The following is a 230,686-nucleotide window of genomic DNA, read 5'->3' as shown; positions in this document are numbered from 1 at the left end:
AGCGATCCAGGGCGTCACCCTGCAGATCATGCAATCGAGAAAGATCGTCATTGCCGCCGTGCATGGGTGGTGCGTGGGCGGTGCCCTCGAATGGGCCATAAACTGCGACTTCCGCTTGTTTGCCGACAACACCCGCTGGTTTTTCCCCGAGGTGACCTATGGGCTTTTCGTGACCGGCGGCGTGACCGCGCTGCTGACGAAGCAGGTCGGACCGCAGGTCGCCAAGGAGCTGATGATCCTGGGCGAGCGTCACGACGCCAGGAAGGCGGTCGAGGTCGGGATCGCATGGAAGCTCGTCGCTGAGGCCGAGTTACTCGACGAAGCAAGAAAGCTGGCTCTCACGATCGCTGAGCGTCCCGCGAGCGCGGTGTCCGACATCAAGCACGCCATCAATGAAGGGTTTCATTCGTCCCTCGCGGACGCAATGGCGCTCGAGACCAGGGCCACGGTCAGCGGCTTCCTGTCTCCCGAGGCGCAGGCAAGAGCGAAAGAGTTTTGACCGCCCCCATGTCAATACGCGAAGTCTTATCCCCTTTTTACATCCCCGGGAAGCAAGAGGGTGACCTTGAAAACCGGGTCCTTCCCAAGATCCTGCTGAGGCAAGCCGAGCAGCTCGGAGCCAAGAAATTCATCGAAGTCTGCGGGCGTTCCGCAAGCTTCGAGGAAATGCTGCACATTTCCAGCCAGTTGGCTCGCGGTTTGCGCAAGCTGGGCGTCAACCGATCGAATCGCGTGGCGATGCTGCTGCCCAATTGCTTCGAACTCGTCGCAATGTGGTTCGCGGCATCCAAACTAGGCGCGATCGAGGTGCCCAGCAATCCCGGCCTGAAAGGCGACCTGCTCTGCCATAACCTGAACAATTGCGGTGCGGAGGTGCTGGTTACAGACGCCAATGTGCTTGCGGAACTCGCCAAGGTCCAGGACAACCTTCCAAACCTGCGGACGCTTATCCTCGTGGGAACCGATCCGGTCGAGGCCCGCACGGCAGGCGTCAGGATCGGCCGTATTGTCCGTTTTGAAGAATGCCTGGCGCCGCAGCCGGACTTCGATCTGGTCGATGTCCACTATTCCGATCCGATGGCTATCCTTGATACGTCCGGCACGACCGGTCCCGCCAAGGGCACGTTGATGTCTCACCATCATTGCTATTCTTGGGCAGCGGCGATGGCATCCAATCTGGGCTACACAACCAGCGACAGCTATTTCTCGCCCTTGCCGCTTTTTCATACCGACGCGCAGATGTTCGGCGTGCTGCTTCCCTTGATCTACGGCACGCAAACGACGCTGGTCGACGGCTTCAGCGCATCACGATTCTGGGATCAGGCCCGCGCGAGCGGCGCCACGGCGACAAATCTGCTGGGCGCCATGGCCGTCATCCTGATGCGCGCGCCGCAGTCGGAGAACGACGGCGGCAACCCTGTCAGGGTGTGCCAGTGCATTCCCATGGTTCCCGACAAGGAAACCTTCGAGCGCCGTTTTGGCATGCAGCTTGTTACGGGCTACGGACAGACGGAAACCAGTTTTGTGACGTTGGACAAGGTGGACGAAACAAGGCCGGGTTCGTGCGGCCGCCCCCATCCGGACTGGGAAGTCGCGATCGTCGATGAGAACGATAGGCCCCTGCCGCCTGGCACATTGGGTGAAATCGTATCGCGCCCGCATAAAAGCTGGAGCATGTTTTCCGGCTACTACCGCGCCGATGCAAAGACGGTGCAGACGCTCAGGAACCTCTGGTATCATTCCGGCGATGCCGGTTTTTTGGACGAAGACGGCTGGCTCTATTTCAAGCACCGCCTCAACGAGGCGATCCGGCGCCGGGGCGAGAACATTTCCGCCTATGAGGTGGAGACGGTTGCCGAGAAACACCCAGACATCGTTGAAAGCGCTGCTTTCGGGATTCCGTCGGAATTGACGGAAGAGGACATCATGGTTGTCGCTCAGCGGAGAGCAGGTTCAACCCTGGAATCAACTGGCCTGCTCGATCACTTCAGGGAACTGGCGCCCCGCCATATGGTTCCGCGCTATATCGAGATTACCGATGTCCCACTACCGAGAACACCAACGGAAAAGGTCGCTAGGAACACCTTGCGGCAACGAGGTGTAAGCGCTGCCACGTTTGATCGGGGACCGCACTAGCGCGAGGTCGGAGTGTTGGCGATGGAACGTCGAATGATCGCTCCCTGTTTCATGGACGATACGCTCGAATGCCTTCGCCGCCACAACGTGCAGATCGAGCCTTTGTTGGCCCAAGTGGGGCTGCCGCCTGTTATTACCGAGCCGATCTCCGCGGAGCAGTACGGCGCCCTCTGGCATGCCGTGTCGCGGACCATGGACGACGAATTCTTTGGCGAAGGCGCGCGGCCGATGCGGGCGGGCAGCTTCGCTCTGCTGTGCCACGCGCTTCTGACGACCGAAACGCTGGAGCATGCGTTGCGGCGAGGCCTGCGGTTCCTGCGCGTCGTCCTTGACGATCCTCACGGCGAACTGATTGTCAGGAATGGGTTTGCCGAAGTTACTTTGAAGGATGCCGGCCCGCTGCGATCGGCCTTTGCTTATCGTACATTCTGGATCATGGTCTATGGCGTGAACTGTTGGCTGGTGGGCCGGCGCCTCCCGATCCGCTGGGTCGATTTCAAATGCAGCGCGCCACCCACGGGAACCGACTACCATCTGTTCTTCGGCGCACCTGTGCGGTTCGATCAGCCAGAGAGCCGTCTTGTCTTCGACGCCGACGTGCTGAAGCTACCGGTTGTCCGGGATGCGTGCGCATTGCGGGAATTTCTACGCTTGGCCCCAGCCAATATTCTGGTGCGTTATCGCCATAACGAGGGGCTTTCCGCCATCATCCGTGGATGTCTCCACGCGACGGCTCCCTCTGCGTGGCCGAGTTTTGAAATCCTCGCCGCAGGCATGCGCATGCAAGCGCCGACCTTGCGCCGCCGACTGCAGTCGGAGGGTCAGAGCTATCGCTCCATCAAGGATGAAATGCGCAGGGCTCTGGCCATGGAAGCTCTGCTTGGTGGAAATCGAAGCGTGGCCGATCTGGCCGCCGATATCGGCTTTTCCGAACCAAGTGCCTTTCATCGGGCATTTCACAAATGGACCGGAAAAAGTCCCGCTTCGTTTCGTCGGGAGGCTGCCTTCGGACTCAATGTCCAGGACAATTCGTCCCAACTTCTGTGACGAAACACGCGTGGAACACACCTAGAAGCAAACATTGCAAAATCGATCACCAAATCTGCGTGCTTCGGTCATCGTATGCCGCTTTGCTTCATTGCAACATGTCCTGGTAAGAAATCAATCTCGGACGTGGATAATGCAAATCAAGGACAAAGTTTTTTTGGTTACCGGTGCCAGTTCCGGGTTGGGCGCAGCGGTCACGCGTATGTTTGCGGATGAGGGTGCAAACGTACTCGCAATAGACGTGAACGCCGCGGCAGGCGAAAAAATCGCTGCGGAGCTGGGCGGCAGTGTGCGTTTTCAACGGGCCGATGTCACGAGCGAAGCTGACGGTGCCGCAGCCGTAAATTTAGCCAAGAGTACGTTCGGACACATTCATGGTCTGGTGAATTGCGCCGGTGTCGCGCCGGGCGAAAGGGTCGTTGGGCGAGACAAACCGCACGGCCTCGAAAGCTTTGCACGCACGGTTGCCATTAATCTCGTCGGCACCTTCAACATGTTGCGCCTGGTCGCCGATCTTATTGTGAAGGGAGAGCCCGACGCCGATGGTGATGGCGAACGAGGGGTGATTGTCAACACGGCCTCGGTTGCAGCATTCGATGGGCAGATCGGCCAGGCAGCCTATGCAGCATCAAAGGGTGGCGTCGCCGCGCTTGCACTTCCAGTCGCCCGGGAACTGGCTCGCTATGGCGTACGCGTGGTCACCATCGCCCCGGGTATCTTTGAAACACCCATGATGGCCGGCATGCCGCAGGCGGTCCAGGATGCTCTCGGCGCGAGCGTACCGTTTCCGGCGCGCCTTGGTCGTCCGGACGAGTACGCCAGCCTGGTGAAGCACATCTGCGAGAACAAAATGCTGAACGGCGAGGTCATCCGCCTGGACGGCGCGCTGCGTATGGCGCCGCGTTGATCCCGCACGAGCAGGAGGGCGGCCGCATGAGCACTCGTGATCCAGTGGTTATCGTCGGGGCTGCCAGGACGCCAGTTGGCGGGTTTCAGGGGGACTTCAAGGATGTCGCCGCCGCTAGACTAGGAGCGGCCGCCGTCCGCGCCGCCCTGGAACGGTCCGGGGTCGACATGGAGCTCGTTGACGAGGTCCTGCTTGGCTGCGTTCTGACCGCGGGTCAGGGACAGGCGCCCGCGCGCCAAGCAGCCCTTGGCGCAGGCCTGCCGGTGGGCGTTGGCGCCACGACCATGAACAAGATGTGCGGTTCCGGCATGATTTCGGTCATGCTCGCCCACGATCTTGTCGCCGCAGGATCCGCAGCCACCGTCGTAGCCGGCGGCATGGAAAGCATGACCAATTCGCCTTATCTGCTCGATCGAGCACGCTCTGGCTATCGCATGGGGCACGGCAAGATCGTCGACCATATGTTTCTCGATGGCCTGGAAGACGCCTATGACAAAGGGCGGCTCATGGGAACCTTTGCCGAAGACTGTGCGGAAGCCTACCAATTTACCCGCGGCGCCCAAGATACATTTGCCCTCGCCTCCCTTGAGAAGGCAAGGAAGGCCATCATCGACGGGAGCTTCCTCGAAGAGATCGTTCCGGTCACGGTCACGGAGGGCAAGGACGAGCGCGTCGTCGGCGAGGACGAGCAGCCAAAAAAGGCCAGGATAGATAAGATTCCAACGCTGAGACCTGCCTTCCGAGAGGGCGGTACGGTAACGGCGGCGAATTCTTCGTCGATCTCGGACGGCGCTGCGGCACTCGTCCTTATGCGCCGTTCGGAAGCCGACCACAGGGGCGTTACCCCGCTGGCGGCAATCCGTGGCCATGTCACCCACGCACAGGCAGCCAATCTCTTCACGACCGCGCCTATCGGTGCCATCCGAAAGCTCTGCGGGAAGATTGACTGGGACCTTGGGGACGTGGATCTCTTTGAGATCAATGAGGCTTTCGCCGTTGTGCCCATGGCAGCGATGCGCGACCTCAACCTGCCGCCAGATAAGGTGAACGTTCATGGCGGCGCGTGTGCGCTCGGCCATCCGATCGGCGCGTCGGGCGCACGTGTGATTGTCACTCTCGTTTCCGCACTCCGAAAACATCGCCTGAAACGCGGAATTGCATCGGTCTGCATCGGCGGTGGCGAGGCAACTGCGTTGGCCGTTGAACTCATGTCTTGAACGGCCCGGCGGAGCTTTTGGCGCCGCCGGACAGGGAACATCCGCGGCGCCGATCTCAATCCGTCAGCTTTATGCGCCATGTGTGGGCATCGTATCAAAGCATCGATCAACGCCCACAATGCTAATGGGAGCCATCATATGAAAAAATCTCTCTTGTCCGCAGTTGCCATGACCGCGCTCGTAGCGCTCAGCGGCAACGTATGGGCCGACATTTTGATCGGCGTCGCCGGTCCGCTTACCGGTCCGAACGCCGCCTTTGGCGCGCAGTTCCAAAAGGGTGCTGAACAGGCCGCTGCGGACATCAATGCAGCCGGCGGCGTACTCGGCCAGAAGATCAAAATCCAGGTCGGAGACGACGTTTCCGATCCACGGCAGGGCATCTCGGTCGCCAACAAATTCGTCGCCGATGACGTCAAGTATGTGGTCGGCCACTTCAATTCGGGCGTATCGATCCCCGCCTCGGAAGTCTATGCCGAGAACGGCGTCCTGGAGATATCGCCTGCATCAACCAATCTGCAGTACACTGAGCGTGGCCTGTGGAATACCTTCCGCACCTGCGGTCGCGACGACCAGCAGGGCAAGGTCGCCGGCGACTATATCGCCGCGAACTTCAAGGACGCCAAGATCGCCATCGTCCACGACAAGAGCCCATACGGACAGGGACTCGTCGACGTGGCGAAGAAGGTGCTGAATGCCGATGGCATCACCGAAGTGATGTATGAAGGCATCAACATCGGCGACAAGGATTTCTCAGCCCTCATCGCCAAGATGAAGGAGGCCGGTGTCACCTTGATCTACTTCGGCGGCCTGCACACTGAAGCCGGCCTGATCATGCGCCAGTCGGCCGATCAAAGCCTGAAGGCTACCTTTTTCTCAGGCGATGGAATGGTGTCGAACGAATTGGCTTCGATCGCTGGTGACGCCGTTGTCGGCACGCTGAACACATTCTCACCGGACCCGCGCAAGAATCCGGCAGCCAAGGATCTCGTCGAGAAGTTCCGCGCGTCCGGTTTCGAGCCGGAAGCCTATACCCTCTACTCCTATGCGGCGGTGCAGATTGTTGCTGCCGCCATCAACAAGGCGGGTTCGGTCGATGATGCCAAAAAGGTCGCTGAGACGATCAAGGCAAGCGGACCGTGGCCGACCGCTATCGGCGACATTAGCTATGACGCAAAGGGCGACATTACTCGGCCGGACTACGTTATCTACGAATGGAAGAAGGATGAAAACGGAAAGCCGACCTATTCCGAAAAATAAGAACTGAGGGTCCAAGGATCACTTACAAGATGCCCGGAGTCATAGCCGAGCCTCTTGTAAGTATAGAACAATGTCGAAGATTCCCCGGCAATTGCACGCATGCAGAAGAGAGTCTAAGTCGTCTACGGGCTCCACCTCCAGGGACACTATTCCGGTTGTCTTGTGGCTGAGCTGCCGCTAATCCAGATTTCGGCGATGCGATGGCGAAGGTCGAGCTAGAATTATGCAACGATGCGGGCTGGCGGCTTTGCATGGATCAGTTCTGGCATTGAAGCAAAGAGCTTCACGAATACGCACCTAGGCAACAATGAAGTTGGTCCCGATTTTTTATATTGTTTAGGTAGGGAGCGGGCGTGTGTAATATCTGTATTAGTGATCTACAGCATTGGCCGTCTAACGACTTGAAGGGACTAATCGAATCCCACAAGCATTTACTTGTAAAACTTACGAAAATCAAGCAGAAGGAAATGACCACTATAGCGCACCGCAGCCGCTATTACGCTACGGTGATCGACGAAAGGCACCTTAGAAAATGCATCATTAACTTTGTACCGGACAATCGTCCGGACGCCATCATCAAGATGGCATACCTTTTTGGCTTAATTGCCACAATTTCCATCTATATTACCGATGAAGAGTTGAGAGAACTGGCTATGTCAATTAAGCCCTTCAAAGACACCTCCTACTCTCGGTAACGAAATATTTCTCCGCCGGGCGAAGAAACGTATTTCTTGAAGGAACGCAGCGCTTCGGCAACCTCGGCATGGCGATCCACTTCCCTGTTCTTGTACCGAGCAAACTTGTGATGACGGCTAACGGTCGGTTCGTTTTGGCTTCTTGCGCGCCTCGACAAACCGCGGAGAAATCTCACTTTCGCGCTCGCTGAGCAGGTTGAAGTCGGCGATCGGCTTGCGCGAAAGCGTGGTGTCGACCGCCTTGCGGCGCCACTCATCCATGTCGAGGACGTAGGTCGCCCACATGCCGTAACGTGCGGCCACCGCGTGGCGCTGTCGGGTGAGGTACGCGGGATTGACGGGATAGGGCGTTGCGACACGCGCCCATCCAACTCGCAGCATTTCCAGGGCAAGATCCGTCCCTCTGACAGTGCATCGCGCGAGGGGCGCACCGTCGCTGTCGTATGCCACGAAGTCACAGCGGACGATCGAGCGACCGATCGTCCGCTTCAGCCAGGCCTTGGCCAGAGGCCCACAGGGCACGGGTGGCGGAGCCTTGATCCGATCGCGTTCGTTCCATTTCGGATCGAAGGCCCACTGTGGCAGTTCGCAGGAATCAATGTCGAGGAGGCGGACCTTTGCGGCATACTCGGGAAACCACAGCGTGCGCCCATCCATGACGGCGACGCGACCGCGATAGACACCTGTCACCGCAGGCGCCACAGCTTCACTGCGACGTTGCAAAGTCCAGTTGGTGGTCACGTCGGCCGCAACGGCTGGCAGGACCAGCGTCGCGCTGAGAGTGAGGCCGGCTGCCATCCCGGAAAGCCTCATTGCCCGGCCTCCCGAGCCCTCTCGTTCGCCGCCCGTGACAACAGGATCGAGGGATGTTGCACGTCGTCGAACTGCCAAAGTCCGGCGCGGCCTTCTCGCGCCTTTTTCTCGACCACCGCGTAAGGCGCGTGAAAAGGCATTCCGCCGGCGTCGAGGGCCGCGAATGCAAATCCACTGGCGATGAGAATGTTGGCAAGGTCTAGCCGCTCGCGACCAATCATGGCGTAACAGGCAACAAAAGTGGTGTCGGCGCTTTTGGCTACGGGAGCGCAGACCGGGCTGGTGTCCCGGATGTAAGCGGCAAGCATGGCAAGCGACGCCTCTCCACAATCCCGCTTCTCCCCGGAACGATCTGTGTAGGCTGTTCCGCGTAGGCAGGATTGAACGCCGTAGAGTCGGTAGCGCCATCCTTCTGCAATCCAGGTATCACCGGTTTCGAGCGTCACGCCGGGCTGAAGGTCGAAATATCCCTGAGGTGCCGCTTCCGCCCATCCGCCAGCAAAGGCCAGGGCGGCAGCGCAGAGAAAGGCCGTTCTCATTGGCCCTTGATCCTTGGGTCAGCCCACATGCCGAAACCGGCCTTGCCGATCTTCTCCGCATCGACAAGGTCGGGACGCATGGGAGACCCGTCCGGCTTGCTGGAAATCCTGAGGGCGCCAAGTGCGAGAAGCTGCTCCTCGAACATGTCGATCGTGTCGAGGCTGCCGGGATAGTTGTAGTAGCCGTAGCAGGTGGCGTCCTGCCTCGGCGCGTTTTGCTCGCTGACGAACGCTCGGCAGAAAATCACCTTCGGCGACTGCAGCATGATTGCGAGTTGCTGCTGCGCGAAGTCGGTGCATAAGCCTGCGAAATTCTCGGCTTTGTTGACCATCTCGCCCTGGCACGGCTCGAGCCCGTAGAGATGCAGGACGGTCTTGTCGTTGACCCTGATGTCGGTTGGCGCGGATGCCTTGAAGCCTGTGGCCGAGGCATACCCCTTGCGCTCGCCGACCTTGCCCCGACCGTCATAGTACTCGATGACCAGCACGGTTTTTCCGGGCGCCGCCAGGGACCTGATGTAGTTCTGATCGATCTCCCCGACGGCAAACGCGGGCAGCGTGTACAAGCCAACGCTGAGTAAAGTCGCGACGGTTCGCTTCGTCATCTTGGCCTCGTATCGCCGGCTCCGGCAACATGCCCTTTTTGGATAGGCGATTTTGGCTTTTCGTATCATGAAAATCGGTGTATCGCTAGTCCAATACGGTACAGCGCACTTGAAGATTTTATGCTGCACCCGTGGTGACCTCAACACCCGACTTGGGGATGGATGCGGCTATGCAAAGGGTTATGAGGCAGATTGGGGCGGTGTCGACGCTGGTTGCGGCGGGTCTGATCGCCAACCATGCGAAGGGTCAAGATTCCTCTCAGGATGAGCCGTTCATTCCGAAATACGTGGACTCTTCCGCGGCGAGTAACGCCAACGACAACGTTGTGAAGGGCGTTTTCGAGCGGCGGTGGGATACGACAAGCGTCGAGTACGTTCTCGATCCAGATGGAAGGCTGGCACGGCCCAACGCTAGGGCGAAAGCTGCTTCCAAAGGGAAGCAATTCGGTGCCTTTGATTCGCTGTCGGATGTCTCCGTAGCGTCCCGTAACTATATCATTACGGATATCTACGGCGGCGGTGCGTGGCCGCTATCGACTTCGTCCGACCCGGTCGACCGCAACGTGTCCGAATGCGGACCCTCTCCAGTCGAACCGGCCGGCATCAAAGCGTTGGTCGAGGAAGCGGCAAACCGGCTTGGTGTCGACCCCGGCTTCGCGGTGGCGATCGTTGCTACGGAAAGCGATTTCGATCGCGACAGGAACTCTCCGAAAGGGGCGCGCGGCCCGATGCAGCTGATGCCGGCAACGGCCGATCGGTTCGATGTCGAGGATGTCTGTGACCCTGCCGCCAACATCGACGGCGGCGTCCGATATCTGCGAACGCTTCTCGACGAATTCGGCAATCCGCTCCTCGCCGCCGCCGCTTACAACGCCGGCGAGAAACGCATCTACGAGTATGGCGGCATACCGCCGTTCGCCGAGACCGTGAGCTACATCGCGAAAGTCGTCAATCATCAGCTTGGACTTTCGATGCCAGCCGCCAGGAAGGCGAGGGCACCACGTGTCGCCGACGATGCAAGGGGTGAGGTTGGTGTCATCGCACCGAAAAAGACCGGATCCTTCGTCGCCGGTGTGATGCATTTTTGAAAGGAGTGGGACATGAACCAGGCAGTGCTTCGATCCTGGAACAGGCGAGCAATTCACTACGGCATAGCTGTCGGCATTCTGTTTGCAGTTCAGGTGGCCGGAGCCGACCTTGCTTTTGCTCAAAGCGGAGGCGGAAGCGGTGCCTTTGCGCCGTTGCAGACCGCGGTCCAGATGATCGTCGACTTCATCACCGGTCCCTTCGGCAGGCTCCTCGCGATCATTGCCGTCATCGGTCTCGGTTTTCTTGCCTTCGCCGGAAGGCTTTCCTGGTTCACCGCCGGCGCGGTCGTGATCGGGATGGGTCTTGTCTTTGGCGCGCCGGCAATCGTCGACCAGTTGATCGCCGCAGTCGGGAACAACTAGTCATGGCCGATCATGTCGATGAACGTCCCGCTCTCACGCCCCTCGTCATCGGGTTGACACGATCGCCGACGCTGTGGGGCGTCCCCTATATGGCGATCGTCATCATCATCGGACTAAGCATCATCGCCTGGCTGGTGACCTACACATTCTGGTCGCTGCTGGTGGCGCCGCTCAGCTACCTCTTCCTGTTCTCGCTCTGCACTTGGGACAGTCGCATCCTTGACGTCCTGCAGGTCGTGACGCGCAAAACCCCTCGAACGCGCAACAAGGTCTTTTGGGGCGCCAACTCTTACGGCCCGTAGGAGAAAGCGATGCTTAAGGTCGTCAGGGAAGAGCTGGGCTTCGGCAGGGTCGCGCACAACGAGCGGCCGATGGCCACGCATATCCCCTATTTGCGTCACGTATCGGACATGGTGATTAACCTCGAAAGCGGGGCGCTCCTGTCGGTCATCAAGCTCAATGGCCTGTTCTTTCAGACGGAGGATCAGGCGGAGCTCAATATGCGCTCGGTCGTGCAGAACACGATGATCCGCGCGCTCGGATCGAGCCGGTTTTCTCTCTGGTCGACAGTCATCCGGCGACAGGTCGAAACCGAATTGGAGGGGTCGTTCGACGATCCCTTCTGCGACCTCCTGAACCGTCGCTATATGGGTGAGCTGCGCAAGAAGCGCATGTTCACGAACGAGCTCTACCTCACCATCGTGCGATCCAGCATGCGTGGTGCGCTCGGCACGGGCGAGACCGTCAAGCGGCTGCTGGATCGAACGGGCGGCCGCGCCGTCCAGGACGAGAAGCTTCGGGAATCCGTCACCGAGCTCGAAGACCTGGTCGGAAACATCACCAACGAGCTTCAGAAGTATGGCGCACGCGCCCTTGGCATCTCCTATCGGAATCGCGAGCCATACTCCGAGCCCTCGGAATTCTTCAACACGGTCCTGACCTGCGGAGTTCCACGTCGCATGCGCCTGCCGCGCATGGGGCTGCGCAACTATGTCGGCACGTCCCGGCTGCATTTCGGCAAGCGGACCATGCAGGCCCAGGCGGCGATCGACGAGGAAAACCGCTTCGGTGCCATTCTGTCGGTCAAGGAATACCCTCCGTTCACCGGACCGGGGATGCTCGATGGCCTGCTGCAGGTCAACCACGAGTTCATCCTGACGCAGTCATTCACGATTGCCGACAAGCCGATTGCGATGGAACGCATCTCTCGGCTGCAGCGGCAGATCGCGGCGTCCGACGAGGCGGGCAGTTCGGTCGAGACCGACATAGACCATGCCCTGAACAGCCTCATGAACCAGGAAGCGGTGTTCGGCTTCCATCACCTGACGCTGCTTTGCCTTTCCCGTGACCTCGACGGCGTCAGCAAGTCGGTTTCCGAGCTCGGCGCGTGCCTCACCGACATGAACATCAACTGGGTGCGTGAGGACGTGAACCTTGAGGCGGCGTTCTGGGCCCAGCTCCCCGGCAACCACAGCTACATCGCCCGCAGCGCGATGCTGTCTAGCGCCAACTTTGCCGGCCTTTCGTCGATGCACAATTTTGCGACGGGCCAGATCGACCGCACCCATTGGGGTCTGCCGATCACTATCCTCGAGACCACGTCGCAGACGCCCTACTGGTTTAATTTCCATCGACGCGACATCGGGCATTTTCTGGTCACTGGCCCCACCGGCTCCGGCAAGACCGTGGTGCTGGCCTTTCTTCTGGCGCAGGCCTTGCGAATCTCGCCGGCGCCGAAAGGCGTCTTCTTTGACAAGGATCGCGGCGCTGAAATCTTCATCCGCGCGATCGGCGGCGACTATGAGGTGCTGACGCCCGGAACGCCGACCGGGTTCAACCCTCTTCAGCTGGAGAACACCGCGCCCAATCGCGAGTTCCTCCTGCGCCTCCTGAAGGCGATGCTGCGGCCGGCCAACGGACAGACATTCCGCCAAGAGGAGGAAGACACGCTTGAGCGGGCAATCGCTCGGGTTTGCCAGGAGCCGGTCGCTCAGCGCACGCTCGCCAATCTGGCAGGTCTCCTGGTCGGGCGATCTCGTGCCGACGCGAACGATCTGCATTCTCGTCTACGACCTTGGATCGAGGGTGAGAAGGCGTGGCTCTTCAATGCGCCGCACGACGTCTTGTCCTTCTCGGGACGGCGGGTCTTCGGCTTCGACATGACCAACATCATCGGTAACGAGGATCTGCGCGCTCCGGCCCTGATGTACATCTACCATCGGCTTGACGAGCTTCTGACCGGCGACCCAGTGATGTTCTTCATGGATGAGGGCTGGCAGCTCCTCGCCGACGAGACATTCTCGAGCTACATCGTCGACAAGATGAAGACGATCCGCAAGCTGAACGGGATCGTCGGTTTCGGAACGCAATCGGCGGCCGACATCGCGCGGGCCAAGGTCTCGCACACGCTGATCGAGCAGTCCGGGACAAACATCCATTTTCCGAACCCACGCGCCGACGAGGAAAGCTACATCCGGCGCTTCGGACTGACGGTGAAGGAATTCAACTTCATCAGGAACACGCCACCCGAAAAGCGCACCTTCCTGATCAAGCACGGCAATGACAGCGTCATTGCGCGCCTCGACCTGTCGGCCATGCCCGATCTCGTCAAGGTCCTCTCCGGCCGCAAGGAAACGATTGAGGAGTGCGAGGCGCTCCGAGCACGCTTTGGCGATGAGCCCGAGCATTGGCTGGCAAGATTCTGCGGATGGGAGGTGGAGCAATGAGGCTGTGGCTCATGGCAATTATCACCGGCCCTGCACTTGCCATGGCTACGCCGGTGCTCGCCGACATTCCCGTCAAGGATCGGACGGTGCTCGACGAGCGCGAGGAGCGGGACGAAAAGACCTCGGAGATCGAGACGGTCGACAAGGATCGCTTCACCGTCAACAAGAGCATGACGTGCTCGATGTATCGTCCAGGCCGCAAGGACGATCCGGTCGGAGCGGCCAACGCAAACCCGGAAATCGCCGGACTGGTCCGCCGCATCGCCCGTGAGGAAGGCGTCAACGAGAACGAATTCCTGGCGCTCGTCTATCAGGAAAGCCGTTTCAACCCTTGCGCAAAATCTGGCGCCGGCGCCATCGGGCTCGCCCAACTGATGCCCGGCACGGCCGACGACCTCGGCGTCAATCCGTACAACATCGAACAGAACCTTCGGGGTGGCGCACGCTATTACAAGCAGCAGCTGAAGCGCTTTAACGGCAACGTCAATCTGGCGCTCGCGGCCTATAATTCAGGACCAGGCAACGTCAACAAATACCGCGGCATCCCGCCCTTCAAAGAGACGCAGGGCTATGTCCGCAACATCACCCAGAAATGGCTTCCCGCTTTCGGCGGCTCCGACAAGGGCGCGATTCCGCTGAACTTCGGTGGCGGCGACACAGCCTATACCGGCATGCGTGATTCCACCCTCAACGCCATGGCGGCATCGAGCGCCACCGGCGAAAGCCTCGGCAACGTCGCCTCCTGGCTCGAGCAGCTGGCGGCCATGCAAAGCGGAACGATCCACGACAGCTGGGATCACAATTCCGCGGCGCGGAACTCCAATCTCGAAATGATCAACGCAGCGATCCGCATGGGCACGGCGATGGCCGACCTGATCAACTCGCGCAATGCCGTCACCACATCGGGCCTGTCCGGCTCCTCGCAGACAACCGACTTTCCGGATCGTGATGACGATCCACATGAGACCACTGGCCTCTGCGATGTGCGCGCGGGTTTGGAGTGGGATGCTGAGGCAAAGGCCTGCGTCGAGAAACGCGAGCAGGAATCCGAGGTTCAGCTGCTTCTTGAGACGCAATGATGGAGAGAGCCATGAGACGACTGATCATCTCGTCGACCGCTATGCTGGTCGCAACCTCGGCCTTCGCCGACATCCCGGTCATCGACAAGACCAACTACGCTGTCGCCCGCCAGACGGCCGAAACGACCGACAAGATCCTCGGCACCAACAAGGAAATCCTGACCACTGTCGAGGAGACCCTCAAGGCCGTTACCGGCGACCGCAGCAGCACTGCCAACCCGATGCAGAATCTTGCAGTCGGCAATGGGTTCAGCGTTGCCTCGATGCCGTCCTTCGACAGTTTGCTGCAGGGCGGCGTGCCGAACTTTGGCGGGATGAGCGGCGACGTCGCCAAGGTTGCGACGGCCTTCATCAATGGGCTGCAACTGGTCAAATCGCTCTCCGGCAAGGAGAACAGCGATTTCTCGGGCGACAAGTCCTACGAGCAGCTTTTGACGACGGTGCTCGGCGTTGCCGCGTTGATCAACGGCTCCCAGCAGGCTGTCGAGACGCGCAAGAGTGCATTCGAGCAGGCGAGTGGTGAGATCGGCACGGCCGAGGACATCAAGGGCTCGATCGACCAGAATACCCAACTCCAGGTGCAGGCTGGGCTCACCATCAACGAACTGATCGGTGTCATGAACGGCGCCGTATCCTCGCTGCAGGCCGACAACCAGCGGAGGCTCACCGATATCTCGAACAGCAAGAAGGCGCTGACCTACGGTGACGATTAGAGACCGCCACGCCTCATGCCCCCTTATTGTTCTCTTCACGATGGGCCTGCTCGCCGGCTGCGGAACGCCGAAGGAGAAAACCGCGCCCTGCAAACGGCCCGCAAACCTTTTGTCCTATGCCTCCGAACCCAGCGCGCATTCGCCTGTCCCGGTTCCGACCGAGGAGTGCGGTCCGATGCGACCGGCGAATACCGGCCCCGTCAACACAGGTCCTGTCAAAGCAGATTCGAACACCGCTGATAAAGCGATCGAACGGCTCTCGGGCGATTAGGAGGAAGCCATGGAAGACTTCCTCGGGGAGCTTCTTGATCGCATAGAGGCCTCGGGAGCCAATTTCTCCGAACAGGCGTATGGGGTCGTCGGCAGCGAAGTCTTGCCGCTGCTCCAGGTTCTGGCCATCGTCTATGTGGCCTGGTACGCCGTGCAGCTCCTCGTCGGATCGGCCCGGATCGGGGTTGGCGAAGTCATCGGCCGCGTCGTGCGCATGATGCTCATCCTGGCTCTCGTAAGCCAGTGGGGACATTTCAACACCTTCTTCTATTCCTGGCTGAACGACACACCCGAGGACGTCGGCCGCGCCATCCTGGCTGCATCTTCGACCGGGATCACCGAACCGACCAACGGGCTTTCGATGATCTGGAAGACCGCCAACGACGCGGCATCCGCCTTTGCCGAGCAGTCCGGCTACTTCGCCGTCCTCCCTTCGCTGATCGGCTTCCTGATCATGGCCTGCACGGCGATCTTCATGGCGGTGGCGCTTGCGATCCTCGTGCTGGCAAAGGTCATGATGTGGGTGCTGATCGGAACCGCCCCGATCTTCATCGCCTGCATGCTGTTCGAGCAGACGCGCAATTACGGCATCGGCTGGTTCAACCAGGTCATCATCTACGCGCTGGTTCCGCTCTTCATCTACGTCATCGCCGCCTTCCTGATCGCCGCCATGGATCCGGAACTCACGGCGATCGAAGCGGCCGCGGAGAGCCGGACGCTGAAGCTTAGCGACGTCGCCGCGTTTGTTCTCCTGTGCGCCGCGGGCGCCTTCATCCTGCTGCAGATCCAGACCATCGCTCAAGGGATCGCCGGCGGTATAGCTGCCGGGATCGGGCAGATGGGTTACGGCATCGCCAGATTTGCGGGCGTGCAGGCTCCGCGCCACGCTATGCGGGGCGGCCTCGCTGCAGGGCGTGCCGGATATCGACTCTATGGCCGGTACCGCGGACAGAGCGAGCAACCGCCGAACGATCCGCCTCGACCGCCCGCTGGCGGCGGGGCCGGAGCGGCGTTGGCCATGCAGAACCGGATCAGCGCCAACAGCACGCCGCGATAGCGCGGGCAGGGTACATAAAATGCGAAGCGACGTAGTGAATGGCTGAAACCAAGCAAGACTCCCTTCGGACCTACTTTCAGGACGGCGAGCGCTGGGAGCACGAGATCGTGCGCAAGGCGAAGCGTTCGCGTGCGCTTGCCTGGTTCGTCACCACAATTTTCGGCGCAATCACGCTGCTCAGCCTGATAGCGCTCGTCATGCTGGTCCCGCTGAAGAGCTTTGAGCCTTACATCGTCGAAGTCGATCGCAACACCGGCTATATCGAGGTGAAGACTGGTCTTACCCGGCCTGCAAACTTGACCGAACAGCGGGCGGTCACCCAGGCCAACATCGTCCGCTATATCCGTGCCCGCGAAGGCTACGACCCATACGCAATCGAACAGAATTTCGGGATCGCGGCACTCCTGTCGACGGCTGAGGCCGCGCGCGAACTGCAGGAGCTTTACAGCAGTGCCAACCCGCAGAACCCGGCGCGTCGCTACGGCCGGCTGAGGAAGTTCACGGTCAACATCAAATCGGTGACTTTTCCGAACACCAGCACGTCGATCGTCCGGTTCGCCGTCACGGAGAAGTCGGACACCGACACGATTGTGCGCGATTATATCTCCGTGGTCCGCTTCCGCTACACGGACACGCCCGCCACCAACGAATGGCGCTTCGAGAACCCGCTTGGCTTCCAGGTCTACAACTACCGGCGTGATCAAGAGACCGTCACGCCGGAGGACCGATAGTATGAAGCGGTTTTTCGCATGCGCGGCGATCAGCGCCGCTCTCGTCTCCGCCACCTTGGCGGCGCAGACGCCGGCGCCGGGTCAGCTTGATGCGCGTGTCACCACCGTCACCTACCAGCCCAACAATGTCGTGAGGGTCTTCGCCACCTATGGCATTTCGACGATGATCATCTTCGACGAGGAGGAAAAGTTCGAAACGCTTTCCCTCGGCGACACCGACAGCTGGCAGGTCGTCCCATCGGAAAAGGGCAACATCCTCTTCGTAAAGCCGGTCGCCAAGAACGTCGTCACCAATATGAACATCGTGACGACCAAGCGCATCTACTACTTGGAACTGCACGACTTCGCGCCCGAGGCCGGAAAGAAAGTGTTCGGCATCCGCTTTCTCTATCCGGAGAAGAACCTCAATGCCGAGCTTCGTAAGGAAGCGGAGTTCCGCGCCGCGAACCCCAACATTGCCGGGATCGACAAGGCCAACGTCAACATCGACTACTCGTTCTCGGGCGCACCAGCGCTCAAGCCGTCGATGATTTTCGACGACGGCAAGAAAACGTTCATGAAGTTTTCCGGCCGTGTGCCGGCAATCTTCGCGGTCAATGCCGACTTCTCCGAAACCCTGCGAAACTTCCGCAAGGAGGGCGACTACTTCGTCATCGACGGCGTGGCGACGCAGTACACGCTGCGCGACGGCAATGAGTGGACCTGCATTTTCAATCTGCGCCAGCCGGATTTTGGCGCGCCTGATCCCGACATTCTTGGCCCGGCGGAAGATCCCGTCGCCAGGAAGCGCTGGAGGAGCGGCAACAAATGAGACGTGCTCCCGAACTCGATGCCATGCTGTCCGGCGACGAAGCCGCCGTTCGCGACAGAAGCGTCCGCCGCAACCAGCTGCTGGGCGGAGCCTTCCTGCTGCTTACCGGCGCTGTCGCCGCTTATTTTGTTCTGACCGCAGGCCAGGATCGGCCACGCGACATGCTGGAAGGCGACGAGGAGTTCACCACGACCACCTTCCGGCCGCCTTCCTTCGTGCGCGAGGGAGAAGAGCCTCCGCCCGAACCGGAGACCCCGATCATCAAGCTGCCCGAGCCGCCGCCCGCGGAACCCGAGCCCGAAAGCGATACAACGCAGTTCGATGTTCCGCCGCCGCCGTCCGTTGTCGTCACCGATCCAGTTGCTCCGGCGGCTGAGGAGCCTCCGGTCGACGAATTCCCGGAGCGATACAAGTCGAAGCAGATCGTCCTTGATTCCGCCAAGGATGGCGAGGGCGGTGCGCTCTCAGGTGAAACCGGAGACGGACTGACGGTCGCGGGTGAGGATCGTAACAGCAAGTATCTCGCGGCCGCCTCGAGCCTGGCCGACCGATCGGCGACTGCGCGTCAAATCAAACGCATCGACGCGTTTATCCCCGAGGGGACGATGATCCCCGGCATTCTGGAGACAGCGATCGTCAGCGACCTTCCCGGACAGGTCCGGGCGATCGTCTCACAGGATGTTCATTCGTTCGACGGGCGACGCATCCTGATACCGACCGGCACCCGCCTGATCGGCGAGTACCAGTCCGAAATCACCCGCGGCCAGAAACGCATTATCGTCATGTGGTCTCGGTTGATCCGCGATGACGGTGTCACGGTCAGGCTGAATTCGATCGGTGCCGACAGCCTTGGCAGGTCCGGCCTGACAGGCCGCGTCGACAACAAGTATCGCGAGCGTTTCGGCTCGGCGATCCTGCTATCGATCGTCGGGGCAGGGGCGAGCTATCTGACCGGTTTTGGCAGCGGCCAGGCTTTCGGCAACGACAATGACGACGCCGCGGATGCCGAAGCATTGGCCCGCGAGACCATCGCCCAGACGTTCTCCGACATGGCTAACCAGGCCCTTTCGGAAAACTTGCGCATTCCCCCGACCATCAGCGTCAGTCAGGGCGAGCGCATCTTTGTCTATGTCCGGCAGGACCTCGACTTCTCCGCGCTCTACGATGATCCCGTCACCGAAGCCCTCAAGGAAATTCGTCGTGAACGTGGCTACCAGTGACATAGGCCGCGCGGTCAACAGTCCGCACTATTTCCTCTACCGCGCCCTCGACCCGCTGAAAGCGTTTCTCGATGACCCCGCAGTCATCGAGATCGCCATCAATCGGCCGGGCGAGGTCTATGTCGAGCGCCTTGGCGCCGACTTCATGGAGCATCACCGCATCGAAGGTCTGACCGCCGACGAGATCCAGAACATTGGCGAGCGAGTGGCCGGCGTCACCAGCCAGTTCATCAGCCGCGCCAATCCAATCCTCAGCGCCGCGCTTCCGAGCGGCGAGCGCATCCAGGTCATCTTGCCGCCGGCGGCCCCGGATGGCGGCGCGATCTCGATCCGCAAGCAGGTCGTCAGCAACTTTACGCTTGAGCACTACCGCGACAGCGGCGCGCTCGAGAAAGTCGCCGTCGCCGTCGGCGGTCTCAACGAGACCGATCAGCGCCTTATCAAATTCCTGCGCTCGAACGCCATCTACGATTTCATCGACACGGCCATCCGTCAGCGCGTCTCGATCCTGATCAGCGGCGGCACGTCGTCGGGAAAGACTACGTTTCTCAACGCCTGCCTCAACAGCATCGACGATAACGAACGCATCCTGACGCTGGAGGACACCCGCGAGCTATTTCCGCCACACGCGAACTGCGTCCATCTGCTCGCCTGCAGGGGTGATCAGGGAACCGCCAACGTGACGATCCAGCAATTGCTGGAAGCCTCGCTCCGCATGCGGCCGGATCGCATCTTCGTCGGTGAGATCCGCGGCGCGGAAGCTTTCTCGTTCCTGCGCGCGATCAACACCGGTCACCCCGGTTCGATGTCGACGGTGCACGCCGACACGCCGCTCGGCGCCTACGAACAGTTGGCGATGATGATGCAGCAGGCCGGCATGTCGGTCGGCTACTCAAAGGACGACCTCATGTCCTACATCCGCATGGTGATCCCGATCGTCATTCAGCTGCGCCGCGATGGCGGCAAACGCGGCGTATCGGAAATCTATTTCGCGAGGCAGGAGGAATGAGCAGGGACCTGCAGGCCTTCTATCTGCTGTTTTGCGTCGTCATAGCCCTGGCCGCCTGGACACTATTTTACGGTGCCGGCCTTTATTTGATCCATGGCGACGCTCGGATTCTTGAGCTGACCATCACCACGAATCCGTTCGCGCCTGCCCAGCAACTGTGGCTCTATGCGAACAGCCGCGACCTGCAGATCGTCGCCCTGGTCGCAGTCGCCCCGGCCGTGGCGCTGGCGGCAGCCGTGGCGGTGGTTGGCTTGCGTATGCCCGAAAGTCCTCTGGGCGACGCGTCGTTCCAGACTATCGCGATGATGCGACGCCGAAACTGGTTCGGCAGGCATGGCCACATTTTCGGCCGCATGGGTCGGAAAATCCTTCGCGCGAATGACGATCTGCATCACCTGGTGATAGGCCCCACTCGCTCGGGCAAGGGCGTCGGGTATGTCAATCCGAATGCCATCGCTCATCAGGGTTCGATGATCGTCACCGATCTCAAGGGCGAAATCTTCAAGGCAACGGCGGGCTATCGCAGGCAGGCCGGAAGCCAGGTCTTCCTGTTTGCTCCCGGCTCTGATCGGACGCACCGCTACAACCCGCTGGACTTCATCCGCACCGAGCGGGGAAACCGCACGACCGATATCCAGAATATGGCGAGCATCCTCGTTCCGGAGAATACGGAGTCCGAGAATTCGGTGTGGCAGGGTACCGCACAACAGGTCATCGCCGGCGTGATCAGCTACATTCTGGAAAGCCACCACTACGAAGGCCGGCGCAACTTTGGTGAGGTCAATTCCTTCTTCAACAGCGGCATCAACCTTCAGGCGCAGATGGCCCTCATCAAGGAACGGGAGCTATCCCTTTCCAAGTTTACGGTCGAGAGCTTCAATGCCTACCTGGCACTGTCCGAGAGAGCGGCAGCCTCTGCGCTGCTCGATATTCAGAAGGCGTTGCGGCCTTTCAAAAATGACCGGGTCATAGCCGCCACGACGGTCACCGACATGGACTTGCGGGCAATCCGGCGGCGACCGATCTCGATCTATCTGGCCCCGAACATTACCGACGTCGTCCTGCTGAAGCCCCTGCTGACGTTGTTCATCCAACAGACCCTCGATATCCTGATGCGTGAACGCCGATCGAAGTCGTTGCCAGTGTATTTCCTGCTCGATGAATTCCGGCAGCTGAAGAAAATGTCGGACATCACCGACAAGATGCCCTACGTCGCCGAGTACAACATCAAGATGGCGTTCATCATCCAGGATCTGAAAAACCTGGACGAGATCTATGGCGAGACGGCGCGCCATTCGCTGCTCGGCAACTGCGGTTACCAATTGGTGCTCGGCGCCAACGACCAGGCCACGGCCGACTACGCTTCCCGCGCTTTGGGAAAACGAACGGCTCGCTACAAGTCGGAATCGCGGACGATCGAGCTGTTCGGGCTGCCGAGGCGGACTAAGGTTGAGCAGATCCGCGAGCGAGATCTGATGATGCCTCAGGAGATCCGCCAGATGCCGGCCGACAAGATGATACTGATCATCCAGGGCCAAAAGCCGATCGTTGGAGACAAGCTGCTATATTACGAAACCGAGCCCTTCAAAGCTGCCGTTGCTTATTCCTACGCGAACATCCCCGAGGTTCCATCGATCGAATATCTACCAGAACGGCCTGTCCCTGCAACGACGGAAGCCTACGCAGGGCAGATAGCGTCCACGAATGGGCAGTTCGTCTCCGCGGCCGTAGGCGACGATCAAACTGCACACCCACCGAAAGACATTTCCGCTTCCCAACGACGGGTCGGGATCGAAGCGGTGCCGCAAAAGACAATACCACGAACTCGGCCGAACGATCAGGTCCAGAGCGCCAAACCAACGATCCAGCTGCGAAGCCCGACGGGATTGCTGAGAAAAGGTTCGAGCTCTCAGAGCAACGGTGACAGGGGCGATGCGCTATCGATCGGAGAGCGGGCGAGGCATGCCGAGGAGCGTCTGAAACCGACTGCAGAAAAGTTGAGAAAGATTGTGGCTGAGAAACTCGAGGATACTGGTTCAGCACAACCACAACGACGAAAAAGCTACCTCGAAATTTTCGATGCAACAGTACCCGATCCGCTTGAGATCGGACTGGCTCTTGAGTGAACCTTGTCAGCGAGGCCGGATACGCCAAGAGCCTCTATGCCCATTATGACTGCGTTGGCCTCGACGCGGCTGAAGTGTTGACGTAGGTCACGGCTGGCACGCCCGGATAGCGCTGCCGAATCAGCCGAACGTTCGCGGCGGTGATCGAGTCGGCCAGCGAGCAACCGGCGCCGAGGTCCGGAATGAGCACGGTCTTGGCCGGATTGAGAAGCTTGCCCGTCTCGGCCCTGAAATGCACGCCGGCGAGCACGATGACATCGGTATCGAGCGCAGCCGCGCAATGCCGGGGAGAGGCTTGCACCGTTTGCGCGGGTCGCCTCTTCCACGAGAGCGGCTTCGTAAAAGGAGTTCGTAGCGCTGCAGCGTGAACTCCTCATTCCAGGCGCGGTCGCCGAATCCGATGGCGATTGCGGCCCGCTGCCGCCGTTCGTGCCGCATCTGGGCATCGTCGGCACCTTCCACCCAGCCGACCAGACGTGGCTGCAGGACGTCCGCGACTATAGCCGGAACGCCGGCGCGGCGGTCCTCTCACGGGAAATAGTCGTACCAGCTGCGCCAACTGCGTTTGGGCCAATTCGCAGCCTGGTCCTCGCGGGTGAGGGCCAGATGGCTGATCGAGTTGACGCGCTGCTGGCGCTCATCGCCGATCCGGTCGCGGTCGGCGAAGGTGTAGAGTTGCTCGATGTAGCCCAGCCGGTGACCGGTCTGGTGCTCCACCCATGCCCTCAGCCCCGACTGCAGGGGGCGGCGGCCGAGCTCGAACGGACCAGAGGGCAGGGCATTGGCCAGCCGGATGGTGAGTACGCGGGGTTCGCCCTTGGCGATCGCGGCGACGACCGCGATCAGGTCCACATTCGCTTCGTGGCCCTTGCCGGCGGCTCGTCCCTTCCTGGATCCTGTCGTCTGGTCTTGCATGTTTCCCCGAAACGGCTCGGTCCCGCTTCGAGGCAGTGCAGGCGACCGTGGACTGCGCTCGTCAACTCGTCAACGCTGGGCAGCGATGCGGCCATTTGGCTCTTCGCATTTGCACAAAACTGTGCCAAACGCGGCGCCACGGATTGATGACGCGTGGGAAGGAGGCGCCATTGAGTGCGACTGGCGAATTGAAAGCCGTGACCCCGCCGGATGTCGTCGCCCGCAAAGGTGGCCAGCCGCTGGTGTGCCTGACCGCCTATACGACGCCGATGGCGAAACTGGTCGACAGGCATTGCGACATCGTTCTGGTCGGAGACAGCGTCGGCATGGTGCTGCACGGCCTGCCTTCGACGCTCGGCGTCAGCCTCGACATGCTGATCATGCACGGAAAGGCCGTGCGCCGCGGCTTGGAACGCGCGCTAATGGTCGTCGACATGCCGTTCGGTTCGTACGAGGAGGGGCCGGAGCAGGCCTTCCGCAACGCAGCGCGGCTATTGACCGAGACCGGTTGCGCGGCCGTCAAGCTGGAGGGCGGCGAGAGCATGGCGGCAACCATCCACTTCCTTGTTGCCCGCGGCGTCCCGGTCATGGCGCATATCGGTCTCACCCCGCAGGCGGTGAACACGTTCGGCGGCTATCGTGTGCAGGGACGAGGCGGTGATGCCGAGCGAATCGCGCGCGACGCCGTTGCCGTCGCCGAAGCGGGCGCCTTCGCGGTCGTGCTAGAAAAGGTTCCCGAGCCGCTTGCGCGACGCATCACGATCGAGATCGCCATTCCCACCATAGGCATCGGCGCGTCGCATGCCTGCGATGGCCAGGTTCTCGTGATCGACGACATGCTCGGGCTGTTCACGTCGTTTCGGCCGAAATTCGTCAAGCGCTATGCCGAACTCGGGGAACAGGCGGAGGCCGCGATCGCCGCCTATGCGATAGAGGTGCGCGAGCGGCGCTTTCCGGCTGCCGAGCATGTCTTCGGTGATGCGCCAAGGGTCGCCCGGGAAGGCGGGAGCAACAGCGGAGACGCGGAATGAGCGTACCGATCGTCAGGACCCCTGCGGAGCTACGCGCGACGGTCGCTGAGTGGTGGAGCCAAGGCGCACGTGTCGCGGTCGTGCCAACGATGGGCGCGTTGCACGAAGGGCATCTCAGCCTCGTGCGCGCCGCGCTGGAGAAGGCGGACCGCGTTATCGTCACGCTGTTCGTCAATCCGAAGCAGTTCAACAGCGCGGCCGACCTTGCCGCCTACCCGCGCACCGAGGAGGCGGATGCAGCAAAGCTCGCTCCACTCGGCGCGCACCTGCTCTATGCTCCCGACGCCAGCGAGATGTACCCGAAGGGTTTTGCCACCGCTGTCTCGGTGACCGGGGTCGGCGAAGGGCTGTGCGGCGCGTTCCGACCCGGCCATTTCGACGGCGTAGCCACAGTGGTGGCCAAGCTGTTCCTGCAGACCGGCGCCGATTTCGCATTCTTCGGCGAGAAGGATTTCCAGCAGCTTCACGTCGTGCGGTGCATGGCGCGGGACCTCGACATTCCGATTCGCATCGTCCCCTGCCAGACGGTGCGCGAGGCCGACGGGCTGGCCCTTTCGTCGCGCAATGTCCGTCTTTCATCGGCCGAACGGCAGATCGCACCCAAGCTAGCCTCGATTCTGTTTGGCGCCGCTGAGCTGATAACCGGTGGGGCGTCGGTTGCCGAAACGCTCGTCGATGCGCGGTTGATGATCGTGGCCGCGGGTTATACGCGCGTCGAGTATCTCGAGTTACGTGCGGGAGAGGATCTGAGCCCGATGCGAGAGTTCAACCGTCCGGCTCGCCTGTTAGTGGCAGCCTGGCTCGGCGAGACGCGGTTGATTGACAATGTAAACGTGCTTCCAAAGCAGAGTCCGCACGGCTCGTAGCAGGTTTCGGACGCAGCTTCGACCGCGCATGACCTCACATTCAGCGCCATCACACGTCAAGCGAAGGAAGGTTTTCTGCACGCATTTTGCAGATGCGGTTGGGGACGCCCATGTGAATGGGGCTGATAATTCGGCCGATCAATCCGGACCTTGCGATTTTTCGCTTTTGCTGCGCCGACAGATTCTCGATGTGAACCGGTCGGCTTATCGCCGGACCACGCTCCAATTGCTAAGAAGGAATACGCATATGGCGACTGGAACCGTCAAGTGGTTCAACAGCACCAAGGGTTTTGGATTCATCCAGCCCGACAATGGCGGTCAGGACGTTTTCGTCCATATCTCCGCTGTCGAGCGCGCGCCTTTCGACCCTCGTCGATGGCCAGAAGATCAATTATGAGATCGATCGGGTGAGATCAATCTGTTCGGCAACGGAAGGCGCGGAACTCCTCGCTGTGTCGCCGATGGCCTTGCCTCGAAGAAGCGTTGCCGGCCGAGCAATCGGCGCCGTCGCGTTCCTTGTCGATCTCCGCGCATCGTGCAGCCAGCTCCTCGAGCTGTGCAGCCGTCGCTTCCGAAACCTCAAACTCTACGCGCTTCACGGCCTCGTCTCGCAAATCATGTCGCATGACTTCTACCATTTGCGCGAAAAACATATGAAACGAAAACTGCCGTGAACCCGATCGTCACCGCCTGCCCACGTTGCAATGGGGCTGCGAAGCCAGAAATCGCCTCTCAGGTCCTCTGCTGTCGGTCATCCGGCGACAATTCCTCGATAAATCTGATCAACGTTCCAGCGGTATCTGCCGGCATGTCCAGGATGCGCAGGATCAGCTTCATTTTGTCGAGCGATTCACTCTCGTTCGTACCGAACGACCGCGGCGCCGCGGCGTGCAGCATTTCGATGGTTTCGGGCAAACCCTTCTTGGCGAGATAGGTCTGTAGATCTTGGATCGGCACTCGGTGTCCTCCGATGGCATTCATCTGTCTCTCCGCCGACCTGATTGTGACTTCGCCTTACGACTTGGTCAGTGACGTGCCCCGGATTGTCAGGCTGCGTGACTCGATTTTCCGCCCGCCCGATCGATGATAACTATCTCTTCCGCAGGATATGCGGCATTGCTGAGGGATACGGTCTCAACGCGCTTGCCATGTTCAACCCGTTGCCAATGGCCGGTGCGAGGACGTGCGACATCGTGTGCGTCGCAAGCCTGTGCAATATGCTGGTCGCGAATTCCATAAATCCTCGCAATCTCTGTCATTGGCTTGGACCAGACCAGTTCGTGAAGTTTTTTGCGGCTTATCCTCAGCATGCCTTTCCTCCGTATCCCAAGCCCACGGTGTGGCATCGCCGTCCCGCTCGATCCTGATCGAATTAAATGTCCTTGATCAGCTTGCCCGCGGCAAGCTCGAAAACGTGGGATCGCTCAGTTTGCCGCGTACGCTCTGTCTTCGCTATTCGGCCGCTTTTGTGCCGGGCTGCAAACCCCAGTGCGCGACCGCGTTTGAGAGAACACATTAAGGGTGACAGCGATCAGGACGAAGCAAGCTCATTTCGTTCGATCACCGGGCCGGAGAAAAACCTGCGGGTGTCTCCATCCTCGATAACGGTACAACCTCCAGGCCATCGACTCAAAACTGTCTGGCAACAGTAGGATCAACTTCCCAGCCAGAGCCCAAGAGAGTCCCACCAAGCGGACATCACACTCACAACCTTATAAAGCGCATGATCGAGGGCCACGAAAAGTACGATCATCATCAGCAAGGCTCCGACAAGCGCGCCGAGAGCGTCGTCCCCGTGATGCTTCTTGGGCTCATCGGGCGGGTATATGTACCAAGGCGTCTTGTTCTTCATGGTGTGTCCTAGCGTTCGAAGTCGTCGCGATCACGATCCTGTTCCCTGTCCTCACGGGCCTTCCGCTCCAGCTCTTCCAGAGGGGGGACGTGCTGCTGGGCCGGGTCGCTGCGGCTTGTTTCGCCCGATTGCGGGCCAGCCTTTGCACTTCTTTCTCTATGCTCGGTGCGGCGCTGCTCACCGTCCGGTCCCCAGGAGACTTGCTGCTCGTCCGGATCAGCCCTGGCGTCCGAACTGCGCTCCGCGGCTTCAACGGCGCGGCGAAGATCTTCGTCAGTCTCCGCGACCTCGCGCATATAGCTGTTGCCGGCCAGAGCAAGCCCGGCGGCCTCATTGAGCGCGGAGGCGTAATCCAACTCCGGCGAGTCGGAGTTTCGCCCCTCTGCCTGGGCTCGATCGATCCGTTCCCGAGCAGCGTCGACCTCGATGAGAAGGTTGTTGGCGCGCTCGACGACCTTTTCGCCGTGCTTGATAACGGCGGCTTCCCAGAGTGCATCGACCTCGTCGCTCTCAATTCGCTCCATCCCTGCTCGAGTTGCACCGTCGGCGCCGTCGCGAACAACCTCGCTACCACTGATCCCAAACATTCCCCCGTTGTCCCCGGCATCATGCTCCGGGTCACTCCTCTCCTCGTTCAACTCGAGAATTTCGCGGCGGACATTGACATGGTCGCGCGCGGCCGTCGCCACCTCTTCGTATTCGGTACGTTCTTCGGGGGTCAGAAGACGCTCGAATTTGAACAGCGCTGTCTCGACGCGCTTCTCATAGGCTTCAAATTCCGGTCGGGACATCTCACGCACGCTCTCGGCCTCCGAAACGATCGCTTCCAACCATACCATATTGGCTCTGTATTTCGAGCCAAAAGTTGAGTCGGCCGCTCGTGAGCCCGTGAGCGACTGTTCGCGAGAAAAGGCGGTTTCTAGCCGACTCTCCTGCTGTGCCGCGAATCCTTTGACCTCATGGTCATCGCCCGCAACGGCAAGCTGTTGCCAAACCTGCCGTGCCTTTACGGCATAGTCCACGCTTCGCCGAGCACGCGCTGTAGTGGGAAGCTCCGATCTTTTCGCTTGATATCGCGAGTGAGCCGCGTCGCTGGTGCCGACATGCTCGGTGCGACCCTGCCGGCTGACTGGACGCACCTGATTGCGCCCGAACGCCGGTGCCGTCGCGAGTTCCCGCCGGTCCGTCATTTCCATATTGATTCCGTGCTCGCGCGCCTTCTCGGCCATAAGCGAGCGCCAGGCACGAAAGACCTGCGGGCTCGTCTCGATCCGCTCTCCGAATTCCGACTTCATCGTGATGATCGCATGGACATGGACATGCGGACGTTTACCGCCCTCGGCTTCTTCCTTTGGATCTTGCGTCGGATCATGCAGCGCGAACACATAGCGATGACCGGCAAACTGATCGCCCAGGAAATCGCGCGCCGCTTCCTTGAATGCATCGACATCGGTCCCGGCGCGGGCCGACATGATCAGATGCATGACGTCGCGGCTCTTGCGGCTGTGCAATTCGTGCCGCCAGTCCTTCTGGACGAGGTCGCCGGCAGCCGCGTCGTTCTCGATTGCCACGCCGCGCTCGTCGTGAATGTTGCCGTCGAACACTTCCACCAATCGCCGTAGCTTCGACGTGCCGTAGTCGACGCCGTTGCCGTAGCCGGCGAACGAAAAGACAGCCGATGGATCCTCGAGCGATGACCTCGTGTCATAACGCTCCTGGACGATCTCGGTCGCCTTGGCATCACCCGTGAGCCGCTCGCCATCTGCGCTGCGCAAGACAACGACGCCGTTGACTGAAAGCGAACCATCGTCGGACCTGGCAATGCCGTAAGCGAACCGTCGTTCGCCAAAGCCCCGCGACAGCGTCTCCCTCACCAGGGCCTGCAGCTCGTCGTCCGGCTGATCCGCAACAGCCTCGATCGTTACCGAGAACACGCCGATGTCACGGCTTTCTTCCCGGTTCTGAAACAGGTGCTCCCACTCGCCACGCAGCGATGACAACCTTTCCCTGCTCTGGATACGCTCGCCGCGATCGTCCTCGACCTCGACCTCGCCGGCGCGCGATACATAGTTCAGCATCGCTCCGAGGCGTATCCCGCCGCCGTAAGATGCCATCTTGACGACCGCGGACTGGCTTCCCCTGGCGATGCCGGTAAAGCGCGCCCGCATCGGTCGCGATCCCCTCCCCGTCGAGCTGCTCGTTCTAGGTCCCCGAGCGCCCACACGACTCTTTTCGGAGACAGGTATAGAGAGGCCGCCGCCGGCGCCTCCCATGCGTCTCCAGTACTCGTCTTCATCCTCGCCACCACCGCGGCGGTCGAGCGTCATGTCATGCAGCAGCGCCGCCTTGCGCCGCTCCCATTCCTCGGTGAAGGCGCCGAAGAAGAACTCCATCGCCTAGCCCTCCCCTCGCCGTCGGTGGCCCGCGCGCTTGGCCAGGGTGCGCAGTTCACTGAGAACCGCGGCCACGACGACCTGAACTTCACCGATGTTCGCATCAAGATCGGCTGGCCGGATGGAGCCACCACTATTCAGCGCTCGGGCCATCTGGTTCAGGTTCGTGCCCACCGCCCGCATCTCGTCAGCAAGAAAACCCATCACCGTCCGGTCTTGCTCGGCCAGCAATGGCTGGATTCCCGCGCCCTCGAGAAGCAGCGATCGCAAAAAGGCGGACATCGTCATTTCGGCGGCCGAAGCGGCTTTCTCAATCGCCGCCAGCTCATCTGCCGACAGTCGCATCCGAACGACTTTGTCCTTTTTGGACGCCGCCCGCCGCACCTCGAAACTCTCCGCACCCATCCCTTTCCGGCCTTCCTTAAGCCGCCGAAGGCGGCGGATCGAGGGCCTGTCCCTCGATCGCCAGGAAAATGTACCACATTTTTCCGTATCCTGCCAACAAGGTAGCCGTCGAAGAAAAAGGTAACGCGCAATCCTCGACCCCCAACCCAAACCCGAGACCGCAAGGCAGGGCCACGAAGATTCCACACGACTTAGAAATGTGTTCTTTCCACATCGTGTGGACATGTGCTGTGGAATAAGTATCATAGGATGTGATCATAGCGTGTGTTCCTAGGTGGCAAGAGGGCCCGTCGCGCGGTCGAATGGGCTTTCGACAGGCCCGGGAGAGACATGATGGTGCAGCGGCTTTCGGTCGTCAGCAGCAAGGGTGGAGCCGGCAAGACAACGGTGGCGATCTTGCTTGCAGGCGAGTATGCGCTCCGCGGCAAGCGCGTCCTGATGATCGACGCCGACAATCGGCAAAACTTGTCGGAATGGTGGAAGCTTTCGCAGGACAAGGACAACGTCCCTGCCAACATCGATCTCGTGGCCGCGTCGACGCAGAGGGGTGTCGAGCAGGCGCTCTCGAAGGCCGAGCACGACGTCATCATCATGGATTCACCCGGCGTCGACAGCGTCATAGCCAACACCATCATCGGCAACTCCGATGTCGTCATATCTCCAGTTCAGGCCAACCAGGATGAAATCCGTTCGGTGGGCCAGGCCGCCGAGAACACGGCCGACATTGCCGAGGATCAGGGCCGTGCGATCCCGCATGGTGTAGTCGTCACACGAATCGCGCTGACAGCGAGAAGCCTGGAGGCGTACCGCTTCATCCGTCCCTTCGTCGCCGCGTTGCGAGAGGCCGGCTATCCGTCAACGCTCCTGCAGACCGAACTGACGGAGCGGAATTGCTATCGCGAGATTCGCAACGGCTACGGAACTCTGCAGATGCTCGATCTCACCGAACCGGTGAAGAAGGGACGGATCGAGGTATCGGCGCTACTGGACGAAATCGAGGGACTTCTTGGGCGAGAACAGGGGACTTCAGGATGACAAGCCGACCGACATTATCCGTGGCCGATATCCCCATCGCACCACGAAAAGCACGCCAACCGGCACTAGCCGAGGCCGGGAACATTATCTCCTCGGACCCTGCGAAAGCGGCGGATGCAGCGCCGGCAGTGGCGGATATCGAAACGAGGAAAAATCGATCCGCGCTACCGAAGCCGAGCACCCAGGAGCGGAAGGAAACGTCCGTTCAGCGTGCGCTCGATCAGGAAAAGGCGCGGACCAGACTGCGCGACCTGAAACGCGCGCACTCCCGCGAGTCGAAGCATTTCGTCAACGTGCCGCTCGACTACGAGACAAAAGTACGCCTCCAAAAGGCGTCCTTCGACAATGATCTGAAGATGACCGTGATCATGAAAGCCGCGATCGACCAATACTTGCGGGACAACGGCTATTGAACGCATCCATTGTGGGTACGTGCGGGCAAGAATCCTGCTGTTGCCGCGCTAGCGAAAGTGCTATGGTTTCGGCGGGGAAAGAATGGGCTTCGGGACAAAAGGGAAGAGGACCGTTGCGTGGGTTCGGATGCGGCTGAACTGCCAGCCGCCTCAAGTCTCTAAAAACCGCAATGATCTCAATACGATGTTGTGCATGACATTCAGCGAATTGCGCTGCTGGGACGGTCGTTCGCCAGCGCCGGTGCATGTCGGGACTTCATTCAGACACATGGAGACGCAGTCTTATGTGACTGTCAACAGCTATGCCTTTTTGCAACCCAAACTCGGTAGAAACAGGGCATCGAACCGTGGCTAAATTTGAAGGGGCGTACGAAGAGTCAATGGGTCTGGTTGAAACCGTGGACCCGGAAATCGACAAACCAATCTTTCGGCGTCCGGGATTCAATGGGATCGACAAGCTCGGCGAGATGGATGAGCGGATTTCGGTCTTTTTGCGGAAAGTGCGCGACGACACCGGTCTGACACGGGAAGAGGTCGCGCGGTATCTTGGGCTGTCGACGCAGGTGTTCGGCCGGTATGAGAAGGCGATATCCAAGCTCCATGTGACCCGGTTGGTGCATCTGAGCGAGGTGCTAGGCTTCCATCCTATGGAACTTGTCTATGCAGCAGCGCCTCACCTGTTCGGCAAGACACCGGAAGAGGCAGCCGATCAGATCGCGCTTGCGAAGCTCATCTGGACCTTGCCGCACAGCACCGTGAGCACTTTGGTCAAACTCGTCGATGAGATGCATGCGATATCGAGTGCAGGCGCGGCGCAGAAGCCGCAACCGTCGCCTGCCCAGCAGCCCGAGAAGGTCTGATCGACCTGGAGCGCCGTCGCCCTTGCGAGACGTCGCAAGAAAGATCGAGGCGGTTCGCTCCGCCTCGATCGCCGGCCTTCAGTTCGGGCCGGCTTCTTCCATTGCAAAAAACGTCTCCGGGTCCTCGCCGGTGCTTTCCCACCATGCCGCCTCGGCCTCGGCTTCGCTGTAGTAGACCTGATCGACGGTGACGCTGACGCCGGAGATGTCCTCAATCTCGGTAATGATCTTGGCGAGACCGCAGAGCTTTTCGGCCGGAACCGGCACCACGATCGGCACCTCTCCGTCCCGGTGATGCCACTCTCCGGTGCGGAAGTCGAAATATTCCCGGCTGAGATCGTCGACCAGATAGTTGTCGAGGAGCGGCACCTGCTCGATCAGCCACGTCTCGTACCAGGCGGTCTGGTAGTGGTGCTGGTCGTAGAACGCATCCTCCTTCTCTGCGGTGCCGCGTGCTGCGGCGAGCGCCCGGTCTGCGGCGAGGATCTTTCGCTGCGCACCGATCATTTCGGCGAGCTTTGCAGCGAGTGTGTCGTGCACGTTGCGCGCCAATTCGGTGTCGCAGCCGAGGCGGTTGGCGAGGACGAGGATACGCAGGCCCGAGAGCTGCGCGATAAGCATGAGAGTGTTGTGTGCCATGTCATGGTCTCCTTCATCTTGCTGACGGAGGCCCGCCGACGGGCAAGTCGAGCATCGGGTCAAGGATCGCGAAGCGACCGCCGGAGGCGGCAAGCGGAGGACCCGATTTTCTGACAGCGCCCTCCTTCAGGGCGATGGCTGAAAATTGGAGGGGCCGCGCAGTCCTTGAGGCGATGGGAGCGGCCAGTACGCTGGGACGTCAGAGAGATAGACCCGCGTCCCCCAGGGGACGCGACCATATCCGGCGACCAGCCGGCGGGGTGCGCGAGGGGTTGCCCCTCGTGGCATCGGGGGCCGGTCGATCCGGTCCACGATGCCCTGCGAGATGCGATCGTTGCCGAAGGCGGAGACCGCGTCTGCGGGCTCCGTGAGCGGCGCGCCAGCGTCGCGAATAGAGCGCGGTCGGCCGCAGGCCGGCTCGCCCGAATACTAAGCTTCTGCACGGTCGAACAGCTCCGCACTGGAGCAGGCGGAGCGACGCTGTGGCGATCTCGATGCATCCGGCATCGAGTGAAGTTGGTGGGGCGGTCGGACAGGAACAAAGAAGGCCCGCTCCGGAAATCCATCCGGCGCGGGCCTTTGGGCGAGTGGCTATTCGGACTGGAGATGCCGCAGCAACGCGGCGAGCGGGCCGTGATGGGCCGGCCGGCCGGACGCCTGCGCGTGATCGCTTACGAGCTGGGCGCGAAGATCGTCGGGGAGCGGCATGAAATCGAAAACCTTGGCCAGCGCCGCCGCGCGCAGGGCGTCGAGCGTTTCGTATTCGCGGTCAGCAGTGCCGAGCCACAGGACGAGATCGTCGCCCGTGTCATCCGGGAATGCCTGCAGGAAGAAGGTGCGCAGCGGCGGATCGTAGCCGATGACGGCGTCCGGGTCGGAGCGGCTGTCGCTGCTGGTGACGGTGATGGTGTAGCGGCTCATGGAAGCCTCCCGGTGGAGTTGGGGCGAAAAAGGAGAGCCGGCCCCTTGGAGGGGCCGGCTCGCTGCGGTTCACTGCGGGTTGTTCCACAGGATCACCTTCTTGTTCTCGTCGCCGCCGGGGGCGGGAGCCAGGTTGCCGAAGATCACGCCGATCTCGGGGGCTTCGAGCTTGACCGAGAGGTATTCCTCGCCCGAACGCTGGGAGATGCGGTGCCACCCGGCTCCGATCTCGAAGCCCGTCCGCTTGTTGACGATGCGGTAGTCGGGAGCATCCTCGCGCGTCTTGTTGGTGTTCGGGATCAGGGTGATCGGGGCGTTGACCCGCAGCGTGGCGAACACGCCTTCCATCGAGCCGTCGGCCTTGGCGGTGAGGTTTGCGATCGTGGTGGCCATGGTACTTCTCCTTCGGTTGCATCGGGACCATTCCCGATGGCGCCGCTGGAGAGGGCCGTCCTGCTGCGGTCACTCGGCAAGAAATTCTGGAAAATTCTATTTTCCGAAGCCGGCGGGCCGCACTTTCGAAGGGCCCCGCTTGCGGGAAGGAAAGTGCCTGGCCCGCAAACAAAAGACCGAAATCGAATTTTCCTGAATTTTTGCCGAGCGTACCCCCAACGGGGGTTGACCGCAAAAGCAGGCGGTCCACTACAAAGGCGACATAACCACGGGAATGGTCCGGATGTGAGCGAAGGCGATGCTTCCGGCCACCATCGCAGATCCCCCGCGCCGGGCGCGGCGGCCGCGGACATGCGTTTGCCCGGCCTGCGGATTTGCCTTTCCATCGCCCTCCCGAACCCGACTGGCCAGCGCGCAGCTCCCCAGTCGCACCCGGCCTCCATATTGCGGAAGGTTTCGTGATCGGACGCGCCAGGTGGCGGTCGGTTCCCGCACCGGCGGGTTCACCCGGCCAAGCGCAGCCCGGGGATGTGCTATCCGATCTGCAACCGCCCTGCCCCTCGCGCGACAGACAGGCAGGATGTCACTGAGGATTACCCGGGGCCGCGAGGGCCGACCTCGCAAGGGGTCGGCTTCGAGAGGAGTCCGAGAATGACCGTCGCGATCAACATAAGCGCAGCGTCGGCCTTCGGCCGGTCACGGCGGGCGGCTGGCGCCGTCCCGTGGTGATCAGGCCGCAAGTGCCAACCGCTCGTCCGCCGTCATGCGCGCTTCGACCTGCCGATAGACATCAGGGCCGGCACCGAGAACCATGGAGCGCCAGTCCGTGGTGCTTTGGACGGTCGCTACCCTTCTCCGCATCGTGTCGTAGATGACGCAGGGGCGGCTGAGCAAGGCAAGGCGCAACACGTTGAGGCAGGTGCCGGGCGATGCGCCGTCCCAGATCATCAGGCCGAAGTCGGCGCGGCGGGCCATTTCGCGATCCTTCTCGGCATGGATGGCGAAGCCCTGTGTGCCGGCCGGCGGCGGTATGTGGTAGGCAGCCCAGTCACCGAGATTGTTGCGCGGCTCGGCCCGGGCATGGAAGACGCCGACATGCTCGTAGTTGTAGCCCGCGAGCAGGCCCTGCATCTCGGCATCGGCTCCAGGCGCATCGCCGATCAGCACGCCATGCTCGGCCGAGACGATCGTGCCGATCCGCTCGATCGCGGGGGCCGGCAGCTCGAAGATATCGCGTGAGCCGCCCAGGAATATCATCGCCATGGTCGCTTTCCCTTCTCTCAAGGCATCCGCCCTGCCCCCAGCCTCCCTCCCCCTCCCCGAAGGCGCGGCGTGGACGGCTGGCTGCGCGCGAGGGATCGTTACCGAAGGCCGAGACGGCGAAGCCGGCTCGGGGAGCGGCGGCACGCCGCGACTAGAGCCCGGCCGGCCGCAGGCCGGCGCGTCCAAGCCCCACTGCCACCCTCGGCGTCGATCGCGCGAATCGAACCCTGGACGCGGATACGTGCCGCGCTTCGCGCGGCGGCTTCCGGTGCGCGAAGCGCGGCACGAACCGACCGCGGACGGTCGGGTTCGATCGTGCGCGGATGCGATGGAAACCGGCGCTCACGCGCCGGCCTCCGTGAACCGCCAGACCGGAATACCGAGGCGGCGAGCCTTGTCGGCGAGGTTTTCGGTGATGCCGGATCCAGGGAAGACGATCAGCCCGTAGGGCACGACCGACAGCAGCTGATCGTTCCGGCGGAATGGGGCGGCCTTGGCGTGCCGGTTCCAGTCCGGTTTGAAGGCTATCTGCGTGACCTTGCGGTTCTCGGCCCAGCAGGCGGCGATGCGTTCGGCGCCGCGCGGGCTGCCGCCGTGCAGCAGGACCATGTCGGGATGCTTCTCGCGGGCCTTGTCGAGCGCATCCCAGATCCGCTCGTGCTCGTTGCAGTCGAGGCCGCCGGCGAAAGCGATCTTGGTGCCGGCGGGAACCAGCACCTCGGTCTCGGCGCGGCGGCGTGCGGCAAGGAAGTCCCGGCTATCGATCACCGCCGACGTCATTGCCTGATGGGAAACCTTGGAGCCGGTGCGCGGCCGCCATGCCGAGCCGGTCTGCGCCTCGTAGAGGTCTGCGGCCTCGTCGCGCATGATTTCGAGCACGTTGCGGCGCTCGATATAGGTGATGCCTTCGGCGGTGAGCCGTTCCAGTTCGACAGATTTCACCTCCGATCCGTCCTGCTCGTTCTGGCTCGAGCGCTGTGCCTCCTCATTGCGGTCGAGACTGCGGGCGACACGCTCGGCGGCGCGATGGAAGACGTTGGCGAAGCTCCAGAGCAGGTCGTCGAGGTCGGGTTCGAGCCTGGTGTCGCCGAGCATGCCGGCAAAGGTCTCGACGATCCCGGCGAGGCCGGCACGGATCACCTCGTCGTCAGGGAGCGGGCGAGGATCGGGCTCGTCCTGATGCGGGCGATGGCCGTACATCTGCAGTTCGAGGATGACGCGGTCGGTCGGCGAGGAGGCGTGGTAGGGCTCGTAGGCGTCGTCGAAAGGAAGCTCGTAGGTCATGGCGTGTCTCCGTCGGTTGTTGCCGCGCCCATCGCGGCCTGACAGCGAAACCCGGCCGCGCACCGGGCGCGGCCGCACCGAAGGCCGGAGCGCGAGCGGAGGACGGCGCAGCCGTTGCGGCCGTGACCGGGGGGTGGCAGGGATCGCCTCTCAGGCAGGCCGCGGGCGCGGCCTCCCCGGTGAGCCTCCCGCCATGCCTGCGGGATTGCCGGTGACGCCGCCCTGCCCGCCTGCCGGCCTCGCGCATTGGTCATGCGGGCGGCAGGAAGACACGGGCATCCTCAGGGGCGAGCTGATCACCGAGCCATGCCGCGAGATGTCCGGGGCCGAGATGGCGCAGATCGTCGTTGAAGTCGCCGAGCTGCGGCCGCAACGCCAGAGCGAGGATTCCGGCCTCGCCTGCGCGCTGGCTGAGACGCTCGATGCCATGCCGGCCGGCGGCATCTGCATCAGCCGCGATGTAGAGGCGACGGCAGCCGGGCGGGAAGGAGAGAACCGAGAGGTGATTCGCCGAGGTGGCGGCGGCGACCGGCAGAGTCGGCATCACCGTGCGGAGCGAGGCCATCGTCTCGAAACCCTCGCCAGCGGCCATGACCGGGACGGGCGTACCGGGCGCAAGGCCGAGCCAGATGGCGTTGCCGAGAAGATTCCCGAGCGAGCGGCGGGGATTGGCGAGCTGCGCCTTGCCCGTGCCCGCAGGATCAAGCCAGGTGCGCTGCAGGCCGGTGATCCGCCCCTCGAGGCCGGTGACTGCGGCGATCAGAGCTGGCAGCGTCAGCGTCTCGCCGGTCACGAGGTCTCGGTAGTAGCAGCCGGGATGGAAGCGCAAGGATCGCTCCCGCGGACTAAGCAGGATGCCGCGGCCGGCAAGATAGCGTTCGGCCAGCGTGCCGGCGATCGACTGGGACATGGCGAACAGGCGACGCGCGGCGTCAGGGGAGCCGCGTGCTGCGGCCGGCTGGCGGGACTGGTCGGAGACCAGCGGTTGCGGGCGCGGCAGGGCAAGGAACCGGCGGGCCTCGTCGACGATGTCGCGGAACTCGACCAAGCCGCAGCTTTCGCGGATGACGTCGAGCAGGTCACCATGTTCGCCCGAGGCCTCATCGACCCATTTTCCAGAAGGCCCCTTGGCGTTGGCCCTCAGCCGGACATGCGTGGAGCGGCCGCGCGTGTTTCGGACATCACCGACAATCCAGTGGTTCCCGGAGCGATACCCGTTGGAGAGATATTCGCGGCACACCGCCTCGGCATGTTCGCCGAGACGACGTGCCAGCTCGGAGGCCGAGCCGGTCATCTTCGCCTCCCTCGCTCAAACCGCCGATCGATCGGTGACGCCGAGCAGCGTATGGCGATCGAGAAGGGAGGCGAGCATGGCCGACCCCTGCCCAGAGGTCGGAATAAACAGCCTCAGCTTCCAGGAGATGATTTCGGAGATCAGGCCGAGCGCCTTCAGCCGCGGGATAATCGCATCGGTGAAGCCGATCAGTTCGACGCGGTAGTCGTTCATGACGCGGCTGCGGCGCAGGACCAGGCCGTCGGCAAGTTGCAAGCCGATCTTGCCTTCGATCAGGCCTGTCCATGCCTCCTCCGGCGCCAGCGTCGGCACATGATCGACGCCGAGATTGCGGAGCAGCGTGGCGACCAGCGTCGGCGCGATGTGACGGCCGATGATGCGTTCGCCGGCATCGGTCTGGATACGGTAGACTTGGCAGTCATGCTCGGGAAGGCGCCGCCAGATCGGCAGCAGCAGTCCCGTAACGATGTGGAAGGTGCTGGTGGCAAACTCCGGGACCGTAGCAACTTCGGCCTGCCAGAGTTCGCAGAATAGTTTTCGGTCCGCAGGCTGCCAATGGGTCTCGGCAAGGGCATCGAGACCGAAGCGCAGCTCGTCGGTCGGGCGCAGCAGGCGCACGCGGTGTTCGATCGCGCCGTCGTCGAGCATGAGGCTGGCCGTCGGCAGCTGGATCGCTGCGCGGTTAGAGCGCGTGTTGACCAGCAGGACCGACTGCGGCTCCGCGCGGGCTATCGCCAGTGCGTCGGGCAGGCCGAGTGGCAGGATGCGGTCCTTGCGGGCCACGGTCAGCACATGCGACTGCGCACCGGAGACCGGATGGGTGTAAACGGTGCGCCGATCGGTGATGGTGATGCTCTCCGCCGTGATCGTCTCCAGCCCTTTATCGTAGTTGCCGGCGGCGATGGCGCCTTCGACCTTGGCCGTCATCAGCTGCTCGAACACCTCGAACAGGAGATTCTGGGTTTCGATCCGCAGCGCCAGCAGCCGGTTCAGCCAGGTCGTGATCGGCGGCAGCTCCTCGCGCAATCCGCCCTCGTCGGTGATCAGCGACAGACCGGTGACCGCTTCAAACGTCGTCAGCGAGCAGCCGTCGATTTTGCCCTGGTGGAGCAGGTAGTAGAATTGGCGTAGTGCCGCGCGGGCATAGGGGCTTTCCAGGTTGTCTTCTGCGCGGAACAGCCCTGCCCCGCCAGTCTGGCGCTGGCCGCGGGTGATGGCGCCCAGCGTGTCGAGCCGTCGGGCGATGGTCGACAGGAAGCGTTTTCCGGCTTTGACATTGGCGGCCATCGGCCGCAACAGAGGCGGCTGCGCCTGGTTGGTGCGGTGGGTTCGACCAAGACCCTGGATGGCGTTGTCGGCGCGCCAGCCGGCTTCAAGCAGATAGTGCTTGCGCAGCCTCTGGTTCCTGGCTCCGAGATCAGCGTGGTAGGAGCGGCCGGTGCCGCCAGCGTCGGAAAAGATCAGGACGCTTTTGTCGTCATCCATGAAGCTTTGGGTTTCGGCAAGATTTGCCGAACCTGCGCGGTTCTCGACGGCGAGCCGGTCAATGCCGTCGCGGCCGGTCCTCCTGACGATGCGCCGCGAGCGGCCGGTCACCTCCGCGACGACATCCGTTCCGAAATGGTGGATGATCCGGTCGAGCGCGCTGCCGACCGGCGGCAGCGAGGCGATCCTCTCGATCATCTCATCGCGCCGGCGAACCGCCTCGCGGCACTGGACGGGATTTCCGTCCGCGTCATGCACGGGCCGCGAATAGATATTGCCTTCCGCGTCCGAATACTCTTCGAAGAGCTGCGTCGGGAAGGAGTGCATCAAGTACCCTCCGACATATTCCCTCGGCGTGACATCAACATGGAGGTCGGACCACTCCTCGGTCGGGATCTCGGCCAGCCTCCGTTCCATCAGGGCTTCGCCGGTGGAGACGATCTGCACGACGGCCGAATGACCATCGGCGCGGTCCTGCTCGATCGCACCGATCAGCGTCGGCGTCATCATCGAGATGATGAGGTGGGAGAAGAAGCGCTGCTTGGTGCTCTCGAAGGCCGAGCGTGCCGCCGCCTTCGCATTCCGGTTCAGCGTGCCGGTCTCGCTGGTGATGTTGGCCGCCCCGAGCGCGGCGGTCAGATTGTTATGGATGACCTGGAACGCGTCGGCATAGGCATTGTAGATGCGGATCTGCTCCCGGGTCAGCGCGTGTTCGAGCAGGTCGTATTCGACGCCGTCATAGGAGAGCGAGCGCGAGGTGTAGAGACCGAGCGATTTGAGATCGCGGGCGAGCACCTCCATCGCGGCGACGCCGCCATCCTCGATGGCCGAAACGAATTCGGCGCGGTTGGCGAAGGGAAAGTCCTCGCTGCCCCAGATGCCGAGGCGCTGTGCATAGGCCAGATTCGCGACCGCGGTGGCGCCGGTCGCCGAGACATAGACGACGCGGGCGTCGGGCAGCGCATGCTGCAATCGGAGTCCCGCCTTGCCCTGCTGGGAAGGCGCGACATCGCCGCGTTCGCCTCTGCCGCCAGCGGCGTTCGCCATGGCATGCGCTTCGTCGAAGACGATGACGCCATCGAAGGGCTTTTTCGTCCCTGTCGGGCCTTCGGCCCTCCCCGCCTCTTGCCCAACCCAGTCGAGGATCTGGGCGATGCGGGATTTTTTGCCGTCGCGCTCCTGCGACCGCAGCGTTGCGTAGGTCGTGAAGAGGATGCCTTCGGCAAGGCGGATCGGCGTGCCCTGCCGATAGCGGGACAGCGGCTGAACAAGAAGGGGTTCCTGGCCAAGCGCCGACCAGTCGCGCTGGGCGTCTTCGAGCAGCTTGTCCGACTTGGAAATCCAGATCGCACGGCGTCGGCCCTGCAGCCAGTTGTCGAGGATGATCCCGGCGACCTGCCTGCCCTTGCCGCAGCCGGTGCCGTCCCCCAGAAACCATCCACGGCGGAAGCGGACAGCATTGTCGGCTCCTTCGGGTGCGGCCGAGACGATGTCGGAGGTCTCGTCGACAGTCCAGGCACCGGCGAGATGGCCGGAATGTGCCTCACCGGCATAGATCACACTTTCGATCTGGGCATCGGATAGCAGGCCCTCGTCGATGATGACATCAGGCAGGAGCGGCCGGTAGGAGGGTTTCGGCGGCGCGACCGCGGCCATGGCGGCCGACTGTACCAGCGGCGTCGGATGGGACTTGGCGCGCGGGATGTCGATCGACTGGAGCGCATAGGGCTCGTAGATCGAATCGGTGAGCCGGCCGCCCTCTTCCGGCATCCAGTCGCGCAGCGCATAGGCGAGCGGAACGACCGGGCTGCTGCTCGACGCGAGCGGCCGGGCTGGCTTCGCCGGGGGGACAGGACGGACCGGGCTGACAGTTTTCCGGGCGGCTGCCGAGACGGCGATCGGTGCCGATCGCCCAGCGGATCGAGCAGCCATTTGCTTGGCGGCATTGCGCAGCACGCGGTTCGACAGGGCCCCGATCGAATCCGGAAGGCCGCCCGGTGTACGGGGCGGCAGGTCGGAAATCCAGGAGAGCAGCTTCTCGACATCCCCAGCCTTGCCCGGCGACGCCGCAAATGAGGTCGGGTCGGACGCTGGCGTCTTGTCGATGATCGTCAGGCGGGTCTCGGCGGTGGTGCCATGGCGGGCATAGACGCGGCCGTCGATCGCCGCGGTGAAGACGATCCTGCCGTTCTGCTGCAAGCGCTCGAAGGCGGGCCGCCATTTCGGGTTTTCGGGAGAAAGGCCAGTGCCGGTGATTGCGACGAGTCGACCGCCGGCGCGCAGGCGGGCAAACGCTGAAGAAAGATGCCGCCATGCGGCGTCGGCGACATGGCCATCGACGTGGGCGCCCACGGTGAAGGGCGGGTTCATCAGCACGACGGAGGGCTCGATGACGGCATCGAGGTGATCGTCGATATGGGCGGCGTCGTGCCGGGAGACGGAACTGCGGGGGAAAATCAGGCTGAGAAGATCGGCGCGTGTCGCGGCAAGTTCGTTGAGTACGAGCGAGGCCTGCGCCATCTCGGCATGGATGGCGAGCAGACCCGTGCCAGCCGACGGCTCGAGCACCAGATCGGCCGAGGTGATCCCTGCCGCTTGGGCAGCTACGAAGGAAAGCGGCAGCGGCGTCGAGAGCTGCTGCAGCGCCTGGCTTTCATCGGACCTCCGGGTGTGGGTTGGGGCGAGCTGGGCGATCCGCGTGACCATGGCAAGTGCGGCCTGCGGCGACGCGGAGCGCGTCAGGATCGCCGGTCCGAACTTGCGCATGAACAGGATCTGGGCGACTTCGAGCGCCTCATAGGCGTCCTTCCAGACCCAGAACCCTTCGGCATCCGTGCCGCCGAAAGACGATGACATGGCCGCGGCGAGCACATTGGTGCTGATCGCGCGGCCGCCTTCGAGAGGAAGGAGAAGAAGCTTTGCCGCGCGCAGGATCACTGCGGCGCGGTTCGAGGCCCTGGATCCGGGCACGGCAAGGGAGGGGACCGCCGGGGCGGCGGCCGATGCAGGCATGACGATGTTCATGGAGATGTCCTTCGCGTGAGGAGTGAGCGCCGCGCTGGCACACGCTCTGCGCACCAGCCGGCCCGCACTCCTGCCGGCCCCGCTCTGCCTCTTGCGGCGGGGCGAACAGCTGTCGCGCCGGTGATCTGAAGGGTCAGTCGGAGGCTTCGTCCCGGCATCATCCCGTGGATGGGCGATCGTCAAAGCTTCGCGCGGGTGGACGATAGGACGCGGCCAATGTAGGTGGGCCTCGTGATCCGGTGAGCGGATCGAATCTCTTCTACCCAGGATGACATTGCATGAGGCGGCAGACCCGACCCTTCGTCGTGGAGGTTAAGAAAAAGCGCGGCGATGCTGCGCGCAAGCAATCAATCTGGGGTGGAATTGACCTGTCCGCGATCGCTGCCGAAGCGCCGGAGAGAAAGCCAGAGGTCGAGGCGAAACTGCTGGACACGAAGGTTATAGAACAACCGTTCACATTCGAAGATGTGACGGTTTCACCATCGACGATGCCGTTGCGCGATGCGCAGGTCGTTCCAGACGCCGACACGCGTGATCTCGAGCACCCGCCGAGCGAGGCGGCCAGCATCGAGCCCACGCGTCCGAAACCGTCGCGCAGACCACGTCGAAATGCCGAAACCCTTCCGCGCGGCCAGCGGTGGAAGCGACGGTTGCCCCAGGTGCTGCGCAGGGGGAAGTAAACGCACTTATCTGTCGCGATGGCGATTGCCGGCTAAACCGGCTCATTCATAGCGCGGTCGTGTCTCGGGATAGGATTTCGGGGCGACGTTTTCGCACACCGTGACCATGTGGCGTCCGTTATTGTAGACGACCGACCCGACGTCTCGCCGATGCCGTTGCAGATGCTCGAGAAGGCGGTTTGCGCGGCGTGCGACGACGTACGCCTTTTCCTCGCTCTTTAGGGTGCGCCAGACGCGCACGAGTTGACCGGTATCGTACCACCAGCCGCCTTCTTCGGGTCCTCCATAGGCCCGGTCGATCTCGTAGAATGCCAGGACAAAGGTGGTCATGACGATTCCTCCGGGCCGGCTGACTGGTCGGGGTCGCGGCGTTCCTCGATGATCGCCCTCGCTTTGTCGACTGCCTTGACGGCCTTGGGCAGCCAGCGTTCGAAATCAACCTGGGAGAGCCCCCTCGGCTGGGCGGGATAGGCGAGCAGGTCGAGCAATATGTGGAAGTGGTCGACCATGCGCTGTGCCGTTTCGTCAAAGTGCGAGGGCACCGCGAGCGCCGCGCTTTCATAGGCGGAATCGGTGCCCCTCCAGATGCCGGTGATATAGGTGGAACCCGCGCACTCAAAGTCGGGCAGCTCGCCTGACCAGTCTTCATCCTCGAAGGCCTGACGGCAGGCCTCGTCGGGCGTGGAGGCTTCGTAGGTCCGCTGCCCGGTAGTAGGGCATGCGGTAGGTGGCTTCGATGGTGAACTTGGGCATGGCGTTGTTCCTCTCATGAAAAGTCGATGCCCGGCGCGAGGCCGGGCAGGAAAAGGAAGGTCCTGACGATCAGTGGGCGGCCTTGATGCCGCGCCACCAGGCGATGCGCTCCTCGCGCGTCGCGTTCGCCAGGCGAAGATAAAGATTGCCGTGGCACAGGCGGGGCGCGCAGAAGCACACCAGATCGCAGCCGCGCAACTCGTCGAGCGAGCGCAGCAGGTCATGCTGGTCGGCAAGCCAGCGCTCGTGCTTCGCGACCACGGTTTCGCGATCGCCATCGCAGCCGATGACGAAGCGATTGCCCCATTTCGATCCGCGACCGATGTATTTCGCTCCGGGCGGGATCACATCTGTATGCTTGTTGAGCACCCGACACATTGTTCCGGCTCCCGTTCATCCTTGCTTATCGTCAGGATCGTGATGCCGGCCCCCCTTTCCCGCACCCCGGCATCACCTCCTGCCGGGGTGCCTCGGCCTCTCGCGTGGAGCGCCGGGGCCTAACGATCGAAGGACGGAGGCGTCAGTTGCGAAGCGTGCCAGTGCCCACAATCATCACGTTTGTCCGTTGGGATCGATCTCAGGTGGCGATGTCATCTTGATGCCTCGACCGCATCGCAGAAATCGTCGATCGTCTCAGGATGCGCGACGTCGCAGGCCAGGCGGTCAAGCGTTCCATCGTCCGTTGCTTCGCGAAGAAGGTCAAAAAGGCGCTCGATGGTTGGCCTTCGCTGGCTTTGTCGGATCATCGTATCGGCCACGATGGCGACGCAGGTATCGGCGCTGTAGGAGAAGACCTCATTAAGTACCTGGGCGCGTATTGAAGCCTTGTCATAGGTCGGGAAGAGTTCCAGCGTGAGGGGGAACGAATAGCCGGGCTCACCGAGAACAGCTATTCCGATGGCAAACTGGTCGTCGCGGTAGACCGGTGAGTGAACGGCGACGTAGCAGAAGATTGCCCTCGAAGCGGGCGTGCTCAGCGGTGGTATCGATCATGTCGATGTCTCCCGGAATCATCGGTGATGCCCCTTCCTAAGCGCCGGCTCAGATGCGAGGCTGATGGGCGTGAAGGTCAGGCTACGAAGCGTGCGTCGAGCGCGTTGTCATCGTTCCGCAGTCGATCGGCGAGGGCGAGGAAACTGAGGCATCGGCGGGATAGTCAGATTCGCTGATCGTTCGAGCACTGGTTGATCATGTCGTCGAGCCAGTCCGCGGCGGCTCGTGCTCCCGCCGCACCATCGACGACGTTGCGCGATCTGGCAGCGGTTTCGGCGTGAATCGCGTTTCGGGCGGCCGCAGGGACAGCCAGGATCGCGTTCATGACTTCGTGCGCGGCATCCTTCGAGACGAAGTCGCCGATGGCGGTATGGGCGCCGGCGTCGATTCCGTATAGCGACCAGAAGGTGCGAAACTCTTTGCCCGACGCCTGCGCCTTCGTGAGATCGGCGGCATAGTCCTTTTCATCGGCATAGGACGCGATTTGCCGATAGCGTTCGATGCACGGCCTGACCTCGTAGTATTCGAAGGCCATGGCAGTTCGCATCGCCGGCGAAAGATAGTCACGAAACATTGTCCTCGTTGTCGTACATATTTCAGCGGCGCGAGCGAAGCTTGCCCGATCTGTGGGCTCTCCGTCGCTGAAGTTATTGGCCAGTGTTGGTTGGTGCCGCCGGTGATCTGCGATCAACTCCTCGAGCGTATCCCAGACGATGAAGTTCGACACGCCGGGCTGCTCATCAAAGTTTGACTGTGCGAGATCGGAGACGACAAAGTGACAGTCGACCGGACCGGGTTCGGGCGTGTATGCCTCTTCATCGATGACGAAGGCGGCGAAAAAGGCCTTTCTGGCCATGGCGGCTTCCTTTCCAGGTTGAATTTGCACGCGCTGAGTCACTTGATCAGCGGCGGTGCCTATCTGATGACGATGGTCCTCGGCGGCCGCGGTTCTGCCGATTGGGGCCGGACGACGAAGACCTCGTCCGCATTGGCCTCGAATAGCATCAGGATGCGGTCACCGACGGCGACGCACTCATTGATCCAGTGACGATCGGGATCGCGGTATTTTGCGGCGCGATCGGGCGGCACGTAGACGATGGTGAAATGCGACAGCGTCTCGCCTGTCGGTGCCGCATAGAAGTATTCCTTCACCTCAGCCACGACACCCCCGGTGCCGTAGGAGGTCGAGACCGTGTCTCCGGGCCGCACGAGATCGGCGACGGCCGGGGAGCCGGGTGGTGTCCGCCGGTATCGGCACCTGTCCGGAACTCCAAGGTCGGCAGTGTAAATGGAATGCGCCTCCCAGCTTGGGTTGTCCGCCGGCCGCGGTGGCTTACGATGGTTCCGCATCGTTGCCCCCTCCCCTCCTCGACCGTGCGTGGACTGCCGGCATGCGGCTGTCGATCTCTTCGTCGGTCAGATCCTCCAGCAGCTTGAGGGTGGTGCCCTTCCCGGCGACGAAGGTTAGGATGGTCCGCTTGCCATGATGCTCCGGCGGCCAGGCGTCCGGATTGGTCTCGCTGGCGATGCCTCTGAAGTCCGCATCTGTTGCGGACCAGATCGCTTCGAGTTTTTCCTCGCGCGTCATGCTGTCGACGGCGCCTGTCTCGTAGGCAACTATTGCTGCCCGCATGGCGTCGGGGCTTCGCTTGTCGGAGAGATCGCAGAAGCCATGGAACCACCGTTCGCGGCCACGGATCCTGACCGCGAAGAAGACGCTGGTGACGTTGCCGGCCTTGTATTCGGACATGCCGAACATGCCGGTCCGCTGAAACAGCGGTGGCAGAAGACCGAGCATGAAATGGTACGAGGAGGCCTCGATCTCGAACCACTCCGACGCATATGCCTTGCCGGACAGGGGATTGACACCCGGCGTGTCACGGTGGCGGTTGAAAAGGGCAAACATCTGCGAACGTGTTGCGACTCCGGCGAACACCTTTCGGAACGGGGGATGGGTGGACATGACATGTCTCCGGAACGGGCGACGCTTCCGCCGCGGGGAGGTGCCGCGGCGAGAGACGGTCGATGGATGACGGGATCGGCGGGGCGGTTTCAGGCGGCGTGGCGATCCGCGGAATGTCCCGAGAAATGACCGACGCCTGTGATGGCGCGGACGGCGGCGGCGAGCGCCGGAATATTGTCGAGCATGGTGAGCGCGACGAAGTGATTGGCGCCGCCCGAATAGTCCTTACGGCCCTTGCAGGTGCGTATCAGGATGCCGTGGCCGGAGGACATTCCGAACTGGCCGACCTGGATGTATGCCCGGTCATGGTGAAGGGTAATTTCGCCAGAAACGGCTATGCCCGCCTTGTTCGAGCGCAGGTCGTAAGATCCCGTCGGCAGGCCAAGTTCGGCGGCGAGTTTCTTCAGCCGCGAACGGGCCGTCGTGTGAAAACGTCTCTTCTGCTGCTCGTCATAGGAGCAGCTTCTGGTCCAGTCGAACATGTCTATCTCCATGAAACGGAACAGGCCCGGCAATCGCTGGCGCGACCTCGGGCCTGTCTTCGGTTGAGTTGATGTTGTGGAAACGTCAGGCGGCTGCGCGGCCTTCGATAACGTCGGCGCCGACCTCGTCGGCGGTCACTTCCTTGAGATAGGCACGGCTGTACCGGTTGCGGGCGAGCCAGTGTTCGGCCGCCTCGCGGTTCGCGGCGAGATGCAAGAGTTCCGGGCTGTCTCCGAGGTCCTGTAGGACACGGACCATGCCGATTGCGGGGCGCTCGACGATCACAAAACGCAGGTCGCTCTCGACGGACCAGGTGCGCCTCACCGAGACGACGATGACGCCGCCCTCCCCGAAAATACCCTCATGCAGGGTAAAATATGCCGGCGAGCTATAGGTCGCGCGCGTTTGCGGCGGCTCCTTCTTCACGAGGCGGCCGGAGCCGTTGCGGCTCTGCCACACGGACAGCTTTTTTCTGAAGCGGACCGGCGGCTTCGCCGTGCCGTCGGAATAGCGGATGACACTTCCCAAAACGGCGCAATCGTAAATTGTGTGTGCTGACATGCGAAATCCTCCATGTCGGAATACGAAAAAGGGCCCGGTAGAGGTGCCGGGCCCGGTGCGAAGCGGAATGCCGATTACTCGGCGGCCTGAAGGTGGTCGGTGTCATCTTCGGCGACGGTCATCGGTTCATCGGATGATGTGCCGGCATCGTCAGCGAGGAAGGCCGGCAGCTCGGCGGCGGCGTCGAGAGCCGTCTCATCCGTCACCTCGTCGGTGACGGTCTCGCCGGCATCGGCAACCGCGGCATCGCCATCAAAACGCAACGGCTCGGGCAGCCAGTTCGACCCTTCGAGAAGGCGAGCCGCCTCGCGGGCCATCAGGTCCTTCTTCATGTGGTCGATCAGCTGCGCGGAGCCCTCGCCGCGGGCCTCGCGCACCGCCTGAACGATCCGGGCCTTGGTGACGCGGCCAAGATAGTTGTCGACGGTGGGCGACCAGCCAGCTTCGACCATGTCGAAGCCAAGCGTTGCAGCGAGCGCATCGGCATGGGCAAGCGCACCCGGGCGCTTGTTCCAAGGCTCGACCACAGCGTTGACCGACAGCGAGACGCAGTGCGCGAGCAGCGCCTTGCGGCTTGCTTCATCGAGACCGAGCAGGAATTCCCACAGCTTGTCGCTGTCCGGCATATCCCGGTCCCATGCCTCGTGACGCTCGGCGATCTCCTTCGCCCAGGGAGTCTCGGCGAGATCCTGGACCTGGCCGAAACTGTTGCTCGTCATGTTGATCTCGAGGCAGCTGTTCTTGGCGAAGCGGTAGAACACCTGCAGTACGAGGGCATGGAGAACAGTGACGAAGGCGATGTCAACGTCACCGGCAAGAGCGTTACGCAGCGCCAATGTCTTCTGCGCGGTGAGATCGAAGACGAGCCGTTCGGGCAGCGGCTTGATGCCTTCATCCTCCGGCTCATCAGCGCCGTCGGACGTTCCGTTCGTAGACCTGCCGTTGACGACGACACGATTGGCGGCGTCTTCGTCTGGCTGCGATGGGTCGCGATCGTCGCCGTCAGCCTCCTCGTCGTCGTGGACTTCGGCCCGCGGCTCATCCTCGGGACGGACGAAGCCGGCTTCGACCTGGAGCTGGCCGTTGGCGCCAAGGGTCAGGAACGCTCCGCCGATGGCCTTCTGCTCCGGGTCGTAGACCTGGGGACGATCGCCGAAAGCATCGAGTTCAGCGCCAAGCTGATCGAGCTGGTCCTCGATCTCCTGGTCGGCGTCCTCCATCTCGGCATACTTCGCGTCGAGCGCATCATACTCCCCTTTCGCCGCGTCGTGCCGAGCGATCTCCTCGGCGCTCATCTCCGCCGGTTCGGCATAGACCCGCCGCATGCCGGAGGTGTGGCCATACGGGAAGCTGATGGCCGCCTCGACCCATTTCCAACCGTCGCCGCGAACCGCCTCGGCATCGGCCTTGAGCTTTTCGAAGACCAGCTGCTCGAGCAAAGCCGCATCCTGGAACCAGCCGCCGGAATCCTGCTCGAACAGGTCGCGCAGGATGATGCCGCCGGCAGCCTCGTAGGCCTCAGTGCCGACATAGACCGCACGGCGATCGTCGGCGCGGACCGTGGTTTCGGTCAGCAGGCGCCTGATGTAGTAGGGCTCCTGCATATTCGGGCTTTTGGTGATGCGGTCCCAGACCTGCTCCTGTCGGGCATGGTCGTCGGAGATAGAAAACGCCATGATCTGCTCAAGACGAATCTCATCCTTTTCGTAGAGTTCGAGCAGCTTTGGCGAGACAGAGGCCAGCCTCAGCCGCTGCTTGACGGTCGCAGCCGAGACGAAGAAGCGGGCGGCGATCTCTTCGACGTCTTTGCCCTGGTCCTTCAGGGTGTTGAATGCGCGGAACTGGTCGAGCGGATGCAGGTTCTCGCGATGCACATTCTCGGCAAGCGAGTCCTCTTCGGCCGACGTCGTTCCGCTGCGATTGACGATGCAAGGGATGAGCTCGTTCTTGGCGAGGCGCTTCTGCTTGACCAGAATGCCGAGCGCGAGATAGCGGCGGCCGCCGGCTGGCACCTCATAAGTGCCAGTCTCCTCGCCGTCTCCATCGAGCACGGGCCGAACATTCAGGCTCTGAAGCAGCTTGCGCCGACCGATATCCTCGGCGAGCTGCTCGATGGTGACGCCGTCCTTTATCCTGCGGACATTCTCCTGTGACAAGACAAGCTTGTCGAAGGCGATGTTCTCCGAGGGGTTCATTGCGATCTTCTGAATGGCGCTTTTTGCCATGGTCAGGGTCTCCATGACGGGCGGCCCAGGGTCTCTCCCCGAACCTCCAAACCCGTCAGGAACCCTCCCCTCCGCCCTCTGCCTCTCGCGGCCGCCGCGCCGGCGCAGGCCGCCCGACTCAACTCGGTTCGGCGACATCGATCCGTCCAGCCTTGCGCAGCGCCTCGAGCATGCGGGCGTGGTCCATGAGGATGTGGATGAGCGCCTGGCGATCGACAGTCACGGTCTTGCTGGTGCTGCGTGTGCGATCGTGGCGTGCATGCAGATCCTCAAACTCGGCAAGAGTGGTGTAGAGCTGAAGGAGAGGCCGGCCGGTCATGGTGCCGTCCTGCGTTCGGCCGGCACGAGCGTGGTTTCGATGCCGGGGATGTTCCAGACCTCGGCGCCGGCGGTAGCATAGCGGATGGCGACCGCGTGCAACGGCGCATAGGAGAGGCCATGCCCGGGGGCTGGGTCGGGCTCGCGGCCGACAGCGACCAGTGGTCCCTCCAAGGTCAGTTGCACCACGACGTCGAACGCCACACGGCGGCTATCGATGATCGGGAGGCCGGCAGCGATGCATTGTGACTTGATTGCCTCGCAGCCATAGCCCGAGAGCGTCGCCCCGTCGCGATAGTGGAGCGTGAAGCCGCCGCGGCCGATCGAGAGGTGGCCTCCCGGCGTTGCGAGGGCGGCGGCGATGTCGGTGGAATAGTCTGCTGTAGGTACGGGCTGCAGCATGCTGGAATCTCCGTGACGGCCGACGGACGAAATCCGCCTGCGAAACCGTCACGGGGATAGCCACCCCCTCGGCCAAGGGGGTGGCTGGAAACCCGACGGGGCTGGCCGCCAAGGCGATGCCGCTGCCTACAGAGGCGTGTAGATGGGCCGGGCGGCGTTAACCCGGTATTTTTGGCGGGCGCTTTGATGGCCACATCCTGACGCTCAATCTTGCGCCGCAGCCGGTCGAGATCGACCGCAGCGTTCCTGATTAGCCTATCCAGGATGTGGAGGTAGGCATCCTCGTCCAAGCTGGTCGAGTTGGACATGCGGCGGTTGTATCGACGTGCCTTCGGCCGAGAGTCGATGGTTTCATCCTCGGCACGCTCTCGCAGAGATCGTTCAAGCTCGAACAGATTGTGGCGCGTCTCCCGGAGGCGGGCTTCCATCCGGGTCAGCGCCGTGCAGGCCTCAGGATGATTCATCATTGCGGGCTCCCCGCCGTTTGATCATGGCGCGCCTCCCTGCTTGTCGGTGTCAGAGCGTCGACCCGCCGGATGACGACGGGTCGGGTATCGGCCTCTTGAGCAAGCCGGCGGATCAGCTCGAGCTCGGCATCCGAACAGTCGCCGCGCACTTCGAGATCGATCCAATGACCGGCCCTGCCGACATGCGAATCCCGCAGCCGGTGGCCGGATGAGGTATAGAAACTCTCATGCGGGTCGTTGAGCCGCACGCGGGTGCGCAGGAAAAGGATGCCCGATCCGAGATTGCCGCAGAACAGGAACTCGTCAGCAGCTGTCGTCTTCGGGCCGCCGCCGACTTTTCGATGGCCGATCTGGCGGAACGCTTCATCGAATTTCTCGGGGTTCGGCGTGGTGCGCGCCGTCAGCTTGCCGTCAAAGACCCAGGGCGGCCGTTTAGGATCGACTCGACCGACAGTGATTTGGTGCAGCAGGTCGAGCAGATAGGCGGGATCGGCGGGATACGGGCAACCCCGCCGGATTTTCCGGACCGTGTTGCGAAGCTCGTCAGACAGCGCGAACAGCCGGGCTCGGGCGGCGCGCCAGCGTTTGGCGCGCAGGGCGCGCTGCTCGCGTTCGCGCTCGTCCCACCAGACATGGCGGCGAGCCATTTCTTCGTCGACGCCATGCTGGCCTGCAGCGATCATTTCCGCAAAGAGTGGCAGCGCCTCCCATTCGAGGCGTTGCTTGCGTTTGAACGCCGCGCGCTTACGCGACGTGTCCCGATAGGGCTCCGGTTTGGGCCACGGACGGAAGCGCATCAGGTTCCCTCCCCGTGCTGTGCCCGCGCGGCATTGGAAAGAATGCGGATAGCCGCGGCGATGCTTCCGGTCTCATGCGCGGCTTCGGCATAGGCCGAGATCGGGAATGCACCAGTGAAGAAGACGTCACGCTCGATATGCATGCCGAAGGGCAGCTCGAGCGCGGCAAGCTCTCGCAGGCTGAACGTTCCAAGCTCCGGAAAACCAATGTCCGCGAGACCGAAACAAGTGTCCTGGTCTGCATCCAGCTCTGTGGCAAGCCATGTGCCGATGCCGACGGGATTGAAGAATTTTACGACCGGAACATGGTCGCGGCCGCTCTGACGACCATTGGCAAGGAGCTGCTCGCGCTGGTCGGACGTCAGCAGGGGCATTGGGCTCTCGGCGGGATCGTACATGGGTCGCACTCCATGACGGGCAGCCACAGGTGCGCTGCGACCTCCTGACCCGTCACGACGAAAAGCGCCGTCCTCCTAGCCGGGAGGACGGCGCCCCGAGTGGCGATGATCGGCCTGGTGGAGGATCAGTGGACGAGGTCGAGGAGCTTCTTGGCCTTGCCTTCCATTTCGAGCCGCACATCCTGGTGCTGTTTGTCGCGGGCAACACGGGTGATGCCCTGCACGAAATCGAAGACCGATGACGGCGGATGGCCTTCGTCGGTGAGCACGGCATCGATGATCTTCGTGGTTTCGCCCTTGGAGAAGCCACGCTTGCGGAGGAATGTCGTGCGATCGTCGTCGTCACGAGCGACGACACGCTCGCGCGCCGCCTTGATGCCGTTGATGAAGGGCATTGGCGAGGACTCGGCAAACTGGATCAGCGCCGGCTCCGCTTCGAGCGCAAAACGTGAGGCGGCATATTTGGAGTGCCGGATGGTGATTTCTTGGAAATCCTCGACGCCCCATAGATTCCTGTTGCAACAAACGGCACGCAGGTAAAAGCTTGCTATTCCTAATGTTTTCGAGCCGACCTCGCTGTTCCACGCATAGAAACCGCGGAAGTAGAGATCCGGTTCGCCGTTCGGAAGCCGCCCGGCTTCGATCGGGTTGAGATCGTCGACCAGGAACACGAAGATGTCCCGGTCGGAAGCATAGAGCGTTGTCGTATCCTTCGAGATATCGACATTGGGATTGTAGATGCTGGTCGACCAGTCGAGCACGCCGGGCACTTTCCAGCGCGTGTCGCCGGTGCCGTTGCCGGCGATCTTCTGAACCGCATCGACGAGCTCGTGGTCAAAAATCCTGCCGTAGTCCGGACCCGTCACAGCTCGAAGCTCAAGGCGGCCGTTCTCGATCTCCAACGTCTTCACCTGCTCGGCCCGGTGCGTCGAAAGTCCGTACTGCAGGTTGATGCCTGCGAGTGCCGCGGGCAGCTGGCGGAGATACGTCGCAGGTGCCCCGACCAGGCTGGCGAGCTGGCCAAAGCTCCAGTGCGTCGGTGCGACCGGCATGTGTGAATCGGGCAGCATCAGCGTCAGACGCTCGGGATTGTCGCGAGACGCTTCGACGCGGATCGCTTCGCTTTCCACTATACGCGTCTTGCTGCGCTCAGACCGCCGCTTCACCGCATTGTTCAGGTCGGTGAGCGACAGGTAGCGTTCGTCATCCGGGCGGTTGAACCATTCCGATGACACGCGACCGATGCGCTGGCCGCGGCTGACGTCAACCTTGTAGCCGTTGGGAGCGATGCGCGTCGGCGCCTGGATTTCCATTTGGGTCATGGTCGTTCTCCGCGACGGGCGCCGGGAGCCTCTCTCCTGGCTTCGACCCGCCATCGCATCTCGGCCTCCCCTCTGCCTCTGCCCGCGCCAGCCGGCGCGCGAAGCGCGCCACCGCCGCGGCGCCCGCGCGAGCTTCATGACGGTTGCATCGCCGGTGAAACCGTGAATCAATGCTCGACAGGGGATGCGGCGGCGTCCGGAGCGATGGAGGCGATGCGACGATTCAAACTTGCTGATCGGATCATCGGGGAGACAGCACCCGAGTTCTCAGGCGCGTTAGCTGACGCTTACCGTAAGCGAATGCGGCCATTTTGCCTCTGCAAGGATGGCGGGCTGGCCATGTACATCGCGCAGGTCGGCGATCAGTACATCGTCAAGCGCATGCCGATGTCAGGCGGGGGTCATGATCCGGGCTGCGCTTCATATGAACCACCGGACGAATTGTCGGGGCTCGGCGTGTTGATGGGCAGCGCAATCCAAGTCGATCCCGAGAGCGGGATCGCTGCGCTGAAGGTCGCCTTCAGCCTGACGAAGATAGGCCGACGAGCGGCACCGCAGGCGGGAGCCGATGGCAGCGACATGGTTGCTGGTGACGCGAAGAAACTCTCTATACGCAGCGTGCTCCATTATCTCTGGCACCAGGCCGAGCTGACAGCCTGGACTTCGCGATGGGCCGGCAAGCGTCACTGGTGGAACATTCGCTGGCACCTGCTCGCGGCGGCGGGTCAGATGACGGTGAAGGGCGGAGCACTGACCGAGATGCTGTTCGTGCCTGAGCCGTTTCGCGCGGCGGATAAGGCGGCAATCGAACAGCGTCGGGCCGCGGCGCTGGTTCCGGCACTGCCGCCAAAAAGCGGACCACGCAAATTGATGATCCTGGTGGGTGAGGTGAAGGATTTCGCTCCGACGCGCGCCGGCCACCGGCTGATCGTCAAGCACCTGCCAGATTTCCCGTTGTTGCTCGACGAAGGCCTATACCAACGTCTCCAGGGGCGTTTCGAGAACGAGCTGTCACTGTGGGAAGCCGACGAGGCTTCTCACCTGATGACGATCGCGACGTTCGGCCTGACGCCCGCCGGCCTTGCGGTCGTCGAGGACATGGCTCTCATGGTCGTGGCCGAAAACTGGGTGCCCTATGACTCCGTCTACGAAAGGAGGCTCATTGATACGCTAGCCAAGCTGCGTGACCGGAGCGTCAAAGGGTTGCGCTATAATTTGTCGGCAGAAACACCAACTGCGGCTGCAATGCTGCAGCGTCAATCGCAGCCGATCGCCCTCTATGTCGTTCCGCCCTTGGCGGGTGATGCCTATGATGAGGCGCTGGATGAACTGATCTCGTCCCGGCCGGAAGTCGGCGCGTGGATCTGGCGCCCAGGGGAGGAAGAGATGCCGCCACTACCTTTTCGGTAAAACGATTTTTGACGATCCGATGGATGCGCGGGGAAGCGTCGGCCTGCTTTCGAGGAGAAATAACCGACGCGAATGTAATTATCGATATGCGCACCCCGCAAATTGCTTATCGCACCGGCGAAATCGGCGTCTGGACCCTTCCATGGTGAAACCACCTTCGAACTGCCGCGATGGTCGCGTGTCAGTGGACCGATAGCCCGCAAGTCCTTAGATTGCATCCATCCTCTATATCTCCTATAGATGCCAAATACAATCTAACGAGCGGAGCGATCCATGCGAGTCAGTCGTGCGCAGGCGGATGAAAACCACCAAACTGTCATCAATTCAGCAAGCCGTCTGTTCCGAGAGTACGGCTTCGATGGCATCGGGCTCAAGGATCTGATGAAGACCGCCGGCCTGACGCAGGGCGGCTTTTACAAGCAGTTCGCATCCAAGGAAGACCTGATCGCGCGGGCCTCGCAACGTGCAATGGAAATGGCGACCCGCCGATGGTCGGATGCGGTCGGCAGCGATCCGCAAAGCCCTCTTGAGACGGTGATGGCTTTCTATCTCTCCCCGGACCACCGTCAGGAAAGGGGTGATGGTTGTCCGATTGTTGCACTGGGCTCGGACGCTGCTCGTCAAAGCACGGAGGTCAGAGCGACGTTCGAGGCCGGAGTGAAAGCTCATCTCCAGATTCTCGATGAACTGCTGCCTGCGGATGAAGACGAAGGGCCCCGTGCCAAGGCGACAGTTGTGCTTTCACTCATGATTGGTGCGGTTTTGTTGTCCCGTATCGTCAACGACGAGACCCTCGCACAAGGTTTTCTTCAAGCGGCGAGATACGAAGTTCGGCACATGACGACAACCCACGAGGCGTAGAGCGACAGTAATCGAACGGCTGCAATGGCGCAGCGGTGCCGTCCGCACCGTTGAACGTGGTAAGTGTTAGGAGACGGAATGCGACGTGTCGTTGTGACGGGCCTGGGTGCCGTCAGCCCTCTGGGCGTAGGTGTTGAGATGTCCTGGTCCCGCCTGTTGGATGGGCGCTCTGGCTTGAGGAGACTTTCGGATGACGTCGTCGGCGAACTGCCGGCTAAAATCGGCGGCGTCGTGCCAACGCGGGATGACGACGAAGAGGCGGGGTTCGATCCCGATCGAGTGCTCGATCCGAAAGATCAGCGCAGGGTCGATCGCTTCATTCTCTTTGCGTTGGCTGCTGCGGATGAGGCACTGGCCCAGGCGGGCTGGAAGGCCGTTTCGGAAGAAGATCGGCTGCGAACGGCAACCATCATTGCCTCGGGGATCGGCGGCTTCCCCGCAATAACCGAGGCAGTGCGCACGGTCGATCAGCGTGGCGTACGGCGGCTGTCGCCGTTCACCATTCCCTCCTTCCTTGTCAATCTGGCAGCGGGTCAGGTATCGATCCGTCATGGCCTCAAAGGACCGATCGGCGCTCCCGTGACCGCGTGCGCGGCGAGCGTGCAGGCGATTGGCGACGCAGCCCGGCTTATTCGCAACAACGAGGCCGATGTCGCGGTGTGCGGCGGCACGGAAGCTTGCATCAACATCGTCAGTCTCGGCGGTTTCGCCGCTGCGCGGTCGCTGTCGACCGGCTTCAACGATTCTCCGAACCAGGCGTCAAGGCCGTTCGACACAGCTCGTGACGGCTTCGTCATGGGCGAAGGCGCCGGCGTCATCGTAATCGAGGCGTTGAGCCATGCGCTTGCACGTGGTGCGACCCCCATTGCCCAGGTAGTCGGCTACGGCACCACGGCTGACGCTCACCATATCACCTCGGGGCCGGAGGATGGCAGCGGGGCGCGGCGCGCCATGGAAATCGCCATCGCCCAGGCCGGAATTTCGCCGTCCCAGATCAAACATCTGAACGCACACGCGACGTCCACGCCGCTTGGAGACAAGGGAGAGATGGCGGCGATCAAGAGTGTTTTTGGCGCGAACCGCTCCATCGCGGTCAGTGGCACGAAATCGGCAACAGGTCATCTGCTTGGAGCAGCCGGGGGCCTCGAGGCAATTTTCACCATCCTCGCGCTGAGGGACCAGATCGCGCCTCCGACGCTCAATCTGAACGATCCCGACGCCGCCGGCGACGGTATCGACTTCGTTGCAAACCAGTCCCGAGCAATAGATATGGACTATGCAATTTCCAACGGATTCGGATTTGGTGGCGTCAATGCGAGCGTGGTTTTCAGGCGCTGGAGCAACCATCTCGCCGGGGAAAGTGGCCGCGATGCACGGGCTTGAAGCGTCTGCGTTTCTGACCCACGATGACGAACGTGCCGAGTGGCTCTGCGACGCCACCTCCAGTGCGCGTAGAGCGAGCGCCGTCCCTCGTCGCTCCATGGATGCCGACAAGAGGGACGGCGCTGGTCTCTGCCGCTCGGCGACGCTTATCGTGAGCCGAACACCATTGTGTCGATGAACGCAATTTGAACGCTCGATCTCGCTGATGTCCCAGCGTCCGATCCAGCAAGGAGCGCAAACTGGGCTTGTATGGCGAAAGGTGGCGACATGAAGTGGGGCAGCGCGGCTGTCGCTGAGGATAGTGGCTACCTGGTCGTCAACGATATTACGGCTGGCATATGCACTGCAGCTTGTTGCAAGAGATGAGACCGATCGCGAACTCGCGGGGCAGGAAGGCGCGCCCATGTCGTACGCACCAGTGGCATTCATGTCTCCACTGGGGTTCCTACGCCGGTGTGGCGAGATGGGAACGATTTGAAGGAAAACAAATCCCGTAGAGGGCCCTGCTTCCGATTGCGATGCCCGAGGACCCAACGCGGTCGGTAACCAGACGGAAGTTCGCCTACGCTGCTTCGCTTCGCATGAAAGGAATTGGGCGGCAGATCAGAAGTTTTCCGACCACGGTCGCAGGTCGAGCTCCTGTGTCCAGGCACTGCGATGCTGATGGTCCAGGGTCCAATAGGCCTCGGCGATGGCGTCTATGCTCAGAAGTCCATCAGGGCCTCTGCTTTCCAGAAGCTCGGGTAGCCGGGAAAGAAGTCGCTAGCCGGCGATCCCTCCGTCGATCACAACGTGGGCCACATGCACGCCCCATGGTCCGAATTCCCGCGCGAGCGACTGCGCGAGGTTTCGCAGCGGGCCCTTGGCGGCGCTGAAAGGTGCATACCTTGCCTTGCTGCGCAGGCTGCCACTGGCTCCCGTAAACAGCAGGCTGGGTCCGTAACTGAACGGTTCGTCAGGGTTTTGTCGGGCAAGAAGCGCCGGAAGGGCGGCGCGCGCCAGATGGTAGGCGCCGAGCGCCTGCTCACGCCAGTGAACTTCGAACTCGTCCGGCGGCAGTTCGAGAAAGGGTGCGGGCCGATTGCTGCCGGCATTGTGCACGGCGACCGCAAGCGGCCCCAGCGCCTCGGCGGCCGCGACGAAACGCTTCACATCCTCCTGGTTTGCGACATCGCCGACCGTAGCGCTGACGGAAATACCGTCGGCTTCCAGCCGGGACCGGGTCGCTTCCAGCTTTTCGGCATTGCGTCCGGCGATCGCCACCGGATAACCCTCCTGTCCGAACCGGCGCGCTATGGCGGCTCCCAGCCCCTTGGCCGATCCGACGCCGGCGACCAGAACGCTTCCACGGATCGGTGCGAATTCGGCTTCCAAACCGGATGTCATGCTGATGGTCTCCATTTCCTGTGCGGGCGGGGCGGCATACGGCGTCGGCTGGCCTCATTCAGCATCGGCGACCCGGACGATCAGCTTGCCGAAATTCTTGCCATCGAGCAGGCCGATGAAGGCCGACGGCGCATGGTCGAGACCATCGACGATGTCTTCCCGGTAGCGAACCTCGCCCGATGCGATCCAGCCCGCGACGTCGCGCAGAAACTCCGGGTACTGGTCGACGAACTCGGTATTGATGAAACCGCGCAGCAGAAGGCTCTTGCTCAGGACGGAACGCATCAGCGTCGGCAGGCGATCAGGCCCGGGAAAAGGGCCTCCGGCGTGGTTGTACTGGGCGATCAGTCCGCAGACGGGGATCCGGGCGAACTTGTTGAGTAGCGGAAAGATCCCGTCCCAGACCGTTCCGCCGACATTTTCGATGTAGACGTCGATCCCGTTCGGGCAGGCGGATGCAAGCTCGGCTGCGAAATCCGGTGAGCGATGATCGAGAACGGTGTCGAACCGAAGCTCGTCGCGCACGAAGGCGCATTTGTCCGGGCCGCCGGCAATGCCGATGGCGCGGGCACCCTTGATCCGGGCGATCTGTCCGACCAGTGAGCCGACCGGACCGCTGGCGGCCGCAACGACCACGGTTTCACCGGGCTTTGGCTGCCCGATCGTCAGCAGGCCGGAATAGGCGGTGAAACCCGGCATGCCGAGGACGCCAAGCGCCGTGGTAACCGGCGCCTGCGATGGATCGAGCTTTCGCAGCCCCTTGCCGTCGGAGACAGAGAAGCTCTGCCAGCCCGAATAGGAAAGCACGATCGCCGCTGGAAAAACCGGGATGGCGCGACTGGACCACCTGGGCGACCGTGCCACCCTCCATGACGTGTCCGACCTCGACAGGCCGGGCGTAGGATTTTGCCGCGCTCATGCGGCCGCGTGTAGGGATCGAGCGACAGGTAGAGGGTTTTCAGGAGCAATTCGCCTTCGGTCGGTTCGGAGGCGAGCAGGTCCTCGAAGAGGAAATTCTCGGGCGTCGGCGCGCCGTCTGGCCTGGAGGCGAGAAGGACACGGCGGTTCATGGTGGATGAGTTCGTCATGCGGTTTGCTCCTTGATGTGCCGAATGAAGGCGGACATGGTTCGTGTTGGTCGGGCGCGTGTCACAGCACCTCGAGCGCAAGCGCGATGCCCTGGCCGCCGCCGATGCACAGCGTGACGACGCCTTTCGACAGCCCGTCACGCTTCATCGCGTGCGCGAGCCGCGTGGCAAGGATCGCCCCGGTAGCGCCGATCGGGTGCCCGTGGGCGACGGCGCCGCCCTCGACATTGACGATGTCTTCGGGCAGGCCGAGTTCCTTGATGACCGCCAGCGGCACGGCCGCGAAGGCCTCGTTGATCTCTATCCGCTCGACGTCACCAAGCGTCCATCCGGCACGATCGAGCGCCTTGCGCACGGCCGGAACGGGGCCGAGGCCAAACAGGCCCGGCTCGACGGCGGCGACGCCAAACCCCGCCAGACGCGCAAGCGGTTCGATACCTTTGGCCTCGGCAAAGCCGCGCGCGGCGACAATCATCGCTGCGGCGGCGCTGTTCAGTCCCGGTGCGTTGCCGGCGGTGATCGTGCCGTCCTTGCGGAAGGCCGGCTTCAGCTTCGCGAGCGTCTCTGCCGTGGTATCTGGGCGAGGCGCTTCATCGGTATCGAAGATTTCGGTTCCCTTGCGGCCCTTGATCTCGACCGGAACGATCTCATCGGTGAATTTGCCGGCAGCGCTGGCGGCCGTGAAGCGCTGCTGCGAGCGCGCCGCAAACGCATCCTGCGCCTCGCGGGTGATCTGAAGCTGGGTGACGAGGTCTTCGGTGTGCCAGCCGGAGTGCTCGCCGGAAAAGGCGTCGTTGAGCCCGTCCGTCAGCATGCTGTCGAGGATCTGCGCAGGTCCCATGCGATAACCCCAGCGCCCGCCGTCCATCAGATACGGCGCACGGTCCATGTTCTCCATGCCGCCGGCGATGGCCGCATCGCTCGCCCCGGCCGCAATCTCCAGCGCCGCGCTCACGATCGCCTGCGCGCCGGAGCCGCAGACACGGTTGACGGTCAGTGCAGGCACGGACACCGGCAGGCCGCCGCCGATCGCTGCCTGCCGTGCCGGGTTCATCCGGTTGCCGGCCTGGATCACATTGCCCATGACCACCGTGCCGATCGCGTCGCCGGACAGCCCCGAGCGCCGCAGGGTCTCGCGCACGGCGATCGCACCAAGCTCTGTCGCCGCAACGCCCTTCAGCGTGCCGTTATAGGCCCCGATCGCAGTGCGGACGGGATGGGCGAGGATGATGTCGGATGCGCTCATGAGATAGTCTCCTGTCGGTTCGGGGGGCACAGGCGGCAGGCTTGCGGTTTCAACCGCCCGATCGGCCCTTCTGCCGCATCACGGTACGGGCATATGCCCGTTTTGGGTCGCAAAAATCAGAACGATCGAAGAATCTCCTCCAGCGCCGTCACTTTCACGGGACCAAGTCGAGCCTCGATTTTCTTCTGGCACTCCTCCCAGATCGGCTCGACCTTCTGCAGAATCTCGACGCCGCGGATGCACAGCGTCACGGCTGCTTCCCGATGATCGTTTTCGCCGCGTTCCATTGCAACAAAGCCGAGACGTTCCAGGACCCGGACATTGCGGCCAACCGTGGAGCGTTCCAGTTCGGCGCTGCGGGCGAGTTCGGTCAGGCTTACCGGCTGGCGATGCTCGATGGTCCTCAGCAGCGCGTACTGGGCAATGTTGATGCCCAGCGGCGCGAGCGCTCGATCATAGACCGATCCCAGTCTTCGGGTCGCCGAGCGCAGCAGGGAACTGTAACAACGGGCCATTATCCGTGTATATACCCTCATTGGGGAAATGTCGACCAAGGTAGATGTCTTTGCCCAGCGTCGAGTTGCCGACAGACATCTGGCTGGTCTGTTGCGGCCGTGTGCGCTTTCGGTGCAAGCGCGCACGGTCGGCAGACTGCCTAATTCGCCAATGGGCGGCGCGAGGGCGTACTGCGGCGCGAAATGGAGCCGGCCTTGAAGGTGCCGGCGGACCATCATGCCTGTTCTCCAGGCGACGAGACCGGCTTCGGCATGAAGGCCGCCAGCGCATGGGGATCCCGATCGAGCGGCTCCAGCCGCCGGTTGGTCATCGATCCCCCGACATGGCGCTCAAAGATCTTCCATGCGCCATCGACACGCCGAAGCCTGTCGAGCATCGGCGAATAGATCCAGATCGCCGGCAGGTCATCCTCGCTATCGAGCACCTTGCCCGTGCCAAGGCCTGGCGCCGCATCGACCGGCGCGTAACGAACGAGCAGGTTGTGATAGCGAACGGCGACGCCATCGCCATCCGCATCGACGATGTGATTGGTGGCGTGCCGGCTGACCCCGGGAATGAGATAGGGATAATCGACCTCGAGGAAGTGGCGCGATGCCCTCAGGGCCGCTGATCGTGCCGTGGAAATGATGGGTGACGCTGTCTGGCGTGAACGCCTCCATGATGCGCTCGACATCCCAGGTCTCGAACTGCCAGTTGACGCGGTTGACGAAGTCGATGGCGCTGGCCTGATCGGCGGGATCGACCCGGCTCGTCAGTTCGACGCGTGGAAAGGTGGGCATGGCCGTACTCCTTGTTGTCGCTCTGGTGGTGTCGCCAATTGGCGTCGATGCGGGTCAGACCTTCACGTCGCCTGGCGCGGACTCCTTTGCGTGGAGTTTAACGAAGGCGTGCATGCTGGTCGGTTCCTGTCCGGCCAGCCGGGCAAAATCGTCGGTCAACCGGTCGTAGCGGCCCTGATGGTGCAGCTCCGCCATCACCGAGAGATGCCGGACGACATGTGAGGGCACGCCAAGATTGCTGAGTGTTTCGGCCCAGGCCGTGATAGGGACGTCGCGATAGCGAATGGTCCGGCCGAGTGCATCCGAGAAGATCCGTGCATAATGCTCGGGATCGGTCGCGAGTGGGCCCGGTCAGATTGTAGATCTTGCCGATATGCGGACCTGGATTACTGAGGATGGCGGTGACGGCCTCGGCGACGTCGACGGCCGAGACGGGCGACGTCCGACTGTCGCCGAGCGGCAGGATCAGTTCGTCCTTGTCACGGATGCCGGCTGCGGCGAAGCGCAGGAAAAAGCCTTCCATGAACACGGTCGGCCGCAGCGTCACCACCGGAAGGCCCGCCCAGTCGAGCGCCTGCTCCGCCAGCCAGTGCAGCTTGTGCTGCGGGCTGTCGGTGATGCTCATCTGCGTCACCGTCATCTGCGACATGTTGACGAACGCCTCGACGCCGTGATGGCGAGCGACGGCCGCGGTATTCACCGTCGCCTCCAGATAGGTGGCCGAGACCGACATGCCGAAATAGATCCGCGACACGCCTTCGATGGCGCGGTGCATCGCGGTCAGGTCCGTCAGGTCGGCGACCACGACCTCTGCGCCGAGTTCGCGCAATGCCGCCGAGCGCTCATCCTCGCGCCGCACCAGCGCACGGACGTTAAATCCCGTGGCCAGCAGGCCGGTCGTCACATTACGGCCGATCGCGCCGACGGCGCCGGCAGCGCCTGTCACCAGGATCGGGCGGTTATGTTTGTTGTTCATTCGTGCCTCGTCATGTTGATCAGAACCGCAGCGGTTCGTCCGGCTTCGTTGCAGGGTTCGGTTCTGCCGCATCAGTGTCGGCCGCGCCGGACGATGCCGAGTTGTTGCGCAAGGCCTGCACCTCGTCTTCGAGGTGGCAGACCCTCTTCTCCAGTCTGAGCAGATAGTCGCCGCGCGGATCGTCGATACCCTCAAGGGCCTCCGCCCAAAACTTCAGTCTCGCAAGCCATCGCTTCAGCATCTCAACCGTCCTTCTGCCGTCTGTAGCCAGGCGTTTGTTTCTGACTGTCCTGGCCGGCCCGTCGCGATCGGCATTGGGCCCGACGGGATCGAAGTGTCCAAGACGCTGCAGGGCGCCCTGAAGGGCGGCGAGATCGGCGTCGCCTTCGAGGCATCCGCATAGCGCCGCATCGAAGGTCTTGAGGACATGGCGGGCATGCTTGCGCAGCACCGCGCCATCGGCCGTCAGGCTGATGTTGCGAACCCGACGGTCGCCGCCATCGATGCGGCTCTCGACCAGTCCGCGCGAGGTCAGCGGCCCAAGGTTCGCCGTCAGCGTGGTATGATCTTTGCCGATGATATCGGCGAGCGCGCTCTGGCTGAGCGTGTCATTCTCGCCAATCACATCGAGGATGATCATCTGGCGGCGGGTCAGTCCGACCGGGCGCAAGGCATCGTCAAGCTGTCGCGAGATGATGCGATTGGCCCTTTGCACCAGGAAGCAAAGGCTATCGCTCAAGATGTCGCCGGCCTCGCCATCCCGGTGGGTGACCCTGGACCTCGTTGACCGTTGATCGTCGGATTTTTGCACGGCCGGCTCCTTTATTCCGCCGCGCGTGCGAAACGCAGGTCCAGTTCGACCTCTTCGCCCAACGGGTAGTGCACTTCATTTTCGGTCGGTTTGATCCGGAACCATGCGGCGTAGAGGGCCGGCAGGAAGAGGAGGATCATCACCGTGCCGACCGCCGTGCCGCCGATCAGCGTGTAGGCCATCGAGCCCCAGAACACCGAATGGGTGAGCGGGATGAAGGCGAGCACGGCGGCGAGCGCCGTCAGGATGACGGGCCGCGTCCGCTGCACCGTCGCCTCGATCACGGCGTGATAGTCGTCGAGCCCTGCCGCCTGGTTCTCCTTGATCTGCTCGGTCAGGATCAGTGTGTTGCGCATCAGGATGCCGGCGAGCCCGATCAGGCCCAGGATGGCGTTGAAGCCGAACGGCTGGTCGAAGACGAGCAGCGTCGGGACAACACCGGCAAGCCCGAGCGGTGCGGTCAGCATCACCATCGTCATTGTCGACAGGCTGCGCACCTGAAGGACAATGATGATCAGCATGGCGGCGATCATCACGGGGAAGACCTTGGCCAGCGCATCATTGGCCTTCAGAGACTCCTCCATGTTGCCGGCAAGCTCGATGCGGTAGCCCACCGGCAGCGAGGCGATCAGTGGCTGCAACGCCTTCATCACCTGCTGCGAGACTTCCGGCGGCTGCGTCGCCTCGTTCATGTCCGAGCGGATGGTGATGATCGGCGTGCGATCACGCCGCTTGAGGATCGGTTCCTCGAACCGGATCTCCGAGTGTCCGATCTGGTCGAGCGGCACCTGCCGGCCATCGCGGCTCATCAACGAGAAGTCCGCCAGGCGTGCCGGATCGAGCCGGCTTTCGCCGGCGCTGCGGGCAACGATAGGGACGTTGCGGATGTTCTCGCGAACCTGGGTCACCGGAATGCCGCTCAGCAGCAACTGCATCTGCTGGGCCGCTTCCGATGGCGACAGGCCGATCAGGTTGAGCCGGTCCTGGTCGAGAACGAAGCGCAGCACCGGCGAGCGGTTGCCCCAGTCGCGGTTTGCCTGCCGGACATCGGGAACGCCCTTCATGATGGCCAGCGCCTCTTCCGAGATCCGGTAAAGCTCGGCCGGATCGGGGCCCAGGATGCGGAACTCGACAGGGAACGGCGTGTAGGGACCGAAGACGAGCTGGGTGACGCGCACGGATGCTTCAGGCGCAAGCCCCTCCGAGATCGCATCGCGCAGCCGGTGCTTCAGGACCTCGCGCGCATGAGCGTCGGGGGTCAGCACGACTACCTTGGCAAAGGCCGGGTCCGGCAGCTCCGGTGCCATGGCGAAGAAGAAACGCGGCGCGCCCTGTCCGATATAGCTGGTGACGATCTGCGCCTCGGGCTGATCGTTGAGCCAGCGTTCGACCTTCTCGACGGCGGCGGTCGTCGTCTCGATGCTGGTGCCTTCGGGCATGCGCACCTCGACCAGCACCTCGGGACGATCCGATGTCGGGAAGAACTGTTGCTTCACCCCGCCCATTCCGACGATGGACGCCGCCATGACGACGACGACGACAGCGCAGGTCGCGTATTTGTGGCGCACGGCAAACCGGATGGCACCACGCAGGCGCCGGTAGTTCGGCGTATCGTAGATCGCCTCGTGGCCACCCTCGACCGGCTTGATCTGGGGCAGCATCTTGACGCCGAGATAGGGGGTGAAGACGACCGCGACGATCCACGAGACGATCAGCGCGAAGCCGACAACCCAGAAGATGTTGCCGGCATATTCGCCTGCACTCGATGCGGCGAACCCGACCGGCATCAGGCCGACGATCGTCACCAGCGTGCCCGACAGCATGGGTGCTGCCGTATGGCTCCAGGCGTAAGCCGCCGCCTTGATGCGGTCCATGCCTTCTTCCATCTTCACCACCATCACCTCGATGGCGATGATCGCGTCGTCGACCAGAAGGCCGAGCGCCAGGATCAGCGCGCCAAGGGTGATGCGGTCGAAGAAGCGGCCGGTCTCCAGCATGATCAGGAAGACGACGGCGAGCGTCAGCGGCACGGCGAGCGCAACGACGATGCCGACGCGCCAGCCCAGGCTGACCAGGCTGACGAACAGCACGACGCCAAGCGCCATGGCGAACTTCATCATGAACTCGCTGACCGCCTCGTCGATGTTGACGGCCTGGTCGCTGACCTTGTCGAGCGTCATGCCGAGCGGCAGGTTCTTGGCGATCGCGCTGGAGCGCTCCTGGAGCGCCTTGCCGAGTTCGAGCCCGTTCCAGCCCTGCTGCATGACCGCGGCAAGCATGATGGTGGGCTTGCCCTCGTGGCGGATGATGTAGGTGGCGGGATCCTCGTAGCCGCGCCGGACATCGGCGACGTCGGACAGTTTTAGCGTCCGGCCTCCGGCGACGATCGGCGTGTCGGCGATCGCCTGGATGCTGTCATAGGCGCCATCGAAGCGGATGAAGACCTGGGGCCCGCGCGTATCGATCGAGCCGGCCGGCGTCACGGTGTTCTGCCGTTGCAGGGCGCTGGCGATGTCCTGCGCCGAGACGCCGAGCGTCGCGAGCTTTGCATAGGAAAACTCGACAAAAATCTGCTCGGGGCGTTCGCCGAGAATGTTGATCTTCTTGACACCGGGCACATGCAGCAGGTCCTGGCGGATCACTTCGGCCTGCCGCGCCAGTTCGCGCATCGGCATGCCGTCGGCCTTCAGCGCATAAAGGCCGAAGCTGACATCCGAATATTCGTCGTTGACGAAGGGACCCATGACGCCGGGCGGCAGGTTGCGCGCCTCGTCGCCCAGCTTCTTGCGTGCCTGATAAAATTCTTCCTGAACGGCGGCAGGCGGCGTGTTGTCCTTCAGAGTCATCGTGAGGAAGGCGAAGCCCGGACGCGCAATGGTCTCGACCCGGTCGTACCACGTCAGCTCCTGTATCCGTTTCTCCAGCGGCTCGGCGACGAGATCCTGCATCTCGCGCGCCGTCGCGCCTTGCCAGACGGCCGTGACCGTCAGCGTCTTGATGGTGAAGGATGGATCCTCGGCGCGTCCGAGCTTGACGAAGGAATAGACGCCGGCGGCGGCCAGGAGGATGATGAAGAACAGGGTGACGGCTCGTTCACGAACCGCGAGCGCGGACAGATTTAAGTTCATCAATTCGCGGCCTGCGCCCGGGTGTAAGGCTGCGTGTTTGGCTGGGTGCTGGTCCGGACGGTGGCGCCATCGCTGAGCAGGTGCGCGCCGAGCGCCACGAGTTCCTGTCCAAGCTCGACACCGGTGACGATCGCCGTCTCGCCGCCGAGTTGCCTGACCTGGATCGGCGCGAAGCGAACCGTCGAGGCCCCACGATCGAGAAGCCAGACACCGGTGCGGTTGCCGTCATTCAGAACCGCTGCGATCGGTATCGCGACTTCCGAGCGCCTTTCGGCATTGGTGATCCTGATGGTGACGGTCGAGCCAAGCGGCGCCGAAGCCGCATCGCCGTCGAGCACGTAACGCGCCTCGTAGGTGCGGGTCTGGCCGTCAGCGGCGTCGGAGATCTGCCGCAGCCGCGCTTTGCCGCGCAACTGGTTGCTTCCGTAGACGCTGGCTTCGGCTTCCGAGCCGAGCTGCGGACGGATGGTTTCCGGCAAGGCGACCAGCGCTTCGCGCGGACCGGCATGGGCCAGTTGCACCACCGTCTGTCCGGCGGCGACGACCTGTCCGGGTTCGCCAGACGTCGCGACAATCGTTCCGTCCGCTCCCGCCACCAGCGTCGAATAGGTCGCTTCGTTCTCGGCGACGTCCGCTTCCGCTTGCGCGGCGGCAAGCTGCGCCTCGGCCGTGTCGAGCGCCGCCTTGGCCTGCTCGTAGCGTTGCGGCGTGGCTGCCAGTCCACCCTTTACCAGGGTTGCATAGCGCTTCTCGTCGGCGCTCGCTTGCACGAGCACCGCACGGGCAGCGGCGGCGGCATTGCGCCTGGCGGTCAGCGCAAGACGCAGATCGGTATCGTCGATGCGCATCAGCAGCTGCCCCGCCTTGACCTGCTGGCCGACATCGACCAGCCGCTCGACGATCTTGCCGGGCACGCGGAAGCCGACATTGCTCTGGATGCGCGCGGCAACTGTGCCGGTGAAGGAGCGTTCGACGCCGGCCACAGTGGCGGCGCTCGCCACCTTGACCAGGATCGGAGCGGCGCGGGGATCGACCGCGGCCGATGCCTGATGCTGTTGTCCCTGTGACACGAAAACGAATGCCGCGATGCCGGAAGCCGCCAGCACAACCGCGCCAATGATCAGAAGCCGCTTGTGCCTCATGCCCTTTATCCTCTCGGTGAGAGGCGCGATGCCGCGCCCATTAGATTTTGACCGACATCTATAACTGACTTAAAAGTCGATCACAATCTAAAATCCGTTGATGGCAACCGGATAGTGATGGCGGCGATCACCGGGGGCCGGGTTCGAAGGCGCCGTTCAGCCGTCTCGACCGCCCTGGGTCCGGACGGTCACAGGGCTCAGATGACCCATCAGGCAAATAGCTTTCGTTCGAACTCTATGTCGGATATAGCGTCAGATCACAATCTAATAGCGTCAGATCACAATCTAAATGTGAGGTCACCATGCGTGTCAGCCGCGCCCAAGCCCAGGAAAACCGTCAGACCGTCATCAATGTCGCCAGCCGCCTGTTCCGGACGCATGGCTTTGACGGGATCGGCCTCAAGGATTTGATGGAGGGCGCCGGACTGACGCAGGGCGCCTTCTACAAGCAGTTCGCCTCCAAGGAGGACCTGATCTCGCGCTCGCCAGCTTCTCCGGTTGAGGAAAGGCCCTGGGCATAAGATATCCCTGCTTCACGTTCAGCCTGAGCGTAGGACGATGGTCGTCAATTCCGACGGAATGCCCAGTCGGATTGCAAAGCCGACCCACAAGCCCGTGCCGTTGCTGACATAGAGCGGCATGCCCTCGACATCATACAATCCAGAAACGTAGCCATTGTTGAACAGTTGGATGAGACGGTGCAGACCTATGATCTGACCCCCGTGGGTGTGACCGGAAAGTCGCAAGGCCACGCCTGCCCGAGCGGCGAGAGCGGCGTTCTTTGGCTGATGATCGAGCATGATGATCGGGATGCCTTCCTGTATCCCTCCAATTGCCTGTTCGACATGCGGTCCCGGCAGGCCGACACTTGCGGCCGCGGGGTCGTTCACTCCAGCTGTGGCAAAGCTCGTGTCGCCGCGGCGGAGAATGACGTGGCCGTTGCTTATCGTCGTGATGCCCAGCTCGCCAAAACGCCTCATCCACTCCGGGTGACCGTAATAGTATTCGTGATTTCCCGGGATCGCGAAAACGCCATCGACCGCAATCAGATCTTTCAACGGCTCGGTATCACGTCTGCGCGCATCAATGGTGCCGTCGATCAGGTCTCCGGTGGTCACAATGAGATCGGGATTGAGACTGTTGGTGTCTCGAACGACAGTCTCCACCCACGGCGCTTCGAAGAGACGGCTGATGTGCAGGTCGGTCAGTTGCACAATGCGATACCCATCGAGCTCTCGTGGCAATCCCGCTATCTCGATCTCGACCTGCTTGACGGGCGGAAGTCCAATGGCCTGGGTGACGCCGATCGCCGCCAGGATCAGGGCGCAGATCGCCATCGTGTAACGAACCGAGACCGGGATGCCGACCCGGCGTCGGCGCACAAGGGCAGTTAACATGGCGAAAATGTCGAGAATGATCTGGAAGATTATCAACAGCAGGATCGAACTGACGACCCAGTTCACCGCGATCATCACCTCCCGCGGCACTTCGGGCGAGAACCTCGACCCGAAAGCAAGCTGGCTCCACAGATGGTGAAGCGAGATCACCATGATAACGGTCGCCATCGCGACTTTTGAATACCTGGACCATGGAAGAGGCACGAGAAATCGAATTACGACGATGAAACCGACAAGCCCCGGCATGAAAAGTGACATGGTGGAATCCTGGTCGGTTTCGATGCGCCTTGCGGGACATCACGAGGTCGATGCCCTTCCACGCTGTCGCAAGGGCAGTGCCGAAGCGCTCTTCGGACGACCCTTTCGACAGTTGTCAGCGGTCCAGATGGCGTTCGGCCGCCACGTCTACTCGGCCAGAAAGCCGCGCGCCTGCTCGACGAACAGGGCGTGGTACTGGAACAGCCCGCCATGGCCGGCATCGGGATAGATGCTCAGGCGCGAATCCGGGATAAGCCGCAAGAGCTCGAAGGACCGCTCGGTCGGCACCATGACGTCGCGATCGCCGTTGACGATCAGGGTCGGAACTTTCAACTCCGTGAGCCCAGCCGGTTCCCCCCGGTTCCACTTTCCGATCGCCGCCGTTTGCGCCTGGATGGTTTCGGGAGCGACAGCGTGGTCGCGATCCTCCTTGCGCTCGTCGAGACGCGCCAGGAATGCGTTCGCCTCATTCTGTCCCGCCGCGGTCTGCGTGAAGAACAGAAAATGCTTGGGATGCTTTCCGGCGGCCTGCGCTTTGACGATCACGCCTTCCAGGTCGAGCGGCGGATTGGGTGTTCCCGCATCGGCCAAGTCAGCGCCGGCAGGACCGGTGCCCGCGAGGATCAGCTTGCGCACGAGCCCCGGATTTCTCACGGCGACGACCTGAGAGATGAAGCCGCCAAGCGAGAAGCCGACCAGATCGACCGTCTCGTGCCCCAGCGTTCGGATGAAGGCGGCGGCGTCCTTCGCCATCTCCTGCACGGACGCAGGCGTCTCGCCGCCACTACAGCCCACACCCCGGTTGTCGAAGATGATGACATGGTGGTTTTTCGAAAGGCCGTCGATAATGCGCGGGTCCCAGTCCTCCAGCACGGCGGTGAAGTGATGCAGGAACACGACCGGCACGCCGCCCGGTGTGCCGATCTCGCGATAAACGAATGGCGTTCCTTCGACATCGACTGTTCTGGTTGGGGCATTTGCAAAAGTTGTGGTCATGGACGTGAAACTCCTGTGTTAAGGTCGAAAAGCGCTGTCAATGAAGAAGGACGGGGTTCGCAAACGCTTGCTGCTCAGGCCCCCAGGCCCTCGTGAACATCGTCGAAGCATGTTTGGGTCCTGGAAGAACGTCGGGCATGGCGGCGGCACGAATGAATGACGACAGCGGCGCCTCCAGGGCGGCAGGGAGTTGGCTCAGCAGTGCAAAGGCGCCGGAAGCGTCTTGCGCGAGGGGGTCGACATGAAAGGACGTTGCGGTGAAAGACTGCGACGACCTATCCGCGTCGTCATCGACCCGACGAAGGAGGTCTGCTGCCTGATTTCGAAACGGCGTGATGATCTCATGTTCGACCTGATTAAGCTGACGGCGCGTGGCCAATGACTCGTCGAGCAAATGCACGATGTGCTCGGCTACCGTCTTGTCGCGGAGACCTATCGCCGTCATGCCGAAGATCGCGTCGGCGGCCATCAGCGGATGACGGGCGCGCCTGAGCGCGGCCGCATAATCCGGAAGGACCTCGGCGCCGACCTCAGCCGCTGTCCTCGCCGCAACGGCGCCAAGCCACGGGTTGCGCTCTCGCACCAATGAAAAGCTTGGCGTCCATGTGCTCCATTCGACGCTTTTCGCAGCCCCTGTTAGCCAGGGTCTCGAGCCGGGCGTTGTCGCCACAAGCGTTGCCCGGCCGAGCATATTTGCATAGTCCCAGTAGCGCCGAGCCAGCCCATGGTTTCCGGATTCTGATACATTCCGGCGAACGGTCGATCTGATCAGATCGATATGTTCGACAATCCTGTTCGCCAGGATATAGGCGGCAACCTCCACAAGCGGCGCCATATCAAGCAATTGACGTAGCGCGTGCCGATCATTCTGAAGCAGCCCCTTGACGACGGCGGCGGCCGATCGATCCGCTCTTTTCCAGGCGCGTCCGCGCCGGGCGTTTTGCGCCAGGATGTCATTTCGAAGGAGCCCGCTGTAGTTGCGCTCCGGCAGATCGGAGAGGTTCTTCCGCTCAATCCGCAGCGTGTCCCTGTCGATCAGGAGCCACGCGGCGCCCGTCGACGCCGCATAGGTGGCGGATTGTTCACCCTCGAGCAAGGCGACGCGCGCCGCCTCATCGGTCGCAAGCCACATCACCAGGCGAACATGCTCGTGCAGATCCGCGAGCGCGGCCCCTATGTACATCTCGGTTGTGGGGATTGGCATGAGAACGTCCTGATATTCGGGAGAATGCCTGAGCCCATCGCCGCCATCCGGCTGGCGTTGCTGTCCGGATGGGTTGCGTTGTTGAAGGCCAATCAGGCCGGGTGCTCCCTCCATGGTTCCGGCCTCCACGCCGTGTAGAATGAGCATCTTGTAATCATGACACACATCATGATTGACAAAGATTGCAGGCGCAATCTATTCTGTCAACCAGTCACGGCACTGTGAGGCGACGTTTCCCCTCAGCCGCTATCCCGGAGAACTCGAAAGATGAAAGTCAGTCGGAAGCAGATGGCGGAACACCGCCTGCGCATTCTGGACTCGGCCGCTATGCTGTTCCGCGACAAGGGTTTTGAGGCGGTTACCGTCGGCGAGGTGATGAAGGCGGCGGGACTGACCCATGGTGGGTTTTATGGGCATTTTTTGTCCAAGGACGATCTGGTCGCGCAGGCGCTCACCCACAGTCTGACAGCAGGCGAAGACCGCAGGACCGACGTTCGCGCCTTTTTCGACAGCTACCTTTCACGGCGTCACCGCGACAATCCTGCTACGGGATGCCCGACGGCCGGACTGGCTGCGCAGACCCGTCACCAGAGCCCCGCGGCGCGGGCGGCGATCACCGAAGGGGTCCGCGGACAGATCGACAGGTTGAGCAAGGTATTTGACGGAAGCAACGACACCGTAAAGCGCCGCGCGGCGATAGGCAGCTGGGCAGCCATGGTGGGTGCGATCATCCTCGCCAGAGCCATAGACGATCCCGTTCTTTCCGACGAAGTTCTGGAGGAAACGCGCGCCTGGATCGGACCAGCGGACAGCCAGACCCTCAACCTTCCCGAACGTGCGCCATGACGGATACCACTTCCCCTGGTCCTTCGGTCATCCGGCTCGACGCCCGAACGGCCCGTCTCCTCGAGGCCCCCGTCCTGCCGCTGCTTTTGAGCATGGCGTGGCCGAATGTCCTGATCATGATCGCCCAGGCCTCAACCGGCCTGATCGAGACCTGGTTCGTCGCCAAGCTCGGCACGGATGCGCTGGCCGGCATGGCGCTGGTGTTTCCGGCCGTCATGCTGATGACGATGATATCGGCTGGCGCCATGGGAGGCGGCATCTCGTCTGCGGTCGCGCGCGCACTTGGCGCCGGACGCCGCCAGGATGCCGACGGCCTGGTGCTGCATGCCGTCGTCATCAACATCGCGCTTGGCATCACATTCTCACTGGTCTTCCTGCTGTTCGGCGAACCCATCTATCGCGCAATGGGTGGACAAGGGGGCGAGCTCGAAGCCGCGCTGATCTATTCCAACACGGTTTTTGCCGGAAACATCTTCATCTGGCTGATGAACGGTTTAGCCAGCGTCATCCGCGGCACGGGCAATATGCTCTTTCCGGCAATCGTCACCTTTGTCGGGGTGTTTTTCCTGGTGCCGATCTCGCCGCTGCTTATCTTCGGCTATGGACCTGTGCCGCCCTTCGGGATCGCCGGCGGCGGCGTGGCGCTTCTCGTTTTCTATTTTGCAGGCACCGTCGCCATGGCGTGGTACATCCTCGCCAGGCGCAGCACGGTCCAGTTCCGCTGGGTAAGGCTTCGATGGAGCGCCATGGTCGCCATGCTGCGGGTCGGGGCACTTTCTTCGATTGGCGCAATTCAGACCAATCTCACGATCGGCGGGATCACGGCGATGGTCGCGTCCGTCGCCGGAGTTGGCGCGGTCGCTGGTTTCGGAACGGGCGCACGTCTCGAATATCTTCTCATTCCCCTCATTTTCGGCATTGGCGCGCCGCTTGTCGCCATGGTCGGCACCAATATCGGCGCCGGACAGCCCGAGCGCGCCGTCAGGATCGCGCTGACCGGCGGCGCGCTCGCCTTTGCGATTACCGAGGCAATCGGCATCGCCGCAGCGATCTGGCCGCAGCAGTGGCTCGGTCTGTTCAGCGCTGACCCCGAAATGATCGAGACCGGCAGCGCCTATCTGCGGATCGTCGGACCAGCATACGGGTTCTTCGGTCTGGGGCTGTCGCTCAACTTTGCCTCGCAGGGCGCGGGGCAGATGTTCTGGCCAGTTGCCGGAGGTTTTCTGCGCATGGGAATATCTTTGATTGGCGGGTGGATTGCCCTGAAAATGACAGGCTCTGTCAACGGTGTCTTCGCAGCCATCGCCGTGGCTATGGTAGCCTACGGGCTGATCATGCTGGCTGCCGTGCGTTCTGGCGCCTGGTTTCGATAAGTGGGGCATCAGACCGAACGGAGCGCGATGCCCTTTCGCAGACGCTGGACGGTAATCCGTCGTCGTCGTAACCGGTGATAATTGTTACGCATGCAGTCGACGACTATTTTTCTCCGGCCAGAGATAGGCCTTGTCTCGTGAATAGTGCGTATTTTCTGCCCTGACGCCTCTGTTCGGAGCTGGCCCGTTCCACGCCTTTTTCCAAGCGATGTTTGTGTGTCTTCCTGGTGCTCGGACGATGATCGAGCCCACGTTTCGATCAAGACAACCGCTTTGGTCAAGAGCGTGGGCAGGGTATCGCGTTCCGAGATGATACGGGTGATGAGATGCCCGGCCATGATCACCTCATTTCGTTCGCCAGAATGGGGATTATCTCTGACTGATTTAGCGGGAGAACCTGCCACCATGGCCTTCGGAGTGAAGGCTATCTTGCAGCTCTCACGCTGCTTGATGCTGACCTGTACCGGATTGTGGCATGCAACGATCTTGATCTTGACGCCACGCAAGCAGCGTCCGGAGGCCCACGACGGGGAGCCTGGGTTGAGGGGTTTGGGCTCTTGATGATTGGCGCATAGCTTGGCTGATTGAAACCAGCAAAGGCTTCCGCGCCTTTTTCTGTCGCACGACCGAGTTATATTAATGCCGCGCTCCCGTTTCCTAAGCATGCGTGAAGTGCCGGTGGCCAATTCCCAGAGACAGAAACTCGCGCACTCTCACAGTTCGCATAGCGCAACATATTAAGCTGATGTCCACATCCTTTGTCGGGCATTCGCGTGGTCGTAGCACAAACTTCTCACGCACGGCGGCACAAAGAAACAAAGTCTACTAGTTTTGTAGATAATGTCAGGCCAAGCTCATTCGCTCACCCGGAGGCGCTTCAGGCGCTCCATGAATTTGGGGCGCGCTGGTAGATTCGTGTGCCTGATAAAACCGCAAGGATAGACCATGAGTAAAGCGATACGCGAACTTCACCTGGGATGGACCATCTGGCCTTCAGGCTTTCACCCGGCAGGTTGGCGTCTCGATAAGGCGCTCACGGACGGGAACGTTAGCCGCGAGTTATTCAAACGAACCGCGCAGCTGGCGGAAGAGGGCAAGTTCGACTTCTACTTCATCGGCGATCAGGTCGTTGGTCTGCCCGAGTGGCAGTATGAGCGACCGAACCAGGTTCTTCGGCCGGAGGCGATTTCGCTTGCCGGCTTCGTGGCTGGGGTGACCGAAAAGATCGGCATCGTCGCCACTGTGAATGTGACCTACTCCGAGCCTTACAGCGTTGCGCGCGCAACTGCTACATTAGACCACCTGAGCAATGGCCGGATCGGCTGGAACATCGTCACCGGCGAGGCGGAGGCAGCCGCCCAAAATTACGGACGCAAGGAGCATTGGGATAACAATCAGCGCTATGAATGGGCTGGGGAATTTGTGCAGGTCGTGAAGTCCCTGTGGGACAGTTGGGAAGATGATGCCCGCGTCGCCGATAAGGCGAAGGGCCAGTTCATCGACGAGTCTCTCGTCCACCGTATTAGCCACCACGGCAAGTTCTTCAATGTCGAAGGACCGCTCAATGCGCAGCGCCCGGTCCAGGGCCAGATTCCGATCGTCAATGCCGGTCGATCCGACCGTTCCGTGGAGTTGGGTGCAGAATATTCGGACATCAAGTTCACCAATTCCTCGACCCTTGGGCTGGAGGGCGCCAAGGCGTACTACGCCGACCTGAAGGCTCGCGTCGCACGTGCAGGACGTGATCCGGACGAACAATTCATCATCCCCGGCATTGTCGTCTACACAGGCGATACGGGCGAAGAAGCGCATGCGCTTTACCGTGAGATCCAGGGGCTCTGGACCATCCCTATCGACCTGTCCGAACTGGAAAATGGTCTAGGCGTCGACTTGGGAGGAAGAGATGTCTCCGAACGTGTGAACGACATTCCTGCATTCGCGGCGCTCGAAGGACGCGCACTCGAATTCGTTCAGATCGCCAAGGAGCAGTACGGCTCCGATGACATCACGCTGACCGATCTGTTCCGGTCGTTCCATCGCCGCGGCGGCTTCGCGGAGATCGTCGGCGGACCCAAGAAGATCGCCGACGTGCTCCAGCACTGGTGGGAAGAACGCGCCGTCGACGGCTTCATGATTTTCCCGCCTTACCAGATCGGCGCGCTGGAAGATTTTGTCCGTCTGGTCATTCCCGAACTGCAGGCGCGTGGCATCTACCGCAAGGACTACACGGGATCCACACTGCGCGATCATTTCGGACTTTCCCGGCCCGAAAACAGCTTCACCCAACATAAACTGGCGGCTGAGTGACACTCAAGTCGACCTTGGGCGTGCCTGCAACAATTGGAGTCAAAATGTACCTAGGATATTTGAAGACAGCGATGCCTGACCGGGCAGGTTCGTTGCTTGGCGCGATCACCGCTGCCGCCCTGCTTGCTGCTTCCGCCGGGGCGGCAGTGGCCGAGGAGCCGGTCCGTTTCGGGGCAGTCGGCGGGCTCAGCAGCAGCTCCGCCGGCCTTGCGCTTGCGGTCGAAGAAGGCAAGCTGAAGGCGGCTGGCATCGAACACGAAATTACGGAGTTCAAAGGCGGCGGTCCTGCCGTCCAGGCTCTGGTTGGCGGCGCAGTCGACATCTGCGTCTGCGCTCCCGAACACGTCGTCCGTCTTCGCAACCGCGGGGTCGACGCAGTCAACCTGGCGCCGCTGTCCAATCGACTGACCTACGCGATCTTCGGTCCCGTCGGCAGCACCGACAAGGGGCTCGAGAGCCTGAAGGGAAAGAAGGTCGGCATCACGAGCCCGGGCAGCAAGACGGACACGATCATCCGGCTTGCGCTGAAGCGTGCGGAGATTGAGGCAGATGCCGAGGTCGAAATCGTTGCGATCGGCGGCACGGCCAGCCAGATCACAGCGCTCAAGACCGGCAACATTGCTGCCGGCTTTATCAGCGGCATCGACGCGCTGAGTGCTGAAGCGGACGGCTATCCCATCGTCTTCGATTGGCGCGACCAGTCGGTTCCCGACCTTGCCCTGATCGTCACCGAACAGTGGATCAAGGACCATCCCGAGACCGCCAGGAAGATCGCGGCCATCACCCATGAAGAAGCCGTGCGAATTTCAGCCGATCGCGCGCTCCGCGGCAAAACGTTGAAGTGGCTCTATCCGCACGTGACCGACGCGGTGATCGAGACCGCCACGGATCGACTGAACTCGGACACCGTCACGACGACGACTTTCGACGAAGCCTCTTTCGACAGGCTGCAGAAAGACCTCATCGAAGTCGATCCTGCGCTCAAGCCGATCTCATATGATCAGTTCAGCCGAGACTTCACCAAATAAATCACGGTTGCTCCATACCGTCCTTTCCGTCGAGAGGTCCTGTGTCTGATGTTAAAAAAAGTCGACTTGCGTAGCCGCCACCTGGTCTCTGCCGGGGAGCTTTCCGAAGCGCTGGCGTCGGAGAACCCGCCTGTGCTGCTTGACATCCGGTTTCAACTCGGAGGACCGGAAGGATTAAAAGAGTATCTGGCCGGGCACATACCGACTGCGGTGTTCGTCGACCTCCCGACAGAATTGGCGGGTGTCGAGAAGGGCTTCAGCGGCCGCCGTCCCTTGCCCGAGATACACGATTTGCAGCGCGATGCCCGGCGTTGGGGCGTCCGCGAAAACAGTGCTGTGGTGGTCTATGACAACAATTCGGGCCAGCAAGCTTCCCGCGCATGGTGGGTATTGCGATGGGCGGGCCTGACCGATGTCCGCCTGCTCGACGGTGGCTTCGCCGCCTGGCAGGCAGCCGGCCTTCAGGTTACCCGTGACGTTCCGCTGCCTTCGCATGGCGATGTTTCATTGTCAGCCGGGCACCTGCCGACGATCGACGCCGATCAGGCGGCCGCTCTGCCAGGCGAAGGCACGCTCCTCGATGCGCGCGGTGCGTCGGCCTACAGGGGAAAGCCCACCGAACCGGGGCAACCCGGAGAGGGACACATACCCGGGGCGGTCAGCGCTCCCACGACGGAAAACCTCGATCCGACGACCGGTCTGTTTGCATCTGAGAAGGAGCTTCGCAGCCGCTTCGAGACCTTGAACGTCACTGGTGAAACGCCGCTCGGCGTCTACTGCGGCGGCGGCGTCACCGCGACGCATCAGTTGCTAGCACTCGCGACCATTGGCATCGATGCAGCCCTGTTTCCTGGGTCATGGTCGGCCTGGAGTTCAGATCCTTCGAGGCCTGTGGCGCAGGGGGACACGGCCTGATGTCGGCAATCTCTCTGGAACGAGCGTCAACCGCCGGCTCCTCCGACGCGACGCCGTTCCAGGTCCGCTGCGTGGAAACTCAACGCCTGGCGCGTAGCGGTTCTCTTCATCGCACTGGCCATGTGGGAAGGTCTGGCGCAGACGATCGTCGATCCCCTCTGGATCAGCCAGCCTTCGGCGGTCGCGGTTCGCTTGTGGCAACTCGCCGGCTCAGGCCTGTTGTGGAAGCACACGTCGACGACGCTGATGGAGGCCGGGCTCGGCCTGGCGCTGGCCTTCGCGGTGGGCGTGCCGATCGGCATCTTTCTGGCACGATACCGCTATTCGGGCCAGATAGCTGATCCTTTCGTGATGGCTCTATACAGCACGCCGCGCGTCGTTTTGGCGCCGCTGTTCATTCTCTGGTTCGGGATCGATCTGTTCTCCAAGGTGATGATGGCGTTCTCGATCGTTGTCTTCGTATTCATCCTGAACATCTCGGAAGGGCTGAAGACGATCGACAAGGATCTCCTCGAACTCATGCAGACAATGCGTGCCTCGGAGGGATACGTTGTTCGCAAGGTCATCATCCCGTGGATCATCCCATGGGTGATCGCATCCATGCGGCTCGCGATCGGATCAGCGCTGATCGGAGCGCTGGTGGCGGAACTTGTCGGATCGAGCGCAGGCCTCGGCTGGTACGCGGAAAATTCAGCGGGCCGTCTCGACACGACGGGCGTCTTTGCTGCCGTGACGGTCCTCGTCGCCATTGCGGTGGTGGCGAACGCGGCGTTGGGCCTCGTGGAGCGACGCTTCCTCACCTGGAGGCCGACGATATGAACGTGCATGTCTCCCAGCTCCCGATCGATCAGAAACCAAAGGGCGTGATCGCCTTCAACGATCTGACCGTCTCATTTCCCAATGACGAGGGAGACGATCTCACAGTCATCTCGAACCTCAACCTCGCCGTGGAGCCGGGCACGTTCGTTTCGATCGTCGGACCCAGCGGCTGCGGCAAGTCGACCTTGCTGAGGGTTCTGGCCGGACTGGTCAAGCCTGCATCAGGCAATGCGCTGATCGACGGCAAGTCGGCTGTCGAGATGGATCGCAGGCTCGGGTTCATGTTTCAGCGGGACACGTTGCTACCATGGGCCAGCGTCGTGGAGAACATACGCGTCGGCACGGATCTCGGGGGCTATCCCGCCAAGAAAGTGCAGGATCGCATCAGGGAACTGGTCTCGTTCCTGAAGCTGCTCGGTTTCGAGAACCATCGACCACATCAGTTGTCGGGCGGCATGCGCCAGCGTGTCTCGCTGGGCCGCCTGTTGGCCTACGAACCGGACGTCTTCCTGATGGACGAGCCTTTCGGAGCGCTCGACAGCCAGACAAAAATGGCGATGGGCAGGGAGTTATTGCGCATCTGGGCCGCTGACATGAAAACGGTGGTTTTCGTGACCCATGACATCGAAGAGGCTATCACTCTTTCGGACAGGGTCATCGTGATGGCCGCCAAACCCGGTCGTATCGTTCTTGACCAACCCATCGATCTGGCGCGGCCGCGAAATGCTCGTGAGGTCAGAAAGGATTCGTCATACCGAGACTTGGTCGATCATATCTGGCAACATATCGACTCAAGATAATTGAGCGATTTTCCGTTGTCCATCCATCCGTCCATCCGCCTTCGTGAAGTCCTGAACACTCCCGTCGCAACGCAAGCAGTGAGCGTGTTCGACTCTTTTTCAGTCCGCAGCGCAGAATTGCTCGGACATGAGGTCGGCATGCTCGGCGGGTCGATCGCGGCTATGGCGCTGCTGGGCGCGCCTGACATCGCGCTGATCACCTCCACGGAACTCGCCGATCTGACGAGGCGACTTACGCGGGCGGCACCCGGATTTCCAATCCTGGTCGATGCCGACCATGGGTACGGTAACCCAATGAACGTGTTCCGCACCATCGGTGAACTCGAACATGCGGGGGCTGCAGGCGCGACGATCGAGGACACGCTGCTCCCAGCAGGCTTCGATAGAGACGCGCTGGGAGCTGATTTCCATCGAAGAGGGCGTTGCCAAAATAACGGCGGCCTTGGCGGGCAGAGCCAATCATGAATTCGTCGTTGCAGGCAGAACAGCGGCCGCGCGCATCACCGATGTCAATGACGCTGTCCGGCGAGCTTTGGCCTACTAGGAAGCCGGCGCCGACGCGATTTTATCTCAAGGCGTCATTAATCGCGTCCGGTTCACTGACGTCGCCGAGAGCATGATAGCCGCAACTCGTGGCTGGAGAACGTCATCGCAGATGCACTTAATTTGAGAATTCGTAAGCCAAGATTCTCACAATTAAATGCCAAGTCTGAAATTAACCGGCACATTCTTACAATTAAGTGCCAAACGACAGGAGTTATCGGGATCTGGGCGCCGATGTCGATCACTTTTGCGATCTGAGGACCACGTGGACCTTTTTCCACCGTGACAGTGAGCTGCGTCCCATCGGAAAGATCGTAGCCGCCAGCTGCCTCAAGAACCCGAATGTGTAGATAAGCCTCGGCGCCGTCCGACAGCTTGACGAAGCCAAAAGCCTTGCCGGCGTTGAACCAGACCACTTCGGCATCAACAGTGTCAGGGGTCACGCTTGGCGCGTCTTGAAAGTAGCTCGGTTCGTAAACCGGCTCCGAAAAGGATCCCTGCTCACTACCATGGCGCTTGCCCCGTCGTTCGCGATGATCTCTATACTTGCCCATTTCCGCCTCGGTATACGTCCAGAGCATAGTTCACCTCCCGTAGGATAATCTCCGTCGATCGACGCATTTGAGTCAAATGACGATTTGCTCACGAAACGATGTTGAAGCAAATTCGCTGGCTGCTGCTCCCGCTCCAGGCGCTAGAAATTCCCGAACCACTTCCAAGGTCCCCGCATCATCCCGCCTTCCTTTCTGGCGCGGAGGAATTGGCCTTGAACGCAGCCATGAGCATGGGTCCGACAGAAAACTGCCCTGCCCTGGCTTTTTCCGTCAGCGCACGCAGATACCCGCCGGCGGAGTCGATATGCTGGGCCCGTTGCAGGATGCAGGCGACGACAATTGCTGCTACTTCCGGCCCCATGACGTGGCAGGCGTCCTCGTAAGCTGACGGCGAAATACCAAGATAGCCCCTCACCTGCGCGGCGGTCGCCATCAGATCGCGCCAGTTTGCGATTCCGCCGGCGGCATAACCCGCAATATCCGGACAGGCTTTCAGCACAAGTCCAAGGTGATACGTTTTTGGCGGCTCCGCCGGTTGTGGTCTAGGCTCTACGGCGCCCCTGGCTTTCTCGAAAGCGAGTTCAAATTCAAAATGAGATTCGGGATTTGAATCAGAATGCTGCTGCTCATTCTGAGACTCATTGGCGCTCGGATTCGTAACATTCATGAAGTTATTCAATGCGATGTCGACTTCATCACGGATCGCGTCCAGCTCCGCTGCGAACGGCGCCAGCTCTTCGATGCTCGCTTTCCTTGGAAGCTGGTCCACGACGGCCCTGAACCGTCTCCAGAGGTCCTGCCAGGCGCCCGGGGCGCCCTCCTCGATCGCGGCTTCGATCAGCTTGGCAATGTCGCGGCGCTGCAGCGTGATGCGCTCACGCATCAGCTTCAGTGCACGACCATCGGCACGGACACGCTCGGCCGCTGCGTGGAACTCGTCGGCGCGTGCCAGCAGGGGAGCTACGGAGAAGCCAAAGGCGTCCTCCAATTCCCCTCCCCTGCCCTTGCGGGCATATCGCTTCCCGTTGGGACTGTCCCTGCGCAGGATAATACCGCAGTCGAGCAGCGCCGCCAGGTGCCGGCGGAGCGTGGCGTTTGCCATACCATGCGAGCGCAGCGATAGCTGCTTGTTCGACGGGAAGACGATCAGCCCGTTTTCTTCAGACAGTTCATCGTCCGGATGGCATGACAACAAGCCGGCCAGGACGGCCAGCGATCGATCGCCGATGCCTACAATGGTCTTCCCCTCGCAGAGATCGCGATAGACCTGCCATTTTTCGACGGTCTTGCCCTTCGGAATCTCCTTAGCGCCGATTTGCGCTGCCATAAGGGCAAGCGACATCGGCCGGCTCCCGAAGGGAGTCGTTGCAATTTCCCTCTCCATTTTCCTTCACCTTCAATCAGGCAAAAGAAATCTGCTCGCCGAAATGACGCATTCCCTCACGGGACTCTTGACTGTGATTCGCGGAAGTGCGATTCTCTAGGTGCTAACTTGGAGAAGGGCTTCCGGACGTTTTTCGGGGGCCTTTTTCTTTTGCTTTGGGCTAACTCCTATTTCGCTCAAACTGTGTGTTTCCGACCCGACCTACGAGCGCCGTTGGTGTTCGTCGAACAGCCGGGGAACCTCACGCATCACAAACTCAGCGAACTCCGGCGAAGTTCGCCGGTCGATCGTGAGCGTGATCTTTTGTTTAGTCTGAGCCAACCGCCCTATTTCTTTCCCAGCGGGAGATATGAGAGCTTCGGCTTCACGCGTTGCCGGAACGTCGCGCAGCGACTGTACGACGGCATCAAATCGTTCTTTGGATTGAAGGGAACCAAACTGAGGCTGTCCGACAACGGCGCGTGCAGCTTCCACGCGCCGCCTGTCAGAGTCGAACGCATCCGCTAGCGCCATCCAATTTCGTCGACCGACGCCGTGTGCCGGGCCGATGGCATCGATCAGGTCAATCGGAATTTTTGCCGCTACCGAGAGCATATTCGACAAGTCGCTTTTGTAGACGGCCAGCGATGACATGATGACGTCACGCCCAAAGCCCTGCTGCTCAAGCTTCTGCCCAAAACGCACTTTCTCAATGTAGGAGAGGTCCTTTCGTTGGTTGTTTTCCTGTCCTTGAGCAACGACGAGTTCTCGGTCAGTTAAGGTGCGCACTATGGCCTTGACCGGCACGCCTAGTTCCATTGCGGCACGCAGCCGCCTGTGACCAAACGCAACCTGATATCTCTCGGGCTTCTCGGGATTCGGCCGAACTAAAATCGGAACCTGCTGGCCCTCAGATCTGATTGCTTCGACGAACTCTCTAAATTCGTCGTCATTGGTGGGCATCCGATCAGGCACAAAAGACGGGTCGATAGTCATCGGATCCAATTCGACCACGACCTGACCCGCAGCGAGTTGCTTCTCAATTTCGTCAGCTCGCCTGGTGCGCTCGTTAAGTTCGCCGAGCGACTGACCTAGCGCGCCTACGGGAGAGCGGCCTCCGTCATCAACCAAGTCGGGCGAGCCCATGAGTGGCCGAATTCGCGATGGACGGCGAGGCGATTGGGCTTCATGTCGGTCGGCGCGGTCAGCTTCCTGAGCGATCTCTGGTGGTAGCGGCGCCAGCTTCGCAAATATCTGCTTGCGGCTCATGACACCCTCCCCCAAGCCTTCTTGATGAGGGTCTCTATCTCTGCATTGACCTGTTCGACCGACTCGAGGGCGCGATCGTAGGTCGAGCGCGTGAATTGGCTCCGGTCAATTTCAAATATTGTTTGATTGGTAAGACCGGCGTCGGAAACGGCGGTGCTCTTTAGCATCGGGTGGTTGAGGACATGGTCGCCAAAAATCGAACGCAAGAACGCAACCATTTGATTCTGGGGACCGTCGCTCGGTTCGAATCTCGTGATCAGGTATTTCATCCATTGGTAGTGTGATGACGCCCCTGCCCTGCTGATTTCATCAAGCAGTTCCCCAGTCATTGAGAGAAACTGGTTCATCGACATCACATCAAGCATTTGCGGGTGCACGGTGATAAGGACCGATGTGGCAGCGGTAAGAGCAGATAAAGTCAGGAAGCCGAGTTGTGGCGGACAGTCGATAACTACGACATCGTATAGTTTTTGCACTTGCGAGAGCGCTTGCCCGATCCGAGCAAAGAACAGGGTGTCCCCAGGGGCTCGCGTCATGAGCGCCTTCGGGGTGTCATGCTCAAACTCCATGAGTTCGAGGTTGCCGGGTATAAGGTGAAGATCCGGGATGTAGGTCGCGCGAACTATCTCTGCTGTGGGACGGCGTTCGTCGTCGTATCGAATGGCTCCGTAAAGAGTTTCGTTGGGTCCGACGTCCAACTCGGGCTGATGGCCGAACAACGCAGAGAGACTTGCTTGTGGATCGAGATCTATTGCGAGGACCCTGTACCCCTTTAGCGCCAAATATTGGCTAAGATGCGCAGCGGTGGTCGTCTTGCCTGACCCACCCTTGAAGTTCATCACCGTGACGACCTGCAATTGCTCGTCCTTGGTTCGCCAAGGCAAATACCGGCGATGCCCACGGGCTCCGGTGTCAAGGTGTTTGCGGAGTTGGTGGATCGCTTCGACAGAGTAAGATCGCCGACCGCCGGTCGACGTAGTCGACAGATCGTCGGGCATTTCAGTTGCCACTTGTCGCAGGTATCCTTCGGTGATTCCGAGGAGCTTTGCGGTTTCCGCTGGAGAGAAGTTTCGAATACCCTTCTCCGCGTTGGGCGGGAAAGTGCTTAGGTGGTGTGCCTGAAGCTGACCGGCCAAAGCGGCAGAGTGCCTCTGAATGAGCGTCTTCAGCTCATCATCTCGCGGCGTGCTCGCTTGAATGGCTGCGATAGAAACCATAAAGTTATTCCAGTTCGGTGTCAGTTGCGGAACATTTGCGAGAATGCGAAAAATTCCGCAGATGAGGGACTATGCCCGATTCTTTCGGTTCTGCAACAGATTAAGGGTTAACAGATTCTTAACGACCGTCAGCGGATTGAGCCTACGAAAGCAGTTAGCCGCGGCTAACAGCTGCGCTCATCCTTCCAGCCGATCTCTCGTTTGGTCTGGGAGGCCGGCTCCGGGAAGGAGGTTAGAGCCTCGACGATAGATCCGATGTAACCGGGCGGCGGTAGCGATGTCCAAGATGTCGCTCGGCTCTGGCTTCCGACCACGGGATTGGACCTTCTTGGCTATGTTTTCGGGACCAGCCCTCAATCTGCATGAAACCCGCCCTCAAGGTCACGCATCTCAGAGGGCGTTTGTGTCAGCTGTTCGGCAAAGTCGGAGTCTATCTCGCCGGCGTTGTCGAAAGCAGCCCCTGAAACTCGAGGGCTGTCATCTTGATGGTCCGATAGCGCGAGATTGAAGTGCAGGCGGCCTCGGGTAGGATCGACGAAGTCGGGCCTTTCCGGTTCACCCATGATCTCATGGTGCCCACGTTGACCCGGGATGATTATCGGCGTGTCGCCATTCTAAGTAGTAGACCGCCGGAGCAACAGCGCCGTAGCGCCGTGTCCCTAAAGCGCGCCACATCCGTTAACTAGGGCCCCAGATGTTCGGCCCGCTCTCGGTTCCCGGCCGCACCTTGCCGAATTCACAAACCGACGAAGTAGGCAGTAGGCAGTTAGCCGCGGCTAACTGCCTACGAGTGAGCCGCCCGAACGGCGATTCTCGGTGCCACTTGATCGGTGACCCAGCGCCAAAGACGGTCCGAGCGTCCGCTCAAACCCAGCGCGTCAGATCAGAAGGCCAAACCTTCCAGAAGCCGAAGCGAGACTCGTCTGCACGATACTGCATTTCTCAATCGCCTTCTAAACTGACCCTCGACAGCGCCGATGCACCAAGCTCCGTCGGCACTCGAATGGACACCGTCGGAGGCTGGCTCCCGCGTACGCTTCCGAAAGCCAGTCGGCTCCGTCGCTGGCGCCGAATTCGTCCGCCGTGCCATTTGGGGGTCGATGATGCCTAACTATTAAGTATCCGCCGATGATAGTCTGGACACAGCGCGCGACGTGCTCGTTGCGGCGTTGTGCCATCCAAGAAGACCTGACCAACTCACTCGGCGATCAAAGTGTGGGGAGGCGGCGCCTTTCTCTACAGCCCCGACGCCTTTGTCAGATTCACCCGGAACCGATCACGTCGGCGCTGGTACTTGCGCGTCATCTCGGCGCTTGCGTGTCCAAGCTGCTTCTGAACATAGCGTTCGTCAACCTCCGCCGATGAGGCGAGGCCTGACCGAAGCGAGTGTCCGGCGAACAGCTTGCCGCGTTGGCCCTCCGGCAGATCGCCGCGAACACCGGCGGCGAGTGCCGTCCGCTTGACCAGACGCGCAACCTCCTGGTCGTTGAGCCGCTCGGCGCCGACCGCCTTGCCTTGGCCGGTGACGCGACGGAACAGAGGACCGTGCGCTATCCGACCGAGCCTGAGCCAGGTCTGCAGGGTCACAACGGGGCAGGTGGCATCGGAGGAACCACGCCCGATCTCGACCTCGCGCCAGCCGGTCTTGCCGCGCAGGCGCAACAGCATGCCCTTGTCGAGGATTTCGATCCAGCCGGAAGAATCCTCTGTCTGATCCCGGCCGCAATCGAGGCCGACGACTTCGGAGCGGCGCAAACCACCGGCGAAGCCGAGCAGCAGCATGGCGCGATCGCGCAGGCCGCGCAGGGTTCCGCGGTCGAGCGTTTCCAGCATGGCGATCAGATCCTCGGGCAGCACCGCTTCCTTCTGTCGGGGTGGGGCAGCGTGCTTGTTGCGGATACCGGCCATGACGGTGGCGATGTGGCGGTCCTTCCTGTCCAGCGGCTGGCCGCGCTGCGCATAGTTCCACGTCAGAGATGAGAGCCGACGCTCGATCGTCGACACGGAGTTCGACTTCTTGTCGCCGGTCGCCTTTCCCGAAGCGCACGCGGTGATGTAGAGCCCGACTACCTGGGGACCTGGCGGAAACATCTCGACGCTCTGCCGCCGGCACCAACTGGAAAAATGCTTCCAGTCCGAGGCGTAGGCGCGGCGGGTATTGGCTGAGCTCGCCGCCTCGACATAGTCGCGGGCGCGATCGGCCAGTGCATCGAGATGCGCCGGCAAGCGCGGATTGGCAACAGTTGGAAGAGGGGAGGGGGCTTTGGCTGACTGTTCGTTTGGGCCGCGGCCCATTTCCATCACGACGTCGATGATGTCGGGCAGCTCGCTATCTACACAGTCGTCGGCATCTGAGGCCGCGGGTTCGGCCGACGGCTCCACGGAGGAGACATCATCCGCGGCCCTTCTGCTGAGGGACGGTTCAGCGGCTCCAGCGAGGCGACTTTCGGACTTCAGCTCGACGTTTTGGGCTGTCGCTCGCGTGTCATCGACGGACGGCAACGAATCAGGTTTCGGCTTCATTGCCGGATTCTAGCCGAATCAGCGGATTTTTCGTAATACTTGAGCGGACGAACTACAGCGTGGCCGCTGTGATTCACGAACCCAAAGAGGATGCGATTGATGATGCCTTCTGGAATGAGGGGGTTGCAAGGGAACAGTGATCCTGAGGTTTGCGCCGCTCGACAGTCCAAGCCGGTCGGATCTCCTCTCGGCTTGCCATGAGCGCGGCCCCCAGCGAACCGCGCTTTTCGAACAGATTAGGGCGTATCGTGAACGTCATCCTGCCACTTCGCTGCCGTGTCGTGCAGGAGCGAGGCAAGGCAGCCGGCGGGCCGCACGGCGATGCGCAGGTGATTCAGATATCATGAGACTACCTGCCATGTTGCGTAGTCTCATAATTCCGACTCACCCGGTATCGCAATTGTACTTGGGAAATCTCACAATCGTGCGCGAGATTTCGATCGCAGGCACGGTTGACGCGAATTTCGTTGCTCTGGTCGACGAGAGGCCATCTTCTCGACCTGGTGTCCGGGATTGGCCGCAAACCTCGTCCATTTAATTAGGGTGAGAATCCATCGAACAAGGGCGAGACAGACGGCTGAAATGGCGCATTTCCGAGGTTTTCCAGCGATCCTGGCAAGGGCCATTGCGTCCTGAGATAGCATTTTTCAAACCGACTGATAATGCAACATTATCGTTCGTTTTAAGTTGTCGACAACCGCGGCGCTTTTGACCTTCCCAGCTTGCGCAAAGCGCCGCTCTGATTCATGCTCGTCGACGATGATTCTCCGCCCGAAACTATTGCGCCTGACGCCGATGACGGCGGCCAGCGCCCGCCCGGTCGCGCAGGCCGCTCCCGTGCCGACCTGGCTGCGCAAGGCCGCGGCTGGTCCGGTTTCGCTTGAAGACGCCGCGTTCGCAGCCGCCGCGGCGCTGACCACACTCGACGCCGTTGTGCGCCGGGAAGGGCGATGGGCCGGCGCCTGGCGGCAGCGCCTGGCGCTTGCGGCGGCTGCGGCGGCGGCGAAGCGGGCAGGCCGGGTCGAGGACGCGGCGGCGCTGCGCGACACGCTGCTGCTCACCCGTCCCGGCGACGAGGTCGGGCCGGCGGGCCGCATGCTGCTTGCCTGGCGAACGCTGGCGTCGCGTCCGGTCGCCACTTTGCTCAGCGAGACGGTGTTGGCCGATGTCGCAGTGGACCTTGGCAGCGGGCGCGATGAGGAAGCGCTGGGCCAGATTGGCGACGAAATTCGGCCGCTCGCCGGCGCGGTAGGCAATGCGGTGGCTGGCGTGATCAATGCGATCGCATTGGTTGAGCGTCACGACAGTCGCGCCGCGCGCGAGCTTGGACCGTGGCTCGCCGACGCCATTCTCGCCGACCGGTTGGGGTGGGCCCACGCGGTGCCGCTGTTCGGCACGCAGGCGGTGGCGGGCGCCGGTCGATTGCCACATGCCGGACAACAATCGGAGCAGGCGTTCCGCCAACACATCTTCGCAGCGTATGCGCGCGCTGCAGTACAGGCGATGGATCTTGCAGCCGAGCTTGGCCGCCGCGCCGACCCTCTTCTGGCTGTAGCCCCAAAGCTGCGCGCCAAGGGGTCGGGCGCCGTTGTCGAAAAGTTGCTCGCGGAGGACGCGGTTGTCGCTTCGCAGGACGTGCCGGGCATGAGCGATCGCGGACTGCGTCGCCTGTTCGATCGCCTTGTGGACCTCGGAGCTGTGCGCGAGCTGTCGGGCCGCGCCGCGTTTCGCATCTACGGGCTCTAGAGCGATGGCGGAGGCGGCGCGAAGAAGGCGAGGACAGTTAAACGGAGGGGACGGTCTCTTCGACCGCGAGCTCGACCATCTGCCGCAGGAGGCCCGTTGGCGCGAATGGATGAACCGCGTCGAGGCGGCCATTTTTGCGGCTGCCGAGCCAGTCTCGCGCGACACCCTGTCTCGCATCGTTGGCAAAAACTGCAATCTCGATTTGATCGTCGACGACATCCGCGAGGAGTTGCGCGGCCGCCCCTACGACCTGGTGGCAGTCGCTGGCGGCTGGAAGCACCTGACCCGGCCCGCTTACGCCGACGCCATTCGCGTCGCCGTCGGCGCCGATGAGCGCACGATGGACCTCTCGCAATCAGAAGTGCTGGTGCTGATGTGCATTGCCTATTTCCAGCCGATCACACGCGCCGAGCTCTCCGCTTTCTTCGGCAAGGAAGTCAGCCGCGATCTGATCGGCACGCTGCGCGGCTGTGGCTTCATTTCCTCCGGTCCGCGCAGTCCGACGCCTGGTGCGCCCTACACCTATGTCACGACCGACGCGTTCCTGGTGCATTTTGGCTTCAATACGCTGCGCGATCTGCCGGACATGGAGGCGCTCGAGGATGCAGGACTGCTTTCGAAGGAGAAGCTGCTGGCGAACGAATTCGCAGCGGCGGCCGGTGTTGTTGGCGACGAGGACGGGTAGGTAAATGATCGCGGCGCAATGCCGTTCGCGCCTGCGAGGCAGGGAAGCCAAGTCGACAACAACTCATCGGGCTGCGGTGCAACGGTTGGGCGAGGATGCCGGCGGCAGCGAGACGGCGTGAGAAGCGCCGTCGGCCTCCGGGGCCGACGCGACGTGCAAAATTGCGTCGACGTCGACTTCTGCGCCGCCGGAACCGATGGTCTCCCAAGGACCCGTTGCCGCGAGAACAGCAAGCGTTTCGTCATCAACCTGGTCGTAGGCGGCGAATAGCTCTGAGAGTGCCGGAGGAAACGGAAGCCGGTCTTTCAGCGCGGCAGCGAGGTTGGCGGTACGGATCTGCATTTCGCGCAGAAGACTCTGCCGATCGGCGCGCCGGCCGGCGATCGCGTCCCCGATGATCGTTTTGACGGGCACTACATATCCTGCCCGCATCTGCACCATCGCTCGCCAAGCTCGGTCCTGGTGGCGACTCTGGAGCTGCGCCATGACGCCCTCGAATTCCGCGAAGTCCGCGCTCCGCAGATCGGCTGCGGGATCGAGACGGCTTGCAACGACCGCCAGCGCGTAACCCGTGGAGAGTCCACGATTGAGACCGCGGCCAGGCCAGAAATGCGTCACGCCCGCAGCGTCGCCAATTAGCGCCCCGAAAACCCGATGCGAAGTGCCGGTCGGTGTGATCTCGGCGCTAAAAGCGCCGCGGCGGGTCATGGCAAGCGGGAAAGTGGTGATTGTGTCGAGCGTCTCCTCCGGCATGCCAAAGAGCTTCAGTCCCTCAAGCACGCGCGGCCAAAGGAAGGAAGCAGGATCTCCAGCAGGCACGAATTCGGACCCGCGCCTCGTGCAGACAAATGCGCCGCGCGAACGGTCGGCGCGCCAGGTTACTTGGCACGGGTTCGACTGGCTACAGGTCCGGAATTCGTGCTCTCCTGGCACGCGGCCACGAACCTCGGCCGCCTCCTCGTCGGTGAGGCGCATGTAGAGAAGGCCCATGCCGTCAGGCAGACCATTGAACAGGAAACGCTGCTGAGCGATGGTCATGATGACCGTCGAGGCGCTCGACATCCCGGAGCGAACTCGCAAGCCCAAAACTGTGTCGACCACCTGACGCCCCTGCAGGCTGTAAGGCGTTACGTCAGCTTGGCCGAAGGCCGCCGAGAAGTGCTCGCGCGTTTGAGAGTTGGCACCGTCGGCGATCACCACGAGGTCCCACTCGCCGAGGGAAAGCCCGGCCGCGTTAATCTGCTCCGGATGCAACCGCAGTCGTTGCAATTGCGCCAGTGCGAGGAGGCGATCCTCGAGATCACGAATGCGAACATTCCTCGGATAACCGAGGCGGGTGGGTGATTCTCGACCGGTCGGCCAAATCTCGCCATAGCCACCTGCCGGGAACATAGCCAAGCGGACCGCTGCCGGAAGACGGGTGAAAACAAGCGACTGGATCGTCACCACTTGCTGGCGGCGATTGACGCCCTCGTCCGCGGTCCGCCAGCGAATGCGGCGACCTTCGTAGATCCACCGACCGTCAGCGATCGTGATCTCGACGCGGTCGCCGGCGAGCTCGTGAAGCGACGTGGCAAAGGCAAGGCCCACCGGGCCGCCGCCGATTACGAGAATTCGCCGCTTGGCGCTGGCTTTGATTGGTGCGGCGTGAGCTAACCCGCGCCCGAACATCTCCGACACAGAATTGGCGATATTGCGGCGAAGCATCCCGAAGGTGTTCACGATGAGGCTCCCGAAGTGCGATTCGTCAGACGCAACCTCGTTCAGCACCGCTTCATGGTGGAGGACGAACCTATCGCTTTCGGGAGTAGTCGGAGGATTGCGATCGTAGCACCCACAATTTCTGATTTTGGTATGGCCACTGCCGGAAGGCGGATGCCAAATCTCGCGTGAACCTGAGTTCTGGAGGCCGCCGTGGCGAGACGTCTGCACACCGGAGTGATTGGAGTCGCGATTGGCCGCAAATGCGGCCGAACACAGGCCGGGATGCTGGAACTCGTGGCGACCACGAGCCCCAGCGATCCGCGGCTGGACGAAAAGGCCATCGGCCGTGTTGTCGCCGGCAAGAGCAACCAACAGAGCAAGACGCGCTTGCAAATGATCCCGATCTCGGCCGAGATTCTCGGCCTGCCGCGAGACGCGATTGTCCGAGAGCTGTTCTGGCGCGAGACCTACGAACAGCTGAGTGAGGAGCTCGCGAACGGAGGGGCCCCGATCATGCTCGAGGGCTTCCTCCTGCTTCTTCGTGAACTCCTCGAAGGTGACGGCGCCGGAAGCGCTTGGAATTACGCCACGGCCCCTTACATGGAAGCGGATCTGCAATGGGACGCAATGAGCCGCGCGATGACTTGCCTCGGCGGGCGCACACGGCGGGAGGTGCGCCAATCCTGCGTCCTGACCTTCAAGCGGGCGCTGGATCGTTTTGAGCAGTTCGCGCATCGCATCCGCTCTGGCGTCTACCAGGTTGCCGAGGGTGCAGCCGCGTTCATCGCGGCTCGCGCGGATTCGATGCGGGCAGTTTGCTCAGAGCAGCTCTTCAGCCTGGCACTTCTCAACGAGGAAAATGGCTGGGGGCTCGCCCGCGATGAGGCCGGTCATCCGTTGACGCTGCGATGGGCTGCGGCACTGCTTCCGTCGGAGGCGGAGCTGGCGCAGTTCACCGTTACACTTCTGGAATTTCTGCCGGGGCCAGGTTGGCAGCGCAGGATCTCCAACAACCACGCGGTCCTGTCGCTGGCCATCACGAGCGCTGCCGCCGCCGGACTGACATCCGATGGAACTCCGCAGGACCACGCACGGCTTAAGCGTGTCGTGTCGGAAGCCGTCGCCGAGTTGCTGCGGCCTTGCGATGGTGGACGTGTTCGAGTCCGGGAGCTTCCGACCTACCGTTCCTTGCAGAGTCTTGGCATCATAGAGGCAGTCGCCGCTCCGCTGCCCAAGCCGGTCGCGTCCGCAGTGAGCTGTGCCGCGCTTGCCGTGCTGCTCACAGGTCTCGCCTTCGCTGGAATCGAAAGAATTGCGGAGGCGTCAAACTGGCACACTGCCTCGGCGAGCTCCCAAGCAGTCGCTCAGCCGATCGATACCGGCCACTTGCTCTATCTTGCTGGCCCCGGTGGTACCGGACTGACGGTCGTCGCGGCAATCGGACCGGGCGGCACTGTCGTGACCCGCATGGAAGCCTGAACTGAACACCACCTGCGGTGAGCCGTTTCCCCCCTCAACCGTCCGTCCTTCAATCGAGGGTGAACGCTCTGCAGCACGTCGCGCGAAAAAGGATTCGCGCGACGTGCCGCAGGCTTTTGATTTCGCGCATGTCTTTGTCCCGAAACCGGTGCACCCTTTCGGGAGACGTGCGCTAACTCCAGCTGGAGGAAAAACTCAGTGGCAGGTCACGGTGCCCCCTACCGTCCTGCGTCGGGCGCGTGAGTTTTCTCCACCAACCCAGACCAGATCAGGCGGTAGAGCTCTGCCTGGTAGAGGGCGTCGCAAAGCGCGTCATGGGTGCCCTTAGAGACAGGTTGGACCCGCTTGGCGATCCTGCTCGAACGCGTATCGGCCCATGGACAGCCTGTCGCTCCCATATAAAGCGCCTTGATATCGAGAGCCGTGAAACCGAACGGATTGCTTTCCGTGAAGCGGAGGAAATAGTAGTTCACGAAAGACCAGTCGAACGGTGCGTTGAACCCTACAAAGACCGGTGTGCCGTCCGCTCCCGCGACTTCAGATATCCAGTTCGCAAAGGCACGCATGGCATCCACCGGATCAAGCCCATGCTCGGCCAGCTGATCGAGTGAGAAGCCACTTACCTCCAGGGCCTTCGGGTCGAAATTCTGGTTGATCGGCTTCAGTTCGCAAGCGAAGGTCCTCTCCGGTTCGAAGATCGAACATGCGCCAATCGACAGGAGACTGAATTCACCGGGGATGGGGCCGGCCGTCTCGACATCGACCGAAAGGAAGACCTCGCGTTTGTCGCTCATGCGATCAAGGCCTCCGCTGGAACGAGGGGAGGGCGGTTGCGGATCGCCTGCCAATGTTCCCGAAACGCCCGCCGCCTGTCCTCGACGGTCCCGCTGGTTTTCCATTGAAGGCCGGAGAAGGTCGTGATGTCGAAGGGCAGGGATGCCCCTTCACGAACCATGACCATCGTCGGCAGCCCACGACCGAGCGCGTAGCCGAGCTCGAGGAAACAGTTCGGCCGCGCCCCGGTAATGTCGGCCAGGACGACACTGCTGCGGTGCAGTTTTGCGAATATCTCCTGGTCGATCCGGGCGTGATCATAAGTCTGGCGACCGTCGATCACGATCAGGCGATAGCCCAGTTCATCTTCGATCACGGGCTTCACGACCGTGTCGAAGAAGGTCTGCACATCATTGTAGTCGGGCAGATCCGGGTTCAATAGCCGCACCGCAAACGCTCTGGGCCGCTCAAGCGATTCCAACAGGTCGATCAGCACTGCCACCCGATCCGCAACGGACTGCCGCTGAGGGAAGCGGATCCGGTTGATCCAGTCATGAGCATCGCCATCCCCGGCGATCTGGAACAGGCGGCGGGTCTGGGTGCTGGTCAGCCCGAAGCCATAGAGGCGCCGCGCGCCTGTCGTCTCGGGACACAAAGCAAGGTTGAGCGGCACGACCGGCTTGCCGGCATCATGGTAGAGGTTCGCCAGATAGAGCACGCCCTCGGTCCCCCCGAGCGCAACCAGAATGTCGCCGAACCTGGCCTGGGCTTCCATGCGCTTGCTGTTCATGTTCCATTGCGCCGCGCTCTCAATCTTGATCAACGGCGAGGCGCGTAGCTCGTCCCAGAGACTCTCATATTCCTGCGGGATTTGGTCCTCGGTCTTGTGATGTTGCACGGCGACCGCCAGTGGACCCGGTGCCGCACCCGGCCGCAGGGCTAGGCTTTCCTTGATCGTCTTCCAGATCAGCCAATCGAAACAGATCGGCAAACCGTCGGCCTTGCGCAGCGGCTCGGCGTCGACCGGCACCACGAAATTCGCGCCGCGCCGGATCAACTCGTTGACCAGCATCGCGATCATGTCGCGAGCCGCCTGGACATCGGCTGTCGCCGCGACCGTAAGATCATCCACAACGCTCCCCGAAATGTGGATGCGCCGACCGAACAAAGGAGAACGAGGCATCACCTGTCCTCCATCACCGGCGAAGCATGAAGCGATGCGGCCACCGATTTCAAATGATCGAACTGAAGCGGCTTGTCCGGATAGGCCTTGGCGAGCGCGGCCGGATAGAGCCGGGTGCGGATGTCAGAATAGGTCCAGGTTGGATGGCTGCCGCGGGCGCCCGTGATGGCAACGAGTTCGGCAAGCTGAGGCGCGGACAACCCCAGGCCTGCAAGGTCCATTTCGAACAGCTGCCGGCGCTCGCCCTCCGATGGTCGCTTGAACTCTTCAATGATCGCGGCCCGGCGGCGAACCGCCGCGTCGAGCACCGACAGACGGTTCGTACAAAGGATGACCACGATGCGACCGCCATATTGGCGCAGGTCGTCGATGCCTTGTATCAGCGTGTTGACCGCGACCTTGTCTTCGTGATGGCTATGGTCCTGCGCGCGCGAGGCACCAAGGCTGTCGCCTTCGTCAATGACCAGGATCGCTCGGCGGTGTTTTCCTGCTGACTGGATCACCCGGCGAAAAGCCTCCGCAATCAGCGTGCCCATTTCGCCGACCATGCCGCCGCCACGAACGCGGTTCGACAGCTTGAATAGGATGGAATCCTCGCTTCTCGCCTCCGCCACCAGCCGGTTGGCGATGCATTCGGCCGTCGCGGTTTTCCCGGTTCCGACGTCACCATGAAAAATGACCAGCGGATACTGCTCGGCCACGAGTTCGGCGATGGCGAGCTTGCCGCCGTGGTGTCGTCGGTTCCACTCGGCCAAGCCGCCGACATTGAGCAGGAGGCGGAGCTGATCATGGACACGGGCATAGCGCGCATCAAATCCGAGAAGCGTCTTTTCCCTTTTGATCAGCGCTTCGCTGGGGAGGGGCGTCTCGCTGTCAAAAATGCTTGGCTGGCTCACGCTGCCCAATCCTTCCTCTGCATGCCATAGGCGTTGCTGATATAGTTGCGGCCACCAGAAGTCGTCAGCGATGAGTGGCTGGTGTCGTCGGACGAGGGCACCCAGCCGATCTTCAGCTTGCTCTTCATGGCCTCGCGCGCTGCACCGGTATAGGCGTCGGTATAGCTGAGGATGATGCGCAAGTAGGCTCCGGACACCTTCGGCCAAAGCACCCCGCCGGGCCGGCTCGTGGTGAGCGCTCCTGCGTCGGTGTCGACGTCGAAGCGGACAGCCTTGACCTCGATCCCGTTGCTGAAAAGCGTCACATCGACCCACGCCAGGTAACCGGCTTTCGCAAGCACTTCGATGTCATGGGCATAGTCCGCCGCCTTCGCGGCCGTCCACGCGCCGGTGCTGTCGGCGATCATGATAAGATCGGCTTTCACCCGGCGCACGACGTTTTCGATGTCGACAATTGTGTAGGTGGCCGAGGCAGTTCTCGTCTGGCTCATTTCAGTCCTCAGTCTTGAAGCGAGGGCCGAAGAGTTCCTTCCAGACCTCATTGTCGTTTTCGGCCGATGCGAAATTGGCGGTTTCCCAGGCAGCCTTGGCGGCCGCGACGATTTCCTTGCGCTCAGCCTCGGAGATCCTGCTTGTGACGTTGTTCAGGCTGTAGACGGGATCGAGGATGACCACCGGATCGGAGAACACTTCGAACGGGGCCGTGTTCTCCGGAAAGCTGATCTGATCCTTGAGGCCCGACTGGGCAACGTAGAGCAGAAAGTTCCGGAAGCGCTGTTCGATCGAGCCGGCATTGCCCTGGGTCGCCAGTACATGCGCCATGATCAACTCGATGGCGAAGGATTTGAGCGGCTTGAGTTCGGCCTGGTTGCGCCACTTCTTGGCCAAGCGCACAAGCGTCCGGAAATCGCCGTCCTGGTCCTTGCGGTCGCGGACGAACTTTATCTGGCACGGTGCGCAGGTCTGCAGCTTCGAGCCGTCATGGATGTCGAACTGCCAACCAAAGCCCGGCCGGCTTTCGTCCTCGATCACCGGCACGATGTCGACGCTCAAGCCCGTGCCCACGAAGGTCACGGTCGCTGCCTTGCGCTGGATTTCAAAGTCCTCGACCGACTTGGTCGGATAGATCTTGATAAGCAGCTCATAGATGGTGTCGTTCAGGCTGTCGAGCGTCTCTTTGCTCGCATCGCGCCCTGAAATGTAGAACACGACATCAACGTCGACCGGGTCGACGCTGGTCTTGCGCAGGATCGTGTATTTCGCGAACGACCCTGCCTTCACCACCTTCGTGATTTTGATCTCGGTCTTGTCCTTGACGCTCTTGCGCAGTTCGTCGATCAGCCGATCGACCTGCTCGTGGTATTCCTTGCGTTTGTCCGCAGGCAGCCGCAGGACATTGCCGTCGTAGTAGCGCAGTTCCGTATTGCTGAGCCCCATGGCCCCTCTTCCTTTCGCTCAGGTTCCCGCCGGGCGCGCCAGCAAGACCGTGTGCCTTCGCAGTCACCACATTCGGTTTACAAATGATCCCGCGGTGACGTTCGTTGCCGCACATGGGAAACCAGCAGCGCGATTGCAAGGGGTTTCAGTTTACAAAAATGCGACTATGTAGTAATTATGGAAACCGTTACCAAATGGAGGCTCCCGTGATCGGAAACAAGCTGAAAGTAGCCCGATCAGCATCGGGGCTGTCTCTACGTGCGCTCTCCGATGCAATTGGCGGCATCGTCTCGGCCCAGGCCATCGGCAAATACGAGCGAAACGAGGACATGCCGAGTTCGCGCGTCCTGATTGCACTGGCAAAGACGCTGAACGTGTCTGAAGAATATCTTCTCAACGAGGACGAGATCGCCTTGGAAGGAGTCGACTTCAGGAAAAAGGTGGGCGCGTCGTCGAAGGAGGAGGCCGTGCTAGAAGCGCGCGCTATTCATATGCTCGAGCGCTATCTCGCTGTCGAGGATATGCTGCAAATGCGCAGTGTCGAGTGGGAGCAGCCCCGAAGTTCACCGCATCCGGTCGCTAACATCCGGGACGCCGAAGACGCTGCTCGTTCAGTCCGTGATGATTGGGGGCTCGGCAACGATCCCATTCCGCAGCTTGCCGAATTACTGGAAGAGCGCGGTGTCAAGGTTCTGTCGCTTGATCTCGACGATGTCGACGGTCTCGCAGCCAAGGTCAGGCGCAAGGACCGTTCCGCTGCGCGAGTCATTGTCATCAAGCGGAGTACGTGGTCCGAACGAAAGCGCTTTAATCTGGCTCACGAGCTCGGACACATGGTCATCGCTCCGAGTGAAGGTGTGGATGTCGAAAAAGCGGCTCATCGCTTTGCAGGCGCTTTCCTAATGCCCGCCGACGTCCTGCGGGCCGAGATTGGAGCGCACCGATCCTCGATCAGCATCGGTGAGCTTGTAGCACTCAAGAAACGCTTCGGGGTGAGCATCCAGGCCATTGCCTATCGATGCAAGGACCTCGGCATCATCAGTCAGGCAGCCTTCGTCCGTCTCTTCAAGATATTCGCGGAGCGCGGATGGCGAACTGCGCCATACGAGGAGCCGGAGACGATGGCGCCGGCACTCGAGGAGCCGAAGCGTTTCGAGCGGCTTTGCTACCGGGCGCTCACCGAAGGAGTGATCGGTGAATCCCGTGCCGCGGAGTTGCTTGGCATATCGGTTCGCGAACTGGACGCCAGACTGGACCAGGTGGCGGCTTGATCGGTGCCTGTCCTGGTCTCCGACACCTCGGTCCTGATCGATCTAGAGCGAGCGCAACTCCTCGATGACATGTTCCTGCTGCCCTTCGAGTTCGCGGTCCCTGACCTGCTTTATGCAAGGGAACTTGAGGGCGCGCTCGGCGATCGATTGGTGGGTCTTGGGCTAAGGGTAGAGGTGCTGTCAGCAACCGAGCTCAGCAGAGCGACGGCGGTCCGGCGGCAGAACACCCGACTTTCCGTGCCTGATGCATTCGCCTTCGCAATAGCGCATTCCAGGCGATGGACCTTGCTCACCGGCGACGGCACCCTGCGCGAGCTGGCCCACGCCGAAACTCTCGACATGCACGGAGTGCTCTGGATCTTCGACCAATTTGCAGACGGAGATCATATGCCGCTCAATCGGCTCCATAATGGGTTGAGCGCTCTATCTGCGCACGCGAGATGCCGCCTTCCCGCTGTGGAAGTCCGACGTCGTTTGCTTCGGTACGCAGACCCAACCTGATAATTCGGGTCGCCAAAGCTATGGGGCGAAGTAGGCTGCGGCGCGCGCGGTTCTGTGTCGACTGACGCTTGGGGCGTTGCAGGGGACACTAGGTCGCTCGGCGATCTCATTGCCGCTCTGCTGCGAGCTTCGGCTTGGATTTGTGCACTTCATAGAGGTTGGGTGCCGCCCCGACATCGATGAGCTCGATCTCAGATCCATTCTTGCCGCGCAAAATCGAGAGAGCACCGCAATCGTCACGCTCCTGATCGACCGTCCCAACAGGCCCTTCGATGAAGGCGAGCTGCTGGTGCGCTTCATGTTCGGCCCAGAAACCATCCGTCGCAACCAGCAATGGCCGATCGTCGAGTTCGAACGAGTTCAGATCGGGAGCAATGAAGCGCTTTGAACGGAAGCTACGCGTGAGCCGATGACGCGCGGGATCCTTCGCGAGGCTCTCGATCGCCACAGGCAGCAGCGGATTTGCGAGCGTATGAGGCTGCGTCAGCCATGCGATCCGTCCATCCTCCTCGCGTCGGCCTACCAGGCAATCGCCAGCATGCAGCACCAGCGCCGGGCGCGTCGCTTCAAGGTACACAAGGACGTAACTGGCCGAATCTGTGCGAAAGTCCATCGCGAGCGCCGCGTGCGTCACGCGAAGCTGCACGATCAGGGTGTCGGCAGTTACCGCATCAGCACCGGCTACGAGTCGACCATGCGGCGCGTAATCTCGCGCGCAAAATCGCCGCTGGCCGAACCCGATGTCGATCCATCGACAACGATGGCAAGGACAGCGTCGCCGCGGATGCCTATGCCTGCGTGGTCTCGGTTGTCGGCCGTCCGAGTCCCTTGCCGGCACTGCCACCGGATTTGCAAGGCCATGTCAGCGCGTATCCAAGGTGCTGATCGCGACCAGCCGCTCGTAAACGATGTCGACCCGGCCCGCCGGGCCGCGGATGTTTCCCTCCAGGAAATGGTCGAAGTTCGGATCGTCGAGCAGCGCCGCAATCTGTTCGGCGATGTAGTCCCGGATATCCGGCTCGCCGCCCGCGATCTCCTCGACGATCTCTTCCCGCCCATCGACGAGAAGGAGAATGTCCTCGGCATCGCGGCTGCCGATGAGATCGCCTCCGCCGCGTCCGCGGTATGCCTCTAACTTAGTGGCAACAAACAGCTGCGGCGTAAGACGCCGGATCTCGAGCCCTTCCTCTAGCTGTTCTGGTTCGGCCGTCGCGATCCCCTTTGCATACCAGCGATTGCTGAAGCCCAGGATCGCCTCGTCGTCCGGCATGAAGTCGACCTTGAGCTCTCCGAGTTTCATGCGACAGATGACGGGATCGTCGGCCGCCTCGGTGAAGCCGCGTGCGCGCAAGCGCTCCATCAGCTCGGCCCATTCGGCGAAACCAGCGAGATCGACGATCAGGTCGACATCGTCAGTCGCCCTCACTCCTTCGAGAACAATGGGGTCGGTGATGTAGAGCGCCGTCGTGCAGCCGCCGACGAAGAGCAGGCGCGCCCGTAGCTCATCTCCGAGCGCCTCGGCGACGGCCTTCAACATTGCCTTCAACTGACTCTGCACCGTCATCCCAGCCTCTGGACGAGCAGGTCGGCGGCGTGCTTGCTCTCGCGCTGATTGCCGATGCGAATTGCGTCGACGAGGGCGAGATAGGCGTAGAGCCGGCTATCTGTCTCGCAGGCTTCCGGTACGCTTTTGAACAGCGGATCGACCGATTGACCCATGTCTTTTGCGTGCGCGTAGGGCCAGACGTAGATGAGACTGCCGGCGCTGTGCAGGGATTCACGCAGCACGGGGGCCGCGAACGCCGTCGGCAACCCGCGCTTCATGGCGCCAGGTTTCGCCGGAAAGACGAATTTCAGACCGTGGACGATGAACTCGCGCAGATGGCGCCGGCTCGGCTTGGGCCGCCCCGTCTTCCTGTCCTTGATCGCGAGGCCCGACACAACGCTGCGCTTGAGCGAAGCACTGATCTCCGTCTTGCTGATTCCGAGGGCTGCCTCGAGAGCGCGAACCGAGTAGGGATCCTCGCCCGAGGCTAGACCGGGCGGTACAGATTCGTGATCGATATCCTTTGCGTCGTCTTCCAAGCTCGCCAGCTTAAGCAGGACGACAACATCTTGGGCTTTCATCATGATTTCTGCAGTCCTCTGTCCTCGGACAGAGGACACTAAGCACTGGGCGGCCCTGCCTGTCAACGAACACGAGCAAAACCGGTCCCGGCCGTGCCCTAGCGCAACCGTGGTTCCTTCAGCCTTGTCCTCAGTCCCGGGACAGTGGACAAGCGGCGGACTGGGTGGCGCACACCCGCATCATGCTCCGGTCCGAACACTGTGCCCATTACCAAGAGCCGGTGGCGACGGACGCCGCAAGTGACAGCCGGGCTACGCGGCCTTTTTCGTCCTGCATCGCAAAGGTCGGCACCTGTCTCGCGCGCCGTTTTCCGTACCAGGCCATCGCAATCTTGATCAGATCTCCGTTGAACGGCTTTGCGAGAAACCCGTCCAGCAATTCGTCCGTCAGAGCCGGATCCGGATAAAAACGAAAGTCGCCGGTGTGCACCAAGGCATCCAGGTCCGAAGCTTCCTCGTCGAGGCGCCGTTGCATCATCTTGCGTGGCAGGTTGGCTGATCTCGGGTGGTCAGCGAACGCCTCTCGATAGATCGGAGCCATGAAGTCGATAATATGGGTGTCGGTCTGGAGCCACATGTGGAATGCATCGAGCCCGGACACCAGCTGCCCATCCTCCAATTTCCCGAAGGTGGCAACCTCGCCGCCGCCCTCACCCAGGCAAAAACAAAACGCCCCGCCCACAATCCGCGCTCCGATATTATAGCGCTGGTTGAGAACATAGCCACCGACGGCCGCAAAGAAGAGGCAGGCTTTCTCGGCGGTCGCGTCTGGCACGCCCTGAAGCACGCCATGGGTCACCTGATAGATGCGGTTGTATTCGCTAAGCGGCAGAAGGAACTTAACCATGACACCTCAGGTTTTCGGGGAGCAGAAATCACACTGGCGGCAAGATCGGTGTCGTCACCCGTGTCTAGTTGGCTTCGAAACGGACACGATCCTCGACTATTAGATCTTGCAGCGTTGGTGCCGGCTTATTCGCGTCCGTGATTCGGGTTTGCGACCATAAGATCGACGTCTCATAAACCGAGCTGCATAGCCATTCACCGTTCTCTTCGAACCAATGTTGCGCTTCAGGTAACAAATCGAAGGAGACTGGATGGCGCGCGAAGGGATTATGAAAAACCTCGATCTCGGCGGTCCACGGTTCATAGCCGTGCGGCCAGAGCTCTCGATACTCATCGCCGGTGATATCGAGGCAGAACGGTATGCCCCGCAGGGCGCCGGGTGCTCGGTCGAAGAAATGTCCCAGCCTCGTGTAGCGATAACCCTCAGGCGCACCGCCGCCGGAGATCGCGACCCGATTGAGCTTGGAGATCGAGCAGGCATTCGAAAAGATGACGGCGGATAGTTCGGCATGGCGATCGTTGGCGAACAGGCCCGCCGGGAACTGCGCCGGCCCAAGCAGAAACTCAGCCGGCATCGGCACAGCCTGTCGTCGACCGTCTACCTCGGCCTCAGTCGCGCCTGATCCCTGCAGATAGCCAATCAAGCCCTCGCGGCTCCACATCATCGAACCGGATGCATGAAAATCTGCGACTGCCAGGATGAACGGTTTTCCCACGACATGAGGAAGCTGATCGTATCGTCGTTCAAGCTTGTTTCCGATGGTCTTGGCGAATCGCAGTGCCGCCGTGCCGAAGAATATCTCTTCCTTTTCAGTGGGCACATCCGCGAAGGGCGCGTTGACGTGATTGTATGGCACCTGTGGATTGGCGGTGACGGCCTCGACCCAGGCCTCGTCGCCGCGGCGATTCGTAATATGGAAATCCGGGGATTCTAACGGCTGTTCGACAAGCAGTCCTTGCTCGCGAAACGACGCGAGAAGGTGCGCCTCCCATAAGCGCGTATGAAAGTTGGTGGTCTGGCAGTCACTGACCCAGTTCCGGTCAGGCTTCGGCATGGCGAGATAAAGCTGGTTCAACGCCCACGCCGCAGGCTGGCGCGCCTTTGTGGCAAGCAATCCAAACACCTCGCTCGGCTGCCGTCCAGCCAGATCGAATAGCGGCGGACGGCGGATGGCTCCGGCCGGCATTGGCTCCGGCGGCTGACCTTCAGCGAGAAAGGGCTCCAAAGCGTCGCGCGCGGCGGCGATATTTGCGAAGCCGCTTTCCTGCCGAGCGACGGTCCAGACCGAGTCCACCCGCCGTCGCATGAGAATGGTGTTGAACGCGTCGGCGTTAGCGTCGTGCGTGACGATGCCACAGCCACGACCGTCGGCACCGGCCCAGGCTGCGACCGGCTGCTCGGAACCGAAGTCGTGGCCGCGCGGAAGCGATAAGGCGTAAAAATCAAACTCCCATTGCGGGACTTTGCGCATCCCTTCTCCTTCTTCGCCGATATCTGTTGCTCGGCTAGGGGCCTGCTTCAGATAGGCCGTTAGATCAAGGCTAGATTTCCGCGCCGTGTTTGTTTCGACGGAGGCGATCCAAACGGTTTGAAAGCTTCGCGGCAGGCGCGCTCGGTTCATTGGCGATGTCGCGCGCAACGCTTTCCAGCGCCGCAATGGAATGCTGGATAGCCCCGGTCCTGTCCGGCTCGGGCCGGCGGGGGATGTCGCGCAAAGCCTCACGGATTTCGGTGGCGGCATTTGTGCGTCCGGTCGTTGTTAGGGCCTCGACGGCGTTGATTGTCGCTGCGCTAAAGGGGGCGCTGCCTCGAAGACGATGCCTTCGTGATCCTTCAACTCCCAGCCGATGCCCTTCTCTCGGAAGAATCGGTTCAGCTCGTCGCGAAACTGATCCGCCTGCTGATAGTGGAGACTACGATGCAGGCGTTCGGCGATGTCATAGACCTTGAACCATTCGCAATCTTCGAGCAGCCGCCGAACCTCATCCCAGATGTTCGGGTATTCGGACCAGTTGTTGCGGTCGGGCGCTACAAATAGGACGGTGCAAACCACATCTCGAATGCGGCTCGGCCCTATTCCTGTATTGACCGCGATCTGCGCGACGGCAAAGCGCAAGTCATCCGGCGCGTCTTCTCGGATGGTGATCTCCGGTTCGGTCGGCTTGAAGCCGTAGCGATCTGAAAAATTCTGCGACATGGCTGAAACTATACGATCGAGGCAAGGTTGAAAGCGTTCCGGCACCGGAACATTGAATTTGTTCACGTAGCGGAAAACTCGGTTGGCGTCTCGGCGCGATTTGACGGTCAGCCGATGGAGATTTGGAGTTCCTTCACCTCCACGAGGGCGGCAATCTCCGAATAGAGGTCGACCGCTTGGCCCGATGCAGAGATCGAGATGGCCAGGGAATAGCGCGCCTTGTCCTTTACCCGTTTCTGGCCGGCGTGCGATTTCCACCAGCCGCCAACGGGGTAGACGGCGATGGCGTCATGACCCGCAAGCTCGATCGCACGGCCACGCCACAGATCGCAGTGTAGCGATCCCGCCTGGATGGCCTTGGGGCCGAGCAGCCAGCAGCTTGCTTCCGCTCCGATTTCGGACTCGTCTTTTTCCTGACTGGCGGAGATGCGGCTTCTGAACCGCGCATTAGTCTCGGTGCGTTTCTTCATGTCGAAGCGGAGCCCGAAGGAGCGGTAGGTGTCCGGCCGGGTCGCAGCCTTGCCGGTGAGGTTCGGCTCGATGAAATAGGAGAGCGTCACCTTCATGACGACGATCTCGTTCTCGATCTGCTCCAGCGCCGTTTTCGGCCAAGGAAGATCGTAGAAGTGCATCTCGTTGAAGACACCGCTCCGCTTGTCGGCGCTGAGCGCGAAAGGCTGGATCTCGGATTCGGCGACGAGAGTGACGTCATTGCTTGCCGAGAGGATTGCGCGCCCGACATCGGGCACGCCGTAGCCGAACTCGCGCAGGAGCTGCTGCTTTTCGGTCTTCGCCCCGCTCTTCCAGTGCGCACCGCGCCCGATGAACCGCTTGCGGATCGGCTGTGGCCATCGGGCCGAGTCCACCGTCAGAGCGCGGTGCGTCTCCGGCCATCGGTCAGGCAGGGCCGCGTGCAGAGTGCCAGCGAAGTTCCCGGCCATCCCCACGGCCGCACTCGTCGCCCAGAACGGCACAAGCGGCTCCGCGATCACGTCCGATCCGGGCGCGAGCAGCGAGACGGACGGCCCCCATGCGCAGAATCCGGTGGCGTCGGAGAGCATGTTGCCTGCCTCGAACAGCACCTCGGGCTTGATCGGCGTAAGGTCATCGGGAAGCGATCGCGAGCCTCGGCTGAATGGGCTGCGATTGTTTGCCGGAACGACGGCCTCGAGCACCGGCGGCGGCGCAGGTGGCTGTTCCTTGCAAGTGAAGCCGCCTATCGTCAGCGCGTTCCAGCTCTGTGCTGGGTCTTCGAGCGGCTGCAGTGGTACCACGTTGACCATCATCCCGCCCGATACGTTGCCGGTGGCCGCAAGCACAAGCCGCTTCGGGCGTTTCGATGCCGGCACGTCGTCGGCCGTGTCGCCGGGCATTGAACCGGCAGCAACCTGATCGAGCGCACCGCTCCATGTCGAGGGGCGCCCCGGCGGGAAATCGGTCGCGGTGGCGGCGAGACAGAAGCTGCGGGGGACATTGGGACGCCCGGCTTCCACAAGGGCCACAGCTCCTTGCGTCACAACGCCGTAGCTTGGCGGCTTCGTTGGCGGGAAGCCGTGCGGCGGAAGGAGTTTCATTGACTCGGCAGCATGGGTGAGCGCGACAGGCTGGTTGCCGTTCATCAACGACTCCAGATCGCCATAGAGGACGAGGCCCGCCAGCGGCGTTCCATGCCCGCCGTCCGGATGATGATCGTCCGCTCCCCAAGCATCGTCATAGGCCCAAGCGCCGGCAAGGCCGGGCGCGATCAGCGGATGAGCGGCGCTGACGCCAGTATCGAGTGCGCACACGGCCGGTCCGTGGGCCTTAGGCGGCGTCACGCGGCCAGCAAGCTCGGCCACCCAGTCGTGCTGTCTCAACCCGGTCTCGCCGCGTTCGAGGAACGGCTCGATCGTGCCGGTCGCCTTCCGGATTTCGGTGAGTGCGCCAGGCACTCTCGCTGCGAAGGCGGTGAGCGCTGCTGCTGCAGCATGGACGAACAGAACTATCGTGTCGGGAAAGACCAGCCGGTCGGCGTGGACGTCGAGATTGGCACTGCGCCCCAATTCTGCGAGGTGGTCAGCGATCGCCGAGGGCTGGCGGACCCAAAGTTCCCACCACACGACCTCGGGGGCGGCAAGATCAACGTCGCCGGTAAAGAGCGAAAGGCTCTCCGTCGTGCGCACGGTCTCGACCGGCTCGAACTTATCGACGTCCGGCCGCCGCTGGTTGCCGGGATCACGCCCGTAGTCCTCGATCCGCCCGCGCAGAAAGTTGCGCGCATCGTCCGGGACGAAGAGCAGCGCGCTTTCGGTGCGGTCGTCGTTCCGCTCCGAACGAAGCACGACGACCTCCTGGGTCGGGAACTCCAAGGTCGCCGGCACCTTGACCGCCTTGACGCGTGAGCCTTCGGCCGGCGCGACGGTGGTGACTTCGACGATGGTACCGGGCTTCAGTCCCTGAATGGGCAGGCGCGTATCCGCTCCTGTCGCCGGCAACGCGCCGAGCGCCACGGCGAGCTGGTCGAGCAGCGTGGCGGCGTGTGCGGCATAGTTGTCCCGCAGCGGCTTGCGTTCCTGCTTGCGCGACGGGAAGGTATAGGCTGCCGGTTCCTTGAAGGCATTGATGGAGATGTGCGCCCGGTTACGCGCACCGTAGTCGTCAGGCTCCGCCATAAAACCCTACCTGAATATGAGAGGCTCTGTTCCGTCCGATCGGCAGGGCCTCCCTAACGGCCGGACGACTGGCGGAACTTCCCCTTGAGGGTCTGACGGTTGTGCAGGGCGTCGCGCAGGGCTTCGGCCGACACTTTCGTTGCATCTCCGAGAATGGCGTCCTTGACCACTGCGTCGGTCGCGCGCACCAATTCACCCTGGCTTAGCCCCTCGAGCGCGGGCGCAAGTTCGGACCAGGACTTAGTGGCAATCTTGAACTTGCCGAGTCGGCGCTCGATGATCGCTCGCGCTGCCGTGGTTTCGGGCAGCGTGTATTCGATTACCTCGTCAAACCGTCGCGCCAGCGCCTCGTCGAGGATCTCGACATGATTCGTCGCCGCCAAGACGAGGCTGTCGGTCGAGTTCGGCTCCTCCATGAAAGCCAGTACCGAATTGAGCACCCGCCGGATCTCGCCGACATCGTTTGGCTCGCCACGGCGGGCGCCGATAGCGTCGAACTCGTCGAGCAGATAGACGCCGCGCGTCTGAGCGATCTGGTCGAACAGCAGCCGCATCTTGCCAGCCGTCTCGCCGAAAAAGCGGCTGAACAGCGCCTCCAGCCGCACCGTGAACAGGGGAAGCCGCAGCTCGCCGGCGAGCGCCGAAGCCGTCATCGTCTTGCCGGTCCCCGGTGGACCGACGAGCAGCATGTGCGTCGTCGGCGTTTGCCCATGTTCGCGAAGCGTTGCGCGTTCCTGGTGCTGCCGAACGATGCGTCCCAGGCGCGCACGAACATCGTCGGCAAGCACCATGCTCGCCAGCGTAATCTTCGGATAGGTGCTCTCGACGAGTCCCTGAAGCTCGCCCCGCGGCCGGGCTAGCGGAATCGGTGTCTGGCCTCCGGCGGGTTTTCCGGCCCTCTGCTGATCGCGGGCCTTCTGAACGAGGCGTTTCAGCTTATCGGCCTGTTCGGCATTCCCCTGCCGGGCTTCCTGGGCCGCGACCTGAAGCGCGATAGAGAGGAACTGGTCCTCGTCCCCCTCGATATGGGAATTCAGGAGCGCGAGAAGGTGTTTGGTCGACATACTCGCCTCCTTTCTTCGATTGGGCTGAACTCAACATGACTGCCGCCGCCTAAGATGGGGTAAAGGCGAACAAAACACTAACGGAACAAGGCGAAAAGCGCCAGAGTCGCCGCGACAGAAGTGTGGGAAATCGACTGCGATCAGCGTCGATCAATGATGGCGTGCGCTGGTTCGTGCGTGATGCATACGAACTAGCCGCTCACTCGCCAACGTGCATCCTATTCGCTTCAAAGCCGTTGTCGTGCTTCGCGGTCCATCCGCCAGCGGTCAGTTGCCGAAGTCCGTTCCTCGCCATCCCGCTCATGTAGCGCTTGCTGCGTCCGCCCGATGGATCCAAGTGATCTCGCCGCTCGTCAGATAGACAATTGCGCCGCGTGCGGCGCCTGTCGCGGACAGATAATCATGCAACTGCTGCACATGGGCCTCGCGCACCGCAGGCGTGGGATTAACGTCAGATTTCCAATCGATCGCAGCGTCAACGCGGTCTTCGGTGATCGCCAAGGCGTCAGCGCGGCCGGCGACAAGGCCAAGCTCGTCATGGCCCCATATTGCGATTTCGGAGACCAGATGGGATCGTAGCTCGGCAATCTGCGGCAGGGCGAGCCCACGCAGGGCAGCAGCTGCCATCTCGTTGGAGTCGGGACGAGGTTCGTCGTCATCGTCATCGGAGATCAGTTGATCGAGCAGTTCGCGAGCGCGGGACACGCTTGCGCCGAGTTCTCCCACAAGCTCGCCGGTGAGAAGCTCCTCCATCAGCTTGTGAAGAATGACACCGCGGCGCGCTCCGGCGCCGACCACTTCCTGATGCTCAACGTGGCTCTCTGACGTCACCACGCCGTCGAGAGGGTCGCCGAGCCGATCGGCGTCGTGCTCGCTGGGCCGGCGCCAAACAATCGGCGGCGCGCTTTCCTCGACGGATCGCTGCTCGGCACGAAAAATCTCGGAAGACTGTACGTTCGGCCGGAAGGCCGGATGCTGCGTTTCCTGCCGCGTGAACGACGAAAGGTCGAGCTCGGGAATCTCCTGCTGACGCAGGTCGATGGAACTGAACCAGGAATCTTTGGACGCCTGAGGGATATGGGGGAGAATCAGGACATCTCGCGCCCGGGTGCAGGCGACATACCAGATCCGCTCACGTTGATTGGCATCCTCGAGGCTTTCCGCGGCACGCGCTGCGGCCAGCTCGGGTGGCGCGACCCCGCCAAGCATCCAGTGCAGGCTGTTGTCGGATTGCCGATGCACGAACTGATCCGGGCGGTAGAGTTCGGTCGTGGAATTGACCGGAATGACGACGGGCCACTCCAACCCCTTGGCGCTGTGAATGGTGACGATCTCGACGGCATCCCCGGCGGAATCGATGCGTCCTTCCTGCGCCCGTGCCCTGTGCTCCCAATCATCTTGGAGATCGCGAATGAAGGCGCGCAGTCCAGAGACCGAGTAGCCGCGCGCTCGCTCGATCAAGGCGTCGAGATTGGCGAGCGCGCGTGCATTTCGGTTGCCATGCCGGGCCGCCATGATGACGCGAATGTTCAGACGTTCAATGGCTTCGGCCAGAATCAGGCTCGGGAGCACGATCGACGCTCGTCGGCGAAGCTGCTGCAGTTCGACGAGAATATCCCTGGCTACCGGATGCTGCACTAGTTCAGGGTCCGTTCGCACCGTGAAGAAGTTTTGGCCCTCTTCCCTAGCGTCAAGAGTCGCGGTGATATCGAGCAGCTCCTGTTCGCTGAGGCCGACCAACGGTCCTCGCATGACCGCGCCAAAGGCCAGCGTGTCGGAGGAGTCCGCCAGGACCCGCAGCAACGCCAGGATGTCCTGTGTTTCCTGCCGTCGCATCAACGTCTGGCCGGCTTGCGAGGATACCGAAAGGCCGCGCTGCTCGAGCGCCCGTTCATAGCGCCACAGCTCGGTGTGTCCCGGCGAGAGCAGCGCGATGTCGCCGGCCTGGAGCGGCGTGCATGTCTTGTCGGCACGCTGAATCGAGACGTTGCCGATCAAGTCGGCGCAAATGTCGGCAACCCGCTCGGCCTCGGCTTCCCGAAACATTTCCGCGTAGATGCGCCCCTCGGTCGCGACCTCGACGGTGAAGCGCGCCACGCAGGGAAGCGAATGCGAAGCCTCGAACAGCGTAGGCGCGAGCGCGACATAACGAGGCTGGGACGGCTTGGCGAAGACCGGCTCGAAGCAGGCATTCACATGCTCGATGATCGGACTCAGCGATCGGAAATTGGCTGTGATCTCGAGCACCGCACCATGATCCTGCCCGTCGATCAGCTTGCGGCAGAGTTCGTAGGCTTCGATGTCGGCGCCGCGAAAACGGTAAATCGCCTGTTTCGGATCGCCGACGAGGAAGAGCGCTCCGGGCCGCAGCTCTGATTTCTCCCATTGTCCTGGTCGCGTTTCGGTCGCGGCGATCGAGAACAGAATCTCGTTCTGGATGCCGTCCGTGTCCTGAAACTCATCGACGAGGATATAGCGATAGCGCTGGCCGATGGCCTGACGCACTTCTTCATGGTCGCGGATCAGCGAACGAACGTGGATCAGCAGATCATCGAAGTCCAGGACCGCCGCGGCACGCTTGCGTGCCTGGTAGCTTTCCAGCAGCTGGTCGAGCGACGCCGACAAAGAGCAGACGAGCGTACTTGCGATATGACCTACGAGCTCGTTCCACTCGATGACGACGGTCTCGTAGAGCGTCCGGCCGTCACCAGGGCCGGCATCGTTGCGGTGAGCGCCGAAGCCTCGCGCCGCATCTTCGTAGGTCTTGAGCTGCAGGCCCTTGCGCTCGAAAAGCCGACCGGTTCCCGGATCGCAAAGCCGCCACAAGGCCCCGAAATCCTCGCCTTGGCCGAGACAATCCTGATAGCGCTCCGCAAGCCGGCTCAATTCCGACGCGATCTCGGAAAGCCATTTTTCAGGGTCGGCGCTAGTCTGCCACCGGGCGAAATCGTCGACCGCCTGGACGAAATCAATGTCGGGCCGTGCATCGGGAGACGGACGGATCGGTCGCGCATCCGGATGCTTGCGCCGGAGGCTCGCCAACTCCCGGATAAGTTCTACGACCTGAAGCGGAATTGCTTCGGCCAGAACCACGATTGGGTCTGCTTCCGCCGCATCGGCCGCAAGCCGTTGGGAAAACCAGGTTGACAGCTCGGCCATGAACAGATTGTCGGCGACCGTTGCATCGACCACTCGGGCGCCGGGGTCGAGGCCAGCCTGGACGCCATGGCTGCGGATGATCGTCTGGCAAAATCCGTGGATGGTCGTCGCCGTCAGCTCATCGAGCCGGGAGGAAGAGGCGACAAGCGCATTGCGCTGCTGCTGTGAAAGACCCTCCGGAAGGACGGCTTGAAGAAAAGCAGGAACCTCACCCGCGAGTAGCGTGTCGATCGTCTCCCTGATCCGCCGCGCGAGCTGGTTTGCGGCGAGTTCTGTAAACGTGATGGCGGCGATGTCAGCGGGATGATGGCCGCATGCGAGCATCATCGCCACCCGCCCGGCCATCAGCGAGGTCTTGCCGGTTCCCGCGGCCGCTTCCACCAGCAGAATCGAGGCAAAATCGGTCATGGCCCGGCAACGGGCGTCCTGGTCGACGAGTGTCATGACGAGGCGCTCCACAGCCTGTTGAGGGACTGGTTGGCCGCTCGGAACTCGGAGGCCTTACGGCGCAGATAGCTCTCGCGATCGGCGGGGAGCGCCAGACGCATATCGTCATAGAGGGCATCCTGTTCCCAACGCGGCGCAACCCGGCCGCTGCGCAGGATCGCCATGGCTGCCAACAGATACCCCGCCGCTTCATCCACAACCCCATCGAGCTCGTCGCCCTTGAGCTCGAAGGTAGCGGGATCTTCGGCGAGATAGATCAGGCGCGCTACGACCACCCTGACTTCGGGCAGCAGCGCGCGGACCGCGATCGTGTACAGCACGCGTTGCAGCTCCCGTCCCTGGCCAAGCGCGATGCGCTGATGTTTCGGAGGCGGCTTGACGCTCTTGTAGTCGGTGATGCGCGCGCCATCGCCTGTGGCACGGATATCCAGTCGATCCATACGGCCGCCAAACACAAGACCGGTTTGCTCGATCGGCACAGCGATCGTCGTGTCCCACGGCGCGTCTTGCTCCGCGGCACTGCCTTGGCCGAAGGGCACCTCCGTCCAGCTGCGCGTGTCGGATCTGACCTGATCGTCGGCGGCGAGACCCCTGGCTGTGCGACGTGCAGCCTCACTCACCGTATGGCGCCACAGAATCGGCGGCGGAACTGAACGCTGCAGCGGCCAGGCGTTCAGGATCGCTGTCGAGGCATCAATGATCGCCGCTTCGATCTCGCCGGCGCTGGCGCGCGCAAATCCCGGCGTAGGCTCGAGCGCCGCGATTGCGCCGCTGATCAACTCATGCACCAGCTCGCCGAACGAGGCTGCATCGAGCTGAAGCGGGTCGGTCTGGAATCGGGTAGAGCGCCAACCCAGAGCATAGCGCCAGGCAAATCCTAGCGGATCGCGCAGCAGCCGCTGCAGTGACGTCGTCGACTGGACCCTCGACAAGGCTCTCTCAATCGCTGAATGATTGGCACTTGAGAGGCCGTCATGCGCCGTCAGCTGCGCGGGCCGTTGCCAGTTGCGCCAGCAAAGCTGGCTTTGGCGAACATGGGCGCGTTGGCCAGCATCGCGGGGTCTCGCCAAAAGCCTGTCCGCTTCGCTGAAAGCATGCTCCGGAATGCGGTCGCGCTTGCGCACGATCTCGTCCGGAGGCCATAGGGAACTGGGTGACAGAACACCGCCCTTGGCGTTGCGCAGCGACCGCGACAGGACGAGCTGTTCCCTTGTGTGCGCCTTGATGATCTCGAAATGGCGCCGGTCGCGTTCGGCAATACCCACAGGGTGAAGCCGGCGGCGGTCGAGCAAATGGTGCGGAAGCAGCGGGTCGTCGTTTTCCGAGCGCGGCCAGGACCGGCTGGTGAGGCCAAGCAGGCGGGTGTACGGCCGCGGACATGCCGCCAGTTGCGACGCCGGACACCAGACGGCGCTGTTGGCGGGATCAAGCTGGTCCGCGACACGCAAAGCTTGCAACGACAGGCCGATGGCTTGCGGCGGCGCGCTTCGCAGGGCCTCCTCCCACATCGCCAGACTGGCGCCGCTCAGCAGCCGTGTACCGGCCTCTGCCGCCGCTTCCGCTCCGCGCGCGAGAAGCTCAAGAATAGGAAGCAGGATCTGCTCGGCCAGCTTGCCGTCGGCGCGCCGCGGCCGGGCCACCGCCAGCACTTCTCGCCATTGGTCGAGGCTGCGCAAGCCAGCGCTTCGTGGAATCGCAGCGAACCAATCCGAAGGCAGCAAGCCTGCAAATGGGCGCGCCGGCAGGCGCCGGATTAAGCGCCAGATACGCTCCTGATTGAACCCGTTTGCAAGAATATCCGCCAGCGACGCACAGGCCTGGCCCTCCGGCGTGCTCAGGGCGGGCACGCCGTGAGAGAAATGCAACGGCAACCCGGCACTTCGCGCATAGGCCAGAAAATGATCGTCCCAGTCTGGTGTCGAAGTCGCGGCGATGGCGATGTCCTGTGCCTGCACCTTGCTGGTTGCCAGCAATTGCCTGGTCCAACGCAGCGCCTCGATGACCTCCGCCTTTGGGTCCGCGCTCGCCTCGGCCGACGTTTGGACCGGAGTAGCCGCTGCCTTTTCCCGGATCGACCCGTTGAACCATTGTTGCTCGACGCGCTCCGGCAGCTCCCAGATTAGGTCGGTGACGCGCGCGAGGTCATTGAGAAGTGGCCGCCAAAGAGGATCCACGTCCACCAATCCCGAAAGCGTCAGTGGCCCGAGCAGGCTGCGCGCACGATCAACCCGCCTGCCGGCGGCGTCGCGAAGGTCGCGCGGCAGCATATGCGCAGGTGGAATATGATCGCGGATGTAGGCCTCGATGCGATGAAGGTCATCAAACCTCGGCGCCTCGCCTGCCAGTGACGAGAGATCGAGATCCGCCCGCCAGGCGCAATCGAGGGCATGGAGGACCGCACGCGGCATCCCCGGCAGCCCGGCGACGGTTCCGATGTCGCCAAAGCTCTCGGAAGCGAGCGCGGCCTGGATCGCCGGATAGAGAACATCGGTGCCCGCAGGTGTGGCGAAGCCACCGACCAAGCGGGCCGCGAGCAAAGGCAATGTTACGATCTCACGACCGATTGCACGCTCGCGCGCAGCGGCGGCGCGGGCGCTGCGAAGCGCCAGCATGCCATCGACAACGTAAGTGGAGCGAATAGGCATCGGGTTTTGGTCGGGTTCTTCCAACAGGGCACTGTGATCGCTCAAAATCACCGGCTATTGAAGCTCAGGCAAAGAAAAAAGCATCTGCCCTGGGGGTGGAAATGTATCTGAGCAAGTTGAGCGTCAGGAATTTCAGGAATTTTCAATCGGTCGACGTGGCGCTGGCTGGCAATGTCGTGCTGCTCGGGGAAAACAGGGTCGGAAAGAGCAACCTGCTCTTCGCGATCCAGCTCATCCTCGACCCGACATTGCCCGATTCGGCAAGACAGCTGAAGCTCACGGATTTCTGGGATGGCGGGCCTACCGACTACAGCGCGCCTATTGAGGTGCATCTTGAGATTTCGGATTTCGCGACGGACATGGCGCTCACCGCGCTTCTGACAGATTTTCGGGCACCCCATGATCCGGCGATCGCCCGGCTCAGCTACGTCTTCCGCAAGAAGTCCGACGTGACCGGCGCTCCACAGTCGGGCGCCGACTGCGAGTTTCTGGTCTTTGGCGGTGGTGATGAAACGCGCTCGCTGCCGAGCAAGGTTCGTCGCCGCATTGCAATCGATCTGCTCGATGCCTTGCGCGACGCGGAAGGTCAGCTCGGCAGCTGGCGGGCCTCACCGCTGCGCCATCTGCTCGAGGAAGCCGTCTCAGGGATAAGCCGCCCGGATCTCGACACTGTCGCGACCGAGCTGGACAAGGCGAGCAAGACGCTTGAAGCCTTTCCGACCATCAAGACGCTGGAAGATGAACTGCGCGCCGGCATCGCCCATTTGTCGGGAGAGGCGCATGACATCGATGCGCGCCTGAGATTTGCGCCGGCCGACCCGCTTCGTCTGTTCAGGGCGATCGCGATGTTCATCGATGATGGCAAGCGCGGCATCGCCGAGGCCAGCCTCGGATCGGCGAACGTTGCCTTGCTGGCGCTGAAGCTCGCGGAATTCGCATGGCGCCGGAAAAAGAACGAGCGCAATTTCTCGCTGCTTTGCATCGAGGAGCCCGAAGCGCATCTCCATCCGCATCTCCAGCGCTCGGTGTTCACGAAGCTGCTCGGCAATGTCGACGCTTCCCAGGCGATGATAGTCACGAGCCATTCGCCTACGCTGGCGGCGGTGGCGCCGTTGCGATCGATCGTCCAGCTGAAGAGGAGGGGAGGCGCGACGCAGGCATTCTCTCTGGCCAACCTGCCGGTAACACCCGACGAGCTTGAGGATCTGGAAAACTATCTCGACGCCACCCGCGCCGAGCTGCTGTTTGCGCGTGGCGCCATCTTCGTCGAAGGCGACGCGGAGGAGGCGCTCGTGCCCGTCTTCGCCTCGTCGCTCGGCCATTCGCTCGACGAGCTTGGGATCACAGTCTGCAATGTCGCGGGCGCGAACTTCCGGCCGTATGTCAAGCTCGCAGAGGCGCTGACGCTTCCCTACTGCGTCGTCACCGATTGGGATCCTCTTGGCGGCAGCGCGCCTTCTCTGGGCAAGAAGCGAACCTTTGATCTCTGGCAGGACATGCTTGCCGCTCGTGGCAAGCCTATGCTGACTGCGACGGACCTGGCGAAGTGGCAAGCAATGGACTATCCCGCATTCAGCGTGGACGCGGCAAAATCCGGGATCTTCCTCAATGAACAAACCTTTGAAGTTTCCATCGCCAACACGCCTGTTTTGCTGGGTCCGCTGCTCGATATCCTGACCGAGCAGGACTTTGGGGCGGTGCGGACCAGGCGCCTTGCCGCCTGGCGTGCTGGGACGCCGGTTGATGCAGAACAGCTTCTGGCAATGGTCGCGAGCGTCGGTAAGGGCCGGCTCGGCGCCCGACTGGCGAAGAAGGCTATGGGTCTTCCGCCGCCCACCTATATCGAAAACGCAATCACCAACGTGGTGGCGCGGGTCTCTAATGCTTAGCGACCGGCCCCTTGTTCAAGCGTTGGCAGACCTCAAGGCCAATCCGGAGCAGGCGGCCGCCGTCGTGGAAAAAGGTCACTGCGTGGTGCTTGCCGGCCCGGGAAGCGGGAAGACCAAGACGCTGACGATCGCCATGGCACGCGCCCTGATCAAAGACGTCCCCGATCCTCGCGGCGTAGCCTGTATCACCTACAACAACGACTGCGCGATCGAACTGGAAACACGCCTCGCCCGCCTTGGGATCGTACCTGGAGACCGCGCTTTCATCGGCACCGTGCACAGCTTTGCGCTCAGCCAGGTCATCGGCCCATACGCGCGTTGCGTGCCCGTGGGGCTTCCCGCGGACTTCAAGGTCGCAAGCAAATCGCAGATGCGGGCAGCTGTGGAAGCCGCATACAGCAAATCGATCAACGGCTCGGACGACCCTCACGACAGATGGAAGTTCGCGTCGGAAAAGCGCGTCCGCGATGTCGATCGCACGCGGCCGGAATGGCGGGGCCGAAATCCGGAGTTGGCCGGTTTCGTTGAAGCCTACGAGGCGGAGCTGCGCCGGCAGGCGCTGGTCGATTTCGACGACATGCCGCTGATCGCCTATCGCATGATCAAGGCGAACGGCTGGATTCGCGACGCTGTTCGAGCTCGTTTCCCCGTGTTGTTTGTCGACGAATACCAGGATCTCGGTCATGCGCTACACGAACTCGTCCTCCTGCTTTGCTTCGAAGGCGGCATTCGTCTGTTTGCTGTCGGCGACACCGACCAGTCGATCTACGGCTTCGCCGGCGCCAACCCCGAGCTGCTGGAAAGCCTGACCCGCCGTCCTGATGTCCGAACGATCAGGCTCCGCTTCAATTATCGCTCCGGCGCGAAGATCATTCGAGCCTCGCTCGGTGCTCTTGGCGAGGAGCGCGACTATCACGGCATCGATGGCGCTCCCGACGGCGACCTCAGCTTCTGGCCAGTTCCGTATGGACACGACAATCAAGCCGAGGCGGTCGCCAAAACGATTATCCCAAAGCTTGTCGAACAAGGGTTCGAACTGGGGCAAATCGCGGTTCTCTACCGGGCCGCCTGGCTCGGCGACAAGGTGGCGGCCGCTTTGAAAGAGGCGGCAATCCCTTTTTTCCGAACCGACACAAACGCGCTGGTCAAAAGAAGTTCTCGCCTTGCGCGCTTCATTGAGGGATGTGCCCGCTGGATCACGGGCGGTTGGCGCGATGCCGAGCCGCCATATACGCGGCTTCTGTCGCAAGCGATGACGCTTGTCTATGGGCGCCACGCCAGTGAGCGTGAGGAACAGGAACTATCCGCCCAGCTCATGGGGTTTCTCAGCACCTCACTTGGAAGCAGCGAAACCACTCACGTCTGGCTGCAACGGGTCACACGAGAACTCATCACGCCATGGCGCATCATCGCTCGCAATTCCGAACAGGAGTGGGATGTTTGCGACGAGATGATTTCCAACACCGATCCGGCCCGCGATCTGGACATGCCATTGGCGCATTTCGCCGGACGGACGGAAGGATCGGGTCGTGTCAACCTCAGCACCCTGCACAGTGCCAAGGGCCGGGAGTTCGACGCCGTCATCATGTATGGGGTAAATGCGTCCGACATGCCGAGCGCGCGCGATCAGCAGAGCCCCACAAGCCTTCGCGAGGCCAGGCGCTTGTTCTACGTCGGGGTGACACGCCCGAAAAAGCACCTCAGCCTGGTCTATCAGGAGCACCACCATTCGCCGTGGATCTTCGAGCTATATCAGCGAAGTCAGCAGAATTGACCGAGCGCCACAAAGAACGCTGAGTACTCGCCCGCTTGGATCCAGGCCTTGAGGTTTATCAATCGACTTCGCCGGGTCCTCTTTCCCGGAACATCCGCCAATGGCTCCAGGCGAGCAGCGTCATAGCGCAGGACGTTCAAACGGCAATGCGACTAAGAGCGCGCGGGCGACAGCTCTTTTGCCGACCTGGGAGGCTTTCCGATCTGATACGGATTGCAGCCGGCGTAAGAGTGATCGAGTCACTCTGTGAGCCACGTCGTCCATTGTTCTTGGGTAACGCCGGGAAATAGGGCCGCAGCGTTGACGTCGAAGCTGATGTGGCCTCCATGTCGCACGAAGTTGGACGCGCGAATCCCGCTCCAGAACAACGCCAGGTCCTTGTCGGCGGTGCACAGCATCACGCGCTGATCTGGCCAGATGGCAAAGATATGCATCAGCAGTTCGAGCGAGCGCAGATCAGCCAGAGCATTATAGGCTTCCTCTCTTCCGTAACCCGCTTTGAACTTCAGGAGGCCCTTGGCAGGACTTTTCCCGTTTGCGACGACCACCGAACTGAGGGCTGCAAGGACGACGAGCGAGCGCACGTGAAGGCCGCAGGCCTTCGCGGTCGCGATGACCTCATTGCAGACAGACTGCACTTTGCGTCGGGCGACCGGAGATTGAAGCCTGGGATTGAGGCGCATGAGGAAATCCTGCTTGCGATCAATGCCGCTTCGGGTGTCTTCGATGAGCCCGAGGACGCCTTTGAGGCCATTGGTATCGTCCGCAACCAGAATCGCCTTTGGAAGCGCCGAACGGAGCTTTCTCACCGCCTCATCGAGACTGCGTTTCGCCGACTCCGCCGTCGGGTGTTCCCTATCGTCGCCCTCGAGAGCGAATAGCGCGGGGTTGATGCGGATGGCCTGGTCGGCGAACAGGTCGATGAAATCGCTGCTCCCGGAGTACTTGATGGCTCCATCCTTCAATCGGCCATCGAGCTCGGCAACAACGCAACGGTCGGGCAGCACGATAGAGTCGTCCTGAAGCGCTATGGCCGAAGGCAGCCAGCCTCCTCTGACGAGGCCAATAGACTTCGAGGCAAACCGACTCTGCAGCTCCATCCGAAAGCGACCCGTGCGCCCGATTTCTGTGTCAGCGACATCGCCGCCGACGATCGTCCCGCGTCCGGTAAGAGGGATCATCATCGGCTGATCGAGCCTGCAATTCACCAGATGCTCATAGTCCAACGGGTCGAATTCGAGGTCGGTGAACCGCACCTCGCGTCCGGCCCGCCCGTCTTCGCCGGCCTCCCGGACGATCATCATGCGCTTGTCCGGCAATGTGGAAGAAGAACCGTCAGAACGGAATGTCGTCATCGGCAGGAAGCTCCGCCTGCGTTGCCGGCACGGGCTCCGACGGTGGCGTACGTTCGAGATGTTTGGTGATGAGGAAGTTATGGAAGGCGGCTGCAACCTGGATCGCAAGATCGCCATACGCGGCCGGAATGGCGATGACGTCCTTGCCCTGGCCATGACCACCCAGCTTGTTGCGCAAAAATGGAAGCGCGCGGAGGACCTGATCCATAAAACCGGCGCGAACAGTTTGCGGCAGGTCGTCGAAATAGCCTTGAGCGCCCAATTCCTTGATCAGCCGGTCGCCATTGGCATTTTCCAGTTTCGTCAGAACGTTCATGACACTCTCGAAGCTGTGGCCGGCAAAGAAGATCGCTTCGCGGACATCTCCCATTCCTAGATATTGGCGTGCCTTGGCAAATTCGTTGGCTGCTCCGGCGAACTGGTTTGCCGCGAGAGAATCGTGGGCGCTCGCCGCGAGCTTGGCACCGACGAAATCGGCATCGAGTTTGAAGAACTCCCCGTCTGAAATACGCCAGGGGCAATCGTGGAGTTCGAAGATCTGGTTAATCTTCCTGCGCAACGTGTCCTTCTCGGTGGGGTCCATGTAGCCCGACGCAACTTCGATCGTGTCGAATACATAAGGGCCTTCACCACCAAGCACGAGCAGGCGCAGCGCCTCGTGGTATTGAGTGTCGGCGGGATAGGGTGTCACCGGTAGGCGTTGCCAACCATGCTCGGTGAGAAGGTCGCTCTCGGTTTCCTCCAAGACGGATGTGCTGGAAACCCAATTGTCGTAAGGATCACGCTGGATCCGCATCGGCGCGTTGAATGCAGACAACTGGGCCCATAATTTACGGCGTGCCGGCTCGGGAATATCGACTGTGAGCGCATTGCCCTCGATGGCCCGCATATAGCGTTGGCTGAACAGCATGCGCGTTGTCATTTCCTGGGTATCGGATTCATGAAGTCCATTGAAAATCCTTCTCATTCTCGGTAGCGCGAGCGCCGAACGGGGTCTCTAAGCGGGGTTCTATCGATGCGAGCGCTTCGTCGGAAGGAGGGCTGCGCACTGGTCCCGTGTCGCGTCATCGATAGTAAACTCGGCAGGAGACTTTCCACCAAGCTCACGGCGAGAGCTCCGCATCCACAAGGTTGCATGATCGGGATTGTAGTATCGTGATCTTGCCAGAGCCTCCAGATCGCCCACCGCTTTCTCCCTATGACGTCGTGCCCGTTCCTCCCGATCCAATTCCCGAACCCGCTGATCGAGGGCACGGGTCGCAGCGGTGAAACCCTCGGCGGTCGCGGCGGCATCCAAGGGCGACAACCCGTCCAATGCGGCGAGTGGCATAGCTATCCATATCCGGGCGTGATCGCCGATCTCTCGCGGCGCACGGGCGCACAATTGATTGATCCGGGACTTGGCCGCCGCTTGCTCGGCTTCGCGCTTCCGTCGAACCCGTTCATCGGCATCCCGATGCTTTCGTTCGATCGCTCGCGCAAGTTCGCCTGCACAGGGCAGGCCTAGTAAGTCGATATCTGCTCGCGGAGAGAATCTGATGTTTGTCCGCACGTTTGCGAGGTCATTACATAACGATGTCCAGTCGGCATCGTCGTTTTGAAGCGCATCGGCGATCGACAGGTCCCGACCCGGCAACACTGTCTCCACCCACGCTTGGAAAACGAATGAGGAAGTCTCCTCTTCCGGCAGGCCATCCAACTGTTGCGTGACCATCTCCCGAATCTCCGCAAGGCGTCTTGCCGGCCGGGCGCGCAGATCCGTTGCCTGCTCGACTATCAGCAGCATGGAGTGTGTCGGCCGCCATATCTCCGACGGCGCCGAACGCAGGAGGCCTAGCCGCTCGAGATGTTTGAGATAAGCTTCGACCGCACCGAGGGGCGAGGCGAATGGTAATCCCGACTCCTTGAGCCCAATGGCGATGTCATCCGGAATGGCCTTGAATTCCCGACCGATCCATTTCCGCCTCATCAAAGCGGAGAGCCCGTTTCGCGTTCTGAAAGGCGATTGGTCATGAGCAAGCAGCTCCAGGATTGTCGCGGCCTGCCACTCGGCTGCCGGAACGGTGAAGCAACCGGCACCATCGATGTCGAGATTGATAAGCGCACCAAGACCGTCGCGGCGCACCGAACTCTCGCAAGCGCCACCTCCTTCATCGCTCGCCGGCCGTCGATGACGATACTTCGCTGAGTATTTCCGGATTTCCTCTTTTCGGGCCTCCGCGCGCTTGCGCGCCCTTTCGGCCAGTCGCGCGCGGGCATCCGTCTCCCGTGGATTGTGGAGCCAGATCCTTGGAGCGTTGTAGAGAATTTCCTCCGCGAGCTCCTCCAGTGGCCGCTCCCGGTACGCGGAAAGATCGATCTCGATCGCGCCGACATTCATCGATCGAATGCGCGCGATCTTCGTTTCGTCACATGCGTGGGTGACCTTGAACTCGACGATCAGCTTACGGTCCCGCAATTCCAGGACGACATCCGGAACGACGCTTTCAGCCCTCGCTTCAAGAACAGCCGCTTCGAACGTTATTTTGGTCGGCTGAACCACCACTTCGCGGTCGTCGCTGTTCTCCACGACCATCTCCGGGAGCGCGATTTCGAGCCGCTCGTCGAGGATACTCTTTGCGAATTTATGAAGGGCGGTTTCTCCCGGTGATGTGCATGTGCTGCCGTCCCGCTCCGAATGGTGCGCGAAATGATGGACCTTGACGGCGCCTTTCCTGGCGACCATCCGCCTTCCGCAGCCGGGACAGTTGCATGCACATGCAAGGCCAAAGGGTACGTCTTCAATATGGACGAGGGTTCCGTCGGCGGCTTCCGCGACAAAGGCCGCGCCCTGTTCTATGCAATCGAAGAGCTGTCCGAGCCGAGGTTTCGTCATGCCTCCATCACCGAAATTAAGCGGCCAGAGGTAACCCCCGACCGGTGCAGCGGCAGGGCGTCGTATTCGTTGCGAGCCAGCACTGTTCGCACATCGGAGCATCGATAAACAACACGTTTATTCTCGACTACTGGGACGATCTTCTTCATCTCGCGGCGTCGATCGCGACGCGATCCGTCGTGCCGTCGACCATCCTAAAGAAGCTCTCGGCATCGTCAAAGGAAGGTTAGCTTACCCGTTCAACCTTAGTGTACGATTTTGAGCAGTTCTTGTTTCGACCCCATCTTCGCGTCACGGGCGCCGGGCGAGGCGCGATCGTCTACATGTCCGTGGGACGTGTCGCTTGGATCGATCCGGTATAGGTTGGTCGGCGATCCGGGCTGAGGATTTCAAGTCAAACGGTAGTCGAGCAAAGGAAAGGAGGTCGTCCTCTCCCTTGCAAGATCCCAACGTCACTCCCAATGTTTCTTGAGCGTGGCGACGGTGGCATCGGACCTCACCTTGCGGCCATCAGGCGCCACGAACCGGATAGCGCCGGAGGGCAATCCCAGCCCACGTTCTATCGATCTTTGGGCGCCTTTGAGCGTCGCGTCGGAACGCAACTGCCGGAAGCGGGTCGGATTCTGGACTCTCTTCATGTGTCCGTAGTCCTATACTGTGGCCATTGCTGGGAAGGTCGACACTTTAGCCAAGGGCGCGACCTCCACCTGACACCGGTTGCGGCAGGATTTGGCGGCGGCCCCCGGTAGCGTCCAGGGAGTCAGTGTCCCGGCTAAGCGGTCACGTCTTGAGAATGCCCATGCATTCGACCCGTATCTGCGATATAGGCTCGGACAGATTATCCGTCTAGTCGTCAGTTGTCCGGCCATGATGATTTCGAAGGGCGTGTCGGTTTCGCGCAATCCCGTTTGCAGCCTGAACCCGACCTCAACCCGCGTTGACATGGGCGGCTCGGCCTGAGCTAGGTGCGGACCCGGTGATGCGGTCAGCGGCTCTCGCTCATTTCAGAGGCGCTGTGTGATCGCAGTTCGGAAACTGGCTGCAGCCCAGAAACCGGCGATTGGCGGGCCCAGTTCTCTCGACCATGTGGCCGGCACGACACGCCGGACATTGACGCAGGAGGTCGCCGTCAATGGTCTCGAAGCGAAGGTTGTCGCCGGCAATCTCGGAGAGCTCGCGGATGTATCGAGATGGTTCGCGGCTGTTGGTGAGCAAGAAGACGCCACGGCTGGCGCGGGTCAGGGCGACGTAGAACAGGCGCCGTTCTTCGGCATATTCAAAGGTCTCCGGCCGCGGCATGACCAGGTTGAGCAGTTCGTCGTCCTCGATCCGGCTTGGCACCCCATAGTCGCCTTCGCTGACGTCGAGCAGAATAGTGTAGTCAGCCTCGAGCCCCTTGGCACGATGGAACGAAAGTCCCGACACCTCGATGCTCTCGAACTCTGGCTTTGCTCCCTTGAACGGGTCGAGCTGATTGTAACGCCAGAGCACCATCACCTTGAGCTTCTTGCACCCATCGCTCCGCCATTGACCCGAGATGCCGCCGAGGAAAATATCGAGGCGTTTCAGCAGTCGCCAGCAGGCACCGCCGAAGTCGGGTTTGCCCCTGTCGCTCTCCATCGGAATGACACGGATCGATCGAGCGATCGCCGGCCGTGTCGACCGCACCGACTTCTTCAGCTGCGCTGGATTGCGCTGCACGAAGCTCGCGGCAGTCTCGGCGATGAGCTGGTTGCAGCGGTAGGTCTGCTCGAGCCGACCATGCCAGCTTGCGCCGAAGTTCGCCTCGAACTGCGTGAATATCGTGATGTCGGATCCGGCAAAGCGGTAGATGGACTGCCAGTCGTCGCCGACGGCAAAGATTTTGCTGAACGGCATCTGATGCTTCAACGCCTTGATCAGGTTCGCACTCGGCTCGGAGATGTCCTGGAACTCATCGGCAAGAATCAGGGCGTAGGGGCTTTGATACCGGCCGGTCTCCACGAGGCGCGTCGCATTGGCGATCATGGAATCGAAGTCGATGCGGTTGGCTTCCTCCAGTGTCCGGGAATAGGCCTCGGTGATGATCCAGACCACCCGCGCGAAGTCCTTGGCGCGGGTGCGATCGTGCAGCGATCCAGCGCGCTCAACGAGCATCTCCAGCGTCAGGTGGCTGGCGCGGATGTGCTTGATGCACACCGCGATCAGCTTGTGATAGTGCTTGATCACCACCGGCTCGAGGGCTTGAACGATGGCTGAATAGCTCCTTCGGCTGAGTGGAATGCTGCGCTTGGCAAGTTCCGTTTCGAGCTCGGCGACCAGAGATCCACTGCTCGCCTGTGCCGATGTGGTCTCAAACATATCCAGCTCCGCCTGGCGATAGGAAGCCCGCTTGCTTTGGGCGTGGGCGACGTAGTCGGCGAAGGGCGACGAGCCGTCGGCGTTGATCGCCAGATGCTCGTGAATCGTTTGGATGGCCGGGTAATAAAAGTCCGGATGCAGATGCCTGATCGCACCGTTTTTGTCTTCTAGCGCGATCTGCCGCTCGTACTCGAATTCCACAGAATGCAACCATAACCAGTTGACGATCGTCTGCTCCTGAAGCGACTTAACGTAGACGCCGGCCATCGTGCCGATGGTGGCATTGCCATTTCGCCGCCGCACCGACAGGTAGCGTTCGTGATCGGCCTTCGTATCGAAGACCTCGGCGGGGATATCGGCCCTGGGATGCAGAACCAGAAGGTCGATCCAGAGCCTGGCGAATTCCGGATCGACGCCCAACAAGTCTTCGATGATCTTCTCGATCACCTTCGCCTCACCAGCCGGGTGCTCGACCCAGTCGGCGAGTTGGGGTAGTCGGCCTTCCGTCTCTTCAATGATCCCGCGCCCCAGCGCGTGAAAGGTGGTCACCCGGCATTTCAGGTCTGCCGCTTCGACACCGAGTTGACGGGCAATCCGCCCCTTGAGTTCCTCGGCGGCGCTCCTGTTGAAGGCGAGTACCAGGATTTCGTCGGGGCGATGGAGCTGCTTGTCGAGGACATATGCGACCTTGCCGACCATGGTGGCGGACTTTCCGGAGCCCGCTGAGGCGACCAGCAGGTTGTTGTCCTCCAAGCGGATGCAGGCTTCCCGCTGCTGGCCGGACAAGGATCGTCCGTCGAGATCGTCAAAGAATAATCGGTATCTGCTGAGCTCCGCGGAAACGAACTCATCATTGTACCTGTGGCGAACGCTCGGGTCCGTGAGAAATGCAAGGGACGTCGGCAACGCGGCCTTTAGACTTGATGGCATCATTTCCGGATCGAAGAGCGGATGGGACAAAGCAGCTGCAGCCTTGCCCGGCACGGCCGCGATCGCCCTCGCGAGATCGGCGTGGGCCAGGTATTGCCGCTGCTGCTCCGTGATGGCCTGCAGCCGGGCGGCCACCTCGCTTAATCGGTCGCTCTCGGAGGCAACCAGGTCGAACAGGTGAGTGTTGACGAAACCGTAGAGATCGGCCGCGAGCTGCACAGCGGCCTCTTCTCCCAAGCAGGCAAGACTATCAACACGATGGCTGGATCGAACCTCGACGCAATGCCACAGCAGGGCCTTGCTGACTGAGATGGCGGTTACGTCGATGCATGGCATATCGATGGTCCCGGACGAGACCAGTCGCACCATTCCCGGCGTCGAACGATCGAGCGTCAGCTTCCAGCGTCCGGACGGCAGAAATCGTGCGAAGAAACCAGGCCGGTATGTTCGAGTGCGTCCAGACATCCTGGACTAGGTGCCACATCGATGGCGTTGTCGTCACGCCGAGCAGGGCTGGCCAGCAATACTATTTTGTGGCGATCGCGGTCGCACGTGGCAAGATCATCTCGGGATGATGCGAGTCTTTTGTGGGGCGCAAGATGAAGCTGAAACGACTTGAAAAGATGCGCACGGGCGGTACCCGCACGAAGATGCAGCTCTCCATCCCAATGCCCAAGACGCCTGATGGAAGAGTCTATCGCTACTCACCCAATGCGGAGGCCCACCCCCGGCATTTCGTGCTCGGGGACCCTGTCGTCGGATTTGTTGCGGATCCTGATAGAGCCGTCCGGATCAAATATGCTCCTGGCACTCCGGGGACCGTCTGCCCCTATAGTGGCGTCAGGGCCGACGATGCAGAGTTCATGCATCCGGACGATCGCAAGGCTGCAGTCAAGATTGTGAAACAGGCCGCCTTGCAGGACATGCAGGACGCGGTTTCGGGCATGCTTGCCGGTGTGGCGCGAGGCAGCAAGTCGATTACCTACAAGCCGGCAGCCCGGCGGAGCAAGCCTCGCCCTCGTTTCGGCCGCCGTGATCTTATGCGCCTTCTGGTCTGCGATTGCTGCGGGCGGGACTATGGTGTCTTCGCGATTGCACTGTTTTGCCCCGATTGCGGGGCGCCCAATCTGGCGTTGCACTTCGCTCGCGAGGCCGAGTTGGTCGGACAGCAGGTGGATCTGGCGGAATCCCGGGGTAAGGACCGGCAGGAACTGGCCTATCGCCTGCTCGGCAATGCTCATGAAGATGTGCTGACTGCTTTCGAGGCAACCCTCAAGGTCGCTTATGCCTATCGCGTTCAGAACCGTGTCCCAGGGTCGACACCGATCAAGCCGATCGGCAACGATTTCCAGAACATCGACAAAGGCCGCAAGCGCTTCGACGAATTCTCGTTTGATCCGTTCGCGGAACTCGACGCAGGGGAGCTTGCAGTCCTCTCACTCAATATCCAGAAACGTCACTTGATCGGACACAATCTCGGCGTGGTCGATGCCAAATTCGCGCAACATGCCAAGGAGGCAAAGCTGGGCGAGACCGTTGAACTGGTGGCGGCCGACGTCCGTGCCTTCGCCGCTCTCTGCAAAAAGGTGGTTCGGCGGATCGACGATATGCTCGGGGACGCAGCACTGCCACCACCGGCGGACCAGACCGAGGAGGAGGCGATGCCGTCCCCAACAGAGACGGTCGGCGATCTGACGTCGGAGGGATCGGCACTGGGAAAATGGATATGCAAGACATCGGTCGATGGCCTGCCCGATCATCTCGATGAGGATGCGCTGATCGCAGCCTTTCCTAACTGGTCCACGGATCAGCTCGCTGAGGCGCTGGCCGATCTCGCCGAGGACGACTACGTGAGCCTTACTCACACGATTTCCGAGCGTTTGCCGCGCGTACACGTGGGCGCGGACCTCTTCTTGACCTTCGATCCGATCTGCATGGAAAGCGATCCGATTGCCGACGCCCTGCAGCTGATCAGGCTCATCCTGGATAAGGACTCGGTGGACGTGCCTGCCCTGCATGCGGAAAGCCAAATGTCGCTGCGGCGTTTCAACCCCGCCATCGGCATGATCATCGCTGAGATCGGTGAGGGCAGGGTGTCCGAAGCCTACGTTGAGCACTACCCGGCGCCGTATTTCTTCATCGTCGATTCTGATCGCGTGGCGATCAAAAGGCTGGCTCGGCGGCTGGAAGGTTAGTCGGAGCCGTCAACTCATGCCGACATGCTCGTGAGACGCGCGTCCGACGTAGCCGGCGAGCGAACAACATGGGGAGTGGGTGCGACGGCAGGACTTGAACCTGCGACCTCCCCGCCCATAATAGATGGGTCCGCCAAGACCACATCCATCTGTCGAAAACGGGGGCTCTATCCGGCTGAGCTACGTCGCGATCTCGTTCAATCGCTCTTGACGAGCGTGAGCTTGGGCTTCTTCCGCGCGAGACGCTCCTCGCGCATCTTCTTTTTCGCTGCGATCTCGAGCAGCTTCTCCTGCGCGTAAGGCGTGGCGGCGGCGATCAGCCCATCGAGCTTGTAGAGGTTCGTCTGGCTGCCATAGGGGCCGTCGCGCCGCTCGACGCGCTCGATCAGCTTTGCGTCCTCGAGGCGCTTGATGTGCTTCTGGATCGTGCGAACGCCGAGCTTGAGCGCCTTGGCGATCGTGCCCACCGATGGCGACGGCGGGTTGTCGGCGCGCCACCAATACTGCGTCAAGTGCAGAATGATGTTCATGTCGATCGGATCGAGACCGAGCGCCTCCTGGCGCTCGATGATGATGTTCGGGATGCCGCTCCAGCCCGCCGACCACAGAGGCTTGCTCCACTTCTTTTCGTTGATCTTGACCTTCTGCTCGTCGGTCGTTTTTGCTACCGTGTCGGCCATTGGGTGATGCCTCCGCTTGTTCGTTTCTGCTACGATACATCTGCCTCAATCCACCGGAAATCAAGGCGTCAAGGCAGTTGATGGGGCGAATGCTGGTACGCCCTTGGGGCGTACGTAGGTTCGCCTGCCCCCGAATGCAAGGACGGGAGTCCGGGTGGCCGTGGCGGCACCCAAACAAGGACATACCGTAATCAGGACGCATAGGGGCAGACCGACTACAGGGAAACCCATAGGACGTAGTAGCCCCCCGTCCGAGGGTTCACCCCCAAAAGGCCCGATCAGGGCTGGTTTGCCGGCGCTGAGTTCGCCGCGTTAGGAGGCTTCTGGTCGTCGGGCCGGGTCGCGTGCCACTCGGCGAGCAAGCTTTGCTTGTGATTTTTCACCGCCCGGAGGGCGGCCGCCTCGCCGCGAAGGCTGCGCTTCCCGGCCACCACACGTGGCTCATCCTCGATCGAGATGTTGATGGCGCCATCCTGCAGCTGGACCTTCACGTGGGGGAAGCCGGCGTGCTGGGACTCATTGGGGTAGAGGACCATCTTGAAGCCGGTCTTTGCCTTGACCGTGATCTCGTCGAGGCGGACCAGGCCCTCCGGCAGCGTGCTAAGCGCCTGCTCAAAGCTGTCCATGAGGGCGGCGTGCAGTACCCCAGAGATGGCAAAGGTCTGGTGCTCGGGCAGAATTCCATGTGACCCGACCTGACGGGCCACGGCCGCCTCGACCTCCTGTGTATTTTCACCAGCGTCGATGAGCTGGCGCGCCGCGATCGGGTAGGCCGTCGCCAGGGCCTCTTCCAGTGCCATACCTTGCTTCAACAAGGGGGCAGCCACTTTTCCCACTTGGCCGCCGAGTGCGAGCTCAATTCGCGAAAAGTTCGGCAGTTCGTCGGTCATCGGATCTGATCGGCTTGCTATTGCTTCTGATACAACGGCTTGCGAGCACCTGCCTCGTTACGCACTTTCTCATAGCTGTCCAACAATGCCTGCGATTCGGGAGTGGCGCTGATCGCGTGATTTATGAGCAGCAATCGATATTCGAAGTTCGGGTGAGACTGCCCATGATCCCAGAATATTCGGGGATCTCCAAGCGAGCGGCATCCGAAACAGGCGAGTGTTGCCTCGCTCGAGACCACGAACGAGAGGCTGCTCAGGAACATGATCGCCTCGGTGGTGCCGAAATAGAGGTCGTAGTTGTCGATCGGCGGATTGCCGTTTCCGAGACGGCCAAATTCCCGTTTCAGGATTGTCGCAACATAGTCGTCGGCTTGGCGCTCCCGCGCTTTCGCCTCGGTTTCGTCTTTGTTTGGCACCGCGTCGGCCGTGGCCGGAAGGAATGCACCGTAGTGCTTGTTCGTGATATGCCCCAGCTCATGCATGAGCAGGAACACGAGCATCGAAATCTGCTTGTCCTGCATCAGCACGTTGTCTTTTGACAGAACCGCGAAGTTGCGCTCGAAATGCACGCCGCTGATCACGATCGCCCGGCAGCTCGCGGGTACTTCTGCGACGACTGGCCTGGCCTGATCCGGCCTGATGTGATGGACGGGGATGCCATCGCCGTCCGCGGTACCTTCCGTCGTGTTGGAGAAAAACAGCGCGAGTTGCGGATCGCGCACGGCCGCGTTGACGATGTTGATCGCCCGTTCGATCTGGGCATTCGTCGGTTCCGTGTTGCGCAAGGCAAAATCACAGGCGGCAACGGCATTGCCGACGGTCAGAATCAGCGTCAACGAGGCGAATGACAGCAGTCGTACGGGCATCTCATGCCTTGCACCGGTTCGCCAACCGGAGAAGGTCATCGAGGTATTGGCGGGCCGCCTGCGCGTCGGTTTCATCTCTGACGGAGCTGAGCGTTTTCGCGGCCTCCTGTTCAATGTTTTCTACACAGGCGAAACGGCTGTCGGCAACGCCATTCAGATAAGTTGCACCGGATGTCGACACGGCAGCACCTGCGCCGAGCAAACCGATAGCAAGGGTCAGGAGCGTGCTGGCCCGCGGTCCCCATTGGATTGCCTTCTGCAGGCCAGCGAGTACCGTCGTTCCGGCTCCGAACACCACGACCAGCATCAACAGCCATTGTGCCCAGGATTTGGTCTCAATGGTCGCCTGATTCACACTTGTCGCGATGGCATTGGCTTCGCTGATGGCTTTGTTGATTTCCTCCGGCGGCAGCGGGAGGGCGCCGTCGAAACCCGATCCGATCCGGGTGAAATCCCAGACGATGCGAAGAGCCTCCGGCGTTAGGGCGAACATGACAAGGAGGCCTATCGCGAGAATGGCGATGCCTATCGCAATGAGTGTCTTCCCCATGCCCCCTCCACGTCGATCAACCAGCATGCATCGGCTGCCCGCAGGCGATGCATGCTGAATTCGTCAGGCCTGCATTCCGCTCCCGGCAGCCGCAACCTCGGAGACGCCAAAATCATCGTCTCGACGCACCACGATCGAGGCTTTCACCAAATAGTGGTCGGAAAGATACTTATCATGCGCCAACGGGCTTGCCGACCTCAGAATATACTGGCGGCTAAACCGGAATGTTTTCCGCTCGGCTCCGCGCGGGATAAAGATGCGGTCGAACGGCGCATCATTGCCGATCGCGTATGTCGGGATGTCGTCTTCATTCAAGTCTTCAAAGCCGCTCTCGATGAAGGCCTGAATTGCTCCCTCGTCACGCCTTTTGCAGTTGGTGTCGCCGAGGACGATGATATCCCGCTCGTCGAAGGCGTCGCCGATCACGCCAATCTGCGCCATCAGTTCGCGCGCCTCATGGTATCGCGTGCGCATCACGACGTGACGTTGCCCGACGTTCGACTTCATGTGAAGCGGTATCACCACGAAGTCCGTCAGTTGTATGGCTGCGTCTTCACCCGGCCGCGCGGCAAACTTCACCGCATGCGGATGCCTGTCCCAAAGGAAGAGCCTTTCTCCATTGTCGTCGACGACCTGGTTCGACACGTTGACGCGCAGGGTGTCGCCGACTTTTGTCACGCGGGCCGTGTTCCAGGCGATGCCACAAAGCTGTTCTCGATCGCTCGGATCACGATTCGGGAAGATTTCGTACTCCCAATGATGATCGGTATGTTCCTCGACAAGATCTAAGGAGGCTCTCAGGAACTTGTTTCCAAGCGGGCCGCCGGCTGGGAAATCATCCGTGATGTAGAGCTCCTGAACCGCTAAGATGCTGACGCCGGAGAGTTCGAGGTGCTCGGCGATGGCGTACTGGTTGTTAGGTGGATCGTCCACTCGGCCGAAATGTTCGATGTTCCAGCTGCCGATGTGTATGTACCTTGGTTTCATGCGACCCTCCCTTTGCCAAACGACGGTTCATGTCATGCGAGAATTGCCAAAGCAGTGTTGCTGCGGCGCCGCGCGTATTCGAAATCGATGTTCGAGCGCTCACGCCGCGTCGATCTCGACGTCGACATACGTCTTGCCGCTGAGGATGCACTCGAGGTCTGTTCGCTGGGGCTGCTGCTCCATGAGCCATTGCTCCTCCCGCTCCGCGTAATGCGGCAGGTTCGCGGCGCCGGCCGCACCGAAGCTATCCAGATAATTCCGAGCGTTGCCGACGCGTTTGCCCAGTTCGACAAGAAGCTCGGAGCGCGGGATGCTTGGATAGGTATTCCCTCGCGCCGTCGATACGAGCGCTTTCGCGGTTGGATGCTCTCCGTCGGCTGGAGGGGGAAGGATCGCATTCAGGATCCTTGCAGGCTCGCTTTCGCTATTTCCGCCGCTGGACCAAGGCGTGGCGTTCTCGCTGCCATGATGGCCGATTTTGAGGAAATCGATCGGCGCATCTAGTAGTTCGGACCGCTTGTTCCACATTGTGTTCCAGGAGCCGTTTGCCTGCGTGTCGCTGAACCTATTAGTCCATTCTGCATCGCCGACGAACAGGAGGCGCCGTCCCTTCCATTCGATCAGTAGAACGACACTGGTATTGTTGATAACTTTGTCGTTCTCCTGCGTGAACGCGAACAGTCCTGACATCATCCGCGATCGCAGACGCCGGAAATCCGAGCCGCTTATGCTATCGGGCCGAGCCCGGGACTCATCACTGAGCGGTCTGAGAGCACCTGTCGTTTCATTGAAGGCGTGAACGATCTCCGCCCCCTCATCGCCGAGATAGTAGCGGTCGATATTCTCTTCGGGACCGAGAACCTTGAGAGTCGCGCCCTGCAGGGTCTCGATCGCCAAATCATCTTCGGTCATGTCGGCATGGACGTATTTGGGCTCGATCTCGTTTCGGGTTGGAAGCGTGGTTCGCAACGCCTCCATCGCGCCGTCATTGCCTAGCTCATAGAGGGCAACGAGGCCCTGGAGCTCAGGGCTCAGGGACAGATTCCTTGCCGCAAGATTGCGCATGGCCCGCGTCGCAAGCTGGTTGAGGGCAAAGGCGTTCTCGGCTTGAGGGTGCTGCGCGTTCATCGCCGCGCTCATCCAGATGTTTTCGACTTTGATGCCGTCAAAATCCTCGGGGTCGAATCCTTTGATGTGGTCGGCATGTTCATGTGTCGCGACCAGAAGGTCGAGCCGAACCTGGCCACCGCCGGCGTCTGGCAGGATCTCTTTCAGATCTGCGATCGCATGCTTGAGCAGCGCCGCCCGGCCCTTTGAGCCGCAGTCTATGAGGATGTGAAAATCGTCCACCGCGCCGTCCTTCAGACGCGCCTTGGGAATGCGGCAATAGATGCAATCGCCTACCTCGACATCGTAGGCGCGGACTAGGAGCTTATCTGCCACTGCACATCTCCCATTTCATCGTCGCGATCGTCATGGAGGCCGATGTGCGGGGCCAGGTGGAAGCGCACGGTGCCATCGACCATGCGCGAGCTGAGAGGGGCCATGCTCTTCTCAAGCAGCCCAGCCTCGCCGCCAAGCGGATTGTTGATCCTTCCCGCCGCAATCCGACGCGCCAACGCAGAGGGGAAGGCCGCCTTGCGCTTTCGTCCTTCAGCAAGCTCATCATCGACGTCCTGGCCGTCACCAAGCTGTGGACCGGTGCCTGGCTTCCGGGTCCAGCGAAGGACGTTGCCGTTTTCATCAAGCGCGATCGTGCCGCCGCACAGCAGGCTTGTGGTTTGGCCTTCATACGCGCCGAATTCAGCACCTTTGAGTTCGACATCCTCCCGCCAGATATATTGGACGAGGACCTGCCTTGGCTGTCGGCGCCCATCGACGGTGAACTTCTGCGCGGTTGTGACCTCAGGAAGAACGATGTCTGCGGTATACGGAATGAGCAGCGACTTACGGTTGTCGTCGAGAAACCGGTAGGCGTACGCCCGCGAATTCGCGATGGTTTCGACATCGTGAAATATGTCGACGGGGAGACGCCGGAACGTGACCTTTGGTCGGGTTAGTTTCTCCCGCTCCGACTCGTCGATCAGCCCGCGGCGTATGAACGCGTCGAGCATCATCGCTCGCTGACCGTCCGGATCGCTCGGATTGGCGATCTCCTCAGCTCGAAGGACGGCGAGCGCATAATCCCTGAAAGTGACGTCTACGGGCGGCAACAGATCGAGAGGCTGTACCGCAACGTTTTGCATCCGTCGCACGGTGTATGAAAATGCTTCAGCGACAGAGAACTTCCTGACATCGATATAGTATCGCGACAGTCGCCGGAGGATGTCGAATATGGTTCCGGTCAGCACCTCCGACATGAAATGTTGGGACTGGCTGTCCTTTACCGAAGCGAAGGTCTGCCGGTTTAGGGCGCTACGCAGGTAAGGCCGGTCTTTCACTTGTCTGCCGAATTCGTCGGCGATGCTGGACAATGCGCTTTCGCTGTCGAGGTCGCCCTCGGTTTTCGCGACGAGTTGGGCACGGAAGTCGTTGTTACGGAAAGCGATCAGGATTGCAGCCATGTCCCCCATGAACTCGTGAAATCCCGCGGTCTCCGGCAGCACGGACTCGTTGTAGTAGGGACGTAGGCCATCGAGCAGGGCGTGCCCGAACTCGTGGTTGATAATGTCGGCAGAAAGGCAGGTAAAAACGCGGCCGGCAGGTCGGTCAAAGTAATAGAACTGGAGGGACTTGCTCTCCCGATCGTAGTAGGCGTTTTCGCCGTATCCGGCGTGGGGGACAACGATCAGCCGATTGCCCTCGAACCCCCAGCGAATTGGCCGTCCCAATCCAAACCCGTTCTCGAAGAAATCGAGTCCGTTCTGCAACGTCGCCCAGACATTGACCTGGTGAAATTGAGGCGTGTTCAGCTTTTTCCGGTTTACCTCATCGCCATCCTGGTCGAGAAAAACGCTTTGCCTAGGATCCCATTTCGCCGGCGCGGCGAGGGACTCGGTGCCGCCGTCATAGTCGACCACCACGAATCGCGCACTGGTTGGACCATCGCCGAGCCCCGGTTCCCAAGGCACCAGAAATCCATCCGCGAAATCGAATTTTTGGTCCGATGCGGCGATGGCCGGGTCCTGGAAATAGACATCAAACGGGATGCGTAGGTTCAGTTCTGCCTGCACGTCCCGATGCACGTATCGGCGTGCTGCATACAGCTGCCTTCGCGCCTCCGGAGAAATTGACAGTTCCTGCGCCGCTGTTGGCATGTCACCTCCCTCGCCGGAGTTCTTCCGGCCAGCTCACAAACGCTTCGTGATGGCGTCTACTCAGGCACTAAGGTAGGCAGCTGCTGGTCGAGAAAGCCTTGTTGAGAAGTTCCGCCAACCGAAGGCCCGCAGTTCCCAGCTGCTGGTCGATCAGAGGAAGATTTTCATTCCGATAGGCATCATCCAGCACGATGTTACTCGGCACGCTGGCGATCAGTTTGACCGCGATGCGGTGGCTCTCGTTGGCCCAGTCGGCCGTCGTACCGGCAGAAATAGCAGCGACGTCAGCGGTCCTGAGCCAACCGGTTTCGAGGCGTTCGACATAGCTACCCCATGACCAGGCGGTCTTGTCGATCAGGGTGGCGTCCCAAGCTGAGTGCAGGTTTGTGTTGAACGGCAGATCTCCGTTCACCCCTTCCTGGGTGGTTATCGTGACATCGATGCCGTTTCCGCCGCGTTCGTCCTTGATCGCGTGCAACGGTTGGTGGAGATCTCCGATAAGGTGAACCAGGAACTTCAACGCCCGCTGCCGCTGTTCCGTCGGTGCGGTGGCACAGCTGACGAGCGCGAGCTCCCGGTCGATCGCTGCGATGATGCAATCACCCAGCGTCGGGTCAGATATGCAGTCGCGTGTCGCGTCATAGGCTGTGGCTGCGGATGGTATTTCGACGAAATGCCAGCGCGTCGTTTTCCGGTCTCGGGCGCGTTCGTCATCGGCCCAACTGCCGATGGATGCGAGTGAAGTACCCGCCCCCAGGATGGATGCGACACCGACGGTGGCCGCTTCGTTCAAGCGATGCTGCGCGATCTCCGCAACAATGGAATGGCCAGATGTTCCCCAAGCATACGCAATGGGAGTTGCTGCAAGCACACCCAATGCAGTCAGCATAAGTGTCCGCATTGTCCGCGTCCCCTCAACATCTACATTACGACCTCTTTTTTGTGACAGATGCAAGACAACGGGCGTGAGAACGCCGAAGAGAGCAACATTGAGGTCATTTTGGAACGAAATTGCCGCAGGTCTGTCGCTCGCTCGAGCAGACGATGGTGGCGGTGAACGGTTCACAGCGTTGACCGCGGTGGGATGCACCAGCCGATCCAAGCTCTCGGGAAATGTGACGCGGTTTACCGCGGCATCCAGAGGGGAGATTGGCTGAGCCGGCGGCGCTCCGCGTAGACTATGCTGCTTCTGGATGGGGAATGCTCGCAGTGTGCGGTCGTCGCTACTGGGCCGCCTCGACGCTGCCGAGCCATTGCGTGACCTCTTGAAGGATCTCGCGTTCCTGATCGCATTGCCGGGAGAAGCCTTCGACCAGGCGGGCGGCTGGCGCATGCTCGGCGAGTAAGGCTGCTGCCGAGCCCATACCTGCCATGGGTGATGAATGGCACCAGGGTTTTGCCCGAAAGGTCGTGGTGCCAGAGGAACGACCGGATAACGAAGGGGGCGGTCAACGTTCTATCATGAGGTCTTCCTGTTCGCGAAGCTCTCGCACCTCTCGGCCGATTAGCGGCTCGTCGCGAAGTGCGCCGACGATGCTCGCATGCGCGGCGCTCGCCTGTTCGCACCGCTGTTGCAAGTCACCAACCGGATAGCTGCGATTTATTGCTCCCCACCATGCGTTCATCAGCATGATGAACTCCAAGCCTGCTTCGGCCGCATCTGTTGTCTTGTAAAGCCATTCCGACGGCCCCATCACCAGCCCGATTTCGCCTTTCTGTGCCACCGAAAGCAGAAAGCCGCGCGGCGTTTGCGTTATGCGATAGCGATGATCGTTATCGCTTTCGGTTCGAATGACTTCAGCCACACTTACCCCCACCGCTTCGATTGAGATCGTCTGCGCTCGCTCAGAACCCATAGCGCTCATATGCCCAGCGCAGCAGCAACTTCGCATCATGGTCGGGCAGGCGCACGCGTGCCTCACGCAGTCCGTTCGCAATCGCGTCGCCAACCTCCGGTTCGACCCAGTTGCCGTGGGTCATCAGGAAGAACCAGCCGAAGGGAAGGCCGACCGCACGGTCAATAGCCTCGATGCGATCCATGAGGATATGTACGGATGAGTTTCCCGCGGTGAACTGCTCCGCGGGCTGGCGCAGCGGCCGGGTGATGAATCCCATCTCCCGCTCGCCGCGGTGGTCGTAGTCCTTGATGTCGAGTGCCCAATGGTCATAGACGCGCTCGGTGCGGGCGCTCGATTCCTCCCAATCCTGAAAGAAGCGCACCTCGCGCGGCACGAAATCGAACCAGTTGGGCTGCAGCTCCAGAAACGGCGTCTGCGTGCCATCGGAACCGACCCAGATACGTTGTTCCATCTCCGGCCGGCGCGCTTCGCGCTTGTCGCGTTCGATCCGAGCACACCGCGTGAGAAAGCTGCGCACATGCACGACGCCGCTGCCCGCCCGACCGAGCAAGCGGTAAAGCGGACCCGCCAGGATATTCTCCTCCGTCATCTCGCCGTGCTTGATCTACGCCGGATCAAGCAGATCATTCTCGCTCCAGGGCGGCGATGTCGGATCGACGATCGGCCCGGCACGCCATTCGATCTCGCGGCCAAGCGAAATCTGGACGCAGTCAGCAGCACCAGGACCTGTTGGCGCGAAGGCGAAGGCGCTGTTGCCATGCCATTCCGAAATCTGGAGCTTGCTGTCGTGCAATTCCATCCAAAGCGCCTTCGCGTCCCCGCCGTGGCGAGCGAGGGCTTCCGTCATCCACGGCTGCAACTCCGCGACGCGGCTTCCGTCGGGGGCGAGCACTGACCGCACATCGCGCCAGTAGACGTCGTCGATGCCGGTCGCGGTGAACGAGAATCCCGGAAATTTCTTCGTCAATGCCGACGCAAGTTCTGCCTCATCAGCACCAGCCGGAAGAACGGCCAAGACAGCCTCGACCGAAGCACGGTCAGGCAGCCTGGTGGGAGAATTTTCTGAAATCTCGGCCATCAGACGATCTCTATCGGCTCGAACCCTTCTGGTCTTTGCCCGTCTCCGCCGCGCCGCTGCCAACACTTTGCACGTTGGCCGGCGCCGCATTGAGATAGCGCTCGAGCGCTTCGATGCTCGCCATGACGTCGGCAAAGGCGGGCGGCGTGCCGAAGATCATCGCCGACATGCGTTCGTAGTCGGCTGCGAGCTTGGCGCGCATGTCGGCAGTCGGGACAAGGCGATAGCTTCCGGGCACTGCGCGATCGTATCGGTGATCCGGCGCGCGAAACATCAGCTGCTTGTGCTGCCGGCAGGCTTCAGCGAGATCGAACATCGATGCGGTGGCCACGCCGTAGTCGGGGTGCGTCCAGATCTGATGGACGTCGTAGTAGTGGCGCGAATAGCGATTGAGATCGGGCACCGGACGGTCGGCCCTCGCTTCCGCGCTTCGCTTATCGGTCATTTCGGTCATCGCGTGCAGGATCAACACCTTTTCCCAGAAGGTCCGTTCCGGCTTCACTGTCATTACGCTCGGCACTGCGAGTTCCGTGCCTCCAGGCATTTCCGCAGCGATGTAGGGCACGATCTCGCGCGGTTCGGCCGGCTCGGGATCGGGACGCGCGCCGCCCTCGATGCGGACGGCCGCCTGGACATATCCGTCACGGGCATCGAATACGCTCTTGTAGCCGACCACGAGAATATCGAGCGCGTCCCTGTTTCGATAAGCATCGAAGCCGAATGCGAGGGAGAAATGGCCAGGCAGCCCGGCCGCTTCTTCGACGGCTGCGATCTCCTTGGCCAGCAGGTCCCTGAGCGGGCCGGAGATGTATTGCCGCGCGGCCTCGTCGACCTGCTCCGCCAACGCACGCTGCTGCTGGTTCACCGAGGGGAGGGCGGCGATGTCGGCTTCCAGCGGCGCTTTCAGGTCGGCCTTGTAGATTCCGATGTCGATGTCCTCGGAGAACCGCCGAATGAGTCCATATGCCTTGCTGAGGCTGGTGCCGCCCTTGAAATAAAGACCAACCGGATCGTCGGGGCGCCGGTTGAACAGGAAGTCGAGCACCCAGCAGACATAGAGGTCCTTCTCAATGTTTTCCGCCCGTGTCTCCAGATGGGCGGCCACCGTCGAAAAGAGCGCCCGGCGGTCGTCGGCGCTCGAGCGAAGGATTTCAATGAACGTCTGTTGCATGGTCCTCCTTCGCCCGATCCGGATCTAACTCGCTTTCCGCGAGCTTGCGGGCGATCGTCTCAACCAGCGGGTACATCCATGCGGGGACGGCATGAATGTTGTCGCGCAGATCCTGCACGACCTTCTGCCGGTTCGGATCCCGAGATAGATGCCGGACGATGCCGTTCACGGTCGCGTCGAGACTCGATCGCTCATCACGAAACCACGTCAGCGCCTGGATCACGCGCATGGCCGGACGCCCCGCCCAAAACGCCGTCTTGGCTGATATGCGCTTGAAGTCGAGCTTGTAGATGACCGGCTGCGTCGCGTTCGGATCGCCGGCGCTCGCCTCGATCTCGATCTTCCGGGGATAGGTGTCGGCATAGATCGTCGACCGGGCCGGGACGGCCGTGGTCAGGCCGAGGTCGTTTGCCGCTGTCATGCCGTCGACCAGCACCCGCAACTTGTCGCGCCGCGCAATCGCGTCGATGAACGAGGCGCGCGGGGGGAACACCATCTTCCCGGTCAGCTTGCTGATGCCCGGCTTGTCGTAGAGTCCGCGACAGGGTCGGCGAATGTCCTTCCGGCGGGTCAGTCTCTGCAGCGCTTTCTCGACCGCGTATGGCGTTCCGATGTCGAGAAAATCGGCGCGCGACCACACCCCCGCAGGCGCGGCCTTGGCAATTCGGTCGTGGATCCGGTCAAGGGTGTCGGACGTAGGATCTGGCATCGAGCTACCGTTCTGTCCGAAGATTATATATAAAAATTGGTCAGCAGCAAGCTTGAATGGCTGGCTGACCAGAATTTCTATTCAAACTTTGGTCAGTAGCGAGAGCCCCGATTTCGGTCCGGCGGCCCCGCATCGGCCCAATACGAACCTGGAAAGAAAAAAGCCCGCTGCCGGGAGGAGGTGGCCAGCCCTGTCGACATGCTGGACGCGCTGCTTCTGGTCGCGCCCACCCCCTTTTCCGTCTACGGCGTGATCTCCATGTGGTGTATCGGCCTGACGGCAGTGCTCGCGACGGCGCGGCAAGTCTTGAAGCTTTCATACGGACCATGGCGACTGATCCACAGCATACTCGCCATCGTCATCGTGGGGACCGCGGCCGCGCATGCCTTTCTGATCGAGGGCGCCATGGGAGCGAATTCGAAACTTGTCCTTATCATCGTCACGTTGGTGGCGGTCACCGCGGCGGCCCTCGAGATGAACTTGTTGCGGCCCTATCGCCAGCGTCGTGCCTTGCAGGCGCGCTAGCTCCTCGAAATGCACTGCCGGTGACGGCCGCAAACTGGATCGGCTCGCGATCTGTCCGGTGATGGTGTAAGAATTCCGTCGGAGACAGCAGCCATGAAGCCTCGACAGAACGGCACGCCAAATGCAGGAAATGTGATGTGGATCGCCCTGGTTGCGACCGGCAGCGCGTTGTTCAGTCTGGCGCTGGCGTGCGCCACGCCATTTGCGGCCATTGCGACAATCGCGGGGACTCGTATGTCTGTGCGCCTTGCTCTGACGCTGACCACCGTGGCCTGGCTCGTGAACCAATCGACCGGATACCTTCTGCTCGATTATCCGCGGACATGGGATAGCTTTGCCTGGGGCGCCGCCATCGGCCTCGCTGCCTCGCTGGCCGTGGGCGCGGTGATGCTGATTCGGCGCTGGATCGCCTCCGGCCTCTTCGCGCTGGCAGGAGGATTCGCCTCGGCGTTCCTTGTCTACGAAGCTGTATTGTTCTTTGCGACCGCGCTGCTGCCGTCCGGCGATGAAGCCTTCTCTTTCGCGGTGATCGCGCAGATCCTCTGGACCAATCTGCTGGCGCTCGCTGGACTTCTTATCTTCCACCGGCTTGCGGTCGCGATAGGTTTGCTGGCAGCAGACGCTCGTGACCGCGCCACCGGCTATGCCTGACGTCGATGGCCGGACGCTATCCGCTTGAACGAATCGTCTGCCTCACCGAGGAAACTGTCGAGACACTTTATCTTCTCGGCGAACAGGACCGCATCGTCGGCGTGTCCGGCTATGCGGTGCGCCCGCCGCAGGTGCGCCGCGAGAAACCTCGTGTCTCCGCATTCACCTCGGCCGACATCCCGAAGATCCTGGCCCTCGATCCGGATCTGGTTTTCACCTTCTCCGACCTCCAGGCCGAGATCGTCATGAACCTGATCCGCGAAGGCGTGACGGTGCATGCCTTCAATCAGCGGGACATTGCCGGCATCCTCGCCATGATCCGCACCGTGGGTGCCCTGGTCGGAGCCGCCGACAAGGCCGAGCGGTTGGCGAAGAACTACGAAGCGCGGCTCCGAGACATAGCTGCTTCCGTTCGTGGCGCTCCGCGTCCGAAGGTGTATTTCGAGGAATGGGACGATCCGATGATCAGCGGGATTGGCTGGGTTTCTGAGCTGATCTGCATTGCCGGCGGCGACGATGTCTTCCCGGACAAGGCCGGAGCGAAGGCTGCCAAGGACCGCATCGTTTCCCCGGAAGACGTCGTGGCGGCAGCGCCAGATGTCATCCTCGCATCCTGGTGCGGCAAGAAAGTCGTGCCCGACAAGATCAGGACTAGGCCCGGCTGGAGCGCCATTCCGGCGGTCAGCAACAACCGCATTTTCGAGATCAAGTCGCCGCTGATTCTGCAGCCAGGCCCTGCCGCGCTGACCGACGGCCTCGACGCGATCATCGCGGCGCTGCATGGAGCCTCTCAAGCAAAAGGCGATGCGGCTACTTGATGCATGTGGTGCATTCCGCTAGGAACGAGTGTCGGTTTCCGTAAGGAAATAACAGGGAATTCGCCGCGGCCTTGTCCGCGAACCGAAACTGCCCCCGCAACTGTAGGCGGTAAGTCCATCTCGATCATGCCACTGGGATTAGCCCCCGGGAAGGCCGAGACGGACAATGACCCGTAAGTCAGGAGACCTACCGACAACTGTAACTGAACGCGCCGGGCGGGGTTGTCCGGGGAGGTTGTCGATGACGCTAGCCACACCTGGAGTGCAGCCGCATCTCGTCTGTTGCGACGTGATGACGATCATTGCCGTCCTGACCCGCATTTTCCGGCTCGAGTCCAACACCGATCGGAGATATCGTAGTCATGACCCTCGCACGCCTGGCATTCGCCGCCGCTAGCTTCACGTTTCTGACCGCCGCCGCATCGGCAGAACCAATCAAATATCCTCTGACGCTGCAGAACTGCGGCGAGACTCTGACGTTCGAGAAGGCGCCTGGTTCTGCCGTGACGGTCGGCCAGGCGGCGACCGAAGTCCTCTATTTGCTGGGCCTCGGCGACAAGGTTAAGGGCACGTCGGTGTGGTTCAACGAAGTTTTGCCGGAGTTCAGGAGATCAACGACAGGGTCGAGCGGTTGGCCGACAATGATCCGAGCTTCGAGGCCGTCGTCAATAAGAGACCGGAACTTGTCGTCATCCAGTTCGAATGGCATATCGGTCCGCAGGGCATCGTTGCGACGCGCCAGCAGTTCCACGACATCAAGATCCCGACCTACATCATGCCCGCCGACTGCGTGGGCAAGGACAACACGGTTGGTGTCGACGGCACGCGAAGCACCCTGTTCTCGACGGCGACGATCCACCAGGGCGTGCGTGAACTCGCTCAAATATTCGATGTCCAGGAAAAGGGTGCGGAAGTCGTGGCCAGCCTCACCGAGCGCGAGGCAAAGGCGGTCGCCGACGCGAAGGCTCTTAACCTCGATGACGTATCGGCCGTGTTCTGGTTCTCCAGCGCCGAGATGGACATCGACCCCTATGTAGCTGGCCGCAAGGGTGGGCCCGGCTACATCATGGAACAGCTCGGCATCAAGAACATCATCGAGTCCGACGAGGAATGGCCGGTCGTGGGTTGGGAGACGATCGCCAAGGCGAACCCGACCATGACCGTCGTCGCCAAGATGGACCGTCGCCGCTTCCCCGCCGACGATGTCGAAAAGAAGCTCGAATTCCTCAAGTCCGACCCGGTCGCCAGCCAGATGGATGCGGTGAAAAACAACCGCATCGTCGTCATGGACGCGCACGCCATGGATGCGACTATCCGCACCATCAACGGCATCGAAGTCCTGTCCAGTGCTCTGAAGGATTTCGGGCTGGCCAAGTAGGCCCGAATTGAGCCTTTCCCATACGCAAGCAGTATACGCCTCCCGGCTTCGCCGGGGGGCGCTGGTCATCGTCGCGCTTCTGGCGGCGGTACTTGCCGGCACCTGCATTGGAGAAACGCCGATCCCCGTCTCGACGGTCCTGCAGGTCCTGGCCAACCAGATGTTTGGCGCGACCTATGTCGTCGATCCGATCGACCTAGGCATCATCTGGAACTACCGGCTGCCGCGCGCGATCGTTGCCGCCTGCTGCGGCTCCGGGCTGGCGATCTCCGGCATGGTGCTTCAGTCGCTGCTGCGCAATGCGCTCGCCGACCCATACCTTCTTGGGATATCGGCCGGCGCGTCGACGGGCGCGGTGTCGGTTACGGTCGCTGGGCTGGGCGCGGGGGCGATCTCGATGTCGCTCGGTGCCTTTGCCGGGGCGGTCGCCGCTTTTCTGCTGGTCGCCGGGCTTGCCCGGCCGCTGGCGGCGGGGTGTCTCTGCACGGCATGGGCAGATCATCCTTGCGGGCATCGCCGGATCGCAGCTGTTCAACGCGCTGACCTCTTTCATCATCACCAAGTCCGCCAATGCCGAGCAGGCGCGCGCGATCATGTTCTGGCTGCTCGGAAACCTCAGCGGGGTGCGCTGGCCCGACGTGTGGCTGGCCGTCCCGATTGCGCTCGTCGGTCTGCTCGCCTGCATCTGGTATGCGCGGGCCCTAGACGCCTTCGCCTTTGGCGCGGAATCGGCTTCGTCCCTCGGCATCAATGTCCGACAGGTCCAGGTCGTCCTCATCGGACTGACCGCGCTGGTCACCGCCGTAATGGTCAGCATCGTCGGCTCTATCGGTTTTGTCGGACTTGTCATCCCGCACGCGGCGCGATTCCTTGTCGGCGTTCGACATGGCCGTCTGGGGCCAGCCGTCGCGCTCATCGGGGCCGCTTTCCTCATTGCTGCCGACGTTCTTTCGCGCACGATCATCTCGGGTCAGGTCTTGCCGATTGGGGTCATCACTGCGTTGGTCGGCGCGCCGGCCTTTGCGCTGATCCTCCTGCGCGGACGGCGCGGGCCATGATCCTCGAAGCGCGAGACATCGGCTGGTCGGCACGCGGCAAGCCGATCATCAGCGGCATCGATCTCGTCGTGAACGAGGGCGAGATGCTCGGCCTTGTCGGCCCGAACGGCTCGGGCAAATCGACGTTGATGAAATTGCTCGGCGGGATACCCCGCCCGACTTCAGGCGACATGGTGCTGAAGGGCAGGCCGCTTCAATTGATGCCGCGGCGAGAGATCGCGCAGCTCGTTGCCTTCCTCGAGCAGCAGTCGGAAACCACGGAAGCGTTCACGGTGAAGGACGCCGTCGAGCTCGGCCGCACACCTTGGCTCTCTCCGCTGCAGCCCTGGTCGCCTGAAGACGACCGAATTGTCGCGCAGGCGCTTGCCGACACCGACATGGAAGGTTTTGAGGGCCGTTCCTGGACGACACTTTCCGGCGGCGAGCGCCAGCGTGTCCATCTCGCTCGTGCCTTGGCGCAGCGGCCAGAAATCATGCTGCTCGATGAGCCAACGAACCATCTCGATATCCAGCACCAGCTCTCGATCCTCCACCTCGTCGCAAGGCTTCCGGTTACCTCGGTTGTGGCGCTGCACGATCTCAACCAGGCGCTTTCGTGCGACCGCATAGGGGTTATGGCCAGCGGCCGCCTCGTTGCGCTGGGGCCCCCGCAAGAAGTGCTGACCGTCGAACGGATCGGCGCTGTCTTCGGCGTACGCACCGGTATTGTTGTCGATCCCACCGACGGCGCTTCCATGTTCCGCTTCCATCAAGTTGCCTGAAAGGTCTTTCCATGCGCTCGTTGGTTTTCGCACTCGTCCTCACGCTGGCGGTTCCGACTGCTGCTCTCGCCGAGATGTACGAGGTGAAGATGCTGAACCGCGGCGCAGCCGGGCCGATGACCTACGAGCCTGATTTTCTGTCGCTACAGCCCGGGGACAAGGTGAAGTTCCTGAATGCCAGCGCCGACCACAACGCCGTGACGATCGAGGGCATGGTTCCGGACGGCAATGCCGGCTTCAAGGGCAAGCTCAACGAGGAGATCGAGGTGACGCTCGACCAGGAGGGGTTCTACGGCATCAAGTGTTCGCCGCATTTTGCGATGGGCATGGTGATGGTGATCCGCGTCGGCGGGGCGGCACTGCCGGAGAGCTTTGTCCCTGCCGATGTGCCCGAGCGAGCCCGCAGGCGCTTCGACGAGATCCTGGCGCGGAACGGTTTCGGCAAGTGAGCGACGATCCCCATCGCCCCAACTTTCACCTGAAGGAACAGATCCGCGCCTACTGGTCGGAGCGGGCAAAGACGTTCGACCGCGCCTTCGGCCACGGCATCTCCTCGGACCACGAGTTCAGGGCATGGCAGGAACCGATCCGGACCACCTTAGGGCTACGCCGCTCCATGTCTTCGAACTGGCTTGCGGCACGGGCGAGATCACGAAGCTCATCCAAGATCTGGGCCATGACGTCACCGCGCTCGACTTCTCCGAAGCGATGCTCGGCGTCGCGCGCGCCAAGCACATAGACAAACCGCGCCTACGATTTCTGCTTGCCGACGCAGAGAACACGATGGAGCCGGACCAGTCCTATGACGCCATCGTGTGCCGGCACTTGGTTTGGACGTTGCTGCAGCCCGAGGCAACTTTCCGGGAGTGGCTGCGAATTCTCAAACCCGGCGGCAAGCTGATCGTGTATGATGGCGACTGGGCAAAGCCGACACTACTCGGCAGGATCGCGACCGCCCTGGTTGACCTGATTGACCGGACTTCGGGGCGGACCCATACTATGACGGGTCGTTGAGTGCTCGCCACGCCGAAATAATGCACGCTCTGCCGTTTGCCGACGGGCTCCGATTTGACGTGCTTTCATCCATGCTTTCCCAAGCCGGCTTCGAAAATATCACCAGGCTTTCGCATGCTCCTGTCGCGAGAGCGCAGCGAAAGACCGCCAACCTGCGGAACTCGCTTCGCACCTTCGTCTATCGACGATTTATTCTTACTGCTTCGCGTCCTGCGAAAGCTTTGGAAGGCAGTAGGCGGTATGTCCACGTTACGACCACTCAATGACCGGGAGCATCATCGTCCGCATCATCAGAGGAGCCTGCTTCGCCGTCGTACCGCCACGCGCCTATGTTGAGAAGAAGAGCGGCATCTCCCGAACATTCCGCAAGCTGGGCCGCCTGCCTCAGCGCAATCCGAACGGCCGATCGTGCGAAGCGATCGGCCGCGATTGTGAATGATCCGGGAGCAACTCCGCGAGCGACCGCGTCCGTTGCACCTTTCTTGACGGCCACAATCTCCGGAAGGCCGTAATCCGCCAGCAACATCTGAAATACCTCATGCAAGCCCGTATCAAACGGCTGATCGCGACATCGCTACCCCTTCATTTCAGACCTTGAGCATGAAATTGAACAATTAGCGGCCTCCTGATGGGGGTCAAAAACCAGAAGCGCATAACCACGCGAAGCATAGCCGCCGGTAACACACCAGTCTCTTTCAACGCGGTTGTATATCCGTCAAGTCGCTTTCATGCCGCGAACTAGCCGCATTATTTGAGGTTGCGCTTCTTTCTCTCCAGGAGGTCAAGCACTTGGTGAGCTGCTTCCAGCACGTTGGTGCCAGGACCGAATATAGCCGCGATGCCATGTTGAAAAAGGAACTGATAGTCCCGCCGCGGTACAACGCCGCCAACCACGACGAGAATGTCGTTTGCTCCTTGTGACCTGAGCGCTTCGACCAATCGCGGTGCGAGCGTCTTGTGCCCGGCCGCCAGCGAAGACAAGCCGACGACGTGGACCCCCGAGCGGATCGCCAGTTCGGCGGCCTCATCCGGCGTTTGGAACAGTGGCCCGGCTAGCGTTTCGAATCCGAGGTCACTGAAAGCTGACGCGATAATCTTCGCGCCTCGGTCGTGTCCGTCCTGGCCGAGCTTCGCCACGAGCACCTTCGGCGCCTGACCTGTCATCGCCGAAAGTGAGGAGATCCGCTCGATCAGAGTTTGGTACTCCGGCTCATCTCTATAGGCTGCGCGGTAAACTTCGGTGACAACCGCCGGGATGGCAGAATGGTCGCCGAATGCCTCTCGCAGGGCATCCGACATCTCGCCGAGGGTCGCACGTGCCCGGGCGGCTTTTATAGCCGCCGCGAGAATGTTGCCCTTGCCGCTGGCAGCGGCCTCGCCAAGCGCGGCAAGGGCTGCGTCGACGCGCTTGGGATCGCGCTGACGCTTGATCTGTTCGATGCGCCTGATCTGAGCCGTCCGTACCGCCGCATTGTCGATGTCCCGAACGTCGATCTGGTCCTCAGTCTCCAACCGATATCTGTTAACCCCGACGATCACCTCCTCGCCCTTGTCGACGGCCGCCTGCCGGCGGGTTGCCACCTCCTCAATGAGGCGCTTGGGCACGCCCTCGACGACGGCCTTGGTCATGCCGCCCAGCGCCTCGATCTCCTCAATCAAGGCCCATGCCTTGTCGGCCAGTTCGGCCGTCAGGCTCTCGACGTAATAGGAGCCGGCAAGCGGGTCGACCACGCGTGTGACGCCGGTCTCATGCTGCAGGATCAGTTGCGTGTTGCGGGCGATGCGGGCCGACAATTCGGTTGGCAGCGCGATCGCCTCGTCGAAGGCGTTGGTGTGCAGCGATTGCGTCCCGCCGAGCACGGCCGACATGGCCTCGAAGGCCGACCGGACGATGTTGTTGTAGGGGTCCTGCTCCTGCAGCGAGACGCCGGACGTCTGGCAGTGCGTGCGCAGCATCGAGGATTCCGGCTTCGTGGGCGAGAATTCCTGCATGATGCGCGACCACAGAAGCCGCGCCGCCCTGAGCTTCGCCGCTTCCATGAAGAAGTTCATGCCGATGCAGAAGAAGAAGGACAACCGCCCGGCGAAATCGTCGACATCGAGGCCTTTGGCGATCGCCGCGCGCACATATTCACGCCCGTCCGCCAGCGTGAAGGCGAGCTCCTGAACGAGCGTCGCCCCGGCCTCCTGCATGTGATAGCCCGATATCGAGATCGAGTTGAACTTCGGCATCTCCTTGGCCATGTAGCCAATGATGTCGGCTACGATGCGCATCGAGGGGTCGGGCGGGTAGATATAGGTGTTGCGGACCATGAACTCCTTGAGGATGTCGTTCTGGATTGTTCCCGACAGCTTTTCGCGCGATACGCCCTGCTCCTCGCCAGCGACGATGAAGCTTGCAAGAATGGGGACCACCGCGCCGTTCATGGTCATGGACACCGAGATCCTGTCGAGCGGTATGCCGTCGAACAGGATCTTCATGTCCTCGACCGAGTCGATCGCCACGCCGGCCTTGCCGACATCGCCCTCGACCCTGCCGTGGTCGGAATCATAGCCGCGATGCGTGGCGAGGTCGAAGGCGACCGACACGCCCTGCTGCCCGGCGGCCAGCGCCTTGCGATAGAATGCGTTGGATTCCTCTGCCGTCGAGAAGCCGGCATATTGCCGGATCGTCCATGGCCGGCCGGCATACATCGTCGCCTTCGGCCCACGGATGAACGGCGCCAGGCCTGGCAACGAATTCAAATGATCGATCCGGTCAAGGTCGTCGGCCGAATAGAGCGGCTTGATGTCAATCCCTTCCGGCGTGTGCCAGATCAGCGTGTCGGGTGAAAGCTTGAGTTCGCGCTCGGCAAGCGTTGCCCAAGCGGAAAGTTTGTCGGTCAATGGCGGTACCCCTTGCGAGTGCCGCACTTTCGAACGCCCTGGACGATCATCGCGCCTACTCGAACTCCATGATCAGCTCGTCCACCGCCAGGCTCGATCCTGGCTCGGCGGCGATGCGCTTGACCGTGCCCCTGCGTTCGGCGCGCAGCACGTTTTCCATCTTCATCGCCTCGACGGTCGCTAGCGCCTGGCCGGCCTCCACCGCATCGCCCTCGCTGACGGCAATCGTGGTGACGACGCCCGGCATCGGACAGAGCAGCATGCGAGACATGTCCGGCGGCAGCTTCCTCGGCATCAACGCCGCGAGTTCCGCCACACGCGGACTGCGCAGATAGACGATCTCGTCCATGCCGCCCCGCCGCAGCCGCCAACCGCTACCGGCAGCTTCGGTCTTCACCCCAAGAGGCGATCCGTCGACTACGAAGCTTGCGTGGCTGCGGCCCGGCAGCCAGTCGCTCGACACGGCGTGCGAGGTTCCCCCGTCAAAGCTGGCGATCACCCTGCCGCCTTCCTCGCGCGTCGAGACATTGAAGGAAAAGCCGGCAAGCGTGGCCACCCAGTCGCAGCCGACCTCGCGCGGGTGGTTGGCGAGCGCGCCGGAAATTAGCACGCCCCGCGTCTGCTGGCGCAGATTGAGGAAGGCAGCGACGGCTGCCAATCCTCGCGCCTGCTGTTCGGTGGGGTGAACGCCCGAAAACCCATCGGGAAATTCCTCCGCGATGAAGGCGGTCGTCAGGCGCCCCTCGCGAAAGCGCGGATGCTCCATGACCGCCGACAGGAACGGCAGATTGTGGCCGATACCCTCGACCTCGAAATCGTCGAACGCCTTGGCCATCGCATCGACCGCCGCCAGCCGGTCGGGCGCCCAGGTGCAGAGCTTCGCGATCATCGGGTCGTAGTACATCGAGATCTCGCCGCCCTCGACGACGCCGGTGTCGTTGCGCACGATCGTGCCGTCCTCACGCCTGCCTTCGACCGGCGGCCGGTAGCGTTTCAGGCGGCCGATCGATGGCAGGAAGCTGCGATATGGATCCTCCGCATAGAGCCGGCTTTCGATTGCCCAGCCGTTGAGCGTCACGTCGTCCTGGGTGATGCGCAGCCTTTCGCCCGCCGCAACGCGGATCATCTCCTCGACCAGGTCGATCCCAGTGATCAACTCGGTCACGGGATGCTCCACCTGCAGCCGCGTGTTCATCTCGAGGAAGTAGAACTGTCTCTCAGCGTCGACTATGAACTCGACCGTACCGACTGAAAAATAGCCGACCGCCTTGCAGAGCGCGACGGCCTGCTCGCCCATGGCCTTACGGGTCGCGGCATCCAGGAAGGGCGACGGTGCTTCCTCGATGACTTTCTGGTTGCGGCGTTGGATCGAGCATTCGCGCTCGCCGAGGTAGATGAGGTTGCCGTGCTGGTCGCCCAGAACCTGGATCTCGATATGGCGCGGCTGGGTGATGAACTTTTCGATGAAGATGCGGTCGTCGCCGAAGGAGGATTTCGCCTCGTTCTTCGACGATTGAAAGCCCTCACGGACCTCGGTGTCGTTCCAGGCGATGCGCATGCCCTTGCCGCCCCCACCTGCGGAAGCCTTGATCATCACCGGATAGCCGATTTGGCCGGCAATCCGGACCGCGTTGTCGGCATCGTCGATCAGGCCCATATGGCCTGGCACTGTCGACACGCCGGCGGACGCGGCGATATTCTTCGACGTGATCTTGTCGCCCATAGCCTCGATCGCGACCGGCGGGGGTCCGATGAAGGCGACACCGTCGGCCATCAGCGCTTCGGCGAAATTGGAATTCTCCGACAGGAAGCCATAACCGGGATGGACGGCGTCGGCACCGGTGGCCTTCACTGCGTCGAGTATCTTGCCGATGACGATATAGGACTGGCTCGACGGCGCCGGACCGATATGGACTGCTTCGTCGGCAAGCCGCGTATGCAACGCCTCGCGGTCAGCATCGGAATAGACCGCAACGGTCTTGATGCCGAGTTTCTTCGCGGTCCTGATGACCCGACAGGCGATCTCGCCGCGATTGGCGATGAGGATTTTCCCGAACATGCTTCAGCAGCTCACAGCGGTATCGTGTCGTGCTTCTTCCAGCGTGAATCGAGGCTCTTGCCACGTAACGCGGCGAAGGCGCGGGCGATGCGTCGACGCGACGAATGCGGCATGATCACCTCGTCGATGAAACCGCGTTCGGCAGCCACGAATGGATTGGCAAAACGCGCCTCGTAATCCTTGGTGCGGACGGCGATCTTGTCCTTGTCGCCAAGCTCGGAGCGATAGAGGATCTCCGTTGCGCCCTTCGCGCCCATCACCGCGATCTCGGCCGTCGGCCAGGCGTAGTTGACGTCGGCGCCGATATGCTTGGAGGCCATGACGTCGTAGGCGCCGCCATAGGCCTTGCGCGTGATCAGCGTCACCATCGGCACGGTCGCCTGGCTGTAGGCAAACAGCAGCTTTGCACCGTGCTTGATGACGCCGCCATATTCCTGCGCGGTGCCCGGCAGGAAGCCGGGCACGTCGACCAGGGTCAGGATCGGGATCGAGAAGGCATCGCAGAAGCGCACGAAGCGTGCCGCCTTGCGCGAGCTATCGATGTCGAGGCACCCGGCCAGCACCATCGGCTGGTTTGCAACAATGCCGACCGTCTGACCCTCGATGCGCAGGAAACCGGTGATGATGTTGCGCGCAAAAGCCTGCTGGATTTCGAAGAAATCGCCCTCGTCGGCAATGGCGAGGATCAGCTCCTTCATGTCGTAGGGTTTTGCGGCGCTGTCTGGGATCAGCGTGTCCAGCCGTATCTCCAGCCGCGACGGATCATCGTGGAAGGGCCGCACCGGCGGCTTCCCGCGGTTGTTAAGCGGCAGGAAGTCGAACAGCATGCGCACCTGTTCCAGCGCCTCGACATCGTTGTCGAAAGCTCCGTCGGCGACCGACGATTTCTGCGTATGCGTGCGCGCGCCGCCCAGTTCCTCCGCAGTGACCAGTTCGTTGGTGACCGTCTTCACGACGTCGGGGCCGGTAACGAACATGTAGGAGGTGTCGCGCACCATGAAGATGAAGTCGGTCATTGCCGGTGAGTAGACGGCCCCTCCGGCGCACGGTCCCATGATCACCGAGATCTGCGGGATGACGCCGGAAGCGTCGACGTTGCGCTTGAACACGTCGGCATAGCCGGCGAGCGAGGCGACACCCTCCTGGATGCGCGCGCCGCCGGAATCGTTGAGCCCGATGACGGGCGCGCCGTTGCGCAGCGCCATGTCCATGATCTTGCAGATCTTCTGGGCATGCGTCTCGGACAGCGAGCCGCCCAGCACCGTGAAATCCTGCGAGAACACATAGACGAGGCGGCCGTTGATCGCGCCCCAGCCGGTGACAACACCGTCGCCCGCGATCTTTTGTTCGGCCATGCCGAACTCGACCGAGCGATGTGTCACGTACATGTCGAATTCCTCGAACGAGCCCTCGTCGAGGAGCACGTCGAGACGCTCGCGCGCGGTCAGCTTGCCCTTGGCGTGCTGCGCATCGATGCGCCTCTGCCCGCCGCCGAGGCGAGCTTCGGCCCGACGCGTCTCAAGTTGTTCGAGGATGGCGCGCATCACTTGTCTGTCGACGTGAGCGTCTTCCAAGCAAGCGGGAAGACAAGAGCAGCCAACGCGGCCTTGGCGAGATCGCCCAAAATGAATGGCGTAAGGCCATATTGCAGCACCGGTTTATCGAAGCCGATAACCCAACCGAGCCACAACAGTCCAGGAACATAAATGACCGCTCCAGCGAGAAAGGCTGCGACCATGGCGGTGACCGGATGGCGATCCCAACCGCGCATGGCTAGCGATCCGGCCAGCAGCACGGACGGGATATATCCGAGGAGGTAGCCGCCGGTGGGGCCCATCATGTAGGCGATGCCGATGCCCTTCGCTGGTGTTCCGGCGAAGACCGGTAGTCCGGCCGCGCCCACCGCGAGGTAGAGGAGAACCGCGGCAGCGCCCCGCCGCAGCCCGAGGGCAAAGCCAAGCCCAATCACGACCAGCGTCTGCATCGTCAGGGGAACGGGATAGAACGGCACGGAGATCTTGGCAGAGGTGGCGAGCAGTATTGATGCCAAGACGAGCGCGGTCGCCTCGAGGATCAGACCGCCGGCACCGCGCCGTTCAGTGAGTGCATTGAAGAGCGTCACGACTTTTCTCCCGTGGAATTTCGGAGCCCGATAGCCGGCGCAATGCAGGAAGAAAATGATTGAACAGGTGCAAAAGCGTATTATACAAACTTGCAAAATGCGAAATGCGGATTTGCGAATATGGCTCCTTCAAAACTTTTCATAGGCCGCAAGATCCGCGAACTACGCGATGCCAACAAGTCGACCCAAGCTGCTTTCGCCGAGAAGCTGGGGATCTCAACCAGCTACCTCAACCAGATCGAAAACAACCAACGCGCCGTTTCCGCCGCAGTATTGCTTTCCGTCGCCGAGCGGTTCCGAATTGACATCTCTACTTTTTCGACTAGCGACGGCGACAGACTGATTTCAGCACTTAGGGAGACGTTGGCCGATCCGCTGTTCGGCGTGTTGTCACCAGGCTTGCAGGAACTCAAGCTGGTGGCACAGAGCGCTCCAACCTTTGCCCACGCACTACTCGCTTGCCATCAAGCCTATAGGCGCAACAGCGAGCAGCTTGCGAGCATCGACGATCAGATGGTGCGCACCGATAGCTTTGCCCAACCCACTCCCTACGAGGAGGTGCGCGACTTCTTTCATTTCGTCGACAACTATATCGATGAACTGGATATTGCCGCCGAAGGTCAAGCGACTGTGCTGAAAGTCGGCAAGCAGACTGGCGTTGAGGTTCTGGCAGAACATCTCGAAAAGCAACATGGAGTGCGTTTCGCAAGCGAAAGTACAGAAACCGGATTGCTGCGCCGCTATGACGCAAAGGCGCGCGTGCTCTATTTGAGTCCTTACTTAAATGGTCCGTCACGCGCGTTCCAGCTTGCCTTTCAAATTGGATCCCTGGAGCAGCGTGTTGAGATCGACAAGATCATCGCCCGCGCTAGCTTCCGCACGCCCGAAGCAGAGGAAATCTGTCGCATTGGATTGTGCAATTACTTCGCGGGTGCTCTCGTGCTGCCGTATGCGCAATTTCTAACTGTCGCGAAGGAATTGCGTCATGACATCGAACTGTTGGCCGCTCGGTTTGGTACAAGTCTAGAGCAAGTGGCGCACAGGCTTTCAACCTTGCAACGACTCGGACATAAGGGCGTGCCGGTTTTTTTTGCGCGTATCGATCGTGCTGGCAACATCACCAAACGCCACAGCGCAGCTAAACTACAGTTCGCGAGATATGGGGCCGCTTGCCCATTGTGGAACGCTTATGAGGCTTTCGAAACGCCAGGACGCATTGTGCGGCAGCTCGCACAAATGCCAGACGGCGCGCGGTACCTCTCGATCGCTACGGAGACTTCCAAGCGCAGCGGCGGCTTTTCTGCGCCGCAACGCCGGTACGCGATCGCGCTTGGCTGTGATGTCGCTCACGCGGAGCAGTTCGTGTATGCTGACGACCTTAAGCTCGCAAAAAGCGCCGCCTTTCAGCCAATCGGCATTTCTTGCCGGATCTGCGAAAGAGCGAATTGCGAACAACGCGCCGTGCCCCCGCTCAACCAGCGGCTGCGCAGTGACCCCGACTCGCGAGCTGCCCTGCCTTATGTACTCTGCTAGGGCAGACCTTGAACGCAGACGTTTCGAACACCCCGAAACAAAACAAAACGTGCGTAACGATACGTTACGTTACAGTTTGTTGTCTTGCGAGTGACCGTGAGCTGTTCAAATCCAGTAAACCTATGATAAGATTGACATTCATACTGCAAAGCCAAACTGGCACGTTTCCTGATTGCCATGAGGAAAGCGGTGGGGCTAGGTCGTGAAGGCCGGCCAAACCGTCAGAACATCTCGGCGTTCAAGCCGAGAGGACACAGCCTCAAGAGTGGAACAGGAGAAGGCAATGTTGAAACGGTTCTTACTATCGACGACGGCAGCCCTAATGACATGCGGCATCGCAAACGCCGATGTGGTGTTGGGTGTTGTTGGTCCGGTCACTGGACAATATGCATCGTTCTTCGATCAGATCACGCATGGTGCAAAAGCGGCTACTGAAGCAATCAACGCCAAAGGCGGGCTCAACGGGGAAAAGATCGTTCTGCAGATCGAGGACGACGCATGTGATCCAAAGCAAGCCGTCGCCGTCGCCAACAAACTGGCCAGCCAGCCAGTCGCGGCCGTGATCGGGCATTTCTGCTCATCATCGTCCATCCCCGCTTCGGACGTCTACGCCGAGTCGGGCATTCCGATGATCAGCGCGGCATCAACGAACCCTCTCTTGACCGACCGCGGCCTTACGACTGTCTTCCGCACATCCGGGCGGGACGATCAGCAGGCGGGTGTTGCGGCGGCGGCGATCGTCGACAAGAAGCTGGGTACGAAGGTCGCGATCGTTCACGACAAGTCGACCTACGGTCAAGGCCTGGCGGAGGGAGTCAAGAAGGGTCTGAACGAGAAGGGTGTTACGGAAGTTGTCTTTGACACGGTCACGCAAGGCGACAAGGACTTTTCGACGCTAATCTCCAAACTTAAGCAAGCCAATGTCGACTTAGTCTTTTTCGGGGGCTACTTCGCCGAGGGCGGCCTGCTCGTGCGACAGGCGCGCGAACAGGGCCTGCAGGCAACATTCATGGGCGGCGATGGCATCGCAGCGAGCGAATTCGCCAGCATCGCCGGGCCTGCTGCGGACGGCTTCCTAATGACCTTCTACCCCGATCCGCGCAACAATCCGGGCGTCGAGGCTATCGTCAAGGGTTTCCGCGACAACGGCTACGAGCCCGAGGGCTACACGCTCTACACGTACGCCGCGCTCCAAGTCTACAGCGAGGCCGTGAAGGCTGCCGGCTCGGCAGACGGAGCGAAGGTTGCGGAATCCCTGCATTCAGGCACCTTCGACACCGTGCTCGGCAAGGTGAAATTTGACCAGAAGGGCGATCCGAATACGGAGCCCTTTATCCTCTACACCTGGAAAGACGGTAAGTACGCTCCAAGCAACTGAGCGGCTCACCGGCAGCGCCCAGGCGTTCACTCCCGTTGGCCTGGGCGCTTTTTTCTCCCAGAGGCGAAATCGAACGATGGCTTATTTTCTGCAGCAGACCATCAATGGTCTGACCCTTGGCGCTATCTACGGGTTGATTGCGCTCGGCTACACGATGGTTTTCGGAATCATCGGCATGATTAATTTCGCCCACGGCGAAATTTACATGATCGGTGCCTTCATCTCGCTGATTTTCTTCACGCTGCTCGGTCTGCTCGGCATCAGCTGGGCGCCGCTTGCCATCATTCTCGTTCTCATTATCACCGTGTTCTTCACAGCTTTTTACGGCTGGGCCGTTGAGCGTATTGCCTACCGTCCCCTGCGCGGATCGTTCCGCCTCGCGCCGCTGATTTCGGCGATCGGCATGTCCATTTTCCTCCAGAACTATGTGCAACTGCTGCAGGGTGCGCGGCTGCGGACGTTGCCGGCGATGGTGACGGGCGGCGTTTCCTTGTTCGAAGCCGACGGCTTCACAGTTCAGATTACTTACATGCAGATTGCAATCATCGCGTTGACGTTCGTGCTTATGTTGGCACTGCGCTTCCTGATCGAAAGCACCGCGCTCGGAAGGTCACAACGGGCGTGTGAGCAGGATCTCGAAATGTCGGGAATGCTCGGCATCCCGGTGAACAACACGATCTCCATCACATTCGTCATTGGCGCGGTACTCGCAGCCGCCGCAGGCATGATGGTGACGCTGTACTATGGCTCGATCGATTTCTTCATAGGCTTCTTGGCGGGTGTAAAGGCCTTCACCGCGGCGGTTCTGGGCGGGGTTGGCTCCATTGCCGGCGCCATGCTCGGGGGTCTGCTGATTGGCTTGGTCGAGGCCTATTGGGGCGGCTACGTCTCAGGAGCCTATAAGGATGTCGCCGTCTTCGCCGTGCTCATCTTCGTCCTCACCGTTCTGCCAACCGGTCTGCTCGGCCGGCCCCACATCCAGAAGGTGTGACGATGCAAGCGAAGAAATCGATATTTCGTGAGGCGTGGCGCGATGCAACGGTGACGGCCGTAATCGCCCTGATCCTTGCCCTTCCGTTGGTTGGATTCCGGCTGCAGGACCATGGCGGAGACACCAGTCTAACACTGCGGCCATATCTGCTTTTAGCCGCGGTCGTCGCGGTCTTCCTCGGCCGCTTGCTAATCTCCTTGAGGGCGGGGTCTGTGCTTGTGTCGGTCGGCAGAATGATCCAATTGCCGCGCCTCAGTTCCAGCCAGTCAACAGTCGCACTCGGCATCGCGATTGTCGCCGCTATTCTTCTGCCGGTTATGCCGTTCGCGAGCCGCTACCAACTCGATCTCGCAACCACCTTTCTGATCTACGTCATGCTTGGCTGGGGGTTGAACATCGTCGTCGGCATGGCTGGTCTGTTGGACCTCGGTTACGTCGCCTTTTATGCAGCGGGCGCCTATACACTTGCATTGCTGTCGACTTACTTCGGCTTGGGCTTCTGGGAAGCTCTACCGATCGCCGGCCTTGCAGCGGCGACGCTCGGCGTGCTGCTCGGCTTCCCCGTTTTGCGTCTCCGCGGCGACTATCTTGCGATCGTCACCCTCGGCTTCGGCGAGATCATCCGGCTTATCCTTCTCAACTGGACCGAGGTCACCGGTGGTCCGAACGGCATCTCGGGGGTTCCGCGGCCGAGCTTCTTTGGACTTTCCTTCCTCCCGGCTTCCGCCGAGGGCCAGACGTTCAGCCAGTTCTTCGGCCTAGCTTTCTCTCCCTTGCAGCGGGTTGCGTGGCTCTACTACATCATCTTGGCTCTAGCGTTGCTGACCCTGGTGTTCACGAACCGGTTGCGCCGGCTACCGATCGGCCGCTCATGGGAGGCTTTGCGTGAAGACGAAGTTGCCTGTCAGGCGGTCGGCCTGAACACGACGATAGTCAAACTCTCGGCCTTTGCGCTCGGCGCGATGCTCGGTGGGATCGCCGGTTGCTTCTTTGCTGCGCGGCAGGGCTTCGTTAGCCCCGAGAGCTTCACCTTCTCTGAAAGCGCCGTCATCCTAGCCATCGTCGTGCTTGGCGGCATGGGCAGCCAGATGGGTGTAGTCATCGCTGCGGCTGTTCTCGTCGGGTTGCCCGAACTTGGACGGCATCTTGCCGAGTACCGCATGTTGCTCTTTGGCGTCGCCATGGTCGTAATCATGATCTGGCGACCACGTGGCTTGCTTGCGGGGAGACGGCCCTCGGTCACTGCAAGCATTCCGTCGAGCGTTGGCGCGGTTGGAGAGGCCGCGTGAGCCCCTATGCAGTCAAACGATCCACATTGATCGTTCGCGGCTTGACGATGGGCTTCGGTGGCATCGTTGCTGTTGACTCAGTCGACCTCGAGGCTTCTTCCGGCGAGATCACCGCCATCATTGGCCCGAATGGCGCCGGCAAGACGACCGCCTTCAACTGCGTAACCGGCTACTACCGTCCGACATCCGGCACCGTCCACGTCGAGCGGGAGGGGAATTCGCTGCGGGTCGACAAACTCGCTGGACACGATGTGGTTCACAAGGCTGGTATCGCACGGACATTTCAGAACATCCGGCTGTTTTCCGGCATGACGGCGCTGGAAAACCTGCTGGTTGCTCAGCATCGGACCCTGAGCAGGTCAGGCGCTCTTCAGATTGCCGGTCTTTTCGGCCTCAAGCTCTATCGTGACGCCGAGGCTAAGGCGGTCGAGAAGGCGATGCATTGGCTCGACCGGATCGGCATCGCCGCACGCGCCAATGATGAGGCGGGCGCACTCCCTTACGGGGCGCAACGCCGGTTGGAAATCGCCCGAGCCATGTGTCTGGAACCGACCTTCCTTTGCCTAGACGAGCCTGCTGCCGGCCTCAATCCCCAGGAATCGAAAAGGCTAGGGGAACTGCTGACGCGTCTCAGAGACGAACTTGGGATCGGAATTCTTCTGATCGAGCATGACATGGGGGTCGTAATGAACGTCTCCGACAAAGTCGTGGTACTCGAGCATGGACAAAAGATCGCCGAAGGCAAGCCTGCAGCGGTTCAAAGAGATCCCCGGGTGTTGAAAGCTTATCTCGGCGAAGCCGATCCTGACACCGTAGCAGCGCCAAGAGGTAGCTTGAGACCCGGGAAGCAGCGGCCGCTGCTGGAATTGCGCAACCTCAGCAGCGGCTACGGTGGCTCCGAAGTGCTTCATGGATTGAACATGCGCTTCGATGAGGGCGAAATCGTCACAATACTTGGTGCCAACGGTGCGGGCAAATCCACGCTGCTGCGTTCGATCTTCGGCTTGCCAAACAAGATAACCGGCGACGTGCTGTTCGAAGGCGAAGCAATCAACAGGTTTCCCTCCCACAAGGTTGCGCGGTTGGGCATTGCCCACGCGCCGGAAGGCCGCCGCATCATGCCACAGATGACTGTTCTGGAGAACCTGCAACTCGGCGCGACGGTCAACGCTGGGGCGCATTTCGACGAAGACGTCAAGGTGGCCTTCAAAATGTTTCCGGTGTTGGAGCGCCGCTCAACTCAGCGAGCCGGAACGCTCTCGGGTGGCGAGCAGCAGATGCTGGCAATCGGCCGCGCGCTGGTGCAGCGGCCGAAGCTTCTGCTGCTTGACGAGCCATCGCTCGGCCTAGCACCGCTCGTCATCCAGCAGATCTTCCGAGCGATCCGCGAGATCAACGAGCTGAACGGCATTACCGTCATCCTGGTCGAGCAGAACGCTATGCAAGCGCTGGCGATCTCCGACCGGGGGTATGTGCTTCAGACCGGCCGGGTGGTCCACCAGGGACTTGCTTCGGAACTGGCAGCGATGCCGGAAGTCCGGAGCGCTTACTTGGAAGGCCACGTCGCGCACTGACCTAAGGTGTGCGCCACTGGCATCGACTGCACGCGAAGATGGAACGGAGACCCCAATGACCCACAAACTGGAACCCGGAGACAAGGATACGGTCCAGAACATAGTAAGTCCTGACCGTACAGCCGCGGCGTTCGCCGCCGAACCGGGCGAGAGCTTCCCGTCGGTGCTCGCGACGCCTTTCCTGATAGCCGACATGGAGCGCGCCTGCGCCCGCCTTCTGAAGCCTCTGCTGGGCCACGGCGAGCTTTCAGTCGGCGCGCACATCGACGTACGCCACGTGGCGCCAACGGGGGTTGGGGGCCGCTATCGCGCAACCGCGACCTTTTCGGAGGAGAAGCCGCCGCTCTACTGGTTCGACGTGGTTGCGGAGGATGCCATGGGCGTTATCGGCAAGGGACGGATCGCTCGGGCGATTGTCCGAGAAGATGCGATCGTCGCCCGTGGCAATGCTTCGGCTCAGTCGTAAATCAAACAAGAATTCGATCAGAGACGGTTCAATGACATATCCCAGTCTGCTTCATCCTGACGTCGAGACACTTTCGCCAGACAACCTGGCTTGCCTGCAGAACTTGAAATGGGAGAAGCAGCGCCAGTATTTGGCCGGCAACTCCAGCTTCTATCAGTCGAAACTCGGCGGCGCGCTGAAGAAGGAGATGACCCTCGATAACCTTCAGGATGTGTCGCTCACCGATAAGGATGAGTTGCGCGCCTCGCAGGAGAATGACTATCCGTTCGGCAACTATGTTGCATGCTCGCCCGACAAGGTTGTGCGCATCCACCGAACATCCGGCACCACGGGCCGTGCGCTGATCCTCGCCAACAGCGCCAAGGATGCCGACATCATTGCCGAGCAGGGCGCCCGCGGCATGTGGGCCTCCGGCCTGCGCCCGTCGGACCGCGTCGTTCATTGCCTCAATTACCAGATGTGGACCGGCGGACTGACCGATCACATGACACTCGAAGCCACCGGCGCGACCGTGCTGCCCTATGGCATCGGTGGGACGAAACGGCTGGTTGAAGTTATCCGCGACCTGGGCATCAATGTCATTTCCTCGACCCCATCCTATCCGGCGCTGCTGGAAAAAACGCTACGGGAGGATTTCGATCTAAAGCCCCGCGACCTCGGCCTGAGACTGGCGCTGTTCGGCGGGGAGGCCGGACTGGACAACGCGGCTTTCCGTCAAGCCATGGAGGAAACTTGGGGGTTCGAAGTCCGAAACGCCAATTTCGGGCTCAGTGAAGTGATGAGTACGATGGGAAGTCAGTGCGAGCACACGACCGACCTTCATTTCCTCAGCGGCGACGTGCTCTTCCTCGAAGTGCTCGACACCCGCAACGGCCAGAGGCTGAAGCTGGAAGACGGTACGACCGGTGAGCTGGTCTGCACGCATCTCGAAAAAGAATGCCAACCGCTGATCCGTTATCGAACGCGCGACGTCATCACCATCACCGGGACCGAGCAGTGCTCGTGCGGTCGTCGCTCTTTTCGCTTCCGCGTCACCGGCCGAACCGACGACATGTTCAACGTTCGTGGCGTCAACGTTTTCCCGTCGGCAATTCACAAGGTCATAACCTCGGCACAGCAACTTGCATCCGGACATTTTCGGATCGTCCTCGATGGACCTGGGCCATACGACCGCGTCAAGGTGCTGGCCGAGGCCGCGGCCCAAGTGCCGCAGCAGGACTGGAATGGCGTGGCTCGTGAACTGGAGAAACGCATCCGCGACACGATCGGCGCAAGCGCCGACATCGATATCGTTCCTTTTGAAAGCCTCCCGCGAACCGACGGCAAAACGTCCCTGATAGAGAGGGTGTGACATGGCATTCGTCGATGTGAAGAAGAACGGCACCATCGCCTTGGTCATGCTGGACAGGCCGGATCGTCTCAACGCAATCTCAAGCACGCTCGCGATCGAACTGCACGACGCGCTGTTCCATGTGAACAACGACCCGGAGGTTCGGGCTATTATCCTCGGCGGCAATGGTCGCGCCTTCTGTGCAGGCGACGACTTGAAGGAATTCGATCTTCAGACCGCCGACGACGCTGCGACGGTCCGGCACATCCAGGCGATCCAGCGCGTCACCTACGACCTCCTCTTTGGCAGCAAGCTCGTCGTGGGCGCGATCCATGGATACGCGGTCGGCGGCGGCTTTGAATGGATGCTCAACTGCGATCTGATTGTCGCCTCGGAAGAGTTGACAGCGTTTTTCCCCGAGACGCAGTGGGGACAGTTCCCTACCGGAGGGGTTACGCATCTTCTGCCGCAAGCCATCGGCTACCAGCATGCAATGGAACTACTCGTCCTTGGCGAAAAGCAGACGGCCCGGGGCCTTATGGATCGTGGCCTGGTCAATTGGGTAGTCCCCAAGGAACAGGTTATGACCAAAGCCACCGCCGTGGCGGAACTCGCGGCGTCGAAATCGCCGTTTTCGGTTTCGGCATTGAAGCGCCTCCTTACAAGCGGGATCTCGCCGGATCTGGGCCGAGCGCTGCACCTTGAAGAGGTGATAACGATCGAATCGTTCAAGACCGCTGAAGCTCGAGAACGGTCCAAGCAGTTTCCCACTAACAAGGGTTGACGAACTGGGTCTTGGGTATGAAAGTGATATGTTCGTAACAAAACGTATCGGTTAATATGCTAGCCGCCACCTCAGGTCCGAATTCCACAAACGCCGAGTTGACACGGGCGGACGTACCCGAAAGCGTGCTCCGCTCTTGGAATCGGCTTGCCGGTCACCGGATAGAGCTTTCGACCGAGTTCCAACATCCGCAACGGTCGGAACCATCTCCGATGCCTGATGAACTAGTGAAGTCGATCCGCCGGATCGGGCCAAAACTGCGTTCAATCGCCAGCAATCCAGATGAATGCATCTGCGTGCTCGTTGACGCGGCAGGCAACCTTGCCGCTTTCGACGGCGGCTTGGCCATTACGCGGCGCTTGGCCGAGGGCGGCTGGCGCAGCCAATTGTCGTTCCTGGAAGACTTCGCCGGCACCAACGCGGTCGACCTGTCTTTGCGCGAGCGTGAGCCGTTCATAACCTTCGGATCGCATCATACGGTCGGAATCTTGCGTGACGTCACCATCATTGCCCATCCGCTCCTATCGCAGGACGGAGAGTTGTTCGGAGCCATCGGCCTGCTGGTTCGTGCGGGAGAGGATCGCAGGGACGCGCAGGCCGTGACCGCGATTTCGGCGATGATGCTGGAACTTGTGCTGCAGGTCGACATGTCGAAAACGCATCTATCACGGCTTTTCGCGGAGCAGAAGGCGATCGCCAATGCGATGAAGGACGGCATGATGGTCGTCAACCGCGCGGGCGCCATCGAATATATGAACTCGCCGGCAGGTCGGATTCTGAAGGTCGACCCCGAAAAGTCGATCGGAAGAAAGCTGGCGGACGTGCTTGGCTTCGAACCGGTGATCGCCTCCATTTTCGAGACGGGCTCGGGTTATTCCGATGAGGAAGTTCGGATCAAGAACGAATTCGCCGACCTTCATCTGATCGATACCGCAGTGCCGATCAAGGATGGAGCGGGCCGAGTGCTCTCCGTCGTCAACACATCCGCGAATTCGGTTCTGTCGCCAAGGTCACTCAAAAATTCGGAGGCAATCAGGCGCACTATTCTTTCGACAGCGTTGTTGGCCAATCGGCCATAATCCTGCGCACGGTGACGACTGCCCGAAAGGCTGCAGTCGGAGTTTCGAATGTCCTCATCACCGGCGAAAGCGGAACCGGAAAAGAGCTCTTCGCGCAGGGGATCCACCTCGCAAGCTCGCGAGCCTGCGGACCATTCGTGGCTGTCAATTGCGCGGCCTTGCCTCGCGACCTTATCGAGGCAGAATTGTTTGGATACATGCCTGGCAGCTTCACCGGAGCGCATAAATCCGGCCGGCCGGGCAAATTCGAAATCGCTTCCGGTGGGACCATCTTCCTGGACGAGATTTCGGAAATGCCGATCGACGTCCAGGCCAAACTCCTTCGCGTCTTGCAGGAGCGGGAAGTGATCCGGGTGGGGGGCGTGGATCCGCTACCGGTGAATGTCCGCGTTCTCGCCGCCATGAACCAGGACATCCGCAATCTTGTCGCATCCCGCCGTTTCCGCGAGGACCTCTATTACCGTCTCAATGTCATCGAGATCGCGGTGCCTGCGCTCAGAGAGAGGGAGGGTGATATCCGCCTGCTCGCTCAGCATTACGTCAGCCACTATGCCAACCTTCTGAAGAAGCGGGCGCGGGGCATAGTCGAGCCGGTGATGCAGCGGCTTGAACGATATCGGTGGCCCGGCAACGTGCGCGAATTGCAGAACGTCATCGAGCGGATGGTCAATTTCTCCGAAGACGAACTGATTGGGCACGGGCTGGAACTTCCCGATAACCACGTGCTAACCGGCGTTGAAGCCGCAACCGAAAGGCTGCTTCCCGTTGGTGGGACTTTGGCCGAGATGGAGCGGCATGCCATCGTGCGCGCGCTTTCGTTGACGGGCCACAACGTTACCAAGGCGGCGGAAATACTTGGCGTCACCAAGCCGCGCATTTATCGGATGGTGCGGAGACACGGCATTCGGCTTGAGCGATCGTTGAACTAGAGCAAATTTCCGAAAGGTTGGTCCATTCCGTTTCGATCGAAACATTTCGTGACGGATCATTGCGTGGCAAGCCCAGTATCCACCTGGTTTCAAGCGTGCGAATGACGGCCTGACTGTGGTGAACTCAGGTGGTCCGGAACTTGCTATGCGAGCACGAGAGAGGTGCGGCATGCAGTGGATCAAAGCAATAACCTTCGACTTCTGGGGCACTCTCGTCGACGTAGATACGAGTGGCGAGGTCGCCATGGCCCATCTGCTCGATAATGTCGGCTTGATTGGCATCAATCCGCGCGAGCTGTATCTCCGATGGGATGCGGCAACTGTCCGGCGATACAGGTCGGATAAATGGCGTCCGTACGTGGAATGGACCGCCTTTGGAATCCGTGACGTTCTGGAGCCACTCGGAATCGAACTTAATGAAGCCCAAGCTCTTCGCGAAGCGGAGACGTTCGTGTCCAAGATGACCACATCAGCTAAGCCCCACGCCGAGGTCCCTCACGTTATCGCGGCCTTGAGGAGTCGTTGGCCGCTTATGCCGATCACCAACATGGATGACCGCTTCTTCCAGCTCAATCCGTTCACGGCAGAGTTCGACCTCTACTTGACCGCAGAGCAAGCCGGGGCATTCAAGCCATCGGCAATCATCTTCGGAAAGGCGATAGAACGCCTCAATGTCGATGCCGAAAATATCCTTCATGTCTCGCTGTCGCAGTTCGCGGACCTGGAAGGTGCGATGCCTTTGGGGATTAAAGTGGCGTGGATCAATCGAGGCCGTGAAAAGCGTGGGCAGTTCACACCTCAACCGCTGTTCGAATTTGCCGATCTGAACGAATTGGCCAGCGTGCTTTCATTGTAAAGGCGCGAAAAGGTCGACGCTCAACGAAGAGGGTTCTGTGACCAGCGATCTCCGCTCCCGGATATCTCAATCATTGATCCGCTACGGAGCGAACTTCTCCGATTTTGTCGCTGCGGAAGCGCGAGGCTCATTCATTTACGATAAGGAGGGCCGTCGGGTTCTAGACTTCACATCCGGTCAGATGAGCTCGATTTTGGGGCACCCCCATCCCGAGATTGTGGAGAAAGTCAGCCGGACGATAGCATCGCTTGACCATCTCTTTAGCGGTATGCTGTCCGAACCGGTGCTAGCGCTGGCGGAAGCGTGTCGGGCTCGTTTTGTTGCAAAGTCGGATTTCGCTCGCGTCAGCCGACCAATTTACGAGAATGAGGCCATGCGGCGGCTAGAACTGCTGTCGATGGTCCCGAAAACAAGATTCATCTGCCACAGAGCCAGATAGTTATGCTGTGCTTTTATGGAGATTGACGCGTATTCGTGACGCTTGGCATCAGACGTCGCCGGGCACGATCGAATGCATTCGCTTTAGGCATCGAAGCGTGAAGCTCGATCGCGAATGCCGGATCCCAGGAACCTTGTAGAGCTTCTTTCGCAGAAATTCTTCATAGCCCGCGGTCCCGTCGACCGCCACCTTGAGAAGGTAGTCGTATTCGCCGGTGGTCAAGTAAACTTCAAGCACCTCCGGCAGAGACGCCATGGCCTGTCCGAAGGTTTCCAATATCTCATCATCGTGACGGTCGAGCGTCACCTCAATGATCACTGTTTCGGCGGCGCCCAGAAGGCTCTGATCGAGCATCGCGACATAGCCGGTAATGAAGCCGTCATTCTCCAGGCGGCGAATCCGCTGCCAACATGGGCTCTGAGACAGCCCCACCGTCTCGGCTATCTGGTTGTTCGATAGCCGGGCATTCCCCAGCAGAACTCTCAGGATCTTACGATCTATCTTGTCGAGCAGCTTCATGTCGTCGGTCCAAAAGATAATGTTGTCCGATAGGCATTTTGCAGAAGAAAGACCTTCAAATATGACAAATTTGCAGAGAGATAGAAAGCACATTCTGTGCTTCCTGAGGTAATCTTTTTACGGAGGTGAGGCATGCGTTTCGCGCAATTCCAATCGAGAAACCCCATCGACCACGTGTCGAGAGCGCTGGGCCAGTTGGACAGGATGGGGTTCGCTCTCGATTCCATTTCTGTGCGGCAGAGTCAGGCCGGCCTGTCCGAGGTCAAAATCGTATTCGATCCGGCAGGGAAACTATCCGCACAGGTTTTAGCCGATCGGATTGCTCAATTGCGTGGGATCCTTGCGTTTCAGCATGGTCAGGTCAGCTGACGCAAATCCCGTATTCTTCTGAACCCGACTCCGAACATCACGTGGATCGCCGTGGATTTTGAGCTGACCGAAGAACAGGAAGCTATCATCGCCACTGCGCGGAGCTTCGCCTTGGAAAGTATTTCGCCTCACGTCTATGAATGGGAAAAAGCAGGCACCATTCCGCGGTCGGTCTTGCTTGAGGCGGGTTCACTTGGGCTCGGTGGACTATACGTCTCCGGGGATTTCGGTGGTTCGGGACTCACGAGGCTGGATGCGACGTTGGTGTTCGAAGCGCTTGCGCAATCATGTCCCTCGGTGGCTGCGTTCATCTCCATTCACAACATGTGCGCATGGATGGTCGACAGCTTCGGCTCCGAAGAACTTCGAGCGAAATGGTTGCCCAAGCTATGCAGTTTTCAGGCAGTCGCGTCCTACTGCCTGACTGAACCTGATGCGGGGTCGGATGCCGCGGCGCTGAGAACGAGAGCGGACGCCATCAAAAGGGGGTTCCGGCTCAACGGCTCCAAAACCTTTATCTCCGGCGGCGGCTACTCGGACCTTTATGTGGTCATGTGTCGCACTGGCGAGCTGGGACCAAAAGGCATTTCGACGATCCTGGTTGAAAAGGACGCGCCAGGCCTGAGCTTCGGCGCCAAGGAACATAAGATGGGCTGGCGGGCGCAGCCCACTACGCTCGTGCAGTTTGACGACTGCCTGGTTCCTGACGCCAACCTGTTGGGGACTCTTGGCGAAGGCTTCAAGTATGCCATGGCTGGACTCGATGGAGGCCGTCTGAACATTGCGGCTTGCGCTCTCGGCGGAGCGCAGAGCGCGCTTGATCGCGCCCTTTCCTATGTGTCTCAACGCTCGGCGTTTGGCCGTCGCCTCCAAGAATTCCAGGCGCTTCAGTTCAAGCTCGCCGACATGGAGGTGTCCCTGCAGTCCGCCCGGGCCTTGCTACGTCAAGCGGCCTGGAAACTCGACCGGAAGAGCCCGGACGCGACGAAGCATTGCGCCATGGCCAAGCTGTTCGTCACCGACAAGGCTTTCGACGTGGCGAACGATGCGCTGCAACTCTATGGCGGCTATGGCTATCTCGAGGATTACGGCATCGAGAAGATCGTGCGCGATTTGCGCGTTCATCAAATTCTCGAAGGCACTAACGAAATCATGCGGGTGATCACGGCCCGCGCGCTTCTTCAGGAAGCAGCAACATGAGCGAGGCCGCTGGTGACGCCTTTATCCGAAAGGTGGGCGCTGTGGGACGCATCACGCTGACACGGCCACAGTCTCACAACGCACTCACTCATGCGATGGTGTTGGCGATGCTCGAGGCTTTAGTTGCGTGGAGGCGCGATCCGGACATCCGGCTGATCCTCGTTGATGCGGAGGGCGAAAAGGCTTTTTGTGCCGGAGGCGATATCGCCGCCCTCTATAAATCGGGAGTGGCCGGCGATCTGGAACTCGGCCGCCGTTTCTGGCGGGACGAATATCGCCTGAATGCCCTTATTGCGAATTATCCCAAGCCTTTCGTGGCGGTGATGCATGGCATCGTGATGGGGGGCGGCGTTGGCCTTTCCTCCCACGGGTCGCATCGCATCGTCACGGAACGCTCGATCATAGCCATGCCGGAATGCTCCATCGGCCTTATTCCTGATGTTGGCGGCACCCTGCTTCTAGCGAAGGCTCCCGGCTACATGGGTGAATATCTTGGCCTTACCGGCGCCAGGGCAGGGCCTGCGGATGCCGTGGAGGCCGGTTTGGCTGATTGTCTGGTACCGCTGGCGCTTCTTCCGGAGTTGAAGGAGCGTCTTTCCGAGACCGCCGATCCGGCTGTAGTTGCCGAGTTCCAGGCATCACTGCCCCAAGGCAGCTTGAGCGGTGCCCGCGGCGAGATCGATGCGATTTTTTCGGCAGCTACCATCACCGAGATCAAAGGTCGTCTGTCTCAGTCCAAATCGAGCTGGGCCAGAGACGCCCTGAAGAACATCGAGGCGGGGTCGCCACTTTCGCTGCTGGTGACGCTGCGGGCGATTCGTGCGGCCCGCTCTTCGAGATCGATTGAGGGAGCGCTGACCAACGAGTTTCGTTTCGTTTCCCGAAGCATGGAGCAGGGCGACTTTCTCGAAGGCGTCCGTGCCGCTTTGATCGACAAGGACCGCAAGCCTAGCTGGCGCTTCGCTGAGCCGGACTCGGTGCCGGCTCACATTGTCGCATCGATGTTCGAACCCGCACCGGGCGGTGATGTGGATGTGCAACATGAGCTCGGAGATATGCAATGAAAGTCGGTTTTATTGGACTTGGCCGCATGGGCGGGCCGATGGCGGCTAACCTGGCAAAGGCCGGCTTTTCTGTGACCGGGTTCGATGTCTTGGGCACCGTCGTGGACGGTGTCGCTCAGGCTTCGTCCGCATCCGCCGCGGCCGAGGACGCGGATGCCGTCGTGACAATGCTGCCGAACGGCGACACCCTACGCGACGTGTGCGATCGGATCGTCTCTACAGCTCGCAAAGGTGCGCTTCTCGTCGACTGCTCGACGGTCGACGTCGACAGCGCACGCCATGCCCATCGAATGGCATCCGCGCATGGATTGCTGTCCGTCGACGCTCCGGTGTCCGGAGGCACGGGCGGAGCGACCGCCGGCACGCTGACATTCATGGCCGGCGGTTCCGATCAGGCGTTTGACGCTGCCATGCTGCTTTTTCGTGTGATGGGAAAGCGGGCCATCCACTGCGGTGATGCCGGCAGCGGTCAGGTGGCGAAGATCTGCAACAACATGATCCTCGGCATCTCGATGATCGCGGTGTCCGAGGCGTTCGGCTTGGCGGACAAGTCCGGTCTATCGCGCCAAAAACTATTCGAAGTGGTTTCAACATCTTCGGGGTCGTGCTGGTCGATGAATGCCTATTGTCCGGTTCCCGGAGTGGGCCCTGCGAGCCCTGCGGACAATGGCTACAAGCCGGGCTTTGCGTCCAACCTGATGCTCAAGGACTTGAAGTTGAGCCAGCAGGCGGCCGAGGCGGCAGGGGCTGCGACACCGTTGGGTGCGCTTGCGACCGAGCTTTTCGGCGAGTTCGTGGGAGCCGGTTACGGCGACCTCGATTTCTCGGCCATGTTGCCGCACCTCGGTTCGATGGCGAGAGAGCGTTGACGATGGCCCCGACGATCGAGATCGAAAGACGAAATCGGGTCGTGCTCGTCACCTTGAATCGGCCGGCGGCTTTGAATGCGCTCTCCTCCGACATCATGCACGAGATAGTCGATCAACTCGTGCCTCTGGATCGAGATTCGGACGTCGGCTGCTTCGTAGTCGCAGGCAGCGCGAAGGCATTTGCCGCGGGTGCCGACATCCAGGAAATGAGTGAGGCGACATATATCGATATGCTCATGCGGGATCATTTCGCGGGCTGGAATGCATTCGCCGACCTCAGGACACCGAAGATAGCTGCTGTTTCGGGCTTCGCCCTGGGTGGCGGATGCGAACTCGCCATGATGTGCGATCTGATCATCGCTGCGGAATCGGCCAGGTTTGGGCAACCGGAAATCAAGCTGGGTGTCATTCCCGGCATGGGGGGATCGCAGCGTTTGACGAAGGCCATCGGTAAGGCGAAGGCGATGGATCTCATTCTCACAGGGCGGACGATGGATGCGGTGGAAGCGGAGCGATGCGGCCTTGTCTCACGGATCGTTCCCGACGCGTTGCTGCTCGATACCGCGCTGGAGGTGGCCGCCACCATTGCGTCCTACAGCAAGCCGAGCGTTGTCTTGGCCCGCGAATGCGTAGGCCGCGCGCTGGAGAGTTCGCTTCACGACGGCCTCCTGTTCGAGCGGCGGGTTTTCCACTCGCTCTTTGCGACGCGCGACCAGAAGGAAGGCATGGCCGCCTTCATCGAGAAACGCACTCCGGATTTTGAAGGGGCATGAACGCCGTGCAGTCGATTCCTCTCTCGCTAACCGTTCCGGAGCCGTCCGTCCGTCCGGGCGGCCAGCCCGATTTCTCGGGACTCACGATACCGGAGGCGGGCTCGGTGCCAAGGCCGCCGGTCGGCGAGAGGCCCGAGAACATGCGCGACATGGCGTTCACCATCGTTCGCGTGCTCGACGATGACGGCAACGCAGTAGGGCCGTGGTCCCCAGACCTGCCGGTCGAACAACTGCAGGCGGGGCTGCGTCATATGATGACACTCAAGGCCTACGACATGCGCATGATGATCGCGCAACGACAAGGCAAGACCTCCTTCTACATGCAGCATCTCGGCGAGGAGGCGATCAGTTGCGCCTTTCAAGGTACTCTTCGGCTGGGAGACATGAATTTTCCGACCTATCGGCAGGCCGGACTGCTCATCGCTGGCGGATATTCCATGGCCCGCATGATGTGCCAGGTTTACTCCAACGACGGCGACAGTGCCCGCGGCCGGCAACTGCCCGTGTTTTACTCGTCCAAGGATCATGGATTTTTCTCTATCTCGGGCAACCTGGCCACGCAGTACATACAGGCCGTGGGCTGGGCCATGGCGTCGGCGATTCGCAACGACACGCGCATCGCCGCCGCATGGATCGGCGACGGATCCACGGCCGAAAGCGACTTTCACGCCGCGATGGTCTTTGCCTCGACCTACCGTCCTCCAGTGATCCTCAATATCGTCAACAATCAGTGGGCGATCTCGACCTTCCAGGGCATCGCCCGCGGCGAAGCCCAAACCTTGGCGGCGCGCGGCCTCGGATTCAACATTCCGGCCTTGCGTGTCGACGGTAACGACTACCTCGCAGTGAGAGCAGTCGCCGATTGGGCCTCGGAGCGAGCCCGAAGAAATCTTGGGCCCACCCTGATCGAATACGTCACCTACAGATCAGGAGGACACAGCACATCGGATGATCCGTCCGCTTACAGGCCGCGGGACGAAGGCAAGGCGTGGCCGCTGGGAGATCCTATAGCCCGGTTGAAAACGCATCTCATTCGGCTGGGCGCATGGTCGGAGGAGCGGCATATCCAGTTGGAAGCCGAAATCCTCGATCAGGTCGTGGCGGCGCAAAAAGAGGCCGAGGCCATCGGGACTCTCCATTCCGGCCGGCGACCGTCGGTTCGCGATATTTTCGAGGACGTTTACGCGGTGATGCCACCGCATCTGCGACGCCAGCGTCAGCAGGCTGGAGTTTAGGCCATGTCCCGAATGACGATGATCGAAGCAATTCGCGACGCCCACAGCGTGGTGATGGCGCGAGACGAAACCGTAGTCGTTTTCGGCCAGGACGTTGGCTATTTCGGTGGCGTCTTCCGCTGCACGCAGGGGCTTCAGCAGAAATATGGGAAGGCGCGGTGCTTCGACGCTCCAATCAGCGAACTGGGCATTGTAGGTGCCGCAGTCGGCATGGCTGCGTACGGCTTGAAGCCCTGTGTTGAGGTTCAGTTCGCCGACTACATGTACCCGGCCTTTGATCAAATTGTTTCCGAGGCTGCGCGCTTACGCTATCGATCGGCCGGCGAGTTTACTTGCCCAATCGTCGTCCGAATGCCGACCGGCGGTGGCATCTTCGGTGCCCAGACGCACAGCCAGAGTCCTGAGGCACTGTTCACCCATGTCTCCGGATTGAAGGTCGTCGTTCCGTCGAATCCGGCGGACGCCAAGGGTCTGCTGATTGCGGCGATCCAGGATCCGGATCCCGTGATCTTTCTCGAGCCGAAGCGGCTATACAACGGGCCGTTCGACGGCCATCACGAGCGCCCCGTCACGGCGTGGTCGAAGCACGAGCTCGGCGAGGTGCCGGACGGGCATTACACCGTACCACTCGGCGAGGCGGCGGTCCGCCGGAAGGGCGCGGCCGTCACCGTGCTCGCCTATGGCACCATGGTTTTTGTCGCTTTGGCCGCGACCGAAGAGACCGGCATCGATGCAGAGGTCATCGACCTGCGGACGCTTTTGCCGCTCGACCTCGACGCGATAACCGCTTCGGTGAAGAAGACAGGACGCTGTGTGATCGTGCACGAGGCGACACTCACATCTGGCTACGGTGCTGAACTGGCAGCTCTTGTTCAGGAGCACTGCTTCTACCATCTCGAAGCGCCGATCGGTCGCGTCACAGGCTGGGACACACCGTATCCACACGCGCAGGAATGGGACTACTTCCCGGGTCCAAAGCGCGTGGCCGAAGCGCTGCTCCAAGCCACGAATGTGTGACATGGGCGAGCACGTCATCAAACTTCCGGATGTCGGCGAAGGTGTTGCCGAAGCCGAACTTGTCGAATGGCATGTCAAGGTCGGCGACTTGGTGCGCGAGGATTCCATCCTAGCCGCAGTGATGACTGACAAGGCTACCGTCGAAATTCCTTCGCCCGTCGATGGCGAAGTAATCTGGCTGGGCGCCAGGATCGGCGACACTGTGCCGATTGGCTCGGCGATCGTACGGCTCAGGGTGGCAGGCGAGGGAAACGCAATTACGGTTCTTGGCTCCGAAAAGCTCGAAGCCGCACCCAAGGTTGCGGCAGTCGAGCCGGCGATATCACCGGCTTCAAGTGCACCCGAACCAAAGCTGGCAAAGGAACCGAAGGCAGCCGCCGCGCCAAAGGCGCCGTCCCGCCCCGCCATTTCCGGCGCGCCGCGTGCGCGGGGCGAAAAACCGCTGGCCTCGCCCGCGGTGCGGCTGCGAGCGCAGGAAGCCGGCATCGACCTTCGTCAGGTGCCGGGCAGCGGCCCGGCCGGTCGCATCACGCACGAGGACATCGAGGGGTTCCTAACGCGCGGACCGCAGTCGGCGGGCCGTGTGACCGGGCTCGTCACTAACACCGACGTCGAGGACATCAAGGTGGTCGGACTGCGCCGCAAGATCGGCCAGAAGATGGCACTGTCGAAGTCGCGCATCCCGCACATCACCTATGTCGAGGAGATCGACGTCACCTCGCTGGAAGATCTGCGCGCCGCGCTGAACAAGGAGAAACGCGCCGACCGGCCGAAGCTGACGCTGCTGCCGTTCCTGATCCGCGCCATGGTCAAGGCGATCGCCGACCAGCCCGGCATGAACGCGATCTTCGACGATGAGGCCGGCATCATCCATCGCCATGGCGGCATTCACATCGGTATCGCCGCGCAGACGCCGGGCGGGCTGGTCGTACCGGTGGTGAAGCACGCCGAGGCGCGCGACCTGTGGGATTGCGCAGCGGAAGTGAACCGTCTTGCCGACGCCGCCAAGGCCGGCACGGCAACGCGCGAGGAGTTGACCGGCTCGACCATCACCATCACCTCGCTCGGCGCGATGGGCGGCGTGGCCACCACGCCGGTCATCAACCATCCGGAGGTCGCCATCATCGGCGTCAACAAGATGACGGTCAGGCCGGTGTGGGACGGCAGCCAATTCATCCCGCGCAAGATGATGAACCTGTCTTCCTCGTTCGATCACCGCGTGGTCGACGGCTGGGACGCGGCGGTCTTCATCCAGCGCATCAAGGCGCTGCTGGAGACGCCTGCGATGATCTTCGTGGAGACTTGAGGCGATGAAAGAAATCTCCTGCAAGCTGCTCGTCATCGGCGCCGGGCCGGGCGGCTATGTCTGCGCCATCCGCGCCGGGCAGCTCGGCGTCGATACTGTCATCGTCGAGGCGAAGAAGCCGGGCGGTACCTGCCTCACCATCGGCTGCATCCCGTCCAAGGCGCTGATCCATGCCGCCGACGAGTTCGACAAGGTCGTGCACATGGCATCGGGCAAGCTGCCGCTGGGCATCTCGCTCGGCGAGCCGACGATCGACCTGAAGAAGACCGTCGCCTGGAAGGATCGCATTGTCGGCCGCCTCACCAACGGCGTCGCGGGGCTGCTTAAGAAGGCCGGAGTCAAGCAGGTCCATGGCTGGGCGAAATTCCGCGACGGCAAAACTGTAGAGGTCGAGACCGAGACCGGGCAGCAGATGATTCGCGCCGAGACCATCGTGATCGCCACAGGCTCGGTCGCGGTCGAACTGCCCCTCCTCCGGTTCGGGGGACCGGTAATATCATCGACCGAAGCGCTGGCGCTGAAGGAAGTGCCGAAGCAACTCGCCGTGGTCGGCGGCGGCTACATCGGGCTGGAACTCGGCATCGCATTCGCCAAGATGGGTGCCAAGGTCAGCGTGGTGGAAGCGCTGCCGCGCATCCTGCCGCTTTACGATGCCGAGTTGACCAAACCCGTCGCCAAGCGTCTGTCCGAACTCGGCGTCGATGTGTTCACCGGTGCAAAGGCGCAGAGGCTCGAACCCAAGGCCGACGTGCTCTTGTTCACCGCCGCAGACGGCAAAAAGGTGCGGCTCCAGGCCGACAAGGTTCTCGTCACGGTCGGCCGCAATCCGTTGACCGAAGGCTGGGGCATAGAGGAGCTTGCGCTCGACATGGCCGGCAAATTCGTCCGCATCGACGATCAGTGCCAGACCTCGATGCGCGGCATCTATGCCATCGGCGACGTCACAGGGGAGCCCATGCTGGCGCACCGGGCCATGGCGCAGGGCGAGATGGTCGCCGAGATCGTCGCTGGGCATAAGCGCTCGTGGGACAAGCGCGGCATTCCCGCCGTCTGCTTCACCGATCCGGAGGTAGTCACCGTCGGCCTGTCGCCAGACGAGTCGCGCAAGACCGGCGCCGAGATCAAGATCGGCCAGTTCCCGTTCAGCGCCAACGGCCGCGCCATGACCATGCTCGCCGAGGATGGTTTCGTGCGTGTCGTCGCGCGCGCCGACAACCATCTGGTGCTCGGCATTCAGGGCGTCGGCCGCGGCATCTCGGAACTTTCCACCGCCTTCGGCATGGCGATCGAAATGGGAGCGCGACTGGAGGACATCGCCGGCAGTATCCATGCCCATCCAACGCAGGGCGAAGGTTTTCAGGAAGCGGCGCTCAAGGCGCTGGGCTATGCGCTGCATGTGTGAAACACAACAAAGATGTGCGGAGCGTTGCCCTCTGAGCGCGACGGAAAGTCGAACATTGCTTCGAGCTAGGCAGAACCTGCTGTTCTGATGTGCTAAAAACCGAAAGACAGTTCAATCGGGCTTCTGTTTCGGAGAAGGTGTCCTTGACTTTCTGGATGACTGCGTGGTTGCCAGACTTGACACCTTCCTTGGTACGCCTGCGGGATGCGAGGGTGTCAAACGTTGCATGTGTCACTTCGGCGCTTGCTTGGTCGACATTGATCAGATTGCACCGGTAGCAGAGATTGGTGAAGCGCAGTTCCACCGCCCCCGATTGGGCCATAAACAATATCAGCACCGCCTGCGCGACAAGCGCTCGGCAAGTGTACCCTGAGGGGGCAGAATTTGACTTCGATTTCGCCGGCGAGGTACTGCTGCTCGAACTCTCGGTGTCCGCCGCCGATAAATCTACAGATCATCTTGCGGACATGCGCACTTCGCGCCAGCTATCCCACGCCTTCGCCATCTAGTCCTACGCCGTTGGAAGCGATTGTCAGATCCCTGACCCCGGACTTGCGGATGGCATCTATTGGCCAATCAGGCACTCCTGCACAGTCCGAAGCCACCAGAGCATATTTCCATGCCATCGAACAAAAAAACTCCAACGCAGCTGCAGCATTCGGTGCGTCTCTAGGCGAATACTCGGTTTGCTATTGCGAAGGAAACAGGACTGAGGTTTTCGACCGTCTCGATCATCTCCGGCGATCCGGTCGACGAAGGCATTCTTGTCGAAGTGTGACGCCGATGACGATGCTTTGCGATGGGGCAGGCCTCGATCCTGCGACGTAGAGCTTTTCAGCTTCAATCCTGCTCCCTCTAGAAGCGGTTCGAGGCTGTCGCTGCCTGAAGACGACCAAGGGAAACTGGAACTGCGGCCGATCCAGAATTTGCAACACAACAGGGAATATCGGCGGCCAAAGCCTGGCGCAAGATTCCGCCCGTCCTGTGGACGCCCAAGGATGCTCCGTCACTCAAAAAGCGCGGGATTGTCCGACTAAATCTAGATCTGCGGCAGGTCCATCAGTGTCGTTCAGGTGGACCCGCATCGGACCGCCTCTGTCGTCGTAGCGCACCATGCAGAACCTAGCTTATGGCGCGTCCATTGATTCGGACGAAAATGATGAACCATCAAACCCCGGGATCAAACATCTGGTCCACTGCTGCCGGCAGACTTCGGGCTAATTCGATGTTCCGTCCCGCCCTCTCGGGCAATGGAAGAGACGCGTGCGAGTCCGCCATTGCCGAGAGCTTGGGGGTTATGTCTTGAGGGAAGGGCGATACCTTCGGCCCGGAAAGGTCGACATGAAGCGATAAGATCTCGGAGGTTGCAGCCAACCAACCGACCACATGGTACATTTCCTGGTAAGAACGGATTCGTTTTTCATCATAATCAAGCAGTCGAAAATGGACCACCACTTGGTCCCCGCTATGGACAGGCCTGACGTAACACACGTGCGACTCGGCTGTGAAAAAGGTCAGATTGCGTTCGCGTACGTAGTCTGGTCCAAGCCCAACCAGCTCAAAAGCGCCGTCCGAACACTTGTCGAAGACAACCCCGCAAAACGCCTTGGTTAACTCACCAGCCGCATTGCACCAATCGGGCGAGATTGTCACTGGCGGCGAAACGTATGGAGTCGGCACAAACATCAATAGCCTCCCGGACGAACAGGGAACATGCACATACTATAATCAGCCGCTCAATATGTTCCAGCGCCTGTTCGAGGGAACTGGTCATCAGAGGAAGCATTGGCGGCCGTTTAGGGGTCCGCGCGTCGATAGCAGCATCAGATGCTCGCCGGTAGGGTGACAGGGCGCGCAATTTCTCAAAAACGTCCTCATCTTACATGGTACGGCGCCAACTGCCTACGTTCGTCTTAAGAAATCGGTACGAAAATAATTTGAGAAACCCTTTTTCTCGCGCCTGATTCTGAGAGCTATAGGGATGTGAGAAACCGGTTTCTCAAGGGAGGAATGAGTTGTCAGGTCAGGCCCGGTCTGAGTGGGTGACCATTTACGATGTCGCTGCGGCGGCTGGCGTGAGTGTCGCGACGGCGTCGAAGGCGCTCAACGACACAGGCCTCATGTCGGTGGAAACACGGACGGATCAGACGAGTGGCACAGGAACTCGGCTTCCGCCCCAATTCGCTCGCCCGCAGCCTGACCCGCAAGCGCAGCTTCACGGTCAGTCTGCTCACTGACGACACCTACGGACGTTTCACCCTGCCGGTCATGGCTGGGATTTCGGAGGGGCTGATCGGCCATGGCGTGTCCGTCTTCCTGTGCACCGTCGAGGACAATCCGGAACTCGCGAAAATCCACGTCGATGCTATGCTGGATAAGCAGGTGGACGGCATCATCGCCATGGGCAAACGCATCGATAAGCGTTGCATGTCGACCTGTCGCATCTGTCCGTTCCGGTCGTCTACAAGTTGACGGCAGGCCTCAACGACACCGTCACCCTCGTTCCGGACGACCGCCAGGGCGCGCGGGCGGCGGTCGAGCACCTTATCGCGCAAGGCCGCAAGAGTATCGTCCACGTCACCGGGCCTGGTAATTTCAAGGTCGTCAACGAGCGCGCGCTTGCTTACGCGGAGGCGCTGGAGGCTGCGGGCCTTACCGTACCCAGCGACGGAATTCTCCGCGGCTCCTGGTCCGAGCGCTGGGGCACCAGGCGATCGAAACGCTGTGGTCGCGGGCGGACCGTCCCGACGGCATCTTCTGCGGCAACGACCAGATCGCACGCGGGGTCGTCGACGCGCTGCGGGAGCGTCACGTCTCCGTTCCGCAGGACGTCTCGGTGGTCGGCTTCGACAACTGGGAGATCGTGGCCGAACAGACGCGTCCGCCCCTCACAACCGTCGACATGAACTTGAAGGAACTCGGACGGCAGGCCGGGTGGCGGCGACAAACCGAAGCCACCGATTTTGGACAACCGACCGCAGCGGTCAGCCGCTGGCGTATCTCCGCTCTTTCCTCCCGACCGCTTCCGGTCCCTGGCGTGGGTCGCGCCCGCTGGCGGCTCGAATTGCTGCGGGTGCGGGCGGGGGAGAGCGCCGACTTTGAAGTGGATTCCTGTGATGCCAAGGGTCGTCTCGCTCTATCTGCCGACCTGGCCGACCGATCTGCTGCGACGAAAACTCGGACCCTCGGCCTCGATGCGGCCGCTCGCAATGCGGGCGTCCGCATCGGCATGCCGGCGAGCAAGGCGCAGGTCCTCGTCCCCGGCCTCGTCAACCTCGAGATGAAGCCGATCGAGGACGTCGCTGCGCTCGAGCGACTGGCGCTCTGGGCGCTGCGCTACGCACCCCTTGTTGCCCCTGATCCACCGGACGGGCTCATCATCGATACCAGCGGTGCGGACCATCTGCATGGCGGGGAGGAGGCCATGCTGAAAAGCCTCGTCTCTCGCATGGAAGAATCCGGCATCGCGGCGCGCGCCGCAGTCGCCGACGCGTGGGGGGACCGCCCATGCCGCCGCTCGATTCCTGGCGCAGCCGATCGCCGTCATCCCATCCGGACATGCCTTGACCGCGATGCGGGATCTGCCGATCCGCGCGCTACGCTTGCCCTCCACGATCGTTGAAGGGCTTCACGTTCTAGGGTTCGAGCGGATCGGCGAGATCGAGGACACGCCGAAGGCGCCTCTCACGCATCGCTTCGGACCGGAGCTCATAAGGCGCGCCTCGGCTAGGCAATGGCCCGTGCCGCCGAGCCCTTCGAGTCCGTACGCTCCCCCGAGCAGGTCGAGGTTCGGCGCGCCTTCGGCGAGCCGATCGGCGCCGCCGAAACGATCGCGCGTTATACGGCCACGCTGGTCGATCAACTCTGCGCCGCTCTCGAGAAGAAGGGGCTCGGCGCCCGCCGGCTCGATCTCCTCTTCCATCGCGTTGACAACCGCATCGAGGCCATCCGCGTCGGCACGGCCGTACCCGTGCGCGAAGCGCGTCGGATGACCCGGCTCCTCACCGACCGCATCGAGACCGTGGATCCCGGCTTCGGCATCGAACTCATGACGCTGACCGCGACCCTGGCCGAGCCGCTCCGCGACCGCCAGACGATCTCGTCGCTGGTCGAGCCGGAAGAGCCGGATATTTCCGATCTCATCGACGTCATCGCCAATCGGCTGGGATCAAGTCGGCTTTATCGCTTCGCCCCGGTCGAAAGCGATGTGCCGGAGCGCTCCGTCAAGCGTGTGCCTCCTACCGCACCCGACGATGGCGGGAGCTGGCCCGGTGATTGGCCCCGGCCGTCGCGCCTGCTCACGCCACCCGAGCCGATCGATACCATGGCGCTGCTGCCCGACAACCCGCCGGTGTGGTCACCTGGCGCGGCATACGCCGCCGGGTCGCCCGCGCCGATGGCCCCGAACGCATCTTCGGCGAATGGTGGTTGGCCGCTGCCGAAACTTGGGCGGTGCGGGATTATGTCCGGGTCGAGGATGAGGGCGGCGAGCGCTTCTGAATCTATCGCGCCGGCGACGGCGAGGATCCAGCCACCCGCAGCAACAAATGGTTCCTAAACGGAATGTTCGCATGAGCGGACCGCGCTACGCCGAGCCGCAGGTCACGTCACACTTCTCGTTCCTGCGCGGCGCGAGCTCCTGCGACGAGTTGTTCGCCCAGGCGGCCCTGTTCGGTATCGAGGCGCTCGCCGTGGTCGATCGCAATAGCCTCGCCGGCATCGTGCGCGCTCATGAGGCGGCCAAACCGACGGGGGTCCGCCTCGTCGTCGGCTGCCGCCTCGATCTGATCGACAGCATGTCGCTGCTCGTCTATCCTAGGGACCGGCCGGCCTACGGTCGCCTCTGCCGAATGCTGTCTCTGGGCAAGTCTCGTGGCGGCAAAGGCCTCTGCCATCTCGAATGGGCAGACGTCGTGGCCTATGGCGACGGGCTGATCGCAGTCCTCATGCCCGATGTTGCCGATGATGTTTGCGCCATGCAGTTGCGCCGGTTGCGCGAGGCGTTCGGCAGGGATGCCTATGTCGCCCTGACCTTGCGCCGGCGTCCCAATGACCAGCTTCGCATCCACGAACTCGCCAATCTGGCGGCGCGGATGTCCGACGAAAATCCTCGAGAACGAGAACAAGGCCTTACGCTGGCTGTCGGCACTGCCATTTCTCGATGAAGTGGAAGAGCCAATTGGGGTGACGATTTCAAGCAGAGCCGGCTGTCCACGTTGCATCAGCCTACGAAATGGCTCCCGGCATATCTTAATGCTAAAAGCATACCCGCATTTCGGCCGGCATTGCGGATTTACATTCTTCATCGTCGCCCTGCGTGAAGTTCTCACTATCGGACGATATGGATTTCGGCGATCCCGCCACATCCCGACATTATCGAAGGTTTGATAGGGCTGCCCGAGACAGTCCATCCGAGCGCGGCCCAATCGCAAGCACGTCGTATGTCTCTTTGGCCTGTGCAAGCGCTCCGTGCAGGAAAATGTATTGAATTCCGATGATAATGAACGGTGCACTTTGGTCCAAAGCCCAACGTTGTTCCTTTTCGGTCCACGCCGGGAACATCCAAGGCTTCTCGGCGGCCCTGAACGCACGCACGCATCTGTTGGTATCGGCCCAGTCCTCTTCGGACTGGGAGTAGACGCCTCGCCCGCTCATCAGGGCGAGGTCGCCCGGCCCAATTTGGCAGCCATCGACGGTTGGTAATCCAGCGATGTCCTCAACGTCGCGCACCGCCAATGGGTGCTCGATGAGGGGAAAACATAGAGCGGACTTGTTAAGCCGGTCGAGTGTCTCCGGCTTGGGAGCGGCATACTGGAAAGGGCGACCACCTGAAAGGCTGCGTTCGCCTGTCGGTGGGAATTTGGCGTATGACGTTATCCGAGCGGTATGGTTTCTATCCTGCGTGTGGGGGATGATGACGCCGTCAGCACCGAAGTCCAAGGCCTGCTGGACGGCCTCCTGCGTAGGCCCCAACACTTTGGTCCAGACCTGGAGACCAAGGCCCTTGACCAATAGCGTGAAACTCTCAAGATCGCGCAGGTCGAAGATTCCGTGTTCCGCATCGAGAACCACGAAATCAAACCCGAGTTTTGCAACGATTTCCGCGACCGGTGCCGAAGGGTCTGACAGCCAGAATCCTGTTTTTGATTTCATAACCGTTGAACTCTCTTGGTGTTCAAATGACTGATGTGGAATAGTGCGATGGCAGGTCGGTGAACGCGACGCGGCCGTCGCCTTTGTCAGGCGGTTTTGGCGCGGACCATGTCTGTCGCACCTGTGATGTCGGGGAGCCATTCGCCGGCGCGGAGACGCTGGAGAAGACCAACTTCCCACGCCTGCATCTGCAATGCCCTATCCGCCACAGCGTCAGCCTTTGCGGGATCGAGGACGATGATGCCACATTCGTCCGCGAGCACTGCATCGCCGGGGTACACAGTCTTGCCGCCGACGGTGATGGGCGTGTTGATCTCGCCATATTGGTCGAGCAAACGCGTCGTCCTCGGTGAAAGACCTCGCGCCCAGACGGGAAGCCCCAGTCTTTGGATCTCCGACAGGTCGGTTGCCGGCCCATCGATGACGGCGGCTTTCAGACCCGCAATGCTCATCGCGTTCGATATGCCGCCGCCCCAACAGGCATAGGTGTCGTCACCGCACCGATCCACCAGTACGATGTCGCCTGGTCTGATCATTTTGGTGAGGTAGTGGAGGAGCGTTGAATCGGCGTGGGGTATCTTGATCGTCACGGCGGTGCCGGCGACGCGCTTGGTGGGTACCAGCGGCACAATGCTGCGATGTACGAAAACGTCGTAGAGAAAGTGACCCACGGTAGCGGTTTCGACCTGTTCGAGTCGCAACGCCAGCGATGCGGCGATCTGCGCAGGCATGTCATTGACGGTGTACATACGGGTTCCTCTTATTCGAAGCTCGAATTGTGGATGCCGACGCGCGATAGCGCTTCAGCATGACCCCAGAAGCTAAGCCGGGCTTAGTCCCTGCTTGTGTTGCGTAAGGCGGATTAGGCTTAGGACGTGGGAACGGAGCTCCCCAAACAACGGGCTTGCCCTTGTCGTGAACTGGTCACGTTCGTTTCCAAACCTGACGTCGATGATTTCCTGAACTGTTGCCGGGTTCTTGGAAAGAACGATGATGCGATCTGAAAGGTAGACCGCTTCGTCGATGTCGTGCGTCACCAGCATCACCGTCATGTCGCGGCTGCGCTGTAGGGCGAGGGTCAGGTCTTCAAGTTCCAGTTTCGTCTGTGCGTCGATGGACGCGAACGGCTCGTCCATCACCAGAACTTCCGGTTGCGTCACCAGCGCTCGCGCGATTGCGACACGCTGCTGCATGCCGCCTGAGAGTTGCCACGGATACTTCGTTTCGGCACCTTTGAGGCCAACGCTGGCGAGCGCCTCACGGCTTAGCGCTAACGCCTCTCGCTTGGGCAGCTTCCGGTTGTACAGGGCGAGCGCAACATTCCGCTCAGCGGTCATCCAAGGCATCAGCGAGCGGGTATATTCCTGAAAGACAACTGAAATTTTCGGACTGGGCCTTGTAAGGCGCTGTCCGTCCAGTTGGATCTCGCCGGAAGAGGCGGGCATAAGAGAGGTAAGACAGCGCAGCAGCGTCGTCTTGCCGGCCCCCGAGGGCCCTACGAGGCATACAAATTCACCTTCCCGGATGTCGAATGTGATGTCCTGGAGAACGACATTCGCGCTCGCACCGGTTCCATAGGTTTTTGAGAGGGCGCGAACGGCAAGGCGAAGCGGTGATTTATCAGCCATGTGTTGATTGACCTAATGGGAACGGGACGCCGCACGCGAGCGTGCGTGCCATCCCAGGACGACATCGCGGAAATAATTGAAGACAGCGTTCAGCGAGAACCCAAGGATTGCCAACAGAACAATGCCGGCCCAGACGCTCGTCGAGTCGAAGGTGAGTTGCGCCTGCATGGTCCTGAAGCCCAGACCCCTATAGGCTGCAAGCATCTCGCTTGCCACCATGAGGATAAAGGCGAACTGGAGCCCCGTCTGCATGCCCCCCGCAATGGAAGGAGCGGCTGACGGAAGCCACGCGACGAACAACTCCTTGTGCCATGGAAGCAGAAGGCTGCGTGTGACATCCAGCAATGCAGGGTCGATACGTCTCACCCCATCGATCGTCGCGAGCGCGATTGGGAAAAAAGTTCCCAGGGTGATGATGGCCAATTTCGAGACGTCGCCGATGCCCAAGGTGAGTACAAAGGGCGGAATAAGCATGATGATCGGGATCGAGCGTGCAAAATCGAGGAGCGGCACAAACACGAGGCGGAGTGGTTTCAGAAGCCCGAGAGCTGTTCCAATGGTGATACCGAGGATGGTCGCACACAGGTAGCCGAGAAGCAGGTTGCGCAGGCTAGGCAAGACGTCCGTTGCGAAATACGCAAACAGCCACAGGTCCTTGAATCGTCGTGCAATCGCGTCGGGCGTTGGAAAGTAGGCGTTGCGGACATTGGCGGTCCATAGCCAGTTAGGCGGTGAGAAGCAGCGACGGCAATGCAATACGTATGGCAACATCACGAACGAGCTTCATATGAGCTCCTCGACCGGTCTACGACCGCGAACGGCCATCCGTTCCAGAGCGTTAAGCGCTCCTGCAAACAGAATGCCGACAATACCGCTCCACAGGATGAGGCCGAACGCAAGATCCGATTGCGCGGCTTCCTGGGCGAGGAGGATTCTCCGGCCGAGGCCCGGCGCTCCGCCAAGCAGGCCGGCGCCGATCGACAAGAGAAGTGCAGTGGTAGCACCAATGCGGATGCCGGTGACGATATAAGGTGCGGCGCTTGGCAAGACGATGGCGGTTTGGGTCTTAAGCCAGGGCAATGTCATGGCCCGTGCGGTGTCGAGCATGACAGGCTCAACGTCCCGGATGCCTACCTGCACCTGTACCAGTATCGGCCAGACAGCGCCAAATGCAGCCAGAAAGATTCCGAGGTCGCGCGTCGGTCCGAAAACGAGCAGTGCCAAAGGGAGAATAACCACGGCAGGCAAGGGGCGCAGGAATTGGATCAAAGGGTCCAAGGCGTTGTTGACGATGGGCGTCATGGCCGTGAACAAGCCCAGGCCCACGCCGATGACAATCGCTATTGCAAGGCCCGACAAAGCCATCAGGAGCGTCTCGCCGATGGCAAGCCAGAAGTCCTGACGACCGATCAACGCGATGGCCTCGCCAACGGCGGCCGACATAGTGGGAACCCCTGCAATGCCGTTCAGCGGCCCGGCTGTGGTCGCCCACTGCCAGGTAGCCAGCCACACGGCAAAGCCAAAGACACCACAGGCAAGCCGCATGGCGACCGTGCGCGGCATTGGACTATTGTTCCAGTGCCTGGGGGATTATGATCGCATTGAAGTCAATGTCGGACGTGACGAAGCCTGCATCCTTCATCAACGAGTAGAACCGCTTCAATCCTTCCATGTCGACAACAGAGTAGAAGTAGGGCACGACCGCATTGGCAAGCTTGGCGGGATCGACGCCCTGATATTTTGCTGCCGTCTGACGGATCAGGTCGGGCTTGTCACGGCCCAGCGCGGTCGCCTCACGGATAACGCAGTTAAAACGAGCTACCGTGTCCGGGTTCGCCAGTGCATAAGCCTTTGACGAGACCATCATGGATGTCGGGCCTTCCTGAAGCGTCTCAACGCCCGGCCACGAAATGATCTTGTAGCCGGCTTCCTCGGCCTTCAAAATATGCGGCTCGGCCGAGTAGGCCGCGTCCACCTGGCCCGCCATCAGCGCGTTGATGGCATCTGCGAAGCTCATCACGACGAATTTCACGCTATCGACGTCGCCACCATGCTTCTTGATTACGTAGCGGGTGGTGAGCTCCGCCTGTCCCTGCGCATCACTGACGGAGACCGTCTTTCCGGAGAGGTCGCCCGGGCTTTCGATGCCACTGTCAGCCGCCACGAGCAGCGCGGTGATTTCGCGGGTGTAACCCTGCTCGCCGGCTTGCATCTTGTCCCAATATTTGGGTGCGATACCGGCAAAGGGCGCAATAATCGTCAATTCCAGACCTTTGTCCAAGGCTTGCAGCGCGCTTAGGGTGGCGGTGAATGCGAGATCGACGGCGCCTCCCTGCACGGCCGAAATCGTTGCAGGCACACTGCTGACAGTCTTGAACTCAACCTTTAAGCCGTGTTTCTCGAATATCCCTAGGTCGCTCGCTGCGAACAAGGCGGCGTTGCTTACGATCGGCAGGGCCGCGACCGACACCTGCACGGTCTTCTCCGCATTCGGTGCGTCACACTTGTAGCTTGTGTTTGCCATGGCACGCTGGATATCGCTTTCCGCGCCAGCAGCTGGGCCGAGATGGAGAGCGAAGCCGCCGCTTAACGCTGCGGCGCAGAGGATATGTGTGAACTGTTTCACGATAGGTCTCCCATTGTTGAGGTGCTATTGACCGCCGCGAACCTTGATTGGCTCGTCTCAGTAATTGGACCGCGTTAGCTGCCGAAACTGGGCACTAAGGAACGGTAGGCAGATGTGCCGGTTCGGGCGCGTTCAACGTGATTCCGAAACGCCGATTTGACAGTGAAGGGTTGGTCAGGCGGACCTCGGCGATACGTGACGTTGTGATGTCTACGGTCTGCACGTCGGCGCCTTCCTGCGATTGGGTGAGGATGTTTCCCATCGGGTCAACAGCCATGCTGGCACCGAACGACAGGGTGGCGGGTCCATTGCAAGCCAGCATGTAGACTGTATTCTCAATGGCTCTTGCGCGTATCAAAGTACTCCAGTGATCCTCTTTTCTTGGTCCGGGCATCCAAAGTGCCGACAGCAGAATCACGTCGGCTTTGGCGTCCGCCAAAAGTCGAGCACTTTCGGGAAACCTCAAGTCGTAACAAATCATCAGTCCGAAACGGACGCCATCGAGTTCAAAAAGCTTGGGCGCTAGGCTCCCTGAGGGCGCAACAACATCCGACTCACGAAGGCCGAAAGCGTCGTAAAGGTGGACTTTTCGGTATCTCGCGAGTTCCAGTCCTTGGGGTGATGCAACGTAGACCGTATTGTATGCGCGATCCCCGCTGTCCGACTTTTCATACATTCCAACCGCGATGGCGATCGCATGGTGCTTCGCCAATGCGTCGATCGCTTCCGTAAACGGGCCGGGCACCGTTTCGGCGTGCTCGATGACAGCGTGCGTGGCGCCGGGCTGGTACCACATGGCAACTTCAGGAAAGAGCACCAGTGAAGAATTCTCCTTCGCGGCCGCGGTGCACGCGCGCGCCATCGCCTCGACGTTGATGGCCTTGTCATTCGTGATGGGGATTTGGGCGAAACTGATCTTCATGATTTTTCCGCGATAGCCTGATGATCGTTGCATCTTTCATGTATACATGGCGCATGCACAGCGAATGCGCGTGATGTATTGCATGGGTGCTGACGCTATGCAACATGCCTCCGGCTGGAATCCGGCGCAAAATTGCAGAGGTCGTACAGGTGCAAACGTGATCGTCCGAGGGGACGCCAAAGCCAAAAAAACAGCGGTCGACAAGGCTTATCAATGGCTGCGCGAACGTATCCTCGACGGCTCGCTCGGCGAGGGGGTATTCATCGACGAGGCCAGTGTGTGCGACGCGACCGGCGTATCCAGGACGCCTGCCCGGGAGGCGTTCAACCGCCTTGAGGGTGAGCGATTCATCGTCCGCGTTCCCCGAAAGGGCGCGCAGGTCCGGCGCATGAATTCGACGGACCTGCATGATGCGTTCAGAGCACGCTACATGGTCGAGGCGTTTGCGGTCACCAACTTCTGCATGTCGAAGCATGCCGTTCCAGCGGAAGTGCTCATGCAGCTCGATATAATGGACAAGCTTGATGACTTCAGGACGCTCGGCAACGCGATCGCGTATGTTGATGCGGACCGCAGTTTTCATACCGCAATCGTCGGGACGTTGGACAATCGCCTCACCATCGAATTCTTCGACGCGCTATGGAGGCATAGCCTTCAGGCTGCCTTCAGCAGGGGCTCGTGGCTCTTGTCCGATGCCTGGGTGAACTCCAACCGCGCGCAGCATCACGCAATCGTTGACGCATTGGCCCAGCACGACGTCGTTACGGCACACCGGCTGCTTCAGGAGCATCTGGAACTTCCTTGGGGCCTGTACGTAGACAACGCACAGCTGGCTTCCTAAGTCCGTTACCGCGCTTCAAGGTGCTGCCACCCTCGGGTCGGCAGTGCCGACTGGTTGGGAGAGGTGCAGCCGGTGATGCGGCCTCCAGAGTATACCGCGGTGGCGCTTTCCGCTTGAAAACCGCCACCGCGAACTGTCAGCTAATCTTCATCGCGAATTCCTCTTCCGGCGAGAGGACCAGACGCTTTCGGCCGATCAGCCCGAAGTAGGCGATTGCCGGCCTGACGAATGCCAATGTCTGCATTACATAGGCGATCACGGCACCGAACACCGACATCGACAGCAATGCGGCTCCGACCACGCCGGCGCCGGAGTAATAGAGAAGTGCAGCCAGGCCATAACCTACGACCGACCCGACAAACAGAGCGACATGCGGTGTCTTGCGTTGCCCGTGGGTGAGCGAATGATTTGGCATGCGCGGACGGGATAATCGGACGGAGGGGCTGTTCTCGTATGTTCGGCTTGAGGAGCGTGTTCCGGCGGACCATCCGCTGCGGCCGATCAGGCGGTTGGTGGACGAGGCGCTCGCTTCTCTAAACGAACGCTTTGAAGAGCTCTACTCGCCGATGGGTCGGCCCTCGATTCCGCCGGAGATGCTGTTGCGGGCGACGCTTTTGCAGGCATTTTTCTCGGTGCGCTCTGAGCGGATGTTGATGGAGCAGATCGACTATAACCTGCTGTTCCGCTGGTTTGTCGGCCTGCCGATGGATACTCAGGTGTGGCATGCGACGGTGTTCACGCACAATCGCGACCGACTTTTGGAAGCGGAGGTGGCGCGCCAGTTCCTGGCCGCGTTGCTGGCGCTGCCCAACAAGGTCGTGAAGCTCCTGTCGAGCGAGCACTTCTCCGTGGACGGCACGCTGATCGACGCCTGGGCTTCGATGAAGAGCTTCCGGCCGAAGGATGGCTCGGGGGAGCCGCCAGCGCCGGGACGCAACGGCGAGCGCGACTTCCGTGAGGAGACGCGCTCGAACGAGACGCATGCCTCGACCACCGACCCGATGCGCGCCTCTATCGCAAGGCGAACGGGACCGAGAGCCGGCTGTGCTTCATGGGTCATGTGCTGATGGAGAACCGCCATGGTCTGGCCGTCGATGCCGCGCTTACGCATGCCACCGGCACGGCCGAGCGGGAAGCGACGCTTTCCATGCTCGACCGCCGCCGCGGCCGACGCCGCATCACGCTGGGTGCCGACACGGCCTATGACGTCACCGCTTTCGTCGGCGACTTGCGACAGCGGCGTGTCACCCCACACATCGTCATCAACGGTCGGGTTTCCAAGAATGGTGTCGTGCGCCGGACCGCTATCGATGGTCGAACCACCCGCCATGCCGGCTACGGCATCAGCCAGATCTGTCGCAAGCGCATCGAGGAGGTCTTCGGCTGGATGAAGGCAAGCGCCGGATTAGCCACGGTCAAGCTGCGAGGGCGAGCCAAGGTCGAGGCGGCCTTCACCTTCACCGTTGCCGCCTATGATCTCATCCGAATTCCAAAGCTGCTCGCCACAGCTACCGCATGATAGCTCCCGCACGGCCGCCCCACTTAGCGGCCGCCTCAAATCGAAACGCCGCTCTCCTCGAGACGACCTCATCACCGTCCCAACTCGCTACTTCTTCAGCAGCCTGCTAAAGCGTGTTGCATCACCGGGCCGATCGAAGCCGCTATGGTCGCGAGAGCAGCGATTCCAAAAATGCAACGGTGCCCCCGACTTCGTTCAAGTCGTTCCGTATAAGAGCGTCCAAGGTCAGGACCTAACCCTGGACGCTCCAATGCTCGTTATCAAATCGCGGAAAAACCATTATCCACGAACAGATGGGCTCCATTGACGAAGCTGGAATCGTCGCTGGCAAGATATAGCGCTGCCTTGGCCACTTCTTCCGGTTCGCCGACTCGAACTTGTAGAGCGGCCACCGCGGCATCCGAAAAATCGACGCCTAGCTTGACGAGAGCATCCACCTCGCGCATGCCGTGCGGCGTTCGAATCAAGCCGGGGCAGACCGCGTTGCAGCGGATGTTACGGTCCCGGAACTCGATCGCAATGGCCCGCGCGAACATGTGGCAAGCGCCCTTGGTGGTACCATAGAGCACCTCCATCGGCGTCGCTGCCACCGCCGAGACCGACGATGTACATACGATCGAGCCGCCGCCGGCTGCGATCATGCCGGGCAGCACGGCGCGCGTCATCAAGAACATCGAGCGCACATTGACGGCATGTAGCCAGTCCCAGTCCTGCACCGTCGTCTCCAGAAACGGCTTTATGACGATGGTGCCGGCGTGGTTGAACAGCACGTTTACAGTGCCAAGCTTTTCTGTAGCCTGTTTCACTGCCGCCTCGACCTGCGCTTCGTCTGAAACGTCGGCTACAAAATACTCGGCGACATGGCCACGCGCCCTGACCGCCGCAACCGTGGCCGCAGCCGCATCGCCATTGCGGTCGATGATGGCCACCTTTGCCCCTTCCGCTGCGAACAGTTCCGATGCAGCGCCGCCCATTCCGGTTGCGCCTCCCGAAACGATTGCTACCTTTCCGGCCAGTCTTGCGCCCATTTTTCACTCCCCCATTTTGGTGACTTTGGATGGTATTGTAATGTTACGTTTCACGTTCGGGATGGCCACGCAAGCCACCGGAAACTGCAAACTCTTCCTCCGGCGATAGCACGAGGCGATGGCGGCGGTAAAAGCCAAAATAGGCAAGCCCGATGAGGTACCAGACCGCCACCGCGATCGCCGCCCAGCGGTAGAGCGGATCGAAGAACTGGTCCACGAGCGTAACAACGCTGATGAGCATGACGGCCTCGGCGCGGTGTCCAGGACCCTGTCTATTCGGCATGCGTCGCCGAGCACCGCAAGAGTTGCACGGCTTGGCCGATCTTGCGCCGGATAACTTTTTCGAGGCCGAATACTACAATTCGCCCGACGTGCATCCATGCATCTCGATGGAATCGGGCTCGCTGACCACGGAGATTGTCTTCCTCATTCAGGTACGGGGAAGCTTCTACATTGCCAATTCGCTGCTGCGGGCCAATGCCAGCCCGGCCTTTTTTGGACGAGGATTTCGGTCTTTTGCAACAGGCAGCGCCGATGGTGATGAGCATGGCGCGCCGGCACTGGGAGCATCTGGTCCCAGATGGCTCGGACAGCCAGCCGGCGGACAAACCCGCTGCCCAATACATCGAACAGGCATTCGAAACTTTCGCCCCTTCCCGGCTGACGCAGCGCGAGCAAAGCATAGTCAGCCTGATCCTGCGGGGCCATTCCTCGATTTCCATCGGCAGAATCCTGGAGATCGCCGAGGGCACCGTGAAAATCCACCGTAAGCACATTTACGCCAAACTCGACATTTCCAGCCAGACGGAACTCTTCAATCTGTTCATTAAACATGGGGTGGGCGGTGGCTGACAGCCAATGGCTTTGGCAGCGGCACAACTGTTCCCGATTGCGTGGCGCCAGTCTTCCCGGACCCCGGCAACGGCCATCTTCGGCTGCGCAATTTCCGATGCATTGAAGTCCGGCTGCATCAAAATATGCCTGACCTGCCGCCCCAGGGCCTGCCAGACCGCGCGGCGCATAGCTCCGCAGCAGCCGGATCGCGCTGCGGGCGGCAAAAGGCAATCTTGCGCATTCTGTATTGGTCTCTTCGTAAAGTGTCGCGCAAGGCGTTGCTGTTGCGACATTATCGGTGACCAGTCGATCCCTCCGAGATCGAGAAGTTCCAGGGAGGAAGTGTTGGGCACAGATCGCAGAGCCACGGATTTCGAATTGGGCGGTGCATTGAACCGCCGTACGCTGCTTGCCGGCGCAAGCATCGCGACTGCCATGTTCGCAGCCGGGATTCAACCCGGCCGGGCTGCCACCCCCAAGAAGGGTGGCGACCTCCGCATCGCCGCGACCGGCGGCGGAGCTGGCGACACGGTCGACGCGCACAAATCGGTCAACGGTGTCGACTATCTCCGTACCACGCCGCTTTACGACGCTCTGGTTGTTCAAAATGTCGAGGGGCAGATCGAGAACGTTCTTGCCGAGTCAATGGAGCCGACAAAGGATGCAATGTCCTGGACGGTGAAGCTCCGCAAGGACATCACCTTCCACAATGGCAAGGCGCTGAAGGCTTCTGACGTTCTCTTCTCCTTCCGCCGCACCTCCGATCCTCAGCATCCTCTCTACAAGGCGAACGTGTTCCAGACGATCGATCTGAAGAACGCGCGCGTAATCGACGACCTTACCTTCGAATTGCCCATGCTGACGCCGATGTCGGTGCTCCCGGAAATGGTTGCCAACGTCAACATCGTTCCCGAGGACTACGACCCCGCCAAGCCTGTCGGCACGGGCCCGTTCAAACTCCAAAGCTTCACGCCGGGCGAGCAGAGCGTCTCGGTGCGCAACGAAAACTATTGGAAGAGCGGTCGGCCGTATCTGGACAGCATCACCGTCATCGACACTTTCAAGGACTCGACCGCGGCGTTCAACGCCCTGCAGGGCGGACAGGTGCATGTGTTCCCGGACGTTCCGCTGGTGTTGCTCAATCAGGTGGCGGAGGGTGGGCCGATCAAGGTCTTGATGTCGGAGCCCAGCAAATGGACCCCGTTTACCATGCGCGTCGACCAGCCTCCCTTCGACGATCCCCGTGTGCGCCAGGCGTTCCGCCTGATCCTCGACCGCAAGCAGTTGGCGCGCGTCGCATTCAACGGGCATGCCGCGGTCGGCAACGACTTGTTTTCGAACTGGAGCCCATACTACGACAACACCAAGCACCGGGACCAGGATCTCGACCAAGCCAAATTCCTGCTGAAGCAGGCGGGCAAGTCGGACCTCGCCGTGGAGTTGATGACCTCTGACGTCTCAGCCGGCGTGCTGCAGTCGGCGCAGGTGTTTGCCCGCCAAGCCAAGGACGCCGGCGTCACGGTGAAGGTGACCCAGGTCACGCCCGACGTCTATTATGGCGAGAACTACCTCAAATGGACGTTCGCGCAGGATTACTGGTACAGCAATCCCTTCTTCAGCCAAGTGATGAGCGGCAGCCTGCCGGACTCCATCTTCAACGAAACGCATTGGGCGGATCCAAAATACATCCAATTGTACCAAGAAGCCCTGAAGACCGTCGATTTCGACAAGCGTCGCGAACTGGCCCTTGCGATGCAGGCGATCGACTTCGACATCGGGGGCTATATCATCGGCACCTACAACCAGACCGCCGACCTGATGGCCTCCAACGTCAATGGATTCATGCCCAGCAAGACCGGCCAGCCGCTCGGCACGTTCAATTTCACGGACGTCTGGCTGGACTGACGCGACCATGGCCGGAACTGTCGACATAACCAAGGGGGCGGAGGAGGGGGTCTTCCTCGCCGCCGCCGCCTTTATTCCCTCCCGCGCCGCGCTGCCCGCCAGGGAGACGCTGGAGGGGCGCCTGCATCTCCTGCCCACCGTCATGCGACTGGATCCAGCCGATCCGCGGCGCTATGGCGGCCTGGCGGCGAGGCTCGACCTGTTTCCCGCGATTGCCTGTGGATTGGTTTGCAGCGACGGACAATTGCGGTGGGAAACCCAGGCGCCGCTTTCAGGCTTCGCCAACAGGTCCCATTCGAGTTTCTGGAATGTCCTGCTTCAGCCGGGTCGGGCCTGGAGCGAACCGCAAGACGAGGGCTGGAGCCGCGCCTCCTTCCCGTTTGCCCTCGTCAATCCGCTGGAGAACGAGACCTATAACGGGCTCGCGCTGTTCGGTTATCGCGACGGTCGCGTCACACCGATCCGGTTTCAGATCGAGCAGCAGACCGCGCCCTATATCCTGCAAGACTATATGAAGGCGACCGGGATCACAGACGCGCGGTTCGAGGCCGGACCAGTCTCCCTACCGGTCCCCAGCGACAGCTTCGAATGCCTGCCCTGGTCGCGCCTCGTCGAAAAGACGGGCGCGCCCGTACTCGAACCCTTCGATGACGCCGTGCGCTCTGTCGCGCCTGTCGCCAGCGGCATCGATTTTGAGGGCGATTTCTATCTGCGGCAGTTTTTCGGCCGCGAGGATCAGTGGCTATACCCCGCCGAGACGCGGCTTGGCATCTGGTCGGTCACCAAGTCGGCGATGGCCGGCTTGGCCGCCTTGCGCCTGGCGCAGATTTTCGGCGAAGCTGTCCTCGATGAGCCCATCGTCGACCACGTGCCGGAACTTCGGGACGCGCCGGGCTGGAAACGGGTGTTTCTGCGGCACGCGCTTTGCATGGCGACGGGGATTGGCAGCAAGGCCGACGGCTACGTCTGGCGCGGGCTGGACGAGGAGGGCATCGCTCCCGGCTACCGTTCCTGGTATTTTGCGCAGTCGGCTGCCGACAAGCTATCTGCGATTGCCGCGGACAGCATCGCCGAGGAATGGGAGCCGGGAACAGTTTTCCGCTACCGCGATCAGGATCTCTTCACGGTCGGCCTGGCCATGGACCGTTTGGCCAGAAAACGTCTGGGCAGAACGATAGAGACCGTTCTGCGTGAAGACGTCTACGGTCCGATCGGAATCGGCGAAACAAGCTGGTCGACGACGGTTGAGGCGGCTGGCGAGGCCGGCGTCCCGCTGTGGGCGATTGGCTACTATCCGACCCTCGGCGACCTGGTCAGGATCGCGCGGCTGATCCATGCGGGCGGAGCGTTGCAGGGACGTCAAATCCTGTGCAAGCCGCTCATTCGCCAAATCTTCGAGGGCGGCGGCGTGGTGGCCGAGCCGTTTGGCGATGTGAAATGCAACTATTTCCTGACCTTCTGGTGCGCGTCGCTGCCAGGCGGCGATGGAAGGGACGTCGTGGTCCCCATCATGCTCGGCTTCGGCGGTAACGAGGTCGTACTGGCGCCGAACGCTGTCACCATGATCCGCGTTGCCAAAGAGAAAGATCCCGAAACCAATTTGCACAACTTTCGGGACGTGGCCTTGCTTGGCTTGGAACTGGCCCGGCATGTCCGGTCGCTCGCTCCTCACGGCGATATCCGGGCCGACCCGCGATGAGCAGCGGCGGACATGGTGGCCTTGCACGCCTGGTATTGAATAGACTTCTGCTTGGGGTTGCGACCCTGGTCTTCGTTTCGGTTGTCGTCTTCTTCGCGACCGCAGTGTTGCCGGGCGACGCCGCCCGCGCGATTCTTGGCCGCGAGGCCACACCCGAGCGACTAGAGGCGCTGCGCCACAGCCTGCGTCTTGACCAGCCGGTCCTTTCCCAATATCTCGGCTGGGCGACGGCGATGCTGCGGGGCGACCCAGGTCTGTCCCTAGCGAGCCAATTGCCCGTAACCGAGACAATCGCGCCGAAGCTGCGCAACACGGGCGTGCTCGTTATTTTGGTGTCCGTCATAGGCATCCCGCTGTCGGTCTTTCTCGGCGTGCTTGCCACATTGAAATCGGGCGGGCTCTTCGACAGGGTGGCCTCCGTCGTTTCCCTCGCCCTGGCGGCGCTGCCCGAGTTCATCGTGGGCATAATTCTGATCCTCACCTTCTCCACCGTGGTCCTGCACTGGTTTCCGCCGGTCTCGCTTGTGCCGCCTGGCCATACGCTCAGTGAGATGCCCATCATCCTCGTGCTGCCCGTCGCCACCCTCATCCTCGTCATCTTTCCCTATATTTTCCGTATGATCCGCTCCTCCATGCGTGACGTGCTGCAGAGCGAATATATCGAGATGGCGCAACTCAAAGGCGTGCGCAGAAGCCGCCTGATTTGGCTGCACGCTCTCCCGAACGCTATCGGGCCGACATTCCAGGTCATCGCGCTGACCGTGGCCTATCTGGCTGGCGGCGTCGTCGTGGTGGAATATCTGTTCGGCTTTCCGGGTATCGGCCAATTGCTTCTCGACGCGATCCGGGGCCGCGACCTGCCGGTTATCCAATGCATCGTCCTCATGCTTGCAGGATTCTACGTGCTTGTGAACATTCTTGCCGACCTGGCGACCGTGTTGGTAACGCCGCGCCTGCGAGCACGTGAGTCGCGTTCTTGAGCCGCCCTGCCCTTAGATGGTTGTCGCGTCTCGGTGTTGAGGGGACGCTGGGGCTTGCCTTGACACTGGCGGTGGTGGCTATCGCCGCCGTGGGCCCGTTCGTAACCAGCCAGTCGCCGCTCGATTTCGTGGATGCCCCATTGGCGCCTCCGTCCGAATTCTCCTGGCTTGGCACCGATGTGCTTGGGCGCGATGTCCTGGCGCGTTTGCTGTGCGGCGGCTGGAGGATATTGGTAGGGGCGTCCGTGGCCACTGCGGCCGGCGTCTTTGCGGGCGCCTTCCTTGGCATTCTCGCGGCATACAGGCGCGGCTGGGTGGACAATGTCATCATGCGGCTGGGCGATGCCGTCATGGCCTTTCCGCAGATCATCCTGGTGCTTCTTTTCGTTAGCCTGATTGGGCCGCAGACCTGGCTGATCCTTGTCATGGTCGCGTTCAGCCAGATACCGTCGGTGGCGCGCGTCGCGCGCGGCGCGGCACTGCGCGTGGTCGAGGAGGATCACATACGCTTCTGCGTGGTCATCGGCCTGCCGAGCCGGCACATCATCCTGCGCGAGATTCTGCCGAACCTGCGCACGCCTCTCCTCGTCGAACTCGGCCTGCGCTTCGTCTACTCCGTCGTGCTTATCGCCGCGCTCGGTTTTCTGGGTTTCGGCACACAGCCGCCGGACGCCGATTGGGGGCTGATGATCAATGAGAACAGAATAGCGATGACATCGAACCCTTGGCCCGTCGTGGCGCCCATCGTGCTGATCGGCTGCCTGGCTATCGGTCTCAACCTGTGCGCCGACGCCCTGTCCCGTACGGACCTCCGATGACCAGCGCCAATGTACCCGCCGATCGCAGCACCGAGGTCCGGGGGCTCGAAATCCAGACCAATGCCGGCCAGCCAATCGTCCAGGACGTCTCATTCTCGATCGCGCCAGGCGAAATCCTGGGTCTCGTGGGGGAGTCCGGTTCCGGCAAGACAACGGTCGGGCTTGCGCTGCTAGGCTATTGCCGCAGCGGCCTGCGGATTCGGGGCGGCAGCATCCGGGTGGGTGATACCGAACTGTCGGCCGCTTCTCCCCGCAGCCTCGAAGCGTTGCGCGGACGGGTCGTCTGCTACATGCCGCAGGACCCGGCCACAGCCCTCAATCCATTTCTTAGGGTTGGATCGCAGCTCGCCGAGACCTTCGCCGAGCGCAGCCTCGTGACGCCCGAAAGGCTGAAGGCCAGTCTGGAGGAGGTGCGTCTGCCCCCGGACGACCGAATTCTCAAAGCGCATACGTTCGAACTCTCCGGCGGCCAACAGCAGCGGATGGCGATGGCGATGGCGTTCGTCAACAGGCCGCGGCTGATCGTCATGGACGAGCCGACAACCGGGCTCGACGTAACCACGCAGGCGCACGTCCTTTCCACCATCCGCAGGCTATGCCAGGACCATGGCGTATCCGCCTTGTATGTGAGCCATGATCTGGCGGTCGTCGCCCAGCTTGCGCAAACGGTGGCCGTCATGCAACACGGCCGGATCGTCGAAAGCGGGGCGGCGGCTGACGTGCTGGGCAGCCCCAAGCATCCCTATACGCGCAAGCTTGTCGACGCGCTTCCCAGGATTGAGCGGCGCTCGCAAATAGCGGTCGACGCGGTTGCCCCGAGCCTGCTTCAGGTCCGGAATGTCGCGGCATCTTATGGCAGCGTCCGGATTCTTCAGGATATCGATCTCGAGATCCCCGAAGGGAGCTGTCTTGCGCTGGTAGGGGAATCGGGCTCGGGCAAGACGACTTTGTCGCGCTGCATCGCTGGCCTGCACGAACAGATGTCCGGGACGGTGGCGTTTCGCGGTACGCGGTTGGCTTCGGCAGCCGCACAGAGGCCGCGCGACCTGCGCCGGCGCATCCAGTACATTTTTCAGAATCCTTACGGCTCCTTCAACCCTGCCCACACGGTCGGACATTCGATTGGAACGGTCGTCAACCTGTTCGAGAAACAGTCCAAGCCATCGACGCGCGACAAGATCGCCAATGTACTCGAACAGGTTTCCCTGCCGGTCGAGATGATGAACCGCTATCCGCGCGAGATGTCAGGCGGCCAACGGCAGCGCGCGGCCATCGCGCGCGCCCTCGCGGCCGATCCCGACCTGCTCATCTGTGACGAAACCACCTCTGCGCTGGACGTTTCCGTGCAGGCGACTGTCGTCGAACTGCTCCAATCGTTGCAGGAGAAGCGCCGTCTGTCGATGCTGTTTGTCACTCACAACCTGCCGCTGGTGGCCAACATCGCCCAGAAGATCGCCGTGATGCAGGAAGGGCGGATCGTCGAAATGGGGGACACGGACCAGGTCCTGTCCGACCGCCGGGCGGAGGAAACGCAAAGGCTCATGCGCGATTCGCCGGCATTTCCCTACTAGTTAGATTGAAACAGTTCTGTTTCCGCTGACGGGCGCGCGCTTTGTCGGCCCGGACGCTCCCGATAGGGACATGTTGGAGATTCGACGGGCGAGCGAAGGGCTCATGCCGAACTTCCGGCGAAAGGCACGCGCGAAGGCCGAGGCCGAGCCGAAGCCGTAAGCGGCCGCCGCCTCTGTGACCGTATCCGGTGTCTGCTCGAGTTTCCGCATCGCTGCCGCGAGGCGGAGTGTCAGGTAGTACTCCTGTGGCGATTGCGACAGGCTTTCCATAAACTTCATCTGGAGCGAGCGTAGCGAGATGCCAGCCTTCTTGGCGATCAGGGGGATCGGCAGCGGAACGTCCAGATTTTCTTCCATCAGCATGATCGAGAACAGAATGCGCTTGTCACCGATATTGAGCTGTTTCTTGGTTGAGTATTTCTGCGGCGACGATCCGCTGAAGCTCTGGCTGTAGATGAAAATGTTCGCCACATCGAGCGCCGTCGGCGGTCCATGCTGCAGCCTTATGAAGGTCAGCATCATGTCGAGTGTCGGCGCCGCTCCTCCCGCGGTCCATCTTAGGCGGTCCATGACGAACCGGTCGCCCACCACCTTTATAGCGGGGTAAGCCTCCGAGAACTCCTCGAGGTCCTCCCAGTGCGTAGTGGCCGAATAGCCGTCCAGAAGACCGCAGCGCGCCAGCACCCAAGCACCCGCCTCCACGCCGACGATGACTGTATCTTGGCGCGCAGCACGTCTCAGCTGGGCGACCATGCGGCGGTCCATGCTCCTGGCATTGAACGCGGCTACAACGAAAAGCATGTCTCTTTCATCAGAATGTTCGAACCGCGCGTCGATGCCGATACGGACACCGGAACTGCTGAGAAGATCGGCCCCATCGAGCGAGACCAGCCGCCAACGGTAGAGTTCTCGCCCGGCAGCACGGTTGGCCGCACGCAACGGCTCGATCGTCGCAGCCAACGACATCATCGAGAACCTTGGCAGAACGACGACATCGACAAACATCACAGATCGATGCCCGCCGCCGGCGCGAACAGCATCAAAAATAGGGCGCGGTAGGGTAAAAGCTGCAGTGCGTATGAAACTGCGATAGCAACAACGAAGATTGGTGATCGAGGCAATCTCATGGTCGCAGGATATCGTTCGGTGGCTTAAATGCAATTCCTAGATGTCGTCAAAGCGATGATCGAAGCGCCTATCCCTTTCTTGGAGCACGTGCGGTTTGGTCCGTGTCATAAAGCAGGTCGCGATCTTTCAGATCGCTTGCCGCGCTTTAAGATTCGTCGCTGACAGGCCGCTATTGCGCCTCGATTGCGTTTATCTTGGCAACGGCAATTTCCGGATGAGCTGGCCGCATGACTTCATCCGTACCGTTAATTAAGCGCTGGCCATGCCTCCGAGATAGGCGCTCCTGATCTCGGGCTTCGCCATCAAGACCTCCGCATCGCCCGAGTGGACAACGCGACCCGTCTGAAGGACGTAGGCCCTGTCGGCGATCGCAAGGGCAATTGCCGCATTCTGCTCCACGAAAAGGGACGGCAATCCCTTCCTCCTCGTTGATTCGCTGGATTGCATCGGGAATGTGACGAACAATGAGCGGCGCAAGCCCCAGCGATGGCTTGTCTAGCAGCAGCAGCTTTAGCCTTTGCATCAGATGCACCAATTTGAAGGTTTTCTAATTTAGTACCGTCATCTTCGGCATGATGCGGCGTCCCTCGGGGGAATGCGCGATGCCGAGTGCAGCGACTTCATGCGCTTGCCGTGTCATCAGCGGCTGCCCGTTGAAACTGATGGACCCGTATAACAGCGCGGGTTTGCCGAAAACCGTGCGCAGCAATGTCGATTTGCCGGCGCCATTGGCGCCGAGCAAAGCGACGATCTCACCTTTCCCGATCTCGGCTGGCGTTCCTTCAGCGAGCTTTCTGCCATACTCCAGCACGACGACGCGATCGGAGACATTCATGACGACGCTCATGTCGTGCTCGATCAAAAGGACGCCGATGCCGTTCTCCTGTTTGAGCTTCCGCAGGTCCTCGCCAAGCTCGGCCGACTCTTTCGGGTTCAAACCTGCTGCGGCCTCGTCGAGGCACAGGAAGCGCGGGTCGAGGCACATGGCGCGGGCGATTTCGAGACGGCGTTGCTGGCCGTAGGAGAGGTCGCCTGCCAGGTCGTCGGCACGCTCTGCAAGCTTCGTCTGCCGCAGCCAGCCCATGGCCTTCTCGACAGCCTCGCCTTCCTTGCGACGGTATACACGCAGCCCGAACAATCCCGCAACCTGTAGAAGGCCATGGCCGCTGAGCGCCGTGTGCCGTGCGATGAGGAGGTTCTCAAGCGCCGTCATGCGCCTGAAAAGGCGAATGTTCTGGAAGGTTCTGGCGATACCGGCTTTCGTGACGATGTGGTCGCCGGCCAGCGTGTCGACGCGCATCCTGACATCGGCAGCCGTAATTGTGACAGTGCCTGCGGTGGGTTTGTAAAGGCCGGTCACGCAATAGTCGCCTTGGCCGTGGTTGCAGCCTGGGCGTAGGCCTGGACGGCGGCATGGGTGTAGAGCGAACCAATGCTTGCACATCGCGCCATGGCCCAGGGCGAGATGGTGGCAGAGATCGTCGCCGGCAAGAAGCGGTCTGGGACAAGGTTGCCATTCCCGCGATCTGCTTTACCGATCCCGAACTGGTTACCGTTGGGCAATCGCCTGTCGAGCCGAGAAATGCAGGCATCGAGACCCGTATCGGGACCTTTCCGTTCCGAGGCAACGGTCGGGCGATGACGCTGGAGCGGGACGACGGCTTCGTTCGCGTCGTTGCCCGGGCTGACAATCATCTCGACCTTGGTATCCAGGCGGTCGGCCAGGGTGTCGCCGAGCTTGGCGCCGCTTTTGGCTTGGCGCTGGAAATGGGTGCGCGTCTCGAAGATATCGCTGCAACGATTCCCGCCCATCCCAGCCTGGGAGAGGCCATTCAGGAGGGGGCCCTCAGCAGTCTCGGCCAAGCCATTCACTTTTGACCGGAGAGCTGTGACAGGAAGACATAGCAGAGCTTCCTCAACTTCAGCAGGAGAACAACCGGACCCGTAAAGCGTGGGACGACAATCTTCGGGCCGACTGAAAATTTTGCCTTGAAGTCTACAGTTCCCAGTGAAAACTGCGAGAAGCAGGCGTCGTGTCGAGCGCGTTTGCGTTTAGCGATGGCCGGCATGCTTCCCAGTTGCATCACTGGTTCAGTCGACGACGAATTCGACGATCGCGCCGTTCGCGTGGGCGGGACCGACGGTGACGCCGCCTTTAAGGCTTGGTTCGAAAGGCACACCCCGCGCAACGAGAACCTCTCGCACCCGACCAAGGTCGGATGTGCGAATACGCAGCGCCGCATAGCCATTTGTCGGCGTCTTCCCGATCTCCTGGCCCGAAAAGAGGGCACTTGCAGCTTGATGATCGAAAAACAGCAAGGCAGCTGACTTGGCCCCGGTATGCACCCTGTATCCACCTTCGGCCTGCTCAACCTTGCTGCCCCCGTATAGGCGCGCGTAGGTCTTGGCTGTTTGGAACGGATCGGCACTGATGCCAACGATTGCATCAAGCCCGACGGCACCGTTCGCATGCTTCTGCATCTCGGCGCGCCAGACCAGCTCTGGCGTTTCGTGCTGGCAAAGAAAGAAATTCCCGAGTGGAGCCTCTTGGCTATTCAGATGCACAATCCGAAAGGTCGCGATACCTTCTGCACCGTCGAAGAGTTGCAACGGACGCGAGAACGCGCTGACCTCTCCGGTCCCAATGCCGAGCGCAGCCAGTTCTGACTTTGCAGCATCGGCGCTTGCTGTCCGGTTGGCGATAGCGTGTATGCCTTCTCCATATCGGGAAAGCCTATCGCGCATGGGTTCGTTTAACGTCGTGGCGGTCAACACGCCAAGAAGCTCGATATAGTCTTCCGCAAAGACGATCGTGTGATTTCCGGTGCCGAGCTGAGCGTTGTGCAGCCCTCGCGCGGAAACTGTAAAGCCGAGCCGCCGGTAATGGTCGGCACTGGCTTCGAGGTCGTGGACCAGAAGATAGGTATGGTCCACGTCCGATATAGGATGAGCCATTGTTTTCTCGTCTTCGGATTAATTGGCGGGTGTCGGTTCGCCGAGCGATAGCATCAGGCGGTTTGCCCAGTTGAAGAATGATGCGCCGTGAATGACGTCGGAAATCTCTTCGTCAGCGAGTCCGACCTTGCGCAGGCGCTGAACATGCTTTTCGCTGAACGCCGGCGGGGTGGCGCTGAGTGCAACGGACGCTTCGACGATCGCGTTCCAGCGGTCGCCGAGATCGGCGGAGACGCCTTCGTCCAGAAGTTTTTGCACGTCGTCATTGCGCTTGGAATATTGTGAGGCGAAGCGTGCATGAACCGAAGCACACAGGATGCAGCCGTTAAGGCGGGAGGCAGCGGTTGCCGACAGCTCGCGTTCCGCGCGCGGCAGCCCGCTTTTCGTGGTGTAGAAGATGTCGTTGTCCGTCTTGGTGCGCGCCTGTAGAATGTCCGGATCACGTACCAGCAGGGCGAAATATGGCGATTTGGCTCGCCCCTTGTCGACCAAGGCCTCGTAGTGCCGGTCGTTTAACTCTTCCTCCGCAAGCGGTTGAAGCCAAGCCGTCCAGCCAATGTGATCCTGGGTGAAGACGACGGGCGGATTGTCGATGGCGGGTTCGACTATGGTGTCGGTCACGCGAGATTTCCGTCAGCTGCGGCGAGGGTCTTAAGTCCGGCGACAATCCGGATCTGGAAGGCAAGGAAGGAAACGAGTTGGGACAGCGTGACGATGCCCGTAGTGCTCCAGCCTGCGGAAAGGAGCTTCTGCAAGGCGGCTGGGGTGGCATCGCGCGGCCGTAAAACCAGTAGGTGTGCATGCTCAAGCGCAGCAGTAAGCCTTTGGCCGAGAACGGCGCGATCCCCTTCACCGGGAGTAAAGGTCGGCCCTTCGGTGTTTTCCGCGCTCAGGGGCCCGGCGGGGTAATTCCCGTAGGGGCCTATGGCACGGTTGAGGCTCGATAGAGCCTTCACTGTCGACAGGAGGGACGGGCCGTTGTCGAAGCCTGCGAGCTTGTCGCCGTAAAACGCGGCGATGTTCTCTTCCCCATGCAGAGATACGGCAAAAGTCGCTACAGCGAAACGTTCTGACAGGGAAACCTCGTTGATATCGGAAGGGGAAAACAAGGCGAGGAAACTTTTTTGTACATGTTCCTTAGTGACCGGCCGGCGCCGGCGCAGTGTATCCGCCTTGCTGTCCGGAGTTATTGCGGCCAGATGGTCTATGATGTCGATGATATTGGTCATGAAGCTCTATTTCGATTACTGGGCAGCGACGAGTTGCGGTTGGGAAGGTCCGTGCCAGCCGAGGGACGGCGCCACTTCCGCAGCAATCAACTCGATGGAACGAAGGATTTCCGCGTGCGGTGGATCGATGGAATGGACCTGGAAAACGATATCCGTGGTTCGGGCGAGCGCCGTGTCCTGTTTCAGCGAAGCGATCACGTCGTCCGGGGTGCCAACATGGGTGTCGAGCGCCTTGATCAAATCCTCCAGACTGTTCCCCGGTATGCGGTATCCGAGCTCGGAAAAGCGATCGGCCACGCGTCGCAGCCCTGTTTCAGTAAAGGCCAGGGCGCGCTTACGGTCGTCGGCGACGAAGAGGCTGCGTGAACCCACAATGCGCGGCGCGCGTCCCTTCGGCAATGCGGAAAGATAGGCATCGATGACTGGGTTCTGAATCTGATCGAGTGTCAAGTCCGGCTTGTCGGCCGGACGCGGCTGGGTACGCGAGAGCATGAGGCCATTTCCGCTCAATCCTGCGACCCTCGCGCCTTCGCTTGAGAAGGTCGCGAGCCAAACCCGGTCGATCAGGTCCGGAGCATCCGGGTAAAGTACATTCCCGCCGCTAAGGGGCTTTCCGGCCCAGGCCGTGCGAACAGTTTCCAGACTTTGGGCATAGACAACGCCGCGTTTTTCGGGATCGATACCAAAGGCCTCGAAGGATTCCCGTGTGCCGCCGGTGCCGAAGCCGACTTCCAGCCGCCCGTTCGACAAGAGGTTGAGGACGGCGGTGTCTTCGGCCACTCGCAGGGCATTTTCCATCGGAAGCGTGATGACGCCCGTACCCAACCGGATTTTCGAGGTCTGAGCGGCGACGTGGGCAAGGAATACGGTCGGCGAGGGCAGGCCGCCTTCGTCCGAATGGAAGTGGTGCTGTGCTATCCACGCGCTGTCGAACCCGTTCTCCTCGGCATGGATGATTTGCTCGGCCGCAAGGCGATAGCGTTGACCAGCGGGGACATCATCCAGCAAACGGGTGAAAAAGCCCAGTCTCTTGGATGTGGCGGCTTGGGTCATGAAAACACTCCGTTTGAAATGGTGTCCGAGTATATCCCGGCAGCTTGCTGCCGGGGATCGCGGCGATAAGCTCTCGGGTGTAGGCGTTTGACGGCGCGGAGAATATATAATCTACGGGGCCGTAGTCGACCTGCTTGCCATTTTGCAAGACAGATACGGTGTCGGCGATCTGGCGAACCACGGCGAGATCGTGCGAGACGAATACGTAGGTAAGACCGAGATCCCGTTGCAACTGCGCCAACAGGGCGAGGATCTGCGCCTGCACCGTTACATCAAGTGCCGAGACGGCCTCATCCAGCACGACGACCTCGGGTTCCAGAACCAGTGCCCGTGCAATGGCGACCCGCTGTCTTTGACCGCCGGAAAGCGCATGCGGAAGGCGCGAGAGGATGGCTGCCGGCAGTCCGACCCTCTCGATGATGGCGCTTACACGCCTTTCGCGCTCCTCGCGGCCGATCGGCTCGAAATTCAGGAGTGGTTCCTCGATGATAGCGCGTACGCTCTGGCGTGGGTCGAGCGAGCCCCAAGGGTTCTGGTAGACGAGTTGGACCTTTCGACGGAATTGCCTGAGCGAGTCCGCTTGCAGGCTGCCGACGTCGAAATCGCCGATCAGGGTCCGGCCGGCGGTTGGCTTCTGGAAACCGGCGATGGCTCTGATGGTGGTCGTCTTGCCTGAACCGGATTCCCCGACGACCGCATGGGTTGTTCCGCGCGCGACGGCGAACGACACATTGTCGACGGCGCGGAATGTCCGGCCGCCGGGCAGGTCGAAATCCTGCACCAGATTGCTGACGACGACGGCAGCTGGACGCCCTGGCTCGACCGTTGGCCGCGATGGAGCAACGGCGAGGGACGGGATGTCGGAAAGCAGCTTACGCGTATAGGCGCTTTGCGGTGCGGCGAGCACTTTTACGGTTTCTCCCTGTTCCTGAATGCGGCCGCCCTGCAGGACGATGATCCGGTCCGAGCGGTCGGCGGCAACGCCGAGGTCGTGGGTGACGAAGAGAACAGCGGTTCCATATTCACTGCGCAGGTCGTCGATCAGATCGAGGATCCGACGCTGCACGGTCACATCGAGCGCCGATGTCGGCTCGTCGGCGATGATCAGGGCCGGTCGCAAGGCGATGGCGATGGCGATCAGCACGCGCTGCTTCATCCCGCCCGATAATTCATGCGGGTATTGCTTTGCCCGCAAGTCCGGGTTGGAGAGCCCGACGTGCTCCAGCAGTTCCACCACCCGACGGTTGGCCTCCTTGCCAGGGATGCGGCCATGCAGCGAAAGGATTTCCCGCACTTGCGCACCGATCGTGAGTACCGGATTGAGCGAATTGCCGGGATCCTGCGGTATCAGGCTGATAACTGCGCCGCGTATGCCGCGCAGTCGCTTTGCATTCCAAAGCGATATGTCTTCGCCGTTGAGAACGATCGAACCGGACTCCAGACGCCCGTTTTCGGGCAGGAGGCCGATAACCGCCTGGGCCGTCGATGTCTTGCCGGATCCGCTCTCGCCGACCAATGCCACGACCTCACCCGGCTGAACGGAAAAGGAAATGCCATGGACGACCGCCGTATGGCTGTCGCCCTGAGCGTAGGAAACATGGATGTCGCGGACATCGAGAACAGAGTTGCCACTGGTTGTCATCGTGCGCCCCCTCTGATCGATTGGCTGATGCGGTTTGCGGAGAGAACGACGGCTACAACGATGACGCCCGGTGCGGCGGTCAGCCACCAGGCGGTGGCGAGATAGTTGCGGCCTTCGGCGATGAGCAGGCCCCACTCGGGAGTTGGCGGGGGTGCGCCGTAGCCGAGGAAGCCGAGCGTCGATATCTGCAGGATCGCCCAGCCGAACTGCACCGCCGTATAGGCGACGATCGAGGTAAGCGAGTTGGGCAGGATATGCCGCCAGAGCACCTTGCCGAAGGTTCCGCCGCTGCCGAAGGCGGCTTCGACGAATTCGGAGTTCCGGACGCGAACAGCCTCAGAGCGCATCAGCCGGGCAAAACCGGCAATAGCGGTGGCGCCGACGGCAATCGCGGCATTGAGCGTGCCGAAACCGAGAATGATAATGATGCTGAGCGATAGCAGCAATGTCGGGATCGCCAGGAGCACGTCAACGAAACGCATCAATATGGCATCGATCCGGCCCCGTATGGATCCCGCGAGAAGTCCGAGTGCCGTTCCGGCGACCAGGCCGACACCGACAGCGGCAAGGGCGCCGGATAGCGAATGGACGGAGCCATGGACGATACGCGCGTAGAGATCGCGACCGAGTGAATCCGTTCCGAGCAGGTGTTCGGCCGAGGGGGACTTGAGCTGGCCGCCCGGCATGCCCAAAAGCGGATCATAGGCTGTAAAGAGCCCCGGCACGATCGCCCAGAGCAGCACGGTCGCAATAACGAGCCAGGCAAGAGTCAATCCATAGGGGAAGCTGCGCAGAAGGGTGGTGACCCGGCGCTTTTCCTTCAGGCTTGATTGCCCGGAAACGCGTGTCAGGTCGGCGAAAGTATCTACGCCGGTCATGAAAGTGCTCCGCTCCTGGTTCGAAGGCGTGGATCGAGGAGGGGATAGGCAAGATCCACGACGAGGTTGATGGTCACGAAGGCGGCTGCGGAGATGACGACGACGGCCTGCAGGACGGAGAGATCCTGGTTGCTGACGGCCCTTTCCGTAAGGCCACCGATGCCATTGAGACCAAACACGGTTTCGATGATCACGGCGCCTGCCAGCAGTTCACCGAACAGCACACCGGCAATGGTCAGGGTTGGCAGCAGCGCGTTACGGGCGACGTGCCGCCAAAGAAGATGAATCTCGCTTGCACCTTTGGCCCGCGCCACGCCGACGAAGGGGCGCGCGCGGATTTCGTCGATGTTGCGGATAAGGATTTGTGCGAGCGGGGCTGCAATTGGCACCGAAAGCGTTGCAACCGGTAGAATGAGGCTTTCCCACGGGCCGGGATTGATGACCGAAACCAGCTTCAGCCGGAAGGAAAAGATCTGGATCAGTATGATCGCCAGCCAGAAAACAGGCACCGAGATAAGAAGCGCTGGTAGCGACTGGGCGAGGTTTCTGATCCACGCGAACGGCGCCATCGAAGAGAGGAAGGCTATGATCACCGCAAGGACGACGGCAGCGGCAGCGCCCAACATCGCGAGTTTCAGGGTCGGCGGCAGATTGGTAGCGAGCTGCGTCGCGACTGGCACGCCTGCCTGCATCGAATAGCCGAAATCGCCTTGCAGGAAGTTCGCAAGGGTATTGGCATATTGAACAGACAAGCCGGAATCGACAGCGTAGGCGGCCCGTATCTCCCGGATCTGGTCTGCGCTGAGGCCGAGCTCAGGGTTCAGGAACTTGATCAACACCGCATCGCCCGGCATAGCCTGCAAAAGAATAAAGGACAGCGTGAACGCTGCCCACAGAACCAGCAGTGCCTGCCCGATTCGTCCGACGACATATCGTGTCATCTCATTGCCTCCACAGGAGAAGATGGCCGGTTGAGCTGGCCATCTCCTTTTTCCTTGCCTGCTCCGCTTTCCTTACTTGTCGAGCCATGTGCTGTAGAAGGCAGGACGGCCAACCGCTTCAAAGCCGATACCCTTGACATAGGGAGCGCCGGCGAAGACCTGCGGCTCCTCGAAGATCGGAATGACATAGGCTTGGTCGAGCAAATAGGCCTGTGCTTCCTCGACAGCCTTCAGGCGCTTTTCCAGGTTGGGCTGAGAGGCGATCTCGTCGAGGATGGCGTTGAGCTTCTCGTCGACGAACGAATTGACCTTGTCACTGGTGCCGCCCTTCTGAAGAAGGAGGTTGCGCAAGGTAGGATAGAACTGGCTCTTGACGACGTCCGGATCTGCGCGGCCAACAATACCGACGGCAACCGGGGTTTTATACGGGTCAAGCTCGTCAACGGTCTGGCTGCCGGAATCGCCTGCGAGCACGTTGAACGTCACGCCAATCTTTGCCCATTGCTGAGCGATAAGCTGCAGGGTGGAACGGCTTTGCGGCTGCGGCAGGGACGCGTAGCCGGTTAGGATAAGTTTCTGACCGTCCTTTTCGCGGATGCCGTCTGCACCCACCTTGAAGCCGGCTTCATCCAGAAGGGCTTTCGCCTTCTCCGGGTCGAACTGCAGCTTGTCGGTCTGCGGTACATAGCCGAGCGCCGCCGAGGCGAGGATGGAGGTCGCCTTCGGATAGTTCTTGGAGAAGAGCGTCGAGATGATTTCATCGCGGTTGACGGCAAGCGAGAGCGCCTTGCGAACCTTGACATCCGAGACAAGCGGGTTATCGGCGCGGAACGCGATCGAGTTGTTCACGCCGCGCGTACCCGGCGCATAAACGGAAAAGCCCTGCTCCTCGACCCGCTGCTCGTCATAAGCCTGGATCTGCCGGATGAAGTCGGCTTGTTCCGCCAGCAGCGCGCCGATGCGCACACTGTCTTCGCCGGCAATGATGTACTTGATCTCGTCGAGATAGGCGCGGCCCTGATGTTCAAGCTTGGCCGGCCCCCAGTTGTAATCTTCGCGGGCCTTGAGATCCAGCGTCTTGCCGATCGTTTCGGCGGAGACCACGAAGGGGCCTGAGCCGATGATCTTGGTTGCATCGCCGAACTGTTCGAAGGGCAAGGCGAGTGTCGAAAGCGAGACAATGCCCGTGCCGATAACGGAGGTTCCTTGCAGGAAGCCGGGTGAAGGTTTCTTGAAATGGAATTTCACGGTCAGCGGGTCGACGACTTCGCTTCGCTCGTAGTTGTTCACCACTTCCGAGATCGGCTGCTTAAGTTCCTTGTTGCCGAGACCGAAGGTGTCGAAATTCTTGGCCACCACGGCGGCGTCTACCGGTGTTCCGTCGGAAAACGTCACGCCAGGGCGAAGCTTGAAGGTGTATTCGGTCGCATTGTCATTGACCTGCCACGACTCGGCAAGCCAAGGCTCGATTTCAAGCGTTTTCGGATTCTGATAGGTTAGCTTATCAGTAATCTGGTTTAGAATGCCGCCATTCGAATATAAACCAGCGTTCGGCGGATAAAGGTTCGTATGGCCTTGTTGCTCGAGATAGACGAGCGTACCGCCTTTGACAGGGCTGTCGGCGGCAGTCGCCGCAAATGGGATAAGGCTGGTCGCCAGGGCGGCAAGGCCGAGTGAGATGAGTTTCCGATGAGGTTTCATGGGTCAGGTCCAGTTGGCAATGGAACCATGTGTAATCTAAGATCTGATTTTCCCTACAGATTTGGTATTCTATTTTCCAGATGAAGTTGGGAATTTTTTCCCTATTTCCGGAGTGGCGGCCGCTCGTTGATCCCTGTGTGAGGGAGACGCGTGAGGTCGCAGGTGCAAATCCTTGCAACATTTTACCAAAAACCTCGCGGAACAGGCGGCTGGACACGTCGGTGGCGATCCCGCGCTTTACGCGGCTCACCCACTTGCGGCAACCGCCAAATTAGATTTCGATTGACATCGATATATCGTTTAGGGTTAGGTCGAAATCTACGCCGTTAAAATCTCTGGTCAAAGAGAGCCTAGGATGAGATCAGGAATTTTCTTAGCCTCGCGGTAGCCGCATTTGCCGCCCTGATACAAACGCAAGCGACGAACGCCGGGGCTCCGGATTCACGAGGGAGGATCCCTCTGATGCGGGCCGCAGTGGCGATGAGGCCGAGGGGCTCAGCGTCCACTACCGCAACAATCGCACGATGTCGGGAAGCAGGTTGAGAGGGGCCAGCCTCTGATGCGCGCCGACACATCCGCTCTGACTCTGGCTGCCAAACGCAATTCGGTTAGCCGATCGCTAAATCCGACTGAACCAACTACCAAAACCAAGGAGGAGAATAGCATGCCATTTATACGTGTGACCTACCAGACCGGCGGCATCACCGCCAAACAAAAGGCTGAACTCGCCGAAGACCTCACTCGTGCCCTTCTTGTGCTGGAGGCCGGTGCAGACACGCCCGAAGGACGAGGTGTGGCCTGTGTCTTCTTTGAGGAAGTCAACCCAACCTCTGATTGGTTCGTGGGCGGGAAGCCCGATACGAACGGGCCTGCGCACGGACGCTTCCTGATCGATGTGACCATCCCGGAAGGGTGCGCGGACCAGAAGGCCAAGGCTGCGTTCCATGTGACGGTCAACGACAGTGTCGCGCGCATCCTCGGTGTGGATGGCACCTTCCCGAGTCGTATTGGTGACTGGGTGATGATACGTGAAATCGCCAATGGCAGCTGGGGCGTCGGTGGTGTGACGGTGGGCATCCGGGATATTGCGGCCCTCCTTAAGTACACCACGGATAAACCCGTGTACTTCGAAGGTCTTCTCGCCGCACAGAAGCGGCTTCGCGAAGCCCACGGCTTCCCGGACGGGGTCAGCCTGCTCTGATTGTCGAAAGATCGCTGTACGGGTTCGGCTGAGCTGATCCACACGCAAAAGCAAGGATACTGGGGCCGACCTGAAAAGGTCGGCCTTTCTTATGAGTCAATAACCTCCATCTCCAATCGAGGACCGGACGAGTTTTCCATCGCGATTGAGAGACCTGCTTGCATGGACCGTTAAGCGCCAAGCATGCGGTGGCGACCGAAGCTAGGCCGCATAGGGCAGGCGCCGACCCTACGATCGGCGCCGCGATTTCATCAGCCTTCAAGCCCTGAACCGAGCAGCGGGCTCACTGCGAGACAAGCCAGGGCCAAGCGCAAGCCGTGCTGCCGTGAACGCGTCCCAATCGGCGGCGTCAGGGAGGGAAGGAATCGTGACGAGCTCCCCCTCATCGAAACGTGAAAGCGCCGCGTCGACCATGTCGCCCACCTTCATGACGATCGTCTGAGGGAGATCGTCAAAGGATTGCCGGACCCGTTTCAATAGCTCTGTTCGCGTCAAGCCAGGAAGCACAGCTTGCAGCTTGACTCCCTTGGACCCGACTTCGGGATGAAAAGCCTGCGTGACGGTCAGGACAAAAGACTTGGTCGCGCTGTAGGTCGGGTGGAAACGTTCGGGCAGAAGGGTCACGACGGAAGCGATATTGATAATTGCTCCATGGCCCCCGGGAGGCGAACGTTTGCGCCGCAGCGACAGCAAGCCGGTTATGCACCATAAGGTCCGTGAACTTCTGGTGGCGCAGCGCACGCAGTTGCTCAATGCCCTGCGCAGCCATCTCGCCCAAATCGGGATCATCGCCGCGCAGGGACCGAACAATGCCCGCGCTTTGGCGGCTCTCATCATAGAAGGCAGGGACATGATCCCGACGGCCGTGCGCTTGGCGCTGTTGCCGTTGGTGCGCCAACTGAACGAACTCGATGCCGAGATCAGGCAGAGCGATCAGGCTATTCCGACCCTCGCCAAGGCTGAAACGGCACGCCATCTGATGACCGTTCCCGGCATCGGCCCCGTCACCGCCTCCGCCCTTGTGGCGAGCGTCCAGGATATCTCCGCCTTCTCGGGTCCGCGCGAGTTCGCCGCCTTTCTTGGGCTCACGCCAAGGCAAAACTCATCAGGCGGAAAGGAACGGCTGGGGCGCGTCTCCAAGGTGGGCAACCGATATCTGCGTAAGCTGCTGGTGGTCGGCGCACACGCCGTCCTCTTCCATCGCAAACGTTGCGGCGATGCGTTGAGAAGCTGGGCTGATCGCCTGATGAAGACCAGGCCTTTCAAGCTCGTCGCCGTGGCGCTCGCCAACAAGCTTGCCCGCATCGTCTTCGCGCTCATGCGCGACGAGACACACTATGCCGGCAGGCCGGTGTGACAACATCATCGGCTGACGCCGCGGGCCGGAAATCGAGGGTGACAATGACGTGATGGGAACAGACGAGGACAGATTCTGAAAGCCTGCAGCATAGTCGGAGCCTGAGCTCGCTCTCTTGATCAGGCCAAAGGAATCAGCGGACGCCATCAGGGCCAGCGGTCAAAACACCGCAGTGAAGGCCGGAGACATGACCGCAGCCGCCGACCATCCCATCGCTGAAAACAAACCCTTGATCAGCGGGCGCCGTCCAGACATGACTATTTTGTATCGCTCGACGGACCGCCTCTGTCGTCGTGGCGCTCCCGTGTAGAACCTGGCCCATAGCGCATCCCTCCATTCATGCGAAAATAGTGCACCATTAAAACCCGGGATCAACAACTCGATCGTTTCGGAAATTGGTGGGGGCTGCGGTCTCGAGTCATTTGACCATCATGGCGCACAGGTCTGAAGCGCCGGGCCACGGAGCTTGAAACGCGAGCATCAACTGGTAGACGAAATGCGTCTCACCTGTTTCACAGCCGCGTCCAAAAACGCCTTCGAAAGGACCTGATCATTGACAAGACGCGACAAAACCAATGCACCGACCATGGCAGAATAGACAGCAACAGCCTTATCCCGGGCGTCACGGCTACCAGTCGTGAAAAGTACTGACTCAAGCACGCCCAATTGCGCGTTCACTCCAGCTTCGAATGACGCCTTTATTTCTGGCGGTTGGCGCGCGGCGTCGGAATTGAGAGCGACGATCGCGCAGCCGTTTTGAACATCGTCTCGATGTGTCTCGCTCAGGAAGTAGGCCATGATAGCGCCGAGCGGATCGTCAGGATTGGTTGCGACCATCATCAAAGTACGCCGATTAATCTCCTCAAGGGCTCGCGCCGACGCCTCCGATACAAGATCCTCTTTAGATGAAAACTGCTTGTAGAATGCGCCTTGGGTCATTCCCGCGCTTTCCATGAGGTCTCTCAGGCCGATCCCGTCAAAGCCATTTTCGCGGTAAAGCCGACTGGCGACGTCAATTACCCTCTGACGACTTTCGGCTGCTTTTTCGCGGCTTGCACGCATGCTCTGTCCATCTAGGCACCTCAACCAAGCTCCATTTAGGAAGTTTGGTCCCTAAGGGCAATGATTCGACGTCGATTTAGAGCCTCGAACGTCTTGTCGCCCACAATTCCATGTTGGATTGTTCGTTTCCTGTGGATTTTGCTCCTATTGAAAAAGGACTGTCTACTGATGGAGTGATGAGTGGTGCGAACCCGCGCGAGGCGCACGTTCCGCCTTTCGAAAACACCGCACCAGGGAATTTCCAAGAAGACGCCGCGAAAAGTCAGGTCAGTCCGCCGCGGCAGATGGTCTTCCAGCTTAAAGCACGTTGCGATCTTTCAGATTCGCTTGCCGCGCTTGAAGTCGTTGTTTTGATGCATGTCGTTGTCCCGAAACGGGTTCCCACTTTCGGGCGACATGCATTAGCGCATAAGGAAAACAGTCGTCAAAAGGCTGCTCAAAACGACTTCAATGCAGTCTCTGGGGCAGGCTGGATCACGTGTCTGATGTCGTTCCTGAAAGGAAGCGCGCCGAGAGATTCGCCGACGAGATTACATTCAGCGCATTTCTTACGCTCTTTGTATGGCTTTTCGTGAATGCCGTTTCAAACCGGTTATTGGCGTCGAGCAAGAGCTTTTTCGCCTCAGTGTATCGCGCTCTTCCCTGGCGGGTAAGCTCGACCCGTTTGACGCGACGGTCTTTTTCATCCGGTGCAAGGTTGATGAGCCCGTCTCGAATGAGTGGTTTCAAGGTATGGCCAAGCGCCTACAGGTCCATAACCATACTGAGCGCGAGCTTTTTCATTGGCAGCCCGTTGTTCTTATGGATCTGAGTTAAAAGCGTATACTGTGTCGCCCGCAGGCCGCTTGGGGCAAGGACATCATCGTAGAGCTGGCCAAATCTGGCGAGCGGAGCGACGCAAGGCGCTACCCTCGCAAACGTCCCAACTCTCGAATATCTTGTGCTCGTCATCCATATCCTTCCTTTGATCCGACCTCTTGTAAAATGCAAGCCGGAGCACCCGTGGCCACTATGGCGAGGGTGGCGGTCCATGCGATTCAACTCCGCACATAACCATTTTGCAAAACCAGGTCAGCACTATCGTCATCCCTATTGAATTATGATCATCATGTGTTATTGTGATCATAATTAGATAATCGAGGCTCGCCCGTTGGCGCGCACTCATAGCGTATCGCGAACGATGATAGAGAGTGTCATGCAAAGTCAGGTAGAACGAAAAGGCTCGGTCGACGCCCACGATAGCGGGACGTTGGGTGTTGTTGATGCCGCGCGAGCAATCCGCACGGGTGATCTGACTGCGGAGGCATATGCGCAGTCCTTGCTGGATCGTGCCCGGGACAAGTCGGACATCAATGCGTTCATCACCGTCGATGAGCAAGCCGTGCTTGCCGCCGCTCGCGATGCCGATAAGGCGCGCGCTAAAGGTGAAGCCGGTTATTTGCTTGGCGTGCCCCTCGGTGTCAAGGACAGCTACATGACGCGGGGTCTGCGTACGACTCTTGGCGTCGGCAACCTGCGAGATTACGTTCCGACGGAGGACGCGCAGGTAGTAAGCGCCGTCAAGGCTGCCGGTGCCATCGTCTTCGGGAAAAACAATCTCGTTGAAATGTCTTATGGTTTGACCGGCGGCAACGGTGCATTCGGCCAGGTTAAGAATCCTCACGCCTCGACGCATGTCAGCGGTGGCTCATCGAGCGGATCGGCTGCTGCGGTTGCGGCTGGCATCGTTCCCGCGGCATTTGGGGGCGACACGGTTGGTTCGATCCGTGTACCGGCGGCGCTTTGCGGAGTGGTTGGTTTCAAGCCGACGACAGGACGTTGGCCGCGTGGCAAAGTGGCGCCTATCTCGCATGTGCTCGACACCACAGGCGTTTTCGCACGAAATGTAGAAGACTGCTTGCTGATCGATCAGGTCGTCACGGGGGAAGGTGGTGAGGACGGCGGGCAAACGGACGGGCTTCGGGGCGTGCGTCTTGCTATTGCGCCAAAGCAATACCTCGACTTGCTGGATCCTGACGTGGAGCAGCGGTTCGACGAGGCGCTGCGTCGGATCCGTGATGCTGGAGCCGATGTGGTCGAGATCGACTTGGGCGATGATTTCGCATCCCTCGCCGACAAAACGACCTGGAATATCTTCTTCCGTGAAACCATGACCTCGATCGCGGCTTTCCTTCAGGACAACGATATCCCCGTTTCATTCGAAGATATCCTTCGCGAACTCAATCCCGGCCTGAAAGGCGTCTGGGAGCACTATGTGGTGTCGACCGGTGCCGGATGGTTATCGGCGGGCGATTATGCCGAAACGCTCGACCTCGGCCGACCAAGACTGCAAAACGTGTTCAAGGATGCTTTCGCGAATAGTGGCGCGGAGGCCCTCATCTTTCCGACGGTGCCCTGCACGGCGCCTGAGATCGGTAAGGAGTACCAGTTTACGATAGCAGGCACGGAAGTATCATTCACAGCCTTGGCGAAAAACACGGTTCCGGCGAGTGGCGCGGGCCTGCCCGGACTGACGCTTCCGATCGGCACCGGCAGGAATCGGCTTCCCGTCGGATTGGAGCTCGACGCCCCTTTCGGAGCGGATCGGCAATTGCTGGCGCTCGCGCGCCGTGTTGAACGACTTGGCGTATCAGTAGCGTAAGCCGGCTTGCGCGGGTAGCGACGTAATCGATCGTCCTGGAGACCAACCATCGATCCACGGTGCCGGCGCACTCCGGCCGGTGCCGGGATTTCCCGTCTGATCAAGCGTCGGAGGGGAGCAATCCCGATGAACTGATGGCTGGCGGGGTTGGATCGAATTCATGTCGCCCCGGTTTCGGGAGGCAGCTTTAGACGCAAGCATGATGCAGCAATGTTGAATGAAAGCCAATTTAGGTTGTGATCGACAGCCAATATGCCATAAAGAATATGGTCATAATCTAAAGCTCCACAATTGGCGATAGCAGCTGCAATCGAAGGCTTACTAGGAGATTCCTGTGCCTTGGGCGCGGTGAAAACCAGCCACACTTTGAATTCCGAACGTATCATCTGCACCGAAGGCGACCAAAATGACGCAAAAAGCAGTATTGGGCCAATTTCCAGCTGAGGCGATCACGCCAAAGGCTCGCGCCCGACCGAATATGGAAGAAGCAAAGCTTCGTGCGCGGGAAGCAATGCTCAGCGGCCCCATTTTTGTGACCATGGCGCGTCTCGCGCTTCCAACGATAGGCGTTCTCGTTGCCCAGACCCTCGTCAACGTCGCCGAGACGTACTACGTGTCGTTTCTCGGTACCGATGCGCTGGTTGGCGTAGCGTTGGTATTCCCTGTCTGGATGCTGATGACGATGATGGCGGCAGGGGGTATCGGCAGCGGTGTGGCATCCGCTGTCGCACGAGCAGTGGGCGCCGGCCGGCATGACGATGCCAATTCGCTCGTTCTGCACGCGCTCGTTCTTGCTGTTGCCTTCGGTGTGCTTTTCACGGTGGCGACAGTCGGGCTCGGCAATAAACTGTATGGCGCGCTTGGCGGCGCCGGAGCAGCGCTCGAGTCGGCTCTGATCTATTCGAATTACGTTTTCCTGGCTGCCATTCCGATCTGGATCGTCAACCTTTCTTCGGCCACGCTGCGTGGGATAGGCAATGTGCGCGTTCCTGCGCTGGTGACCTTTATCGGTGCCGCAGTCCTTGTCCCTTTGTCCCCGGTGTTGATTTTCGGTCTCGGACCAATCCCCGGCTTCGGCCTTGCGGGAGCCGGCATAGCCGTGAGCCTGTATTACTGGGTGGCCGCAGCGGTGATGCTGAAATACATGGCAAGCGGCCGATCGGGGTTGACGCTTTCCGCGGAAGCGCTTCAGTGGCGCTTGTTCAAGGACATCCTCAAAGTCGGCGTTCCAGCCGCGGCAAATACGCTGCAGTTGAACTTGATGATCGTGCTCGTGACTGGTGCAGTCGGACTATTCGGAGTGGACGCGATCGGTGGCTACGGAACGGCTTCCCGCCTTGACTATGTCCTCATACCAATCCTGTTTGGCCTCGGGACAGCGGTCCTTACCATGGTCGCGACGAATACAGGTGCGGGTCAAATCGAGAGGGCGAGAAAGATCGCGTGGACGGGAGCGGCGATTAGCGCAGTTTTCACGGAGGTCGTGGGTCTCATTGTCGCGCTCTTTCCAATGCTGTGGATCGGTCTTTTCACACATGATGCGGCCATTTCCGAGACCGGTGCGCTTTATTTTAGGATTGCCGGACCAGTATACGCCGCCAGCGGCATCATCTTTATCCTTACCTTTGCAGCCCAGGGCAGTGGCCACATGAAATGGATTTTCCTGGCCGCAACGGCGCGCCTTGTGATCGCAGCGGGAGGGGGATGGCTGGCAGTCGCCGTTTTTGGGGCCTCGACCACTGGGCTGTTTATCATCCTGGCTCTCGCTTCAATCGTTGGCGCGATGATCTGCATCGTTGCCGAGCGTTCGGGCGCGATGTGGCCGCGTGACCTTCAATCGATGGCCGTCGCGAAGTGACCCGCCAATAGAGGCGAAAGAAAGGGACATCCCGAAGGCGCCAAAAGGGAAGGATTGAGCCCCGCGCAGGCGAACTATCTGTTGACCATCAGGCCACTTCAGCCGAGGCTTGCGCATTTGTCCTGTAAGGATTAAATAATAATCGTAATTCAAAACTGGTATTGCCGCCTTGGGGTGTGCGAGGAGTATACAGTTATGCGCTACGAAAAAGGCCGTAAAGAAGCCACGCGGCAACGGATCATTGACGTTGCTTCCCAGAAATTTCGCAGGCACGGTATCGCCGCTACTGGACTTGCGGGCATCATGCAAGAAGCCGATCTGACGGTCGGCGCGTTCTATCCGCATTTCGAGTCCAAGTCTCAGCTTGTGAGCGAGTCGCTGACCCACGTTCTCGACCTCGAACATTCCGCAATTAAGCGCATGATCGAGGAGAACGGAGGTCTTGAGGGCGCGATCCGCGGCTATTTGAGTAAAGGTCATCGCGACGGTCCTGCCGATGGATGCCCCTCGGCGGCGCTGCTTCCCGAGGTCGCGCGGCAAACGGATGATGCGCGAGCCGCCTACGCTAAAGGGCTGCGGCCGTTCATAGAAATGATCGCAAAGCAGCTTCCCGAAGGAGACGCCGCCCGAGGCCGAGCCGTTGCGCTATTTGGTCTTCTCGTTGGCACGCTGCAAATCGCGCGCGCGGTACCGGACGAAGACGTGGCGGACTATGTCTTGCAGCAGGGTATCGAGGCAGCGATATCTCTGGCGTCGGGCGACCCGGCCTCAAGCGTAATTTCTAGAGAGAAGAAGCCGGTAAGGCGCGTGCAAGCCAAAACATAGGATCAGGCCGGTGCGCCCGGCTTTATTCTGCTTTTCCATCTGACACGGACCTTTAGCCATTAGAGCGCCGTGCGTCCAATTGGACGCACAAAGGACGCTCTAAACACGTTGATAGTGATGCATCGTGCTTTCTAAAAACCGGCAGTAGGCGATTTAAGGTGCTTGATAGCATGGCGTTTGCGCGGCCCTACAGACGATTTTTTCAAATGTGTCATGGACTTAAGCGCCCAATCTTTTCGACAAGCCTTCGGATATTTCTATTGAATTAATGTCGACATTAGATATTATGATCATAATTCAATTGAGCCGCAGAAATTGCTCGCTCTGAATGCTGATCAGCAACAGTGAAGGACTCCATGACCGTGGAAAACGAAAGAGCTTTAACGCCGAATACCTCTACCAAAGAACCCTTGTGACACGTCCTAGGTAACCGGCGGCTTTTCGAGCGGGACACGGGCCTTGATCGCGGTGACAGATCGTACCTGCCGCACTGTATAGAGCGCGGTGGGATCGGTGCGCGTTCCCGCGTCGCTTTGCGGTGGCCTGCTGAGGCATCCGCTCAATTCAGCGCAGGCGTAGCCAACGCCTGCGCTGAAGAGCGCGACGGATTTGGAATTCTAGAACGACAATTTGGTCAACGCGACCGTGGAAATACCACGGAACAGAAAAGGTGTACCCGTGAGTGCAAAATCGGAAACCACATGGAAGATCGGAAATGCAACAATCACCCGGATCGAAGAACTCCTTGGTCCGGCGATGCGGCCAGCGGAATTGTTGGCGACATGGGATCCCGCAGTACTGGAAGAGCACGGTGATTGGTTGGCTAAAGGCTTTTACCAGGCATCGACCGACCAGTTCATCATGTCGGTCCATTCCTGGCTGATCCGCACGCCGCACCACACCATCCTGATCGATACAGGATGCGGCAACGGTAAGAACAGGGTTGAATCGCCATTCTTCCACCAGTTGGATACGCCTTATTTTGATCGGCTTGTGCAGACCGGCATTCGGCCTGAAGACGTTGACTACGTCGTCTGCACGCATCTGCACGTGGATCATGTAGGGTGGAACACCCGCCTTGAAGATGGCCGCTGGGTCCCGACATTTCCAAACGCGAAATATGTAATTTCGCGCGAGGAACTCAATTTTTGGAATCCGTCCCAAAATCCGCATCTTCCCGAGGAGCCGCGACAGGTCTTCATGGACTCGGTGTTGCCCATCGTCGAGGCGGGCCAAGTCCAGGCTGTCGACATGACCGAACAGCTTCTCGATAACCTCCTGATCGAGCCAGCTCCGGGTCACTCGCCTGGCCAGATCATGCTTCGGCTGCTTGGCGACGGTGAAGAAGCTGCCTTCATCACGGACGTTATGCACAATCCCATCCAGGTCTATCAACCGACCTGGAACAGCAACGTGTGCATGGACCCCGAACAAGCGATCAAAACGCGCTTGCGTGTCCTTGAGGAGAGCGCGGAGCGAAACGCGTTGATATTGCCGATGCATTTCGGCGCGCCGCATGCAGGTCGAGTTCGCGCAAGGAATGGCGGATTTTTGTTCGAATTCTGAGGAACGCCACAGAGCATGGTAAACTTAACGGCATTTCGAAGATGCGCGATTGTCGGGCGTGACAGGTTCTGACGCTCTGCAAAGCCGTTCTGCACGGGTGACGATTACCCATTTATGGGCTGAAATCGTCCGGACATGACGAACCGTAGAAATTCGTCACCTGCTCTTGTGCTGCGACCGTTAAGTTTGCGATGCCATGGCATTTAATGCATGTCGCCCGAAAGTGGGAACCGGTCCGGGATAACGACATGCAACAAAACAAGGACTTAAAGCGCGTCAAGCGAATCTGAAAAATCGCGATGCTTTAATCGGCAACCCATGAAACGCCCTCGGCGGCAATTTCATGCGGGTCGCGGCCCTGAATCGGGAATGACTACGAGTTAACCGGCTTTCCATCAATTGGATGATGAATGCCGCCCGAAAATGGAAACCGGTTTTGGGATAACGACATGCATAAACACAAGGCTTAAGGCGGGTCGCCTAAGTTCGTTTGGACGCGACGAGCTTTAGCGGGGCTTTAAAGACCCGAGCCTCTGCGGAAACGAGGCTCGGGACCTGTGGCCAGCATCGGCAACACACCTCTACGATGCGGCCGGAACGTCGCCTCAAGACGAAGCGCATTCCATCGCCAGCTCGTGGTATCTGCCCTTGTAGTAAAGCAACGGCTTTTTGATTGCCTCTGCAGGCGCATCATGATGCAGGTTCAAGACTTCCGCCACGACGATCCAGTGGTCGCCCGCCTCGTGCTCTGCATGAATACGGCAATCAAGACTCAATAGGGCCCCATCGAGGAAAGGATTACCCTCCGGGCTGGTGATCCAATCGATATTCGACCACATGTCCGGTAGCCCTCGGCCGAAAGCCGTTGATACCGCAGCCTGATGCGATGACAGCACATTGATTGCAAGTTTGCCGGTGGAACGTACCCGCGGCCAGCGTGAGGATGTGCGCATGACGCTGAATGAAACGAGCGGTGGGTCGATCGAGACACTGTAGAATGACTGACAGGTAAATCCGATCGGCGCACCGTCAAGCACCGTACTTATGACGGTTATGCCCGATGCGTAAAAGCCCAGAGCATCTCGAAACGTGCGTGCATCCAGTGAAGGGCACAACATTAGAGCGCCTCCTCGACTTTGAGACGCGGCGCATGGGCAGTCGCCTGTCCGATCAGGGCAAGCCTGGCAAACGTCTCGCGAAGCTCGGCGGCATAACCTTCCACGACACTGTCGACCTTATCGATCTGGCCCGTGTTGAAATAGAGCCCGCGCATGGGGACCGAGGCGCCGAGTTCCATGAGCAACGGAGCAAGATTCACGGTTGGCGCCATGGAGTGACCGAAATCCGCGCCCGTCATCAGCGCGACGGCCGTAACTCCCCTCAGGCCGCTGGCGGGGTAGCGATCGAGGAAAGCTTTGAGCAGGCCAGTATAGCTCGCCTTGTAGGTGGGTGACGCGAAGATAGCGAAATTCGACCTGGCGACCTCCGCATTCAGTTCCGCCATCGTCTCCGACGGCCATCTGAACAGCTCTTCGATATGGTCCGCGAGATCGATCACCCTGATATTTGCGGGAGACGGCCCGACGAATTGCGCCGCAAACATCTCCGCGATGCGGCACGTTCTCGATTTTGGCTTTGGATTGCCAACAACTATTGAGATTTCCAGCATATAGACCTCACCGGTGCGAAATCCGCACGGCAATTAAGAGAACGATGAGGGTTCATTCGCCTGAAGCCGTGCAGTATGGACAGATATCCACCAGGATCTTGTGGCCCAGCAGTCGCGCAACGGCTTACATTGCGGATTCGATTTTCTAGAAATCATGGCGTTTGTCAACTCAAATCAATATCAGTGAACGGCATTATTGCTGCACATGAACGAAAGGCGCCAAGCGTCACGGCGGCCCTGCCAGCCGGTAAATTCCGGTGACCGTCAGCGGTACGCCGACATCGACCAGCCCGGTGAGATAGACGAGCAGTTCCAGGGTGATGGTACTTGGCTCTTTGGGGTAACTCTCGAGCGAAAGACCTGCGCGGGACCGACACATCGCCCGGCCGCGTCCAGAGCACAGCGCCGCGTATCGCTGCATCAAAGTAGACGGCGAATCGCTTCGTTGGAGCTGGAATGGGCCGACGTTTCCTGTTCCTGCGCCGAAGCATGTCCGCGCCGTCGGTTGGGGTGTCGAGCGGAACTTGACCTGATGATCCGCGACAGGATCACATCGCCTAAATTTTGATCACAAAAGAATGCGAGCATATAACCTTCTAGCGGATGGGGATATAGAGTTCAGGCCCTGCGTATGGTAGCCTGGGCGGTCGACGTGCCGGTTCGGCACCGGCGAGTAGGGTTTTGCGTCACGCGAGTACCGATGGATCATCCCGATTTCTACGTCGAAGCTCCCCGCGTTCGTCCTTTCGGCTCACGACCCCGGCTACCCCCGCTCATAACCTTGCGTGCATTCGAGGCCGTTGGCCGGCTTGGCAGCATCAAGGCCGCCGGTGACGAGTTGGGCGTCAGCCCAACCGTGATCTCCCGGCATATCCGCAATCTCCAGCTTGATCTCGATGCGACGCTGGTAGAGCCGCAGGGCCGGGGCATCGCCCTGTCGGTCGAGGGCCGGGGCTTTCACGACCGGGTCACGCGCGCCTTTGACATCATGATCGCAGCAACGTCGGCTTTTCGGCCACCGGTCAAACGAAGCCTCGATATCTGGTGCAAGCCCGGCATTGCCAACCAATTGCTGCTGCCGTTGCTCCCCGATCTCGAGAGCCGGTTCAGCGACCACGAAATCCTTCTGAAGCCGACGATGTCGCGCCCCGATCTGATGCATGACGAGGCGGACGCCGAGATCATTTACCTGTCCAGCATAGATGCCGAACCCAGCGGATTAACAGCGGAAATCCTGGCGAGCCCGCGGGTCCTGCCTGTCATCAGCCCTGCCTTCTACGATCGTCACGGGCCGATATCGGCGACTTCGGAATTGCTTCGCCTGCCACTGATCCACGACCGTTCATCGGAGGCATGGGAGCGCTGGTTCAAGCTCGCCGGCGTGACCGATGTCCCCGCCTTGCGCGGAACGCGCCTCTGGCAAGTCCAGTTGACCATTGAGGCAGCCAGGCTCGGACATGGTGTCGCGATCGCAAACGAACTTCTCGTCAAGAACGATCTGCGATCCGGCCGGTTGGTCGAGATCGGCCACTCGAATGTCGTTCTTGGAAGCTACTTCTTTATCACGGCGGCCAAGCGGGGCAACGACAAGGCTATCGATCAGCTACGAGGGTGGATCAAGGAGGTAATCCGGCAGACACTCGACTGATGCATGCCATGCATCATGTCCGACATGCATGGCTGATTGTGCGCATTTCGATGGACCTTATACTTCCTTCCGACACGATTAGAAAAAAGGACAGAACGAGCGCTTTCTGCTCGCTTGTGCGCGAGGTGAACTCCTATCGCGCTCGCCGACACCATTGCAGCATGGCTGGACGCCTGGGGCCGGGGCGCATTTCGCCGTTACCGGCGAGCCGCTCAAGAGTCTGATGGTGCCGACCTGTATCGCTTCACGCGTCTATGCGCTCTACGACCGCATTCCCGTATTGGTTTAGGGTCTGGCCGTCGAAGACGCGCAGGGCTTCAACGAGCGCGTCAGCCTCTCCTCGTCAGGCGGATGACCGCTGCAGTAATAATCTTTATCGCTGGACGCGGCGTCGAGCCAAGGAAGTGCTAGGCGAATGCATTGCTGCACAGGAGGCAACAGAACCGAACAAAAAGTTCGTTGTTCCACCCGCCGGACGCTCTACGATCACCAGAGGTAACGCGCCCGACATCGTGGTGGGTCCATAGAGGGAGCGACGTTTCAGGATTAAAATGAAAGAAATTTCAAAGCCACGTCCTTGCCGAAACGTAGCACATGTGCCGAAGCGTAGCAGATGTATCCGCTGCAAAGGCTTGTGAACCATTCCGCCTGCTCCGGTATCACACGATGACCGACGGGGCGTTTTTCACGGCTTCAAATCTTTCGGTCCGTTTCGGCGGTATCGCCGCGGTGAATGAGGTCAGCTTTTCCGTCGGTCAAGGCCAGATATTCGGCATCCTTGGCCCGAACGGTGCAGGCAAGACGACGACGTTCAACCTAATCGCCGGCGCCATCCCGCTTGATTCCGGCAAGATCAATCTGGACGGCATCGCCGTGAATGGATTGCGGCCCGACCAGCGCGCCCGCACCGGGATCGCGCGAACATTCCAGATCACCCAGCCTTTCGACCATTTATCGGTCGAGGAAAACGTCATGGTTGGCTGCCTGCTGCGGGGTGGGCCGATCGCTTCGATGCGAGACGAGGCGCGTACGCTGCTCGAGGCTGTCGGCCTCGGTTCCAAGATGAGGGATGAAGCCCGGCGGCTCAGCACCGGCCAGCGCAAGCGCCTCGAACTCGCGCGAGCCCTTGCGACCCGCCCCCGGCTCCTGCTGCTCGATGAGGTGACCGGCGGCGTCGACCAGCCCAGCATTCCGGGGTTGATCGACCTTGTCGCCAAGTTGCGCGATCGCGGCATCACGATCATCATCATCGAGCATAATATGCGTGTCATGACGGGACTTGCGGATCGGCTGATGTTTCTCAACCGTGGCACCAAGCTCACCGAAGGTCCGCCCGCCGAAGTGATGCGCCATCCGGAAGTCCTGAACCTGTATCTGGGCTCCGCGCATGCTTGAAGTTCGTGGCCTTGATGTAAATTACGGGGGCACCCAGGTGCTGTGGGATCTCTCTCTCACGGTTGGCAATGGAGAGATCGTCTCGGTCATGGGGCCTAACGGCTCCGGCAAGAGCACGGTTCTCAAGGCGATCATCGGCCTGGTAAAACAGAGTTCCGGCACGATTACGCTGGCGGGGCGCGACGTATCGCGCAGCTCGACTAGCGACCGCGTCGGGCTTGGGCTCAGCCTTGTGCTGGAACGGCGCCGGCTGTTCACGATGATGACCGTTCACGAGAACCTCCTGATGGGGGCGTATCATCCCAACGCGCGCAAGCAGATATCCGCTTCGCTGGCATGGGTTGAAAGCCTTTTTCCCATCCTTCGGGAACGTCGTCATCAGAGGGCCGGCCTCATGAGCGGCGGCGAACAGCAGATGGTCGCGATCGCACGCGGGCTCATGTCGCGCCCCAAGATCATCATGCTCGACGAGCCCTTTCTCGGACTGACGCCAAAGATGGTCGAGCAGACGGTCGAGATCATGCGGACCATCAATCGTGCCGGTGTCGCCGTTCTCTTTAACGAGCAGAACGTCGAGACTTCGTTCGGGTTCTCCGACCGCGGTTATGTGCTGGAAAGTGGCCGCATGGTCATCGAGGGAAGCGGACTGTCCATGCTCGACCATCCCGAAATCCGGCGCGTCTACCTGGGTCTCGACGAGGTTCGGCCATGATCGCAAATTTTCTCCAACAGGTAGCAAGCGGGCTGGTTCTCGGCTCCATCTATGCGCTGGTCGCGGCCGGGCTCACCCTTGTCTACGGTACGATGCGCATCCTGAACTTCGCCCACGGCGAATTCTACATGCTCGGCGGCTACATGACCTTCTTCGCAGCCATTACGTTCGGGCTTCCCCCGGCCGTCGCGCTCGCCGTCGCAGCCATAGTGGTCTTTGCAATCGGCGCGGCCTTCCATCGACTGGCCATCCGTCCGCTGCTCGGAGGCGACGGCGCGATGTTCAGCACGATCGTCGTCACGCTCGGCGCGTCGCTCTTCATCCAGAATGCCGCGCTTCAACTCTGGGGCGAACGCTTTCAGTCGATCCCCTACTATATCGACGGGATTCTCACGATCGGTTCGTTCCGGCTTCCCTATCAGCGCGTGCTGATTTTCGTCTGCACCATACTCATCCTTGCAGGCGTCGGACTTTTCCTGCGCTACAGCAGGCTTGGCTTCGCCATCCGGGCAGTCGCGCAGGATTCGGAGGCGGCGACGGCGCTGGGTGTCCCTGCCGCACGAATCCACACCTTCGCATTCGGGCTTGCCTCGGGCCTCGCAGCGCTAGGCGCTGGGCTTCTGGCGCCCATATACGCCGTCAACCCATGGATGGGCGTTCCCCTGAGCCTGAAGGCCTTCGTGGTTGTCATCCTCGCGGGCCTTGGGAGCTTCAAGGGCGCCATCATCGCCGGTCTCTTGCTGGGCGTGGTCGAATCCGTCGGTATCTCGCTGACATCGTCCGAGTGGCAGGATGTCATTTCTTTCGCCACTCTCATCGTCGTCATCTGGTTCAGGCCTTGGGGCCTGTTCGGTCAGCCAAGCCGATAGGACTCCCATGTATCGCAGCCTCTCCACCAGGCAGTGTCTTTTGGCGACCGCCTTCACGGCAGCGCTCATGGCACTCCCGACCTTCGTGCGGGATACCTACGTGCTTCACCTGCTCGTGCTTGCGATGATCTTCGGCACCTTCGGGCTGAGTTGGAATGTCGTCGTCGGTTTCGTCGGCTTGAAGACCTTCGGACATCAGGCTTTCTTTGGCATCGGCGCGTACGGTTCAGCGCTCATCTCGATCCATTGGGGCCTCAGTCCGTGGCTGACGATCATCCTCGCCTCGCTGATCGCGGCGGCGGCAGGCGTCGTCGTCGGTATGCCGGTGCTCCGGATCAAATCCGTTCCACACGTTGCCATTATCACACTTGCTTTCGCCGAAATTGTCCGGATCACGTGCGCGAATCTCAAGGACCTGACCAACGGTCTCAATGGGCTGTGGGGAATCCCGCCGCTTGGCGACATTAAAGTCGGACCCCTCGTCATGACCTTCAGCCCAACCGAGAAGGTTTCCTACTTCTACGTTGCGGCAATCATGCTGCTGGCGACATTCGTCATCACGACATTGCTTGTACGCTCAAGATTCGGGCTGGCGCTGGCGGCAATACGCGACGGGGAAAACGCCGCGGAGAGCCTCGGCGTCAACCTTGCCGTCCATAAGTTGACCATCTTCGCGATCAGCGCGTTTCTCGTGGCGATACCGGGCGGGTTCTACGCCCACTACATCCAGCTCCTGACGCCCTCGGCTGTCATCGGGCCTGACGTCATGGTCTCCGTGATGGCGATGGTCCTTGTCGGCGGACTCGGAACCCTTTCCGGTCCAATCGTCGGCGCCTTGGCCCTCACCCTCTGCATCGAGGCGTTCCGCTTCCTGGGGGACTACCGCATGCTGACCTATGGTGCCGTGATCATGCTGGTCATAATCGTCATGCCGCGCGGCATCGTCGGCAGCCTGAACTTCGAATTCGTCAACACTATCCTCAATCGCTCCCGCCGAGGGAACGAACGCCTGCCTTCAGCCAAGGAGAAGTATAGTGAATAGAAGAATACTAACGATATTAACTGCATCTCTTGTCGCCAGTCTTTCCGCATCGACGGTTTATGCCGGCGATACAATCAAGATTGGCGGATTCGGACCCCGCACCGGACCGGTAGCGGGACCCGGGCTCGCCTTGGAAAAAGGCGTCCGCTACGCTTTCGATCAGGTGAACGCGGCGGGGGGCATTAAGGTCGACGGCGTTTCGAAGCAGATCGAATACATCGCCGAAGATTCACAGTCCAAGCCCGATGTCGGCCTCAGCGCCGCGCAGAAGCTGCTCACCCGCGACAACGTCGATATCATCATGGGCGACCTCGTCCACAGCGACGTGACGCTCGCGGTCATGGAACTTACCTCGGGCTTCCCCAAGGTTTTATACATTGCCGGCGCGACAAGTCTCGCGATCGAGAAGAAGATCGCCGCCGATCCCAACCGCTACGCTCATACATGGAAGCATAACTACAGCAGCGACGCATACGCCGCCACCGTCATCGGTGTGATCGATGCCCTGGTCGCGGAAGGCAAGATCACCACCACTGGGAAGAAGATCGGCGTCATCGCCGAGGATACCGGCTATTCTACCCCTATCCTGGAAGCCTTGGAGCCCTCCGCGGAAGCAAGCGGCTGGCACACAATCATCGAAAAGACCCCGCTCGGCCAGGCCGATTTCTATCCGCAACTATCGAAGCTCAAGGCGGAATCGCCCGAGATCATCCTTTCGATCTTTACAAGCGCCAACTCGGCGATTGCGCTGACGAAGCAGCTTAAGGAGCAGGATATCAAGTCGATCCATATCGGGGTCAATGGGCCAACCTTGCCAGGATATCTCGAGGCGTCCGGCACGGCGGCCAACGGCACGATTTTCACGCCGATGCTTTTCGACCTGGTCAACAATCCTGACCAGAAGAAGCTGATCGAAGATATCCGCGCCTCGCTGAAGGAAAATGACATCGGCGACGTGGCTCTTCAGGGCTACTGCATGGGTTCTGTCCTGGCCGATGCGATCAAGCGTGCCGGTTCCATCGAACTCGCCAAGCTCGACGAAGCCCTGTCGAAGACCGACTACCAATGCCTGAGCAACCGCTGGCAGTTCAAGCCCGACACGCATGGACCCAAGATCGGGCCCGGCCTGATCACCGTGCCGGCCGGCCAGATCATAAAAGGCCAGAATTTGCTGGTTTGGCCAAGTGCTGGAGCTACGTCGAAGTTCACCTTCGAATAGTGAAACTGCCTGCCGGGCCGAACTGCAGTCCGGCCTGGCGACTTTCATCGCACGGTCTGATGACCATGCAATCTCCTGCCTGGCGCCCAGCCGGCGATAGGCTCCCTGCGTGCAAAGACGCCAATATTTCGAGGATCGGATAATGTACCATTTGGGATGGTTTATGGCGAGCGGGTTCGGAATCGTGCCCTGGTTGCCTCAGTTGAGTTTCAATGCGCTCGGGACGGTCAATACGCCTTGGACGGGGCGCGGTGAGACCGAGTGGGTCAAGCCAAGCTTGTTCGTCGACATCACGACCTCCCTGGAAAGAGCCGGTTTCGACTATCTTCTGATCGAAGACACGAGTTACATTCATGACGCCGTCGCCGGCACCATGGATACGACCCTCAAACTGGGTCTGTATTCACCGAAGAACGATCCGATGCCGCTCGTGCCGTTGCTGGCCGAAAGGACAAAGCACATCGGGATCGTGCCGACGGTTACCACGACATTCTACCACCCCTATATGGCTTCACGGCTGTTCGCCACGCTCGACCACCTGACCGAGGGGCGAGTCGGCTTCAACCTGGTTACGGGTACCGGTCATCGAGCGGTACAGAACTATGGCATGGATCAACTGCCGCCAAAGGCAGAGCGATACGCCATGGCTCACGAATGGGTCGATGTCTTCAAGGCGCTTCAAGAGTCTTGGGAGCCGGATGCCATATTGGCTGACGTGGAAAACGGGGTCTATGCGGACTACACAAAGGTCCACACGATCGATCACCAAGGCAAGTACTACAAGGTCCGCGGACCTTTGAATACGATTCCCGGGCCGCAGCGCTATGTGCCGATGGTCCAGGCCGGTAACTCGAGCGAGGGACGCGATATCTCGGCGCGGCATGGGGAAGTGCTGCTTGCGGTGGCTTCGAGCATTGAGTCGATGAAAGCCCTTCGCGAGGACATGCACAAACGGATGCGCGCTTATGGGCGCGATCCCTCTACGCTCAAGATCATGTTCATGGTCGATCTCGTGCTCGGGATGACCGACGAAGAGGCGCAGGCGCGCGCTGCAGCCTTGAAAGAAGCACGCTGGAATGATCTTTCGATGCAGAACATGTTCTTCTACTTGAGCGCAAACACTCGCATGGATTTCAGCAAATATAATCCTGAAATGCCGTTCGAAGAGGTTTATGCCGATATCCAGAAGCACCAAAACATTGACGAACTGATCAGCGTCATGAAGATCCAACTTTCAGGCGTCAAGAACAAGACGTTGCGTGAGGCTCTCGCGACGATCTCGCTCTGGCCTGATCTCGACTTGGTTGGATCTCCTGAGACGGTGGCTGCCAAAATGGACGAAGTCATGCAGGAAGTCGGTGGGGACGGCTTCCTCATTACTGCGCCAAGCCAGCGCGTTGCCGTTGCGGAAATTTGTGACGGCCTCGCTCCCGTTCTCCGCCGTCGTGGCTCAATCCGTTCCGGTTATGACGGCAAGACGTTCCGGGAGAACCTTCAAGCCTTCTAGAAATTTACCGTGGCAAGTGGGCGCGCTTTGATGGCAGAAGCCGGCCCAAGCTGGGCTCGGCACATCGCTACTCAATGCATCGGCGCGAAATTAAACACAAATACAGCGGGTGAGGCGCCCGATACTCGCAAGGGAGAAACACAAATGAACCGTGCATTTGGTCATTCTGACGCCGTAGCCAAGCTGAAGC

General features: G+C 61.0%; 207 protein-coding genes, 1 tRNA gene, 15 pseudogenes and 1 riboswitch (1 of these 224 cut by a window edge). Of the genes and pseudogenes, 105 read left to right on the top strand and 118 right to left on the bottom strand.

Annotated elements, in window-relative coordinates:
• From AB4136_RS16730 to AB4136_RS16700, 7 genes are all read left to right on the top strand, one after another.
• Positions 1-499: the 3' portion of an enoyl-CoA hydratase/isomerase family protein gene (locus tag AB4136_RS16730; RefSeq protein WP_441931449.1), read on the top strand. 251 nt of this gene lie to the left of the window's left edge; the window shows 499 of its 750 coding nt (coding positions 252-750); its start codon lies beyond the left edge, outside the window; the stop codon is at positions 497-499.
• The gene (locus AB4136_RS16725) at positions 496-2,136 is read left to right on the top strand and encodes an AMP-binding protein (protein WP_441931448.1); all 1,641 of its coding nucleotides are present in this window, start codon (positions 496-498) and stop codon (positions 2,134-2,136) included. Before AB4136_RS16730 ends, AB4136_RS16725 begins: the two co-directional genes overlap by 4 nt.
• A gap of 21 nt (positions 2,137-2,157) precedes the next feature.
• Entirely contained in the window at positions 2,158-3,183 is a 1,026-nt protein-coding gene (locus tag AB4136_RS16720; protein ID WP_441931447.1) for an AraC family transcriptional regulator, read from the top strand.
• 133 nt (positions 3,184-3,316) lie between these two features.
• Positions 3,317-4,090 (top strand): 3-hydroxyacyl-CoA dehydrogenase, encoded by a 774-nt coding sequence (locus AB4136_RS16715; RefSeq protein ID WP_441931446.1) that lies wholly within the window; start codon positions 3,317-3,319, stop codon positions 4,088-4,090.
• A 26-nt stretch (positions 4,091-4,116) separates the two neighbouring features.
• Complete coding sequence (locus AB4136_RS16710) at positions 4,117-5,307, top strand: acetyl-CoA C-acyltransferase (protein WP_441931529.1); 1,191 nt, start codon at positions 4,117-4,119, stop codon at positions 5,305-5,307.
• Between the two features lie 138 nt (positions 5,308-5,445).
• Positions 5,446-6,564, top strand: a complete 1,119-nt coding sequence (locus AB4136_RS16705; protein WP_441931445.1) for a branched-chain amino acid ABC transporter substrate-binding protein — start codon at positions 5,446-5,448, stop codon at positions 6,562-6,564.
• A 467-nt stretch (positions 6,565-7,031) separates the two neighbouring features.
• The gene (locus tag AB4136_RS16700; protein WP_441931444.1) at positions 7,032-7,259 is read left to right on the top strand and encodes a hypothetical protein; all 228 of its coding nucleotides are present in this window, start codon (positions 7,032-7,034) and stop codon (positions 7,257-7,259) included.
• A gap of 117 nt (positions 7,260-7,376) precedes the next feature.
• Here the strand turns inward: AB4136_RS16700 and AB4136_RS16695 are convergent, their stop codons facing one another.
• The 3 genes from AB4136_RS16695 to AB4136_RS16685 are packed head-to-tail and all read right to left on the bottom strand — an operon-like array spanning position 7,377 to position 9,216.
• Entirely contained in the window at positions 7,377-8,072 is a 696-nt protein-coding gene (locus AB4136_RS16695; RefSeq protein ID WP_441931443.1) for a thermonuclease family protein, read from the bottom strand.
• Positions 8,069-8,611, bottom strand: coding sequence for a thermonuclease family protein (locus AB4136_RS16690; protein ID WP_441931442.1), 543 nt, complete (start codon positions 8,609-8,611; stop codon positions 8,069-8,071). Before AB4136_RS16690 ends, AB4136_RS16695 begins: the two co-directional genes overlap by 4 nt.
• Complete coding sequence (locus AB4136_RS16685; RefSeq protein ID WP_441931441.1) at positions 8,608-9,216, bottom strand: hypothetical protein; 609 nt, start codon at positions 9,214-9,216, stop codon at positions 8,608-8,610. The genes AB4136_RS16690 and AB4136_RS16685 overlap by 4 nt, the downstream gene beginning before the upstream one ends.
• Before the next feature lie 200 nt (positions 9,217-9,416).
• Between AB4136_RS16685 and AB4136_RS16680 the strand changes: the two genes are divergently transcribed.
• The 12 genes from AB4136_RS16680 to AB4136_RS16625 all read left to right on the top strand — a co-directional run bounded on the left by AB4136_RS16680 (position 9,417) and on the right by AB4136_RS16625 (position 22,409).
• Positions 9,417-10,304, top strand: coding sequence for a lytic transglycosylase domain-containing protein (locus AB4136_RS16680; RefSeq protein ID WP_441931440.1), 888 nt, complete (start codon positions 9,417-9,419; stop codon positions 10,302-10,304).
• A gap of 12 nt (positions 10,305-10,316) precedes the next feature.
• Positions 10,317-10,667 carry a TrbC/VirB2 family protein gene (locus tag AB4136_RS16675; protein ID WP_441931439.1) on the top strand — a complete coding sequence of 117 codons (351 nt, stop codon included), beginning with the start codon at positions 10,317-10,319 and terminating at the stop codon, positions 10,665-10,667.
• Between the two features lie 2 nt (positions 10,668-10,669).
• Entirely contained in the window at positions 10,670-10,969 is a 300-nt protein-coding gene (locus AB4136_RS16670) for a type IV secretion system protein VirB3 (RefSeq protein WP_441931438.1), read from the top strand.
• Positions 10,970-10,978: 9 nt separating this feature from the next.
• Complete coding sequence (locus AB4136_RS16665) at positions 10,979-13,393, top strand: VirB4 family type IV secretion/conjugal transfer ATPase (RefSeq protein WP_441931437.1); 2,415 nt, start codon at positions 10,979-10,981, stop codon at positions 13,391-13,393.
• An 11-nt stretch (positions 13,394-13,404) separates the two neighbouring features.
• Positions 13,405-14,472, top strand: a complete 1,068-nt coding sequence (locus AB4136_RS16660) for a lytic transglycosylase domain-containing protein (protein ID WP_441931528.1) — start codon at positions 13,405-13,407, stop codon at positions 14,470-14,472.
• An 11-nt stretch (positions 14,473-14,483) separates the two neighbouring features.
• Positions 14,484-15,185: a type IV secretion system protein gene (locus tag AB4136_RS16655; RefSeq protein ID WP_441931436.1), complete on the top strand. Its 702-nt coding sequence runs from the start codon at positions 14,484-14,486 to the stop codon at positions 15,183-15,185.
• Positions 15,186-15,465: 280 nt separating this feature from the next.
• A complete protein-coding gene (locus tag AB4136_RS16650) occupies positions 15,466-16,512 on the top strand; it encodes a type IV secretion system protein (protein ID WP_441931435.1) in 1,047 nt (348 codons plus the stop codon).
• Positions 16,513-16,550: 38 nt separating this feature from the next.
• On the top strand, positions 16,551-17,243 hold the full coding sequence (locus AB4136_RS16645) for a virB8 family protein (RefSeq protein ID WP_441931434.1): 693 nt from the start codon (positions 16,551-16,553) through the stop codon (positions 17,241-17,243).
• Position 17,244: 1 nt separating this feature from the next.
• Complete coding sequence (locus AB4136_RS16640) at positions 17,245-18,054, top strand: TrbG/VirB9 family P-type conjugative transfer protein (RefSeq protein ID WP_441931433.1); 810 nt, start codon at positions 17,245-17,247, stop codon at positions 18,052-18,054.
• Positions 18,051-19,274: a type IV secretion system protein VirB10 gene (gene virB10 / locus AB4136_RS16635; protein ID WP_441931432.1), complete on the top strand. Its 1,224-nt coding sequence runs from the start codon at positions 18,051-18,053 to the stop codon at positions 19,272-19,274. Before AB4136_RS16640 ends, virB10 begins: the two co-directional genes overlap by 4 nt.
• Entirely contained in the window at positions 19,255-20,283 is a 1,029-nt protein-coding gene (gene virB11 / locus AB4136_RS16630) for a P-type DNA transfer ATPase VirB11 (protein ID WP_441931431.1), read from the top strand. The genes virB10 and virB11 overlap by 20 nt, the downstream gene beginning before the upstream one ends.
• Positions 20,280-22,409, top strand: a complete 2,130-nt coding sequence (locus AB4136_RS16625) for a type IV secretory system conjugative DNA transfer family protein (RefSeq protein WP_441931430.1) — start codon at positions 20,280-20,282, stop codon at positions 22,407-22,409. Before virB11 ends, AB4136_RS16625 begins: the two co-directional genes overlap by 4 nt.
• 64 nt (positions 22,410-22,473) lie before the next feature.
• Here the strand turns inward: AB4136_RS16625 and nadA are convergent.
• Both nadA and AB4136_RS16615 read right to left on the bottom strand, forming a co-directional pair.
• Positions 22,474-22,686 (bottom strand): annotated as a pseudogene (nadA, locus tag AB4136_RS16620) (quinolinate synthase NadA); the annotation flags it as partial.
• Between the two features lie 251 nt (positions 22,687-22,937).
• Positions 22,938-23,324, bottom strand: coding sequence for a hypothetical protein (locus tag AB4136_RS16615; RefSeq protein ID WP_441931429.1), 387 nt, complete (start codon positions 23,322-23,324; stop codon positions 22,938-22,940).
• 170 nt (positions 23,325-23,494) lie between these two features.
• Here AB4136_RS16615 and panB point away from each other — a divergent pair, with 170 nt between their 5' ends.
• The 3 genes and pseudogenes from panB to AB4136_RS16600 all read left to right on the top strand — a co-directional run.
• The gene (gene panB / locus AB4136_RS16610; RefSeq protein ID WP_441931428.1) at positions 23,495-24,355 is read left to right on the top strand and encodes a 3-methyl-2-oxobutanoate hydroxymethyltransferase; all 861 of its coding nucleotides are present in this window, start codon (positions 23,495-23,497) and stop codon (positions 24,353-24,355) included.
• Complete coding sequence (gene panC / locus AB4136_RS16605) at positions 24,352-25,221, top strand: pantoate--beta-alanine ligase (protein ID WP_441931427.1); 870 nt, start codon at positions 24,352-24,354, stop codon at positions 25,219-25,221. Before panB ends, panC begins: the two co-directional genes overlap by 4 nt.
• Positions 25,222-25,468: 247 nt before the next feature.
• Positions 25,469-25,661: pseudogene (locus AB4136_RS16600) on the top strand (cold-shock protein); the annotation flags it as partial.
• Between the two features lie 292 nt (positions 25,662-25,953).
• On the opposite strand, the gene AB4136_RS16595 reads toward AB4136_RS16600, so the two are convergent.
• From AB4136_RS16595 to AB4136_RS16575, 5 genes are all read right to left on the bottom strand, one after another.
• Positions 25,954-26,202 carry a hypothetical protein gene (locus AB4136_RS16595; protein WP_441931426.1) on the bottom strand — a complete coding sequence of 83 codons (249 nt, stop codon included), beginning with the start codon at positions 26,200-26,202 and terminating at the stop codon, positions 25,954-25,956.
• Between the two features lie 65 nt (positions 26,203-26,267).
• Positions 26,268-26,531 (bottom strand): hypothetical protein, encoded by a 264-nt coding sequence (locus AB4136_RS16590; RefSeq protein ID WP_441931425.1) that lies wholly within the window; start codon positions 26,529-26,531, stop codon positions 26,268-26,270.
• A gap of 344 nt (positions 26,532-26,875) precedes the next feature.
• Positions 26,876-27,073, bottom strand: coding sequence for a hypothetical protein (locus tag AB4136_RS16585; protein WP_441931424.1), 198 nt, complete (start codon positions 27,071-27,073; stop codon positions 26,876-26,878).
• An 8-nt stretch (positions 27,074-27,081) separates the two neighbouring features.
• Entirely contained in the window at positions 27,082-29,466 is a 2,385-nt protein-coding gene (locus AB4136_RS16580) for a relaxase/mobilization nuclease domain-containing protein (protein ID WP_441931423.1), read from the bottom strand.
• Positions 29,467-29,469: 3 nt separating this feature from the next.
• Positions 29,470-29,871, bottom strand: coding sequence for a MobC family plasmid mobilization relaxosome protein (locus tag AB4136_RS16575; protein ID WP_441931422.1), 402 nt, complete (start codon positions 29,869-29,871; stop codon positions 29,470-29,472).
• 333 nt (positions 29,872-30,204) lie between these two features.
• On the opposite strand from AB4136_RS16575, the gene AB4136_RS16570 reads away from it, so the two are divergent.
• The 3 genes from AB4136_RS16570 to AB4136_RS16560 all read left to right on the top strand — a co-directional run bounded on the left by AB4136_RS16570 (position 30,205) and on the right by AB4136_RS16560 (position 32,179).
• Positions 30,205-30,906, top strand: a complete 702-nt coding sequence (locus tag AB4136_RS16570; RefSeq protein ID WP_441931527.1) for a ParA family protein — start codon at positions 30,205-30,207, stop codon at positions 30,904-30,906.
• A 20-nt stretch (positions 30,907-30,926) separates the two neighbouring features.
• A complete protein-coding gene (locus tag AB4136_RS16565) occupies positions 30,927-31,319 on the top strand; it encodes a hypothetical protein (RefSeq protein WP_441931421.1) in 393 nt (130 codons plus the stop codon).
• Between the two features lie 380 nt (positions 31,320-31,699).
• Positions 31,700-32,179, top strand: a complete 480-nt coding sequence (locus AB4136_RS16560; RefSeq protein WP_441931420.1) for a helix-turn-helix domain-containing protein — start codon at positions 31,700-31,702, stop codon at positions 32,177-32,179.
• 78 nt (positions 32,180-32,257) lie between these two features.
• On the opposite strand, the gene AB4136_RS16555 is transcribed toward AB4136_RS16560, so the two are convergent.
• The 7 genes from AB4136_RS16555 to AB4136_RS16525 form a co-directional block, all read right to left on the bottom strand.
• On the bottom strand, positions 32,258-32,818 hold the full coding sequence (locus AB4136_RS16555) for a hypothetical protein (protein ID WP_441931419.1): 561 nt from the start codon (positions 32,816-32,818) through the stop codon (positions 32,258-32,260).
• 591 nt (positions 32,819-33,409) lie between these two features.
• The gene (locus AB4136_RS16550) at positions 33,410-33,739 is read right to left on the bottom strand and encodes a hypothetical protein (RefSeq protein WP_441931418.1); all 330 of its coding nucleotides are present in this window, start codon (positions 33,737-33,739) and stop codon (positions 33,410-33,412) included.
• 69 nt (positions 33,740-33,808) lie between these two features.
• Complete coding sequence (locus tag AB4136_RS16545) at positions 33,809-34,132, bottom strand: DUF736 domain-containing protein (RefSeq protein ID WP_396650974.1); 324 nt, start codon at positions 34,130-34,132, stop codon at positions 33,809-33,811.
• A gap of 729 nt (positions 34,133-34,861) precedes the next feature.
• Positions 34,862-35,395 carry a hypothetical protein gene (locus tag AB4136_RS16540; protein ID WP_441931417.1) on the bottom strand — a complete coding sequence of 178 codons (534 nt, stop codon included), beginning with the start codon at positions 35,393-35,395 and terminating at the stop codon, positions 34,862-34,864.
• A gap of 342 nt (positions 35,396-35,737) precedes the next feature.
• Entirely contained in the window at positions 35,738-36,679 is a 942-nt protein-coding gene (locus AB4136_RS16535; RefSeq protein ID WP_441931416.1) for a DUF2493 domain-containing protein, read from the bottom strand.
• A gap of 250 nt (positions 36,680-36,929) precedes the next feature.
• Positions 36,930-37,973: a DUF7146 domain-containing protein gene (locus tag AB4136_RS16530; protein ID WP_441931415.1), complete on the bottom strand. Its 1,044-nt coding sequence runs from the start codon at positions 37,971-37,973 to the stop codon at positions 36,930-36,932.
• 15 nt (positions 37,974-37,988) lie between these two features.
• Positions 37,989-42,482, bottom strand: coding sequence for a strawberry notch-like NTP hydrolase domain-containing protein (locus AB4136_RS16525; protein WP_441931414.1), 4,494 nt, complete (start codon positions 42,480-42,482; stop codon positions 37,989-37,991).
• 278 nt (positions 42,483-42,760) lie between these two features.
• Between AB4136_RS16525 and AB4136_RS16520 the strand changes: the two genes are divergently transcribed.
• Positions 42,761-43,162, top strand: coding sequence for a hypothetical protein (locus tag AB4136_RS16520; RefSeq protein WP_441931413.1), 402 nt, complete (start codon positions 42,761-42,763; stop codon positions 43,160-43,162).
• A 42-nt stretch (positions 43,163-43,204) separates the two neighbouring features.
• Here AB4136_RS16520 and AB4136_RS16515 read toward each other — a convergent pair whose 3' ends face one another.
• From AB4136_RS16515 to AB4136_RS16505, 3 genes are read right to left on the bottom strand one after another with little or no spacing between them, the layout of a single operon-like run.
• Entirely contained in the window at positions 43,205-43,492 is a 288-nt protein-coding gene (locus AB4136_RS16515) for a hypothetical protein (RefSeq protein ID WP_441931412.1), read from the bottom strand.
• Positions 43,489-43,932: a hypothetical protein gene (locus AB4136_RS16510; RefSeq protein ID WP_441931411.1), complete on the bottom strand. Its 444-nt coding sequence runs from the start codon at positions 43,930-43,932 to the stop codon at positions 43,489-43,491. Before AB4136_RS16510 ends, AB4136_RS16515 begins: the two co-directional genes overlap by 4 nt.
• Positions 43,933-43,984: 52 nt before the next feature.
• Positions 43,985-44,293, bottom strand: coding sequence for a DUF4326 domain-containing protein (locus AB4136_RS16505; RefSeq protein WP_441931410.1), 309 nt, complete (start codon positions 44,291-44,293; stop codon positions 43,985-43,987).
• A gap of 260 nt (positions 44,294-44,553) precedes the next feature.
• On the opposite strand from AB4136_RS16505, the gene AB4136_RS16500 reads away from it, so the two are divergent.
• Entirely contained in the window at positions 44,554-44,736 is a 183-nt protein-coding gene (locus AB4136_RS16500) for a hypothetical protein (protein ID WP_441931409.1), read from the top strand.
• Between the two features lie 335 nt (positions 44,737-45,071).
• Here the strand turns inward: AB4136_RS16500 and AB4136_RS16495 are convergent, their stop codons facing one another.
• From AB4136_RS16495 to AB4136_RS16445, 11 genes are all read right to left on the bottom strand, one after another.
• Complete coding sequence (locus AB4136_RS16495) at positions 45,072-45,764, bottom strand: hypothetical protein (protein WP_441931408.1); 693 nt, start codon at positions 45,762-45,764, stop codon at positions 45,072-45,074.
• Between the two features lie 59 nt (positions 45,765-45,823).
• Positions 45,824-46,258 (bottom strand): hypothetical protein, encoded by a 435-nt coding sequence (locus AB4136_RS16490; RefSeq protein WP_441931407.1) that lies wholly within the window; start codon positions 46,256-46,258, stop codon positions 45,824-45,826.
• On the bottom strand, positions 46,242-46,871 hold the full coding sequence (locus AB4136_RS16485; RefSeq protein WP_441931406.1) for a DUF1419 domain-containing protein: 630 nt from the start codon (positions 46,869-46,871) through the stop codon (positions 46,242-46,244). The genes AB4136_RS16490 and AB4136_RS16485 overlap by 17 nt, the downstream gene beginning before the upstream one ends.
• A gap of 89 nt (positions 46,872-46,960) precedes the next feature.
• Positions 46,961-47,353, bottom strand: coding sequence for a hypothetical protein (locus AB4136_RS16480; RefSeq protein ID WP_441931405.1), 393 nt, complete (start codon positions 47,351-47,353; stop codon positions 46,961-46,963).
• Positions 47,354-47,438: 85 nt separating this feature from the next.
• Positions 47,439-47,915, bottom strand: coding sequence for a hypothetical protein (locus AB4136_RS16475; RefSeq protein WP_441931404.1), 477 nt, complete (start codon positions 47,913-47,915; stop codon positions 47,439-47,441).
• Positions 47,916-47,989: 74 nt separating this feature from the next.
• The gene (locus AB4136_RS16470) at positions 47,990-50,140 is read right to left on the bottom strand and encodes a ParB/RepB/Spo0J family partition protein (RefSeq protein ID WP_441931403.1); all 2,151 of its coding nucleotides are present in this window, start codon (positions 50,138-50,140) and stop codon (positions 47,990-47,992) included.
• Positions 50,141-50,258: 118 nt separating this feature from the next.
• Entirely contained in the window at positions 50,259-50,459 is a 201-nt protein-coding gene (locus tag AB4136_RS16465) for a hypothetical protein (protein WP_441931402.1), read from the bottom strand.
• A complete protein-coding gene (locus tag AB4136_RS16460; protein ID WP_441931401.1) occupies positions 50,456-50,860 on the bottom strand; it encodes a hypothetical protein in 405 nt (134 codons plus the stop codon). The genes AB4136_RS16465 and AB4136_RS16460 overlap by 4 nt, the downstream gene beginning before the upstream one ends.
• 463 nt (positions 50,861-51,323) lie before the next feature.
• On the bottom strand, positions 51,324-52,124 hold the full coding sequence (locus AB4136_RS16455; protein WP_441931400.1) for a hypothetical protein: 801 nt from the start codon (positions 52,122-52,124) through the stop codon (positions 51,324-51,326).
• Positions 52,124-52,498: a DUF2958 domain-containing protein gene (locus AB4136_RS16450; protein WP_441931526.1), complete on the bottom strand. Its 375-nt coding sequence runs from the start codon at positions 52,496-52,498 to the stop codon at positions 52,124-52,126. The genes AB4136_RS16455 and AB4136_RS16450 overlap by 1 nt, the downstream gene beginning before the upstream one ends.
• 149 nt (positions 52,499-52,647) lie before the next feature.
• Positions 52,648-53,844, bottom strand: a complete 1,197-nt coding sequence (locus AB4136_RS16445) for a DUF932 domain-containing protein (RefSeq protein ID WP_441931399.1) — start codon at positions 53,842-53,844, stop codon at positions 52,648-52,650.
• A 213-nt stretch (positions 53,845-54,057) separates the two neighbouring features.
• Between AB4136_RS16445 and AB4136_RS16440 the strand changes: the two genes are divergently transcribed.
• The 3 genes from AB4136_RS16440 (at position 54,058) to fabF (ending at position 57,498) form a co-directional block, all read left to right on the top strand.
• Positions 54,058-55,254 (top strand): DUF1173 domain-containing protein, encoded by a 1,197-nt coding sequence (locus tag AB4136_RS16440; protein ID WP_441931398.1) that lies wholly within the window; start codon positions 54,058-54,060, stop codon positions 55,252-55,254.
• 273 nt (positions 55,255-55,527) lie between these two features.
• Complete coding sequence (locus AB4136_RS16435; protein WP_441931397.1) at positions 55,528-56,115, top strand: TetR/AcrR family transcriptional regulator; 588 nt, start codon at positions 55,528-55,530, stop codon at positions 56,113-56,115.
• A gap of 78 nt (positions 56,116-56,193) precedes the next feature.
• On the top strand, positions 56,194-57,498 hold the full coding sequence (fabF, locus tag AB4136_RS16430) for a beta-ketoacyl-ACP synthase II (protein WP_441931396.1): 1,305 nt from the start codon (positions 56,194-56,196) through the stop codon (positions 57,496-57,498).
• Positions 57,499-58,260: 762 nt separating this feature from the next.
• On the opposite strand, the gene AB4136_RS16425 is transcribed toward fabF, so the two are convergent.
• The 9 genes and pseudogenes from AB4136_RS16425 to AB4136_RS16385 all read right to left on the bottom strand — a co-directional run bounded on the left by AB4136_RS16425 (position 58,261) and on the right by AB4136_RS16385 (position 68,570).
• Positions 58,261-58,884 carry an SDR family NAD(P)-dependent oxidoreductase gene (locus tag AB4136_RS16425; RefSeq protein ID WP_441931395.1) on the bottom strand — a complete coding sequence of 208 codons (624 nt, stop codon included), beginning with the start codon at positions 58,882-58,884 and terminating at the stop codon, positions 58,261-58,263.
• A gap of 54 nt (positions 58,885-58,938) precedes the next feature.
• Positions 58,939-59,972 (bottom strand): annotated as a pseudogene (locus tag AB4136_RS16420) (NADP-dependent oxidoreductase).
• Positions 59,973-60,033: 61 nt separating this feature from the next.
• Positions 60,034-61,218 carry an acetyl-CoA C-acyltransferase gene (locus tag AB4136_RS16415; RefSeq protein ID WP_441931394.1) on the bottom strand — a complete coding sequence of 395 codons (1,185 nt, stop codon included), beginning with the start codon at positions 61,216-61,218 and terminating at the stop codon, positions 60,034-60,036.
• 116 nt (positions 61,219-61,334) lie between these two features.
• The gene (locus AB4136_RS16410) at positions 61,335-61,952 is read right to left on the bottom strand and encodes a MarR family winged helix-turn-helix transcriptional regulator (protein WP_441931393.1); all 618 of its coding nucleotides are present in this window, start codon (positions 61,950-61,952) and stop codon (positions 61,335-61,337) included.
• A complete protein-coding gene (locus AB4136_RS16405; RefSeq protein ID WP_441931392.1) occupies positions 61,949-62,407 on the bottom strand; it encodes a hypothetical protein in 459 nt (152 codons plus the stop codon). Before AB4136_RS16405 ends, AB4136_RS16410 begins: the two co-directional genes overlap by 4 nt.
• A gap of 203 nt (positions 62,408-62,610) precedes the next feature.
• Positions 62,611-63,561 (bottom strand): NAD(P)H-binding protein, encoded by a 951-nt coding sequence (locus AB4136_RS16400; protein WP_441931391.1) that lies wholly within the window; start codon positions 63,559-63,561, stop codon positions 62,611-62,613.
• The gene (locus AB4136_RS16395) at positions 63,509-64,228 is read right to left on the bottom strand and encodes a MarR family winged helix-turn-helix transcriptional regulator (RefSeq protein ID WP_441931390.1); all 720 of its coding nucleotides are present in this window, start codon (positions 64,226-64,228) and stop codon (positions 63,509-63,511) included. The genes AB4136_RS16400 and AB4136_RS16395 overlap by 53 nt, the downstream gene beginning before the upstream one ends.
• 83 nt (positions 64,229-64,311) lie before the next feature.
• Entirely contained in the window at positions 64,312-67,428 is a 3,117-nt protein-coding gene (locus AB4136_RS16390; RefSeq protein ID WP_441931389.1) for an efflux RND transporter permease subunit, read from the bottom strand.
• On the bottom strand, positions 67,428-68,570 hold the full coding sequence (locus AB4136_RS16385) for an efflux RND transporter periplasmic adaptor subunit (protein ID WP_441931388.1): 1,143 nt from the start codon (positions 68,568-68,570) through the stop codon (positions 67,428-67,430). Before AB4136_RS16385 ends, AB4136_RS16390 begins: the two co-directional genes overlap by 1 nt.
• A gap of 302 nt (positions 68,571-68,872) precedes the next feature.
• On the opposite strand from AB4136_RS16385, the pseudogene AB4136_RS16380 reads away from it, so the two are divergent.
• A pseudogene (locus AB4136_RS16380) lies at positions 68,873-69,088 on the top strand (TetR/AcrR family transcriptional regulator); the annotation flags it as partial.
• A gap of 21 nt (positions 69,089-69,109) precedes the next feature.
• Here the strand turns inward: AB4136_RS16380 and AB4136_RS16375 are convergent.
• The 3 genes from AB4136_RS16375 to AB4136_RS16365 form a co-directional block, all read right to left on the bottom strand.
• A complete protein-coding gene (locus tag AB4136_RS16375; protein ID WP_441931387.1) occupies positions 69,110-70,225 on the bottom strand; it encodes a metallophosphoesterase in 1,116 nt (371 codons plus the stop codon).
• Positions 70,226-70,372: 147 nt separating this feature from the next.
• A complete protein-coding gene (locus tag AB4136_RS16370) occupies positions 70,373-71,221 on the bottom strand; it encodes an alpha/beta fold hydrolase (RefSeq protein WP_441931386.1) in 849 nt (282 codons plus the stop codon).
• Positions 71,222-71,258: 37 nt separating this feature from the next.
• Positions 71,259-72,539: a hypothetical protein gene (locus tag AB4136_RS16365; protein ID WP_441931385.1), complete on the bottom strand. Its 1,281-nt coding sequence runs from the start codon at positions 72,537-72,539 to the stop codon at positions 71,259-71,261.
• Between the two features lie 153 nt (positions 72,540-72,692).
• Between AB4136_RS16365 and AB4136_RS16360 the strand changes: the two genes are divergently transcribed.
• Positions 72,693-73,271 carry a TetR/AcrR family transcriptional regulator gene (locus tag AB4136_RS16360; protein ID WP_441931384.1) on the top strand — a complete coding sequence of 193 codons (579 nt, stop codon included), beginning with the start codon at positions 72,693-72,695 and terminating at the stop codon, positions 73,269-73,271.
• Complete coding sequence (locus AB4136_RS16355; protein ID WP_441931383.1) at positions 73,268-74,644, top strand: MATE family efflux transporter; 1,377 nt, start codon at positions 73,268-73,270, stop codon at positions 74,642-74,644. Before AB4136_RS16360 ends, AB4136_RS16355 begins: the two co-directional genes overlap by 4 nt.
• An 8-nt stretch (positions 74,645-74,652) precedes the next feature.
• Here the strand turns inward: AB4136_RS16355 and AB4136_RS16350 are convergent, their stop codons facing one another.
• The gene (locus AB4136_RS16350) at positions 74,653-75,150 is read right to left on the bottom strand and encodes a hypothetical protein (protein WP_441931382.1); all 498 of its coding nucleotides are present in this window, start codon (positions 75,148-75,150) and stop codon (positions 74,653-74,655) included.
• Between the two features lie 439 nt (positions 75,151-75,589).
• On the opposite strand from AB4136_RS16350, the gene AB4136_RS16345 reads away from it, so the two are divergent.
• The 6 genes from AB4136_RS16345 (at position 75,590) to AB4136_RS16320 (ending at position 80,978) form a co-directional block, all read left to right on the top strand.
• Positions 75,590-76,951 carry an NtaA/DmoA family FMN-dependent monooxygenase gene (locus AB4136_RS16345; RefSeq protein ID WP_441931381.1) on the top strand — a complete coding sequence of 454 codons (1,362 nt, stop codon included), beginning with the start codon at positions 75,590-75,592 and terminating at the stop codon, positions 76,949-76,951.
• Positions 76,952-77,043: 92 nt separating this feature from the next.
• On the top strand, positions 77,044-77,979 hold the full coding sequence (locus AB4136_RS16340) for an ABC transporter substrate-binding protein (protein ID WP_441931380.1): 936 nt from the start codon (positions 77,044-77,046) through the stop codon (positions 77,977-77,979).
• Between the two features lie 48 nt (positions 77,980-78,027).
• Positions 78,028-78,894 (top strand): sulfurtransferase, encoded by an 867-nt coding sequence (locus tag AB4136_RS16335; RefSeq protein ID WP_441931379.1) that lies wholly within the window; start codon positions 78,028-78,030, stop codon positions 78,892-78,894.
• A gap of 120 nt (positions 78,895-79,014) precedes the next feature.
• Positions 79,015-79,713, top strand: coding sequence for an ABC transporter permease (locus AB4136_RS16330; RefSeq protein ID WP_441931378.1), 699 nt, complete (start codon positions 79,015-79,017; stop codon positions 79,711-79,713).
• On the top strand, positions 79,710-80,513 hold the full coding sequence (locus tag AB4136_RS16325) for an ABC transporter ATP-binding protein (RefSeq protein ID WP_441931377.1): 804 nt from the start codon (positions 79,710-79,712) through the stop codon (positions 80,511-80,513). The genes AB4136_RS16330 and AB4136_RS16325 overlap by 4 nt, the downstream gene beginning before the upstream one ends.
• Positions 80,514-80,978: an isocitrate lyase/phosphoenolpyruvate mutase family protein gene (locus tag AB4136_RS16320; RefSeq protein ID WP_441931376.1), complete on the top strand. Its 465-nt coding sequence runs from the start codon at positions 80,514-80,516 to the stop codon at positions 80,976-80,978.
• A gap of 131 nt (positions 80,979-81,109) precedes the next feature.
• Here the strand turns inward: AB4136_RS16320 and AB4136_RS16315 are convergent, their stop codons facing one another.
• The 6 genes from AB4136_RS16315 to AB4136_RS16290 all read right to left on the bottom strand — a co-directional run bounded on the left by AB4136_RS16315 (position 81,110) and on the right by AB4136_RS16290 (position 87,760).
• Positions 81,110-81,637: a cold-shock protein gene (locus AB4136_RS16315; RefSeq protein ID WP_441931375.1), complete on the bottom strand. Its 528-nt coding sequence runs from the start codon at positions 81,635-81,637 to the stop codon at positions 81,110-81,112.
• Between the two features lie 148 nt (positions 81,638-81,785).
• Entirely contained in the window at positions 81,786-82,994 is a 1,209-nt protein-coding gene (gene repC / locus AB4136_RS16310; protein WP_441931374.1) for a plasmid replication protein RepC, read from the bottom strand.
• Positions 82,995-83,195: 201 nt separating this feature from the next.
• Positions 83,196-84,242 carry a plasmid partitioning protein RepB gene (repB, locus tag AB4136_RS16305; RefSeq protein ID WP_441931373.1) on the bottom strand — a complete coding sequence of 349 codons (1,047 nt, stop codon included), beginning with the start codon at positions 84,240-84,242 and terminating at the stop codon, positions 83,196-83,198.
• Positions 84,239-85,459, bottom strand: a complete 1,221-nt coding sequence (gene repA, locus AB4136_RS16300) for a plasmid partitioning protein RepA (protein WP_441931372.1) — start codon at positions 85,457-85,459, stop codon at positions 84,239-84,241. Before repA ends, repB begins: the two co-directional genes overlap by 4 nt.
• A 353-nt stretch (positions 85,460-85,812) precedes the next feature.
• The gene (locus AB4136_RS16295; RefSeq protein WP_441931371.1) at positions 85,813-86,022 is read right to left on the bottom strand and encodes a hypothetical protein; all 210 of its coding nucleotides are present in this window, start codon (positions 86,020-86,022) and stop codon (positions 85,813-85,815) included.
• A 673-nt stretch (positions 86,023-86,695) separates the two neighbouring features.
• Positions 86,696-87,760 (bottom strand): site-specific integrase, encoded by a 1,065-nt coding sequence (locus tag AB4136_RS16290; protein ID WP_441931525.1) that lies wholly within the window; start codon positions 87,758-87,760, stop codon positions 86,696-86,698.
• Positions 87,761-88,741: 981 nt separating this feature from the next.
• Here AB4136_RS16290 and AB4136_RS16285 point away from each other — a divergent pair.
• On the top strand, positions 88,742-89,728 hold the full coding sequence (locus AB4136_RS16285; RefSeq protein WP_441931370.1) for a DUF1403 family protein: 987 nt from the start codon (positions 88,742-88,744) through the stop codon (positions 89,726-89,728).
• A 4-nt stretch (positions 89,729-89,732) separates the two neighbouring features.
• Positions 89,733-90,413 carry an SMC-Scp complex subunit ScpB gene (gene scpB / locus AB4136_RS16280; protein ID WP_441931369.1) on the top strand — a complete coding sequence of 227 codons (681 nt, stop codon included), beginning with the start codon at positions 89,733-89,735 and terminating at the stop codon, positions 90,411-90,413.
• Between the two features lie 63 nt (positions 90,414-90,476).
• Here scpB and AB4136_RS16275 read toward each other — a convergent pair whose 3' ends face one another.
• Positions 90,477-92,135 carry a hypothetical protein gene (locus tag AB4136_RS16275; RefSeq protein ID WP_441931368.1) on the bottom strand — a complete coding sequence of 553 codons (1,659 nt, stop codon included), beginning with the start codon at positions 92,133-92,135 and terminating at the stop codon, positions 90,477-90,479.
• 192 nt (positions 92,136-92,327) lie between these two features.
• Between AB4136_RS16275 and AB4136_RS16270 the strand changes: the two genes are divergently transcribed.
• Entirely contained in the window at positions 92,328-93,596 is a 1,269-nt protein-coding gene (locus AB4136_RS16270; protein WP_441931367.1) for a hypothetical protein, read from the top strand.
• 218 nt (positions 93,597-93,814) lie between these two features.
• On the opposite strand, the gene AB4136_RS16265 is transcribed toward AB4136_RS16270, so the two are convergent.
• From AB4136_RS16265 to AB4136_RS16245, 5 genes are read right to left on the bottom strand one after another with little or no spacing between them, the layout of a single operon-like run.
• Positions 93,815-94,390, bottom strand: a complete 576-nt coding sequence (locus AB4136_RS16265; protein ID WP_441931366.1) for a 3'-5' exonuclease — start codon at positions 94,388-94,390, stop codon at positions 93,815-93,817.
• Positions 94,387-95,553, bottom strand: a complete 1,167-nt coding sequence (locus AB4136_RS16260) for a hypothetical protein (protein WP_441931365.1) — start codon at positions 95,551-95,553, stop codon at positions 94,387-94,389. Before AB4136_RS16260 ends, AB4136_RS16265 begins: the two co-directional genes overlap by 4 nt.
• Positions 95,553-96,449 (bottom strand): AAA family ATPase, encoded by an 897-nt coding sequence (locus tag AB4136_RS16255; protein WP_441931524.1) that lies wholly within the window; start codon positions 96,447-96,449, stop codon positions 95,553-95,555. Before AB4136_RS16255 ends, AB4136_RS16260 begins: the two co-directional genes overlap by 1 nt.
• On the bottom strand, positions 96,446-96,940 hold the full coding sequence (locus AB4136_RS16250) for an HORMA-1 domain-containing protein (protein ID WP_441931364.1): 495 nt from the start codon (positions 96,938-96,940) through the stop codon (positions 96,446-96,448). Before AB4136_RS16250 ends, AB4136_RS16255 begins: the two co-directional genes overlap by 4 nt.
• A gap of 1 nt (position 96,941) precedes the next feature.
• Positions 96,942-97,886, bottom strand: a complete 945-nt coding sequence (locus AB4136_RS16245; protein ID WP_441931363.1) for a CBASS oligonucleotide cyclase — start codon at positions 97,884-97,886, stop codon at positions 96,942-96,944.
• Between the two features lie 206 nt (positions 97,887-98,092).
• Between AB4136_RS16245 and AB4136_RS16240 the strand changes: the two genes are divergently transcribed.
• Both AB4136_RS16240 and AB4136_RS16235 read left to right on the top strand, forming a co-directional pair.
• The gene (locus tag AB4136_RS16240) at positions 98,093-99,157 is read left to right on the top strand and encodes an ImmA/IrrE family metallo-endopeptidase (RefSeq protein ID WP_441931362.1); all 1,065 of its coding nucleotides are present in this window, start codon (positions 98,093-98,095) and stop codon (positions 99,155-99,157) included.
• Between the two features lie 3 nt (positions 99,158-99,160).
• Positions 99,161-99,658, top strand: coding sequence for a hypothetical protein (locus tag AB4136_RS16235; protein ID WP_441931361.1), 498 nt, complete (start codon positions 99,161-99,163; stop codon positions 99,656-99,658).
• A 106-nt stretch (positions 99,659-99,764) separates the two neighbouring features.
• Here the strand turns inward: AB4136_RS16235 and AB4136_RS16230 are convergent, their stop codons facing one another.
• From AB4136_RS16230 to AB4136_RS16185, 10 genes are all read right to left on the bottom strand, one after another.
• Positions 99,765-100,304, bottom strand: a complete 540-nt coding sequence (locus tag AB4136_RS16230) for a hypothetical protein (RefSeq protein ID WP_441931360.1) — start codon at positions 100,302-100,304, stop codon at positions 99,765-99,767.
• A gap of 216 nt (positions 100,305-100,520) precedes the next feature.
• Entirely contained in the window at positions 100,521-101,195 is a 675-nt protein-coding gene (locus AB4136_RS16225; protein WP_441931359.1) for a hypothetical protein, read from the bottom strand.
• Between the two features lie 23 nt (positions 101,196-101,218).
• Positions 101,219-101,788 (bottom strand): hypothetical protein, encoded by a 570-nt coding sequence (locus AB4136_RS16220; RefSeq protein ID WP_441931358.1) that lies wholly within the window; start codon positions 101,786-101,788, stop codon positions 101,219-101,221.
• A gap of 205 nt (positions 101,789-101,993) precedes the next feature.
• Positions 101,994-102,632, bottom strand: coding sequence for a DUF2026 family protein (locus tag AB4136_RS16215; protein WP_441931357.1), 639 nt, complete (start codon positions 102,630-102,632; stop codon positions 101,994-101,996).
• A gap of 64 nt (positions 102,633-102,696) precedes the next feature.
• Entirely contained in the window at positions 102,697-104,103 is a 1,407-nt protein-coding gene (locus AB4136_RS16210; protein WP_441931356.1) for a hypothetical protein, read from the bottom strand.
• 288 nt (positions 104,104-104,391) lie between these two features.
• The gene (locus AB4136_RS16205) at positions 104,392-104,895 is read right to left on the bottom strand and encodes an AbiJ-NTD4 domain-containing protein (protein WP_441931355.1); all 504 of its coding nucleotides are present in this window, start codon (positions 104,893-104,895) and stop codon (positions 104,392-104,394) included.
• Between the two features lie 41 nt (positions 104,896-104,936).
• Positions 104,937-107,480, bottom strand: coding sequence for a S8 family peptidase (locus tag AB4136_RS16200; protein WP_441931354.1), 2,544 nt, complete (start codon positions 107,478-107,480; stop codon positions 104,937-104,939).
• 53 nt (positions 107,481-107,533) lie between these two features.
• Positions 107,534-108,544, bottom strand: coding sequence for an AAA family ATPase (locus tag AB4136_RS16195; RefSeq protein WP_441931353.1), 1,011 nt, complete (start codon positions 108,542-108,544; stop codon positions 107,534-107,536).
• 300 nt (positions 108,545-108,844) lie between these two features.
• The gene (locus tag AB4136_RS16190) at positions 108,845-112,147 is read right to left on the bottom strand and encodes a UvrD-helicase domain-containing protein (RefSeq protein ID WP_441931352.1); all 3,303 of its coding nucleotides are present in this window, start codon (positions 112,145-112,147) and stop codon (positions 108,845-108,847) included.
• Entirely contained in the window at positions 112,144-114,840 is a 2,697-nt protein-coding gene (locus AB4136_RS16185) for a PD-(D/E)XK nuclease family protein (RefSeq protein ID WP_441931351.1), read from the bottom strand. Before AB4136_RS16185 ends, AB4136_RS16190 begins: the two co-directional genes overlap by 4 nt.
• Before the next feature lie 110 nt (positions 114,841-114,950).
• Here AB4136_RS16185 and AB4136_RS16180 point away from each other — a divergent pair, with 110 nt between their 5' ends.
• Positions 114,951-116,684 (top strand): ATP-dependent nuclease, encoded by a 1,734-nt coding sequence (locus AB4136_RS16180; protein ID WP_441931350.1) that lies wholly within the window; start codon positions 114,951-114,953, stop codon positions 116,682-116,684.
• A gap of 22 nt (positions 116,685-116,706) precedes the next feature.
• A complete protein-coding gene (locus AB4136_RS16175; protein WP_441931349.1) occupies positions 116,707-118,458 on the top strand; it encodes an ATP-dependent helicase in 1,752 nt (583 codons plus the stop codon).
• Positions 118,459-118,697: 239 nt separating this feature from the next.
• Here AB4136_RS16175 and AB4136_RS16170 read toward each other — a convergent pair whose 3' ends face one another.
• From AB4136_RS16170 to AB4136_RS16155, 4 genes are all read right to left on the bottom strand, one after another.
• The gene (locus AB4136_RS16170) at positions 118,698-119,813 is read right to left on the bottom strand and encodes a hypothetical protein (RefSeq protein ID WP_441931348.1); all 1,116 of its coding nucleotides are present in this window, start codon (positions 119,811-119,813) and stop codon (positions 118,698-118,700) included.
• Positions 119,794-120,723 (bottom strand): AbiJ-NTD4 domain-containing protein, encoded by a 930-nt coding sequence (locus AB4136_RS16165; RefSeq protein ID WP_441931347.1) that lies wholly within the window; start codon positions 120,721-120,723, stop codon positions 119,794-119,796. The genes AB4136_RS16170 and AB4136_RS16165 overlap by 20 nt, the downstream gene beginning before the upstream one ends.
• 99 nt (positions 120,724-120,822) lie before the next feature.
• Entirely contained in the window at positions 120,823-122,688 is a 1,866-nt protein-coding gene (locus AB4136_RS16160; protein ID WP_441931346.1) for a hypothetical protein, read from the bottom strand.
• Positions 122,685-122,837: a hypothetical protein gene (locus AB4136_RS16155; protein WP_441931536.1), complete on the bottom strand. Its 153-nt coding sequence runs from the start codon at positions 122,835-122,837 to the stop codon at positions 122,685-122,687. Before AB4136_RS16155 ends, AB4136_RS16160 begins: the two co-directional genes overlap by 4 nt.
• Between AB4136_RS16155 and AB4136_RS16150 the strand changes: the two are divergent.
• A pseudogene (locus AB4136_RS16150) lies at positions 122,775-122,912 on the top strand (Tn3 family transposase); the annotation flags it as partial. The gene AB4136_RS16155 and the pseudogene AB4136_RS16150 sit on opposite strands and share 63 nt — an antisense overlap.
• 228 nt (positions 122,913-123,140) lie before the next feature.
• Here AB4136_RS16150 and AB4136_RS16145 read toward each other — a convergent pair.
• Both AB4136_RS16145 and AB4136_RS16140 read right to left on the bottom strand, forming a co-directional pair.
• Entirely contained in the window at positions 123,141-123,326 is a 186-nt protein-coding gene (locus tag AB4136_RS16145) for a hypothetical protein (RefSeq protein WP_441931345.1), read from the bottom strand.
• Positions 123,327-123,687: 361 nt separating this feature from the next.
• Positions 123,688-126,177 carry a UvrD-helicase domain-containing protein gene (locus AB4136_RS16140; protein ID WP_441931344.1) on the bottom strand — a complete coding sequence of 830 codons (2,490 nt, stop codon included), beginning with the start codon at positions 126,175-126,177 and terminating at the stop codon, positions 123,688-123,690.
• A 380-nt stretch (positions 126,178-126,557) separates the two neighbouring features.
• Here AB4136_RS16140 and AB4136_RS16135 point away from each other — a divergent pair, with 380 nt between their 5' ends.
• Entirely contained in the window at positions 126,558-128,153 is a 1,596-nt protein-coding gene (locus tag AB4136_RS16135) for a hypothetical protein (RefSeq protein ID WP_441931343.1), read from the top strand.
• Between the two features lie 76 nt (positions 128,154-128,229).
• On the opposite strand, the gene AB4136_RS16130 is transcribed toward AB4136_RS16135, so the two are convergent.
• The 9 genes from AB4136_RS16130 to AB4136_RS16090 all read right to left on the bottom strand — a co-directional run bounded on the left by AB4136_RS16130 (position 128,230) and on the right by AB4136_RS16090 (position 136,284).
• Positions 128,230-128,343, bottom strand: a tRNA-OTHER gene (locus AB4136_RS16130).
• Positions 128,344-128,350: 7 nt separating this feature from the next.
• A complete protein-coding gene (locus AB4136_RS16125; RefSeq protein ID WP_441931342.1) occupies positions 128,351-128,833 on the bottom strand; it encodes a helix-turn-helix domain-containing protein in 483 nt (160 codons plus the stop codon).
• A 278-nt stretch (positions 128,834-129,111) separates the two neighbouring features.
• Positions 129,112-129,723, bottom strand: a complete 612-nt coding sequence (locus AB4136_RS16120; protein ID WP_441931341.1) for a DUF4160 domain-containing protein — start codon at positions 129,721-129,723, stop codon at positions 129,112-129,114.
• 17 nt (positions 129,724-129,740) lie between these two features.
• Complete coding sequence (locus tag AB4136_RS16115; RefSeq protein ID WP_441931340.1) at positions 129,741-130,589, bottom strand: hypothetical protein; 849 nt, start codon at positions 130,587-130,589, stop codon at positions 129,741-129,743.
• Between the two features lies 1 nt (position 130,590).
• A complete protein-coding gene (locus AB4136_RS16110; protein WP_441931339.1) occupies positions 130,591-131,139 on the bottom strand; it encodes a hypothetical protein in 549 nt (182 codons plus the stop codon).
• Between the two features lie 63 nt (positions 131,140-131,202).
• The gene (locus AB4136_RS16105) at positions 131,203-132,126 is read right to left on the bottom strand and encodes an endonuclease/exonuclease/phosphatase family protein (RefSeq protein WP_441931338.1); all 924 of its coding nucleotides are present in this window, start codon (positions 132,124-132,126) and stop codon (positions 131,203-131,205) included.
• A 99-nt stretch (positions 132,127-132,225) separates the two neighbouring features.
• A complete protein-coding gene (locus AB4136_RS16100; RefSeq protein ID WP_441931337.1) occupies positions 132,226-133,569 on the bottom strand; it encodes an MBL fold metallo-hydrolase in 1,344 nt (447 codons plus the stop codon).
• A complete protein-coding gene (locus tag AB4136_RS16095; protein WP_441931336.1) occupies positions 133,551-135,383 on the bottom strand; it encodes a serine protease in 1,833 nt (610 codons plus the stop codon). Before AB4136_RS16095 ends, AB4136_RS16100 begins: the two co-directional genes overlap by 19 nt.
• A 67-nt stretch (positions 135,384-135,450) precedes the next feature.
• Complete coding sequence (locus AB4136_RS16090) at positions 135,451-136,284, bottom strand: S1/P1 nuclease (protein ID WP_441931335.1); 834 nt, start codon at positions 136,282-136,284, stop codon at positions 135,451-135,453.
• Positions 136,285-136,594: 310 nt separating this feature from the next.
• Between AB4136_RS16090 and AB4136_RS16085 the strand changes: the two genes are divergently transcribed.
• Positions 136,595-136,729, top strand: coding sequence for a hypothetical protein (locus tag AB4136_RS16085; RefSeq protein WP_441931334.1), 135 nt, complete (start codon positions 136,595-136,597; stop codon positions 136,727-136,729).
• Positions 136,730-136,831: 102 nt separating this feature from the next.
• Here AB4136_RS16085 and AB4136_RS16080 read toward each other — a convergent pair whose 3' ends face one another.
• The 4 genes and pseudogenes from AB4136_RS16080 to AB4136_RS16065 form a co-directional block, all read right to left on the bottom strand.
• Entirely contained in the window at positions 136,832-137,188 is a 357-nt protein-coding gene (locus AB4136_RS16080) for a hypothetical protein (protein WP_441931333.1), read from the bottom strand.
• 40 nt (positions 137,189-137,228) lie between these two features.
• Positions 137,229-138,320: pseudogene (locus AB4136_RS16075) on the bottom strand (hypothetical protein).
• A 10-nt stretch (positions 138,321-138,330) separates the two neighbouring features.
• Positions 138,331-139,491 carry a nucleotidyl transferase AbiEii/AbiGii toxin family protein gene (locus tag AB4136_RS16070; RefSeq protein WP_441931332.1) on the bottom strand — a complete coding sequence of 387 codons (1,161 nt, stop codon included), beginning with the start codon at positions 139,489-139,491 and terminating at the stop codon, positions 138,331-138,333.
• Positions 139,472-140,200, bottom strand: a complete 729-nt coding sequence (locus AB4136_RS16065; RefSeq protein WP_441931331.1) for a DUF6088 family protein — start codon at positions 140,198-140,200, stop codon at positions 139,472-139,474. The genes AB4136_RS16070 and AB4136_RS16065 overlap by 20 nt, the downstream gene beginning before the upstream one ends.
• Positions 140,201-140,380: 180 nt before the next feature.
• Between AB4136_RS16065 and AB4136_RS16060 the strand changes: the two genes are divergently transcribed.
• The 8 genes and pseudogenes from AB4136_RS16060 to AB4136_RS16025 all read left to right on the top strand — a co-directional run bounded on the left by AB4136_RS16060 (position 140,381) and on the right by AB4136_RS16025 (position 146,671).
• Positions 140,381-140,725 (top strand): hypothetical protein, encoded by a 345-nt coding sequence (locus AB4136_RS16060; protein ID WP_441931330.1) that lies wholly within the window; start codon positions 140,381-140,383, stop codon positions 140,723-140,725.
• 93 nt (positions 140,726-140,818) lie between these two features.
• Positions 140,819-141,376: a hypothetical protein gene (locus AB4136_RS16055; protein ID WP_441931329.1), complete on the top strand. Its 558-nt coding sequence runs from the start codon at positions 140,819-140,821 to the stop codon at positions 141,374-141,376.
• A 5-nt stretch (positions 141,377-141,381) separates the two neighbouring features.
• Complete coding sequence (locus tag AB4136_RS16050; RefSeq protein ID WP_441931328.1) at positions 141,382-142,194, top strand: cobalamin-binding protein; 813 nt, start codon at positions 141,382-141,384, stop codon at positions 142,192-142,194.
• 15 nt (positions 142,195-142,209) lie between these two features.
• Positions 142,210-142,403, top strand: a riboswitch (cobalamin riboswitch).
• A 153-nt stretch (positions 142,404-142,556) separates the two neighbouring features.
• Positions 142,557-143,572: pseudogene (locus AB4136_RS16045) on the top strand (ABC transporter substrate-binding protein).
• Positions 143,573-143,579: 7 nt separating this feature from the next.
• Positions 143,580-144,630 (top strand): annotated as a pseudogene (locus AB4136_RS16040) (FecCD family ABC transporter permease).
• Entirely contained in the window at positions 144,627-145,391 is a 765-nt protein-coding gene (locus AB4136_RS16035) for an ABC transporter ATP-binding protein (RefSeq protein WP_441931327.1), read from the top strand. Before AB4136_RS16040 ends, AB4136_RS16035 begins: the two are co-directional and overlap by 4 nt.
• A gap of 11 nt (positions 145,392-145,402) precedes the next feature.
• On the top strand, positions 145,403-145,840 hold the full coding sequence (locus AB4136_RS16030; RefSeq protein WP_441931326.1) for a pseudoazurin: 438 nt from the start codon (positions 145,403-145,405) through the stop codon (positions 145,838-145,840).
• Positions 145,837-146,671 (top strand): annotated as a pseudogene (locus AB4136_RS16025) (methyltransferase domain-containing protein). The gene AB4136_RS16030 and the pseudogene AB4136_RS16025 overlap by 4 nt, the downstream one beginning before the upstream one ends.
• Here AB4136_RS16025 and AB4136_RS16020 read toward each other — a convergent pair.
• The 5 genes and pseudogenes from AB4136_RS16020 to AB4136_RS16000 all read right to left on the bottom strand — a co-directional run.
• Positions 146,665-146,961, bottom strand: a pseudogene (locus tag AB4136_RS16020) (DUF6925 family protein); the annotation flags it as partial. The pseudogenes AB4136_RS16025 and AB4136_RS16020 sit on opposite strands and share 7 nt — an antisense overlap.
• 191 nt (positions 146,962-147,152) lie before the next feature.
• Positions 147,153-149,291: a methylmalonyl-CoA mutase gene (gene scpA, locus AB4136_RS16015; RefSeq protein WP_441931325.1), complete on the bottom strand. Its 2,139-nt coding sequence runs from the start codon at positions 149,289-149,291 to the stop codon at positions 147,153-147,155.
• Between the two features lie 55 nt (positions 149,292-149,346).
• Positions 149,347-151,350 carry an acetyl-CoA carboxylase biotin carboxylase subunit gene (locus tag AB4136_RS16010; protein ID WP_441931324.1) on the bottom strand — a complete coding sequence of 668 codons (2,004 nt, stop codon included), beginning with the start codon at positions 151,348-151,350 and terminating at the stop codon, positions 149,347-149,349.
• An 11-nt stretch (positions 151,351-151,361) separates the two neighbouring features.
• Positions 151,362-152,894 carry an acyl-CoA carboxylase subunit beta gene (locus tag AB4136_RS16005; RefSeq protein WP_441931323.1) on the bottom strand — a complete coding sequence of 511 codons (1,533 nt, stop codon included), beginning with the start codon at positions 152,892-152,894 and terminating at the stop codon, positions 151,362-151,364.
• Complete coding sequence (locus tag AB4136_RS16000; RefSeq protein ID WP_441931322.1) at positions 152,894-153,472, bottom strand: biotin transporter BioY; 579 nt, start codon at positions 153,470-153,472, stop codon at positions 152,894-152,896. Before AB4136_RS16000 ends, AB4136_RS16005 begins: the two co-directional genes overlap by 1 nt.
• Before the next feature lie 120 nt (positions 153,473-153,592).
• Here AB4136_RS16000 and AB4136_RS15995 point away from each other — a divergent pair, with 120 nt between their 5' ends.
• From AB4136_RS15995 to AB4136_RS15940, 12 genes are all read left to right on the top strand, one after another.
• The gene (locus AB4136_RS15995) at positions 153,593-155,005 is read left to right on the top strand and encodes a helix-turn-helix domain-containing protein (RefSeq protein ID WP_441931321.1); all 1,413 of its coding nucleotides are present in this window, start codon (positions 153,593-153,595) and stop codon (positions 155,003-155,005) included.
• Between the two features lie 286 nt (positions 155,006-155,291).
• Positions 155,292-156,383, top strand: coding sequence for an ABC transporter substrate-binding protein (locus AB4136_RS15990; protein ID WP_441931523.1), 1,092 nt, complete (start codon positions 155,292-155,294; stop codon positions 156,381-156,383).
• Positions 156,384-156,459: 76 nt separating this feature from the next.
• The gene (locus AB4136_RS15985) at positions 156,460-157,374 is read left to right on the top strand and encodes an ABC transporter permease subunit (protein WP_441931320.1); all 915 of its coding nucleotides are present in this window, start codon (positions 156,460-156,462) and stop codon (positions 157,372-157,374) included.
• A 2-nt stretch (positions 157,375-157,376) separates the two neighbouring features.
• Positions 157,377-158,663 (top strand): high-affinity branched-chain amino acid ABC transporter permease LivM, encoded by a 1,287-nt coding sequence (gene livM, locus AB4136_RS15980; RefSeq protein ID WP_441931319.1) that lies wholly within the window; start codon positions 157,377-157,379, stop codon positions 158,661-158,663.
• Entirely contained in the window at positions 158,660-160,237 is a 1,578-nt protein-coding gene (locus AB4136_RS15975; RefSeq protein ID WP_441931318.1) for an ATP-binding cassette domain-containing protein, read from the top strand. The genes livM and AB4136_RS15975 overlap by 4 nt, the downstream gene beginning before the upstream one ends.
• Before the next feature lie 55 nt (positions 160,238-160,292).
• Entirely contained in the window at positions 160,293-160,703 is a 411-nt protein-coding gene (locus AB4136_RS15970) for a thioesterase family protein (protein ID WP_441931317.1), read from the top strand.
• 31 nt (positions 160,704-160,734) lie between these two features.
• Entirely contained in the window at positions 160,735-162,054 is a 1,320-nt protein-coding gene (locus tag AB4136_RS15965) for a phenylacetate--CoA ligase family protein (protein WP_441931316.1), read from the top strand.
• A 1-nt stretch (position 162,055) separates the two neighbouring features.
• Positions 162,056-162,817 (top strand): enoyl-CoA hydratase/isomerase family protein, encoded by a 762-nt coding sequence (locus tag AB4136_RS15960; RefSeq protein ID WP_441931315.1) that lies wholly within the window; start codon positions 162,056-162,058, stop codon positions 162,815-162,817.
• Positions 162,818-163,029: 212 nt separating this feature from the next.
• The gene (locus AB4136_RS15955) at positions 163,030-163,896 is read left to right on the top strand and encodes a PAS domain-containing protein (RefSeq protein WP_441931314.1); all 867 of its coding nucleotides are present in this window, start codon (positions 163,030-163,032) and stop codon (positions 163,894-163,896) included.
• Between the two features lie 11 nt (positions 163,897-163,907).
• Positions 163,908-164,825 (top strand): sigma-54 interaction domain-containing protein, encoded by a 918-nt coding sequence (locus AB4136_RS15950; RefSeq protein WP_441931313.1) that lies wholly within the window; start codon positions 163,908-163,910, stop codon positions 164,823-164,825.
• Between the two features lie 169 nt (positions 164,826-164,994).
• Positions 164,995-165,681: an HAD family hydrolase gene (locus AB4136_RS15945; RefSeq protein WP_441931312.1), complete on the top strand. Its 687-nt coding sequence runs from the start codon at positions 164,995-164,997 to the stop codon at positions 165,679-165,681.
• A 37-nt stretch (positions 165,682-165,718) separates the two neighbouring features.
• On the top strand, positions 165,719-166,120 hold the full coding sequence (locus tag AB4136_RS15940; RefSeq protein WP_441931311.1) for an aminotransferase class III-fold pyridoxal phosphate-dependent enzyme: 402 nt from the start codon (positions 165,719-165,721) through the stop codon (positions 166,118-166,120).
• A 48-nt stretch (positions 166,121-166,168) separates the two neighbouring features.
• Here AB4136_RS15940 and AB4136_RS15935 read toward each other — a convergent pair whose 3' ends face one another.
• On the bottom strand, positions 166,169-166,639 hold the full coding sequence (locus AB4136_RS15935; protein ID WP_441931310.1) for an Lrp/AsnC family transcriptional regulator: 471 nt from the start codon (positions 166,637-166,639) through the stop codon (positions 166,169-166,171).
• 132 nt (positions 166,640-166,771) lie between these two features.
• Between AB4136_RS15935 and AB4136_RS15930 the strand changes: the two genes are divergently transcribed.
• From AB4136_RS15930 to AB4136_RS15885, 10 genes are all read left to right on the top strand, one after another.
• Positions 166,772-167,008: a hypothetical protein gene (locus tag AB4136_RS15930; RefSeq protein ID WP_441931309.1), complete on the top strand. Its 237-nt coding sequence runs from the start codon at positions 166,772-166,774 to the stop codon at positions 167,006-167,008.
• Positions 167,009-167,059: 51 nt separating this feature from the next.
• Positions 167,060-168,208, top strand: a complete 1,149-nt coding sequence (locus tag AB4136_RS15925) for an acyl-CoA dehydrogenase family protein (protein WP_441931308.1) — start codon at positions 167,060-167,062, stop codon at positions 168,206-168,208.
• A complete protein-coding gene (locus AB4136_RS15920; RefSeq protein WP_441931307.1) occupies positions 168,205-169,272 on the top strand; it encodes an enoyl-CoA hydratase/isomerase family protein in 1,068 nt (355 codons plus the stop codon). The genes AB4136_RS15925 and AB4136_RS15920 overlap by 4 nt, the downstream gene beginning before the upstream one ends.
• Positions 169,269-170,141 (top strand): 3-hydroxyisobutyrate dehydrogenase, encoded by an 873-nt coding sequence (gene mmsB, locus AB4136_RS15915; RefSeq protein WP_441931306.1) that lies wholly within the window; start codon positions 169,269-169,271, stop codon positions 170,139-170,141. Before AB4136_RS15920 ends, mmsB begins: the two co-directional genes overlap by 4 nt.
• Before the next feature lie 2 nt (positions 170,142-170,143).
• Positions 170,144-170,914, top strand: a complete 771-nt coding sequence (locus AB4136_RS15910; RefSeq protein ID WP_441931305.1) for an enoyl-CoA hydratase — start codon at positions 170,144-170,146, stop codon at positions 170,912-170,914.
• Positions 170,911-172,149 (top strand): thiamine pyrophosphate-dependent enzyme, encoded by a 1,239-nt coding sequence (locus tag AB4136_RS15905; protein ID WP_441931304.1) that lies wholly within the window; start codon positions 170,911-170,913, stop codon positions 172,147-172,149. Before AB4136_RS15910 ends, AB4136_RS15905 begins: the two co-directional genes overlap by 4 nt.
• A gap of 3 nt (positions 172,150-172,152) precedes the next feature.
• Complete coding sequence (locus AB4136_RS15900) at positions 172,153-173,166, top strand: alpha-ketoacid dehydrogenase subunit beta (RefSeq protein ID WP_441931303.1); 1,014 nt, start codon at positions 172,153-172,155, stop codon at positions 173,164-173,166.
• 1 nt (position 173,167) lies between these two features.
• A complete protein-coding gene (locus AB4136_RS15895; RefSeq protein WP_441931302.1) occupies positions 173,168-174,472 on the top strand; it encodes a dihydrolipoamide acetyltransferase family protein in 1,305 nt (434 codons plus the stop codon).
• A gap of 4 nt (positions 174,473-174,476) precedes the next feature.
• The gene (gene lpdA, locus AB4136_RS15890) at positions 174,477-175,874 is read left to right on the top strand and encodes a dihydrolipoyl dehydrogenase (protein WP_441931301.1); all 1,398 of its coding nucleotides are present in this window, start codon (positions 174,477-174,479) and stop codon (positions 175,872-175,874) included.
• A gap of 287 nt (positions 175,875-176,161) precedes the next feature.
• Complete coding sequence (locus AB4136_RS15885) at positions 176,162-176,383, top strand: hypothetical protein (protein ID WP_441931300.1); 222 nt, start codon at positions 176,162-176,164, stop codon at positions 176,381-176,383.
• Between the two features lie 658 nt (positions 176,384-177,041).
• Here AB4136_RS15885 and AB4136_RS15880 read toward each other — a convergent pair.
• Positions 177,042-177,560 (bottom strand): thioesterase family protein, encoded by a 519-nt coding sequence (locus tag AB4136_RS15880; protein ID WP_441931299.1) that lies wholly within the window; start codon positions 177,558-177,560, stop codon positions 177,042-177,044.
• A gap of 389 nt (positions 177,561-177,949) precedes the next feature.
• Here AB4136_RS15880 and AB4136_RS15875 point away from each other — a divergent pair.
• From AB4136_RS15875 to AB4136_RS15865, 3 pseudogenes are all read left to right on the top strand, one after another.
• Positions 177,950-178,809: pseudogene (locus tag AB4136_RS15875) on the top strand (LacI family DNA-binding transcriptional regulator); the annotation flags it as partial.
• Between the two features lie 181 nt (positions 178,810-178,990).
• A pseudogene (locus AB4136_RS15870) lies at positions 178,991-180,449 on the top strand (Y-family DNA polymerase).
• A pseudogene (locus tag AB4136_RS15865) lies at positions 180,446-180,967 on the top strand (PHP domain-containing protein); the annotation flags it as partial. The pseudogenes AB4136_RS15870 and AB4136_RS15865, both read left to right, overlap by 4 nt.
• Before the next feature lie 280 nt (positions 180,968-181,247).
• On the opposite strand, the gene AB4136_RS15860 reads toward AB4136_RS15865, so the two are convergent.
• The 7 genes from AB4136_RS15860 to AB4136_RS15830 all read right to left on the bottom strand — a co-directional run bounded on the left by AB4136_RS15860 (position 181,248) and on the right by AB4136_RS15830 (position 187,203).
• The gene (locus AB4136_RS15860; protein WP_441931298.1) at positions 181,248-182,027 is read right to left on the bottom strand and encodes an HpcH/HpaI aldolase family protein; all 780 of its coding nucleotides are present in this window, start codon (positions 182,025-182,027) and stop codon (positions 181,248-181,250) included.
• 86 nt (positions 182,028-182,113) lie between these two features.
• Positions 182,114-182,776, bottom strand: a complete 663-nt coding sequence (locus AB4136_RS15855; RefSeq protein WP_441931297.1) for an RraA family protein — start codon at positions 182,774-182,776, stop codon at positions 182,114-182,116.
• Positions 182,777-182,848: 72 nt separating this feature from the next.
• Positions 182,849-183,655: an ABC transporter ATP-binding protein gene (locus AB4136_RS15850; RefSeq protein WP_441931296.1), complete on the bottom strand. Its 807-nt coding sequence runs from the start codon at positions 183,653-183,655 to the stop codon at positions 182,849-182,851.
• A gap of 12 nt (positions 183,656-183,667) precedes the next feature.
• Positions 183,668-184,426 carry an ABC transporter permease gene (locus AB4136_RS15845; protein ID WP_441931522.1) on the bottom strand — a complete coding sequence of 253 codons (759 nt, stop codon included), beginning with the start codon at positions 184,424-184,426 and terminating at the stop codon, positions 183,668-183,670.
• A gap of 12 nt (positions 184,427-184,438) precedes the next feature.
• A complete protein-coding gene (locus AB4136_RS15840) occupies positions 184,439-185,218 on the bottom strand; it encodes an ABC transporter permease (RefSeq protein ID WP_441931295.1) in 780 nt (259 codons plus the stop codon).
• Between the two features lie 4 nt (positions 185,219-185,222).
• Entirely contained in the window at positions 185,223-186,281 is a 1,059-nt protein-coding gene (locus tag AB4136_RS15835) for an ABC transporter substrate-binding protein (protein WP_441931294.1), read from the bottom strand.
• Between the two features lie 94 nt (positions 186,282-186,375).
• Positions 186,376-187,203, bottom strand: a complete 828-nt coding sequence (locus AB4136_RS15830; RefSeq protein ID WP_441931293.1) for a carbon-nitrogen hydrolase family protein — start codon at positions 187,201-187,203, stop codon at positions 186,376-186,378.
• Positions 187,204-187,285: 82 nt separating this feature from the next.
• Between AB4136_RS15830 and AB4136_RS15825 the strand changes: the two genes are divergently transcribed.
• Positions 187,286-188,044, top strand: a complete 759-nt coding sequence (locus tag AB4136_RS15825; protein ID WP_441931292.1) for a GntR family transcriptional regulator — start codon at positions 187,286-187,288, stop codon at positions 188,042-188,044.
• Positions 188,045-188,180: 136 nt separating this feature from the next.
• Here the strand turns inward: AB4136_RS15825 and AB4136_RS15820 are convergent, their stop codons facing one another.
• Complete coding sequence (locus tag AB4136_RS15820) at positions 188,181-188,459, bottom strand: hypothetical protein (protein ID WP_441931291.1); 279 nt, start codon at positions 188,457-188,459, stop codon at positions 188,181-188,183.
• On the opposite strand from AB4136_RS15820, the pseudogene AB4136_RS15815 reads away from it, so the two are divergent.
• A pseudogene (locus AB4136_RS15815) lies at positions 188,458-189,563 on the top strand (IS5 family transposase). The gene AB4136_RS15820 and the pseudogene AB4136_RS15815 overlap by 2 nt on opposite strands.
• A gap of 260 nt (positions 189,564-189,823) precedes the next feature.
• Here AB4136_RS15815 and AB4136_RS15810 read toward each other — a convergent pair.
• Both AB4136_RS15810 and AB4136_RS15805 read right to left on the bottom strand, forming a co-directional pair.
• Positions 189,824-190,591 (bottom strand): SDR family NAD(P)-dependent oxidoreductase, encoded by a 768-nt coding sequence (locus AB4136_RS15810; protein WP_441931290.1) that lies wholly within the window; start codon positions 190,589-190,591, stop codon positions 189,824-189,826.
• 43 nt (positions 190,592-190,634) lie between these two features.
• Positions 190,635-190,832, bottom strand: a complete 198-nt coding sequence (locus AB4136_RS15805; RefSeq protein WP_441931289.1) for a hypothetical protein — start codon at positions 190,830-190,832, stop codon at positions 190,635-190,637.
• 254 nt (positions 190,833-191,086) lie between these two features.
• Between AB4136_RS15805 and AB4136_RS15800 the strand changes: the two genes are divergently transcribed.
• The 6 genes from AB4136_RS15800 to AB4136_RS15775 all read left to right on the top strand — a co-directional run bounded on the left by AB4136_RS15800 (position 191,087) and on the right by AB4136_RS15775 (position 198,398).
• Positions 191,087-191,443, top strand: a complete 357-nt coding sequence (locus AB4136_RS15800; RefSeq protein WP_441931288.1) for a response regulator transcription factor — start codon at positions 191,087-191,089, stop codon at positions 191,441-191,443.
• A 327-nt stretch (positions 191,444-191,770) separates the two neighbouring features.
• Positions 191,771-193,330 (top strand): ABC transporter substrate-binding protein, encoded by a 1,560-nt coding sequence (locus tag AB4136_RS15795; protein WP_441931287.1) that lies wholly within the window; start codon positions 191,771-191,773, stop codon positions 193,328-193,330.
• Positions 193,331-193,337: 7 nt separating this feature from the next.
• Positions 193,338-195,029 carry a serine hydrolase domain-containing protein gene (locus AB4136_RS15790; RefSeq protein WP_441931286.1) on the top strand — a complete coding sequence of 564 codons (1,692 nt, stop codon included), beginning with the start codon at positions 193,338-193,340 and terminating at the stop codon, positions 195,027-195,029.
• Complete coding sequence (locus AB4136_RS15785; protein ID WP_441931285.1) at positions 195,026-196,009, top strand: ABC transporter permease; 984 nt, start codon at positions 195,026-195,028, stop codon at positions 196,007-196,009. The genes AB4136_RS15790 and AB4136_RS15785 overlap by 4 nt, the downstream gene beginning before the upstream one ends.
• Positions 196,006-196,827, top strand: a complete 822-nt coding sequence (locus AB4136_RS15780; protein ID WP_441931284.1) for an ABC transporter permease — start codon at positions 196,006-196,008, stop codon at positions 196,825-196,827. The genes AB4136_RS15785 and AB4136_RS15780 overlap by 4 nt, the downstream gene beginning before the upstream one ends.
• Positions 196,824-198,398, top strand: a complete 1,575-nt coding sequence (locus tag AB4136_RS15775) for an ABC transporter ATP-binding protein (protein ID WP_441931283.1) — start codon at positions 196,824-196,826, stop codon at positions 198,396-198,398. The genes AB4136_RS15780 and AB4136_RS15775 overlap by 4 nt, the downstream gene beginning before the upstream one ends.
• Here the strand turns inward: AB4136_RS15775 and AB4136_RS15770 are convergent, their stop codons facing one another.
• The 3 genes from AB4136_RS15770 to AB4136_RS15760 form a co-directional block, all read right to left on the bottom strand.
• Positions 198,399-199,403, bottom strand: coding sequence for a GlxA family transcriptional regulator (locus tag AB4136_RS15770; RefSeq protein WP_441931282.1), 1,005 nt, complete (start codon positions 199,401-199,403; stop codon positions 198,399-198,401).
• Between the two features lie 372 nt (positions 199,404-199,775).
• Positions 199,776-199,940: a hypothetical protein gene (locus AB4136_RS15765; RefSeq protein WP_441931281.1), complete on the bottom strand. Its 165-nt coding sequence runs from the start codon at positions 199,938-199,940 to the stop codon at positions 199,776-199,778.
• A gap of 133 nt (positions 199,941-200,073) precedes the next feature.
• On the bottom strand, positions 200,074-200,886 hold the full coding sequence (locus AB4136_RS15760; protein WP_441931521.1) for an ATP-binding cassette domain-containing protein: 813 nt from the start codon (positions 200,884-200,886) through the stop codon (positions 200,074-200,076).
• A 66-nt stretch (positions 200,887-200,952) separates the two neighbouring features.
• Between AB4136_RS15760 and AB4136_RS15755 the strand changes: the two are divergent.
• A pseudogene (locus AB4136_RS15755) lies at positions 200,953-201,404 on the top strand (dihydrolipoyl dehydrogenase); the annotation flags it as partial.
• A gap of 213 nt (positions 201,405-201,617) precedes the next feature.
• On the opposite strand, the gene AB4136_RS15750 reads toward AB4136_RS15755, so the two are convergent.
• The 8 genes from AB4136_RS15750 to AB4136_RS15715 all read right to left on the bottom strand — a co-directional run bounded on the left by AB4136_RS15750 (position 201,618) and on the right by AB4136_RS15715 (position 209,925).
• Positions 201,618-202,481, bottom strand: coding sequence for a VOC family protein (locus AB4136_RS15750; protein ID WP_441931280.1), 864 nt, complete (start codon positions 202,479-202,481; stop codon positions 201,618-201,620).
• Between the two features lie 18 nt (positions 202,482-202,499).
• A complete protein-coding gene (locus AB4136_RS15745; RefSeq protein ID WP_441931279.1) occupies positions 202,500-203,102 on the bottom strand; it encodes an alkylhydroperoxidase domain protein in 603 nt (200 codons plus the stop codon).
• Positions 203,099-203,710 (bottom strand): CMD domain protein, encoded by a 612-nt coding sequence (locus AB4136_RS15740; protein WP_441931278.1) that lies wholly within the window; start codon positions 203,708-203,710, stop codon positions 203,099-203,101. Before AB4136_RS15740 ends, AB4136_RS15745 begins: the two co-directional genes overlap by 4 nt.
• A 15-nt stretch (positions 203,711-203,725) precedes the next feature.
• The gene (locus AB4136_RS15735) at positions 203,726-204,763 is read right to left on the bottom strand and encodes a putative FMN-dependent luciferase-like monooxygenase (protein WP_441931277.1); all 1,038 of its coding nucleotides are present in this window, start codon (positions 204,761-204,763) and stop codon (positions 203,726-203,728) included.
• A complete protein-coding gene (locus AB4136_RS15730) occupies positions 204,708-206,405 on the bottom strand; it encodes a dipeptide ABC transporter ATP-binding protein (RefSeq protein WP_441931520.1) in 1,698 nt (565 codons plus the stop codon). Before AB4136_RS15730 ends, AB4136_RS15735 begins: the two co-directional genes overlap by 56 nt.
• Entirely contained in the window at positions 206,402-207,283 is an 882-nt protein-coding gene (locus AB4136_RS15725) for an ABC transporter permease (protein WP_441931276.1), read from the bottom strand. The genes AB4136_RS15730 and AB4136_RS15725 overlap by 4 nt, the downstream gene beginning before the upstream one ends.
• Entirely contained in the window at positions 207,280-208,224 is a 945-nt protein-coding gene (locus tag AB4136_RS15720) for an ABC transporter permease (RefSeq protein WP_441931275.1), read from the bottom strand. Before AB4136_RS15720 ends, AB4136_RS15725 begins: the two co-directional genes overlap by 4 nt.
• Positions 208,225-208,296: 72 nt before the next feature.
• A complete protein-coding gene (locus AB4136_RS15715) occupies positions 208,297-209,925 on the bottom strand; it encodes a TIGR04028 family ABC transporter substrate-binding protein (protein ID WP_441931274.1) in 1,629 nt (542 codons plus the stop codon).
• Between the two features lie 664 nt (positions 209,926-210,589).
• Here AB4136_RS15715 and AB4136_RS15710 point away from each other — a divergent pair.
• Positions 210,590-211,126, top strand: coding sequence for a tautomerase family protein (locus AB4136_RS15710; RefSeq protein WP_441931273.1), 537 nt, complete (start codon positions 210,590-210,592; stop codon positions 211,124-211,126).
• A gap of 258 nt (positions 211,127-211,384) precedes the next feature.
• On the opposite strand, the gene AB4136_RS15705 is transcribed toward AB4136_RS15710, so the two are convergent.
• Complete coding sequence (locus AB4136_RS15705; RefSeq protein WP_441931272.1) at positions 211,385-211,819, bottom strand: SDR family NAD(P)-dependent oxidoreductase; 435 nt, start codon at positions 211,817-211,819, stop codon at positions 211,385-211,387.
• A 7-nt stretch (positions 211,820-211,826) separates the two neighbouring features.
• Here AB4136_RS15705 and AB4136_RS15700 point away from each other — a divergent pair, with 7 nt between their 5' ends.
• Positions 211,827-212,483, top strand: a complete 657-nt coding sequence (locus AB4136_RS15700) for an IS110 family transposase (RefSeq protein ID WP_441931271.1) — start codon at positions 211,827-211,829, stop codon at positions 212,481-212,483.
• Positions 212,484-212,963: 480 nt separating this feature from the next.
• Here the strand turns inward: AB4136_RS15700 and AB4136_RS15695 are convergent, their stop codons facing one another.
• Positions 212,964-213,545: a TetR/AcrR family transcriptional regulator gene (locus AB4136_RS15695; RefSeq protein ID WP_441931270.1), complete on the bottom strand. Its 582-nt coding sequence runs from the start codon at positions 213,543-213,545 to the stop codon at positions 212,964-212,966.
• Between the two features lie 131 nt (positions 213,546-213,676).
• Between AB4136_RS15695 and AB4136_RS15690 the strand changes: the two genes are divergently transcribed.
• From AB4136_RS15690 to AB4136_RS15670, 5 genes are all read left to right on the top strand, one after another.
• Positions 213,677-214,120 (top strand): hypothetical protein, encoded by a 444-nt coding sequence (locus AB4136_RS15690; RefSeq protein WP_441931269.1) that lies wholly within the window; start codon positions 213,677-213,679, stop codon positions 214,118-214,120.
• A gap of 620 nt (positions 214,121-214,740) precedes the next feature.
• The gene (locus tag AB4136_RS15685) at positions 214,741-216,186 is read left to right on the top strand and encodes an amidase family protein (RefSeq protein ID WP_441931268.1); all 1,446 of its coding nucleotides are present in this window, start codon (positions 214,741-214,743) and stop codon (positions 216,184-216,186) included.
• Positions 216,187-216,592: 406 nt separating this feature from the next.
• Entirely contained in the window at positions 216,593-218,044 is a 1,452-nt protein-coding gene (locus tag AB4136_RS15680) for an MATE family efflux transporter (protein WP_441931267.1), read from the top strand.
• Positions 218,045-218,239: 195 nt separating this feature from the next.
• Positions 218,240-218,869 (top strand): TetR/AcrR family transcriptional regulator, encoded by a 630-nt coding sequence (locus tag AB4136_RS15675; RefSeq protein ID WP_441931266.1) that lies wholly within the window; start codon positions 218,240-218,242, stop codon positions 218,867-218,869.
• Between the two features lie 678 nt (positions 218,870-219,547).
• Entirely contained in the window at positions 219,548-220,435 is an 888-nt protein-coding gene (locus AB4136_RS15670) for an MBL fold metallo-hydrolase (protein ID WP_441931265.1), read from the top strand.
• 605 nt (positions 220,436-221,040) lie between these two features.
• Here AB4136_RS15670 and AB4136_RS15665 read toward each other — a convergent pair.
• From AB4136_RS15665 to AB4136_RS15655, 3 genes are all read right to left on the bottom strand, one after another.
• The gene (locus AB4136_RS15665; protein ID WP_441931264.1) at positions 221,041-221,553 is read right to left on the bottom strand and encodes a flavin reductase family protein; all 513 of its coding nucleotides are present in this window, start codon (positions 221,551-221,553) and stop codon (positions 221,041-221,043) included.
• Positions 221,553-222,104 (bottom strand): NAD(P)H-dependent oxidoreductase, encoded by a 552-nt coding sequence (locus AB4136_RS15660; protein WP_441931263.1) that lies wholly within the window; start codon positions 222,102-222,104, stop codon positions 221,553-221,555. The genes AB4136_RS15665 and AB4136_RS15660 overlap by 1 nt, the downstream gene beginning before the upstream one ends.
• 226 nt (positions 222,105-222,330) lie before the next feature.
• A complete protein-coding gene (locus AB4136_RS15655) occupies positions 222,331-222,483 on the bottom strand; it encodes a hypothetical protein (protein WP_441931262.1) in 153 nt (50 codons plus the stop codon).
• A gap of 321 nt (positions 222,484-222,804) precedes the next feature.
• Here AB4136_RS15655 and AB4136_RS15650 point away from each other — a divergent pair, with 321 nt between their 5' ends.
• From AB4136_RS15650 to AB4136_RS15620, 7 genes are all read left to right on the top strand, one after another.
• A complete protein-coding gene (locus AB4136_RS15650) occupies positions 222,805-223,752 on the top strand; it encodes a LysR substrate-binding domain-containing protein (RefSeq protein WP_441931261.1) in 948 nt (315 codons plus the stop codon).
• A 666-nt stretch (positions 223,753-224,418) separates the two neighbouring features.
• Complete coding sequence (locus AB4136_RS15645; RefSeq protein ID WP_441931260.1) at positions 224,419-225,147, top strand: ABC transporter ATP-binding protein; 729 nt, start codon at positions 224,419-224,421, stop codon at positions 225,145-225,147.
• The gene (locus tag AB4136_RS15640; RefSeq protein ID WP_441931259.1) at positions 225,140-225,859 is read left to right on the top strand and encodes an ABC transporter ATP-binding protein; all 720 of its coding nucleotides are present in this window, start codon (positions 225,140-225,142) and stop codon (positions 225,857-225,859) included. Before AB4136_RS15645 ends, AB4136_RS15640 begins: the two co-directional genes overlap by 8 nt.
• Positions 225,856-226,728 (top strand): branched-chain amino acid ABC transporter permease, encoded by an 873-nt coding sequence (locus AB4136_RS15635; RefSeq protein WP_441931258.1) that lies wholly within the window; start codon positions 225,856-225,858, stop codon positions 226,726-226,728. The genes AB4136_RS15640 and AB4136_RS15635 overlap by 4 nt, the downstream gene beginning before the upstream one ends.
• A gap of 7 nt (positions 226,729-226,735) precedes the next feature.
• Positions 226,736-227,770, top strand: a complete 1,035-nt coding sequence (locus AB4136_RS15630) for a branched-chain amino acid ABC transporter permease (protein WP_441931257.1) — start codon at positions 226,736-226,738, stop codon at positions 227,768-227,770.
• Positions 227,763-228,989: an ABC transporter substrate-binding protein gene (locus AB4136_RS15625; RefSeq protein ID WP_441931256.1), complete on the top strand. Its 1,227-nt coding sequence runs from the start codon at positions 227,763-227,765 to the stop codon at positions 228,987-228,989. The genes AB4136_RS15630 and AB4136_RS15625 overlap by 8 nt, the downstream gene beginning before the upstream one ends.
• Positions 228,990-229,131: 142 nt before the next feature.
• Entirely contained in the window at positions 229,132-230,496 is a 1,365-nt protein-coding gene (locus AB4136_RS15620) for an NtaA/DmoA family FMN-dependent monooxygenase (protein ID WP_441931255.1), read from the top strand.
• The last annotated feature ends 190 nt before the right edge of the window (positions 230,497-230,686 follow it).

The organism is Mesorhizobium sp. 2RAF21 (assembly GCF_052115345.1).
GTDB lineage: Bacteria > Pseudomonadota > Alphaproteobacteria > Rhizobiales > Rhizobiaceae > Mesorhizobium > Mesorhizobium terrae.
The sequence above is the reverse complement of the archived record's forward strand: the minus strand, read 5'-3'. Positions and strand labels throughout refer to the sequence as shown.

Coding starts and splice junctions, on each gene's coding strand:
- AB4136_RS16720 (WP_441931447.1), top strand. CDS start 2,158: ATGGAACGTCGAATGATCGCTCCCTGTTTCATGGACGATACGCTCGAA.
- AB4136_RS16715 (WP_441931446.1), top strand. CDS start 3,317: ATGCAAATCAAGGACAAAGTTTTTTTGGTTACCGGTGCCAGTTCCGGG.
- AB4136_RS16710 (WP_441931529.1), top strand. CDS start 4,117: ATGAGCACTCGTGATCCAGTGGTTATCGTCGGGGCTGCCAGGACGCCA.
- AB4136_RS16705 (WP_441931445.1), top strand. CDS start 5,446: ATGAAAAAATCTCTCTTGTCCGCAGTTGCCATGACCGCGCTCGTAGCG.
- AB4136_RS16700 (WP_441931444.1), top strand. CDS start 7,032: ATGACCACTATAGCGCACCGCAGCCGCTATTACGCTACGGTGATCGAC.
- AB4136_RS16695 (WP_441931443.1), bottom strand. CDS start 8,072: ATGAGGCTTTCCGGGATGGCAGCCGGCCTCACTCTCAGCGCGACGCTG.
- AB4136_RS16690 (WP_441931442.1), bottom strand. CDS start 8,611: ATGAGAACGGCCTTTCTCTGCGCTGCCGCCCTGGCCTTTGCTGGCGGA.
- AB4136_RS16685 (WP_441931441.1), bottom strand. CDS start 9,216: ATGACGAAGCGAACCGTCGCGACTTTACTCAGCGTTGGCTTGTACACG.
- AB4136_RS16675 (WP_441931439.1), top strand. CDS start 10,317: ATGAACCAGGCAGTGCTTCGATCCTGGAACAGGCGAGCAATTCACTAC.
- AB4136_RS16670 (WP_441931438.1), top strand. CDS start 10,670: ATGGCCGATCATGTCGATGAACGTCCCGCTCTCACGCCCCTCGTCATC.
- AB4136_RS16665 (WP_441931437.1), top strand. CDS start 10,979: ATGCTTAAGGTCGTCAGGGAAGAGCTGGGCTTCGGCAGGGTCGCGCAC.
- AB4136_RS16660 (WP_441931528.1), top strand. CDS start 13,405: ATGGCAATTATCACCGGCCCTGCACTTGCCATGGCTACGCCGGTGCTC.
- AB4136_RS16655 (WP_441931436.1), top strand. CDS start 14,484: ATGAGACGACTGATCATCTCGTCGACCGCTATGCTGGTCGCAACCTCG.
- AB4136_RS16650 (WP_441931435.1), top strand. CDS start 15,466: ATGGAAGACTTCCTCGGGGAGCTTCTTGATCGCATAGAGGCCTCGGGA.
- AB4136_RS16645 (WP_441931434.1), top strand. CDS start 16,551: ATGGCTGAAACCAAGCAAGACTCCCTTCGGACCTACTTTCAGGACGGC.
- AB4136_RS16640 (WP_441931433.1), top strand. CDS start 17,245: ATGAAGCGGTTTTTCGCATGCGCGGCGATCAGCGCCGCTCTCGTCTCC.
- virB10 (WP_441931432.1), top strand. CDS start 18,051: ATGAGACGTGCTCCCGAACTCGATGCCATGCTGTCCGGCGACGAAGCC.
- AB4136_RS16625 (WP_441931430.1), top strand. CDS start 20,280: ATGAGCAGGGACCTGCAGGCCTTCTATCTGCTGTTTTGCGTCGTCATA.
- AB4136_RS16615 (WP_441931429.1), bottom strand. CDS start 23,324: ATGCAAGACCAGACGACAGGATCCAGGAAGGGACGAGCCGCCGGCAAG.
- panC (WP_441931427.1), top strand. CDS start 24,352: ATGAGCGTACCGATCGTCAGGACCCCTGCGGAGCTACGCGCGACGGTC.
- AB4136_RS16595 (WP_441931426.1), bottom strand. CDS start 26,202: ATGAATGCCATCGGAGGACACCGAGTGCCGATCCAAGATCTACAGACC.
- AB4136_RS16590 (WP_441931425.1), bottom strand. CDS start 26,531: ATGCTGAGGATAAGCCGCAAAAAACTTCACGAACTGGTCTGGTCCAAG.
- AB4136_RS16585 (WP_441931424.1), bottom strand. CDS start 27,073: ATGAAGAACAAGACGCCTTGGTACATATACCCGCCCGATGAGCCCAAG.
- AB4136_RS16580 (WP_441931423.1), bottom strand. CDS start 29,466: ATGGAGTTCTTCTTCGGCGCCTTCACCGAGGAATGGGAGCGGCGCAAG.
- AB4136_RS16575 (WP_441931422.1), bottom strand. CDS start 29,871: ATGGGTGCGGAGAGTTTCGAGGTGCGGCGGGCGGCGTCCAAAAAGGAC.
- AB4136_RS16570 (WP_441931527.1), top strand. CDS start 30,205: ATGGTGCAGCGGCTTTCGGTCGTCAGCAGCAAGGGTGGAGCCGGCAAG.
- AB4136_RS16560 (WP_441931420.1), top strand. CDS start 31,700: ATGGGTCTGGTTGAAACCGTGGACCCGGAAATCGACAAACCAATCTTT.
- AB4136_RS16555 (WP_441931419.1), bottom strand. CDS start 32,818: ATGGCACACAACACTCTCATGCTTATCGCGCAGCTCTCGGGCCTGCGT.
- AB4136_RS16550 (WP_441931418.1), bottom strand. CDS start 33,739: ATGAGCCGCTACACCATCACCGTCACCAGCAGCGACAGCCGCTCCGAC.
- AB4136_RS16545 (WP_396650974.1), bottom strand. CDS start 34,132: ATGGCCACCACGATCGCAAACCTCACCGCCAAGGCCGACGGCTCGATG.
- AB4136_RS16540 (WP_441931417.1), bottom strand. CDS start 35,395: ATGGCGATGATATTCCTGGGCGGCTCACGCGATATCTTCGAGCTGCCG.
- AB4136_RS16535 (WP_441931416.1), bottom strand. CDS start 36,679: ATGACCTACGAGCTTCCTTTCGACGACGCCTACGAGCCCTACCACGCC.
- AB4136_RS16530 (WP_441931415.1), bottom strand. CDS start 37,973: ATGACCGGCTCGGCCTCCGAGCTGGCACGTCGTCTCGGCGAACATGCC.
- AB4136_RS16525 (WP_441931414.1), bottom strand. CDS start 42,482: ATGAACATCGTCATGCCTGCATCGGCCGCCGCCCCGGCGGTCCCCTCC.
- AB4136_RS16520 (WP_441931413.1), top strand. CDS start 42,761: ATGAGGCGGCAGACCCGACCCTTCGTCGTGGAGGTTAAGAAAAAGCGC.
- AB4136_RS16515 (WP_441931412.1), bottom strand. CDS start 43,492: ATGACCACCTTTGTCCTGGCATTCTACGAGATCGACCGGGCCTATGGA.
- AB4136_RS16510 (WP_441931411.1), bottom strand. CDS start 43,932: ATGAGAGGAACAACGCCATGCCCAAGTTCACCATCGAAGCCACCTACC.
- AB4136_RS16505 (WP_441931410.1), bottom strand. CDS start 44,293: ATGTGTCGGGTGCTCAACAAGCATACAGATGTGATCCCGCCCGGAGCG.
- AB4136_RS16500 (WP_441931409.1), top strand. CDS start 44,554: ATGCGCGACGTCGCAGGCCAGGCGGTCAAGCGTTCCATCGTCCGTTGC.
- AB4136_RS16495 (WP_441931408.1), bottom strand. CDS start 45,764: ATGGCCAGAAAGGCCTTTTTCGCCGCCTTCGTCATCGATGAAGAGGCA.
- AB4136_RS16490 (WP_441931407.1), bottom strand. CDS start 46,258: ATGCGGAACCATCGTAAGCCACCGCGGCCGGCGGACAACCCAAGCTGG.
- AB4136_RS16485 (WP_441931406.1), bottom strand. CDS start 46,871: ATGTCCACCCATCCCCCGTTCCGAAAGGTGTTCGCCGGAGTCGCAACA.
- AB4136_RS16480 (WP_441931405.1), bottom strand. CDS start 47,353: ATGTTCGACTGGACCAGAAGCTGCTCCTATGACGAGCAGCAGAAGAGA.
- AB4136_RS16475 (WP_441931404.1), bottom strand. CDS start 47,915: ATGTCAGCACACACAATTTACGATTGCGCCGTTTTGGGAAGTGTCATC.
- AB4136_RS16470 (WP_441931403.1), bottom strand. CDS start 50,140: ATGGCAAAAAGCGCCATTCAGAAGATCGCAATGAACCCCTCGGAGAAC.
- AB4136_RS16465 (WP_441931402.1), bottom strand. CDS start 50,459: ATGACCGGCCGGCCTCTCCTTCAGCTCTACACCACTCTTGCCGAGTTT.
- AB4136_RS16460 (WP_441931401.1), bottom strand. CDS start 50,860: ATGCTGCAGCCCGTACCTACAGCAGACTATTCCACCGACATCGCCGCC.
- AB4136_RS16455 (WP_441931400.1), bottom strand. CDS start 52,124: ATGCGCTTCCGTCCGTGGCCCAAACCGGAGCCCTATCGGGACACGTCG.
- AB4136_RS16450 (WP_441931526.1), bottom strand. CDS start 52,498: ATGCCCCTGCTGACGTCCGACCAGCGCGAGCAGCTCCTTGCCAATGGT.
- AB4136_RS16445 (WP_441931399.1), bottom strand. CDS start 53,844: ATGACCCAAATGGAAATCCAGGCGCCGACGCGCATCGCTCCCAACGGC.
- AB4136_RS16440 (WP_441931398.1), top strand. CDS start 54,058: ATGCGACGATTCAAACTTGCTGATCGGATCATCGGGGAGACAGCACCC.
- AB4136_RS16435 (WP_441931397.1), top strand. CDS start 55,528: ATGCGAGTCAGTCGTGCGCAGGCGGATGAAAACCACCAAACTGTCATC.
- fabF (WP_441931396.1), top strand. CDS start 56,194: ATGCGACGTGTCGTTGTGACGGGCCTGGGTGCCGTCAGCCCTCTGGGC.
- AB4136_RS16425 (WP_441931395.1), bottom strand. CDS start 58,884: ATGACATCCGGTTTGGAAGCCGAATTCGCACCGATCCGTGGAAGCGTT.
- AB4136_RS16415 (WP_441931394.1), bottom strand. CDS start 61,218: ATGAGCGCATCCGACATCATCCTCGCCCATCCCGTCCGCACTGCGATC.
- AB4136_RS16410 (WP_441931393.1), bottom strand. CDS start 61,952: ATGATGGTCCGCCGGCACCTTCAAGGCCGGCTCCATTTCGCGCCGCAG.
- AB4136_RS16405 (WP_441931392.1), bottom strand. CDS start 62,407: ATGTCGAGCGCATCATGGAGGCGTTCACGCCAGACAGCGTCACCCATC.
- AB4136_RS16400 (WP_441931391.1), bottom strand. CDS start 63,561: ATGCGGCAGAACCGAACCCTGCAACGAAGCCGGACGAACCGCTGCGGT.
- AB4136_RS16390 (WP_441931389.1), bottom strand. CDS start 67,428: ATGAACTTAAATCTGTCCGCGCTCGCGGTTCGTGAACGAGCCGTCACC.
- AB4136_RS16385 (WP_441931388.1), bottom strand. CDS start 68,570: ATGAGGCACAAGCGGCTTCTGATCATTGGCGCGGTTGTGCTGGCGGCT.
- AB4136_RS16375 (WP_441931387.1), bottom strand. CDS start 70,225: ATGTCACTTTTCATGCCGGGGCTTGTCGGTTTCATCGTCGTAATTCGA.
- AB4136_RS16370 (WP_441931386.1), bottom strand. CDS start 71,221: ATGACCACAACTTTTGCAAATGCCCCAACCAGAACAGTCGATGTCGAA.
- AB4136_RS16365 (WP_441931385.1), bottom strand. CDS start 72,539: ATGGAGGGAGCACCCGGCCTGATTGGCCTTCAACAACGCAACCCATCC.
- AB4136_RS16360 (WP_441931384.1), top strand. CDS start 72,693: ATGAAAGTCAGTCGGAAGCAGATGGCGGAACACCGCCTGCGCATTCTG.
- AB4136_RS16355 (WP_441931383.1), top strand. CDS start 73,268: ATGACGGATACCACTTCCCCTGGTCCTTCGGTCATCCGGCTCGACGCC.
- AB4136_RS16345 (WP_441931381.1), top strand. CDS start 75,590: ATGAGTAAAGCGATACGCGAACTTCACCTGGGATGGACCATCTGGCCT.
- AB4136_RS16335 (WP_441931379.1), top strand. CDS start 78,028: ATGTTAAAAAAAGTCGACTTGCGTAGCCGCCACCTGGTCTCTGCCGGG.
- AB4136_RS16330 (WP_441931378.1), top strand. CDS start 79,015: ATGTGGGAAGGTCTGGCGCAGACGATCGTCGATCCCCTCTGGATCAGC.
- AB4136_RS16325 (WP_441931377.1), top strand. CDS start 79,710: ATGAACGTGCATGTCTCCCAGCTCCCGATCGATCAGAAACCAAAGGGC.
- AB4136_RS16315 (WP_441931375.1), bottom strand. CDS start 81,637: ATGCTCTGGACGTATACCGAGGCGGAAATGGGCAAGTATAGAGATCAT.
- repC (WP_441931374.1), bottom strand. CDS start 82,994: ATGGAGAGGGAAATTGCAACGACTCCCTTCGGGAGCCGGCCGATGTCG.
- repB (WP_441931373.1), bottom strand. CDS start 84,242: ATGAGCCGCAAGCAGATATTTGCGAAGCTGGCGCCGCTACCACCAGAG.
- repA (WP_441931372.1), bottom strand. CDS start 85,459: ATGGTTTCTATCGCAGCCATTCAAGCGAGCACGCCGCGAGATGATGAG.
- AB4136_RS16295 (WP_441931371.1), bottom strand. CDS start 86,022: ATGGGTGAACCGGAAAGGCCCGACTTCGTCGATCCTACCCGAGGCCGC.
- AB4136_RS16290 (WP_441931525.1), bottom strand. CDS start 87,760: ATGGAAATGGGCCGCGGCCCAAACGAACAGTCAGCCAAAGCCCCCTCC.
- AB4136_RS16285 (WP_441931370.1), top strand. CDS start 88,742: ATGATTCTCCGCCCGAAACTATTGCGCCTGACGCCGATGACGGCGGCC.
- scpB (WP_441931369.1), top strand. CDS start 89,733: ATGGCGGAGGCGGCGCGAAGAAGGCGAGGACAGTTAAACGGAGGGGAC.
- AB4136_RS16265 (WP_441931366.1), bottom strand. CDS start 94,390: ATGAGCGACAAACGCGAGGTCTTCCTTTCGGTCGATGTCGAGACGGCC.
- AB4136_RS16260 (WP_441931365.1), bottom strand. CDS start 95,553: ATGCCTCGTTCTCCTTTGTTCGGTCGGCGCATCCACATTTCGGGGAGC.
- AB4136_RS16250 (WP_441931364.1), bottom strand. CDS start 96,940: ATGAGCCAGACGAGAACTGCCTCGGCCACCTACACAATTGTCGACATC.
- AB4136_RS16245 (WP_441931363.1), bottom strand. CDS start 97,886: ATGGGGCTCAGCAATACGGAACTGCGCTACTACGACGGCAATGTCCTG.
- AB4136_RS16225 (WP_441931359.1), bottom strand. CDS start 101,195: ATGTTGAAGGCCGTCGCCGAGGCGCTCGGAGATGAGCTACGGGCGCGC.
- AB4136_RS16220 (WP_441931358.1), bottom strand. CDS start 101,788: ATGATGAAAGCCCAAGATGTTGTCGTCCTGCTTAAGCTGGCGAGCTTG.
- AB4136_RS16215 (WP_441931357.1), bottom strand. CDS start 102,632: ATGGTTAAGTTCCTTCTGCCGCTTAGCGAATACAACCGCATCTATCAG.
- AB4136_RS16210 (WP_441931356.1), bottom strand. CDS start 104,103: ATGCGCAAAGTCCCGCAATGGGAGTTTGATTTTTACGCCTTATCGCTT.
- AB4136_RS16200 (WP_441931354.1), bottom strand. CDS start 107,480: ATGGCGGAGCCTGACGACTACGGTGCGCGTAACCGGGCGCACATCTCC.
- AB4136_RS16195 (WP_441931353.1), bottom strand. CDS start 108,544: ATGTCGACCAAACACCTTCTCGCGCTCCTGAATTCCCATATCGAGGGG.
- AB4136_RS16190 (WP_441931352.1), bottom strand. CDS start 112,147: ATGACACTCGTCGACCAGGACGCCCGTTGCCGGGCCATGACCGATTTT.
- AB4136_RS16170 (WP_441931348.1), bottom strand. CDS start 119,813: ATGACGACATTCCGTTCTGACGGTTCTTCTTCCACATTGCCGGACAAG.
- AB4136_RS16165 (WP_441931347.1), bottom strand. CDS start 120,723: ATGCTGTTCAGCCAACGCTATATGCGGGCCATCGAGGGCAATGCGCTC.
- AB4136_RS16160 (WP_441931346.1), bottom strand. CDS start 122,688: ATGACGAAACCTCGGCTCGGACAGCTCTTCGATTGCATAGAACAGGGC.
- AB4136_RS16155 (WP_441931536.1), bottom strand. CDS start 122,837: ATGAAGAAGATCGTCCCAGTAGTCGAGAATAAACGTGTTGTTTATCGA.
- AB4136_RS16145 (WP_441931345.1), bottom strand. CDS start 123,326: ATGAAGAGAGTCCAGAATCCGACCCGCTTCCGGCAGTTGCGTTCCGAC.
- AB4136_RS16135 (WP_441931343.1), top strand. CDS start 126,558: ATGAAGCTGAAACGACTTGAAAAGATGCGCACGGGCGGTACCCGCACG.
- AB4136_RS16125 (WP_441931342.1), bottom strand. CDS start 128,833: ATGGCCGACACGGTAGCAAAAACGACCGACGAGCAGAAGGTCAAGATC.
- AB4136_RS16120 (WP_441931341.1), bottom strand. CDS start 129,723: ATGACCGACGAACTGCCGAACTTTTCGCGAATTGAGCTCGCACTCGGC.
- AB4136_RS16115 (WP_441931340.1), bottom strand. CDS start 130,589: ATGCCCGTACGACTGCTGTCATTCGCCTCGTTGACGCTGATTCTGACC.
- AB4136_RS16110 (WP_441931339.1), bottom strand. CDS start 131,139: ATGGGGAAGACACTCATTGCGATAGGCATCGCCATTCTCGCGATAGGC.
- AB4136_RS16105 (WP_441931338.1), bottom strand. CDS start 132,126: ATGAAACCAAGGTACATACACATCGGCAGCTGGAACATCGAACATTTC.
- AB4136_RS16095 (WP_441931336.1), bottom strand. CDS start 135,383: ATGCCAACAGCGGCGCAGGAACTGTCAATTTCTCCGGAGGCGCGAAGG.
- AB4136_RS16090 (WP_441931335.1), bottom strand. CDS start 136,284: ATGCGGACACTTATGCTGACTGCATTGGGTGTGCTTGCAGCAACTCCC.
- AB4136_RS16070 (WP_441931332.1), bottom strand. CDS start 139,491: ATGCAACAGACGTTCATTGAAATCCTTCGCTCGAGCGCCGACGACCGC.
- AB4136_RS16065 (WP_441931331.1), bottom strand. CDS start 140,200: ATGCCAGATCCTACGTCCGACACCCTTGACCGGATCCACGACCGAATT.
- AB4136_RS16055 (WP_441931329.1), top strand. CDS start 140,819: ATGAAGCCTCGACAGAACGGCACGCCAAATGCAGGAAATGTGATGTGG.
- AB4136_RS16050 (WP_441931328.1), top strand. CDS start 141,382: ATGGCCGGACGCTATCCGCTTGAACGAATCGTCTGCCTCACCGAGGAA.
- AB4136_RS16035 (WP_441931327.1), top strand. CDS start 144,627: ATGATCCTCGAAGCGCGAGACATCGGCTGGTCGGCACGCGGCAAGCCG.
- AB4136_RS16030 (WP_441931326.1), top strand. CDS start 145,403: ATGCGCTCGTTGGTTTTCGCACTCGTCCTCACGCTGGCGGTTCCGACT.
- AB4136_RS16010 (WP_441931324.1), bottom strand. CDS start 151,350: ATGTTCGGGAAAATCCTCATCGCCAATCGCGGCGAGATCGCCTGTCGG.
- AB4136_RS16005 (WP_441931323.1), bottom strand. CDS start 152,894: ATGCGCGCCATCCTCGAACAACTTGAGACGCGTCGGGCCGAAGCTCGC.
- AB4136_RS15995 (WP_441931321.1), top strand. CDS start 153,593: ATGGCTCCTTCAAAACTTTTCATAGGCCGCAAGATCCGCGAACTACGC.
- AB4136_RS15985 (WP_441931320.1), top strand. CDS start 156,460: ATGGCTTATTTTCTGCAGCAGACCATCAATGGTCTGACCCTTGGCGCT.
- livM (WP_441931319.1), top strand. CDS start 157,377: ATGCAAGCGAAGAAATCGATATTTCGTGAGGCGTGGCGCGATGCAACG.
- AB4136_RS15970 (WP_441931317.1), top strand. CDS start 160,293: ATGACCCACAAACTGGAACCCGGAGACAAGGATACGGTCCAGAACATA.
- AB4136_RS15965 (WP_441931316.1), top strand. CDS start 160,735: ATGACATATCCCAGTCTGCTTCATCCTGACGTCGAGACACTTTCGCCA.
- AB4136_RS15960 (WP_441931315.1), top strand. CDS start 162,056: ATGGCATTCGTCGATGTGAAGAAGAACGGCACCATCGCCTTGGTCATG.
- AB4136_RS15955 (WP_441931314.1), top strand. CDS start 163,030: ATGCCTGATGAACTAGTGAAGTCGATCCGCCGGATCGGGCCAAAACTG.
- AB4136_RS15945 (WP_441931312.1), top strand. CDS start 164,995: ATGCAGTGGATCAAAGCAATAACCTTCGACTTCTGGGGCACTCTCGTC.
- AB4136_RS15935 (WP_441931310.1), bottom strand. CDS start 166,639: ATGAAGCTGCTCGACAAGATAGATCGTAAGATCCTGAGAGTTCTGCTG.
- AB4136_RS15930 (WP_441931309.1), top strand. CDS start 166,772: ATGCGTTTCGCGCAATTCCAATCGAGAAACCCCATCGACCACGTGTCG.
- AB4136_RS15920 (WP_441931307.1), top strand. CDS start 168,205: ATGAGCGAGGCCGCTGGTGACGCCTTTATCCGAAAGGTGGGCGCTGTG.
- mmsB (WP_441931306.1), top strand. CDS start 169,269: ATGAAAGTCGGTTTTATTGGACTTGGCCGCATGGGCGGGCCGATGGCG.
- AB4136_RS15910 (WP_441931305.1), top strand. CDS start 170,144: ATGGCCCCGACGATCGAGATCGAAAGACGAAATCGGGTCGTGCTCGTC.
- AB4136_RS15905 (WP_441931304.1), top strand. CDS start 170,911: ATGAACGCCGTGCAGTCGATTCCTCTCTCGCTAACCGTTCCGGAGCCG.
- AB4136_RS15900 (WP_441931303.1), top strand. CDS start 172,153: ATGTCCCGAATGACGATGATCGAAGCAATTCGCGACGCCCACAGCGTG.
- AB4136_RS15895 (WP_441931302.1), top strand. CDS start 173,168: ATGGGCGAGCACGTCATCAAACTTCCGGATGTCGGCGAAGGTGTTGCC.
- lpdA (WP_441931301.1), top strand. CDS start 174,477: ATGAAAGAAATCTCCTGCAAGCTGCTCGTCATCGGCGCCGGGCCGGGC.
- AB4136_RS15880 (WP_441931299.1), bottom strand. CDS start 177,560: ATGTTTGTGCCGACTCCATACGTTTCGCCGCCAGTGACAATCTCGCCC.
- AB4136_RS15860 (WP_441931298.1), bottom strand. CDS start 182,027: ATGAAATCAAAAACAGGATTCTGGCTGTCAGACCCTTCGGCACCGGTC.
- AB4136_RS15855 (WP_441931297.1), bottom strand. CDS start 182,776: ATGTACACCGTCAATGACATGCCTGCGCAGATCGCCGCATCGCTGGCG.
- AB4136_RS15850 (WP_441931296.1), bottom strand. CDS start 183,655: ATGGCTGATAAATCACCGCTTCGCCTTGCCGTTCGCGCCCTCTCAAAA.
- AB4136_RS15845 (WP_441931522.1), bottom strand. CDS start 184,426: ATGTTGCCATACGTATTGCATTGCCGTCGCTGCTTCTCACCGCCTAAC.
- AB4136_RS15840 (WP_441931295.1), bottom strand. CDS start 185,218: ATGCCGCGCACGGTCGCCATGCGGCTTGCCTGTGGTGTCTTTGGCTTT.
- AB4136_RS15830 (WP_441931293.1), bottom strand. CDS start 187,203: ATGAAGATCAGTTTCGCCCAAATCCCCATCACGAATGACAAGGCCATC.
- AB4136_RS15825 (WP_441931292.1), top strand. CDS start 187,286: ATGGGTGCTGACGCTATGCAACATGCCTCCGGCTGGAATCCGGCGCAA.
- AB4136_RS15820 (WP_441931291.1), bottom strand. CDS start 188,459: ATGCCAAATCATTCGCTCACCCACGGGCAACGCAAGACACCGCATGTC.
- AB4136_RS15810 (WP_441931290.1), bottom strand. CDS start 190,591: ATGGGCGCAAGACTGGCCGGAAAGGTAGCAATCGTTTCGGGAGGCGCA.
- AB4136_RS15805 (WP_441931289.1), bottom strand. CDS start 190,832: ATGCTCATCAGCGTTGTTACGCTCGTGGACCAGTTCTTCGATCCGCTC.
- AB4136_RS15790 (WP_441931286.1), top strand. CDS start 193,338: ATGGCCGGAACTGTCGACATAACCAAGGGGGCGGAGGAGGGGGTCTTC.
- AB4136_RS15785 (WP_441931285.1), top strand. CDS start 195,026: ATGAGCAGCGGCGGACATGGTGGCCTTGCACGCCTGGTATTGAATAGA.
- AB4136_RS15775 (WP_441931283.1), top strand. CDS start 196,824: ATGACCAGCGCCAATGTACCCGCCGATCGCAGCACCGAGGTCCGGGGG.
- AB4136_RS15770 (WP_441931282.1), bottom strand. CDS start 199,403: ATGTTTGTCGATGTCGTCGTTCTGCCAAGGTTCTCGATGATGTCGTTG.
- AB4136_RS15750 (WP_441931280.1), bottom strand. CDS start 202,481: ATGGCTCATCCTATATCGGACGTGGACCATACCTATCTTCTGGTCCAC.
- AB4136_RS15740 (WP_441931278.1), bottom strand. CDS start 203,710: ATGACCAATATCATCGACATCATAGACCATCTGGCCGCAATAACTCCG.
- AB4136_RS15735 (WP_441931277.1), bottom strand. CDS start 204,763: ATGACCCAAGCCGCCACATCCAAGAGACTGGGCTTTTTCACCCGTTTG.
- AB4136_RS15730 (WP_441931520.1), bottom strand. CDS start 206,405: ATGACAACCAGTGGCAACTCTGTTCTCGATGTCCGCGACATCCATGTT.
- AB4136_RS15725 (WP_441931276.1), bottom strand. CDS start 207,283: ATGACCGGCGTAGATACTTTCGCCGACCTGACACGCGTTTCCGGGCAA.
- AB4136_RS15720 (WP_441931275.1), bottom strand. CDS start 208,224: ATGACACGATATGTCGTCGGACGAATCGGGCAGGCACTGCTGGTTCTG.
- AB4136_RS15715 (WP_441931274.1), bottom strand. CDS start 209,925: ATGAAACCTCATCGGAAACTCATCTCACTCGGCCTTGCCGCCCTGGCG.
- AB4136_RS15710 (WP_441931273.1), top strand. CDS start 210,590: ATGCCATTTATACGTGTGACCTACCAGACCGGCGGCATCACCGCCAAA.
- AB4136_RS15700 (WP_441931271.1), top strand. CDS start 211,827: ATGCACCATAAGGTCCGTGAACTTCTGGTGGCGCAGCGCACGCAGTTG.
- AB4136_RS15695 (WP_441931270.1), bottom strand. CDS start 213,545: ATGCGTGCAAGCCGCGAAAAAGCAGCCGAAAGTCGTCAGAGGGTAATT.
- AB4136_RS15685 (WP_441931268.1), top strand. CDS start 214,741: ATGCAAAGTCAGGTAGAACGAAAAGGCTCGGTCGACGCCCACGATAGC.
- AB4136_RS15680 (WP_441931267.1), top strand. CDS start 216,593: ATGACGCAAAAAGCAGTATTGGGCCAATTTCCAGCTGAGGCGATCACG.
- AB4136_RS15675 (WP_441931266.1), top strand. CDS start 218,240: ATGCGCTACGAAAAAGGCCGTAAAGAAGCCACGCGGCAACGGATCATT.
- AB4136_RS15665 (WP_441931264.1), bottom strand. CDS start 221,553: ATGTTGTGCCCTTCACTGGATGCACGCACGTTTCGAGATGCTCTGGGC.
- AB4136_RS15660 (WP_441931263.1), bottom strand. CDS start 222,104: ATGCTGGAAATCTCAATAGTTGTTGGCAATCCAAAGCCAAAATCGAGA.
- AB4136_RS15655 (WP_441931262.1), bottom strand. CDS start 222,483: ATGTGTCGGTCCCGCGCAGGTCTTTCGCTCGAGAGTTACCCCAAAGAG.
- AB4136_RS15650 (WP_441931261.1), top strand. CDS start 222,805: ATGGATCATCCCGATTTCTACGTCGAAGCTCCCCGCGTTCGTCCTTTC.
- AB4136_RS15645 (WP_441931260.1), top strand. CDS start 224,419: ATGACCGACGGGGCGTTTTTCACGGCTTCAAATCTTTCGGTCCGTTTC.
- AB4136_RS15640 (WP_441931259.1), top strand. CDS start 225,140: ATGCTTGAAGTTCGTGGCCTTGATGTAAATTACGGGGGCACCCAGGTG.
- AB4136_RS15635 (WP_441931258.1), top strand. CDS start 225,856: ATGATCGCAAATTTTCTCCAACAGGTAGCAAGCGGGCTGGTTCTCGGC.
- AB4136_RS15630 (WP_441931257.1), top strand. CDS start 226,736: ATGTATCGCAGCCTCTCCACCAGGCAGTGTCTTTTGGCGACCGCCTTC.
- AB4136_RS15620 (WP_441931255.1), top strand. CDS start 229,132: ATGTACCATTTGGGATGGTTTATGGCGAGCGGGTTCGGAATCGTGCCC.